The organism is Xanthomonas sp. NCPPB 2586 (genome assembly GCF_041475775.2).
Taxonomy (GTDB): Bacteria; Pseudomonadota; Gammaproteobacteria; order Xanthomonadales; family Xanthomonadaceae; genus Xanthomonas; species Xanthomonas campestris.
In genome coordinates, this window is record NZ_CM192981.1 from 2,304,718 (window position 1) to 2,533,975 (window position 229,258).

At 64.5% G+C, this 229,258-nt stretch carries 198 protein-coding genes, 10 tRNA genes, 1 other RNA gene and 7 pseudogenes (1 of these 216 cut by a window edge); 126 read left to right on the top strand and 90 right to left on the bottom strand.

Annotated elements, in window-relative coordinates; genetic code table 11:
* Nucleotides 1-252: 252 nt before the first annotated feature.
* The 3 genes from ACCQ09_RS09825 to cysS all read right to left on the bottom strand — a co-directional run bounded on the left by ACCQ09_RS09825 (nt 253) and on the right by cysS (nt 3,645).
* Nucleotides 253-1,503, bottom strand: a complete 1,251-nt coding sequence (locus tag ACCQ09_RS09825; RefSeq protein WP_040941216.1) for an MFS transporter — start codon at nt 1,501-1,503, stop codon at nt 253-255.
* The gene (locus tag ACCQ09_RS09830; RefSeq protein ID WP_016944485.1) at nt 1,500-1,937 is read right to left on the bottom strand and encodes a SufE family protein; all 438 of its coding nucleotides are present in this window, start codon (nt 1,935-1,937) and stop codon (nt 1,500-1,502) included. The genes ACCQ09_RS09825 and ACCQ09_RS09830 overlap by 4 nt, the downstream gene beginning before the upstream one ends.
* 274 nt (nt 1,938-2,211) lie before the next feature.
* On the bottom strand, nt 2,212-3,645 hold the full coding sequence (cysS, locus tag ACCQ09_RS09835; protein WP_040941217.1) for a cysteine--tRNA ligase: 1,434 nt from the start codon (nt 3,643-3,645) through the stop codon (nt 2,212-2,214).
* A 155-nt stretch (nt 3,646-3,800) separates the two neighbouring features.
* On the opposite strand from cysS, the gene ACCQ09_RS09840 reads away from it, so the two are divergent.
* The 14 genes from ACCQ09_RS09840 to ACCQ09_RS09905 all read left to right on the top strand — a co-directional run bounded on the left by ACCQ09_RS09840 (nt 3,801) and on the right by ACCQ09_RS09905 (nt 18,563).
* Nucleotides 3,801-4,316, top strand: coding sequence for a hypothetical protein (locus tag ACCQ09_RS09840; RefSeq protein ID WP_029216968.1), 516 nt, complete (start codon nt 3,801-3,803; stop codon nt 4,314-4,316).
* A gap of 309 nt (nt 4,317-4,625) precedes the next feature.
* The gene (locus tag ACCQ09_RS09845; protein ID WP_040941218.1) at nt 4,626-5,645 is read left to right on the top strand and encodes an N-acetylornithine carbamoyltransferase; all 1,020 of its coding nucleotides are present in this window, start codon (nt 4,626-4,628) and stop codon (nt 5,643-5,645) included.
* A complete protein-coding gene (locus ACCQ09_RS09850) occupies nt 5,642-6,112 on the top strand; it encodes an OsmC family protein (RefSeq protein ID WP_011037392.1) in 471 nt (156 codons plus the stop codon). Before ACCQ09_RS09845 ends, ACCQ09_RS09850 begins: the two co-directional genes overlap by 4 nt.
* 30 nt (nt 6,113-6,142) lie before the next feature.
* The gene (locus tag ACCQ09_RS09855) at nt 6,143-7,336 is read left to right on the top strand and encodes an argininosuccinate synthase (protein WP_011037391.1); all 1,194 of its coding nucleotides are present in this window, start codon (nt 6,143-6,145) and stop codon (nt 7,334-7,336) included.
* Nucleotides 7,337-7,578: 242 nt separating this feature from the next.
* Nucleotides 7,579-8,679: an acetylornithine deacetylase gene (locus ACCQ09_RS09860; RefSeq protein WP_040941219.1), complete on the top strand. Its 1,101-nt coding sequence runs from the start codon at nt 7,579-7,581 to the stop codon at nt 8,677-8,679.
* Between the two features lie 47 nt (nt 8,680-8,726).
* Complete coding sequence (locus tag ACCQ09_RS09865) at nt 8,727-10,070, top strand: acetylglutamate kinase (protein ID WP_019237601.1); 1,344 nt, start codon at nt 8,727-8,729, stop codon at nt 10,068-10,070.
* A gap of 5 nt (nt 10,071-10,075) precedes the next feature.
* Complete coding sequence (locus tag ACCQ09_RS09870) at nt 10,076-10,687, top strand: GNAT family N-acetyltransferase (protein WP_019237602.1); 612 nt, start codon at nt 10,076-10,078, stop codon at nt 10,685-10,687.
* Nucleotides 10,684-11,634 carry an N-acetyl-gamma-glutamyl-phosphate reductase gene (gene argC / locus ACCQ09_RS09875; RefSeq protein WP_040941220.1) on the top strand — a complete coding sequence of 317 codons (951 nt, stop codon included), beginning with the start codon at nt 10,684-10,686 and terminating at the stop codon, nt 11,632-11,634. Before ACCQ09_RS09870 ends, argC begins: the two co-directional genes overlap by 4 nt.
* A gap of 75 nt (nt 11,635-11,709) precedes the next feature.
* Nucleotides 11,710-13,005 carry an argininosuccinate lyase gene (locus ACCQ09_RS09880; RefSeq protein WP_040941221.1) on the top strand — a complete coding sequence of 432 codons (1,296 nt, stop codon included), beginning with the start codon at nt 11,710-11,712 and terminating at the stop codon, nt 13,003-13,005.
* On the top strand, nt 13,002-13,409 hold the full coding sequence (locus ACCQ09_RS09885; protein ID WP_012438174.1) for a cupin domain-containing protein: 408 nt from the start codon (nt 13,002-13,004) through the stop codon (nt 13,407-13,409). The genes ACCQ09_RS09880 and ACCQ09_RS09885 overlap by 4 nt, the downstream gene beginning before the upstream one ends.
* On the top strand, nt 13,409-13,669 hold the full coding sequence (locus ACCQ09_RS09890) for a YciI family protein (protein WP_012438175.1): 261 nt from the start codon (nt 13,409-13,411) through the stop codon (nt 13,667-13,669). The genes ACCQ09_RS09885 and ACCQ09_RS09890 overlap by 1 nt, the downstream gene beginning before the upstream one ends.
* 58 nt (nt 13,670-13,727) lie before the next feature.
* A complete protein-coding gene (gene proB / locus ACCQ09_RS09895) occupies nt 13,728-14,882 on the top strand; it encodes a glutamate 5-kinase (RefSeq protein WP_040941222.1) in 1,155 nt (384 codons plus the stop codon).
* A 138-nt stretch (nt 14,883-15,020) separates the two neighbouring features.
* Nucleotides 15,021-16,265, top strand: a complete 1,245-nt coding sequence (locus ACCQ09_RS09900; protein ID WP_040941223.1) for a glutamate-5-semialdehyde dehydrogenase — start codon at nt 15,021-15,023, stop codon at nt 16,263-16,265.
* Between the two features lie 384 nt (nt 16,266-16,649).
* Entirely contained in the window at nt 16,650-18,563 is a 1,914-nt protein-coding gene (locus ACCQ09_RS09905; RefSeq protein ID WP_040941224.1) for a CocE/NonD family hydrolase, read from the top strand.
* On the opposite strand, the gene ACCQ09_RS09910 is transcribed toward ACCQ09_RS09905, so the two are convergent.
* The 5 genes from ACCQ09_RS09910 to ACCQ09_RS09930 all read right to left on the bottom strand — a co-directional run bounded on the left by ACCQ09_RS09910 (nt 18,544) and on the right by ACCQ09_RS09930 (nt 22,975).
* Entirely contained in the window at nt 18,544-19,812 is a 1,269-nt protein-coding gene (locus tag ACCQ09_RS09910; protein WP_012438181.1) for a CynX/NimT family MFS transporter, read from the bottom strand. The genes ACCQ09_RS09905 and ACCQ09_RS09910 overlap by 20 nt on opposite strands.
* A gap of 85 nt (nt 19,813-19,897) precedes the next feature.
* Nucleotides 19,898-19,974, bottom strand: a tRNA-Pro gene (locus ACCQ09_RS09915).
* A gap of 59 nt (nt 19,975-20,033) precedes the next feature.
* Nucleotides 20,034-20,138, bottom strand: a complete 105-nt coding sequence (cydX, locus tag ACCQ09_RS09920) for a cytochrome bd-I oxidase subunit CydX (protein ID WP_040941225.1) — start codon at nt 20,136-20,138, stop codon at nt 20,034-20,036.
* Nucleotides 20,139-20,215: 77 nt separating this feature from the next.
* Nucleotides 20,216-21,367, bottom strand: a complete 1,152-nt coding sequence (gene cydB / locus ACCQ09_RS09925) for a cytochrome d ubiquinol oxidase subunit II (RefSeq protein ID WP_040941226.1) — start codon at nt 21,365-21,367, stop codon at nt 20,216-20,218.
* Nucleotides 21,368-21,382: 15 nt separating this feature from the next.
* Nucleotides 21,383-22,975, bottom strand: coding sequence for a cytochrome ubiquinol oxidase subunit I (locus tag ACCQ09_RS09930; protein WP_040941227.1), 1,593 nt, complete (start codon nt 22,973-22,975; stop codon nt 21,383-21,385).
* A 159-nt stretch (nt 22,976-23,134) separates the two neighbouring features.
* Here ACCQ09_RS09930 and cydD point away from each other — a divergent pair, with 159 nt between their 5' ends.
* Together cydD and cydC are read left to right on the top strand one after the other, a co-directional pair.
* On the top strand, nt 23,135-24,868 hold the full coding sequence (gene cydD / locus ACCQ09_RS09935) for a thiol reductant ABC exporter subunit CydD (protein WP_040941228.1): 1,734 nt from the start codon (nt 23,135-23,137) through the stop codon (nt 24,866-24,868).
* Nucleotides 24,865-26,541, top strand: coding sequence for a thiol reductant ABC exporter subunit CydC (cydC, locus tag ACCQ09_RS09940; RefSeq protein ID WP_040941229.1), 1,677 nt, complete (start codon nt 24,865-24,867; stop codon nt 26,539-26,541). Before cydD ends, cydC begins: the two co-directional genes overlap by 4 nt.
* A 46-nt stretch (nt 26,542-26,587) precedes the next feature.
* Here cydC and ACCQ09_RS09945 read toward each other — a convergent pair.
* The 12 genes and pseudogenes from ACCQ09_RS09945 to ccmA all read right to left on the bottom strand — a co-directional run bounded on the left by ACCQ09_RS09945 (nt 26,588) and on the right by ccmA (nt 35,581).
* Nucleotides 26,588-27,200: pseudogene (locus ACCQ09_RS09945) on the bottom strand (DUF1294 domain-containing protein).
* A gap of 20 nt (nt 27,201-27,220) precedes the next feature.
* Nucleotides 27,221-28,363, bottom strand: a complete 1,143-nt coding sequence (metX, locus tag ACCQ09_RS09950; RefSeq protein ID WP_040941230.1) for a homoserine O-acetyltransferase MetX — start codon at nt 28,361-28,363, stop codon at nt 27,221-27,223.
* Between the two features lie 128 nt (nt 28,364-28,491).
* Nucleotides 28,492-28,566: non-coding RNA, sX9 sRNA (locus ACCQ09_RS09955), on the bottom strand.
* Nucleotides 28,567-28,687: 121 nt separating this feature from the next.
* Nucleotides 28,688-29,701, bottom strand: coding sequence for a tetratricopeptide repeat protein (locus ACCQ09_RS09960; RefSeq protein WP_040941231.1), 1,014 nt, complete (start codon nt 29,699-29,701; stop codon nt 28,688-28,690).
* Nucleotides 29,701-30,135, bottom strand: coding sequence for a cytochrome c-type biogenesis protein (locus tag ACCQ09_RS09965; protein WP_040941232.1), 435 nt, complete (start codon nt 30,133-30,135; stop codon nt 29,701-29,703). The genes ACCQ09_RS09960 and ACCQ09_RS09965 overlap by 1 nt, the downstream gene beginning before the upstream one ends.
* Entirely contained in the window at nt 30,132-30,734 is a 603-nt protein-coding gene (locus ACCQ09_RS09970; protein WP_014507915.1) for a DsbE family thiol:disulfide interchange protein, read from the bottom strand. Before ACCQ09_RS09970 ends, ACCQ09_RS09965 begins: the two co-directional genes overlap by 4 nt.
* Entirely contained in the window at nt 30,727-32,664 is a 1,938-nt protein-coding gene (locus tag ACCQ09_RS09975; RefSeq protein WP_040941233.1) for a heme lyase CcmF/NrfE family subunit, read from the bottom strand. The genes ACCQ09_RS09970 and ACCQ09_RS09975 overlap by 8 nt, the downstream gene beginning before the upstream one ends.
* 132 nt (nt 32,665-32,796) lie before the next feature.
* Nucleotides 32,797-33,255, bottom strand: coding sequence for a cytochrome c maturation protein CcmE (ccmE, locus tag ACCQ09_RS09980; protein ID WP_011037368.1), 459 nt, complete (start codon nt 33,253-33,255; stop codon nt 32,797-32,799).
* Complete coding sequence (locus ACCQ09_RS09985; RefSeq protein WP_012438189.1) at nt 33,252-33,422, bottom strand: heme exporter protein CcmD; 171 nt, start codon at nt 33,420-33,422, stop codon at nt 33,252-33,254. Before ACCQ09_RS09985 ends, ccmE begins: the two co-directional genes overlap by 4 nt.
* Nucleotides 33,419-34,168, bottom strand: a complete 750-nt coding sequence (locus tag ACCQ09_RS09990) for a heme ABC transporter permease (protein WP_011037366.1) — start codon at nt 34,166-34,168, stop codon at nt 33,419-33,421. The genes ACCQ09_RS09985 and ACCQ09_RS09990 overlap by 4 nt, the downstream gene beginning before the upstream one ends.
* Nucleotides 34,169-34,244: 76 nt before the next feature.
* Nucleotides 34,245-34,940, bottom strand: coding sequence for a heme exporter protein CcmB (gene ccmB, locus ACCQ09_RS09995; RefSeq protein ID WP_040941234.1), 696 nt, complete (start codon nt 34,938-34,940; stop codon nt 34,245-34,247).
* Nucleotides 34,937-35,581, bottom strand: a complete 645-nt coding sequence (gene ccmA, locus ACCQ09_RS10000; protein ID WP_011037364.1) for a heme ABC exporter ATP-binding protein CcmA — start codon at nt 35,579-35,581, stop codon at nt 34,937-34,939. Before ccmA ends, ccmB begins: the two co-directional genes overlap by 4 nt.
* Nucleotides 35,582-35,778: 197 nt before the next feature.
* On the opposite strand from ccmA, the gene ACCQ09_RS10005 reads away from it, so the two are divergent.
* Both ACCQ09_RS10005 and ACCQ09_RS10010 read left to right on the top strand, forming a co-directional pair.
* Complete coding sequence (locus ACCQ09_RS10005) at nt 35,779-36,927, top strand: pyridoxal phosphate-dependent aminotransferase (RefSeq protein WP_011037363.1); 1,149 nt, start codon at nt 35,779-35,781, stop codon at nt 36,925-36,927.
* A gap of 147 nt (nt 36,928-37,074) precedes the next feature.
* Entirely contained in the window at nt 37,075-37,875 is an 801-nt protein-coding gene (locus ACCQ09_RS10010; RefSeq protein ID WP_040941235.1) for an amidohydrolase, read from the top strand.
* A gap of 258 nt (nt 37,876-38,133) precedes the next feature.
* On the opposite strand, the gene ACCQ09_RS10015 is transcribed toward ACCQ09_RS10010, so the two are convergent.
* Both ACCQ09_RS10015 and ACCQ09_RS10020 read right to left on the bottom strand, forming a co-directional pair.
* The gene (locus ACCQ09_RS10015; RefSeq protein ID WP_011037361.1) at nt 38,134-38,937 is read right to left on the bottom strand and encodes a glutaminyl-peptide cyclotransferase; all 804 of its coding nucleotides are present in this window, start codon (nt 38,935-38,937) and stop codon (nt 38,134-38,136) included.
* 7 nt (nt 38,938-38,944) lie between these two features.
* Nucleotides 38,945-39,103 carry a hypothetical protein gene (locus ACCQ09_RS10020; protein WP_157382683.1) on the bottom strand — a complete coding sequence of 53 codons (159 nt, stop codon included), beginning with the start codon at nt 39,101-39,103 and terminating at the stop codon, nt 38,945-38,947.
* Nucleotides 39,104-39,413: 310 nt separating this feature from the next.
* On the opposite strand from ACCQ09_RS10020, the gene ACCQ09_RS10025 reads away from it, so the two are divergent.
* The gene (locus ACCQ09_RS10025; RefSeq protein WP_011037360.1) at nt 39,414-39,851 is read left to right on the top strand and encodes a hypothetical protein; all 438 of its coding nucleotides are present in this window, start codon (nt 39,414-39,416) and stop codon (nt 39,849-39,851) included.
* Between the two features lie 848 nt (nt 39,852-40,699).
* Here the strand turns inward: ACCQ09_RS10025 and ACCQ09_RS10030 are convergent.
* From ACCQ09_RS10030 to ACCQ09_RS10040, 3 genes are read right to left on the bottom strand one after another with little or no spacing between them, the layout of a single operon-like run.
* Nucleotides 40,700-42,316 carry a pseudouridine synthase gene (locus ACCQ09_RS10030; protein ID WP_012438191.1) on the bottom strand — a complete coding sequence of 539 codons (1,617 nt, stop codon included), beginning with the start codon at nt 42,314-42,316 and terminating at the stop codon, nt 40,700-40,702.
* Nucleotides 42,309-43,439 (bottom strand): SMC-Scp complex subunit ScpB, encoded by a 1,131-nt coding sequence (scpB, locus tag ACCQ09_RS10035; RefSeq protein ID WP_197708538.1) that lies wholly within the window; start codon nt 43,437-43,439, stop codon nt 42,309-42,311. The genes ACCQ09_RS10030 and scpB overlap by 8 nt, the downstream gene beginning before the upstream one ends.
* A 13-nt stretch (nt 43,440-43,452) precedes the next feature.
* Nucleotides 43,453-44,358 carry a segregation and condensation protein A gene (locus ACCQ09_RS10040; protein WP_040941237.1) on the bottom strand — a complete coding sequence of 302 codons (906 nt, stop codon included), beginning with the start codon at nt 44,356-44,358 and terminating at the stop codon, nt 43,453-43,455.
* Nucleotides 44,359-44,724: 366 nt separating this feature from the next.
* Here ACCQ09_RS10040 and ACCQ09_RS10045 point away from each other — a divergent pair, with 366 nt between their 5' ends.
* The 10 genes from ACCQ09_RS10045 to ACCQ09_RS10090 all read left to right on the top strand — a co-directional run bounded on the left by ACCQ09_RS10045 (nt 44,725) and on the right by ACCQ09_RS10090 (nt 58,783).
* Nucleotides 44,725-45,024 (top strand): YciI family protein, encoded by a 300-nt coding sequence (locus ACCQ09_RS10045; protein ID WP_040941238.1) that lies wholly within the window; start codon nt 44,725-44,727, stop codon nt 45,022-45,024.
* Nucleotides 45,021-45,290, top strand: coding sequence for a BolA family protein (locus tag ACCQ09_RS10050; protein ID WP_011037355.1), 270 nt, complete (start codon nt 45,021-45,023; stop codon nt 45,288-45,290). Before ACCQ09_RS10045 ends, ACCQ09_RS10050 begins: the two co-directional genes overlap by 4 nt.
* 475 nt (nt 45,291-45,765) lie before the next feature.
* Nucleotides 45,766-46,788 (top strand): LacI family DNA-binding transcriptional regulator, encoded by a 1,023-nt coding sequence (locus tag ACCQ09_RS10055; protein WP_040941239.1) that lies wholly within the window; start codon nt 45,766-45,768, stop codon nt 46,786-46,788.
* A gap of 106 nt (nt 46,789-46,894) precedes the next feature.
* On the top strand, nt 46,895-49,873 hold the full coding sequence (locus tag ACCQ09_RS10060; RefSeq protein ID WP_040941240.1) for a TonB-dependent receptor: 2,979 nt from the start codon (nt 46,895-46,897) through the stop codon (nt 49,871-49,873).
* Nucleotides 49,874-49,976: 103 nt separating this feature from the next.
* Nucleotides 49,977-51,614 carry a glucoamylase family protein gene (locus ACCQ09_RS10065; RefSeq protein WP_011037352.1) on the top strand — a complete coding sequence of 546 codons (1,638 nt, stop codon included), beginning with the start codon at nt 49,977-49,979 and terminating at the stop codon, nt 51,612-51,614.
* Nucleotides 51,615-51,617: 3 nt separating this feature from the next.
* A complete protein-coding gene (locus ACCQ09_RS10070) occupies nt 51,618-52,964 on the top strand; it encodes a sugar ABC transporter substrate-binding protein (RefSeq protein WP_040941241.1) in 1,347 nt (448 codons plus the stop codon).
* On the top strand, nt 52,961-53,845 hold the full coding sequence (locus ACCQ09_RS10075) for a carbohydrate ABC transporter permease (RefSeq protein ID WP_011037350.1): 885 nt from the start codon (nt 52,961-52,963) through the stop codon (nt 53,843-53,845). Before ACCQ09_RS10070 ends, ACCQ09_RS10075 begins: the two co-directional genes overlap by 4 nt.
* Nucleotides 53,842-54,678 (top strand): carbohydrate ABC transporter permease, encoded by an 837-nt coding sequence (locus ACCQ09_RS10080; RefSeq protein WP_012438197.1) that lies wholly within the window; start codon nt 53,842-53,844, stop codon nt 54,676-54,678. Before ACCQ09_RS10075 ends, ACCQ09_RS10080 begins: the two co-directional genes overlap by 4 nt.
* A gap of 26 nt (nt 54,679-54,704) precedes the next feature.
* The gene (locus ACCQ09_RS10085; protein ID WP_040941243.1) at nt 54,705-57,839 is read left to right on the top strand and encodes a discoidin domain-containing protein; all 3,135 of its coding nucleotides are present in this window, start codon (nt 54,705-54,707) and stop codon (nt 57,837-57,839) included.
* A gap of 62 nt (nt 57,840-57,901) precedes the next feature.
* Nucleotides 57,902-58,783: an endonuclease/exonuclease/phosphatase family protein gene (locus ACCQ09_RS10090; RefSeq protein WP_228427825.1), complete on the top strand. Its 882-nt coding sequence runs from the start codon at nt 57,902-57,904 to the stop codon at nt 58,781-58,783.
* Nucleotides 58,784-58,934: 151 nt separating this feature from the next.
* On the opposite strand, the gene ACCQ09_RS10095 is transcribed toward ACCQ09_RS10090, so the two are convergent.
* The 6 genes from ACCQ09_RS10095 to ykgO form a co-directional block, all read right to left on the bottom strand.
* On the bottom strand, nt 58,935-60,155 hold the full coding sequence (locus ACCQ09_RS10095) for a TraB/GumN family protein (RefSeq protein WP_228427813.1): 1,221 nt from the start codon (nt 60,153-60,155) through the stop codon (nt 58,935-58,937).
* A gap of 4 nt (nt 60,156-60,159) precedes the next feature.
* Nucleotides 60,160-60,687, bottom strand: a complete 528-nt coding sequence (locus ACCQ09_RS10100; protein WP_040941245.1) for a GNAT family N-acetyltransferase — start codon at nt 60,685-60,687, stop codon at nt 60,160-60,162.
* 6 nt (nt 60,688-60,693) lie between these two features.
* The gene (locus tag ACCQ09_RS10105; RefSeq protein ID WP_011037344.1) at nt 60,694-61,578 is read right to left on the bottom strand and encodes a carbon-nitrogen hydrolase; all 885 of its coding nucleotides are present in this window, start codon (nt 61,576-61,578) and stop codon (nt 60,694-60,696) included.
* Nucleotides 61,579-61,656: 78 nt separating this feature from the next.
* On the bottom strand, nt 61,657-62,691 hold the full coding sequence (locus ACCQ09_RS10110) for an agmatine deiminase family protein (RefSeq protein WP_029216965.1): 1,035 nt from the start codon (nt 62,689-62,691) through the stop codon (nt 61,657-61,659).
* Nucleotides 62,692-62,891: 200 nt separating this feature from the next.
* A complete protein-coding gene (locus ACCQ09_RS10115; protein ID WP_040941246.1) occupies nt 62,892-63,221 on the bottom strand; it encodes a hypothetical protein in 330 nt (109 codons plus the stop codon).
* 202 nt (nt 63,222-63,423) lie between these two features.
* Nucleotides 63,424-63,549, bottom strand: a complete 126-nt coding sequence (ykgO, locus tag ACCQ09_RS10120) for a type B 50S ribosomal protein L36 (protein ID WP_005913193.1) — start codon at nt 63,547-63,549, stop codon at nt 63,424-63,426.
* A gap of 172 nt (nt 63,550-63,721) precedes the next feature.
* On the opposite strand from ykgO, the gene cmk reads away from it, so the two are divergent.
* From cmk to ACCQ09_RS10165, 9 genes are all read left to right on the top strand, one after another.
* The gene (gene cmk, locus ACCQ09_RS10125; RefSeq protein ID WP_040941247.1) at nt 63,722-64,402 is read left to right on the top strand and encodes a (d)CMP kinase; all 681 of its coding nucleotides are present in this window, start codon (nt 63,722-63,724) and stop codon (nt 64,400-64,402) included.
* A 183-nt stretch (nt 64,403-64,585) separates the two neighbouring features.
* Nucleotides 64,586-66,265, top strand: a complete 1,680-nt coding sequence (gene rpsA, locus ACCQ09_RS10130) for a 30S ribosomal protein S1 (RefSeq protein ID WP_228427812.1) — start codon at nt 64,586-64,588, stop codon at nt 66,263-66,265.
* Nucleotides 66,266-66,356: 91 nt separating this feature from the next.
* Nucleotides 66,357-66,668 (top strand): integration host factor subunit beta, encoded by a 312-nt coding sequence (locus ACCQ09_RS10135; protein ID WP_011037339.1) that lies wholly within the window; start codon nt 66,357-66,359, stop codon nt 66,666-66,668.
* Nucleotides 66,669-66,734: 66 nt separating this feature from the next.
* A complete protein-coding gene (locus ACCQ09_RS10140; protein ID WP_014507894.1) occupies nt 66,735-67,040 on the top strand; it encodes a lipopolysaccharide assembly protein LapA domain-containing protein in 306 nt (101 codons plus the stop codon).
* Between the two features lie 6 nt (nt 67,041-67,046).
* Complete coding sequence (gene lapB / locus ACCQ09_RS10145) at nt 67,047-68,225, top strand: lipopolysaccharide assembly protein LapB (protein WP_011037337.1); 1,179 nt, start codon at nt 67,047-67,049, stop codon at nt 68,223-68,225.
* Nucleotides 68,183-69,199 carry an MraY family glycosyltransferase gene (locus ACCQ09_RS10150; RefSeq protein WP_052844669.1) on the top strand — a complete coding sequence of 339 codons (1,017 nt, stop codon included), beginning with the start codon at nt 68,183-68,185 and terminating at the stop codon, nt 69,197-69,199. The genes lapB and ACCQ09_RS10150 overlap by 43 nt, the downstream gene beginning before the upstream one ends.
* A gap of 13 nt (nt 69,200-69,212) precedes the next feature.
* Nucleotides 69,213-71,120 (top strand): polysaccharide biosynthesis protein, encoded by a 1,908-nt coding sequence (locus ACCQ09_RS10155; RefSeq protein ID WP_012438206.1) that lies wholly within the window; start codon nt 69,213-69,215, stop codon nt 71,118-71,120.
* Complete coding sequence (gene galU, locus ACCQ09_RS10160) at nt 71,120-72,013, top strand: UTP--glucose-1-phosphate uridylyltransferase GalU (RefSeq protein ID WP_040941249.1); 894 nt, start codon at nt 71,120-71,122, stop codon at nt 72,011-72,013. Before ACCQ09_RS10155 ends, galU begins: the two co-directional genes overlap by 1 nt.
* A 174-nt stretch (nt 72,014-72,187) precedes the next feature.
* On the top strand, nt 72,188-74,038 hold the full coding sequence (locus ACCQ09_RS10165) for a monovalent cation:proton antiporter-2 (CPA2) family protein (RefSeq protein WP_040941250.1): 1,851 nt from the start codon (nt 72,188-72,190) through the stop codon (nt 74,036-74,038).
* A gap of 200 nt (nt 74,039-74,238) precedes the next feature.
* On the opposite strand, the gene ACCQ09_RS10170 is transcribed toward ACCQ09_RS10165, so the two are convergent.
* Nucleotides 74,239-74,535, bottom strand: coding sequence for a DUF1244 domain-containing protein (locus ACCQ09_RS10170; protein WP_040941251.1), 297 nt, complete (start codon nt 74,533-74,535; stop codon nt 74,239-74,241).
* Between the two features lie 49 nt (nt 74,536-74,584).
* Between ACCQ09_RS10170 and folD the strand changes: the two genes are divergently transcribed.
* From folD to ACCQ09_RS10200, 6 genes and pseudogenes are all read left to right on the top strand, one after another.
* Nucleotides 74,585-75,469 (top strand): bifunctional methylenetetrahydrofolate dehydrogenase/methenyltetrahydrofolate cyclohydrolase FolD, encoded by an 885-nt coding sequence (folD, locus tag ACCQ09_RS10175; protein ID WP_040941252.1) that lies wholly within the window; start codon nt 74,585-74,587, stop codon nt 75,467-75,469.
* Nucleotides 75,470-75,572: 103 nt separating this feature from the next.
* Nucleotides 75,573-77,030, top strand: coding sequence for an IMP dehydrogenase (gene guaB, locus ACCQ09_RS10180; protein ID WP_040941253.1), 1,458 nt, complete (start codon nt 75,573-75,575; stop codon nt 77,028-77,030).
* Nucleotides 77,031-77,156: 126 nt separating this feature from the next.
* Nucleotides 77,157-78,722 carry a glutamine-hydrolyzing GMP synthase gene (gene guaA, locus ACCQ09_RS10185; protein WP_047677076.1) on the top strand — a complete coding sequence of 522 codons (1,566 nt, stop codon included), beginning with the start codon at nt 77,157-77,159 and terminating at the stop codon, nt 78,720-78,722.
* Between the two features lie 367 nt (nt 78,723-79,089).
* Nucleotides 79,090-81,165, top strand: coding sequence for a DEAD/DEAH box helicase (locus ACCQ09_RS10190; RefSeq protein ID WP_040941255.1), 2,076 nt, complete (start codon nt 79,090-79,092; stop codon nt 81,163-81,165).
* Nucleotides 81,162-82,529 carry a DNA-processing protein DprA gene (locus ACCQ09_RS10195; protein WP_040941256.1) on the top strand — a complete coding sequence of 456 codons (1,368 nt, stop codon included), beginning with the start codon at nt 81,162-81,164 and terminating at the stop codon, nt 82,527-82,529. The genes ACCQ09_RS10190 and ACCQ09_RS10195 overlap by 4 nt, the downstream gene beginning before the upstream one ends.
* A gap of 251 nt (nt 82,530-82,780) precedes the next feature.
* Nucleotides 82,781-83,083: pseudogene (locus ACCQ09_RS10200) on the top strand (glutamine-hydrolyzing GMP synthase); the annotation flags it as partial.
* Between the two features lie 192 nt (nt 83,084-83,275).
* Here the strand turns inward: ACCQ09_RS10200 and ACCQ09_RS10205 are convergent.
* The 4 genes from ACCQ09_RS10205 to ACCQ09_RS10220 all read right to left on the bottom strand — a co-directional run bounded on the left by ACCQ09_RS10205 (nt 83,276) and on the right by ACCQ09_RS10220 (nt 89,172).
* Entirely contained in the window at nt 83,276-83,896 is a 621-nt protein-coding gene (locus ACCQ09_RS10205; protein ID WP_014507885.1) for a DUF8082 domain-containing protein, read from the bottom strand.
* A gap of 44 nt (nt 83,897-83,940) precedes the next feature.
* A complete protein-coding gene (locus tag ACCQ09_RS10210; protein ID WP_040941257.1) occupies nt 83,941-85,068 on the bottom strand; it encodes a Cache 3/Cache 2 fusion domain-containing protein in 1,128 nt (375 codons plus the stop codon).
* 371 nt (nt 85,069-85,439) lie between these two features.
* Complete coding sequence (locus ACCQ09_RS10215; protein WP_011037326.1) at nt 85,440-86,081, bottom strand: response regulator; 642 nt, start codon at nt 86,079-86,081, stop codon at nt 85,440-85,442.
* Entirely contained in the window at nt 86,074-89,172 is a 3,099-nt protein-coding gene (locus ACCQ09_RS10220) for a sensor histidine kinase (RefSeq protein WP_228427811.1), read from the bottom strand. Before ACCQ09_RS10220 ends, ACCQ09_RS10215 begins: the two co-directional genes overlap by 8 nt.
* A 406-nt stretch (nt 89,173-89,578) precedes the next feature.
* On the opposite strand from ACCQ09_RS10220, the gene ACCQ09_RS10225 reads away from it, so the two are divergent.
* The 6 genes from ACCQ09_RS10225 to ACCQ09_RS10250 all read left to right on the top strand — a co-directional run bounded on the left by ACCQ09_RS10225 (nt 89,579) and on the right by ACCQ09_RS10250 (nt 95,449).
* Entirely contained in the window at nt 89,579-90,046 is a 468-nt protein-coding gene (locus ACCQ09_RS10225) for a helix-turn-helix transcriptional regulator (RefSeq protein WP_040941259.1), read from the top strand.
* A complete protein-coding gene (locus tag ACCQ09_RS10230; RefSeq protein ID WP_011037323.1) occupies nt 90,043-90,699 on the top strand; it encodes a hydrolase in 657 nt (218 codons plus the stop codon). Before ACCQ09_RS10225 ends, ACCQ09_RS10230 begins: the two co-directional genes overlap by 4 nt.
* Nucleotides 90,696-91,133 carry a DoxX family protein gene (locus ACCQ09_RS10235; RefSeq protein ID WP_011037322.1) on the top strand — a complete coding sequence of 146 codons (438 nt, stop codon included), beginning with the start codon at nt 90,696-90,698 and terminating at the stop codon, nt 91,131-91,133. The genes ACCQ09_RS10230 and ACCQ09_RS10235 overlap by 4 nt, the downstream gene beginning before the upstream one ends.
* Nucleotides 91,134-91,246: 113 nt before the next feature.
* A complete protein-coding gene (locus ACCQ09_RS10240; protein ID WP_197708560.1) occupies nt 91,247-93,088 on the top strand; it encodes an amidohydrolase in 1,842 nt (613 codons plus the stop codon).
* Between the two features lie 136 nt (nt 93,089-93,224).
* Nucleotides 93,225-94,856 (top strand): MFS transporter, encoded by a 1,632-nt coding sequence (locus ACCQ09_RS10245; RefSeq protein WP_040941261.1) that lies wholly within the window; start codon nt 93,225-93,227, stop codon nt 94,854-94,856.
* Between the two features lie 389 nt (nt 94,857-95,245).
* Nucleotides 95,246-95,449: a hypothetical protein gene (locus tag ACCQ09_RS10250; RefSeq protein ID WP_012438213.1), complete on the top strand. Its 204-nt coding sequence runs from the start codon at nt 95,246-95,248 to the stop codon at nt 95,447-95,449.
* A gap of 76 nt (nt 95,450-95,525) precedes the next feature.
* Here the strand turns inward: ACCQ09_RS10250 and ACCQ09_RS10255 are convergent, their stop codons facing one another.
* Both ACCQ09_RS10255 and ACCQ09_RS10260 read right to left on the bottom strand, forming a co-directional pair.
* Entirely contained in the window at nt 95,526-96,350 is an 825-nt protein-coding gene (locus ACCQ09_RS10255; RefSeq protein WP_040942309.1) for an alpha/beta fold hydrolase, read from the bottom strand.
* A 479-nt stretch (nt 96,351-96,829) separates the two neighbouring features.
* A complete protein-coding gene (locus ACCQ09_RS10260; RefSeq protein WP_040941262.1) occupies nt 96,830-98,164 on the bottom strand; it encodes an Nramp family divalent metal transporter in 1,335 nt (444 codons plus the stop codon).
* A gap of 143 nt (nt 98,165-98,307) precedes the next feature.
* Between ACCQ09_RS10260 and mntR the strand changes: the two genes are divergently transcribed.
* The 3 genes from mntR to orn all read left to right on the top strand — a co-directional run bounded on the left by mntR (nt 98,308) and on the right by orn (nt 99,943).
* Complete coding sequence (gene mntR, locus ACCQ09_RS10265; protein WP_012438216.1) at nt 98,308-98,775, top strand: manganese-binding transcriptional regulator MntR; 468 nt, start codon at nt 98,308-98,310, stop codon at nt 98,773-98,775.
* 56 nt (nt 98,776-98,831) lie between these two features.
* Entirely contained in the window at nt 98,832-99,287 is a 456-nt protein-coding gene (gene tadA / locus ACCQ09_RS10270; RefSeq protein ID WP_161963314.1) for a tRNA adenosine(34) deaminase TadA, read from the top strand.
* Between the two features lie 71 nt (nt 99,288-99,358).
* Nucleotides 99,359-99,943, top strand: coding sequence for an oligoribonuclease (orn, locus tag ACCQ09_RS10275; protein ID WP_012438217.1), 585 nt, complete (start codon nt 99,359-99,361; stop codon nt 99,941-99,943).
* 161 nt (nt 99,944-100,104) lie between these two features.
* Here the strand turns inward: orn and ACCQ09_RS10280 are convergent, their stop codons facing one another.
* Together ACCQ09_RS10280 and ppsA are read right to left on the bottom strand one after the other, a co-directional pair.
* Entirely contained in the window at nt 100,105-101,064 is a 960-nt protein-coding gene (locus ACCQ09_RS10280; protein WP_011037313.1) for a mechanosensitive ion channel family protein, read from the bottom strand.
* Entirely contained in the window at nt 101,064-103,442 is a 2,379-nt protein-coding gene (gene ppsA, locus ACCQ09_RS10285) for a phosphoenolpyruvate synthase (protein WP_011037312.1), read from the bottom strand. The genes ACCQ09_RS10280 and ppsA overlap by 1 nt, the downstream gene beginning before the upstream one ends.
* A gap of 142 nt (nt 103,443-103,584) precedes the next feature.
* On the opposite strand from ppsA, the gene ppsR reads away from it, so the two are divergent.
* The 3 genes from ppsR (at nt 103,585) to ACCQ09_RS10300 (ending at nt 105,668) form a co-directional block, all read left to right on the top strand.
* Complete coding sequence (ppsR, locus tag ACCQ09_RS10290; protein ID WP_011269676.1) at nt 103,585-104,406, top strand: posphoenolpyruvate synthetase regulatory kinase/phosphorylase PpsR; 822 nt, start codon at nt 103,585-103,587, stop codon at nt 104,404-104,406.
* Between the two features lie 205 nt (nt 104,407-104,611).
* Nucleotides 104,612-105,121, top strand: a complete 510-nt coding sequence (locus ACCQ09_RS10295; protein WP_014507870.1) for a DUF1249 domain-containing protein — start codon at nt 104,612-104,614, stop codon at nt 105,119-105,121.
* 58 nt (nt 105,122-105,179) lie between these two features.
* Nucleotides 105,180-105,668: an NUDIX hydrolase gene (locus ACCQ09_RS10300; RefSeq protein ID WP_011037309.1), complete on the top strand. Its 489-nt coding sequence runs from the start codon at nt 105,180-105,182 to the stop codon at nt 105,666-105,668.
* A gap of 208 nt (nt 105,669-105,876) precedes the next feature.
* Here ACCQ09_RS10300 and ACCQ09_RS10305 read toward each other — a convergent pair whose 3' ends face one another.
* Nucleotides 105,877-106,635, bottom strand: coding sequence for a 3-hydroxybutyrate dehydrogenase (locus ACCQ09_RS10305; protein WP_011037308.1), 759 nt, complete (start codon nt 106,633-106,635; stop codon nt 105,877-105,879).
* 128 nt (nt 106,636-106,763) lie between these two features.
* Here ACCQ09_RS10305 and ACCQ09_RS10310 point away from each other — a divergent pair, with 128 nt between their 5' ends.
* From ACCQ09_RS10310 to ACCQ09_RS10330, 5 genes are all read left to right on the top strand, one after another.
* Nucleotides 106,764-107,378 (top strand): CDP-alcohol phosphatidyltransferase family protein, encoded by a 615-nt coding sequence (locus ACCQ09_RS10310; RefSeq protein WP_014507867.1) that lies wholly within the window; start codon nt 106,764-106,766, stop codon nt 107,376-107,378.
* 59 nt (nt 107,379-107,437) lie between these two features.
* The gene (gene phaE / locus ACCQ09_RS10315) at nt 107,438-108,601 is read left to right on the top strand and encodes a class III poly(R)-hydroxyalkanoic acid synthase subunit PhaE (RefSeq protein WP_011037306.1); all 1,164 of its coding nucleotides are present in this window, start codon (nt 107,438-107,440) and stop codon (nt 108,599-108,601) included.
* A complete protein-coding gene (locus ACCQ09_RS10320; protein ID WP_011037305.1) occupies nt 108,598-109,674 on the top strand; it encodes a class III poly(R)-hydroxyalkanoic acid synthase subunit PhaC in 1,077 nt (358 codons plus the stop codon). Before phaE ends, ACCQ09_RS10320 begins: the two co-directional genes overlap by 4 nt.
* Nucleotides 109,675-109,776: 102 nt before the next feature.
* Nucleotides 109,777-109,977 (top strand): PspC domain-containing protein, encoded by a 201-nt coding sequence (locus tag ACCQ09_RS10325; RefSeq protein WP_011037304.1) that lies wholly within the window; start codon nt 109,777-109,779, stop codon nt 109,975-109,977.
* Entirely contained in the window at nt 109,947-110,462 is a 516-nt protein-coding gene (locus ACCQ09_RS10330; protein ID WP_011037303.1) for a hypothetical protein, read from the top strand. Before ACCQ09_RS10325 ends, ACCQ09_RS10330 begins: the two co-directional genes overlap by 31 nt.
* On the opposite strand, the gene ACCQ09_RS10335 is transcribed toward ACCQ09_RS10330, so the two are convergent.
* Entirely contained in the window at nt 110,420-111,631 is a 1,212-nt protein-coding gene (locus ACCQ09_RS10335) for an NAD(P)/FAD-dependent oxidoreductase (protein ID WP_040941265.1), read from the bottom strand. The two genes, ACCQ09_RS10330 and ACCQ09_RS10335, sit on opposite strands and share 43 nt — an antisense overlap.
* A gap of 192 nt (nt 111,632-111,823) precedes the next feature.
* Between ACCQ09_RS10335 and ACCQ09_RS10340 the strand changes: the two genes are divergently transcribed.
* Nucleotides 111,824-112,051, top strand: coding sequence for a hypothetical protein (locus tag ACCQ09_RS10340; RefSeq protein WP_042599220.1), 228 nt, complete (start codon nt 111,824-111,826; stop codon nt 112,049-112,051).
* Nucleotides 112,052-112,155: 104 nt separating this feature from the next.
* Nucleotides 112,156-114,519: a Tex family protein gene (locus ACCQ09_RS10345; protein WP_228427810.1), complete on the top strand. Its 2,364-nt coding sequence runs from the start codon at nt 112,156-112,158 to the stop codon at nt 114,517-114,519.
* A 36-nt stretch (nt 114,520-114,555) separates the two neighbouring features.
* On the opposite strand, the gene ACCQ09_RS10350 is transcribed toward ACCQ09_RS10345, so the two are convergent.
* Together ACCQ09_RS10350 and ACCQ09_RS10355 are read right to left on the bottom strand one after the other, a co-directional pair.
* The gene (locus tag ACCQ09_RS10350) at nt 114,556-117,966 is read right to left on the bottom strand and encodes a PAS domain S-box protein (RefSeq protein WP_372386286.1); all 3,411 of its coding nucleotides are present in this window, start codon (nt 117,964-117,966) and stop codon (nt 114,556-114,558) included.
* 95 nt (nt 117,967-118,061) lie between these two features.
* Nucleotides 118,062-118,442 (bottom strand): response regulator, encoded by a 381-nt coding sequence (locus tag ACCQ09_RS10355; RefSeq protein ID WP_029216977.1) that lies wholly within the window; start codon nt 118,440-118,442, stop codon nt 118,062-118,064.
* 139 nt (nt 118,443-118,581) lie between these two features.
* Between ACCQ09_RS10355 and ACCQ09_RS10360 the strand changes: the two genes are divergently transcribed.
* Nucleotides 118,582-118,668: transfer RNA gene (locus ACCQ09_RS10360), tRNA-Leu, on the top strand.
* Between the two features lie 279 nt (nt 118,669-118,947).
* Nucleotides 118,948-119,124, top strand: a complete 177-nt coding sequence (locus tag ACCQ09_RS10365; protein ID WP_011037297.1) for a hypothetical protein — start codon at nt 118,948-118,950, stop codon at nt 119,122-119,124.
* Nucleotides 119,125-119,409: 285 nt separating this feature from the next.
* Here the strand turns inward: ACCQ09_RS10365 and ACCQ09_RS10370 are convergent.
* The 6 genes from ACCQ09_RS10370 to ACCQ09_RS10395 all read right to left on the bottom strand — a co-directional run bounded on the left by ACCQ09_RS10370 (nt 119,410) and on the right by ACCQ09_RS10395 (nt 121,505).
* A tRNA-Glu gene (locus ACCQ09_RS10370) sits at nt 119,410-119,485 on the bottom strand.
* A 53-nt stretch (nt 119,486-119,538) separates the two neighbouring features.
* Nucleotides 119,539-119,614, bottom strand: a tRNA-Ala gene (locus ACCQ09_RS10375).
* A 749-nt stretch (nt 119,615-120,363) separates the two neighbouring features.
* Nucleotides 120,364-120,439, bottom strand: a tRNA-Glu gene (locus ACCQ09_RS10380).
* 47 nt (nt 120,440-120,486) lie between these two features.
* A tRNA-Ala gene (locus tag ACCQ09_RS10385) sits at nt 120,487-120,562 on the bottom strand.
* An 86-nt stretch (nt 120,563-120,648) separates the two neighbouring features.
* Entirely contained in the window at nt 120,649-121,110 is a 462-nt protein-coding gene (locus ACCQ09_RS10390; protein WP_040941269.1) for a c-type cytochrome, read from the bottom strand.
* Between the two features lie 8 nt (nt 121,111-121,118).
* Entirely contained in the window at nt 121,119-121,505 is a 387-nt protein-coding gene (locus ACCQ09_RS10395; RefSeq protein WP_011037295.1) for a c-type cytochrome, read from the bottom strand.
* A 202-nt stretch (nt 121,506-121,707) separates the two neighbouring features.
* On the opposite strand from ACCQ09_RS10395, the gene ACCQ09_RS10400 reads away from it, so the two are divergent.
* From ACCQ09_RS10400 to ACCQ09_RS10410, 3 genes are read left to right on the top strand one after another with little or no spacing between them, the layout of a single operon-like run.
* Nucleotides 121,708-122,841: an efflux RND transporter periplasmic adaptor subunit gene (locus ACCQ09_RS10400; protein ID WP_040941270.1), complete on the top strand. Its 1,134-nt coding sequence runs from the start codon at nt 121,708-121,710 to the stop codon at nt 122,839-122,841.
* Complete coding sequence (locus ACCQ09_RS10405) at nt 122,838-126,338, top strand: efflux RND transporter permease subunit (RefSeq protein WP_228422118.1); 3,501 nt, start codon at nt 122,838-122,840, stop codon at nt 126,336-126,338. Before ACCQ09_RS10400 ends, ACCQ09_RS10405 begins: the two co-directional genes overlap by 4 nt.
* The gene (locus ACCQ09_RS10410; RefSeq protein ID WP_040941271.1) at nt 126,335-129,421 is read left to right on the top strand and encodes an efflux RND transporter permease subunit; all 3,087 of its coding nucleotides are present in this window, start codon (nt 126,335-126,337) and stop codon (nt 129,419-129,421) included. The genes ACCQ09_RS10405 and ACCQ09_RS10410 overlap by 4 nt, the downstream gene beginning before the upstream one ends.
* 1,309 nt (nt 129,422-130,730) lie before the next feature.
* Here ACCQ09_RS10410 and ACCQ09_RS10415 read toward each other — a convergent pair.
* From ACCQ09_RS10415 to zwf, 5 genes are all read right to left on the bottom strand, one after another.
* Nucleotides 130,731-131,390 carry a bifunctional 4-hydroxy-2-oxoglutarate aldolase/2-dehydro-3-deoxy-phosphogluconate aldolase gene (locus tag ACCQ09_RS10415; RefSeq protein ID WP_016902600.1) on the bottom strand — a complete coding sequence of 220 codons (660 nt, stop codon included), beginning with the start codon at nt 131,388-131,390 and terminating at the stop codon, nt 130,731-130,733.
* Between the two features lie 52 nt (nt 131,391-131,442).
* Nucleotides 131,443-133,359, bottom strand: coding sequence for a phosphogluconate dehydratase (gene edd / locus ACCQ09_RS10420; protein ID WP_040941273.1), 1,917 nt, complete (start codon nt 133,357-133,359; stop codon nt 131,443-131,445).
* A 145-nt stretch (nt 133,360-133,504) separates the two neighbouring features.
* Nucleotides 133,505-134,224 carry a 6-phosphogluconolactonase gene (gene pgl, locus ACCQ09_RS10425; RefSeq protein ID WP_014507851.1) on the bottom strand — a complete coding sequence of 240 codons (720 nt, stop codon included), beginning with the start codon at nt 134,222-134,224 and terminating at the stop codon, nt 133,505-133,507.
* Entirely contained in the window at nt 134,221-135,228 is a 1,008-nt protein-coding gene (gene glk, locus ACCQ09_RS10430) for a glucokinase (protein ID WP_040941274.1), read from the bottom strand. Before glk ends, pgl begins: the two co-directional genes overlap by 4 nt.
* Nucleotides 135,225-136,655, bottom strand: coding sequence for a glucose-6-phosphate dehydrogenase (gene zwf / locus ACCQ09_RS10435; RefSeq protein WP_040941275.1), 1,431 nt, complete (start codon nt 136,653-136,655; stop codon nt 135,225-135,227). The genes glk and zwf overlap by 4 nt, the downstream gene beginning before the upstream one ends.
* Before the next feature lie 421 nt (nt 136,656-137,076).
* Here zwf and ACCQ09_RS10440 point away from each other — a divergent pair, with 421 nt between their 5' ends.
* Nucleotides 137,077-138,171: an ABC transporter ATP-binding protein gene (locus ACCQ09_RS10440; protein WP_040941276.1), complete on the top strand. Its 1,095-nt coding sequence runs from the start codon at nt 137,077-137,079 to the stop codon at nt 138,169-138,171.
* 153 nt (nt 138,172-138,324) lie between these two features.
* Here ACCQ09_RS10440 and ygfZ read toward each other — a convergent pair whose 3' ends face one another.
* Nucleotides 138,325-139,197, bottom strand: coding sequence for a CAF17-like 4Fe-4S cluster assembly/insertion protein YgfZ (gene ygfZ, locus ACCQ09_RS10445; RefSeq protein WP_040941277.1), 873 nt, complete (start codon nt 139,195-139,197; stop codon nt 138,325-138,327).
* A 39-nt stretch (nt 139,198-139,236) separates the two neighbouring features.
* On the opposite strand from ygfZ, the gene ACCQ09_RS10450 reads away from it, so the two are divergent.
* The 10 genes from ACCQ09_RS10450 to lolD all read left to right on the top strand — a co-directional run bounded on the left by ACCQ09_RS10450 (nt 139,237) and on the right by lolD (nt 145,837).
* Nucleotides 139,237-139,407: a DUF1674 domain-containing protein gene (locus ACCQ09_RS10450; RefSeq protein WP_162866378.1), complete on the top strand. Its 171-nt coding sequence runs from the start codon at nt 139,237-139,239 to the stop codon at nt 139,405-139,407.
* A gap of 56 nt (nt 139,408-139,463) precedes the next feature.
* A complete protein-coding gene (sdhC, locus tag ACCQ09_RS10455; RefSeq protein ID WP_040941278.1) occupies nt 139,464-139,859 on the top strand; it encodes a succinate dehydrogenase, cytochrome b556 subunit in 396 nt (131 codons plus the stop codon).
* A complete protein-coding gene (gene sdhD, locus ACCQ09_RS10460; RefSeq protein WP_014507844.1) occupies nt 139,856-140,242 on the top strand; it encodes a succinate dehydrogenase, hydrophobic membrane anchor protein in 387 nt (128 codons plus the stop codon). The genes sdhC and sdhD overlap by 4 nt, the downstream gene beginning before the upstream one ends.
* A gap of 30 nt (nt 140,243-140,272) precedes the next feature.
* Nucleotides 140,273-142,063 carry a succinate dehydrogenase flavoprotein subunit gene (sdhA, locus tag ACCQ09_RS10465; RefSeq protein WP_011037281.1) on the top strand — a complete coding sequence of 597 codons (1,791 nt, stop codon included), beginning with the start codon at nt 140,273-140,275 and terminating at the stop codon, nt 142,061-142,063.
* A gap of 6 nt (nt 142,064-142,069) precedes the next feature.
* Nucleotides 142,070-142,279 (top strand): hypothetical protein, encoded by a 210-nt coding sequence (locus ACCQ09_RS10470; RefSeq protein WP_014507843.1) that lies wholly within the window; start codon nt 142,070-142,072, stop codon nt 142,277-142,279.
* Between the two features lie 16 nt (nt 142,280-142,295).
* Nucleotides 142,296-143,078, top strand: coding sequence for a succinate dehydrogenase iron-sulfur subunit (locus ACCQ09_RS10475; protein WP_011037280.1), 783 nt, complete (start codon nt 142,296-142,298; stop codon nt 143,076-143,078).
* A gap of 109 nt (nt 143,079-143,187) precedes the next feature.
* On the top strand, nt 143,188-143,436 hold the full coding sequence (locus ACCQ09_RS10480; protein ID WP_014507842.1) for an FAD assembly factor SdhE: 249 nt from the start codon (nt 143,188-143,190) through the stop codon (nt 143,434-143,436).
* A complete protein-coding gene (locus ACCQ09_RS10485; RefSeq protein WP_040941279.1) occupies nt 143,387-143,839 on the top strand; it encodes a hypothetical protein in 453 nt (150 codons plus the stop codon). Before ACCQ09_RS10480 ends, ACCQ09_RS10485 begins: the two co-directional genes overlap by 50 nt.
* 23 nt (nt 143,840-143,862) lie before the next feature.
* The gene (locus ACCQ09_RS10490; RefSeq protein ID WP_014507840.1) at nt 143,863-145,104 is read left to right on the top strand and encodes a lipoprotein-releasing ABC transporter permease subunit; all 1,242 of its coding nucleotides are present in this window, start codon (nt 143,863-143,865) and stop codon (nt 145,102-145,104) included.
* On the top strand, nt 145,097-145,837 hold the full coding sequence (lolD, locus tag ACCQ09_RS10495) for a lipoprotein-releasing ABC transporter ATP-binding protein LolD (protein WP_228427808.1): 741 nt from the start codon (nt 145,097-145,099) through the stop codon (nt 145,835-145,837). The genes ACCQ09_RS10490 and lolD overlap by 8 nt, the downstream gene beginning before the upstream one ends.
* 613 nt (nt 145,838-146,450) lie before the next feature.
* Here lolD and ACCQ09_RS10500 read toward each other — a convergent pair.
* Nucleotides 146,451-147,515, bottom strand: a complete 1,065-nt coding sequence (locus tag ACCQ09_RS10500) for an SDR family oxidoreductase (protein WP_012438234.1) — start codon at nt 147,513-147,515, stop codon at nt 146,451-146,453.
* Nucleotides 147,516-147,926: 411 nt separating this feature from the next.
* Here ACCQ09_RS10500 and ACCQ09_RS10505 point away from each other — a divergent pair, with 411 nt between their 5' ends.
* The 14 genes from ACCQ09_RS10505 to hemN all read left to right on the top strand — a co-directional run bounded on the left by ACCQ09_RS10505 (nt 147,927) and on the right by hemN (nt 161,681).
* Nucleotides 147,927-150,317: a DNA internalization-related competence protein ComEC/Rec2 gene (locus ACCQ09_RS10505; RefSeq protein WP_012438235.1), complete on the top strand. Its 2,391-nt coding sequence runs from the start codon at nt 147,927-147,929 to the stop codon at nt 150,315-150,317.
* Nucleotides 150,318-150,345: 28 nt separating this feature from the next.
* Entirely contained in the window at nt 150,346-151,014 is a 669-nt protein-coding gene (locus ACCQ09_RS10510; protein ID WP_011037273.1) for a MotA/TolQ/ExbB proton channel family protein, read from the top strand.
* 3 nt (nt 151,015-151,017) lie between these two features.
* Nucleotides 151,018-151,455 carry an ExbD/TolR family protein gene (locus ACCQ09_RS10515; RefSeq protein WP_011037272.1) on the top strand — a complete coding sequence of 146 codons (438 nt, stop codon included), beginning with the start codon at nt 151,018-151,020 and terminating at the stop codon, nt 151,453-151,455.
* A complete protein-coding gene (msbA, locus tag ACCQ09_RS10520) occupies nt 151,452-153,221 on the top strand; it encodes a lipid A export permease/ATP-binding protein MsbA (RefSeq protein ID WP_228427807.1) in 1,770 nt (589 codons plus the stop codon). Before ACCQ09_RS10515 ends, msbA begins: the two co-directional genes overlap by 4 nt.
* Nucleotides 153,218-154,279, top strand: a complete 1,062-nt coding sequence (gene lpxK, locus ACCQ09_RS10525) for a tetraacyldisaccharide 4'-kinase (RefSeq protein WP_040941281.1) — start codon at nt 153,218-153,220, stop codon at nt 154,277-154,279. Before msbA ends, lpxK begins: the two co-directional genes overlap by 4 nt.
* A gap of 80 nt (nt 154,280-154,359) precedes the next feature.
* The gene (gene kdsB / locus ACCQ09_RS10530) at nt 154,360-155,169 is read left to right on the top strand and encodes a 3-deoxy-manno-octulosonate cytidylyltransferase (RefSeq protein ID WP_014507831.1); all 810 of its coding nucleotides are present in this window, start codon (nt 154,360-154,362) and stop codon (nt 155,167-155,169) included.
* The gene (locus ACCQ09_RS10535) at nt 155,166-155,630 is read left to right on the top strand and encodes a low molecular weight protein-tyrosine-phosphatase (protein WP_040941282.1); all 465 of its coding nucleotides are present in this window, start codon (nt 155,166-155,168) and stop codon (nt 155,628-155,630) included. Before kdsB ends, ACCQ09_RS10535 begins: the two co-directional genes overlap by 4 nt.
* Nucleotides 155,631-155,653: 23 nt before the next feature.
* Nucleotides 155,654-157,072 (top strand): nhl repeat protein, encoded by a 1,419-nt coding sequence (locus tag ACCQ09_RS10540; RefSeq protein WP_040941283.1) that lies wholly within the window; start codon nt 155,654-155,656, stop codon nt 157,070-157,072.
* Nucleotides 157,069-158,925 (top strand): excinuclease ABC subunit UvrC, encoded by a 1,857-nt coding sequence (gene uvrC, locus ACCQ09_RS10545; RefSeq protein WP_019237626.1) that lies wholly within the window; start codon nt 157,069-157,071, stop codon nt 158,923-158,925. The genes ACCQ09_RS10540 and uvrC overlap by 4 nt, the downstream gene beginning before the upstream one ends.
* Entirely contained in the window at nt 158,925-159,557 is a 633-nt protein-coding gene (pgsA, locus tag ACCQ09_RS10550) for a CDP-diacylglycerol--glycerol-3-phosphate 3-phosphatidyltransferase (RefSeq protein ID WP_011037265.1), read from the top strand. Before uvrC ends, pgsA begins: the two co-directional genes overlap by 1 nt.
* A 36-nt stretch (nt 159,558-159,593) precedes the next feature.
* Nucleotides 159,594-159,669 (top strand) — tRNA-Gly (locus ACCQ09_RS10555).
* Between the two features lie 69 nt (nt 159,670-159,738).
* A tRNA-Cys gene (locus ACCQ09_RS10560) sits at nt 159,739-159,812 on the top strand.
* Between the two features lie 80 nt (nt 159,813-159,892).
* Nucleotides 159,893-159,968 (top strand) — tRNA-Gly (locus ACCQ09_RS10565).
* Between the two features lie 300 nt (nt 159,969-160,268).
* Nucleotides 160,269-161,681, top strand: a complete 1,413-nt coding sequence (gene hemN / locus ACCQ09_RS10570) for an oxygen-independent coproporphyrinogen III oxidase (protein ID WP_052844746.1) — start codon at nt 160,269-160,271, stop codon at nt 161,679-161,681.
* A gap of 15 nt (nt 161,682-161,696) precedes the next feature.
* Here the strand turns inward: hemN and ACCQ09_RS10575 are convergent.
* Nucleotides 161,697-161,780, bottom strand: a tRNA-Leu gene (locus tag ACCQ09_RS10575).
* A gap of 139 nt (nt 161,781-161,919) precedes the next feature.
* Between ACCQ09_RS10575 and ACCQ09_RS10580 the strand changes: the two genes are divergently transcribed.
* A complete protein-coding gene (locus ACCQ09_RS10580) occupies nt 161,920-163,212 on the top strand; it encodes a nucleotide sugar dehydrogenase (RefSeq protein ID WP_012438464.1) in 1,293 nt (430 codons plus the stop codon).
* Here the strand turns inward: ACCQ09_RS10580 and ACCQ09_RS10585 are convergent.
* Both ACCQ09_RS10585 and ACCQ09_RS10590 read right to left on the bottom strand, forming a co-directional pair.
* Nucleotides 163,196-164,449, bottom strand: a complete 1,254-nt coding sequence (locus ACCQ09_RS10585; protein ID WP_040941285.1) for a TIGR03862 family flavoprotein — start codon at nt 164,447-164,449, stop codon at nt 163,196-163,198. The genes ACCQ09_RS10580 and ACCQ09_RS10585 overlap by 17 nt on opposite strands.
* 11 nt (nt 164,450-164,460) lie before the next feature.
* Complete coding sequence (locus ACCQ09_RS10590; RefSeq protein WP_016944902.1) at nt 164,461-164,892, bottom strand: FKBP-type peptidyl-prolyl cis-trans isomerase; 432 nt, start codon at nt 164,890-164,892, stop codon at nt 164,461-164,463.
* A gap of 60 nt (nt 164,893-164,952) precedes the next feature.
* On the opposite strand from ACCQ09_RS10590, the gene ACCQ09_RS10595 reads away from it, so the two are divergent.
* From ACCQ09_RS10595 to ACCQ09_RS10610, 4 genes are all read left to right on the top strand, one after another.
* Nucleotides 164,953-165,318, top strand: a complete 366-nt coding sequence (locus tag ACCQ09_RS10595; RefSeq protein ID WP_012438461.1) for a DUF6164 family protein — start codon at nt 164,953-164,955, stop codon at nt 165,316-165,318.
* Nucleotides 165,319-165,351: 33 nt separating this feature from the next.
* Nucleotides 165,352-166,113 carry a sulfurtransferase gene (locus ACCQ09_RS10600; RefSeq protein WP_016944903.1) on the top strand — a complete coding sequence of 254 codons (762 nt, stop codon included), beginning with the start codon at nt 165,352-165,354 and terminating at the stop codon, nt 166,111-166,113.
* Between the two features lie 215 nt (nt 166,114-166,328).
* Nucleotides 166,329-166,976 (top strand): response regulator, encoded by a 648-nt coding sequence (locus ACCQ09_RS10605; protein WP_040941286.1) that lies wholly within the window; start codon nt 166,329-166,331, stop codon nt 166,974-166,976.
* Nucleotides 166,977-167,272: 296 nt separating this feature from the next.
* On the top strand, nt 167,273-167,458 hold the full coding sequence (locus tag ACCQ09_RS10610; protein ID WP_228427806.1) for a hypothetical protein: 186 nt from the start codon (nt 167,273-167,275) through the stop codon (nt 167,456-167,458).
* Between the two features lie 84 nt (nt 167,459-167,542).
* On the opposite strand, the gene rne is transcribed toward ACCQ09_RS10610, so the two are convergent.
* Nucleotides 167,543-171,142: a ribonuclease E gene (rne, locus tag ACCQ09_RS10615; RefSeq protein ID WP_040941287.1), complete on the bottom strand. Its 3,600-nt coding sequence runs from the start codon at nt 171,140-171,142 to the stop codon at nt 167,543-167,545.
* 402 nt (nt 171,143-171,544) lie between these two features.
* Here rne and ACCQ09_RS10620 point away from each other — a divergent pair, with 402 nt between their 5' ends.
* Complete coding sequence (locus ACCQ09_RS10620) at nt 171,545-172,528, top strand: RluA family pseudouridine synthase (protein WP_011037239.1); 984 nt, start codon at nt 171,545-171,547, stop codon at nt 172,526-172,528.
* 386 nt (nt 172,529-172,914) lie between these two features.
* On the opposite strand, the gene zupT is transcribed toward ACCQ09_RS10620, so the two are convergent.
* The 3 genes from zupT to ACCQ09_RS10635 all read right to left on the bottom strand — a co-directional run bounded on the left by zupT (nt 172,915) and on the right by ACCQ09_RS10635 (nt 174,636).
* Nucleotides 172,915-173,733: a zinc transporter ZupT gene (gene zupT, locus ACCQ09_RS10625; RefSeq protein ID WP_011037238.1), complete on the bottom strand. Its 819-nt coding sequence runs from the start codon at nt 173,731-173,733 to the stop codon at nt 172,915-172,917.
* A gap of 127 nt (nt 173,734-173,860) precedes the next feature.
* Entirely contained in the window at nt 173,861-174,283 is a 423-nt protein-coding gene (locus tag ACCQ09_RS10630; RefSeq protein ID WP_012438456.1) for an energy transducer TonB, read from the bottom strand.
* On the bottom strand, nt 174,280-174,636 hold the full coding sequence (locus ACCQ09_RS10635) for a 4a-hydroxytetrahydrobiopterin dehydratase (protein ID WP_012438455.1): 357 nt from the start codon (nt 174,634-174,636) through the stop codon (nt 174,280-174,282). The genes ACCQ09_RS10630 and ACCQ09_RS10635 overlap by 4 nt, the downstream gene beginning before the upstream one ends.
* A 92-nt stretch (nt 174,637-174,728) precedes the next feature.
* Here ACCQ09_RS10635 and ACCQ09_RS10640 point away from each other — a divergent pair, with 92 nt between their 5' ends.
* The 3 genes and pseudogenes from ACCQ09_RS10640 to ACCQ09_RS10650 all read left to right on the top strand — a co-directional run bounded on the left by ACCQ09_RS10640 (nt 174,729) and on the right by ACCQ09_RS10650 (nt 177,845).
* A complete protein-coding gene (locus ACCQ09_RS10640) occupies nt 174,729-175,328 on the top strand; it encodes an NfuA family Fe-S biogenesis protein (RefSeq protein WP_014507816.1) in 600 nt (199 codons plus the stop codon).
* Between the two features lie 13 nt (nt 175,329-175,341).
* On the top strand, nt 175,342-177,135 hold the full coding sequence (locus tag ACCQ09_RS10645; RefSeq protein ID WP_040941288.1) for a hypothetical protein: 1,794 nt from the start codon (nt 175,342-175,344) through the stop codon (nt 177,133-177,135).
* 127 nt (nt 177,136-177,262) lie between these two features.
* A pseudogene (locus ACCQ09_RS10650) lies at nt 177,263-177,845 on the top strand (TraX family protein).
* A gap of 188 nt (nt 177,846-178,033) precedes the next feature.
* Here ACCQ09_RS10650 and virB5 read toward each other — a convergent pair.
* From virB5 to ACCQ09_RS10685, 7 genes are all read right to left on the bottom strand, one after another.
* Nucleotides 178,034-178,711, bottom strand: coding sequence for a P-type DNA transfer protein VirB5 (gene virB5, locus ACCQ09_RS10655; RefSeq protein ID WP_017116416.1), 678 nt, complete (start codon nt 178,709-178,711; stop codon nt 178,034-178,036).
* A 23-nt stretch (nt 178,712-178,734) separates the two neighbouring features.
* The gene (locus ACCQ09_RS10660; RefSeq protein ID WP_017116415.1) at nt 178,735-178,896 is read right to left on the bottom strand and encodes a hypothetical protein; all 162 of its coding nucleotides are present in this window, start codon (nt 178,894-178,896) and stop codon (nt 178,735-178,737) included.
* The gene (locus tag ACCQ09_RS10665; RefSeq protein ID WP_040941289.1) at nt 178,893-181,505 is read right to left on the bottom strand and encodes a VirB4 family type IV secretion/conjugal transfer ATPase; all 2,613 of its coding nucleotides are present in this window, start codon (nt 181,503-181,505) and stop codon (nt 178,893-178,895) included. Before ACCQ09_RS10665 ends, ACCQ09_RS10660 begins: the two co-directional genes overlap by 4 nt.
* On the bottom strand, nt 181,495-181,827 hold the full coding sequence (locus tag ACCQ09_RS10670; RefSeq protein ID WP_017120417.1) for a VirB3 family type IV secretion system protein: 333 nt from the start codon (nt 181,825-181,827) through the stop codon (nt 181,495-181,497). The genes ACCQ09_RS10665 and ACCQ09_RS10670 overlap by 11 nt, the downstream gene beginning before the upstream one ends.
* 15 nt (nt 181,828-181,842) lie before the next feature.
* The gene (locus ACCQ09_RS10675) at nt 181,843-182,139 is read right to left on the bottom strand and encodes a TrbC/VirB2 family protein (protein ID WP_029996458.1); all 297 of its coding nucleotides are present in this window, start codon (nt 182,137-182,139) and stop codon (nt 181,843-181,845) included.
* A gap of 2 nt (nt 182,140-182,141) precedes the next feature.
* On the bottom strand, nt 182,142-182,396 hold the full coding sequence (locus ACCQ09_RS10680; protein WP_017117014.1) for a hypothetical protein: 255 nt from the start codon (nt 182,394-182,396) through the stop codon (nt 182,142-182,144).
* Nucleotides 182,397-182,483: 87 nt separating this feature from the next.
* Nucleotides 182,484-183,293, bottom strand: a complete 810-nt coding sequence (locus tag ACCQ09_RS10685; protein WP_040941290.1) for a lytic transglycosylase domain-containing protein — start codon at nt 183,291-183,293, stop codon at nt 182,484-182,486.
* A gap of 175 nt (nt 183,294-183,468) precedes the next feature.
* Between ACCQ09_RS10685 and ACCQ09_RS10690 the strand changes: the two genes are divergently transcribed.
* The gene (locus tag ACCQ09_RS10690; RefSeq protein ID WP_040234089.1) at nt 183,469-183,864 is read left to right on the top strand and encodes a hypothetical protein; all 396 of its coding nucleotides are present in this window, start codon (nt 183,469-183,471) and stop codon (nt 183,862-183,864) included.
* 152 nt (nt 183,865-184,016) lie between these two features.
* Here the strand turns inward: ACCQ09_RS10690 and ACCQ09_RS10695 are convergent, their stop codons facing one another.
* Together ACCQ09_RS10695 and ACCQ09_RS10700 are read right to left on the bottom strand one after the other, a co-directional pair.
* On the bottom strand, nt 184,017-184,997 hold the full coding sequence (locus ACCQ09_RS10695; protein WP_108133906.1) for an IS5-like element IS1646 family transposase: 981 nt from the start codon (nt 184,995-184,997) through the stop codon (nt 184,017-184,019).
* Nucleotides 184,988-185,335, bottom strand: a complete 348-nt coding sequence (locus ACCQ09_RS10700; RefSeq protein ID WP_372386276.1) for a response regulator — start codon at nt 185,333-185,335, stop codon at nt 184,988-184,990. The genes ACCQ09_RS10695 and ACCQ09_RS10700 overlap by 10 nt, the downstream gene beginning before the upstream one ends.
* On the opposite strand from ACCQ09_RS10700, the gene ACCQ09_RS10705 reads away from it, so the two are divergent.
* From ACCQ09_RS10705 to ACCQ09_RS10740, 8 genes are all read left to right on the top strand, one after another.
* Nucleotides 185,289-187,064, top strand: coding sequence for an ATP-binding response regulator (locus tag ACCQ09_RS10705; protein ID WP_228428478.1), 1,776 nt, complete (start codon nt 185,289-185,291; stop codon nt 187,062-187,064). The two genes, ACCQ09_RS10700 and ACCQ09_RS10705, sit on opposite strands and share 47 nt — an antisense overlap.
* The gene (locus ACCQ09_RS10710; RefSeq protein WP_029996462.1) at nt 187,061-187,978 is read left to right on the top strand and encodes an NAD-dependent epimerase/dehydratase family protein; all 918 of its coding nucleotides are present in this window, start codon (nt 187,061-187,063) and stop codon (nt 187,976-187,978) included. The genes ACCQ09_RS10705 and ACCQ09_RS10710 overlap by 4 nt, the downstream gene beginning before the upstream one ends.
* Before the next feature lie 99 nt (nt 187,979-188,077).
* Nucleotides 188,078-188,815: a response regulator gene (locus ACCQ09_RS10715; protein WP_372386277.1), complete on the top strand. Its 738-nt coding sequence runs from the start codon at nt 188,078-188,080 to the stop codon at nt 188,813-188,815.
* 151 nt (nt 188,816-188,966) lie between these two features.
* Nucleotides 188,967-189,323 carry an H-NS histone family protein gene (locus ACCQ09_RS10720; protein ID WP_039510233.1) on the top strand — a complete coding sequence of 119 codons (357 nt, stop codon included), beginning with the start codon at nt 188,967-188,969 and terminating at the stop codon, nt 189,321-189,323.
* A 1-nt stretch (nt 189,324) separates the two neighbouring features.
* Nucleotides 189,325-189,714, top strand: coding sequence for a hypothetical protein (locus tag ACCQ09_RS10725; protein ID WP_039510235.1), 390 nt, complete (start codon nt 189,325-189,327; stop codon nt 189,712-189,714).
* A gap of 229 nt (nt 189,715-189,943) precedes the next feature.
* Complete coding sequence (locus ACCQ09_RS10730; protein WP_003491194.1) at nt 189,944-190,099, top strand: hypothetical protein; 156 nt, start codon at nt 189,944-189,946, stop codon at nt 190,097-190,099.
* Between the two features lie 11 nt (nt 190,100-190,110).
* Entirely contained in the window at nt 190,111-190,617 is a 507-nt protein-coding gene (locus ACCQ09_RS10735) for a hypothetical protein (RefSeq protein WP_237384627.1), read from the top strand.
* A gap of 376 nt (nt 190,618-190,993) precedes the next feature.
* Nucleotides 190,994-191,656, top strand: a complete 663-nt coding sequence (locus ACCQ09_RS10740; RefSeq protein WP_228428484.1) for a recombinase family protein — start codon at nt 190,994-190,996, stop codon at nt 191,654-191,656.
* 217 nt (nt 191,657-191,873) lie between these two features.
* On the opposite strand, the gene ACCQ09_RS10745 is transcribed toward ACCQ09_RS10740, so the two are convergent.
* Nucleotides 191,874-193,376: a type III effector gene (locus ACCQ09_RS10745; RefSeq protein ID WP_228428483.1), complete on the bottom strand. Its 1,503-nt coding sequence runs from the start codon at nt 193,374-193,376 to the stop codon at nt 191,874-191,876.
* Between the two features lie 566 nt (nt 193,377-193,942).
* Nucleotides 193,943-194,842 carry an NYN domain-containing protein gene (locus tag ACCQ09_RS10750; RefSeq protein WP_372386278.1) on the bottom strand — a complete coding sequence of 300 codons (900 nt, stop codon included), beginning with the start codon at nt 194,840-194,842 and terminating at the stop codon, nt 193,943-193,945.
* 190 nt (nt 194,843-195,032) lie between these two features.
* Here ACCQ09_RS10750 and ACCQ09_RS10755 point away from each other — a divergent pair.
* Nucleotides 195,033-196,165 (top strand): IS3-like element IS476 family transposase gene (locus tag ACCQ09_RS10755; RefSeq protein WP_087942069.1). Its coding sequence is split into 2 segments (ribosomal slippage): nt 195,033-195,288 and nt 195,288-196,165, totalling 1,134 coding nucleotides; the frame shifts between segments, so codons are not numbered across the junction.
* 274 nt (nt 196,166-196,439) lie between these two features.
* Nucleotides 196,440-196,724, top strand: a complete 285-nt coding sequence (locus ACCQ09_RS10760; RefSeq protein WP_016850980.1) for a hypothetical protein — start codon at nt 196,440-196,442, stop codon at nt 196,722-196,724.
* Between the two features lie 157 nt (nt 196,725-196,881).
* On the opposite strand, the gene ACCQ09_RS10765 is transcribed toward ACCQ09_RS10760, so the two are convergent.
* The 4 genes from ACCQ09_RS10765 to ACCQ09_RS10780 form a co-directional block, all read right to left on the bottom strand.
* Nucleotides 196,882-197,421 carry a plasmid pRiA4b ORF-3 family protein gene (locus ACCQ09_RS10765; protein ID WP_040942431.1) on the bottom strand — a complete coding sequence of 180 codons (540 nt, stop codon included), beginning with the start codon at nt 197,419-197,421 and terminating at the stop codon, nt 196,882-196,884.
* A gap of 47 nt (nt 197,422-197,468) precedes the next feature.
* On the bottom strand, nt 197,469-197,618 hold the full coding sequence (locus tag ACCQ09_RS10770; RefSeq protein WP_016850978.1) for a hypothetical protein: 150 nt from the start codon (nt 197,616-197,618) through the stop codon (nt 197,469-197,471).
* Nucleotides 197,619-197,693: 75 nt separating this feature from the next.
* Nucleotides 197,694-198,751 (bottom strand): IS3 family transposase gene (locus tag ACCQ09_RS10775; RefSeq protein WP_108133912.1). Its coding sequence is split into 2 segments (ribosomal slippage): nt 197,694-198,493 and nt 198,493-198,751, totalling 1,059 coding nucleotides; the frame shifts between segments, so codons are not numbered across the junction.
* A 44-nt stretch (nt 198,752-198,795) separates the two neighbouring features.
* Complete coding sequence (locus ACCQ09_RS10780) at nt 198,796-198,915, bottom strand: DUF4236 domain-containing protein (RefSeq protein WP_228428472.1); 120 nt, start codon at nt 198,913-198,915, stop codon at nt 198,796-198,798.
* 630 nt (nt 198,916-199,545) lie between these two features.
* Here ACCQ09_RS10780 and xopG point away from each other — a divergent pair.
* Nucleotides 199,546-200,187 carry a XopG/HopH/AvrPtoH family type III secretion system effector gene (gene xopG / locus ACCQ09_RS10785; protein WP_078567137.1) on the top strand — a complete coding sequence of 214 codons (642 nt, stop codon included), beginning with the start codon at nt 199,546-199,548 and terminating at the stop codon, nt 200,185-200,187.
* A 33-nt stretch (nt 200,188-200,220) separates the two neighbouring features.
* Here xopG and ACCQ09_RS10790 read toward each other — a convergent pair whose 3' ends face one another.
* Nucleotides 200,221-201,333, bottom strand: a complete 1,113-nt coding sequence (locus tag ACCQ09_RS10790; protein ID WP_372386279.1) for an NYN domain-containing protein — start codon at nt 201,331-201,333, stop codon at nt 200,221-200,223.
* A 153-nt stretch (nt 201,334-201,486) separates the two neighbouring features.
* Between ACCQ09_RS10790 and avrBs3 the strand changes: the two genes are divergently transcribed.
* Nucleotides 201,487-204,879 carry a type III secretion system effector avirulence protein AvrBs3 gene (gene avrBs3 / locus ACCQ09_RS10795; protein WP_506183168.1) on the top strand — a complete coding sequence of 1,131 codons (3,393 nt, stop codon included), beginning with the start codon at nt 201,487-201,489 and terminating at the stop codon, nt 204,877-204,879.
* A gap of 134 nt (nt 204,880-205,013) precedes the next feature.
* Nucleotides 205,014-206,146 (top strand): IS3-like element ISXca1 family transposase gene (locus ACCQ09_RS10800; RefSeq protein ID WP_087942920.1). Its coding sequence is split into 2 segments (ribosomal slippage): nt 205,014-205,269 and nt 205,269-206,146, totalling 1,134 coding nucleotides; the frame shifts between segments, so codons are not numbered across the junction.
* 623 nt (nt 206,147-206,769) lie between these two features.
* On the opposite strand, the pseudogene ACCQ09_RS10805 reads toward ACCQ09_RS10800, so the two are convergent.
* The 3 genes and pseudogenes from ACCQ09_RS10805 to ACCQ09_RS10815 all read right to left on the bottom strand — a co-directional run.
* Nucleotides 206,770-207,108 (bottom strand): annotated as a pseudogene (locus tag ACCQ09_RS10805) (hypothetical protein); the annotation flags it as partial.
* Nucleotides 207,109-207,202: 94 nt separating this feature from the next.
* The gene (locus tag ACCQ09_RS10810; RefSeq protein ID WP_040942478.1) at nt 207,203-210,163 is read right to left on the bottom strand and encodes a Tn3 family transposase; all 2,961 of its coding nucleotides are present in this window, start codon (nt 210,161-210,163) and stop codon (nt 207,203-207,205) included.
* 20 nt (nt 210,164-210,183) lie between these two features.
* Nucleotides 210,184-211,140 (bottom strand): annotated as a pseudogene (locus tag ACCQ09_RS10815) (tyrosine-type recombinase/integrase); the annotation flags it as partial.
* 191 nt (nt 211,141-211,331) lie between these two features.
* Between ACCQ09_RS10815 and ACCQ09_RS10820 the strand changes: the two are divergent.
* Together ACCQ09_RS10820 and xopAF are read left to right on the top strand one after the other, a co-directional pair.
* Nucleotides 211,332-212,387 carry a DNA-binding protein gene (locus ACCQ09_RS10820; protein ID WP_372386282.1) on the top strand — a complete coding sequence of 352 codons (1,056 nt, stop codon included), beginning with the start codon at nt 211,332-211,334 and terminating at the stop codon, nt 212,385-212,387.
* Nucleotides 212,388-212,771: 384 nt separating this feature from the next.
* Complete coding sequence (gene xopAF, locus ACCQ09_RS10825) at nt 212,772-213,362, top strand: XopAF/AvrXv3 family type III secretion system effector (protein WP_372386287.1); 591 nt, start codon at nt 212,772-212,774, stop codon at nt 213,360-213,362.
* A gap of 120 nt (nt 213,363-213,482) precedes the next feature.
* Here xopAF and ACCQ09_RS10830 read toward each other — a convergent pair whose 3' ends face one another.
* The 5 genes and pseudogenes from ACCQ09_RS10830 to ACCQ09_RS10850 form a co-directional block, all read right to left on the bottom strand.
* A complete protein-coding gene (locus ACCQ09_RS10830) occupies nt 213,483-213,683 on the bottom strand; it encodes a transposase (protein WP_005934416.1) in 201 nt (66 codons plus the stop codon).
* Nucleotides 213,684-213,871: 188 nt separating this feature from the next.
* A complete protein-coding gene (gene tnpB / locus ACCQ09_RS10835; RefSeq protein WP_372386018.1) occupies nt 213,872-214,159 on the bottom strand; it encodes an IS66 family insertion sequence element accessory protein TnpB in 288 nt (95 codons plus the stop codon).
* On the bottom strand, nt 214,140-214,442 hold the full coding sequence (tnpA, locus tag ACCQ09_RS10840; protein ID WP_005923977.1) for an IS66 family insertion sequence element accessory protein TnpA: 303 nt from the start codon (nt 214,440-214,442) through the stop codon (nt 214,140-214,142). The genes tnpB and tnpA overlap by 20 nt, the downstream gene beginning before the upstream one ends.
* 160 nt (nt 214,443-214,602) lie before the next feature.
* Nucleotides 214,603-216,180: pseudogene (locus ACCQ09_RS10845) on the bottom strand (CHASE3 domain-containing protein); the annotation flags it as partial.
* A 654-nt stretch (nt 216,181-216,834) separates the two neighbouring features.
* Nucleotides 216,835-217,275 (bottom strand): annotated as a pseudogene (locus tag ACCQ09_RS10850) (penicillin acylase family protein); the annotation flags it as partial.
* Nucleotides 217,276-217,810: 535 nt separating this feature from the next.
* Between ACCQ09_RS10850 and ACCQ09_RS10855 the strand changes: the two are divergent.
* From ACCQ09_RS10855 to ACCQ09_RS10870, 4 genes are all read left to right on the top strand, one after another.
* Nucleotides 217,811-218,119 carry a XapX domain-containing protein gene (locus ACCQ09_RS10855; RefSeq protein ID WP_011037215.1) on the top strand — a complete coding sequence of 103 codons (309 nt, stop codon included), beginning with the start codon at nt 217,811-217,813 and terminating at the stop codon, nt 218,117-218,119.
* 298 nt (nt 218,120-218,417) lie between these two features.
* The gene (locus ACCQ09_RS10860; RefSeq protein ID WP_228427911.1) at nt 218,418-219,308 is read left to right on the top strand and encodes a VOC family protein; all 891 of its coding nucleotides are present in this window, start codon (nt 218,418-218,420) and stop codon (nt 219,306-219,308) included.
* Between the two features lie 6 nt (nt 219,309-219,314).
* On the top strand, nt 219,315-220,706 hold the full coding sequence (locus ACCQ09_RS10865) for an alginate export family protein (protein WP_012438430.1): 1,392 nt from the start codon (nt 219,315-219,317) through the stop codon (nt 220,704-220,706).
* Between the two features lie 230 nt (nt 220,707-220,936).
* Nucleotides 220,937-221,735, top strand: a protein-coding gene (locus tag ACCQ09_RS10870) for an IS5 family transposase (RefSeq protein ID WP_228427912.1) whose coding sequence is annotated in 2 segments (ribosomal slippage) — nt 220,937-221,208 and nt 221,207-221,735 — 801 coding nt in all. Because the reading frame shifts where the segments join, the coding sequence is not laid out codon by codon here.
* Between the two features lie 68 nt (nt 221,736-221,803).
* On the opposite strand, the gene ACCQ09_RS10875 is transcribed toward ACCQ09_RS10870, so the two are convergent.
* Nucleotides 221,804-222,112: a hypothetical protein gene (locus tag ACCQ09_RS10875; RefSeq protein ID WP_012438427.1), complete on the bottom strand. Its 309-nt coding sequence runs from the start codon at nt 222,110-222,112 to the stop codon at nt 221,804-221,806.
* 353 nt (nt 222,113-222,465) lie between these two features.
* Here ACCQ09_RS10875 and ACCQ09_RS10880 point away from each other — a divergent pair, with 353 nt between their 5' ends.
* The gene (locus tag ACCQ09_RS10880; RefSeq protein ID WP_228422938.1) at nt 222,466-224,574 is read left to right on the top strand and encodes a methyl-accepting chemotaxis protein; all 2,109 of its coding nucleotides are present in this window, start codon (nt 222,466-222,468) and stop codon (nt 224,572-224,574) included.
* Between the two features lie 252 nt (nt 224,575-224,826).
* Here ACCQ09_RS10880 and ACCQ09_RS10885 read toward each other — a convergent pair whose 3' ends face one another.
* The gene (locus tag ACCQ09_RS10885; RefSeq protein WP_228427913.1) at nt 224,827-226,875 is read right to left on the bottom strand and encodes a TonB-dependent receptor; all 2,049 of its coding nucleotides are present in this window, start codon (nt 226,873-226,875) and stop codon (nt 224,827-224,829) included.
* A 292-nt stretch (nt 226,876-227,167) separates the two neighbouring features.
* Between ACCQ09_RS10885 and ACCQ09_RS10890 the strand changes: the two genes are divergently transcribed.
* The 3 genes from ACCQ09_RS10890 to ACCQ09_RS10900 all read left to right on the top strand — a co-directional run.
* On the top strand, nt 227,168-227,593 hold the full coding sequence (locus ACCQ09_RS10890) for a YqaA family protein (RefSeq protein ID WP_011037208.1): 426 nt from the start codon (nt 227,168-227,170) through the stop codon (nt 227,591-227,593).
* A gap of 131 nt (nt 227,594-227,724) precedes the next feature.
* A complete protein-coding gene (locus tag ACCQ09_RS10895; protein WP_070692952.1) occupies nt 227,725-228,000 on the top strand; it encodes a hypothetical protein in 276 nt (91 codons plus the stop codon).
* 197 nt (nt 228,001-228,197) lie between these two features.
* On the top strand, nt 228,198-229,258 hold the 5' portion of the coding sequence (locus ACCQ09_RS10900) for an SPFH domain-containing protein (protein WP_076038963.1). The gene runs 82 nt beyond the window's last position; only the first 1,061 of its 1,143 coding nucleotides appear in the window; it begins with the start codon at nt 228,198-228,200; the stop codon falls past the right edge of the window.

Genomic DNA, 229,258 nt, shown 5'->3' on the forward strand with positions numbered 1-229,258 from the left:
GGGAATGCCCCTCGCGCGCAAGCGCGCTCCTACGTGGAGCATGCGTCGATGGAGATGCCAGCCCATCTACCGGTGGCCAAGAAGCCGCTGCGGTAGTCCGCGCCACGCTATGGTCGCGATGGCTCTCCATACTGCGCCAGCGGCGTCACGCATCGTCACGCATTGCTAGTAGTGGCTGTTCGCACGGCCGTATCTGCGCCGCCCATTTTCGCGAGCAGGCGCACGCAAACTCGACCACGCTACATGTAGCGGCTACTGCAGATCGCGCAAATCCAGCTTGCGCAGTTTCGGGGCCTTCCACGCAGTGGTCGCCACCACGCCCAGGGTCACGCAGCCACCGATCACCACCGCCGGCACCAGGCCGACCAGTCGCGCCATCACCCCGTCGTAGAACGCGCCCAGTTCGTTGGACGAGCCCATAAAGATGCCGTTGATCGAGGACACCCGGCCGCGCATCGCGTCCGGCGTGGCGAGCTGCAGGATGGTTTGCCGCACCACCACCGACACGCCGTCGCACATGCCGTAGGCCAGCAGGATCGCCGCCGACAGCCAGAAGTGGCGCGACAGGCCGAAGGCGATCGTGCACAGCCCGAACCCGGCCACCGACAGCAGCAAAATGCGCCCGGCGTTGCGCTGCAGCGGGTGCCGCGCCAGCCACACGCCGACCAGGATCGAGCCCAGCGCAGGTGCGCCGCGCAGGATGCCCAGCCCTTCCGGCCCGTAGTGCAGGATGTCGTGGATGAAGGCCGGCAGCATCGACACCGCACCGCCGAGCAGCACCGAGAACATGTCCAGCGCCATCGCGCCGAGCATGATCTGGTTGGACAACACGAACTGCGCGCCTTCGGCAATGCTGCGGAAGATCGGTGCACGCGGGCCTGCGTTGACCGGCTCGGTCACGCGCAGCAGGAACAGCGCCAGGATGGCCACCAGCGCCACGCTTGCCGCTACGCCATAGGCCAGGCCCTTGCCACCCCAGGCGACCAGCACGCCGCCCAGCGCCGGGCCGATCACCATGCCGGCCTGGAAGGTCACGCTGCCGATGCTGGCGCCACGCGCGAAGGCCTCGCGCGGCAGGGCGCGTGCGAACAAGGCGTTGTACACCGGCGACAGGAACGAGCGCGCGGCGCCGGTCAGCGCGATGGCCGCATAGATCGGCCACACGCCGTTGACTGGCAACCAGCCATGCGTGATGGCCGTCAGGATCAGGGCGGTGGCCACCAGGCCCAGCGCGGCCGTCATGCCGAGCCGGCGCCGCGGCAGATGGTCGACCAGATACCCGGCGAACGGGGCGATGCAGAAGAACGGCAGGATTTCCGCCAGCCCGATCAATCCCAGCGACAGCGGACTGCGGGTGATCTCGTAGATGTGCCAGCCCACCGTCACCGCAACGATCTGGTAGGACAGCATCGCGCTGACGCGGTACAGCAGGATCAACCCGAAGCCGGGGTAGGTCAGCAGCGTGCGCAGCGAGGCTGCCCGTGACGGCGTGGGCGTGCTCACTGCTGCGCGCGGGCGGTGTCGCGGATGAAGGCCAGCATCGCGGCCACGCCATTGCTGCGGGTCGGTGAGAGGTGCTTGGCCAGGCCGATTCCGGCGATGTAGTCCGGCTCGGTCGCCAGGATTTCCTGCGCGCTACGGCCCGAGTACACGCGCAGCGCCAGGTAGATCAGGCCGGAGACGATGGCCGAATCGCTGACCGCGTGGAAGTCCAGGCGCTCGGCGTTGCCCTCCGGCACGATCCACACCATCGACTGGCAGCCGTGCAGGCGGTGTTCTTCGCTCTTCCACTGTTCCGGGAAGGTGGGCAGCTTGCGGCCCAGGTCGATCAGGTACTGGTAGCGCTCGGACCAGTCGCCGAAGAAGGAAAATTCCTCGGCGATGGTGGCTTGCGCTTCGACGGCGGTGGGTTCTAGCGGGAAGGGGGTGGTGGTCATCAAAATTCCAGAATCATTCGCAAAATCCAGGGTCGTTCGGTCAAAGCCCCTCTCCCTCCGGGGCGAGAAGGCACGGTTTGCGCGCCACTGGCGCGCGGGCCTTGGAGCGCCCGCGCCGCCAGCGCGGGCCGGGGTGAGGGTACGGGCGAAGCTTCGCTGGAGTTCGATTCGGGTGGCTTCGCGCTTACCTCAAAAAAATCGATGCACGTGGCTTCGCTCGCACCCTCATCCGCCCCTGCGGGGCACCTTCTCCCGGAGGGAGAAGGGAATAAAGTCATGCATGCTTCCAGCGCACGCCCTGCGCAGTGTCTTCCAGCACGATGCCTTCGTCGGCCAGCTGCTGGCGGATGGCATCGGCGCGGGCGAAATCCTTGGCTTTTTTCGCTGCGCTGCGTTCGTCGACCAGGGCGGCGATACGCGCATCATCGCCGGCATCGGTGCTGGTGCCGGCCTTGTTGCCACGCGATAACCAAGCGGCCGGATCTTGTTGCAACAGTCCCAGGGCCAAACCAGCGCCGAGGAGTTCGGCTTTGGCTTTCTTCACGGCGTCGATGCTGCCGGTCTGCTCGCTGTCTGGCCCGCCTGGCGGTGCAAACTCCTTCAGTGCGCGACGCGCCCGGTCAGCGAATTTTGCCAGCACTCTGAGAGCCAACGGCGTATTGAGGTCTTCGTTCAATGCATCTTCAATCTCGTCAGGGATCGAAGCTTGAACTTCATCAAAAGCCTTCAAACGATTCAGCAGTTTGTACAAGCCGTCGAGCCTGTTGGTCTCGGTCTCAATCAAGCCATCCGACCAATCCAGGGGCTGGCGGTAATGCGCGCTCAATAACGCAAGACGCAGCGCTTCGGGCGGGTGCTTGGCGATCAGGTCGTGCACGGTTTCGATGTTGCCCAGCGACTTGCTCATCTTGGCGCCGCTGAAGTTGAGCATGCCGTTGTGCAACCAGAACCGTGCGAAGACGGCGCCGCCGTGGGCGCACTCGCTCTGCGCAATTTCGTTTTCGTGATGCGGGAACTGCAGGTCCACGCCGCCGGCGTGGATGTCGATGGTCGGCCCGAGATGCGTGGCGGCCATTGCCGAGCATTCGATATGCCAGCCGGGGCGGCCGCGGCCCCACGGCGAGTCCCAGCCGGGCAGGTCGTCGCTGGAGGGCTTCCACAGCACGAAGTCGCCAGGGTCGCGTTTGTAGGGCGCCACATCGACGCGTGCGCCGGCCAGCATTTCATCGGGATCGCGGCGTGACAGCTTGCCGTAGTCGGCAAAGCTGGCCACCGAGAACAGCACATGGCCTTCGGCGGCATAGGCATGCTCGCTGGCGATCAGCTGTTCGATCATCGCCACGATCTGCGGGATGTGCGCGGTGGCCTCCGGCTCGATATCCGGCGGCACCACACCGAGCGCGGCCATGTCCTGGCGGTAGATCGCCGCGAAGCGGTCAGTGATGGTCGAGATCGGCACCCCCTGGGCCTGGGCGGCGGCGTTGATCTTGTCGTCCACGTCGGTGATGTTGCGTGCGTAGCGCAGTGCGCCATAGCGCCGGCGCAGCAGCGCCGCCAGCACATCGAACACCACCGGGCCACGCGCATTGCCGATATGCGCATAGTTGTAGACCGTGGGCCCGCACACATACAGGGTGGGGCTGGACGGATCGAGCGGTGCGAACGGCTCGACCCGCCGCGTCAGGTTGTTGTGCAGGCGCAGGCTCATCGGCATCTTGGCGAGGGTAACTGCGCGATTCTAGCCGGTCGCGGCGATGCGGCGAACCGGCAGACAAGCGATGGCAACGGATGGGCTGCGTTCAGCCCAAGGTCTCGCAAGCTCCATACACTTACGTATTGCTCTGCTCCGCCTCCTTGGTCCTGATGCGACTTCTCCCGTTCTCCATGCTGTGTGTGCTGGCCTGGCAGGCATTGCCGGTGCAGGCGGCAGAGCCCGACGTGAAAAACCGGGTGGTCGTGATCGAAAACGTCAAGCTGGACTATGCCCAGGTGCTTAACGTGGAGCCGGTCTACCAGACCTTGCGCGCCACCCGCATCGAAGAGCAGTGCGAGGCCGAGCAGGCCGCTGCGGTGGCCACCGCGCCCGTCGAGTCCGGCGAAGGCCGCATCAACCGAATGATGGATTCGGTCAAGGAAATGTTCTCGCGCCAGCCCGAGCCGGCCACCCCGGCGGCGGTGCCGCCGACCAGCACGCGGCGCAACTGCAAGGTGGTGGAAGTGCCGCGCGAGTTCCGCCGGCCGATCGCCTTCGACGTGGACTACGTCTACAAGGGCACCAAATACCGTTCCCGGCTGCCGGAAGACCCGGGCAACCGGCTGCGGATCCGGGTCTCGGTGACCCCGTACATTCCCGACGCCATCGTCGCGCCGCCGCGATGAGGCCCGCGGCGGTTGCGCCGTGCCCGCATGCGTGCGAGGATTCGCGCCCTATGCACGCAAACGCCTTTCAGCACGACACCAGCGCCGCCCGGATGGCCTCCGGCATGACGTCGCGTGCCCGCCGACCGGAATCCCACATTTTCGCTGGGTAACCGGAGCGTTTTGCTGCCTGTTTCGAAAACCCAGCCCGCGGCTGGGTTTTTTCGTTTCGGGCCCGGGAAAAGTTTCACTCGCAAGAACCGCGCATTCCGCGCAACCCGTCGCTCGCGGCGGACCACGCAGCAGAAGTACGCAGCAAAGGATCGATCGATGTCACTGAAGCACTTCTTGAACACCCAGGACTGGAGCCGCGCCGAACTGGATGCGCTGTTGACCCAGGCCGCGTTGTTCAAACGCAACAAGCTGGGAAGCGAGCTGAAGGGCAAGTCGATCGCGCTGGTGTTCTTCAACCCGTCCATGCGGACCCGCACCAGCTTCGAGCTGGGCGCGTTCCAGCTGGGTGGGCATGCGGTGGTGCTGCAGCCGGGCAAGGATGCGTGGCCGATCGAATTCAACCTGGGCACGGTGATGGACGGCGATACCGAGGAGCACATCGCCGAGGTGGCGCGCGTGCTGGGGCGCTACGTCGACCTGATCGGAGTGCGTGCGTTCCCGAAGTTCGTCGACTGGTCCAAGGACCGCGAAGACCAGGTGCTCAAGAGCTTTGCCAAGTATTCGCCGGTGCCGGTGATCAACATGGAGACCATTACCCACCCGTGCCAGGAGCTGGCGCACGCGCTGGCGCTGCAGGAGCATTTCGGCACCCCGGACCTGCGCGGCAAGAAGTACGTGTTGACCTGGACCTACCACCCCAAGCCGTTGAACACCGCGGTAGCCAATTCGGCACTGACCATCGCCACGCGCATGGGCATGGACGTGACCCTGCTGTGCCCGACCCCGGACTACATCCTGGACGAGCGCTACATGGACTGGGCGGCGCAGAACGTGGCCGAAAGCGGTGGCTCGCTGCAGGTCAGCCACGACATCGACAGTGCCTATGCCGGCGCCGATGTGGTGTACGCCAAGAGCTGGGGCGCGTTGCCGTTCTTCGGCAACTGGGAGCCGGAAAAGCCGATCCGCGACCAGTACCAGCATTTCATCGTCGACGAACGCAAGATGGCGCTGACCAACAACGGCGTGTTTTCGCACTGCCTGCCGCTGCGTCGCAACGTCAAGGCTACTGATGCGGTGATGGATTCGCCCAATTGCATCGCCATCGACGAGGCCGAAAACCGCCTGCATGTGCAGAAGACGATCATGGCAGCGCTGGTGGGTCAGAGCCGCCCGTGAGCCAGCACACGCATCGTTATGCCGCCCGTGTCACCTGGACCGGTGACCGCGGGCAGGGCACGCACAGCTATCGCAGTTACGGCCGCGAGCACGAGATTGCCATCGCCGGCAAGCCGCCGATCGTCGGGTCCTCGGATCCGCTGTTTCGCGGCGACGCGGGGCTGCACAATCCCGAGGATCTGCTGGTGTCGTCGCTGTCGGCCTGCCACATGCTGTGGTACCTGCACCTGGCTGCCGAGTCCGGCATCGTGGTGCGCGGCTATGTGGACGATGCGATCGGCAGCATGTTCACCGACGCCGACAGCGGCCGTTTCAGCGAGGTGGTGCTCAAGCCCACGGTGACCATTTCCGCAGGCGACCCCGCGACTGCCGACGCCCTGCATCATCTCGCGCATCAAGCCTGTTTCATCGCCAATTCGGTCAACTTCCCGGTGCGCTGCGAACCGCGCATCGTGGTGACGGACTAACTTTTCTCCCTTGCCCCCAGGAACTTCGTCATGAGCAGCAAAGATATCGTCCTCGCTTTCTCCGGTGGCCTCGACACCAGCTTCTGCATTCCGTACCTGCAGGAGCGCGGCTATGCCGTGCACACCGTGTTCGCCGATACCGGCGGTGTGGATGCCGAAGAACGCGATTTCATCGAGAAGCGCGCCGCCGAGCTGGGCGCAGCCAGCCATGTCACCGTCGATGGCGGCCCGGCGATCTGGGAAGGCTTCGTCAAGCCGTTCGTGTGGGCCGGCGAGGGCTACCAGGGCCAGTACCCGTTGCTGGTGTCCGACCGTTACCTGATCGTCGATGCTGCGCTCAAGCGCGCCGAAGAACTGGGCACGCGGATCATCGCGCACGGCTGCACCGGCATGGGCAACGATCAGGTGCGTTTCGACCTGGCGGTAAAGGCGCTGGGCGACTACCAGATTGTGGCGCCGATTCGCGAGATCCAGAAAGAACACACCCAGACCCGCGCCTACGAGCAAAAGTACCTGGAAGAGCGCGGCTTCGGCGTGCGTGCCAAGCAGAAGGCCTACACCATCAACGAGAACCTGTTGGGCGTGACCATGTCCGGCGGCGAGATCGATCGCTGGGAAGCACCGGGCGAAGGCGCACGCGGCTGGTGTGCACCGCGTAGCGCGTGGCCGACCGAAGCGTTGACGGTGACGCTGAAGTTTGTCGAAGGCGAGGCCGTGGCGCTGGACGGCAAGGCCCTGCCAGGTGCGCAGATCCTGGCCAAGCTCAACACCTTGTTCGCGCAGTACGGCGTGGGCCGTGGCGTGTACACCGGCGACACCGTGATCGGCCTGAAGGGCCGCATCGTGTTCGAAGCGCCGGGCCTGATCTCGCTGCTCACCGCGCACCGTGCGCTGGAAGACGCGGTGCTGACCAAGCAGCAGAACCGCTTCAAGCCGGACGTGGCGCGCAAGTGGGTGGAGCTGGTGTACGAGGGCTTCTACCACGACCCGCTCAAGACCGATATCGAGGCGTTCCTGAAGTCGTCGCAGTCCAAGGTCAATGGCGAAGTCACGCTGGAAACTCGCGGTGGCCGCGTCGATGCGGTGGCGGTGCGTTCGCCGCACCTGCTCAACGCCAAGGGCGCGACCTACGCCCAGTCGGCCGACTGGGGCGTGGAAGAGGCCGAGGGGTTCATCAAGCTGTTCGGCATGAGCTCCACGCTGTATGCGCAGGTCAACCGCTGAGGTTTCCAGGCACGTAGGCAAAGCCCCTCTCCCCTCGGGAGAGGGGTTGGGGTGAGGGTACGGGCAAAGCTCCCGCAATGTGCAGTGCACCAGGCTTCGCCCGTACCCTCATCCGCCCCTTTGGGGCACCTTTTCCCGGAGGAAGAAGGAATCGCTTCGATGAGATTTACCAGTCGTTTGCGCGCCTCCGTGCTTTGCACACTTTCATCCAGCCGCCACTTCGGACCATTGATCAAACCGACATGACCGATCTACTCGCCTCCACCCTCGAACACCTGGAAACGCTGGTGTCCTTCGACACCCGCAATCCGCCGCGTGCGATCGCTGCCGAAGGTGGCATCTTCGATTATCTGCGTGCGCAGTTGCCCGGTTTCCAGGTCGAAGTGATCGATCATGGCGATGGGGCAGTGAGCCTGTACGCGGTGCGTGGCACGCCGAAGTACCTGTTCAATGTGCATCTGGACACGGTGCCGGATTCGCCCCAGTGGAGCGCCGATCCGCACGTGATGCGGCGCACCGAGGACCGGGTGATCGGCCTGGGCGTCTGCGACATCAAGGGCGCGGCCGCGGCGTTGGTAGCGGCCGCCAATGCCGGCGATGGCGATGTGGCGTTTCTGTTTTCGTCCGACGAAGAAGCCAATGACCCGCGGTGCATCGCGGCGTTTCTGGCGCGTGGCTTGCCGTATGACGCCGTGCTGGTGGCCGAGCCGACCATGGGCGAGGCGGTGCTGGCGCATCGCGGCATCAGCTCGGTGCTGATGCGCTTTGCTGGCCGTGCCGGGCATGCGTCCGGCAAGCAGGATCCGGCTGCCAGCGCGCTGCATCAGGCGATGCGCTGGGGCGGCAAGGCGCTGGATCATGTCGAGTCGCTGGCGCACGCCCGTTTCGGCGGACTGACCGGATTACGCTTCAACATCGGCCGCGTCGATGGCGGCATCAAGGCCAACATGATCGCGCCGGCGGCCGAACTGCGCTTTGGCTTCCGGCCGCTGCCGTCCATGGATGTGGATGGCCTGTTGGCGACCTTTGCCGGGTTTGCCGATCCGGCTGCGGCGCATTTCGAAGAAACCTTTCGCGGCCCCAGCCTGCCATCGGGCGACATCGCACGTGCCGAAGAGCGTCGCCTGGCGGCGCGCGATGTGGCCGACGCGCTGGACCTGCCGATCGGCAATGCGGTGGACTTCTGGACCGAGGCCTCGCTGTTTTCGGCCGGCGGCTACACCGCACTGGTTTATGGCCCGGGCGATATCGCCCAGGCGCACACCGCCGACGAGTTCGTGACGCTGGTGCAGTTGCAGCGCTACGTCGAGTCGGTCAACCGCATCATCAACGGCTCGCACTGAGCCTGCGTTCCGCGCCTGGCGCGGCCATTCCTCCCACGATCACCGCAATGTCCCTTCCTGCACAGCCCCACAAACAGACCCGCCAGACCATCGTGCGCCTGCTTTCGAGCATGGCCAGCGCGAAGGAGATCAGCCAGTACCTGAAGCGTTTCTCGCAGCTGGACGCCAAGCGCTTTGCGGTGGTCAAGGTGGGCGGCGCGGTGTTGCGCGACGACCTGGAGGCGCTGACCTCGTCGTTGTCGTTCCTGCAGGAAGTAGGGCTCACCCCGATCGTGCTGCACGGCGCGGGCCCGCAGCTGGATGCCGAGCTATCGGCCGCCGGCATCGAAAAGCAGACCGTCAACGGCCTGCGCGTGACCTCGCCGCATGCCCTGGCGATCGTGCGCAAGGTGTTTCAGGCCTCCAACCTCAAGCTGGTGGAAGCGCTGCAGCAGAACGGCGCGCGTGCGACGTCGATCACTGGCGGCGTCTTTGAAGCCGAATATCTGGATCGCGATACCTACGGCCTGGTCGGCGAGGTCAAGGCAGTGAATCTTGCGCCAATCGAGGCCAGCCTGCAGGCCGGTTCGATCCCTGTGATCACCAGCCTGGGCGAAACCCCGAGCGGGCAGATCCTCAACGTCAACGCCGATTTTGCCGCCAACGAACTGGTACAGGAACTGCAGCCGTACAAGATCATCTTCCTCACCGGCACCGGCGGCTTGCTGGATGCCGACGGCAAGCTGATCGACTCGATCAACCTGTCCACCGAATACGACCATCTGATGCAGCAGCCGTGGATCAACGGCGGCATGCGGGTGAAGATCGAGCAGATCAAGGATCTGCTCGATCGGCTGCCGCTGGAGTCGTCGGTATCGATCACCCGGCCGGCGGATCTGGCCAAAGAACTGTTCACCCACAAGGGTTCCGGCACGCTGGTGCGGCGTGGCGAGCGCGTACTGCGCGCGACCTCGTGGGACGCGCTGGACCTGCCGCGGCTGACGTCCCTGATCGAATCCAGCTTCGGCCGCACGTTGGTGCCGGACTATTTCAGCAACACCAAGCTGCTGCGTGCCTACGTCAGCGAGAACTACCGCGCGGCGGTGATCCTTACCGATGAAGGCATGCTGGGCGAGGGCACGTTGACCTATCTGGACAAGTTCGCCGTGCTCGACGACGCGCAGGGCGAAGGCCTGGGCCGTGCGGTCTGGAACGTGATGCGCGAAGAAACCCCGCAGCTGTTCTGGCGCTCGCGTCACAATAACCAGGTCAACATTTTCTACTACGCCGAATCCGACGGCTGCATCAAGCAGGAAAAGTGGAAGGTGTTCTGGTACGGCCTGGAGAACTTCGAGCAGATCCAGCACTGCGTGGCGCATTGCGCGACGCGTCAACCCACTTTGCTGGGGTGAGTGCAATGACGGCCGCCGCATCGCAAACGCTCTGGCGCGAGGTGCCCACCTTGCGCGGCCAGCACGTCACGCTGGAGCCACTGCGCGCTGCCCATGCCGATGGCTTGCGTGCGGCAGTGGCCGATGGCGCGTTGTCGCGCCTGTGGTACACCAGCGTGCCCGGTGCTGCGCAGGTCGATGACTACATCGCCGCCGCGTTGGCCGCGCAGGCGGACGGCACTGCGCTGCCGTTCGTGGTGCGCGATGCGGCGGGCGAGATCGCCGGCAGCACGCGCTACTACGCACTGGATGCATCGGTGCCGAAGCTGTCGATCGGCTACACCTGGTACGCGCCGCGGGTGCAGCGCACCGGCCTCAATACCGAGGCAAAACGCCTGCTGCTTGGGCATGCCTTCGAAACGCTCGGCTGCCTGAGCGTGGTGTTCGAGACCAGCTGGTTCAATCACACCTCGCGCGCGGCCATCGCGCGGCTGGGTGCAAAGCAGGACGGGGTGCTGCGCAATCACACGCGCCACGCCGACGGCACGCCACGCGACACCGTGGTGTTTTCCATCATCAATGCGGAATGGGCCGGGGTGAAACGCCACCTGCAGTTCCGCCTGGACGCACACGCATGACTGTTCAACCAACCACCATCGGCATTGTGGGCGCACGCGGCCATACCGGCGCGGAGCTGATCAAGCTGATTGCCGCGCACCCGCAGTTGCAGCTGGTGTTCGTGTCCTCGCGCGAGCTCGCCGGCCAGCGCGTGGCCGAGCACAGCGACGGCTATCAGGGCGAGCTGCGCTATGAAAGCCTGGACGCCGACGCGGTGGCTGCCAAGGCCGCGGACGTGGTGATCCTGGCATTGCCCAACGGCAAGGCCGAGCCCTTCGTGGCGGCCATCGATGCCAGCCGGCCGCAGACGCTGCTGATCGACCTGTCGGCCGACTACCGCTTCGATCCGGCTTGGTATTACGGCTTGCCGGAGCTCACCCGCCACACCTACGCCGGGCAGCGCCGCATCAGCAATCCCGGCTGCTATGCCACGGCCATGCAGCTGGCGATCACGCCGCTGCGCGAGCAACTGGCAGGGCCGCCGCAGTGCTTTGGCGTCTCCGGCTATTCCGGTGCGGGCACCACGCCTTCAGACAAGAACAATCCCGCGTTGCTGGCCGACAACCTGATGCCGTACGCGCTGACCAACCACATGCACGAGCGCGAAGTCTCCGCGCAGCTCGGCGTGCCGGTGGAATTCATGCCGCATGTGGCGCCGCATTTCCGCGGCATCACCATGACCGTGAACCTGTGGCTGCAGCAGCCGTTGACGCGCGAGCAGATCCACGCACGCTACCTGGAGCGGTATGCGCATGAGCCCTTGATCGAGATCGTGGACGAGGCGCCGTGGGTGAGCCGTATCGCCGGCACCCAGGGCGTGCAGATCGGTGGGTTCACCATGGCGCCGGGCAACAAGCGCGTGGTGGTGGTGGCAACGCTGGACAACCTGCTCAAGGGTGCGGCCACGCAGGCCATGCAGAACCTCAACCTGGCGCTGGGCTGGGACGAATTGACCGCAATTGGCTGATGCGCGTCCCTCGCAAGCGCCCGCACATCCATCTGCGGGGATTCAATTGGACGACTTATTTCGAGACGCTTTCCGATGACCAATCTGTTGTGGCAAAAACCCGGCGTGGCGGTGGACGCCAAGATCCAGACCTTCCTGGCCGGCGATGACGTCATCCTGGACCGCGAGTTCTTCCTGTATGACATCGCGGCCAGCAAGGCGCATGCGCAGGGGCTGCAGCACATCGGCATCCTGTCGCTGGAGGAACTGGGCGGGCTGAGCGAGCAACTGGATCTGCTGGCCGGCGACTTCCGTAGCGGCGCGTTCGTGCTCGATGCGCAGTACGAGGATTGCCATTCGGCCATCGAAGCGCGGCTGACCGAACGCCTGGGCGATGCCGGCCGCAAGATCCACACCGGGCGCAGCCGCAACGACCAGATCCTGGTGGCCACGCGGCTATGGTTGAAGGACAAGCTGCAGCGCGTGGCCGCGCTCAGCACCGAGGTGGCCAAGGTGGCGCTGGACCGCGCACAGGCCGAAGCCGAGCTGCCGGTGCCCGGCTACACGCACATCCAGCGTGCGGTGGTGTCCTCGGCCGGCATGTGGTGGGCCGGGTGGGCCGAGGCCTTCATCGACAACGCCGTGCGCGCCAACGACACCTTCAAGCTGGTCGACACCAACCCGCTGGGCACCGCGGCCGGTTACGGCGTCAATCTGCCGCTGGACCGTGCGCATACCACCGCCGAGCTAGGCTTCGCGCGCCTGCAGGTCTCGCCCATCTACGCACAGCTCTCGCGCGGCAAGTTCGAACTGGCTGCACTGGAAGCGCTGGGTGGCGCCACGCTGGACCTGCGCCGGATTGCCTGGGATCTGTCGTTGTTCACCAGCGGCGAGTTCGCCTTTGTCGCGCTGCCGGCGCAGTACACCACCGGCAGTTCGATCATGCCGAACAAGCGCAACCCCGATGTCATCGAACTGATGCGCGCCACCCACGCCAGCGTGGCAGCGGCGCGCACCGAGATCGAACAGCTGCTGTCGCTGCCGTCCGGCTACCACCGCGATCTGCAGAGCAGCAAGGGCGCGATCGTGCACGGCTTTGCGCGCGGCCTGGCCGCGCTGGAGCTGTTGCCGGCCTTGCTGGCCAACCTGGAATGGCGGCCGGACAAGCTGCGTTCGGCGATCGATTCGGGCATGTACGCCACCGATGTGGCGGTGGAAGCCGCCGTGGCCGGGGTGCCGTTCCGCGACGCCTACAAGGCGGCCGCCGCCGCGTCTGACAGCGCAGGGCAGGGACGCACACCGGAAGGCAGCCTGGCCGCACGCGTGTCGCCCGGTGCGGCGGCCGATCTGCAGCTGGATGTGCTGCGCGCCCGCTGGGAGGCGCTGCAGTGATCCCGACCCTCAGTGCCGACACCGCCGAGCACTATCCCTGGGGCGAGGCCTGCGATGGCTGGCACCTGCTGCGCGACCCGGGGCTGAGCGTGCTCGAAGAGCACATGCCGCCCGGCGCGATGGAGCAACGCCACCGGCATAGCCGTGCACGGCATTTTTTCTATGTACTCGCCGGCGAGGTGATGTTGCAGGTGGATGGCGAGCAGCACGTGCTCAAGGTGGGCCAGGGCCTGCATGTGACGCCCGGTTCGACCCATCAGATGCACAACCTGTCCGACGAGCAGGCGCGGTTCCTGGTGATTTCCACGCCGCATGGCAAGGCCGAGCTTACGACCACTGCCGGCGCCCCTGTGGCCACCGCCGCCGTGGTGGCACCGGGCGCCGCGCCAATGGAGGCCGACTGATGGCCACGCGCTATCTGGTCCTGGCGATGCGCCAGCCCGACTTCCCGGCCGATGTGGTGCAGCCCCATCGCGATTTTCTGGATGCGCTGCGAGCCGCCGGGCAACTGGAGTTGACCGGGGGCTTCAGCGACGGCAGCGGTGGCGCGTACGTATTGATCAATGTCGAGGGTCTGGCGCAGGCGCAGCAGATCGTGGCGCAGGATCCCCTGGCCGTGCGCGGTGCCTCCACGCTGACGGTGTACGAATGGAACGCGCAGTGAGGCTGCACATCCGCGTGGCACACGTGGTGATCGCTGCCGCAATCACTAGGGCACGGCCATGACCCAGCCGGTCGTCGCGACCTCGCTGTTTACCGAGCAGGTGCTGCCGCCGTGGCGGCGCGCAGTGCTCAAGGTCGGCAGCAGCCTGCTGGCGGCCGATGGCGGCGGCCTGTCGCCGCGGTTTGCGCTGGGCCTGGCGCAGTTTGTATCGGCCAATCTGGCGGCGGGGCGCGAAGTGGTGATCGTCTCGTCCGGCGCGGTGGCGGCCGGGCGCGCCATCCTGCCCAAGGCAGCCGAAGCTGGCGCCGCCATCGCTGCGCGCCAGGCACTGGCCGCGCTGGGCCAGGCGCAGTTGATCGCGTTGTGGCAGCGCTTTTTCGAGCGCCCGGTGGCGCAGGTGCTGCTCACCCACGACGACCTGCGCAACCGCCGCCGCTACCTCAATGCGCGCGCCACGCTGGGCGAACTGTTGCGGCTGGGCGCATTGCCGGTGATCAACGAGAACGACACCGTGTCGGTGGACGAACTCAAGCTCGGCGACAACGACAACCTGGCCGCGATCGTGGCCGCGCTGGTCGATGCTGATGCCTTGTTCATCGCCACAGATATCGATGGCCTGTATAGCGCCGACCCGCGCAGCAACCCGCTGGCACGCCCGCTCGACGAGGTGGCCGAACTCAGTGCCGAGGTGCTGGCAATGGCTGGCGGCAGCGGCAGCAGCGTGGGCACCGGCGGCATGCGCACCAAGCTGGAAGCCGCCGCCAAGGCCGGTGCGGCCGGGATCGAAACCTATCTGTTCAACGGCCGCAGTGCCGAGGTGGTGCGCGGGCTGGCGCAGGACCGGCTGTGCGGCACGCGCATCCACGCCGCACGCACGCGCATTGCCGCGCGCAAGTACTGGTTGCGGCATGCGCCGGTGGAGCCGGGCACGATCCTGATCGATGCCGGCGCCGCACTGGCGCTCACCGACAAGGGCGCCTCGCTGCTACCCGGTGGCGTGGCCGGTGCCGAAGGCGATTTCCGCCGTGGCGACATGGTGGAAATCCACCTGCGCGACAGCGCGGGCAGCCGCTGCCTGGCACGCGGCGTGAGCCAGTATTCGGCAGTGGATGTGCGCCGCATCGCCCGCCGCCATTCGCGCGAGATCGAACCGATCCTCGGCTACAGCTACGGCGAGAATGTGGTGCATCGTGATGATCTGGTAATTTTGTAGCCGCGAATCGGGAATCGGGAATTGGGAATCGCGACAGCGCTTACACCCGTAGTGTTTCCGATGCTCAGACGTGGACGACGCAGTGATGCAGGCCGTTGCCATTCCCGATTCCCCACTCCCCATTCCCGGTTGCCCCCAATGACCATCAAATCGCTCGCCCTGCAATGCCGCGACGCCGCGCAGGTGCTGTCGCAATTGTCCGCAGACGCCAAGCAGGCCTTATTGCTGGCCATGGCCGATGCGCTCGACACCGATGCGCAGCAGATTCTGCAGGCCAACCAGCGTGACGTGGATGCGGCGCGTGAGAAGGGCACCGGTGCGGCGATGCTCGATCGCCTGGCGCTGACGCCGGCGCGCTTGTCGGCAGTGGGCGCGGCGTTGCGCGAGGTGGCAGCACTGCCGGATCCAGTGGGCCAGGTCACGCGCGACGATGTGCGCCCCAACGGTATCCGCGTGCAGAAGGTGCGCGTGCCGCTGGGGGTGATTGCGATGATCTACGAAGCCCGCCCCAATGTGACCGCCGATGCGGCAGCGCTGTGCATCAAGGCTGGCAACGGCGTGATCCTGCGTGGCGGCTCCGAAGCGATTCATTCCAACACCGCGATTGCGCGCGCCCTGCAGCGTGCCCTGCGCGAGGCCGGCGTGCCCGAAGCGGCGCTGACGCTGGTGGAAGACTTGCGGCGCGAGACCATGCTGGAGCTGCTGCAGCTCAGCGACATCGTCGACCTGGCGATTCCGCGCGGTGGCGAAGGCCTGATCCGCTTCGTTGCCGAACACGCGCGCGTGCCGGTGATCAAGCATTACAAGGGTGTCTGCCATCTGTTCGTGGATGCATCGGCCGATGTGGACCTGGCGGTGCGCCTGCTGGTGGATGGCAAGGCCTCGCGGCCGTCGGCATGCAATTCGCTGGAGACACTGTTGGTGCATGCAGAGATCGCCGAACGCTTTCTGCCCGCCGCCGCCGCTGCGTTGCGCGCGCGCAACGTCGAGCTGCGTGGCGATGCGGCAACGCGCGCGTTGCTGCCCGAGATCGCCGCGGCCAGCGACGACGACTACGCCGCCGAATTCCTGGACCTGATCCTGGCCATCCGCGTGGTGCCAGATCTGGACACCGCGCTGGCGCATATCCGCCAGTACGGCTCCGACCATACCGAGGTGATCGCCACGCAGACGCCCGCCAACGCCGAAACGTTCGTGCAGTCGCTGCGCTCGGCGGTGGTGATGGTCAATGCGTCTTCGCGATTTTCCGACGGTGGCGAACTCGGCCTGGGCGCGGAGATCGGCATCTCCACCACGCGCCTGCATTCGTACGGCCCGATGGGCCTGGAGGCGCTGACCGTGGAGCGCTTCGTGGTGCGTGGTGAGGGGCAGGTGCGGCACTGACGCCTTGGCCTCGTGCTGGTGCATAGGCCGCCAGTGCAGGCATGGTTGCAGCAGCGGGCTACGCGATGCACCGGGCCGTTGCTCCGGCGCCGGCGATCGTGACCCCCGTCCTTCCTCGTTGTCGCTGAAACGCCCGCAGTCACCCGCAACCGAGTGTCGAACCGGAAATCACCTGCGCAGGCAGTGCATCTAGGGTCTGCGCTGCGTACGCCTTCCGTGCGGACATCACGCGGACGCAGACGCGCAGCTAGCGCAGGCCGCCAACTGCGCAGCCTGCTCGTCCGCCAGGCAGCCGGATCACCGCAACCACGACCTTTGACACTCCCCCCGGCGGCGGCGCGCTGCCTACAGTCGACGACTTCCCCCCAGTTTCCGGAGTCGTCGATGCGTCGTCTTGCCGCCTGCCTGCTCGCTACCGCCGTTGCCGCCGCCACCAGCGCGGCGCTGGCGCAGACCTCGCCGATGACCCCCGACATCACCGGCAAGCCGTTCGTGGCAAGCGACGCTGCCAACGACTACATCAAGCGCGAGGTGATGATCCCGATGCGCGATGGGGTCAAGTTGCATACGGTGATCGTGCTGCCCAAGGGCGCACGCAATGCACCGATGGTGCTCACGCGCACGCCGTACAACGCCAGCGGACGCACCGAGCGCATGGCGTCGCCGCACATGAATGACCTGCTCGCGCAGGGCGACGATGTGTTCGTGGAAGGTGGCTACATCCGCGTGATCCAGGACGTGCGCGGCAAGTACGGCTCGGAAGGCGATTACGTGATGACCCGGCCGTTACGCGGGCCGCTCAACCCCAGCGAGGTCGACCATGCCACCGATGCGTGGGACACCATCGATTGGCTGGTCAAGAACGTCAAGGAATCCAACGGCAAGGTCGGCATGATCGGCTCCTCGTACGAAGGCTTCACCGTGGTGATGGCACTCACCAACCCGCATCCGGCGCTCAAGGTCGCGGTGCCGGAAAGCCCCATGGTGGACGGCTGGATGGGCGACGACTGGTTCAACTACGGCGCGTTCCGCCAGGTGAACTTCGACTACTTCACCGGCCAGCTGACCCAGCGCGGCAAGGGCACCGGCATCGCGCGCCAGGGCCATGACGACTACAGCAATTTCCTGCGCGCAGGCTCGGCCGGTGACTTCGCCAAGGCGGCGGGTCTGGAACAACTGCCGTGGTGGCACAAGCTCACCGAACACGCCGCCTACGACAGCTTCTGGCAGGAGCAGGCACTGGACAAGGTGATGGCGCGTACGCCGCTGAAGGTGCCCACGATGTGGCTGCAGGGCCTGTGGGATCAGGAAGACATGTGGGGCGCCATCCACAGCTATGCGGCGATGGAGCCGCGCGACAAGAGCAACACGCTCAACTACCTGGTGATGGGGCCGTGGCGGCACAGCCAGGTCAATTACGACGGCAGCGCGCTGGGTGCGCTGAACTTCGATGGCGATACCGCGCGGCAGTTCCGCCACGATGTGCTGCGCCCGTTCTTCGACCAGTACCTGGTCGATGGCGCGCCGAAAGCCGCCACGCCGCCCGTGTTCATCTACAACACCGGCGAGAACCATTGGGACCGCCTGCAGGCCTGGCCACGCAGCTGCGACAAGGGCTGCGCCGCCAAGAGCAAGCCGCTGTATCTGCAGGCGGGCGGCAAGCTGTCGTTCCAGGCGCCAACGGCTGCGCAACCGGCGTTCGAGGAATACGTGTCCGACCCGGCCAAGCCGGTGCCGTTCGTGCCACGCCCGGTCGACTTCGGCGACCGCAGCATGTGGACCACCTGGCTGGTGCACGACCAGCGCTTCGTCGATGGCCGCCCGGACGTCCTCACCTTCGTCACCGAGCCGCTGACCGCACCGCTGCAGATCGCCGGCGCGCCGGATGTGCATCTGCAGGCGTCCACCAGCGGCAGCGACAGCGATTGGGTGGTCAAGCTGATCGATGTCTACCCGGACGAGATGGCGGCCGACCCGAAGATGGGCGGCTATGAGCTGCCGGTGTCGATGGCGATCTTCCGCGGCCGCTACCGCGAAAGTTTCAGCACGCCCGCGCCACTGGCAGCCAATCAGCCGCTGGCATTCCAGTTCGGCCTGCCCACTGCCAATCACACCTTCCAGCCGGGCCACCGGGTGATGGTGCAGGTGCAGTCCAGCCTGTTCCCGCTGTACGACCGCAACCCGCAGACCTATGTGCCCAATGTCTTCTTCGCCAAGCCCGGCGATTATCAGAAGGCGACCCAGCGCGTGTACGTGGCGCCGGGGCAGGGCAGCTACATCAGTCTGCCGGTGCGTTGACGCCACGGGCGCTGCGTGCCGGCGGCGCCCATACGTCTTCCAGCCACTGCGGGCGGCAGGCCACCCAGGCGGCCACCAGCTGGATCACGATGCAGGCGGCCAGGAACAGGAAGGGCGAGGTCCAGCCGCCGCGGTGGGCGTGCAGCCAGCCGAACAGGAACGGCCCCAGGCAGCTCACCAGGTAGCCCATGCCCTGCGAAAACCCCGACAGTGCCGCCGAGCCGGCGGCAGTGCGGCTGCGCTGGTTGACCAGCACCAGTGCCAGCGGGAACGTGCTGGGCCCCAGGCCGAGCAGGGTGACCCACAGGATCGGCGCCGCCAGCGGTGCCCACCACAGCCCGGCGAACGCCACCAGGTGGCAGGCCGCGCACAGCAGCACGATGGGGAACGGGTTGCGCAGGCGCACCGCCAGGGCGGGCATGGTCAGCGCACCAACCATGCCCAGCGCCGAGAACAACGCCACCATGGTGCCGCCGAAGGCGGGCGAGGCACCGGCCTCGCGGAACAGCGTCGGCAGCCAGGTGAACATCGAATAGGTCACCAGCGAGGTCATGCCGAAGGTCAGCGCCATGCTCCAGCCCAGCGCAGTGCGCGCCACGCGGCCTTCGGCCTCCGGGGTGGGCGTCACCGGCGCCGGCCCGGTCGCGGCCAGGCGGCGATGGCGCGCATGCACCAGCGCCCAGGCGATCAACGCCAGCAGCGCCGGCAGCATCCACACCATCATCGAACTGCGCCAGCCCCAGGCATCGGCCACCGGCACCGCCATCAGCGCCGGCAACAGCGTGCCCACCTGCAGCACGGTGATGTACAGCGTGCTGACGCCACCCACGCGGTCACCGAAATAGCGCTTCACCAGCGGCGGCAGCACCACGTTGCCTACGCCCATGCCGGCCAGCGCCACCAGCGAGCCCAGCAGCAATCCGCCGGTGCCCGGCAACAGCGGGCGCACCAGCAAACCGATCGTGGCCAGGCCCATGGCAATCAGTGCGGTCTGCAGCAGCCCGAACCGGCGCAGCAACGCGGGCGTGGCCACGCCGGTGAGCGCGAACGCGGCAGTGGGCAACATGCCCAGCGCGCCCATCGTGGGGGCACCAAAATCGTACTCATGCGCGATGCGTTCCAGCAGCGGCGTCAGCGAGGTCACCGCCGTGCGCAGATTGAACGCAGACAACAGAACCGCAGCCAGCACCACCCCGCGACCACGTCGCTGTGTGGAAGGTGAGGCAGCGGCAGAAAGTGCACCAGACATGACAGACCGTCCGCACCGACCACAGCATTATGGCGGCGCCTGAAAACACAAAACCGGCACGAGGCCGGTTGTGTGTTTTGAAACTTGGTCGGGGAGACAGGATTCGAACCTGCGACCTCTACGTCCCGAACGTAGCGCTCTACCAGACTGAGCTACACCCCGAAGGAGCCGCGTATGTTACATAGGGAATGCCAAATCGGCAAGCACTGCAGACAACTTTTTTATCGGCGCAGTGTGTCTTGCTCGCGCGCTTCGAACCACATGCCGTTGAGCACGGCAGCCAGTGCGGCCAGACCGGTGCCAAGAATCCATGCGAAATACCACATCGGTGTACTCCTTGTTGCGTTGAAGTGTGGGCATGCGAGCGCTGGTGCGTTGTGCAGCAGTGCCCGCAGGGGTGCGCTCAATACGCGTTGGGATTGCCGGCCATCTCTTCGGCGGTGACCTTGCCCTTGAGCACGCGGTAGACCCAGGTGGTGTAGGCGATGATGATCGGCAGGAACACCGCAGTGGCCAGCAACATGATCCACAGCGTCAGCCGGCTGCTGGAGGCATCCCACAGCGTCAGGCTCGAGCCCGGTGCGCTGGAAGAGGGCAGCAGGAACGGAAACAGCGCAAAGCCCACGGTCAGGATGATGCCGGCGATGGCGCTGCCCGAGGCAATGAACGCCAGGCCGCCACGGCGTGCGCGCAGCAGCGCCGCGTTGAGGGCCAATCCCAGCAGGCCGACCAGCGGCGCCAGCGCGGTGGCCGGCATGCTGTGGTAGTTGTGCAGCCAGCCACCGGCGGCGGTGAGGGCGGCGGTCTTGCCGAGCGGGTCGGTGGCCGCGTCGGTCACCGTTGCCGAGGTCACCACATAGCCGGGCAACCCGAACGCCACCCAGGCACCGGCACCGGCAAACAACGCCACGCCGAGCACGCCCGCAATACTGCCGTAGCGCGCCGCGCGGTCCGCCACCGGGCCGTCGGTCTTGAGCACCAGCATCGCCGCGCCATGCGCCACCAGCATCGCCACGCTGAGCAGGCCAGCCAGCAACGCGAAAGGCGTCAACAACCCGAAGAAACTGCCGGTATAGAACACGCGCAGGCTGTCGTCGAAATGGAACGGCACACCCAGCACCACGTTGCCCACCGCCACGCCCATGATCAGCGCCGGAATGAAGCCGCCGACAAACAGCGCCCAGTCCCAGTTGCTGCGCCAGCGCTGCCCCGGCAGCTTGCCGCGGTACTTGAAACCCACCGGGCGCAGGATCAGCGCAAACAGGATCACGAACATCGCCAGGTAAAAGCCCGAAAAGCTCACCGCATACAGCGGTGGCCAGGCTGCGAAGATTGCCCCGCCACCGAGCACCAGCCACACCTGGTTGCCTTCCCACACCGGGCCGATGGTGTTGACCACCAGCCGGCGCTCGGCATCGGTGCGCGCCACAAACGGCAGCAGCGCGCCCACGCCCAGGTCGAACCCGTCCATGACCGCAAACCCGATCAGCAGGATGCCGAGCAGTAGCCACCAGATCACGCGCAGCGTTGTGTAGTCCAATCCAATGAAATCCATGGGTGTCTCCGACCGTTACGGTTGAGCGCCAGCCAGCGCATCGCCGGCATGCGTGGGGGCAGGGGAGGTGGTGTCACGCAAGGCGGGAAAGAACGCGTCCGGGCCTTTGCGGATGGCGTTGAGCATCAGCTTGATCTCGATGATCAGCAGCACCGTGTACAGCGCCACGAAGCCGCCCAGCGAGAGCAGGATCTGATGCAAGGCAAGACCGGAGGCGGCATAGAACGTGGGCAGCACGCCTTCCACCGCCCACGGCTGGCGGCCGTACTCGGCCACGAACCAGCCGCATTCGATGGCGATCCACGGTGCCGGCAATGACCACAGCGCCACCGTCAGGAACCAGCGCTTGTCTTCGAAAGTGTGCTTGCACGAGAACCAGAACGCGGCGGCGAAGAAGGCGATCAGATAGAAGCCCAGTGCCGCCATCACCCGGAACGTCCAGAACAGCGGCAAGACGCGCGGCACGGTGTCCATTGCGGCTTGTGCAATCTGCTCTGGCGTGGCGTTGCCGATGTCATCGCGATAGCGCTTGAGCAGCAGCCCGTGACCCAGATCCTGCCAATGCGCATCGAACACCTTGCGTGCTTCAACGTCGTGCTTGTCGGCACGCAGGCGTTGCAATGCACCGTAGGCGATCTGCCCGCCGCGGATGCGGTGTTCGGCACGCTTGACCAGATCCAGGATGCCGGGGATCTGCTGGTCCAGCGAGCGCGTGGCCACCAGCCCCATCAGGTAGGGCAGCTGGATCGCGTAATCGTTGCGGTGTGTGGTCTGGTTGGGAATACCGAACGCGGTGAAGTTGGCCGGTGCGGCTTCGGTCTCCCACATCGCCTCGATGGCGGCCAGCTTCATCTTCTGATGCTCGTTGGCGGCATAGCCGCTCTCATCGCCGAGCACCACCACCGACAGCGCCGAGAACAGGCCGAACGCCGCAGCCACCGCGAACGAGCGCCGGGCCAGCTCGCGGTGCGTGCCGCGCAGCAGGAACAACGCACTGATCGACATCACGAACATTGCGCCGGTGACATAGCCCGCGCTCACCGTGTGCACGAACTTGGCCTGCGCCACCGGGTTGAACAGCACCGCCATGAAGTCCACCACTTCCATGCGCATGGTGTCCGGGTTGAACACCGCACCGGTGGGGTTCTGCATCCAGCCGTTGGCGATCAGGATCCACAGCGCCGACAGGTTGGTGCCCAGCGCCATCAGCCAGGTCACCGTGAGGTGCTGCACGCGCGAGAGCCGGCTCCAGCCGAAAAAGAACAGGCCGATGAAGGTCGCTTCCAGGAAGAACGCCATCAGGCCTTCGATCGCCAGCGGCGCGCCGAAGATGTCGCCGACATAGTGGCTGTAGTACGACCAGTTCATGCCGAACTGGAACTCCATCACGATGCCGGTGCCGACACCCATGGCGAAATTGATGCCGAACAGCACGCCCCAGAACAGCGTCATGCGGCGCCAGACGTCCTTGCCGGTCATGACATAGACGCTCTCCATGATCGCAATCATGAAAGAGAGCCCCAGGGTCAGCGGGACGAAGAGAAAGTGGTACATCGCGGTCAGTGCGAACTGCAGCCGCGACAGTTCAACGACTGTCGAGTCGATCATGGCAGGGTGGACCTGGTTGAGTGTCAGTAGGAACACAGCGGATGATCTGCCCCTGCCGCGCCCGGCGCGTTGATCCAAATCAAGGCGGCCACCGATGGGTGCGTCAGACTGTCCAACCCGCAGCCGTGGGATGGCGACTTACAATTGCGATCCGCCGCGATGTCTTCCGAGAGCGATGTGAGCCAGCCCAGCGTGCCAGCCAGCGAAACGCCCGCGCAGCGCCGCCAGCGCGGCCAATGGCTGGACGCGCTGGCCGCACCGGCCACGCGCGCGCGGCGTCTGGCGGGCGTGGCGGTGACGATTTCGGGCGTGTTGTTGCTGCTGCAGTCCGCCGCCATCGCCTGGCTGATCCAGGCCGTGCTGGTGCAGCATCGGCCACTGGCGGAGCTGGGCCATTTCGGCCTGGGCCTGCTGGGTGCGGCGATCGGTCGCGCGCTGTGTGGCGCATGGGCGCAATCGCTGGCCGGCGAGGTGGCCGATGTCGCCAAACACGCCTTGCGCCTGCGTATTGCACGGCGCCTGCTCGAACACGGCCCGGTGTGGTTGCGCCGCCAGCGCAGCGGTGAACTCGGTGAACTGAGCCTGGCGCATAGCGACGCGCTGGAAGGCTATTTCGTCGGTTACCAGCTGGCGCGCACCGAAATGCTGGTGGTGCCGGGGCTGATCCTGCTGGCGGTGTTCTCGGTGGATTGGGTGGTGGGCCTGGTGCTGTTGCTCACCGCGCCGCTGATTCCGTTTTTCATGATGCTGGTGGGGTGGGGCGCCGAAGCCGCCGGCCGCGAGCAACTGGGCGAGTTGGCGCGGATGGGTGGGCACTTTGCCGACCGCCTCAAGGGCCTGGGCCTGCTGCGGGTGTACGGCCGTGGCGAGGCCGAATTGGGCGGCATTGCTGCAGCCGCCGACGGCGTGCGCGAACGCTCGCTGAAAGTGCTGCGCATCGCGTTCCTGTCCTCCACCGTGCTGGAATTCTTCGCCTCGGTGAGCGTGGCGATCGTGGCGCTGTATTTCGGGTTGAGCTACCTGGGCATGCTGGATCTGCACGGGCTGCCGAGCCTGGGCACGGGCATGTTCTGCCTGCTGCTGGCGCCGGAATTCTTTGCGCCCCTGCGGCGGCTGGCCGCGCATTACCACGATCGCGCCAACGCGTTGGCCGCGGTGTCCGAAGCCGAGCGCCTGCTGCACGGCTTTGCACCGCCTGCAGTGGCGGTGCGGGTGCCGGCAGTGCCGGCGAGGCCGCTGGAACCGGCACAGTCGCACGCACCGTTGCTGCAGGCACGTGGGCTGGCAGTGCGTCCGCCCGGTTCGCCGGTGCAGGTCGTGCGCGATTTTTCGCTGGCGCTGGAGGCCGGCCAGCGTGTCGCACTGGTTGGCCCCAGCGGCAGCGGCAAGAGCACGCTGTTGGAAGGCCTGGCCGGCTGGCTGGAGTTGGAGGGCGGCAGCCTGGCCGTGCGGCCTGGCGTGCGCATCGGCTATGCACCGCAGCGGCCCTACCTGTTCCACGGCAGCATCGCCGACAACCTGCGCCTGGCCGATCCACAGGCCAACGACGCCCGCCTGCGCGCGGTGGCCGACGCGGCGCAGGTGCTGCGGTTTGCCACGCACCTGCCGGACGGGCTGGACACGGTGATCGGCGAGCGCGGCTTCGGGTTATCCGGTGGCGAAGCCCGGCGCGTGGCCTTGGCACGGCTGCTGTTGCGGGAGCCCGATGTGCTGTTGCTGGACGAACCCACGGCCTTTCTCGATCCCGACACCGAGGCCGACCTGCTGCGCAGCCTTGCGCTGTTCGCGCGTGGACGCGCCGTGGTGCTGGCCACGCACAGCGCCGCGGTGATGCAGTGGGCCGACACGGTGATCGATCTGCGCGGCGCGCGCGTGGCGATGGAGCAGCCATGAGGCACCCGGCACCCGATCGCCTGCGCGATGTGTTTGCCCGCCACCTGTGGCGGTTGCTGGTGTCGGCCGTGCTGGTACTGGTTACCGCGTTGGCGGGCGTTGGCTTGCTCAGCCTGTCTGGCGGGTTTCTCACCGCCGCGGCCCTGGCCGGTGTTGCTGGGCTGGGCTCGGGCTTCAATTTCTTTTCGCCCTCGGCCGGGATCCGGGCGCTGACGTTCGCGCGGATCGTGTCGCGCTACGGCGAGAAACTCATCGGCCACGACGCCACCTTGCGCATTGCGCGCGATGCGCGGGTGTGGTTCTTCCGTCGCGCCTTGCCGCTCGCACCCGGACGCCTGTCGGCCACACGCACCGGTGACCTGCTGGCGCGGCTGATGTCCGATATCGGCGAGGTCGATGGCGTCAGCGTGCGCGCGCTGGCACCGCTGTCTGCATTACTGGGTGTGTGGTGCGCCGGCGTGGCCGCCGCCTCGGTGATCTACCCGCCGGCTGCAGGGCTGCTGGTGGTGCTGGGGCTGCTGATCGGCGTGCTGGTACCGTGGCAGGTGGCACGTGGCGGCGCCGCGCGCGAGCTGCGCCGCACACAGCAGCGCGCCGCCTTGCGCACGCAGGCGTTCGAGGGCCTGGAGGGCGCGGCGGATCTGGCCGCGGTGGAGGCACAAGGCACCTGGATCACCCGCATCGACACCGCCGCCACGGCCTTGGCTCAGGGCGACCGCAGCCAGCGGCGGCACCTGATCGGCGGCAATCTGCTGCATGCGCTCTGCGGTGGCATCGGCCTGGCGGGCATGCTGTGGCTGGCGCTGGATGCGGCCGAGCGCGACCTGATCGACGCCGCGATGGCAGCCGGCCTGGTGTTCCTGACCATGGCCTTGCTGGAGGTGTGGGCCGGTGCCGGCCTGGCGTTGCAGGCGCTGCAGAGTGCGCGCGTGGCCGGGCAGCGCCTGCAGGCGATCGTGGACCAGGCGCCTTCGGTGCAGGACCCGCTGCAGCCAGTCGCGGTGCCGCCCAGTGGGGTGCTGGAACTGCGCCAGGTGCGTTTCGCCTGGCCGGGGGCCGCACGGCCGGTGCTGCAGGCGGTGGACCTGCGGCTGGGCCCGGGCGAGCGCATCGCCATCAGCGGCGATAGCGGCAGCGGCAAGAGCACGCTGTCGGCCCTGCTGCTGCGGCTATGGGACCCGCAGGACGGGCAGGTGGACTACGCCGGCATCGCGCTGCGTGCGTTCGCGCAGGCGCAGTGGCACCAACGCATCGCCTGGCTGCCGCAGAACGCGCCGGTGTTTGCCGGCACGGTGCGCGAGAACCTGGCCATCGGCGATGCCGCTGCCAGCGATGCCGCGCTATGGGCCGTGCTCGATCAGGTGCGCCTGCGCGACTGGGCCACCGCCCAGAACGGCCTGGAGACCTGGGTGGGCGAAAACGGCGCCACGCTTTCGGCTGGCCAGGCCCGCCGGCTCGCTTTGGCACGCGCGCTGTTGCGCGATGCGCAGATCCTGCTGCTGGACGAACCCACCGACGGCCTGGACGTGGATACCGCACATGCGCTGTTGATTGACCTGGCCGCCGCCCTCGGCCAGCGCAGCCTGGTGATGATCACCCACGACAGCGTGCCCGACGGCGTGGTGCAGCGGCGCTACCGGATGCGGGACGGGGTGTTGGAAGCGCTGCCCTGAGCGAGACGCACCTGTCCCGGTGCGTCTCGCATTCACGGTGCCGCGCTCAGTCCAGCACCGCCCGGAGCGTAGCCATCAGCCCCGGCTGCAGCCAGGCCCACAGCAACAGGCCGACATTCAACCCGGCGGTGATCCAGAACGTCAGCTGGAACGCGGCCTTGCTGCATTTATGGCGAAACCATTCCTGCGCCAGCAGCGCGCCAGGCCAACCGCCCAGCACGCCGATCAGGTGCAAGGTGGCCTCCGGCGTCCGCCATTGGTTGCGTTGCGCCGCAGACTTGTCGATGGCGTAGGCCAGCACGGCCACCCCACTGGCGGTCGCATACCAGAGCAGCACCAGCAACGGCAGCCGCTGCAGCACGACGGCGGCGGCGATCGCGCCCAGGAACATCACCGCAATGAACTTGCGCGGCAAGCCGCTGCCGCGTTGCCGGGTCCTGGCCTGGGTGCTGCGGTCTGCCCAGCACCTGGGTGGCCTTCAGCCGCGCGTGTGCATCGCGCTGCACAGCGTAGGTGAGCACATCGCCATTGCAGGGCCGCCGCCGCTGCGGCCCAAATGCGCCGATATGCACGAATGCACGTTCGCCACCGCCATGCGGCACGACGAACCCGAAGCCCTTGTGGTCATCCCAATCGCTCAGACGCCCCTGATAACGCATCGATCCCCCCCATGAGCGGCTCAGCTGTCTGCAAGAAAGGCCCGCACCGCTGGGCCGAAGCGGGCGAAATCCACCAGGAAGGCGTCGTGGCCCTGCGGAGAATCCAGGCCCAGGAACTGTGCATCGGCACCGCCAGCACGCAGGCCTTCGGCAATCTGTTCCTGCTGCTGCACCGGGAACAGGATGTCGGTGTTGGCGCCGATCGCCAGTGCGCGCGCGATGCGGATCTGCGCCAGCCCGGCCAGTACGCCGGATTCTGGCGCTGCGGCGTCGGCGCGTGTGTCCGGTGCGTATTCGGCCAGATCGAACCAGTCCATCGAGCGGCTTAGATACAGATAACAGTTGGGGTCGAAGAAGCGCACGAAGCGGCGTGCATGGCCTTCGAGATAGCTTTCGACCTGGAATTCGAGCCCGAATGGATCATCGGCAGTCTGTTCGGAATCCAGCCGCACGCGGCCGAAACGGCCATCCCATTCCAGCGCCGAGCGATAGGTGATCACGCCCAGCTTGCGCGCCATGCGCATGCCCGATTCCGGGTACTGCACATCGTCGTAGTGGCCGCCGTTCCAGTGCGGATCCAGGCGGATCGCTTCGCGCTGCAGCGAGCGGATGGCGATCGAAAACGGCAACGCCTGCGCGCTGCCGGAGATATTGATGTGGCTGCGCGCGATGCCCGGGTGGCGCAGCAGCAACGCCAACGCGGTCATGCCGCCCATCGAGTTGCCAATCAGGCAGGCCAGCTGCGCGATGCCCAGCGCACGTACCACATCGGCTGCGGCATCGGCGACATCTTCGATGGACAATTCTGGGAACGACAGCCGGTAGGGGACGCCGGTGGCCGGGTCGATCGAAGCCGGGCCGGTGGAGCCCTTGCAACTGCCCAACGAGTTGACGCACACCACGAACCAGCGATCGGTGTCGATCGGCTTGCCCGGGCCCACCATCGCTTCCCACCAACCGGGCTCGGGGTTGTCGGCATTGGCTGCGGCGTGGGCATTGGGCGACAGGCCGGTGACGATCAACACGGCATTGCCGTGGTCCGCGTCCAGCGTGCCCCAGGTTTCATAGGCCACCCTGGCCTGATGCAGCACACCGCCGCGTTTCATCGGCAACGGCGAGGGCAGGGCGTGGAAGCGGGTACCGGTGGGAATGAATTCGGTCATCGCGTGATTCTATCCGGCATGGCGGGGGCCGGCGTGCGCACGGTTGGCACGCGCTGTCGCGGTGTGAGGGCGTGGGCAGTGCGCCGCGTTGGAGGTGCCTGTTTCCGGCGATGTGATCGCTTTAGAGCGGCTAACAAAACGTAGCGAGCAGTGGTCAGGTGGTTGCTGATGGCGCGGAGGAACCGGAGTGTACGTGGGTACATGAGGATTCCGAGCACCGGCCGCGCCCGCCTGGCGGCTGCGCAGTCGTTTTGATAGCTGCTCTGAATTCCGAAGTGTTTCCGCGCGCGCCCGGAGTGCTATGCGCTTACAAGCGCGCAGCACTCAGCGGCCGATGACCAGCTCCACCTGCGCATCGGTGGGCAACTGCACCGTCACCGGCGTGCTTTCCACGTCATCGCTCTGGCGCATCGCATTGCCGCTGCGCGAGAGCCGGGCCACCAGTTGCACCTTGTCCAGCGACGACAGCGTGCGCGTGGGCATCGGGCTGTCGCCATCATCCAGGGTGACGGTCAACGGCAGCGCGCTGAGCGGGTGTTTTTCCACCGCTACCGGCATCGGGGTGTCGGCGGAGCGTGCAATCACGAACACACTGGTGTCGGCGGGCAAGCCGGCACGCTTGGCGAACTCGGCGTCCAGCACCACTCGCACGCGAATGGCCTTGCCTGTGCCGGCCGTGGCAGTTGCCGGTGCGGTGGCCTGGATCGGCTCCAGCTTGGCCTCGCGGCGCGCGGCATTGATCTGTTCCAGCAGCCCGGGGCGGGTCTTGGGGTCTACCACCTCCAGCAGCGGTAGCCAGGTAGCGCTGGCCGCGGCGGGCTGCCCGGCCTGGCGTTGCACCACGCCCAGGAACCAACGCGCACGCTCGTGTTCGGGCTGCACCGCAAGCGCATGTTCGAGCAGGCGTTGCGCCTCGTGATCCGGCTGCGGCGTGTCGTCGGCGAGCATGCGCGTCTGCGCGGCGGCCACCAATACATCCGGCTCGTCCGGGCGCAGCGCCACGGCACGGGCAAATGCATCGCGCGCTTCGGCGAACTTCTCCTGGCTGGACAGTGACCGCCCCAGCAGCACCCAGCCTTCGGCCTGGTCTGGGTTGCGCGCCAGGGCAGTGCGCAGTTGCACGATGGCCTCGTCCAATGTGCGTGGCGTGGCCGGGCGGTCGGCGGTCTGCTCGATCGCCTCCGGCGTGCCAACCAGCCAGTAAAGCGCGGCGCTGGCCGCCAGCAGCAACACCACCAGCGCGCCGGCCAAGCCGCGCGCCTCACGCCACAGCGGGCGTAGCACCAGGCCGAAAGCCAGTACCGCCAGCACCACGATGCACGCGACAAAGATCGCCATCACCACTCCTGCTCGTCGACGCTGGTGGTGGGCGCTGCCGCACTGCGCCGCCGCACCACCAGCGCCACCGCCGTGCCGCCGAGCAGTAGCACCAGCAACGGGCCGAACCACAGCAGCCAGGTGCGCGATTCGACCTGCGGCCGGTACAGCACGAACTCACCGTAACGGGCTACCAGAAACTGACGGATCTGCGCGTCGCTGCGGCCTTCGTGCATCAGCGCCAGCACTTCGCGGCGGAGGTCCTGCGCAATTTGCGCGTTGGAATCGGCCAGCGACTGGTTCTGGCATTGCACGCAACGCAGCTCGGCGGTGAGCGCATGAAAGCGCGCTTCCTCGGCGGCTGAGCGGTACTGCAGCGGCGAGGGGTCGCCCATTGGCTGGGCCAATGCCAGCCAGGGCCACAGCAACAACGCGAGTAGCCAGGCGCGTGTCATCGGGCGGTGTGCAGGTCCGGCGCGGCGCTGGGCGAGCGCTCGATCTTGCTCAGCGCCGGAATCAGCTGCGTGTCGATGATGGACTGGGTCAGCATGCCGCTGTACTTCCAGCGCACCACGCCGCGGCCGTCGACCAGGAAGGTTTCCGGTGCGGCGGCAATGCCGAAGTCGATCGCGGTGCGGCCATCGGTGTCGGCGACCACCAGCAGATACGGGTTGCCCAGTTGTTCGAGCCAGCGCAAGGCATCGGCGCGCTCGTCCTTCCAGTTGTAGCCGATCACGCGCACGCGCTTGGTCAGTGCGAAACGGCTCAGCACCGGATGTTCTTCGCGGCAGGCGGGGCACCAGCTGCCCCACACGTTGATGATGTAAGGCGCACCGCGCAGTTCGCGCGCATGCACGATGATGCTGGGGTCGTGCAGCAAGGGCAGCGCGAACTCCGGCGCCGGCTTGCCGATCAGTGCCGACGGCAGGGCGTCGCGGTCGTCATTGCCCGAACGCACCACGGCGTAGACCAGCAACGCCGCCAGCGCGAGCAGCAGGATGCCCGCTCCCACAAGCACGGCGGTGGGCAGGCGGGAGGTGCGGGGGTCAGACATTTAGGGACTCCGGAGAACGACGGAAACGCCGGTCGGCCGCGGTGACCAAGCCACCGAGCGCCATCAGCAGCGCTCCCAGCCAGATCCAGCGGACAAACGGTTTGAGATGCACACGCACCGCCCAGGCCTGATTGCCCAGCGGTTCGCCCAGGGCGACGTAAAGATCGCCAAACGGGCCCGGGCGGATCGCCGCCTCGGTCAGGGTCTGTCCGCCACTGGCGTAGCGGCGTTTTTCGGCATGCAGCGTGCCCACTGCGGCGTCGTCCTTGAACACCTGCAAGGTGGCGCGGTCGGAGACGTAGTTCGGCCCGCGCACTTCTTCCAGCCCGTCGAAATGCAGTGCGTAGCTGCCGATCTCCATCTGCTGGCCGGGTGCCAGCGCGACTTCGCGCTGCAGGCTGAGCGATTCCACCAGCAAGGCACCGGCCAGGAACACAGCAACGCCCGTATGCGCCAGCGCCATGCCGAGCATCTCGGCGGTGAACTTGCGCCCCTTGGCAGCGCGGCGCGTCCACAAAAAACGCAGCGTGCCCAGCACCACCCAGGCCGCTCCCGCCACGCCGAGTGCCGCTTTCAGCTGGCCCTGCGGTGCGGCGAACCAGGCCAGCACCCCGAGCACGACGGCCAGCGCGGCCCAGGGCGCGAGCATCGCCAGCGGACGCGAGGGTTGGTCGCGCTGCCAGCGGGTTAGCGGCCCGAACGGCAGCAGCGCCACCAGCGGCGCCATCAGCACCAGAAACAACGTGCCGAAGTAGGGCGGGCCAACCGACAGTTTGCCCAGGCCCAGCGCATCGGCCAGCAGCGGGTACAGCGTGCCCAGCAGCACCATGGCGCAGGCGCAGGCCAGCAGCAGGTTGTTCAATAGCAGCAGCGTTTCGCGTGAGCTGCCGGCAAAGGCCCGGCGCGGGTCATCGCCCTGCGACAACTGCGGCGCGCGCAGCACATACAGCAGCAACGAGCCGCCGACCACGCTCAGCAGGAACACCAGGATGAACACGCCGCGCGAGGGATCGGCCGCAAACGAATGCACGCTGGTCAGCACACCCGAACGCACCAGGAAGGTGCCCAGCAGCGACAGCGCGAAGGCGGCGATCGCCAGCAGCAGCGTCCAGCTGGCGAAGCTGCCGCGTTTTTCGGTGACCGCCTGCGAGTGCAGCAGCGCAGTGCCGACCAGCCACGGCATGAAGCTGGCATTTTCCACCGGGTCCCAGAACCACCAGCCACCCCAGCCCAGTTCGTAATACGCCCACCAGCTGCCCAGCGCGATGCCCACGGTAAGCATCGACCAGGCGATGTTGGTCCATGGCCGAGTCCAGCGCAGCCAGCGTGCGTCCATGCGGCCTTCCAGCAGCGCGGCAATGGCGAACGCGAACGGCACCGCAAAGCCCACATACCCGCAATAAAGCATCGGCGGATGGATGATCAGGCCCGGGTCCTGCAGCAGCGGATTGAGGTCGGCGCCTTCCAGCGGCACCGGCATCAACCGCGCGAACGGATTGGAGGTGAACAACAGGAACGCCAGGAAGCCGATGCTCACCAGCGCCATCACGCCCAGCACGCGTGCGATCACCTGGGCGGGCAACTGCCGCGACCAGATCGCCACCGCGCCCGTCCACAGCGCCAGCACCAGCGTCCACAGCAGCAACGAGCCTTCGTGCGCGCCCCAGACCGCCGAATAGCGATAGATCAACGGCAGCAGCGAGTTGGAGTTCTCGGCCACGTAGCGCACCGAGAAATCCTGCACCAGGAAGGCGTGCGTTAACACCGCGAATGCCGCAGCGATCAGTGCCAGTTGCACCAATGCGGCGGGGCGGGCAACCGCCATCCAGGCACTGCGCCCGCGCTGCGCGCCGGCCAGCGGCACGACGGCCTGCACCAGCGCCACCAGCAGCGCCAGCACCAGCAGGAAGGTACCGAGTTCAGGCAGCATCGGCCTGCCTGTTTCCGGGGCCATGTGTGATGGCGGGCGACACCGCGCCGCTATCGCGCCTGTGCGGTGGCGTCTGGCTGTATGCCACGGTCGTGTTGATAACAGCGTCGCGTTCGGCCGGGGAGGTCACCGTCACTGGGTCACCTTGGCCGGCGCGACCTGGTGCTTGCGATGCGCACTGCCCATCTTGTCGGCGACTTCCTTGGGCATGTAGGTCTCATCATGCTTGGCCAGCACGTCCTCGGCCACGAACACACCTTGCTGCATGCGGCCGGTGGCCACCACCGCCTGGCCCTCGCGGAACAGGTCGGGAAGGATGCGGTCATAGCGCACCGGCAATTGCGCGTCGCCGTCGGTGACGCGGAAGTGCGCTTCCAGCGAGCCAGCTTCGCGCCGGAACGAGCCTTTTTCCACCATGCCGCCCAACCGGAAACGCGCATGCTCCCCGGCTTCGCCGCGCAACACCTCGGCCGGCGTGTACAGATAGGCGACGTTGCGCTGCAGGGCCATGGCCACCAGCGTGGTCGCCAGGCCACCGGCCAGCACCAGCGCCAGCACCAGCCACAGACGGCGGCGACGTTGCGGGTTCATCGGGTCAGCTCCACATCGGTGGGCAGGGTGCGCTTGCGCTCGCGCAGGCGCCGTGCGCGGGCCACCTTCAATGCTTTGCGCACCTGCCAGCGGCCGGCGATCAAATCCCAAAGCAGCACCAGCGCGAACACCGCGTAGGCCGCAATCACATAGGGCAGATAATTCATGCCGTGCCCTCCGCATCGCGCACGATCCACGCCTTGCCGGCTTCGCGGCGCAGGTTGTCGGCACGCGCCCGCGTGAGCAGCGAGCCGGCAAACCAGAACTTGGTGCCGATCACCATCAGCCACAGCGGCAACAACATGCTGGCATCGATACTGGACGGGCCCAGCAGACGGATGCTCTGGCCCTGGTGCAGCGAATTCCACCACACCACCGAATAGCGGATCACCGGCAGCAACGCAACGCCGACGATTGCCAGCAGGCTCGCGGCCCGCGCGGCCTGACGGCGGTCGTCGATGGCGTGATACAGCCCGATCACGCCCAGGTACAGAAACAGCAGGATCAATTCGGTGGTCAGGCGCGGGTCCCAGTCCCACCAGGCGCCCCACATCGGCTTGCCCCAGATGCTGCCGGTGAGCAGGGTGATCACGGTAAAGGCGGCGCCGATCGGCGCGCAGGCCATGGCCAGGATCTCGCACACCTTGATGCGCCAGATCAGCGCGATGGCCGCGTACAGCGCCATCAGCCCGAACACGAACAGGCTCATCCATGCGCTGGGCACGTGGATATACAGGATGCGGAAGCTGTCGCCCTGCTGGTAGTCGGCCGGCACCGCGAATAATGCCTGCCAGATGCCGATGCCCAGCAATACCGCCGCCAGCGCATAGCACCACGGCGCCCAGCGCGCGGTAAAACGGTCGAAGATCGGCGGGGAAGCAACGTGGTGGAACCAGCGGGCGACGACGTTCATGCGATGGCGATGGCTCTCGGTATGACAATTGCTCGCGGAGCGGAGTGTCGCATCAACGCCGCATCGACTGCATTGGTCAGCTCAGTGAAATACGGATCGCGGCTGCCGCAGCCAGCGGTGCCAAAACCACGCCGATCACCAGGCCGGCCCCCAACAACAACAACGCACCCACCGCATCCTGGCCTTGTCCGCTGGCCGCCACACTGCCGGCGCCGAACACCAGCACCGGCACATACAGCGGCAACGCCAGCAGCGCCACGAGAATACCAGAGCGTTTCATGGTGACTGTCAGCGCTGCAACCACGGCGCCGAGCAGGCTCAGAAGCGGTGTTCCCAGGGCCAACGATGCCAGCAGCACGGGCAGTTGGTCATGTGGCAGGTGCAGCAATTCGCCCAGCAACGGGGTCACCGCGATCAGCGACAGTGCGCTGGTGGCCCAGTGCAACAGCACGCGCACCGCGATCAACCAGGCCAGCGGCACCGGCGCGAGCAGCCATTGCTCCATCGAGCCGTCTTCGACATCGCTGCGGAACAGCGCATCCAGCGACAACAGCCCGGCCAGCAGCACCGACAGCCACAGCACCGCCGGCGCGGCCTGCGCCAACAGGTCCGGGCGCCCGCCCAGGCCCAGCGCGAACAGCACCACGATCAGCAGCGCAAACAGCGCCGGTTGCAGCGCATCGCTGCGGCGGCGCCACAGCAGTTGCAGGTCGCGGCGCACCAGCGCCCGCCCGGCCTGCCACAGCGAGGGTTGCGGCGAATGCGCGCTCATGCGGCGGCCTCCAGGGTCAGCATGCGCGTGCGCACCGGCGGCGCGGCATAGGCGCCGTGCGTGGTGACCAGGGCCGCGCCACCGCCACGCAGATGCGCGGAAATCATCCGGTTGACCAGGGTGATGCCCTCCAGATCCAGGTTGGCATAGGGTTCGTCCAGCAACCACAGCGGGGCCGGCGAGAGCCACAGCCGGGCCAGCGCCAGCCGCTTGCGCTGGCCGGCCGAGAGCTGCCGCACCAACGCATCCTCGTAGCCGGCCAGGCCCACGATGGCCAGTGCACTGCCAGGCATCTGCTTGGCCCGCCGGCCGTGCAGGCCGCACAGGAAATGCAGGTTTTCCAGCGTGCTGAGGTCGGCCTTGAGGCCGGGCAGATGCCCGAGGTAGGCCATGAAGCGGCTGCGGTCGCCACGGCGAGCGGTCTTGCCGTCGATCAGGATCTCGCCGCGCTCCACGTGCAGCAGCCCGGCCAGCACGCGCAGCAGCGTGGTCTTGCCGGCGCCGTTGTCGCCTTGCACCAGCAAGGCCTCGCCGGCATCGACATGGAAGTCCAGCGGGCCGAACACCGGCTCCTCGTTGCGGCTGAAGGCCAGCGCGCGCGCAGCCAGCAGCGGCGGCGCAGTGTGGAGCGGATCGATCATCGGCGCAGCGGGCTCCCGTCGCAGGACGGCATGGGAAGGGCGGGACAGGGCGCGCATTGTAGCGGCGATGCGTACGGCCCGGGGCCGCGCATGCGGTGTGATGTGTCCGGGAACGCTGTTTTGCGCATCGCCCGGCGCACTGGCTGGGCGGGTTTGCGTACACTCGCGGTCCCCTGTTTGTCGACCGGAACCGCGCGATGCCCGTCACGACCAAGCTGCCCAAGGTGGGCACCACCATCTTCACCGTCATGTCGCAGCTGGCGGCCGAGCACGGCGCGGTCAACCTGGGCCAGGGCTTCCCGGATTTCGCGGTGCCGCAGCGGCTGGTCGACGCACTCGGCCAGGCCATGGCCGCCGGACACAACCAGTACCCGCCGATGACCGGTGTGGCCGCGTTGCGCCAGGCCATCGCCGGCAAGGCGCAGCGCTGCTATGGCGCGCAGGTGGATGCCGACACCGAAATCACCGTCACCAGCGGCGCCACCGAGGCCATCTTCAACGCCATCCACGCGGTGGTGCGCGCGGGCGAAGAAGTGATCGTGCTGGACCCGGCCTACGACTGTTACGAGCCGGCGATCGATCTGGCCGGCGCACGCGCCGTGCACGTGGCACTGGACCCGCAGACCTTTGCCGTGGATTGGGACGCGCTGCGCGCGGCGATCACGCCGAAGACGCGCTTGCTGATGATCAACTCGCCGCACAATCCCTCCGGCGCGATGCTTTCGGCCGCCGACATGCAGACTCTCACCGAGCTGCTGCATGGCACCGACATCTTCCTGCTGTCTGACGAGGTCTACGAGCACATCGTGTTCGACGGCCGCCGGCACGAATCGGTGCTGCGCTGGCCGGAATTGCGCGCGCGCGCGTTCGTGATTTCCAGCTTCGGCAAGACCTACCATTGCACCGGCTGGAAGATCGGGTATGCCATCGCGCCGCCCGCGCTGAGTGCCGAATTCCGCAAGGTGCACCAGTACAACACCTTCACCAGCTTCGGCCCGGCGCAGCACGCGTTTGCCGCGATGCTGCGCGACGAACCCGAGCACGACGAACAACTGGGCGCGTTCTATCAGGCCAAGCGCGACCGCTTCCGCGAGCAGCTGCTGACCACACGGCTGGTCCCGCTGCCGGTGCCGGGTGGTTATTTCCAGCTGGTTGACTATTCGGCCATCAGCGACCTGCCCGACACCGAGTTCGTGAAGTGGCTGACGGTGGAGAAAGGGGTGGCGGCGATTCCGCTGTCGCCGTTCTACGAAACCGCACCGGCCGGGCAACGCCTGGCGCGGCTGTGTTTCGCCAAGAACGATGCCACGTTGGATGCGGCGATTGCGCGGTTACAGCAGCTTTGAGGAGCTGGGATTCGGGAATCGGGATTGGGGATTCGCAAAAAGCATAGCCATCGCCTGGCGTGATCCTGATCTCTGCCCGTTGACCTCGCGCCTGCTGGTGCCGCTTTTCCCGTTCCCCACTCTCGATTCCCCATTCCCGAGCCAACCATGCACGACCTGCGCATTTCCCTCGTTCAAGGAAGCACCCGCTGGCACGATCCAGCCGGCAATCGCGACTATTACGGCGCGTTGCTGGAGCCGTTGGCCGGGCAGAGCGATCTGGTGATCCTGCCGGAAACCTTCACCAGCGGGTTTTCCAACGAGGCCATCGACAAGGCCGAAGACATGGACGGGCCCACCGTGGCGTGGATCCGCACGCAGGCCGCGCGGTTGGGTGCGGCGATTACCGGCAGCGTGCAGTTGCGTACCGAGCACGGTGTGTTCAACCGGCTGCTGTGGGCCACGCCGGATGGGGCGCTGCAGTACTACGACAAACGCCACCTGTTCCGCTTCGGCAACGAGCATCTGCGCTATGCAGCCGGGCGCGAGCGCCTCTGCGTCGAGTGGAAGGGGTGGCGGATCAATCCACAGGTCTGCTACGACCTGCGCTTTCCGGTGTTTTGCCGTAACCGCTTCGATGTAGAGCGCCCGGGCCAACTGGATTTCGATCTGCAGCTCTTCGTCGCCAATTGGCCTTCGGCACGTGCCTACGCCTGGAAGACACTGCTGCGCGCGCGTGCGATCGAGAACCTGTGCTTCGTGGCGGCGGTCAATCGCGTCGGGGTGGACGGCAACCAGTTGCACTACGCCGGCGACAGCGCGGTGATCGATTTCCTCGGCCAGCCGCAAGTGGAAATCCGCGAACAGGAACAGGTGGTGACCACCACGATCAGCGCAGTCGCGCTCGCTGAGCACCGCGCGCGCTTCCCGGCGATGCTGGATGCGGACAGCTTTGTGCTGGGCGAGTAGGTCTGGGCGGGGATTGGGGGGTCGGGATTGGGAAGTTGCGAGGGCGAGAGTTCTGACGCCTGATTTATCTGCGGGCTGCTTCGGCCTGGTAGCAGCTGAAAGCGGCTCGTCGTGGAACACCTGCGTTTCCATTCAGGCGTAGACCGCTTCGGCGCGCGACGGCTAGCGCCTGACATTGCATTGCGCTTGCCTGGGCTGCCAGCCGCTAATCACTCGGAAGTGGTGGGCGACTCTCCCTGTTCGCTCCGCGCTTCGCAGCTACTGCGCGTGCTTGCCGGCCGCGGCGTGTGGCAGTGGTGTGAGCCGGATTTCATAGAGCATCGGCCAACGTTTGCCGGTGACGAACAAGCGGTCGTGCTCGGCGTCGAATGCGATGCCGTTGAGCACATCGTTGGTGGAGTCGGTCAGTGCGTCGGCGTCCGGCACCAGCGCTTGCAGGTCGATCCAGGCCACTACCTTGCCGCTGGCCGGATCGATGCGCGCAATGCGCGAGGTCAGCCAGACATTGGCTAGCAGCTCGCCGTTGACCCATTCCAGCTCGTTGAGATTGTCCAGCGGCCGGCCGCCGGCGGTGACCTTGATGCTGCCGACCTGCTGCAATGTGTCCGGATCCAGTTTGCGGATCACTGCGGTGCCGTCGCTCATGTACAGGTGGCTGTCATCGCTGGTCAGCGCCCAGCCTTCGCCCGGATAGCGGAAACGCGCGCGTGGCGTCAGCGTCGCCAGGTCGTAGACGAAGCCTTCGTGGTTACGCCAGGTCAGCTGGATCAGGCGGTCGCGCCAAGCCACGATGCCTTCGCCGAAATACGGTGGCGGCACCTCGGCGCGTTGCAGGATGCGCCCTGTTTCCAGGTCCACCTTGCGCACGCTCGAACGCCCGGTCTCGCCAGTGCTTTCGTACAGATGGCCGCGCAGATAAAACAGGCCTTCGGTAAAGGCAGTGGTGTCGTGCGGATAGCGCTTGACCACGCGATAGCCCTGCGTCGGGACCGGGTCGCGGGCAACTGCCATGGCCGGCAGGAGTGCGAGGATGAGTAGCAGGGCAGGGACGAGACGTGGCATGAGGTGATCATCCCATGCCGGCCAAGACCGAAGCCAACCGCACCGCGATCTGCTCGATCAACGCTGGATGCAAAGCCACCTGCGCGTTGGGATGCGGCATGCAGAGCCAGTGATCCCATTGGTTCCGGTGCGCGGCGACTAACCGTCCCTCGATCCGGCTGCTCAAGGCTGCATCAAGCGCACCTATGCATCGAAGATGCCGGACGCGAGGTCAGTGACGCCTTCGATTCCGATAGGGCAGTCGACAAAGCAACGGCCCCCAGCGGCGGCTCGGCCTTGCGCCTTCGCGCCGCCAGCGCTTCGCTCCGACGGCGGCGCCCACCGGCACGGGATGCCACGCGGTGAACTGCGCCGTCTGCGCCTTGCACGCGCCCCAACGATTCGCTGAACCGGTGCTTGCACGGCGCGGGGACCTTGTCGCGGCCGCCACACCGGCGCTGCTAGGCTCGCGCCACGTCCATCACCGGAAGCTGCACATGATCAAGTCGTTCTCTCTGTTCGCGCTGCTGGGCGTCGCCACGCTCGCGCCGCAGGCCCAGGCAGCAGGCAACATCGACTGCAAACTGTCGTTCAATCTCGAAGGCTGGTCGGTGTTCTACAAGACCGCCAGCGGCACCGGCACCATCACCTGCGACAACGGTGCGGTGATTCCGGTGAAGATCTCCAGCAAGGGCGGTGGCCTGACAGTCGGCAAGTCCAAGATCACCGGCGGCCGCGGCACCTTCTCCGGTGCATACAGCCTCAATGATCTGCTGGGCACCTATGCGGCCGCCGAGGCGCATGCCGGCGTGGTCAAGTCCAGTACCGCACAGGTCGTCACCAAAGGCGACATCTCGCTAGCCCTGGCCGGGACGGGTGAAGGTGTGGACCTGGGCGTCAATGTAGGCAACTTCGTGATCGAGCGTCGCAAGTAAGACGCGGCAGATCGCGCTGAAGACGGCACTGCACACAACAAGCGCATCTGTACGCGAGAGGCTTTGTTACCTAGAGATAGGTAACAAAGCCTCTAGAGGTCTGTAGCGATGGCGGCAGTGCGTTGGCCGCACTGACTTTGATTGACGAGTGAAATGATGTCGGGATGGCAGCGACATTGCGCGGATCGAGTGAACTTGATCAGACCGGCAACTAGTCGGACGGCCGCACGGCATGCACTGCTCGCACATGCACACCGACACTCTGGACTGGTCCTTGCCCGCCCACCGGCGCGCGGGACCTTATGCGGCATGGATGCCGTAGAAGAGCTTACATGGACGTACTTGCAGCGTGTCCTGCGACGGTGGGCGGGCCAGGGCCCTGCAGCCAAGCCGCAGATCAGCCGCTGTGCAAGTGATCTATCCGCACTGTCCAACCACTCCAAGACAGGAGAAGACAATCGAAATGTCGAGTCTTAGCCGCATTTGGATGTAGTCAAAAAAAGCTTGGTTAGTCGAGGGCGCGTTGCCCTCACCGCTTGCGGGACACGCCGCAAGTACGTCCATGTAGTCTCGGTGGCGGCATCCATGCCGCCACACGGTCCCGCAAGCGGTGAGGACATCGCACCTGGCAACGTGGTTGTGTGCTGATGGAACCACAAAGCCGGCCGCGCCCGCACAGCGGTGTTCCGTTGGCCGCTCTAAAGCTGCCTCGCGTGCCGGTTCGCTGCGAGCCACAGTTAATGTCTCGCGCTTACTTCAATGTATCGCGTGATTCACGCAGACATGATCCAAGCGATAACGAAAAACGGCCCTTCGCAGGGCCGTTTTTTTATTGCACGTCTTGTAGCTTAGCGACCGCGATTGCCGCCACCTGGTGGCCGACGGTTGCCGCCACCCGGGGGACGACCACCCGGACCACCTGGGCCACGCGGTGCGCCGCCCGGACCACCGGGACCACGATTACCGCCTGGTCCACGGTTGCCGCCGGGGCCGCCTGCACGCGCACCGGTCGGGCGCCCAGCTGCCGGACGTGCGGCACCATACGGGCTGAAACCCGGGTTGGCGTGATCGGACGGGAAGCTCGGCGCGTTGCCCGGGTGGCCGTAGGGGTGCTTGCGCTGGCCCTGACCTTGACCCTGCGACTGACCTTGCCCACCTGCCGCGCCGCGGCCCTGGCCGCCTGCGCCCGGGCGTGCGCCGCCCGGACCCTTCTTGGCGTAAGGACGCGGCTGGCCGGTGCCGGCGCCGCCGGGACCTGCGTTGCGGTGGCCGCTCGGGCCGGTGCTCACGCCATCGGGCACATACCAGCTGCGGAACGCGGCCGGGTTGCCGTCCGGCAGCGAGCGGTCGCCCTTGGCCGGGCCACGCTGCTTGAACGGGCGCTGCTGCGATTGCTTGGCAGCGGCTTCGCCGCTGACCGTCAGGCCGCCCTTGAAACCACCGGGCTTGCCGCGGCCACCACGGCCGCCGCGATCCTCGCGCAGGTTGTCGAAGCGGCGCAGCTCACGGCCTTCATCGGCGCCGGAGGTCTGGCCGTTGACGTAGGCATTGCTGCGGCCGTCGCGCGACACGTGCACGGTCGACTTGGCGGCGCGGCGCTGGCCGATTACCGGCTGCAGCGTCAATGCCGACGGCGCGCCTTCTTCCAGCTTGAGTTCGGCGCGCAGGGCGTCGACCTTTTCCTGCGCCAGTTCCACCGATTGCCCGCGCAACAGCTCGCGCGGCAGCGACACCTTGCCGTAGCGGGTGCGCTTGAGGCGGCTGACCTGGCAGCCTTGCGACTCCCACAGGCGGCGCACTTCGCGGTTACGGCCTTCCTTGACCACCACGCGGAACCAGTCGTGCGAATCGGTGCCGCCGATGCGTTCTATCTCGTCGAACTTGGCGCCGCCGTCTTCCAGCAACACGCCGCGCGATAGACGCTCGATCATGCTGTCGGGCACCTTTTCTTCGCCTTCCGGGGCGCGCACGCGCACCACGTACTCGCGTTCAACCTCGTAGGAGGGGTGCATCATCGCGTTGGCCAACTCGCCATCGGTGGTGAGCAGCAGCAGACCGGTGGTGTTGATGTCCAGGCGGCCGATGGCGATCCAGCGCGAGCCCTTCAGCGCCGGCAGCGACTCGAATACGGTCGGGCGGCCTTCGGGATCTTCGCGGGTGGTCACTTCGCCTTCGGGCTTGTTGTAGACCAGCACGCGCGAGGATTCGGTCAGCGCGCTGGCGACGAAGCTGCGGCCGTCCAGTTCGATCTTGTCGCCGCTGCGCACCGACATGCCGGTCTGCGCGACGGCGCCATTGACCTTGATCAGGCCATCGGCAATGCGCTGCTCCAGCGCGCGGCGCGAGCCCAGGCCGGCCTGGGCCAGCACCTTGTGCAGGCGCTCTTCCAGTTTCGGCGCTTCGGGCGCGCTGTCGCGCTTGAGGGAAAGCTTGTTCAACGACAGCTTGCGGGGGGTGTCACTCATGTGTCTGGCTCCGGCCGACGCGTTCTGTGTCGGCCTCTGGGTCGGAATCGGCTTCGTCAACAGCCACGGTCGTCGTCGCGACGGCGTTGTCTTCGTCTTCGTTCACTGCATCCGCGCGCGTGCCCGGCGCGGTGTCGGGTTCGCCCTCGCGGGCGGTCTGTGGGTGGTGCGTGTTCGGGTCCTGCGCCGCGGTGGCTGCGGGGTGCTGCGGTGTTGCATCGTTCGGGTCGTGCGCATCGGCAGCGCTGTCTGCGCTGTCGCTGCCCTGGGCCTCAGGGGCATCGGTGCCGGCGCCGGTCGTTTCGACCTGGGCGGCGTCTTCGTCGGCTTGCGGCTCCACGTCTGCATCTGGCGCTGCATCGGTGAGTGCTGCTGCGCCGTTGTCGTCGCTATCGGCATCGGCATTCGTTGCATTGCCGTCGTTGTCTGCTCCGGCGACATCATCAGCGCCGTCGTCGTCGGTGTCATCGCTCTGTTCGCCATCAGCCTGCTCTGTATCAGCCGGCGCGGTCTCGTCTTGCGACATCGCGGCCGCGGCGGGCACCGGGCCGTCCAGCTGGCCGTCGCGGTCCAGCGGCAGCTGCGGTTCCAGCTCGGCGATGTCCTTCAACTCAGACAATGGCGGCAGCTCGTCCAGCCGCTTGAGCCCGAAGTAGTCCAGAAAGCCCTTGGTGGTGCCGAACAGGGCGGGCTTGCCGGGCACGTCGCGGTGGCCCACCACGCGGATCCACTCGCGTTCTTCCAGGGCCTGGATGATGTTGCTGCTCACCGCCACGCCGCGCACCTGCTCGATTTCGCCGCGGGTGATCGGCTGGCGGTAAGCGATCAGCGCCAGGGTCTCCAGCGTGGCACGGGTGTACTTGGTGCGACGCTCGGTCCACAGCCGCGCCACCCAGCCGTGCACGTCGGCCTTGACCTGAAAGCGGAAGCCGGACGCTACTTCCACCAATTCCACACCGCGCTCGGTGCACCCCTCGCGCAGCAGTTCCAACGCGCGCTCCACGCTGCCGGGCGGTGCCGGCTCTTCCTCGGGAAACAGCCCTTGCAGCTGCGCCAGCGTCAACGGCTGGCTGCTGGCCAACAGGGCAGCTTCGATAATGCGGGTGATCAGCGCTTGATCCATTCGGTGATCGGCTTCAGGTGGGTTCGTTGGCAGCGTCGCTGTCGTCGAATTCGCTGGAGAATTGCAACGGCGCATTGGTATTGCCCAACGCCAGCGACTTCACGTAGATCGGCGCCAGCGGCGCTTCCTGCACGATGTCCAGCAACTGCTCCTTGGCCAATTCCAGCAACGCCAAAAAGGTGACCAGCACGCCGAGCTTGCCTTCCTCGGCAGTGAACAGCGATTCGAATCGGTAGAACTTGCCGTCGTCCAGACGGCTGAGCACATCGCCCATGCGCTGGCGCACGCTCAGCGCCTCGCGCTTGATCGCATGCCCGGTAAACAGCTCGGCGCGTTTGAGCACGTCGTACAGCGCCATCAGCATTTCTTTCAGATCCACCGGCGGCGGCAGCTTGACCGCGGCACGTTCGGGCAGATGCGCCTGCACCGGCGCCGAGTCGCGCCCCATGCGGGGCAGGGTGTCCAGATCCTCGGAGGCCTGCTTGAACCGTTCGTATTCCTGCAGCCGGCGCACCAGTTCTGCGCGCGGGTCGTCTTCTTCGCCTTCCTGGCTGGGCGGGCGCGGCAGCAGCATGCGCGACTTGATCTCGGCCAGGATCGCGGCCATCACCAGGTATTCGGCCGCCAGTTCGAAACGCAGCTCCTGCATCACGTTGATGTAGTCCACGTACTGCCGGGTGATCTCGGCGACGGGAATATCCAGGATGTCCAGGTTCTGGCGGCGGATCAGGTACAGCAGCAGGTCCAGCGGACCTTCGAAGGCGTCCAGGATGACTTCCAGCGCGTCCGGCGGGATATACAGATCCTGCGGGATCTGCAGCACCGGTTGCCCATGCACGACCGCCAGCGGCATTTCCTGCTGCTGCGGTGGCGCGCTCGTGGCTGGCGGATTCGCGTCGTGCGCGAGTTCGGAATTCATCAGGTCGACATCGGGTCTTGCGGTCGCCGGCCACGGTACGGAGCCGTGCCTGCAGGGCTTTGCCTTGAGTTATTGCGATCAATGTCGTGCCTGCTTCGGCACGATCCCACAAATCCACATACGCCGGTCCGCGTGCAATCAGGCGCCGCGTGGCAGGCGGCGACGGAACAGCGAGGAGGTCGTCTACGCGGGCCGGCGGTGGGCAGCGAATCGGCCGTCGAGAGAAGCGTTGAGCCTGGGCCGACGGGCCGCTGCGTCCGGTTGCGTGTGCAGTGGTGTCAAGGGTAATGCGTGGGTGGGGGCGGTGTCCAGCGCTGGCGCGGCTAGAATTGGCGGTGTGATCTTCCGATGTGGGCGAGGTGGCGTGTGTGGTACGTAATCGAAGGCTATGACCGGGCCGATGCCCTGGCGGCACGGCAGCAGGCGCGACCGGCGCATCTGCAGCGCCTGCAGGCACTGACGGCAGAAGGGCGGCTGTTGGTCGCCGGCCCATGCCCGGCAATCGACGCCGAGGACCCGGGCCCGGCCGGCTTCAGCGGCAGCGTGGTGATTGCCGAGTTCGCTTCACTGGAGGCGGCGCGCGCGTGGGCCGATGCCGACTCGTATCTGGCGGCGGGGGTGTATACGCGGGTCGACGTCCGCCCGTTCCGGCGGGTGCTGCCATGAGCCGGGTCGACCGCATCCGCGCCGCGCTGCAGGCCGCGCTGGCACCCGTCGAACTGGAGGTGGTCGACGACAGTCATCGCCATGCCGGGCATGCGGGCGCGCGCGATGGGCGTGGGCATTTCAATGTGCGCGTGGTCAGCAGTGTGTTTGCCGGCAAGGCGCCACTGGCGCGGCACCGTGCGGTGTACGCCGCGGTGGGCGAGATGATGCAGACCGATATCCATGCGCTCTCGATCGAGGCGCTGGCGCCTGGTGAAGCCGGGTAGGGTGACCATCCGGTCAACCCGGTTCTGACTGGTTGGCCGGAAGCGATTGCGAGGCAGGACCATGCTGGTTGCAGCTTTCTTGTGATCTCCAAGATCGGGGCCGCAGCTGCCTGAATCATCAAGCGGGCGGTCAGGCTGACGCTCGCCAAGCGCGCACGACTCGCGCCTTTGCCCAAGCGAATCAAGGCGCTGCTGGCCCTGCGCGACGCCTGCAAACACTGACCTGTCCGCTGCTGTCCATGCGTCAGTCGCGGCGTCATCCCGTGGCGCCAACGAGACCGGCGTCGCGCTTCGTCTGTGGAGCAATCGCTGCGGGGTTGTTGCGACGCAGCATACTTATTCACGCATCCATCACTTCTAGATGCTTGATCTGTAAGCGTTTTCACAAACCCATTCACAGGGGTTTACGCCTCCGTATGAAAACGCTTACAGTCCGCGCCAGATTTTGGGAAGTCGGTCGCGGAGGGCGACCCGAATGGCCAAAGGTGCGGTCACCATCAAAGATGTCGCTCGAGAAGCACGCGTCTCCGTTGCCACGGTATCGCGGGCGCTCAATGGGCACGACAACGTCGCCGGGCCGGTGCGCCAGGTGGTCCTGGACGTGGCCGAACGCCTGCGCTACAGCCCGCATGCGGCGGCACGTAGCCTCAGCAGCCGGCGCACCCAGACCCTGGGTGTGGTGCTGCCTGATCTGTACGGCGAGTTCTTTTCCGAACTGATTCGCGGCATCGATGGGGCGGCGCGTGCGGCCGGGCAGCATTTGCTGGTCTCCAGCTACCACGGCGATCCCGAAGCCCAGGGCAGGGCGCTGCGTTCCATGCGCGGCCGCGTGGATGGCTTGCTGGTGTTGTCCCCGTACGCCGAGCAGCCGGGTTTTCTCACCGACAACCTGCCGCAGGCACTGCCCACCGTCCTGATCAACGCGCATCTGCCGGGCGCCGACTACCCGGTGCTGAGCATCGACGACCACGCCGGCGCAATGGCGATGACCGAGCACCTGCTTGCTGCCGGGCACCGCCGCATCGCCTTCATCGGCGGGCCGGCGCTGAACTTCGATGCGCGCGAGCGCTTGCGCGGCTTCCGTGACGCGATCGCCGGCCATGCGGGCGGAGCGGAGGGGCTCGAATTCGCCGGCGACTTCGACGAAGCCTCCGGCCATCGCGCCGGCCTTGCCATGCTGGCCGCCGGGGATCTGCCCGATGCGGTCTTCGCTGCCAATGACGTGACCGCGCTCGGCTGCCTGTACGCCTTCGCCCAGGCGGATGTGTCGGTGCCCGACGACGTGGCGCTGGCCGGGTTCGACGACATCCCGCTGGCGCGCTTCGTGCACCCCGCGCTGACCACGATGCGGGTCAGCATTGCGCGCCTTGGCGAGCAGGCGATGACCCGTCTGATGCGGCTGGTGGACCAGCCCGGCCACGACGACGGCATCCGCCAGTTGCTCACCCCGGAGCTGGTGGTGCGTGCGTCCTGCGGAGCCGGCGAGCCCGGCGCCTGACCCTTTTCGCGGACGTCCTGTCCGCTCCCGCTGCCTCCCCCGCAGCGGTTGTTCCTGCAAGACCTTAGTGCCCACAACAACAAGATATCGATCCCTGGAGGGACCAATGAGCCACCACCACCCCCATTCCGCCAGCCCGGCGCGCAAGCTGCTCAGCTGCGCCCTGGCCAGCTGCCTGTTGCTGGGCGCCGCGCCCGCGTTCGCGCAGAGCACCGCTGCGACCATCCGCGGCCAGGTCACGGTCGACTCCGCACCTGCTGCCCAGGCCCAGGTCACCGCCACCAATCTGGCCACCGGCCTGACCCGCACCGTGCAGGTCACCAATGGCGGCTATTCGGTTGGCGGCCTGCCGCCGGGTTCGTACCGCCTGGATGTCACTGCCAATGGGCAGACCACCTCGCAGAACGTCACCGTGCAGGTCGGCCAGACCGCCACCTTGAACCTGGGCGTCGGCGGCGAGCCGGCCACGGCCGCAGGTGGTAACGCCACCACGCTGGACGCGGTGCAGGTCAAGGCGCCGCCGGTGCTGGTGGAGACGCGCACCTCCGAGAACGCGACGTATATTTCCAACGTGCAGATCCAGAACCTGCCGCGTGCCACGCGCAACTTCCTGGAGCTGGCCGACACCGTGCCGAACGTGCAGTTCACCCGTGATGCCAACGGCACCACCAAGGTGCGCTCGGGCGCCACTTCGGCTGAAGGCACCAACGTCTACATCGATGGCGTCAGCCAGAAGAACTACGTGCTGACCGGCGGCGTCAGCGGCCAGGATTCCAGCCGCGGCAACCCGTTCCCGCAGTCGGCGATCGGTGAATACAAGGTCATCACCTCCAACTACAAGGCCGAGTTCGACCAGGTCAGCGGCGCCGCCATCGTGGCCTCGTCCAAGTCCGGCACCAACGATTTCCACGGCAGCTTCTTCTGGGATACCAGCAACGATGGCTGGCGCGAAGAGAGCCCGCTGGAGAAGAAGGCCGGCGTGCGCGACGACTTCGAGGAAACCCAGTATGGTGCGACCTTCAGCGGCCCGATCCTCAAGGACAAGGCACATTTCTTCATTGCCTATGAAGCCAAGGAATACACCACCCCCAACGTGGTGATTCCCGGCTCGATCTACTCGGACCGCATCGACCAGCTGCCGGCGCAGCTGCAGCCGCTGGTGGCTACCTACAGCACCCCGTTCAAGGAAGACCTGTACTTCGGCAAGATCGACTGGACCATTGGCGACAACAACCTGTTCGAGCTGACCGGCAAGTACCGCAAGGAAGACGAGCTCAACGACGTCGGCCAGACCTCGACCTTCGAGCACGGTAGCGTCAACGGCCAGGAAGAAAAGCGCGCCAACCTGCGCTGGCAGTACAGCGGTGCCAACTTCCTCAACGAAGCCAACCTCAGCTACGAGAGCGCGTTCTGGAACCAGGCGCCGCTCAACGACGGCACGGGCTACGTGCTCAGCTACACGCCCAACCGTGGCAACGAGACCGACGTGCTCGCTGCCGGCGCCGGCAGCAGCTTCCAGCGCAAGGGCCAGAAGGGCTGGACCTTCCAGGACGACCTGACCTTGAACAGCCTGGAATGGCATGGCGCGCACACCGTCAAGATGGGCGTGAAGTTCAAGAGCATCGATCTGGATTCCACCCAGTTCAACCCGGCCAACCCGCAGTACTACTACAACATCCTCTCCGATGTCGAAACGCCGTACCGGGTGCGCTTTGGTGCGCCGTTGACCGAAGGCGGCGGCTCGGTGGTGTCCAAGAACAAGCAGTACGGCATCTACCTGCAGGACGACTGGGAGGTCAACGAACACTGGACCTTGAACCTGGGCGTGCGCTACGACTATGAAGAAAGCCCGGCGTTCCTGGACTTCGTGACCCCGTCGGATGTGGCCGGTGCGCTGCAGAACTGGCCCAACCTGCAGAACGCCAACTACAACATCAACAACTTCATCAGCACCGGCAACAACCGCAAGGCGTTCAAGAACGCCTGGCAGCCACGCCTGGGTGCGTCGTACGACCTGTTCGGCGACCAGGCCCACGTGATCTACGGCGGTGCCGGGCGTGCCTATGACCGCAACATCTTCGACTACCTGGCGCTCGAGCAGCTCAACAACTCGTTCAATTCGTATAGCTACTACTTCACCAGTGCCAACAACCCGGCCTGCCTGGGCGACCCATGCACCGCCTGGAACCCGGCCTACAGCACGCAGGAAGGCCTGAACACCCTCACCGCCAACAGCGCCGGCGGCGGTGGTCGCGAGGTCTACCTGATCGACAACAACATCAAGACCCCGTACTCCGACCAATTCAGCATCGGCATGCGCAACATGGTGCCGCTATGGGGCCAGGACTGGTTCACCGACGTGACCCTGAGCCGGATCGAAAGTCATGACGGCTTCGCCTTCGTGCGCGGCAACCGGCTGCCCGATGGCTCGTTCTTCCTGCCGGGCACCACCTCCGGCTCGCCGACCGACGGCCCGGACGGCTACAGCGCCATCGTGCTCGGCACCAATGGTGTGGAAACCCGCAACAACCAGCTCGCGTTGCAGATCGAGAAGCCCTACGACGAAGAATCCGGATGGGGTCTGACCGTGGCCTACGCCTTCTCCGATGCCAAGGAGAACCGCCAGTTCGGCGAGCACTACGCACTGGACCGCGAGCGCGTCGAAGACTACGGCTGGCGCGAGGCCGGCGGTATTGCCAAGAACCGTCTGGTTGTGACCGGCATCTACGAGCTGCCGTATGAGATCAAGCTGTCCGGCAAGCTTTCGCTGGCCAGCCAGACCGCGCGCTACGGGCAGAACTGTCTGGCCGGCAACGACCAGTGCTACATCGTGCAGTTCAAGCCGGACGGCACGCTGGGCTACAAGGAGTTCAGCATTGCAGCCAATAAAGAATGGGATACCGGTGGCGGTGTCAAATTCAACGTCCGTGCGGATATCCTCAACGTGTTCAATTGGGTGAACTACGCCAACTTTAACGGTGAGACCGGGACACTCGGTGACTTGAACACGGCATACGGCACGCCAACCGGCGTGCTGGCATCGCCGATGCGCACCTTCCGTCTGGCCTTCGGTCTGAACTGGTAAGGAGCACGCGACCGTCCTGGCAGGTGCCAGGACGGTCGAAGTCGGCGCCCGGATAGGGTAGGTTTGCGTGCGAGATGTAATCGATTACACGAGTGGGGGGCGGATGAACAGGGGTAAGACATCGCGTTGGCTGGCAGTTCCACTAATGGTGGGGGCGCTGTTGCTGGCGTCCTGCAAACAGGCTGAGGAGCCCAAGGTGGCCGAAAAGAAGGCACCCGTGAAAGTGATCCTGGTGGAAGCACAGATTCCGCCCAAGCCGGTCAAGCCGCCGCTGCCGCCGCTATTTTCCGATATCGAACGCCGCACCTTCCAGTTTTTCTGGGACACCACCAACGAACTCAATGGGCTGTCGCCGGACCGGTTTCCCTCGCGTCCGTTCGCCAGCATCGCCTCGGTGGGCTTTGCGCTCACCGCGTATCCGATCGGTATCGAGAACGGCTGGGTCAGCCGCAATCAGGCGATCGACCGCACCTTGACCACCCTCAAATTCTTCCGCGATGCGCCGATGGGGCCGCAGCGGACCGGTAAGGCCGGCTACAAGGGCTTTTACTATCACTTTCTGGATATGCAGCAGGGCAACCGCTATGACAGCTGGGTCGAGCTGTCGAGCGTGGACACCGCGCTGCTGATGATGGGCGTGCTGTTCACCCAGTCGTACTACGACGGTGACGACCCGCGCGAAAAGGAAATCCGCCAGATCGCCGACACGCTGTACAAGCGTGTGGACTGGCGCTGGCTGCAGCAGCGGGCGCCGCTGATCTCGATGGGCTGGTTCCCCGAGAGCGGCTTCATCGACCACGACTGGATGGGCTACAACGAAGCCATGATGCTGTACATCCTGGCGCTCGGCTCGCCCACGCACGGTGTGGAGCCGGATGCGTGGACGGTCTGGACCCGCACTTACAACAATGACTGGGGCGTCTACCAGGGCCAGGAGTACCTGTCCTTCGGCCCGATGTTCGGCCATCAGTACAGCCATGTCTGGATCGACTTCCGCGATATCCAGGACCAGTACATGCGCGAGCGCGGCATCGACTACTTCCTCAACAGCCGCCGCGCCACGCTGGCCCAGCGCGACTACGCCATCGATAACCCGATGAAGTGGAAGGACTATGGCGAAAACGTCTGGGGCCTCACCGCCGGCGACGGCCCGCAGAACACCAGCCAGGAATACCGCGGCGAGCAGCGCCAGTTCCGCCATTACTCTTCACGCGGCGCCGGCCTGCGCGAGAACTTCGACGACGGCACCATCGCGCCGACCGCGGCGATCTCCTCGATCGTGTTCGCACCCGAGGTGGTGATTCCGGCCACCGAAGAAATGCACAAGCGCTATGGCGACTTCCTGTATTCGAGCTATGGGTTCCTGGATTCGTTCAACCCCAGCTTCAACTACGACATCCCGCTCAAGACCGGGCGCATGGTGCCGGACCGTGGCTGGGTGGCCAGCGACTACATCGCCATCGACCAGGGCCCGATCCTGGCGATGATCGCCAACTACCAGAACGAATTTGTCTGGAACGTGATGAAGAAGAACGCCTACATCCGTACCGGCCTGGAACGCGCCGGCTTCACCGGTGGCTGGCTCACGCCCGACGGCGAGCCGCAGCCGCTGCCCAAGAAGGACGAGCAGGCCGCCGCAGCGCGCGCGCTGGGCATGGCCGAATCGCGTGCGGCCGCTGCCCAGGCGCAGCAGGACCCGTCGCAGCGGCAACACTCCTCGCAACGCCCCAAACCCGAGTAATCCGTGCGCCTTTTGAAACTGATGATGATGGCCGCCGCACTGTGTCTGGGTGCGGCGGGATGTGAACGTTCCGAGCAGGGCCAGACCACCGTGCGCTTCTGGGCGATGGGCAAGGAAGCGGAGGTGGTGGCCGAGCTGGTGGCTGAGTTCGAGCGGCAGAATCCCGGCATCAAGGTGGATGTGCAGAACATCCCGATGACGGCCGCGCACGAAAAACTGCTCACCGCCTTCGCCGCCGATGGGCTGCCGGATGTGTGCCAGCTCGGCAACACCTGGCTGCCGGAATTCGCGCTGCTGGACACGCTGGAGCCGATGCAGCCGTATGTGGCGCGCTCGAGCATCGTCGATCCCAAGGACTACTTCCCCGGCGTGTGGGACACCAATCTGGTCGATGGCACCTTGTACGGGGTGCCGTGGTACGTGGACACGCGCCTGTTGTTCTATCGCAAGGATTTGCTGCGCGAAGCCGGCTATAACGAGATGCCCAAGACCTGGGCGGAGATGGAGCAGGTGATGGCGGCGATCAAGCGCCATGTCGGCCCGGACCGCTACGCCATCCTGATGCCGCTCAACGAGTTCGAGCAGCAGCTGTCGTTTGCGTTGCAGCAGGACGACCGCCTGCTACGCGACCACGATAACTACGGCAACTTCCGTGGCGAAGGCTTCCGCAAGGCGCTGGGCTTCTACGACACCATGTACCAGAAGGGCTGGGCACCCAAGGTCTCCGAGACCCAGGTCTCCAACGTTTGGTACGAATTCTTCAACGGCTACTACGCGTTCTACCTGTCCGGGCCCTGGAACGTGCGCGAGTTCAAGCTGCGCCAGCCGCCGGGCATGGAAGGCAAGTGGGGCACCGCGCCGTTGCCGGGCCCCAACCGCCTGGGCGCCGGCATTGCGGGCGGCTCCAGCCTGGTGATCTTCAAGTCGTCACAGCACAAGGACGCCGCCTGGAAGCTGATCGAATATCTATCCCAGCCGACCGTGCAGGCGCGTTTCCACGCCATCATCGGCGACCTGCCGCCGCGCCGCAGCACCTGGAAGTTGCCATCGCTGGCCAATGACGAGCTGGCGCATGCCTTCGGCGACCAGCTCGAGCGGGTCAAGGCCACGCCGAAGGTGCTGGAGTGGGAGCGCATCGTGCAGGAGATGCGCCTGGTGACCGAGCGCGTGGTGCGTGGCGGGCAATCGCACGAGGACGCCGTGCAGGAACTGGACAAACGCGTGGACGAGATTCTGGCCAAGCGCCGCTGGATCTACGAACAGGAAGGCGGGCATGTCGGCCCGGCGGCCGCACCGGCCACGCCGACGCCCGCGCCGGCGAACGCAGCGGCTGAAGGAGCTGCCCGATGATGAAGCGCAACTCCGTGGCCGGCTGGGTCTTCGCCGCGCCGTCGATCCTGGTGCTGGGCATGTTCTTCGGCGTGCCGGTGTTCGCCGCGCTGGTGCTCAGCGTCACCGACTTCGACCTGTACGCGCTGGCCGACAGCAGCCATCTGCGCTTCGTTGGCCTGGGCAACTACATCGAGCTGCTGCAGACGCCGCTGTTCTGGAAGTCGCTGTGGAATACCACCTACTTCGTGCTGCTGGGCGTACCGATGTCCATCGCGGTGTCGCTGGGCGCGGCGCTGCTGCTCAATGCCAAGGCTTCGCGGTTCAAGGCCTTGTTCCGCACCGCGTTGTTCGCGCCGGTGGTCACCACGCTGGTGGCAGTCGCGGTGATCTGGCGCTACCTGTTCCACATCAAGTACGGCCTGGTGAATTTCGGCCTGAGCCACCTGGGCATCGCCCCGATCGACTGGCTGGGTGATCCGCGCTGGGCAATGCCGACCATCATGCTGTTCGCGGTGTGGAAGAACTTCGGCTACAACATGGTGATCTTCCTGGCCGGCCTGCAGGCGATCCCGCAAGACCTCTACGAGGCGGCGCGCATCGACGGTGCCTCGCGCTGGAAGCAGTTCCTGCACATCACCTTGCCGATGCTCGGCCCGGTGCTGATGGTGGTCGGTGTGATCACCATCTCCGGTTATTTCCAGCTGTTCGCCGAACCCTATGTGATGACCCGCGGCGACCCACTGCAAAGCACCGTGAGCGTGCTGTATTTCATGTTCGAGGAAGGCTTCAAGTGGTGGAACCTCGGCCGCGCGTCGGCGGTGGCGTTCCTGCTGTTTCTGATCATCCTGACCGTGACCACCGTGATGCTGCGCTTCGGGCGCAAGAAGGACCTGATATGAGTCGTGATGTCGGCGAATCGCGCTGGAATGGCCTGCTGATCAATGGCGGGTTGTTGCTGCTGGCGCTGGTCAGCCTGGCGCCGCTGTTGTGGATGCTGTCGGTGTCGTTCATGCCCACCGGCGAGGCCAGCCGGTTTCCGCCGCCGATGCTGCCGTCGGCGTTCACCCTGGCCAACTACCACGAGCTGTTCGCCCGCACCGGCATGGCGCGCAACTTCGCCAACAGCCTGATGGTATCGGGGCTGATCACGCTGGGCTCGTTGCTGATCAACACCATGGCCGGCTATGCGTTTGCCAAGCTGCAGTTCGTGGGCCGCGAGCGCATCTTCAAGATCCTGATGGCCGCGCTGGTGATCCCGGCGCAGGTGGCGATGCTGCCGCTGTTCCTGCTGATGAAACAGTTGCATCTGGTCAACAACATCGGCGGGGTGGTGGTGCCGGCACTGGCCACCGTGTTCGGTATTTTTCTGGTGCGCCAGTACGCGCGCAGCATTCCCGATGAGCTGATCGAAGCGGCGCGCATCGATGGCGCCAGCGAGATGCGGATCTTCTTCCAGATCGTGCTGCCGATGCTCAAGCCGGTGCTGGTCACCTTGACCATCTTCACCTTCATGGGCTCCTGGAACGACTTCATGTGGCCGCTGATCGTGCTGACCGACCAGGAGCAATACACCTTGCCGGTGGCGCTGGCCGCATTGTCGCGCGAGCACATCATGGACGTGGAATTGATGATGGCCGGCGCGGTGGTGACGGTGATTCCGGTGCTGCTATTGTTCCTGGCGCTGCAGCGTTACTACATCCAAGGTCTTCTGCTGGGGAGTGTGAAGGGGTGAAGCCAATTTTCCTGCGACTGTTTGCCATGGCCGCTGTTGCCACCGCGGGTGCGGCACAGGCGCAGGAGCGCGTGCTCGACGGATTCAACGACATCGCCGCGTGGCGGTTGGTGGTCTCCAACCAGGTCAGCGGCTCGCTGCGCCCGGTAGCAACCACCTCCGGCGGCCACGCCTTGTGCCTGGACTACAACTTCAACGGCGTGTCTGGCTATGTCGGCATCCGCCGCAGCCTGCCGATCGACTACCCGGACAACTACCGCATTGGCTTTGCGCTGCGCGGCGAGTCGCCGTCCAACGATCTGCAGGTCAAGTTGATCGATGCCAGCGGCGACAACGTGTGGTGGATCAACCGGCCGGGCTTCACTTTCCCCAAGACCTGGACCACCTTCAACTACCGCAAGCGCAACATCGAAAAGGCCTGGGGCCCGGGTGCGGACAAGCAGTTGCGCAGCAGTGCCGATGTCGAGTTCACCATCTACAACAAGGTCGGTGGCAAGGGCTCGGTGTGCTTCGACCGCCTGACCCTGACCCCGTTGCCGCCAGAGGACACCTCGCCGTTGAAGGCCGAGGCCATTACCGACACCGCACCGGCGCTGGAGCAGCGTCTGGCCGATGGCAAGCCGGACACCTTCTGGCTCAGCGGCGCAGTCAAACAGCAGACGGTGACCCTGGACCTGGGCAAGGTGCGCGAGTTCGGCGGTGCCATCGTGCAGTGGGTGCCGGGCCTGCAGGCATCGCAGTACGTGGTGCGGTCGTCCAGCGATGGGCGTAGCTGGCGCGACCTGCGCACAGTCACCGCCGGCGCTGGCGGTACCGATTGGCTGGCCTTGCCCGATACCGAGACGCGCTACCTGCGTTTCGATCTCAAGGATGGCCCCAACTGGCGCTATGGCATCAAGGAAGTGCAGCTGCAGCCGCTGGCCTTCGCAGCGACGCCGAATGACTTCATCAAATCGCTTGCGACGCAATCGCCGCGTGGCAATTTCCCGCGCGGGTTTTCCGGCGAGCAACCGTACTGGACCATCCTCGGCCTGGACGGCGGCACCGAGCAAGGCCTGATCGGCGAAGACGGCGCGGTGGAAGTGGGCAAGGGCGGTTTCAGCGTGGAGCCGTTCGTCAGTGTCGGCGGCAAGCTGTTGCGCTGGGCCGATGTCAGCAGCGAACAAAGCCTGCAGGACGATTACCTGCCAATCCCCAGCGTCGACTGGCACCACGACCTCATGAATCTGCGCATCACCGGCTTCGTGCAGGGCACTCCTGATCAGGCACAGCTGGTCGCGCGCTATCAGCTGCGCAATACCGGCAAGGACGCGCGCGAGTTCACCCTCGCATTGGCGGTACGGCCGTTCCAGGTCAACCCGCCGGCGCAGTTCCTCAACACCCTGGGCGGCATCAGCCGCATCGAGCAGTTGTCGGTGGACGGGGCGCAGGTCAACGTCAACGGCAAGCCGCGCGTGTTCGCCGCGCAGCGGCCGGATGCCGCCTTCGCCAGCGCCTTCGACAGCGGCATGGATGTCACCCATCTCACCGCCGCGACGCTGCCCACAACCACGCAGGTCAAGGACGAAACCGGGCTGGCCTCGGGCGTGCTGGTGTATCACTGGAAGCTGGAGCCGGGCCAGAGCCGCGAGGTTGCGCTGGTCATTCCGCAGACCGGCAGCGCGCAGCTGCCGGCCGGCTTCGATGCCGACAAGGCGCAGCAGCAAGTGGCCCAGCAGTGGCGCGGCAAGCTCGATCGCGTGCGCATCAGCGTGCCGGCCGAAGGCAAGCCGGTTGTCGATACGCTGCGTACCGCGTTAGCGCACATGCTGATCTCGCGCATCGGCCCGCGTCTGCAGCCGGGCACGCGCTCGTATTCGCGCAGCTGGATCCGCGACGGCGCCATGATTTCCGAAGGCCTGCTGCGGCTCGGGCGCGAAGACGTGGTGCGTGACTACGTCGACTGGTTTGCGCCGTATCAATTTGCCGACGGCATGGTGCCGTGCTGCGTGGACGACCGTGGCAGCGACCCGGTGCCGGAAAACGACAGCCATGGCGAGCTGATCTTCAACGTCGCCGAGTACTACCGCTACACCGGCGACAAGCCGTTCCTGGAAAAGATGTGGCCGCACGTGCTCGGCGCCTACGAGTACATGGAAAAGCTGCGCGCCAGCGAGCGCACCGAAGACAACTTCATGCGTAACCCGGCTTTCTACGGAATGATGCCGGTGTCGATCAGCCACGAAGGCTATTCGGCCAAGCCGGTGCATTCGTATTGGGACAACTTCTGGGCGCTGCGCGGCTACAAGGACGCGGTGATGCTGGCCGGTGCGCTGGACAAGCCCGACGAGGTTGCGCGCTTCAGCACCGCCCGCGACGAATTCAGCGGCGATCTCACGGCCTCGCTGGCGGCGGCGGTACGCCAGCATCAGTTGGATTTCCTGCCCGGTTCGGCGGAACTGGGCGACTTCGATGCAACCTCCACCACCATTGCGCTGGCGCCCGGTGGCGAGCAGCAGCGTCTGCCGCCGGAGCTGTTGAACAACACCTTCGAGCGGTACTGGAAGGAGTTCACCGACCGCCGCGACAGCAAGCGCGAATGGAAGGACTACACGCCGTACGAATGGCGCAACGTTGCCGCATTCGTGCGCCTGGGCTGGCGCGACCGCGCCTGGGATGCCACCGCGTTCTTCTTCAAGGACCGCGCGCCGCAGCCCTGGAATCAGTGGGCCGAAGTGGTCTCGCGTACGCCGCGCACGCCGTTCTTCGTCGGCGACCTGCCGCATGCGTGGGTGGCCTCGGACTTCGTGCGCTCGGTGCTGGACATGTTTGCCTACGGGCGCGAGGCCGACGCCAGCCTGGTGATTGCCGCGGGCACGCCAACGCGTTGGTTCGACGGCAAGGGCATTGGCATTGCCGAGCTGCGCACGCCCTATGGGCGCCTCAACTACACCTTGCAGCGCACCGACAAGCAGCTGGTGCTGCAGCTGCAGCCCGGCCTGATCCTGCCGCCCGGCGGCGTGGTGTTTGCCTGGCCGTATCAGGGCGAACCGGGCAAGGCCAGCATCAATGGCGAGGCGGCGCAGTGGGAAAATGGCGAGCTGCGCATCCAGCAGTTGCCGGCCTCCGTGCAGATCGAGGTGCCAAGCGCGGTGCGGCGGGCCGAACGGGCTGCGCAATGAGTGCGTGGCGCCGGTCGTTGCAGGCAACAACGTCGCGGCGCTATCGCGGCCGGCTCGGTGTGTTGATGGTGCTGGCCCTGTCCTGCACGGGTGCGCACGCTGCGCAAGCGGAGCAAGCCAATGTCCAGAACGCGGGGCAAACAGCGCAGTCGCAGCAAACCGCCACCGCGGCCCCGCGCGAGATGACCCTGGTCACCCTCAACCTGCATCACGACCGCGAAGACTGGCCTGCGCGCCGTGCCTATATCGCCAAGGAACTCAAACGGCTGGCGCCGGATGTGATCGCCTTGCAGGAAGTGATCGAACGCCGCGGCAGTGTGGAGAATCAGGCCGCCTGGCTGGCCCGTCGGCTTGGCTACGCGTACACGTTCGCATCGGTCGACCCGCCCGGCGCGCCCAAGCGCTATGGCAACGCGCTGCTGAGCAAGCGCCGCGTGCTGGCCCAGCATCAGCGCCTGCTGCAACCGCTGGACGATTACCGCGTGGCCGCGCATCTGCAGGTTGATATGGATGGCCAGCCGGTCAACGTCTACGTGACGCATCTCAACGAGCGGTCCGATGCGCGCGGTGCGGCGATCCGCACCCGCCAGGTGGCCGACTTGCTGGATTTCATCGCGTCCAACAGCAACCAGGCGCCGGTGGTGATCGCCGGCGATTTCAACACCGCGGCCGATACCCTGGATCTGGAAGCGCTACGCAAGGGCTATGGCGATAGCTATGGCAGCGTGCACCGCAACAGCGATGCAACTGTCAGCACCTTGAACCTGCATGTGTTCGACAAACCCTCGCGCATCGATCACGTGTTCTTCCAGCAGAACCGCTTGCTCGCACGCGAGGCGCGCATCCTGTTCGACACCCCGTATGCCGAAGGCCGCTGGGCCTCGGACCATTACGGCGTGTGGGTAAGCCTGCAGTTCGCGCCGGAGACGGCTGCCGCCCCTTAGCAGCGGTCCTCGTCATAGGGGCGCACCTGGTCGCGATCGGGCCGCCCATTCCAGCCGTCTATCGCGCAAGTCACCATTGCGCCGAGGTGCGCTCCTACAATACAGAGAGCATCAGCTGCTGGCGCTGATGCGGCGACCGCGCTCCCCCAACTCACCCATGCAGCCGCTGAAAAATCTGCACACCGGCCAGCCACACGCCCGCGCCGCTGCCCAGGTTGGTCAGCAGGAACGTCAGCACCACCCGTGACACACGGTTGCGGTACCAGCCCCGCAAGGTCTGTGCATCGTCGCGCAGGGTGAGGAAGTCGCCATAGGCCGGCTTGCGCATATGCACTTCGACCAATGCGGCGAACGCGCCGGTCGGCACGCTCAGCCGGAACGGCTTGAACGGTGCCACCACCGCGGCGGTGAGAATGCTCAGCGGATGACTGCCGGCCAACAGGCAGCCCAGCGCTGCCAGGCCGCCGGTGTACATCGCCCATTGCAGCAGCAGGTCCGCACCCATCGACATGCCGCCGCGCCAGAACCCGATCCCGATCCCGGCAATGATCACCGTCAACATGCCCAGCGTGATCCAGGGAATACGCTTGCGCTGCTGCACGTATTCCAGCGACTCGCGCAGCGGGCCGGGCGCATCGGTGTCCTGCGCAAGGTGGCGGGCGAGCCCGGCAAGATGGCCGGCGCCGACCACGGCCAGTACCTCAAGCTGGGTGGGGCTGGCTTCTTCGCGCAGCCGCGTGGCCATGTAGCGATCGCGCTCGGCAATCACCGTCTCGTACAGCTCCGGGCTTTCGCTGGCGAAATCGCCGAAACTGGCCTCCAGCATGTCGCCTTGCTTGAGTTTTTCGATCTCTTCTTCGCCCACTTCGTCAGCGGCGAACAGCCCCGCCAGCAGGCCGCCGGCCAGCTTCATCTTGCCGAAGAAGCCCAGCCGCCCGGAGGCGCGTTTGAAGGTCAGCCCCACTTCGCGGTCGATCAGATGCACCGGCAGGCCCTGTGCACGTGCCAGGTTCACCGCTTCCTTCAGCTCCGCACCCGGCTCGATGCCCAACTGCTTGGCCAGGCGCCGTTGGTAGGCGGCCAATGCCAGGTTGGCGGCGAACAGCGCCACGCGACCCTTGCGGATCACCTGCACCAGATCCAGGCGGGCGAGGGCATCGGGGTCGCTGAGCGCCTGCAGGCGCTGCGCGTCCAGCTCCACGGCCACCGCGTCATACCGGCCGCTGCCGATCGCCCGCTGCACCGCCGCCACGCTTGCCAGCGAGACGTGCGCGGTGCCGAGCAGGGTGTAGCGCACACCGTCGCGTTCGACGATGCGGTGCGGCTGGCCGGACAGCGCATCGTCCTGCAACACGGGGGTGATGTCGGTCATGGGGTCATTCATCGGAAGGAGGGGCGGTGTGACCGGAGCCGAGCGGGCGCTGCATCTGCACCGCGTCCAACCAGCGGCCATGCTTGCGGCCCAGTCCGGTGAAGACTCCGACCGTACGAAACTCAAAACGTTCATGCAGGCGCAGTGACGCCTGGTTGGTGGCATCGCCGATCACGGCAATCATCTGCCGGTAGCCGCGCTGCTCGCAGGCGGCAATCAAGGCGCCAAGCAGCTGCGAACCGATGCCGCATCCTTGCGCGGCAGCGGCCAAATAGATCGAATTTTCCACCGTCCAGCGGTAGCCGGCGCGTGCGCGGTAGCTGCTTGCATAGGCGTACCCGACCACCGCGTCATCGCGTTCGGCCACCAGATACGGATAACCGGCGTCCACGATGGCACGCACGCGGCCGCACATCTGCTCGGCCGACGGCGCGACGTATTCGTAAGTGTTGCACCCGGCGATCTGCTCCGCGTAGATCGCGGTGATCGCCGGGATGTCCGCGTCGCGGACCTCACGCAGCTCGACGGGCATGCGCGGTCAGTCGATGTAACGCTTGAGCAGATCGCCATACGCGTCGATGCGGCGATCGCGCAGGAACGGCCAGATGCGCCGCACATGCTCGCTGCGCTGCAGGTCCACATCGCACACCAGGATGGTCGGATCCTGCCCGGCTTCGGCAATGAACTCGCCCTGCGGCCCCAGCACGTGGCTATTGCCCCAGAATTGGATGCCCGAAGCACCGATCGGCGACGGCTCGTGACCGACACGGTTGCACGACAGCACCGGCACGCCGTTGGCCACCGCATGGCCGCGATGGCTCAGCACCCACGCATCGCGCTGGCGTTCCTGCTCGGCCTGCGCATCGTCCGGATCCCAACCGATCGCGGTGGGGTAGAGCAGCAATTCGGCACCAGCCAGCGCCATCAGGCGCGCCGCTTCCGGATACCACTGATCCCAGCACACCAACACGCCGAGCCGACCGACCGAGGTATCCACCGGCGTAAAGCCCAGATCGCCGGGGGTGAAGTAGAACTTCTCGTAGAAGCCCGGGTCGTCGGGGATGTGCATCTTGCGGTACTTGCCAAGCAGGCGGCCGTCGGCTTCCAGCACTACGGCAGTGTTGTGGTACAGGCCGGCGGCGCGGCGCTCGAACAACGAGGCCACGATCACCACGCCATGCTGCTTGGCCAGCGCGCCCAGGCGCTCGGTGCTGGGGCCGGGAATCGGCTCGGCCAGATCGAACACGTCTACCGATTCGTGCTGGCAGAAATACGCGCCGTTGTGCAGTTCCTGCAGCAGCACCAGCTTGGCGCCCTGTGCGGCGGCTTCGGCCACGCGCGACTCGATGACGGCCAGATTGGCCTCGGCGTCGCCGTGGTTGCGCTCCTGGATCAGCGCGACGGGAAGGAGATGTCGGGTCATGGCTACTCGTCCTGCTAGGTGGCGCACAGGGTAGCGCGCCATGGTGGAACGCCGGCCTGCCGGCCGGAACAATATGGGTCAGGCGGCCAGCAGGCCGGCAGGCAACTGCATGGTCAGACAATGCAGGCTGCCGTTCTGCCAGATCAGCGGGCGGCATGGCACCGGCACGATCTGGTGCTGCGGAAACGCGTCGGCCAGCACCGCCTGCGCCGCAGCATCGGCGGCGTCGCCATAGGCCGGCATCAGCACCGCACCGTTGACGATCAAAAAATTGGCGTACGACGCGGCAAGGCGCCGGCCCTGGTCCAGGATCGGCTCTGCCCACGGCAGCACGAACAGGCGATACGGCTGCCCATCAGCCTTGCGCAGCGCAGCCAGTTCTTCGCCCATTGCCTGCAGCTCGGCGTAATGGGAATCGCTCGGTACGTCGCAGCCCTGGTAGATGATCGCATCCGGGCCGGCAAAGCGCGCCAGCGTATCGATATGCGCGTCGGTGTCATCGCCTTCCAGATAGCCGTGGTCCAGCCACAGCACACGGTCCTGCGCCAGCCACGTCGCCAGGTCGCTGCTGAGGGAGTCGCGCGAGCGCTGCGGGTGCCGTTCGTGCAGGCACTTCCAGGTGGTCAGCAAGGTGCCGGCGCCATCGGTTTCGATCGCGCCACCTTCCAGCGCAAAGTCGACCGTCTGCACCTCGGCGGGCACGAAGACGCGGGCTGCATCAAGGCTGCTAACCAGTTGATCGTCCAGGCTTGCCTCGAACTTGCCACCCCAGCCAGTGAAGCGGAAATCCATCAGCCGGAAGCCGTCGCCATGGCGCAAGGTGATCGGGCCCGAATCGCGCAGCCAGGTGTCGTTGTAGGCGGCAACCACGAAGCGTACCTGCGCCATCTCCACCCGCGCCGAACGCAGCCGGGCTTCGGCATAGATCTGCAGGTCATCGTCGGCCACGCAGATGATCGCCGGCTGGAAGCGGGTGATCGCGGTGACCAGGGCAATATAGGTGTCTTCCACCTCGGCCAGGCGCTCGGCCCAGTCGGTGCCGGCATGCGGCCAGGCAATCAGGATGGCGGATTGGGATTCCCACTCCGCAGGAAAACGAACGCTGTCGGTCATGCCGGTCACTTACTCATCTGATGCCTGGGGCAACGCCCCGGCGGTGGGCCATCTCCGCACCCAGGTGCGAAGGCTTGCAGTCCGTTCATGCCGCTTAGGCGGCAGTGCTCGGTGGTTGCACCGGAGCGTTGTACGCCCCGGTTGTGTCAAGCAGCGGGCGGCACGCATGCGCACCGCACCTGATGTTGCGGACGTGATACTCAGCGGATCGGCGGCTTCGGGCCGATCTCGTCGGCGTCGGCCTGGTTGGCCACCACGTCGATCACCTTGCTCTTTTCGAAGTACACCGTGAAGGCGGGATACACCCAGCGATGGATGGTCGGCCATTGACGCTTCTGGCCGCCGCGCGGGTCCAGCTTTTCCTGCGGCGCACCGTAGCGGCCTTCCACCTGGCTCATGCTATCGCCACGCAAGGGCAGGGCGGCGGCAGGTTTCTGCTGCGCCCGGTCAACCAGCAGCGTTTCGGCATAAGCACTGGCACTGATCCCCATCAATGCCATCAGTGACCCTACAAACAGACGGTTGCGCATGTCATCTACTCCCCAGTGGACAAGATTCGAACGGTGATTACAGCAAAAAAGCATCGCAAAAACTGGTGCACGCCCCGGTGAGCGTTGCCGGCCGGGCCTGTCATGCAGGCCGATGCGCATGGGCGCAGCATCGTGCGGACATCAGCCAAAAAAAAACCGCCCGGAGGCGGCTTTCTCGGGTCTTGCTGCGCAAGGCGTCGGCTTAGCGCTGACGGGCCTTGAAGCGCGGGTTCGACTTGCAGATCACGAAGACCTTGCCGCGGCGGCGGACCACCTTGCAGTCGCGGTGACGGGTCTTCGCAGACTTCAGGGAGGACAGGACTTTCATGGCACACCTCGGCGTAAACGGTTGGATTCGATGGAAGAGTGCCCGCGATCGAGGGTGCACCCGGAATTAAGCCGGCAATTCTAACCGGCTTTTCGTCGTGCTTTCAAGTGGTTGCATCCGAATGGCTGCGAGCGGCGCTACACTACCGCCTGATGACCTTCCGGAAACCTGAATGACCGACCTGTCACCCGTGCTCACCATCGATGGACCCTCCGGCGCCGGCAAGGGAACCGTCAGCCGGATCGTCGCTGCCCGGCTGGGCTGGCATTATCTCGATTCGGGCGCACTTTACCGTGCGGTGGGCGTGGCGGCGAGCTGGGCCGACCTGGATGTGTCCGACCCGGCCGCGCTGGTGCGTTGCACCTTCGACACCAAGGTCGAGTTCGATGAAGCGGGCGAGGCCGGCCTGCGGGTGCTGGTCAACGGCGTGGACGCCACCGGCGAGTTGCGCCTGGAAACCACCGGCGCGCTCGCTTCGGCGATTGCCGCCATCCCGGAGGTGCGCTCGGCCTTGAAGGAGCGCCAGCGCGCGTTCCGCCAGCCGCCGGGCCTGGTCGCCGACGGCCGCGACATGGGCACGGTCATCTTCCCGGATGCCGCATTCAAGGTCTTCCTGACCGCCAGTGCCGAAGAACGTGCGGGCCGTCGCCATAAACAGTTGATGGAAAAGGGTGTTTCGGTTATCTTTGACGACCTGCTGCGCGAGATCATGGCCCGTGATGCCCGTGATGCACAGCGGGTGGTGGCGCCATTGCGGCCGGCCGAAGACGCCGTGCTGATCGATACCAGCGGGATCGGGATCGAAGATGTCGTCCAGCGTGTGGTGGGGCTGTTGGACTCCCGCATGCCGTAAGTGTTGCAGCCAGCGGGCACGTCCCGCCGACCGTAAGGCGTTCCAAGGCTCCGTCGCGCATCCCGCGTGGCGGTTCTATTACTTCACAACCGACCCGCGGTGCCGGGGTCAAACAGGCTGGGCGGTACGTATCGGTCGCTAGGCGACGATCAACGCCCGTGTGTTCAACTGAGTAAACTCCAAATGACAGAATCTTTTGCCGAACTGTTCGAAGCCAGCCAAGCCAATCTGGCGAAGCTGAAGCCGGGCTCCATTGTCACCGGTACCGTCGTGGAAGTCCGCGGCGACGTGGTGGTGATCAACGCTGGCCTGAAGTCCGAAGGCATCGTGCCGATCGAGCAGTTCCGTAACGACGCTGGCGAAATCGATGTCGGCGTTGGCGACCAGGTCAAGGTTGCCCTCGATTCCATCGAAAACGGCTTCGGCGAAACCGTGTTGTCGCGCGAGAAGGCCAAGCGCGCGATGGTGTGGGACGAGCTGGAAGAAGCGTTGGAAAAGAACGAAACCATCACCGGCCGCATCAGCGGCAAGGTCAAGGGTGGTTTCACCGTGGACATCAAGGATGTCCGCGCGTTCCTGCCTGGTTCGCTGGTGGATGTGCGCCCGGTGCGCGACCCGGCCTACCTGGAAGGCAAGGAACTCGAGTTCAAGCTGATCAAGCTGGACCGCAAGCGCAACAACGTGGTCGTGTCCCGCCGTGCAGTGGTCGAGAGCGAGCATTCGGAAGAGCGCGAGCAGCTGATGGACAAGCTGCAGGAAGGCGCGATCCTGAAGGGTGTCGTCAAGAACCTGACCGACTACGGCGCATTCGTGGACCTGGGCGGTATCGACGGCCTGTTGCACATCACCGACATGGCCTGGAAGCGCGTGCGCCATCCGTCCGAAGTCGTGAACGTCGGCGACGAGCTGGACGTGCGCGTGCTGAAGTTCGATCGCGAGCGTAACCGCGTCAGCCTCGGCCTGAAGCAGCTGGGCGAAGATCCGTGGGACAACATCGCACGTCGTTACCCGGCCAATAGCCGCGTGTTCGGCAAGGTCTCCAACGTCACCGATTACGGCGCATTCGTCGAGATCGAGCCGGGCGTCGAAGGTCTGGTGCACGTGTCCGAGATGGATTGGACCAACAAGAACGTCAACCCGTCCAAGGTTGTGCAGGTCGGTGACGAAGTCGAAGTGATGGTGCTGGACGTCGATGAAGAGCGTCGCCGCATCTCGCTGGGCATGAAGCAGGTTGCCGCCAATCCGTGGGAAACCTTCGCTGCGACCCACAAGAAGAACGACAAGGTGTCCGGTCAGATCAAGTCGATCACCGACTTCGGCATCTTTATCGGTCTGGACGGCGGCATCGACGGTCTGGTTCACCTGTCCGACATCAGCTGGAATACCACCGGCGAAGATGTCGTGCGCAACTACAAGAAGGGCGACACGCTGGAAGCCGTTGTGCTGGCAGTCGATCCGGAACGTGAGCGCATCAGCCTGGGCGTCAAGCAGCTGGAGCAGGATCCGTTCGGTCAGTACATGGCATCCAACCCGAAGGGTTCGAAGGTCGAAGGCGTGGTGCGTGAAGTGGACGCCAAGGGCGCCACGATCGACCTGGCCGATGGCATCGAAGGCTACGTCGCTGCACGCGACATCGCCAACGAGCGTGTGGACGATGCGACCCAGCACCTGAAGGTTGGCGACAAGATCGAAGCCAAGTTCGTGAGCATGGACCGCAAGGGCCGTACGCTGCAGCTTTCGATCAAGGCCAAGGACGATGCCGAAATGCGCGAAGTGCTGGAGGAATACCAGTCCGCGTCGGGCGGCACGACTCAGCTGGGTGCGCTGCTGCGCGCGCAGTTGAACAGCAACAAGTCCGAGTAAGCGCGTAGCGCTCTTTCTGAGAGCGTGATGGATCGGCCCGGGCTTGCCCGGGCCGATTCCGATGTGTCAGTCGAAAAAAGCAAGTCTTCCCATGACCAAGTCCGAATTGATCGAAATCCTGGCGCGACGCCAAGCGCATCTGAAGTCGGACGATGTGGATCTGGCGGTCAAGTCGCTGCTGGAAATGATGGGGCAGGCCTTGTCCGATGGTGATCGGATCGAAATCCGCGGGTTTGGCAGCTTCTCGCTGCATTACCGCCCGCCACGCCTGGGCCGCAACCCGAAGACCGGCGAATCGGTCGCGCTGCCTGGCAAGCATGTTCCGCATTTCAAACCCGGCAAGGAGCTGCGCGAGCGCGTGAGCTCGGTGGTGCCGGTCGACATGGTGGATGCAGCGGACTGAGTCTGTGCTGCTGCTGCGTTGATGTCCGCTCGGTTAAGCTAGGCGCCTTCCCGACGGAGTTCCGCCATGAAGGTGTTTCGCTTGCTGGTGATGTTGGCCTTCCTGCTGGTTGGTCTGATCATTGGCGCGGTCAATTCCCAGGACGTCACGCTCGACTTCCTGTTCTCCAGTGTGCACACGACCTCCGGGATCGCGATCATCGTCGCGCTGCTGGTCGGTGTGTTGATCGGCGCCGGCATGGTGCTGGTCAGTGTGGTCATTCCCCTCTATTCCAAGCTGCGCCAGGCCAACAAGGCTGCCGCGGTCAGTCGCGCCGACGTCAGGCCAGTTGCACCTGTCGCCGTCGAGCCGCGCCCGCTTGATGGACTGTAAGTACGTATGGACTTCCTGACCGAATGGTTCTGGTTCTTCCTGTTTCTGCCGATCGCCGCGCTTGGCGGCTGGATCGTTGGCCGGCGCGGTGGCCAGCGCCACGGCGACACCCAGGTCAGCCGTCTGTCCAGCACCTACTTCCGTGGTTTGAACTATCTGCTCAACGAGCAGCCGGACAAGGCCATCGAGCTGTTTCTGCATATCGCCGAACTGGACAAGGAAACCTTTGAGACTCAGGTCGCGTTGGGGCATCTGTTCCGCCGCCGCGGTGAAGTGGACCGCGCGATCCGCCTGCATCAAGGGTTGGTGCAGCGCGCCGATCTGACCGATCAGCAGCGTGTCCAGGCCTTGCTGGCACTGGGCGAGGACTACATGAAGTCCGGCCTGCTGGATCGCGCCGAAACCGTGTTCACCGAGCTGGCGCAGCTGGACCAGCGCGCGCCGCAGGCGTTGCGGCACCTGATCGGCATCTACCAGGCCGAGCGTGACTGGGAAAAGGCGATCGACAACGCCACCCGCTATGAAGAAGTCACCGGCGAGCCGATGGGCAAGCTGATCTCGCAGTTCGAATGTGAGCTGGCCGATCGCTACCGCGGCCTGAGCAAACCGGACGACGCGCTGCAGGCCATCGCACGCGCCTATCAGGCCGACGGCACCTCGGTGCGCGCCGGCATTCTGGAAGGCCGGATCGAGGCCGAGCGCGGTCACGACGAGGCGGCGGTCCGCGCGTTCGAGCGTGCCGCGCGGCACGATCCGGAATACCTGCCGGAAATCATTCCCGCACTGATGGCGGCCTACCGCCGGGTGGGCGACATCGCCGGTGCGCGCAATTTCCTGTCGGAGATGACCGAGCACTATCGCGGCATCGCGCCGGTGCTGGCCCTGACCCAGTTGATGGAAGCGCAGGACGGCGTGGCGCCGGCCCTGGCGTATCTGGGCCGTCAGCTCAAGGATCGCCCCTCGGTGCGCGGCGAGTCTGCCTTGATCGATCTGACGCTCGCCGAAGGCAGCGACCCGGTCGGCACCTTGCAGGATCTCAAGCACATCACCGACCAATTGCTGGTGCGCAATCCCAGCTATCGCTGCACCCGCTGCGGGTTCGGCGCCAAGACCCATCACTGGCAATGCCCCAGCTGCAAGGAATGGGGAACCGTCAAGCCGCTGCTGAACTACGCGGTGGTCTAGTGCCGCCGCTCTGGCTGTGGTGCGCGCTGCATCTGCTGATCGCAGCGCTGGGAACCTGGGGGCTGCGGCGCTATGCGTTGCACCGGCGCTTGCTCGACCATCCCGGCGAGCGGCGCAGCCATACCGTGGCTACCCCGCGCGGTGGCGGCATGGCCATTGTCGCCGCGCTCCTGATGGGATGCCTGGTCGCCTCATTTATCTGGCCCATCGCGCGCCTGTCGATTGCCTGGTTCGCTGCAGGCTTACTCCTGGTTGCGGGCGTGGGCTGGTGGGACGACCATCGGCCGCTTTCGGCCAAACTGCGCTTTGCGATCCATGCCCTCGCATCGGTGTCGCTTGGCCTGCTGGTGGTACGCCATACAGGGCAACCGCTGGATGGGATCCTCACGGCGTTGGCGTCGGTGGTGCTGATCAATGTCTGGAATTTCATGGATGGTATCAACGGGCTGGCTTCCAGTCAGGCCGCACTTGCGGCTGCCGCGTTCGCGCTTGTCGTCCCAGGCAACCTTTCATGGGCTGGATGGGCACTGACAGCGGCATGTCTTGGATTTCTCCCATTCAACTTTCCACGCGCGCGCATCTTCCTGGGCGATGGCGGCAGCGGGGCACTCGGTTATGTGCTGGCCGGGCTCCTAGCTTTGTCAGTGGGAGCGGGGCAGGTGAGTTGGTGGATCGTGTGGTTCCCGTTGACTGCATTTCTTGTCGACGCGGGCTTCACGCTGCTGTCTCGCATGCTTTCCGGACAGCGCTGGTGGGAGCCTCACGCCTCGCACGTCTATCAACGCCTGGCACGACTGCTGACCAATCATGTGCCGGTGACCACGGTTTACTTCGCTTTCAGTCTCATCGCTGTTTGCTTGTTTGTCATAATTCGTATCGATTCGCGCGGTTGGCTCATGGCTGATGCGGTGGCATGGGGCATCGGCGCAACGGCGATCTGGCAACTTCTGCGCCATGGATTGCGCAATTCTTGAGTAATGGACTTTTATGATTTCCTGGCGTGATCGTTTGACCAAGTCGCTTCCACAGATTGCTGTGGTCGTCCATGACCTGCTGATGGTCTGGGTCTGCTGGCAGCTGCTGCATGCGGGCCGCTATTCCATGCTGCGCGACGCGCCAGACCTGCCACTGTGGGATTGGCGTACGGCGGTGGTCTTGGTTGCGCAGGGGCTGGTGTTCTGGCGGATGGGGTTGTATCGCGGCCTCTGGCGCTTTGCCTCGGTGCCGGATCTGTGGAACATCTTCAAGTCCAGTTTTCTCGGCCTGGTCGCGATCGTGCTGGCGCTGTCGTACGACCGTCTCGATGGCGTGCCGCTCTCGGTGTTGGTGGTCTATCCGTTTGCGTTGTCGGCGTTGCTCGGCACGCCGCGGTTGCTCTACCGCGCCTGGAAGGATTACCAAATTGCCCACTCTGGCGATGCCGCGCAGCGGGTGCTGATTCTTGGCGCAGGGCGTGCGGCCGAGGGCCTGGTGCGTGACCTGCGCCGTAGCGGCACGTTCGTCCCGGTCGGCTTTCTGGATGACGCCACCCATCTGCACGGCGCCAAGATCCAGGGCCTGAATGTGCTGGGCAACCTGGATCAGGCCGCGGCGATCGCCAAGGAAACTGCGGCCAAGCTCCTCGTCATCGCGATTCCATCGCTGGATGCATCCGGCATGCAGCGGGTGGTGGCCATCTGCGAAAGCACCGGCCTGCCGTTCCGGATGGTGCCCAAGCTGATCAACGTGCTGGAGGGCCGGTCGCTGCCAGGCGAGTTGAAGGAAGTGGCGATCGAGGACCTGCTCAACCGCAAGCCGGTCACGCCGGACTGGCGCCTGATCCGCGACTGGCTCACCAACAAGACCGTGATGGTGACCGGTGCCGGTGGTTCGATCGGCTCGGAAGTCTGCCGGCAGTGCGCGCGTCATGGCGCGCGCCGCATCGTGCTGCTGGAAATCGATGAGCTGGCGCTGCTGACCATCGATTCGGACCTGCGCCGGTTGTTCCCCGATATCGAAGTGGTGCGTGTGCTTGGCGACTGCGGCGACCCGGCAGTGGTGGCGCATGCCTTACGCACGGCCACGCCCGATGCCGTGTTCCATGCGGCGGCCTACAAGCAGGTACCGCTGCTGGAAGAGCAGCTGCGCGAAGCGGTGCGCAACAACGTGCTCGCAACCGAGAACGTGGCGCGTGCCTGCCAGCGGGCGCGGATCGAAACGTTTGTGTTCATCTCTACCGACAAGGCGGTCGAGCCGGTCAACGTGCTCGGCGCGAGCAAGCGCTATGCGGAGATGATCTGCCAGAGTCTTGACGCCCGCGATGCGCCGACGCGCTTCATCACCGTGCGCTTCGGCAACGTGCTGGATTCGGCCGGCAGCGTGGTGCCGTTGTTCCGCGAACAGATCCGGCAGGGCGGCCCGGTCACGGTGACGCATCCGGATGTGACGCGTTACTTCATGACCATTCCCGAAGCTTGCCAGCTGGTGGTGCAGGCCGCAGCATCTGCGTCGCACGGTGCGATCTACACGCTGGACATGGGCGAGCCGGTGCCGATCCGGCTCCTGGCCGAGCAGATGATCCGCCTGGCAGGCAAGCAGCCGGGCAAGGACATCGCCATTCTCTACACCGGTCTGCGCCCGGGCGAAAAATTGCACGAGACCTTGTTCTATTCCGACGAGGACTACCGCCCCACCGCGCATCCCAAGATCCTGGAAGCCGGTGTGCGCGAGTTCTCGCACGAGCAGGTGTTGCAACTGGTGACGCGCCTGCGCGAGGCGGTTAACCGCTATGACATCAACGCAATGGAGACTGTGCTGGGCAGTCTGATGCCGGATTTTGCGGCTGCTCGACGGAAAGTCGACACGCGATCTGATACGGTCGTTCCATTCCCCGCACGTGAGGTCAGAAGACTTTAATGAGCAAGCGTATTCGCAAGGCCGTATTCCCCGTCGCAGGTCTTGGGACCCGCTTTCTTCCGGCAACCAAGACGGTGCCGAAGGAAATGCTGCCGATCATCGATAAACCGCTTATCCAGTACGCCGTGGACGAAGCCATCCAGGCCGGTTGCGATACGCTGATCTTCGTCACCAATCGCTACAAGCACTCGATCGCCGACTACTTCGACAAGGCCTATGAGCTGGAACAGAAGCTCGAGCGCGCAGGCAAGCTCGAGCAATTGGAGCTGGTGCGCCATGCACTGCCCGAAGGCGTACGCGCCATTTTTGTGACGCAGGCCGAAGCACTCGGCCTGGGCCACGCGGTGCTGTGTGCCAAGGCCGTGGTCGGTGACGAACCGTTCGCGGTGCTGCTGCCGGACGACCTGATGTGGAACCGCGGCGATGCTGCGCTGACCCAGATGGCCGATGTGGCAGAAGCCTCCGGCGGCAGCGTGATCGCCGTGGAAGATGTGCCGCACGACAAGACGGCCAGTTATGGCATCGTGTCCACCGATGCGTTCGACGGCCGCAAGGGCCGCATCAATGCCATCGTCGAAAAGCCCAAGCCGGAAGTGGCGCCGAGCAATCTGGCAGTCGTCGGTCGTTACGTGCTCAGCCCGAAGATCTTCGAGTACCTGGAGTCCACGGGCGCCGGTGCAGGTGGCGAGATCCAGCTCACCGATGCGATCGCCGAGCTGCTCAAGCAGGAACAGGTCGACGCGTTCCGTTTCGAGGGCCGTCGCTTCGACTGCGGCGCGCACATCGGTTTGATCGAGGCCACGGTGCACTTTGCGCTCGAGCACGACAAGCATGGCGCACCGGTCAAGGAAATCATTCGCAGCGCCTTGGCTGCGGCTGACGCACGCGGCTGAGTGTTCGGCTAGCGGTGTTGCAACGAACGGCGCCATTGGGCGCCGTTCGTCGTTTCGGGTCCGCGCGTTAGCGAATAATGGCGCCGTGCTAGAGATCGCTTCTATCCACGCTGTGCATCACATGCGCAAGCACGTGCAGGCCAGCGGCCGCCACGTGCCGCTAGAATCCTGGGCATGAGCCAGCCTGCCGAATCCAGTGAACTGATCAACGTGGTGACCCTGCTGGGCGCTGCGGTGGTCGCCATCCCGCTGTTCCGACGGCTGGGCCTTGGCTCGGTGCTCGGCTATCTGGCCGCCGGCTTGGCGATCGGGCCGTTCGGGCTTGGCTTGTTCGATGACCCGCAGGCGATCCTGCATGTGGCCGAACTGGGCGTGGTGATGTTCCTGTTCGTGATCGGGCTGGAGATGCGGCCCTCGCATCTGTGGAGCTTGCGTTCTGAAATCTTTGGCTTGGGTACGGTGCAGATCTGCGTGTGCGCGCTGGTCTTGACCGGCATCGGCATCCTGCTCGGCTTTGCGCCGCCGGTGGCCTTCGTGGCCGCGTCCGGTTTCGTGCTGACCTCCACTGCAGTGGTGATGCAGTTGCTTGCCGAGCGCGGCGACGTGGCGCTGCCATCGGGGCAGAAGATCGTGGCGATCCTGCTGTTCGAGGACCTGCTGATCGTGCCGCTGCTGGCGATCGTGGCCTGGATGGGCGCCAGTGGCGACCCGCAAGCCGCTTCGCAGCGTTGGCAGGGCATTGGCATTGGCCTGGCCTGCATCGTTGGACTGCTGGTAGCCGGCCGGTGGTTGCTCAATCCTTTGTTCCGCATCCTGGCCGCCAGCAAGGCGCGCGAGGTGATGACCGCTGCCGCGCTGCTGGTGGTGCTCGGCGCCGCGTTGTTGATGCAGGTCGGCGGGCTGTCGATGGCGATGGGCGCGTTCCTGGCCGGCGTGCTGTTGTCCGAATCCACCTTCCGCCATCAGATCGAAGCCGACATCGAACCGTTCCGCGGCATCCTGCTGGGTCTGTTCTTCCTGGGTGTCGGCATGAGTCTGGATCTGCGCGTGGTCGCGGCGGACTGGCGCTTGATCCTGGTCGGCGTGCTGGCGTTGATGGTGGGCAAGGCGGTGTGCATCTATGCGGTGGCGCGCCTGATGCGCAGCGATCATCGGCAAGCGCTGGATCGCGGCGTGCTGATGGCGCAGGGCGGCGAGTTTGCGTTCGTGTTGTTCGCGGCAGCGTCCGCATCCGGTGTCATCGACGCGCAGGTCAATGCCAGCCTTACCGCGATCGTGGTGTTGTCGATGGCACTGACACCGTTGTTCGTGCTGTTGCAGCGGCGCCTGACGCCGGCAGCGGCGGTGTCGCTGGATGGCGTGGAGGAAGCCAGCGGCCAGACCGGCAGCGTGTTGATCATCGGGTTTGGGCGCTTTGGTCAGGTGGCCAGCCAGTCGCTGCTGGCGCGCGATGTGGATGTGACCATCATCGACAACGACATCGAGATGATTCAGAGCGCGGAGGAATTCGGGTTCAAGATCTACTACGGCGATGGCACCCGGTTGGATGTGTTGCATGCCTCTGGCGCACACACCGCGCGTGCGATTGCGGTGTGCGTTGACAACCGCGAGGCGGCCAATCGCATCGTCGAATTGGCAACGCGCGAGTTCCCGCACGCGAAATTGCTGGTGCGTTCCTTTGATCGCGAACACGCTTTGGAGTTGATTGCTGCTGGCGTGGACTACCAGATCCGCGAAACCTTCGAGTCGGCGGTCGCGTTCGGCGAAGTGGCCCTGGTCGAATTGGGCGTGGACGAGGATGAGGCCCGCACGATTGCGCGCGAGATCCGGCGCCGCGATGCCGAGCGCCTGGAGCTGGAAATTGCCGCGGGCAATGTGCGCGCCGGGGCAGGGCTGATGTACGGCAACATCATGCCGACCGTGCCCAAGCCCACGCCCTTTACCCCGCCCAAGCGCGAGAGCCGCACGCTCAATCGCGATGCGCTGCCGCAGGAGTTGCGCGAAGAAACGGCTGAGCGGGACTAAGCGCAGCGGTCAAATCACCGCGTAACTGGCAGGCGGGCGCTGCCGGTGCTCGGGGTCTGCAGTTGCCCCGGGATCTGCGTTTGCCCGAGGCACTTAGGTTTCTTCGCACCCGCCTGACGATTGCTCGCGACGTTTCGTCGGCCGCTTTAAGGTGATTCAGAACAGCCAGCACCCAACGTGCCGGCCGTCATTGCAGGCGCTCAGCCGTGCTTGCGCTGCGCCGCCGCGAAGGCTTCCAGCTGTTCCGGTGTCGCTTCCTGTTGGTGCTGCTGTTTCCACTGCGTAAATGGCATGCCGTACACCGCTTCGCGCGCCTGCTCCTTGCTCATGGGTTGGCCTTGCGCCTCGGCGGCTTCGCGATACCAGTCGCCCAGGCAGTTACGGCAGAAGCCGGCAAGAATCATCAGGTCGATGTTCTGCACGTCGGTGCGGTCCTGGTTGAGATGCTGCAGCAGGCGGCGGAACGCGGCGGCTTCGATCGAAGTGGTGTCGGTCATGGCGGAATCGGGGACAATAGACGGCCTTCGACTCTACACCTGACGCCCCATGACCGCTTCCGCGCCAGCTGCCCTCGCTCCGGCCCGCCTCCTTGATGGTCGCCGCATTGCCGAGGAATTGCTCGACGGTCTGAAGCTGCGCGTGGATGCGCGCCTGGCGGCGGGCAAGACCCGGCCCGGGCTGGCGGTGGTGCTGGTAGGCGGCGATCCGGCTTCGTCGGTGTATGTGCGCAACAAGCGCCGTGCGGCCGAAAAAGTGGGCATCGAGGCCTTCGACTACGACCTGCCACAAGGCACCACCGAAGCCGAGCTGGCCGCGTTGATCGACCAGCTCAACACCGATCCCAAGATCCACGGCATCCTGATCCAGTTGCCGCTGCCGGGCATTCCCGATGCCAACCGGTTGATCCAGCGCATCGACCCGCGCAAGGACGTGGACGGGTTCCATCCGCAGAACGTCGGGCATCTGGCGCTGCGCGAATTCGGTTTGCGGCCGTGTACCCCGCGCGGCATCGTGACCTTGCTGGCGCATACCGACCAGCCGGTGCGCGGGCGCAACGCCACCATCGTCGGGGTGAGTAACCATGTGGGCCGCCCGATGGGGCTGGAGCTGCTGATTGCCGGGTGCACGGTGACCAGCTGCCACAAGTTCACCCCGCCGGATGTGCTGGAAGCCAGCGTGCGCAACGCCGACATCCTGGTGGTGGCGGTGGGCCGGCCGGGGCTGATCCCGGGCGAATGGGTCAAGCCTGGGGCGGTGGTCATCGACGTGGGCATCAACCGCCTGGACGATGGGCGCCTGGTCGGCGATGTGGGGTTCGAGGCCGCAGCGCAGCGCGCCGGCTGGATCACCCCGGTGCCGGGCGGGGTGGGGCCGATGACGGTGGCCACGCTGATGCAGAACACGCTCGAGGCGGCCGATGCGGCTGGTTGAGCCGTTGGTGTAGCGCAGCATTGCGGCGGCACTCAGCTGCCGCAGTGTCTTCGCGGCCGCTTTCAGGGTAAAATGTCGCGCTTCCCCAAACTCGGGTCCGCCGATGCTCCGCATCCAGGCTGAAGCTCTTACCTACGACGACGTCTCGCTCGTCCCAGCGCATTCCATTGTCCTGCCAAAGGACGTCAGCCTTGAGACTCGGCTGACACGCGACCTGCGCCTCAAACTGCCGATCTTGTCCGCGGCCATGGATACGGTGACCGAACACCGCTTGGCGGTGGCGATGGCCCAGCTTGGCGGCATCGGCATCATCCACAAGAACCTGACCCCGGCGCAGCAGGCGGGCGAGGTGGCCAAGGTCAAGAAGTTCGAATCCGGCGTGATCACCGAGCCGTTTACGGTGAGTCCGGACACCACCATCGGTGAAGTGATCGCGCTGACGCGCGCGCGCAACATCTCCGGCGTGCCGGTAGTGGATGGCAGCGAACTGGTCGGCATCGTCACCAGCCGCGACATGCGCTTCGAAAAGAAGCTCGACGATCCGGTCCGCCACATCATGACCAAGAAGGATCGCCTGATCACTGTGCGCGAAGGCGCCAGCGATGAGGAAGTGCTCGAGCTGCTGCATCGCAACCGCATCGAAAAGATCCTGGTGGTCAACGACAGCTTCGAGCTGCGCGGGCTGATCACGGTCAAGGACATCCAGAAGAAGACCGACAACCCCAACGCCGCCAAGGACGACGCCAAGCGCTTGCTGGTGGGCGCGGCGGTGGGCGTGGGCGGCGACACCGAACAACGCATCGAACTGCTCGCTGCTGCCGGCGTTGACGTGGTGATCGTGGATACCGCGCACGGCCATTCGCAGGGCGTGATCGACCGCGTGGCCTGGGTCAAGAAAACCTATCCGCATCTGCAGGTGATCGGCGGCAATATCGTCACTGGCGATGCTGCGCTGGCGCTGATGGATGCCGGCGCCGACGCGGTCAAGGTCGGCGTGGGCCCGGGTTCGATCTGCACCACCCGTGTGGTGGCCGGTGTGGGCGTGCCGCAGATCACCGCGGTGGATATGGTGGCCGAAGCACTGCAGGACCGCATCCCGCTGATTGCCGATGGCGGCATCCGTTACTCCGGCGATATCGGCAAGGCGCTGGTGGCCGGCGCGTCCACGGTGATGGTCGGCGGCTTGCTGGCTGGTACCGAGGAAGCGCCTGGCGAAGTCGAGTTGTTCCAGGGCCGCAGCTACAAGAGCTACCGCGGCATGGGCAGCCTGGGCGCGATGGAGAAGGGGTCCAAGGACCGCTATTTCCAGGACGCTTCCGACGCCGACAAGCTGGTGCCCGAAGGCATCGAAGGCCGCGTGCCGTATCGCGGCCCGGTGGGCGGCATCATCCATCAGCTGATCGGTGGCCTGCGCGCGACCATGGGTTATGTCGGTTGCGCCACTGTCGAAGAGATGCGCACCAAGCCGAAGTTCGTCAAGATCACCGGCGCCGGCCAGCGTGAGAGCCACGTCCACGACGTGCAGATCACCAAAGAGCCGCCGAACTATCGCGCTGGCTAAACCAGCGCTCGGGATTGGGGATTCGGCATTCGGGATTCGTAAGAGCCTACCGCGTCCTCATCCGGCAGCGGATGGTGCTTGTGTATTTGCGAATCTCCACTCCCGACTCCCCAATCCCGGCTCTCAATGACCAACATCCATAACGACAAGATCCTCATCCTCGATTTCGGCGCGCAGTACACCCAGCTGATCGCGCGGCGTATTCGCGAAATCGGCGTGTATTGCGAGATCTGGGCCTGGGATCACGATCCGAGCGAGATCGCCGGGTTCGGTGCCAAGGGCATCATCCTGTCGGGCGGGCCGGAGTCCACTACCTTGCCGGGTGCGCCGGTTGCGCCGCAGGAAGTGTTCGAGAGCGGCTTGCCGGTGTTCGGCATCTGCTACGGCATGCAGACACTGGCGGCGCAGTTGGGCGGCGCCACCGAGGCGGCCGATCAGCGTGAGTTCGGTCATGCCGAAGTCGATGTAGTGGCGGCCGATGCACTGTTCTCCGGCTTGACCGACCACGCCGGCGCGTCGCGCCTGAATGTGTGGATGAGCCACGGCGACCACGTGTCGCAGGTGCCGCCGGGCTTCACGATCACTGCCGTGACCGACCGTATTCCGGTGGCGGCGATGTCCAACGAAGACAAGCGCTGGTACGGCGTGCAGTTCCACCCGGAAGTGACACATACGCTGCAGGGCCAGACCTTGCTGCGGCGCTTTGTGGTGGACGTGTGTGGCTGCCAGACGCTGTGGACTGCGGCCAACATCATCGATGACCAGATTGCGCGCGTGCGCGAGCAGGTGGGCGACGATGAAGTGATTCTGGGCTTGTCCGGTGGTGTGGATTCGTCGGTGGTCGCGGCGCTGCTGCACAAGGCGATCGGTGACAAGCTGACCTGCGTGTTCGTCGACACCGGCCTGCTGCGTTGGCAGGAAGGCGACCAGGTGATGGCGATGTTTGCCGAGCACATGGGCGTCAAGGTGATCCGCGTCAATGCGGCCGACCGCTACTTCGCCAAGCTCGAAGGCGTGAGCGACCCGGAAGCCAAGCGCAAGATCATCGGCAACCTGTTCGTGGATATCTTCGATAAAGAATCCAACAAGCTGGCCAATGCCAAGTGGCTGGCGCAGGGCACGATTTATCCGGACGTGATCGAGTCGGCCGGCAGCAAGACCGGCAAGGCACACGTGATCAAGAGCCACCACAACGTGGGTGGCCTGCCGGAGCACATGAAGCTGGGCCTGGTGGAGCCGCTGCGCGAATTGTTCAAGGACGAGGTGCGTCGCCTGGGCGTGGAACTCGGCCTGCCACGCACCATGGTGTATCGCCATCCGTTCCCGGGCCCGGGCCTGGGTGTGCGCATCCTGGGCGAGGTGAAGCGCGAATACGCCGAACTGCTGGCCAAGGCCGATGCGATCTTCATCGACGAGCTGCGCAAGGCTGACCTTTACGACAAGACCAGCCAGGCATTCGCCGTGTTCCTGCCGGTGAAGTCGGTGGGGGTGGTGGGCGATGCGCGCGCCTATGAATGGGTGATCGCACTGCGTGCGGTCGAGACCATCGACTTCATGACCGCGCACTGGGCGCACCTGCCGTACGACTTCCTCGGCACCGTGAGCAACCGCATCATCAACGAACTACGCGGCGTCTCGCGCGTGGTCTACGACATCTCCGGCAAACCGCCGGCGACGATTGAGTGGGAGTGAACAGAGACCTTCGGGCACTGACCCGAGTAAACGGCCGGGCATTGACCGGTCTCTTGGCGACCGATGGAAAAAGCCGTCACGAGCAGTACAAAAAAGAACGTCGATGCTTACCGAAGCGGTATTCCGCAATTTGAAGCCTAAGAAAATTGCCTTATAGGGCTTTTTGATAGGAGTTTAATGTGTTGACGGTAGCGACCGGTGGCACCGTCACCTTGCCGGCGCGCTCATGCTCTTCGGCAGGCGCTGCACAATGGGACGAGCGCTGCCAAGGCACCGATACAATCACTTATTCTAGGTTGTCGGGCGCCGCCGCCGCCGCGCGGTGGCCTGCCGAATCAGTAGCATCATAAATGTTCGAGGGAGTTCCATGAAATACGACCAGGCTCGCGCCCTACAGCTCCTCCGAGAAGGCAGTGGTAATCCTGACGCCACCTTCCGTGACTCCCAGGAAGATGCGATTCGTCACCTCGTTACAGGCGCAGAGGGGCGTCTCCTTGTCATTCAAAAGACGGGTTGGGGCAAAAGCTTCGTTTACTTCATCGCGGCAAAACTGATTCGCGAACAAGGGAGAGGGCCAACCCTCCTGGTATCACCGTTGCTCGCTCTTATGCGGGATCAGGAGATGGCGGCCCAGCGCATGCAGGTGAAGGCCAGGACGGTCAACTCGACCAACCGGATGGAGTGGCCGGAGATTGCCAAACAGATCGAGGCAGGGAAGATCGATGTCCTCATGTTACACCCGAAGCAGCTGGCGAGCGCAGATTTGCAGGACAGCCTTCTGGCCAAGATTACCAACGTGTCGATGCTCGTCGTCGACGAGGCCCATTGCATCTCGGACTGGGGGCATGATTTCGTGCCCGAGTACAAGCTTGTCACGCGGCTCATTGCAGTGCTGCCGCCCAACTTGCCGGTGCTTGCGACCACCGCCACGGCAAACGAACGTGTGTCGAACGATCTCGAGCAAATCCTTGGTCCAAACCTGCAAGTGAAACGCGGGTCGCTGAATCGTCCGTCCATCACACTACAGACGATCACGTTTACGAGTGACGCAGAAAGGCTCGCCTGGCTCGCACAAGCAGTCGCTTCGCTTCCCGGCAGCGGCATCATTTACGCCCTGACGAAAGCTCACGTGCGGCACATCGTCAGTTGGCTCACGCACTGCGGCCATTTGGTCAAGGGCTACACGAGCGATTCAGAGGATCGCGCTGTTCTCGAGCAGGAGCTCAAGGAGAACAAGGTCAAGGCGCTTGTTGCGACCTCGGCGCTTGGCATGGGCTATGACAAGCCTGACCTGACCTTCGTCATCAATTACCAGCCGCCTTCCTCGGTCGTCCACTACTACCAACAGGCGGGGCGTGCGGGGCGTGCGATCGCAGATGCACGCGGGGTCGTGCTGGAGGTCAAGAACCAACTGGACATCAATACCTTCTTCATCGAGAGCGCTTTTCCGACGCCGGATGAGGTGACTGCGGTCATGGAGGCGCTCGATGCGGCAGGGGACAAAGGCCTTTCCGTACCGGGCCTCTTGAAAACCATCAACTTCAGCAAGGGTCGAATCGACAAGACGTTGACCGCCCTTGCCATAGAGAGCCCCTCTCCGATCGTTAAGGATGACGCAGCTTGGAAAACCACTGGCAGTGTTGTAGCGAAGAGCTTCTGGGAGACAGCTAAAAGGGTGACCGATCTGCGGCGGGCCGAACATGCTCAGATGAAAGAGTACATGGCCCTCACCGAAGGGCACATGAAGTTCTTGGTCGCGGCTCTCGATGGTGACCCGACGACCATTGAGGCGCCGCGCAGTCCGCCGTTGCCCACCGCGGTCAAACAGGCGTTCGTTGCTGAGGCGAATCGGTACATGAAGGACACCAGCTTGCCGATCAAAGCACGCAAGAAGTGGCCTGACGGAGGATTGGACGGATACGGGCTGCGGGGAAATATCTCTGAGAAGCTGCGTGCGGGAGATGGTTTTGCGCTCTCGATGTACGGTACGGCGGGGTGGGGCGACATCGTCCGTGATGCTCGCTACGTACACAGGCACTTCGGCGACGACATCGTTAAGGCCTGCGCCGGGCTGGTACGCCGGTCTGCTTTTAAACCAGCTCCGGAATGGGTCACCTGCATCCCGTCACTCAACAATCCGAATCTCGTGCCGAGCTTTGCGAAGCGGCTTGCCGCTGAGCTTGAACTTCCGTTCCACGCGGCGCTGACCAAGGTTAAGCACACCTCAGCTCAGAAGTCTATGCATAATAGCTCTCAACAGGCGAAGAACCTCGATCAGTCGCTTGAATTCAGCGACTTTGACGGCAAGGTCGGTCCGGTATTGTTGGTCGACGATATCGTGAACTCGGGCTGGACGTTCACGATTGGCGCTTGGCTGCTGCGCCTCAACGGTTGCGGCGAAGTGTGGCCCCTCGCGCTTGCAAAAACTGGGAATGAAGAATGAGTTTGCAGATCTCCGAAAACTGCCAAGCGATCTTGCTCTTGACGGCGCCGTTGATGGTCGGCAAGGTTGGCGCCCGTGCGGAACTGCTGAAGCAAAGTGAGTACAGCGACCTTACAAGGTTCCTCGTGCAAGAAGGCTTTCAGCCGTCCGACCTTCTCCGCCCAGAGTCTCCTGCGCTGCGCCAAGCCGGAAACCTGTTTGGGCTAGGACGGCTGACCCGCTTGGTGGGCAGAGGGTTTCAGCTTGCTCAAGCGCTTGATTATTGGAGTGCGCGTTCGATCTGGGTAGTGAGTCGCGCCGATGCCCGGTACCCCAAGCGGGTCAAATCACGCCTTAAGCACGAAGCGCCGCCCGTCATGTACGGTTGTGGTGATGTGGATCTTGTCGACAACGGCGGCCTGGCTGTCGTAGGCTCCCGTGACGCGGACGACGAGATGCTGAGCTATGCCCAGCGTGCAGGAGAGAGGGCGGCAAGTGCTGGAAGAGGCTTGATCTCCGGAGGCGCTAAGGGTGTTGATAGTGCTGCGATGGATGGGGCTGAGGCTCTTGGCGGCATAGTCTGCAACGTCATGGCAGAAGGGCTGGCGCAGGCGGCAATCAGTCGGAGATTCAGAGATGGCCTTCAAGAGAGGCGCACATTGCTGATCTCGCCCTACGACCCGAGCTCTGGCTTCAATGTCGGGCACGCCATAGCGCGCAACAAGTTTATCTTCGCGTTGGCTGACGTCGGCTTGGTAGTGAATTCAGACCTGGAGCGGGGTGGGACGTGGGCAGGCGCGATAGAGCAGCTTCGTAAGCTTCACTTCGTTACGCTCTACATCCGATCGAGTGGTAAGCGTTCCGCTGGCCTAGACGCTTTGCTACGAGAAGGGGCCTTGCCCTGGCCAGAGCCCGAGGATGGGCAAGCGTTAGAAGCTCTGTTTGCGGCTCAACCAAACGATAGCAAAGCAGCCGCTGATGCTTATCAGGGACATCTTGACTTCAAGATCGCTGCCGGTACGTCGAGCGGGGTTTCGGATGCAGTTCTAGATGCGGTGCGCCAAGTGTCGATGGTTAAAGAGCCGCCTAGTGACTCCGGCGCCCTCGAGGAAGGTGCGCAAAATTCATCGACTACAACCTCAAAGTCGACACTCGTTGAGGCTACCTCGGGTCCGCGAATTGAATTGAAACAGGCGATGTTCGCGACCTTTGAACGGTTGATTCGCCAAGTGCTTCACACACCCAAGAAAGCCGCTCAGATCGCCGACGAGTTGGATCTCAATCAGATCCAGACGCGGGACTGGCTGGACCGTTTGGTTGCCAAAGGTGTAATCGAAAAGAAGAAGAGCGACGCGACCTACCGGCTTGCCTTGAGGTCCCTCTGACAAGAGTGGGTCGCTTAGGTCGCGTCCAAGTCCGAAATGCGAGCATCGGGGTTATTCAGCTGTCTCAACTTGCCAGCGCAACACGTGATCTAAATGTTTGTAATTCTGCGTCCTTGGCCTCTGCAGGGATCCTCCAGCCCAGCCCAGCCCAGCCTCTGGCGAGGGTGCGTGTTCATCACTAGTCCACGCACCATACGTGCAGCACGCGACGTCACAGGACGCATTCGCGCAGATACTCTGTTGATCACGAAGATTCGTCCGTCGTGGCCGCGCTGCTGCACAAGGCAATCGGTGACAAGCTGACCTGCGTGTTCGTCGACACCGGCCTGCTGCGTTGGCAGGAAGGCGACCAGGTGATGGCGATGTTTGCCGAGCACATGGGCGTCAAGGTGATCCGCGTCAATGCGGCCGACCGCTACTTCGCCAAGCTTGAAGGCGTGAGCGACCCGGAAGCCAAGCGCAAGATCATCGGCAACCTGTTCGTGGATATCTTCGATGAAGAATCCAACAAGCTGGCCAATGCCAAGTGGCTGGCGCAGGGCACGATTTATCCGCTCCGGTAAACCGCCTGCGACGATTGAGTGGGAGTGAGTTGGTTCTGCTCGCGAGATCGAACGAAAAGGGCGCCGCAAGGCGCCTTTTTTATGTCTTGCAGTTTCATCGCTGGCAATCAGGCCGTAAGATGCCGCCGCAAAAAAAAGCCGCGCACTGCGCGGCTTGTTGCAGCGTTACGTTGAACGCTGGCCTCAACGCACCTTGGCCAGTGCCACGCGGGCGTCGGTCATGAACTTTTGCGCTTCCTGCGGCGTGGCCAGGTTGGCAGCGAGCTGGCTGAGCACCTGCTCGATGTCGCTGGAGGCATCCCAGGCTTCGTCGCACAACATGCCGGCGATCGGGCCGAGGTAATTCAGCGCGACGCGTTCCAGTGCCTGGCGGACTGCGTCGTCCGGGGCCGCGCCGTTACCGACAGATACCGGTGCGGACGTTGCCAGGGGTGTCGCAGGTGCCGGCACCGGAGCGGCGGCAACCGGCGCACGCACCGGGGCGGGCGCACCGCCCAGGTCCTGTTCGAAGCCACCCATCAGCCACTGCCGCGAGTCCTCGCTGAGCAGCGAGGGCTTGCCCATGCCGGCGCCGGGGTCGACCTGGAAGCGGGCCTTGGCGGCGCCGACCATGGTGAGGCGTTGCACGGCCTCATCATTACGCAGCATGCGGAACACCACTTCTTCGATCTGACCCGCATTGATGCGGATGATGCAGGAGTGGTTCTCCTCGGTGACGACGAACAGAAAGCCGGACGCCTTCTTCAGCGCCAGCGCCTTGAGCTCGCGCAGGACCTCGATCAGCGGACGGAATTCAGTGGACATGGCGTCTTCCTTGCATCATCTGGTGCGGAGTTATACAGCACGGCTCAGCGCTTGCTGAGGCGTTCCATGGCCAACCGAACGCTGTTGGACAGGCGGGAAATGGCGCGCGCCAGGGTACCGATTTCATCCTTGAGGTCGACCTCGGCAATGGTGTGGTTCCACTTGCCCAGGCTCAGTTCTTCGGCAACGGTGGTCAAGTGCTGGATGGGCCGCAACACGCGGTTCCAGATCAGCGCCCACTGCAGGCCGAGCAACAGTGCGCAGACCAGCAGGCCGATGCCGGCGATCCACAGTGACTGGCGCACGATGACGCCGTTGACGTCGCTCTTGGGGTAGGCCGAGACGAGCGTGAAGCCCCAGTCCGGCACTTCCTGCTTGGTGACGACCCAGTCGTCGGGGCTTTCCTTGACGATCCGCTCGATGGTGGCGGTGTCGGTGGTGGCGCCGGTGGTGGACTGGAAGCGCAGCGTGTTCTTGCTGTCGAAGATGGCGATGAAGCCCGAGTCGAGCACGCGACGGCTGCTGACCACGTTTTCCAGCGCCTGGGTGTCGGCCTTGTAACCGACGTACCAGGCACCGATGACGCGCTTGTCGTTGCCGGCAAAGATCGGCTCGTAACCGGTGACATACGGATTGCCGAGGATGTCGACCACGCCGTAGAAGCTTTCGCCATTACGCAGTTTGGCGGCGGCCTGGCCGGTGGGATCGAGTACGGTGCCGATGGCGCGGCTGCCGTCGTCCTTCTTGACGTTGGTGGAGATGCGCACGAAGTCGTCACCGGTGCGCGAGAACAGCGTTGCGGTGCCTTCGTGGATCGCGGTGACGTCGTCGAGCATGTCGAACACGTTGGCCTGGGACTTCTGGCCCAGCAACAGGTCGTTGGCGTTGCGGTCGGCCACGCGGACGTCATTGCCCACGCTGGGCGCGCCCTGGGCGTTGGCTTCCTTGCGCAGCTGGCGCATGGAGGAATTGACGCGATCGAGCATCATCGCGCGGGTGACCGAGAACAGGGTCTGCAGGGAGACCGACTGGCGCTCGATGGCGTCTGCGGTTTCCGATTTGACCCGGTTGGCCTCGGTAATGGCCAGAATGACCGTCAGTGCCACCACCACGACCAGCACCAAGGCCAGCACCGGCAACAGCAGGCGCACCCGCAAAGAGTGACGAAGCATCGCAATTCCCCTGAACGCGTTTAAATGATTGAATCGAGCCCGCCGCAGCGCGGTGCGGCGGGCGGACGTAGCCGTTATCGGCTGCCGGACAAGATGCTGAAGCGGCTCCCCGAGCCGCTGGCGGTGCATACGATAGCCGAAGCCGATCGGTTTGGCAGCGCCGCATCGCGGCGGCTTCGCCTCGCGTTCAAGAATGGTCGAGCGCGTCGCACTCAGCGGGCGTGCGGTCGGCAAGGTGTGGTCTGTTGGCAGAGGCGCCGGGCGCGGATGAGGGTAGCTGGGCGCCGCTGCACTGTTTGCTGCCGCGTGCGCCGGCGCGGTGAGCGGGGCAGGCGGGCGGCGCCCGTCCGCCGCCAGTGGTGGTGGCGCCTTCAGGTCTCCAGCGACAGGATCCCGCGACGCAGCGCAACGGTGACCGCGTGGGTGCGGTCGCGCACGCCGAGCTTGCACAGGATGTTCTTCATGTGCGCCTTGACGGTTTCTTCTGAGATGCCCAGTGCGTTGCCGATCTGCTTGTTGGAGCAGCCGGTGGCGACCAGGTTCAGCACCTCGGTCTCGCGTGCGGACAAGGCGTCGTCGAGCACGTGCGCGGCGATGTTCTCGGCCACCGAGGCGGGCACGTGGCGGCGTTGACCGCGGCGCACGTCGCGGATGGTGTCGACCAGTTCGCGCCGCAACGCGCTCTTGAGCAGATACCCGCAAGCGCCGGCCTGCAAGGCGCGTACTGCACGCACATCGCCGGTGTAGGTGGTCAGGACGATGACCTTGGCCATAGGGTCGAGCTGGCGGATGCGCTGGATCGCCTGCACGCCGTCCACGCGTGGCATCTGCAGATCCATCAGCACCACGTCCGGGCGCAGGCGGGTGTAGTAGTCCACGGCCTGTTCGCCATCTTCGGCTTCGCCCACCACCTGCATGTCGCGCTCGGCGCCCAGCATGGCGCTCAATCCGTCACGCAACAGCGGGTGATCGTCCACCACCAGCACCGCGGTCGGTCGTGTCGTATCAGCCATGGGGAGTCTCCGTGGGTCGTGCGTTTTGAAAGGGCCAGCACCAGCGTTTGGGTGGTCGAACGTACGCAGCGCGCGCGGGGACGACGATCTGCACTTCGGTTCCGCTGCCGGGCCGCGACCACAGTTGCATCTGTGCCCCGATGCGCCGTGCGCGTTCCTGCATGCCGGTCAATCCCCAGTGCCCGGTGCGGGCGTGGCCGTGCAGCACGTCCGGCGCCAGGCCGCAGCCATCGTCGCGGATGCGCAGCACGAAGTCACGTGAACCGTAACGCAGTTCCAGGACGATCTTGTTTGCGCGCGCGTGCCGGTCGGCATTGCTCAGCGCTTCGCGCCCGAGCTGGAACAGTTCGTCGGCCACCATCGCGCGCAAGACGAGTGGGCGGCCATTGACCAGCACGTCCAGGGTTGCGGTGGGGATCGGCATGGTGGTTTCGCGCGCCTGCTGCAACGCGCCGGCCAGATCGGTGCGCAGCGAGTGGGTGTCGCGCAAGCCGTTGACGCGGTCGCGCCCTTCGATGAGGGCGCGCTCGGCCAGTTCGACGGTCCTTTCCAGTTCCTGCCGGCGGGGGTCATCCCAGGCCAGCGAACGGCTGGCGGTGTGCAGGCGCAGGATCAGCCCCTGTGTGCCCTGCAGCAGGGTGTCGTGCAACTCACGGGCGATGCGCTCGCGCTCGCGGTAGCGCTCTTCCAGCCGCGCACGCAGGCGTCCGGCCACATGCCGGGTGCGCAAGCGCCACGCCACCGCCAGGGCCGCGACCGCCGCCAGCACGCAGCACAGCTTGAATTGCCAGGTCTGCACGAACGCCGGTTCGATGACCACGTCGAGTGTGTCGCCACGTGCGTTCCACACGCCATCGTTGTTGGCGGCGGCCACCTCGAAGCGATAACGGCCAGGCGCCAGGTTGGTATAGAACGCCTCGGTGCGATTGCCGGCGTCCTGCCAGGCAGCGTCCACGCCATCCAGCCGGTAGCGGAAGCGCACGCGCTCGGGGCGGGTGAGGCTGACCGCTTCGTAGCCGATGCGCAGGCGGTCGCTCCACTTGGGCAGGCGCAGCGCGGCCTGCAGCGGATACGGACGATCGTTGGCGACCACCTCGGTGATGGCGACCGTGGGCGCGGTGGGATTGCGATAGGTCTGGCTGGGGTCGAGCCAGGCCAGGCCCTGGTTGGTGGCAAACCACAGCAGGCCATCGGCTGCGGCCAGCGCGCTGGGAACCGGCGTGGCCTGTTGGGCGATGCCGGGCAGGCCATCCATGGTGTCGTACAGGCGCAGCGATGGCGCCGGCAGGCCGGTCTGCACGCTCTGCGTCAACGCTTGCAGGCTCAGGTGCACCACGCCGCGATTGCCGTTCAACCAGACCCCGCCGGCGGCGTCCTGCACGATACCGGTGACCCCCTGCAGCAGCGGCCTGGCCTGGTCGGGCAAGGTGCGGAATCGGCCATCGGGGCCGAGCACGGCCACCGCCGCTTCGCCAGCCACCAGGGTCAGCGCGGGGCTGCTCCACAGGGCGGTGATCGGGCCGACCGACAAACCGTCCGTTGCGCTATAGCGGCGCACGCGATTGCCACGCAGCAGGCGCAGCTCCCCTTTGACGTCTCCGATCCACAGCGCTCCATCGTGCGCACGCGCCAGCACCGAGCATGGGGTTTCCTGCACGCCGGCCAGCGGTTGCCAGCCGGTGCCGTCGTAGCGATACGGCCCACGTGCATCCGGGCACACCAGCGGCTGGTCCGTCGCATCGACCAGCAACGCACGTATTTCGCCGGGCGCAACGCCCAGCGGTAATGGGACTGGTTGCACAAGGCCGCCCTGCAGACGCAGCAGCGCGTGTTCGGCCAACACCCAACTGCGTAACGTGTTCGGCACAGCGAGCGTGCCGGCTGCACCGCCGTGCTGCATCCGATCGATGCGCAGGCGCGTCAGTGCGAGCAGGCGGTTGTCGCGCAATGCGGCAACCAGCGGCCCCGGCGCTGCGCCGCTGCGGCTGGTGAACATCTCCACCGCGGTGGCCGGGCCGGGCAGCAATGCGGCCAATGGCAACAGCGCGCGGTGGCGGAAGCGATTCAAGCCCAGGTTGGTGCCGACCCAGAGGTTGCCTTCGCGGTCTTCCAGCAACGGGCCGGCGGTTGCCGAGGTCAGGCCTTGCAGCGTGCCGACATGTTCCAGCACCGGCGCCGGCGCCAGCGGCGTGGCGATCCGGAACACACCACCGGCCGCGTAGTCCGTGCCCCACAGCGCGCCGTCGCGCATGAAGCGGATACGGCGCGCAAACAGCCCGGCAAAGCGCGGCTGCGCGCGTGTGGCGGCGGGAAGCAGCTGCCCGCGCGCGTCGGTCAATGCAAAGATTCCGCGATACGGGTCGGCGACCCAGACGCTGCCATCCGGGCTCTCGGCCATGGTGGTGAACGGGCCAACCGGCTGCCCGCTGGGTTCGAAGCGCTTGCCGCCTGCGCGCAGGCGCAGCAGCTGGGTGCCGTCGCTGACCCACAGCACGCCACGGCGGTCGCGCAGCAACCACTGTGCGCGTGCGGCCGGGTAGCCCCAGTCGGCACCGGCACGGTGCCAGCGCGTGCCATCGAACCAGCACAAGCCGCCATCGATTGCGGCCCAGAGGCGCCCGCTGCCATCGCGCTCCAGCTTGAACACCATGCCGCTGGGCAGGTCCTTGCCTGGTGCGAAGTGGGTGAGGTGACCGTCGGCGAGACGGTCGATCCCGGCACCGAAATACCCGATCCACGCGGTGTCGTCTGGTGCGAGCGTCAGCGCGGTCATGTTGTGCGATGCGTACGCCTCGCCATTGGGCGGCGGCACACGTGCGAAGCGGTCACCATCGAACTGGAACAGGCCAAAACCGGTCGCCAGCCACAACGGGCCGTTATCGGCCTGCGCGATATCCCAGATGTCGGCCGGTGCGCCGCGCTCGGTGCTCCAGGCGGTGTGGTGAAACTGCAGCACGCCGTCGCGTGTTGCGGCGATCCCGCTTGCCCATGCCGGTACGCACAGCAGCAGCCAACAGCACGCCAGCGTGACCCAGTGCGTAACGCGCAGGCGTAACGACGAAGCGGGGTAGCTGACGGGCTCATGCGGCATCGCAGCATTGTCGGACGAGATCGGGGGAAGCACCACCACCTCTTTCGGGGGAGGACGCGCACTGCGCAGTGGAGTAGGGCGGTGACGGCTTGCAACTCCCGCGGCCATGAGCGCACGCGGCACGGTTGGAGTATCGCGCAGTGCATGGGTGCATTCGGCCGCGTCCGCTTGTTTGGCGTGGTGCGTGACCGATGAGTCTGGGCGGTGTGCCGCGCCGTGCGGCGTGGCCTGCACGCGGCTGCATCGGCGCTCCCTGCTGCGCGCGAACCGCGCCAACGCGTGTCGATCCTGCACACAGGTCACTGCGGCGGCCCCCCCGAAAGAGGGGGCGATTGACCTCACCATCTGGGGTGGGAGCGCGCACCTGCCCACCGCACCATGGCCGCACCCCCAACGGAGACGCCGCATGGCACGTGGCATTGCCGTCGACTGCCGCACCGCACCCCACGCATGCAACGCACTTGAAGCACCGCGCATCCGTGCGGTGGCAAGAGCCATGCAGTACATCGACACGCATCTGTGCGAACCGATCACGGTGACCCATCTGGCCACGGCCGCGTGCATGAGCCGCTTCCATTTTGCGCGTGTGTTTCGCGACGTGGTTGGCGCCAGCCCGATGGAATATCTGCGCCGCCGCCGCATTGAGCGTGCACAGGCCTTGCTGCGCGAAGGCCGCCACAAGATCAGCCAGATCGCCAGCGAGCTGTGCTTTTTCGACCAAAGCCATTTTGTCCGCAGTTTCCGCCATGCCACCGGCTGCACGCCGGCGCGCTTTGCCGCGCAGACCGTCTGCACTACCGCACACAGCACGCCGGCCAGTGCGCCGCGGGCTGCCACGTCTTCCTTCTCACCACTCCTGGAGCAGCACCGATGACCACCGCCACCGCCGTCCCCGGCAAGTCCCTGCTGTCGCCGAACGACCACGCCCTGATCCTGATCGACCACCAGTCGCAGATGGCGTTTGCCACCCACACCATCGACATCTCGGCCCTGCGCAACCACGTGGCGCTGATCGGCAAGGCCGCCAAGGGCTTCCAGGTGCCGGTGGTGCTCACCACGGTGGCGGAGAAGTCGTTCTCCGGCCCGCTGTTTCCAGAGCTGCCGGAGATCTTCGCCGGCGAGCCGGTGTTCGACCGCACCAGCATGAATGCCTGGGAAGACCAGGGCGTGATCGACCGCATCAACGCGATCGGCAAGCGCCGCCTGGTGATCGCCGGTTTGTGGACCAGCGTGTGCATCGTCGGGCCGACGCTGTCGGCGATCGAACAGGGCTTTGATGTGTACGTGATCACCGATGCCTGCGGCGATGTCAGCGATGAGGCCCACGAGCGCGCCATTGCCCGCATGGTGCAGGCCGGCGCAGCACCGATCACCAGCGTGCAGTACCTGCTGGAACTGCAGCGCGATTGGGCGCGCAGCGACACCTACGACCTCACCACCGGCATCGCACGTGCGCATGCAGGCGGCTACGGCATCGGTATTCAATACGCCAAGACCATGTTCGGCGCGCAGGAAGGCGGACATTGAACAGCCACGCACCGGCACGCTCGCCGGGCCTGGACGCGGCGCTGTTGATGCTGCGGCTGGCTGGCGGTGGCTTTCTGCTGCCGCATGGCCTGGGCAAGTTGCTGGGCTGGTTCAACGGCCCCGGCCTTGCCGGTTTTGCTGCGGAATTGCAGCAGTTCGGGCTGCCAGCGACGGCGCCGCTGCCGCTGCTGTTGGCGCTGGTGCAGAGCCTGTCTGGAGTGGCGGTGCTCATCGGGCTGTGGACGCGCGCCAGCGCGGCACTGGCCGCGGCGTTCATTGCCACCACCGTGGTGATTGCCATTCCCAAGGGCTGGTTCTGGATGCATGGCGGCATGGAATACCCGCTGATGTGGGCGCTGGTCTTGCTGGCGCTGGTATGCGCCGGCGGTGGCGCGTGGTCGCTGGACGGCCTGCGTCGGCGGCACGTGTCATGAGCACGCCCACTGATTCCCACGATGCCGGCCGGCGCCAGCTGTTGCAGGGTGCCGCCGCCGGCCTTGCACTGGGCATTGCGCCTGCTGCGTTGACTGCCAACAGGACGCCTCCGATGGTCGATCTCATTCTCCGTAATGCACGTATCACCACGCTTGACCCGCGCCAACCCAGCGCCACTACGCTGGCGGTGGCCGATGGCCGCATCGTGGCAGTGGGTGACGATGCGCAGATCATGGCCATGGCCAAGCAGGCGCGTGTCATCGATGCACAGCAGCGACGCGTGGTGCCCGGGCTCAACGACAGCCACACGCATCTCATTCGCGGCGGGTTGAACTACAACCTGGAGTTGCGCTGGGACGGCGTGCGCTCGCTGGCCGATGCCATGGCATTGCTCAAGGCGCAGGTCGACCGTACGCCGGCGCCGCAGTGGGTGCGCGTGGTCGGCGGCTTCACCGCGCATCAGTTCGTTGAAAAGCGCCTGCCGACCCTGGATGAAATCAACGCGATCGCGCCGGATACACCGGTGTTCCTGCTGCATCTGTACGACCGCGCCTTGCTCAATCGCGCGGCCTTGCGTGCGTGTGGTTACGACAAGACCACGCCGGATCCGCCCGGTGGCCGCATCGAGCGCGACAAGCTCGGCAATCCCACCGGCCTGCTGCTGGCCAAGCCGAATGCGCTGATCCTGTATGCCAGCCTGGCGAAAGGGCCGCGGCTGCCGATCGAGTATCAGGCCAACTCCACGCGCCACTTCATGCGCGAGCTCAACCGCCTGGGCATCACCTCGGTCATCGACGCCGGTGGCGGGTTCCAGAACTATCCGGAGGACTATCAGGTCATCGAGCAGTTGCATGCGGCCGGGCAGTTGAGCGTGCGCATCGCCTACAACCTGTTTACCCAGAACAAGGGCAAGGAAGTTGCCGATTTCCGGGGTTGGACCGAGGTGTTGCCGGTCCGCAAGGGCGACGATCTGCTGCGCCACAACGGTGCCGGCGAAATGCTGGTGTTCTCGGCGGCCGACTTCGAGCAGTTCAGTGAGCCGCGCCCCGAGCTTGCACCGGAGATGGAACCGGAACTGGAGCAGGTGGTGCGCCTGCTGGTGGAAAAACGCTGGCCGTTCCGTATCCACGCCACCTATGACGAAAGCATCGCGCGCATTCTCGATGTCTACGAGCGTGTCAACGCGGACATGCCGTTCGATGGCCTTCACTGGTTCATCGATCACGCCGAAACCATCACGCCACGCAACATCGATCGGACCCGCGCGTTGAACGGCGGCATCGCGGTGCAGCACCGCATGGCCTATCAGGGCGAAGCCTTCGTACAGCGCTACGGCGTGCAGGCTGCGCGCCATACGCCGCCAGTGCGGCGCATGTTGGCGGCCGGTGTGCCGGTGGGCGCGGGCACCGATGCCACGCGCGTGGCCAGCTACAACCCGTGGGTGGCGCTGTCGTGGCTGGTCACCGGCCGCACCGTCGGCGGGCTGGCACTGTATGGCGACGAGAACCTGCTCGAACGCGAACAGGCCTTGCGCTTGTGGACGCAGGGCAGTGCCTGGTTCTCCGGTGATGAAGACAAGAAGGGCACCTTGGCGCCTGGTCAGTTGGCCGATTTCATCGTGTTGTCGGATGACTATTTCCGCGTCGACGATGCCGCCATCGCCGATATCACCAGCGTGCTGACCGTGTTGGGCGGTGCCGTGGTGCACGGTGACGGCGACTTCGCTGCACTGGCGCCCAGCCTGCCGCCGGCAATGCCGGAATGGTCGCCGGTCAACCGTTTTGGCGGCTATCACGTGGGCGGTGCGGTGAGCGGGCTGGCCAGCGTGGCGCATGCGCATGGCCCTGGCTGCCGCACCCACGGCGCACATGGGCATGCCGCCCACCATGCCGCACCCAGCGACGATCTGCGCGGCTTCTGGGGGGCATTGGGATGCGCATGTTTCGCGTTTTAAGGCCGCAGCAGCGCCTGGCTGCGGCGAGAGGTCAGCGCAGCGTTGCAGCGCAGGTCTGCAACCTTGAGAAGGCGTGTGCAGTGTCCGTCGCGCGCACCTGGCAGGATCGCGCGTTTTTCTGTTCTGGAGTGTGGCAATGACAACCGCTTCGATCCCACCGGCTGACGCCGGTGCCTGGGCACCGCTGCGCCAACCGATCTTCCGTGCCCTGTGGCTCGCCATTCTAGGCAGCAACATCGGCACCTGGATCAACGATGTGGCCGCCTCCTGGGTGACGGCCGAACAGACCGGTTCGCCGCTGATGGTGGCGGCGGTGCAGTCGGCCACCACCTTGCCGGTGGTGTTGTTCGCACTCGCCGCCGGCACCTTGGCCGACATCGTCGACCGCCGCCGCTATCTCATGCTCACCCAGGGCTGGATGCTGCTGGTGGCCGCGTCGCTGGCGCTGCTGTCGCACCTGCAGTTGCTCACCCCTTGGGTGCTGGTCGCGCTGACCTTCGCCATGGGCATGGGCGCGGCGATGGCAATGCCGGCGCAAGCGGCGATCGTCTCGGAGCTGGTGCCGCGCCCGTTGCTGGCCTCGGCAGTGGCGCTCAACTCGATCGGCATGAATATCGCGCGGTCGATCGGGCCGGCAATCGGCGGCTTGATCGTGGCGCAGTTCGGCCCGCCATGGGCCTTCCTGCTCAATGGGCTCACCTTCGGCTTGATGATGTGGGTGCTGTGGCGCTGGCGTCGCGAGACGCAGGCATCCGCATTGCCGCCGGAGAGCTTCGGTGCGGGCCTGCGTGCCGGTCTGCGCTATGCGGCGCGCGCCGGGCGTCTGCAGGCGGTGTTGATCAAGGCGGCCGGCTTCTTCCTGTTCGCCAGCGCATTGACCGCCTTGTTGCCGCTGGTGGTCCGCCGCGACATGCAGCTGGGTGCGGGCAGTTACGGTCTGTTGCTGGGCTGCATCGGCATTGGCGCGATCAGTGGTGCGCTGGTGTTGCCGCGCTTGCGTGCACGCTATGACCGCGACCTGCTGGTGTTCGTCGCCACGTTGATCTGCGCAGCCTCGCTGCTGGGGTTGGCGCTCTCGCGCCAGATTGGCGTGTTGTGTGTGGTGATGGTCGTCAACGGCCTGGCTTGGATCACGGTGTTGTCGTCGCTGCAGATCGCTGCGCAAACCTCGGTGCCGGCCTGGGTGCGCGCCCGTGCGCTGTCGCTGTATATCGTGGTGTTCTCGCTCGGCATGGCCAGCGGTTCGTTGTTGTGGGGTGCGCTGGCGCAACGCACGTCGATCGCGATCGCACTGCAGATTGCCGCGGCCGGTGCAGTGATTGCCGCACTGCTGGTCAAGCGCGCACGCATTGCCGGTACCGAGCAGCTCGATCTCGCACCGGCGGGCCACTGGCCCGTACCGGCGCAGGCCGATGGTGTCGAACACGACCGTGGCCCGGTGCTGGTGACCGTGGAATACCGCATCGCCGATGACGCACGTGCAGAGTTTGTGCGCCTGGTGACACAGCTGGGCAGTGCACGCCGCCGCGACGGCGCGGTGGTGTGGGGCGTGGCCGAGGACGCCGCCACGCCCGGCGTGCAGCTGGAATACTTCATCGTGGCCTCGTGGCTGGAACACCTGCGTCAGCACGAGCGCGTAACCGGCGACGACCGCCAGCTGCAGGAGCAGATTCGTGCCCTGCATCAGGGCGAGCGCGCGCCGCTCGTGCGTCACTTTGTGGGCGGCGGTGGTGCGGCGGTGCCGCCGCATACGCATTCGGATATTTGATCCGCAGGCGGCTGGAGTCTATTTGTCGGGCTTGTGAGCCGCGCGGCGAATGCAGATCGCAAAACGTGCAACGGGCGCCTGGTAGGGGCGCCCGTTGTGTTTTGTCGGATGTGTGCTGATACCGAGCATGGTCATGCTCAGGCGATTTTGGATCAATGACGTGCACGCGAGAACAGCTTGCCTTGCAGCGCGATATGGCGCCGTCAGGACATTGCATTCTGGTACGTGTTACCTGCGCCCTGTCGGCGAATCGCAGGTGGGCACACTGTCCGTCCAGCGCGGACGGGGTCACCCCGCGGGTGGGCTATCGGCATCTGGATGGGGGGGCTGATTGGGGTCATCTCGGATTGCTGAGTTGCAAGTGAGCGCGCGATCCAGTGTGTGCGCTGATGCTCGATCATGCCGCTGATACAGGTATTCGTGAGCACCATGCCGCTTGCGGCGAGGGCAGGGCACAGGCTGAAGCAACCGCGATTTCCGAGCGCCTGCATTTCTTCGCCAACAGGACCCAGCTTGCCCTGCAACCAAGCGGCGCTGATTGGCGCGCGCACATCTACTCCAAGGCGCCTGCTCTGATGTCGCGACGGCAGTGATCCAGACCAAGTGCCCCAAGAGAGTCCATAAAAAAAGCCGGCCCTCGCGAGCCGGCTTTTTACGCAACCAACTGGATCACCCCTTGGCGAAGGCCAGCAGATCCTTGTTGAACTGGTCGGCGTGGGTCACCGGCAGTCCGTGCGGCGCACCGGCGTAGATCTTCAGCTCTGCGTTCTTGATGATCTTGGCCGACAGCTTGCCCGATGCATCGATCGGCACGATCTGATCGTCGTCGCCATGCACGACCAGCGCCGGCACATCGATCTTCTTCAGGTCAGCGGTGTAATCCACTTCCGAGAATTCCTTGATGCAGTCGTACTGGCCCTTGTGCCCGCCCAGCATGCCCTGCCGCCAGAACGAATCGCGCATGCCCTGGGTGACTTTATTGCCGTCGCGGTTGGCACCGAGAAACGGGGTGGTCAGGTCCTGGTAGAACTGCGAACGGTCCTTGGCAACACCTTCGCGGATGCCGTCGAATACGCTGATCGGCAGGCCGCCCGGGTTGGTCGGGCTCTTGACCATCTGCGGCGGCACCGCGCCCACCAGCACCACCTTGGCCACGCGCTTGCTGCCATGGCGGCCGACGTAATGCGCCACTTCGCCACCGCCGGTGGAATGGCCCACCAGGATGGCGTCCTTCAGATCCAGCGCCTCGATCACGGCGGCCAGATCATCGGCGTAGGTGTCCATGTCGTTACCGTCCCAGGTCTGGCTGGAACGGCCGTGGCTGCGGCGGTCATGTGCAATGACGCGGAAGCCGTTCTGACCCATGAACAGCATCTGCGCATCCCAGGCATCGGCGCTGAGGGGCCAGCCATGCGAGAACACGACGGGCTGGCCCTTGCCCCAGTCCTTGTAGAAGATCTTGGCGCCATCGGGGCGGGTGACAAAGTTCGACATCGGTGTAGCTCCGTGAGAGGTGGGATGGGTCGGGGAAGTGGATGACGCACGCGCGGGAGGTGCCGCACTGGCGAAGGCGGGCAGCGACAACGCTGCCACCGCGGCCGTGCCGGCAACGAGAAAATTACGTCGCCCGGAATCGGCCGGAGACGGCTCGGACGGATGCATGGAAACTCCTTGGTGGGGAAGCGCACCGGTTGCGCCAACGGCCGAGGTCGCCACTGCCGCCAGGAAGACGATTGCGGGTGTGCGGCAGGCCGCCGGCGCCGATGCTGCCGCCAGTAAAGCGTGCGCGCGGCGCGCGAGATTGCATCGGCGTGCGCACTGGCGTGGCTGCATCTCGCTACAGGCCGCACCTCATCGCGTGCACCGCATCGCCAGGGCAGGGCGGTGCAACGTAGTGCGGTGCACTTTCAGCAGCATCTGCAAGACCGGCACGTGCAAGCACAAGCGCGCGCAGTGCCGCCGCCGCTTGCCTCTTACCCCAACGCGAATTCCCAAAGCAGCTTGAGGTTCAAGCCAACGATCACCAGGGCAATCACCCAGGCAATGCGCACCAGCCATGCCGGTGCCACCAATGCGCCCATCAAGCCGCGGTCAGCGACAAAGCGCACCAACGGGATCACCGCAAACGGCAACTGCATCGACAGGACCACCTGGCTCAAGACCAGCAAGCGGGCGGTACCGGCTTCGCCATACAGCCAGGTCACCACCACTACCGGCACGATGGCGATGCCGCGTGTAAGCAGGCGACGCATCCACGGCGGCAAGCGCAGGCGCAGGAAGCCTTCCATCACGATCTGCCCGGCCAAGGTTGCAGTCACTGTCGAATTGACGCCCGAGGCGAGCAACGCCACTGCGAACAGGGTCGAGGCCAGGCCGACGCCGAGCATCGGTGCCAGCAGCGCGTGCGCCTGTTCGATCTCCTGCACGTCGGTGCGGCCCTGCGCATGGAACACCGCCGCGGCCAGGATCAGGATGGCTGCGTTGATGAACAACGCGAACATCAAGGCCACGGTGCTGTCGGTGACTGCCCAGCGCAGTGCCGAACGGCGGCCTGCATCGGTGCGCGGATACGCGCGCGTTTGCACGATCGACGAGTGCAGATACAGGTTATGCGGCATCACGGTGGCACCGATGATGCCGATCGCCAGATACAGCGCATGCGGGTTGGTCACCACTTCGGCACGCGGAATGAAGCCGGCCAGCACTGCGGCGATCGGCGGCGCCGCCAGCGCGATCTGGATGCCGAAGCACACGAAGATCACCAGCAGCAATGCCATGACGAACGCTTCCAGCGCACGGAAGCCGCGGTTCATCAGCAACAACACCAGCACCACGTCCAGCGCAGTGATGATGGCGCCCAGTGTCAGCGGAATGCCGAACAGCAACTTGAGTGCGATCGCCGTACCGATCACTTCGGCCAGATCGCAGGCAATGATTGCCAGCTCGCACAGCCCCCACAGCGCCAGGTTGATGCCGCGCGGGTAACGTGCGCGGCAGGCCTGCGCCAGGTCCAGGCCGGTGGCGATGCCCAGCCGTGCCGACAACCCCTGCAGCACGATCGCCATCAGGTTGGAGAGCAGGATCACCGACAGCAGCAGGTAACCGAACTGCGAGCCGCCCGCGAGGTCAGTGGCCCAGTTGCCCGGGTCCATATAGCCGACCGAGACCATGTAGCCAGGGCCCAGAAACGCCAGCAACCGGAACCACCAGTGGCCACCCTTGGGCACGGCGACGCTGGCGTGCGCGGCACCCAGCCCACCATCGGCTGGGCGAATGGGTTCTGCGTTCGGGACGATCTCGCTGGACATGGGCGGGCGGAAAGACGGGACGCGGCCGATGATATAGCAAGTGCTATGCTGTTGAGCATTGGCAATCTCAATCGTATTGATCGGCGCCGTGCTTCACACTACGCATCCCGGCAGTTGCGCCGGAGGCGATGACGAGGACAAGGGTGGGCAAGAGCGAAAAGCTGGACGCGTCCGCACCGGTATTGATCGATGCGCAGGTGCACATGGAGAGCTTCCGCCAGGTGCGCGAGGCGCGCCGTGCCGAATTGGTCGAAGACTATGTCGAGCTGATCTCCGATCTGCTGGTCGACGGTGGCGAGGCGCGCCAGGTCGATATCGCTGCGCGTTTGGGCGTGGCGCAGCCCACCGTGGCCAAGATGCTCAAGCGCCTGGTGCGCGATGGCTGGGTGGTGCAGCGGCCGTATCGCGGCGTGTTTTTGACCCCGGCCGGCGAAGCGCTGGCGGCCTCCAGCCGGCAGCGGCATCAGATCGTCGAGCGCTTCCTGCTTGCGCTGGGCATCGACGAGGCCACCGCGCGGCGTGACGCCGAAGGCATCGAACACCACGTCAGCGAAGCCACCGTCGCCGCTTTTGCCGCGTTTCTGGAGCGGCAGGGCAACAGCACCACGTGAGCGTGTCGCCCGATCACCACGCGCAAGACGCACACCTGCAAATCGACCAGCAATGGATGACCCACGCCTTGCGGCTGGCCGAACGTGCCGAGCGCGACTATGACGAGATTCCGGTCGGCGCGGTGCTGGTGGATCCAACCGGCGCGCTGCTCGGCGAGGGCTGGAACTTCAACATCGCCAGCCACGACCCCAGTGCGCATGCCGAGATCATGGCCATGCGCGAAGGCGGCCGGCGGCTGGCCAACCACCGCCTGATCGGCTGCACGCTGTACGTGACGCTGGAGCCGTGTGCAATGTGCGCCATGGCGATGATCCATGCGCGCATTGCGCGGGTGGTGTTCGCCGCCAGCGACCCCAAGACCGGCGCCTGCGGCAGCGTGTTCGACCTGCTCGCAGACCCACGCCACAACCATCGCGTGCAGGTCAGCGGCGGGGTGCTGGCCGCCGAGGCCGGGCTGCGCCTGACCAATTACTTTCGCGCCAAGCGTGGCAAGCCGCCGCTCGTGCCCTGATCGGCATGGCCGCGGTATGATGCGCGCCCTTTCAGCACCCGGCCGGCAACGGCCCTCCACAGGACGGTGATATGGCAGACAACGTTGCGGGCAACGACCGACTGATCTGGATCGATCTGGAAATGACCGGCCTGGATACCGATCGCGATTCGATCATCGAGATCGCCACCATCGTGACCGATGCGCAGTTGAACGTGCTCGCCGAGGGGCCGGAACTGGCCATTGCCCATTCGCTGGAAACCCTGGAAGCGATGGACGAATGGAACCGCAACCAGCACCGCCGCTCCGGCCTGTGGCAACGCGTGCTCGACAGCCAGGTCACCCACGCGCAAGCCGAGGCGCAGACAGTGGCCTTCCTGGGCGAATGGATCCGCGCTGGCGCTTCACCGATGTGCGGCAATTCGATCTGTCAGGACCGCCGTTTCCTGCACCGCCAGATGTCGCGCCTGGAGCGCTATTTCCATTACCGCAACCTGGACGTGTCCACCATCAAGGAACTGGCGCGGCGCTGGGCACCGGCAGTTGCCTCCGGCTTTGCCAAGAGTTCGGCGCATACGGCGCTGAGCGACGTGCGCGACTCCATCGACGAGCTGCGGCACTACCGGCAATTCATGGGCACGCTGGGTGGCGATAACGGCGGCGGTGTGCAGAACTGAGGTTCCCAACCGGGAACACGGCTGCGAGGCTCCCGCATTTGTGCGGCCAGCGAATCGCTATACCGCGCATCTGGCAATCGCAAAACTGTAGTAACGCAAAGGGCCGCATCATCGATGCGGCCCTTTGCGTTTGACTCACTGCACCGCGTGCCCATGCAGGCTCAACGGGCCAGCGGCGGCCCCTTGGTCAGATCGCCATCGTCGGTGACGCCCTTGCGCAGCAGCTCGGCAATCGGCTTGCCATCGGCATCGTGGTGATACACGTGCAGGTCGCGCTGCGGGTAGGGGATGCTCAAGCCGTTTTCCAGCAGCTGGTCGCGGATCTGCTCCAGCGTGGTGCTCTTGGCCGCGCCGAAATTGCCGTTGCTGGCGTAGGCAAACAGCATCAGATCCACCGTGCTTTCGCCCAGGTTGGTGACCTGGACGAACGGCGCCGGTGTGTCCAGGACGTTCGGGTTGTCCTTGGCAATCTGCAGCAGCAGTTGCTGCGCCTTCTTGAGATCGTCGCCGTAGCCGACGCCCACGGTGACTTCCAGGCGGCGGGTGGGCAGCGTGCTGTAATTGATGATGGGCGCGGTCGTGATCGTGCTGTTGGGCAGCGTGATCATGCGTTCGTCGAACGCCTTGATCCGGGTCTGGAAGATCCGGATCTCATCGACGATGCCTTCCTGGCCGGCAATCACCACGTGGTCGCCATCGCGCATCGGCCGCAGCACGATCAGCATGACGCCCGCGGCGATGTTGGACAGCGAGTCCTTCAATGCCAAACCCACTGCCAGACCGGCCGCGCCAAGCACCGCAATTAGCGACGTCGGCGGCACGCCGATTTTGCTCAGTGCGCTCACGAACACCAGCACCAGCAACAACGCATACGACACGTTGCGCAGGAAGTTGGCCAACGTGATTTCGACCCGTGCCCGCGTCAGTGCGCGGTGCAGCCACTGGCTGAGTTGCTTGGCCAGCCACATGCCCACCACGAGGATGAGCAGTGCCAACCCGCAATTGAGCGCGTACTCCGCCCAATTGAGGTTGCTCCAGTCAAAGGCCGGCGACTTCGCTGCCGCCGGTTTTGCGGCGGCCGCTCCCGCAGCCGCCGCCAACACTCCACCCACCATTCCCATCAGCCCTCGCTCTTGAGCTTGGCCAGGCGCAGCCAGGTATCGACCACGGTGTCAGGATTCAGCGACACCGACTCGATGCCTTCCTGCATCAACCACTCGGCCAGTTCCGGGTGATCCGACGGCCCCTGGCCGCAGATGCCCACGTACTTGCCCTTGGCCCGCGCCGACTTGATCGCCATCGACAGCAGCTTTTTCACCGCCGGGTTCCGCTCGTCGAACAGGTGCGCCACGATCGAGGAATCGCGGTCCAGGCCCAGGGTGAGCTGGGTCAGGTCGTTGGAGCCGATCGAGAAGCCGTCGAAGATCTCCAGGAACTCATCGGCCAGCAGCGCATTGGACGGCAGCTCGCACATCATGATGATCTTCAGCCCGTTCTCGCCTTGTTTGAGCCCGTTCTGCTCCAACACCTCGATCACCTTGCGGCCTTCCTCCAGCGTGCGCACGAACGGAATCATGACCCAGAGGTTGTCCAGGCCCATCTCGTTGCGCACCTTCAACACCGCCTTGCACTCCAGCGAGAACGCCTTGGTGAAGGACGGATCGACATAACGGCTGGCGCCGCGGAAGCCGATCATCGGGTTCTCTTCGTGCGGCTCGTAACGCGAGCCACCGATCAGGTTGGCGTATTCGTTGGACTTGAAGTCCGACAACCGCACGATCACCGTGTTCGGCGCCACCGACGCGGTCAGGGTCGCGATGCCTTCGGCCAGGCGGTTGATGTAGAAGCTCACCGGGTCGCCGTAGCCGGCAATCTTGGCGTCGATCTTCTTGCGGACGTCGGCGTCCTGCTTGTCGTATTCCAGCAGTGCGTTGGGATGGATGCCGATGTGCGCGGCGATGATCATCTCCAGACGCGCCAAGCCGATACCGGCGTTGGGCAGCTGGCCGAAGTCGAATGCGCGCTCCGGGTTGGCCACGTTCATCATGATCTTGAGCGGGGCAGGCGGCATGTTGCCCAGGTCGGTGGTGGTGCGCTCGAACGGCAGCAAGCCTTCATAGATGAAGCCGGTGTCGCCCTCGGCGCAGCTCACGGTGACTTCCTGGCCGTCGCTGATGACGTCGGTCGCATTGCCCGAACCCACCACCGCCGGCACGCCCAGTTCGCGCGCGATGATCGCCGCGTGGCAGGTGCGGCCACCGCGGTTGGTGACGATGGCCGAGGCACGCTTCATCACCGGCTCCCAATCGGGGTCGGTCATGTCGGCAATCAGCACGTCGCCGGCCTGCACGCGATTCATGTCTTCCAGCGAGCGCACCACGCGTGCCACGCCGCTGCCGATCTTGGCGCCAACCGCACGGCCTTCGACCAGGATCTTGGCGTCCTTGGCTTCCAGCGAGAAACGCTCGATCTGGGTGGCATGGCTGCGCGACTTCACCGTCTCCGGGCGCGCCTGCACGATGAACAGCTTGCCGCTCACGCCGTCCTTGGCCCACTCGATATCCATCGGGCGGCCGTAATGCTTTTCGATCACCAGCGCCTGCTTGGAGAGCTCCTGCACATCTTCGTCGCTGATCGAGAAAGTGTTGCGCAACTCCACCGGCGTGTCTTCGATGCGCACGCGTTCACCGGGCACATCCGAATACACCATGCGGATTGCCTTGCTGCCGAGCGAGCGGCGCAGGATTGCCGGCTTGCCCGCAGTGAGCGTGGGCTTGTAGACGTAGAACTCGTCCGGATTGACCGCGCCTTGCACGACCATTTCGCCCAGGCCGAAGCTGGAGGTGACGAACACCACGTCGCGGAAGCCGGACTCGGTGTCCAGGGTGAACAACACGCCGGACGAACCCACGCCGGAGCGCACCATCAACTGCACGCCGGCCGACAGGAACACATCTTCGTGCTTGAAGCCGTGGTGCACGCGGTAGGCAATCGCGCGGTCGTTGTAGAGGCTGGCGAATACTTCCTTGACCTTGTGCACCACGTCGTCGGCGCCGGTCACATTGAGGAAGGTTTCCTGCTGGCCGGCGAACGAGGCATCGGGCAGGTCTTCGGCGGTTGCCGACGAACGCACAGCCACGGCCACTTCGCCGCCGCCGTTCTCGGCGCAGAGTTTTTCGTAGGCGCTGCGGATGTCGCGGTCCAGCTCCGGCTGCAGCGGGGCGTCGATCACCCAGCCGCGGATCTCCTTGCCGGCGACCGTGAGCGCGGTGACGTCTTCAACGTCCAGCGTCTCCAGCTTGTCGAAAATGCGCTTTGACAGATCGTTGTGCGCGATGAAGTCCTTGAATGCTTCGGCAGTGGTCGCATATCCACCGGGAACCGAAACGCCCAACCCGGCCAGGTTGCCGATCATCTCGCCGAGCGAGGAATTTTTACCGCCTACGCGGGCCAGATCGACCAGGCGTAGCTCATGCAACCACAGGATATTCTCGTTCAAGCGCGATGCTCCGTATGGCCATCGCCCGAGCGGGCTGAATGGCCGCGACCGTAGGAAGAAGCCGCTATGATGCAGTGCACAGCGGAGCCTGCACAAGCATGAACCCGTAAGTTTTGGACACTAGTTCAAAGAGGTGGAGTCGATGTCAACAATCCGGCCGGTGTTTTACGTGTCCGATGGAACCGGTATCACCGCTGAAACGATTGGGCATAGCCTGCTCACGCAGTTCAGCGGGTTCAACTTTGTCACCGACCGTATGTCGTTCATCGATGATGCAGACAAAGCGCGCGATGCAGCACTGCGTGTGCGCGCGGCAGGCGAGCGTTACCAGGTGCGGCCGGTGGTGGTGAATTCGTGCGTGGATCCACAGTTGAGCATGATCCTGGCCGAGAGCGGCGCATTGATGCTGGATGTGTTTGCTCCCTTTATCGAACCGCTGGAGCGTGAGCTCAACGCGCCGCGTCATTCGCGCGTGGGTCGCGCGCACGGCATGGTCGACTTCGAGACCTATCACCGCCGCATCAATGCGATGAACTTCGCACTCAGCCATGACGATGGCATCGCGCTCAATTACGACGAAGCCGATGTGATCCTGGTGGCGGTGTCGCGCGCAGGCAAGACGCCCACCTGCATCTACCTGGCCTTGCATTACGGCATTCGCGCCGCCAACTATCCGTTGACCGAAGAAGACCTCGAAAGCGAACGCTTGCCGCCCCGGCTACGCAACTACCGCAGCAAGTTGTTTGGGCTGACCATTGACCCGGAGCGTTTGCAACAGATTCGCCAGGAGCGGCGTGCCAATTCGCGCTACAGCGCAGCGGAGACGTGCCGCCGCGAGGTGGCCACGGCCGAGCGCATGTTCCAGATGGAACGGATTCCAACCCTCAGCACCACCAACACCTCGATCGAGGAAATCTCCAGCAAGGTGCTGTCCACGCTCGGCTTGCAGCGCGAGATGTTCTAGGAGCGGGGATTGGTGCGGCGGGAGTCGGGATTGCTGAAGCGGGCAGGCCGCCACTGTCTGCTTACTGCAGCAATGCGGCGCGGTATGGCCGGTCGGCACCCGGTGACGTATTGAAGCGGGCGGGGCAGTGCTCCGCCAAGAGTGGCCCGGCCTTCGGCCGCCGTCAATGCTGCCCGTGCGGCAGCCCAGCGTGTAGGATCGATGCATGGCGCAAGCACTGAGTAAGCTCGAACGCATCCCCAAGTTGAGCCGGTTCGGCTGGCTGATGGGGCTGTATGCGGAAAACTTCCAGCACCTCACCCGGCTGTTCGCGCCGGCCGACCTCGCTCCGGGTTCGTATGTGTCCTCGATCGGCGACGGCCTGGACCTGCGGCTGGACGTGATCGAATGCCACCGCTACACGGTGGAACTGCGGCTGACCTACGACCTGTGTGACCCGGTCACCGGCGAGCCGGACCCGTCCGCCTACGTACGTCTGTATCGGGATGCGCGCCAGGCCGAAACCACGCATTGCTACGTCGGCCGCCGCTGGCAGGACACCATGGGCATGTTCCCGCCGCCTGCCGAGCTCATCAGCCACCGCATGCGCATGAATACGTTCCTGGGCAAATGGCTGGACTATCTGGCCGAGCGCGGCCATGGCGTGGCCACGCTGCGTTTGGACACCGACTACGTCGCGCCGCCGCGCGCCAACGCGCAGCCGGCCATCAGCTGATCGCTGCGCGGCGCGCAGCTTCGGTCATACTGATGTGCTTCATGTCTGATCGTTCGCCATGCCGCATACCCCGATTGTCGCCACGCTCGGCTACCTGCTGTCGCCGGATGGCACCCAGGTACTGATGATCCATCGCAATGCCCGCCCCGGGGATCATCACCTGGGCAAATACAACGGGCTCGGCGGCAAACTGGAAGCCGATGAAGACGTGTTGGCCTGCATGCGCCGCGAAATCCGCGAGGAAGCCGGCGTGGAATGCGGCCAGATGCAGCTGCGCGGCACCATCAGCTGGCCGGGCTTCGGCAAGCAGGGCGAGGACTGGCTGGGATTCGTGTTCCTGATCCACAGCTTCGACGGTACGCCGCAGACCTCCAACCCCGAAGGCACCCTGGAATGGGTCCCCATTGCGCAGATGGACCAGGTGCCGATGTGGGAGGGCGACCGCAACTTTCTGCCGCTGGTGTTCGATGGCGACCCGCGCCCGTTCCATGGCGTGATGCCGTATCGGGACGGACGCATGCAGTCGTGGTCGTATTCGCGCGTGTGAGGGCGGCGCCCGGTCTACGGCGCAAGCATGCAATCTCGGTGACTGGGCTTAGCCATCACTGACGGCCGAACTGTGAAGCCCACCGCACCGGCTTTGCCAACTTCTCCACACCCCCTGTGGATGGAAACTGCGCAAGTCTGTGGACAACCGTGTTCAGGCCTTGCCCCATCTGGCTGTCAAGAGCCCTGGTGAAAATTTCGCCACTGCCTCATTGCGCGGTCCAGCCACCGTCGATGGCAATGGCCTGGCCGGTGAGATTGCGCGCCGCGTGCGACATCAGGAAGGCCACGGTGCCGGCCAGTTCGTCGTACTCGATGAAGGCGCCTTTGGGCATCGGCTTGAGCATCACCTCGCGGATCACCGCGTCTTCGGCAATGCCGCGCGTGCGTGCCTGGTCGGCGATCTGCCGCTCCACCAGCGGCGTGCGCACATAGCTGGGGCACAGCGTGTTGGCGGTGATGTCGCAGTCGGCGGTTTCCAGCGCGAGCACCTTGGACAGCCCGATCAGCCCATGCTTGGCAGCCACGTAGGCGCTCTTGTAAGGGCTGGCCACCAGCGAATGGATGCTGCCGATGTTGACGATGCGCCCGTAGCCGCCCGCACGCATGCCCGGCAGCACCGCGCGGCTGAGACGTGCGGCACCGGTCAGCATCACGTCCACCAGCAGCGCCCAGCGCTGCATCGGGAACTCCTCCAGCGGCGCAACGTGCTGCAGGCCGGCGTTGTTGACCAACACCTCGGGCGCGCGCGCGGCGGCCGCCAGTGCCTGGGCAATGCTGTGCTCGTCGGTGACGTCCAGTACCAGGGCCTCGGCCGATCCGCCGGCCGCACGCACCTGCTGGGTGGTCTGCTCGGCCGCGGCCAGGTCGGCGTCGCTCACCAGCAGGTGGTGGCCGTCGGCGGCAAGAACGGTGGCCAGGCCGGCGCCGATGCCGCTGCCGGCACCGGTGATCAGGATGCTGCGCATCGGGTGTCCTCGTGGAATGCGGCACTGAAACGGTGCCAGTGGCCGCCAGGGTAGCCGAGCACGTTGAAACGGTCGCCTGCGCGTCGCGCGCGCGTTACCCTTTGCGCCTCGATGCCCTCAGGTTCCGCATGAAACGCCATTTTTCGATGCTGCGCGACTTTCAACTCGCAGACTGGTTCACGCTGGCAAACGCCTTTTGCGGCACCGGGGCGGTGTTTGCGGCCATGCGGTTTCTGCAGGAAGGCCACCGCGGCGACCTGTTGCTGGGCATGGCGCTGATTCCGCTGGCCTTCGTCTTCGATGCGCTGGACGGTCACGTGGCGCGCTGGCGCAAGGCGTCCTCGACGCTGGGCCGCGAGCTGGATTCGTTGGCCGACGTGATTTCGTTCGGCGTGGCGCCAGCCGCGCTTGGCTATGCCTGCGGCATGCGCGGCGGCTGGGACTGGCTGGTGCTCAGTTATTTCGTCTGCTGCGGCGTGAGCCGGCTGGCGCGCTACAACGTGACCGCCGAAGAGATCGCCGGCGAGGCCGACAAGGTGCCGTATTTCGAAGGCACACCGATCCCCACCAGCCTGGTGCTGGTGATCCTGCTGGCGGTGGCGGCCAGCACCGGGCATATCGGCCAGACGTTGTGGTGGGGGCAGTGGCAGCTCGGGCCCTGGCAATTCCACCCGCTGGTGCTGCTGTTCGCGGTGTCCGGCTCGCTGATGATCAGCAAGACGCTGCGCATCCCCAAGCCCTGACCGGTGCGGCGGAACACACGCGGTAGGATGGCTGGGTAGACCAGCCACGGGAGTGGACGATGACAACCAGCGGTTCGGACAACGGCAACTTCGAAGACAAGGCGCGCCAATACTGGAGCGCCTGGGGAGATGCCATGCGCCACGGCCAGTCCGCTTCCGCCGCGCAACCGCCGCCGGGCCCGGCTGGCGAGACGCCGCAGGACTGGCGCAAGGCGGTCGACTGGTGGTCGCAGGTGTTGCCCACGCAGGCCGCCCCGCAGGCGCAGGAGGCGATCAACCGCTTCCGTACCCAGGCCGGGGACTGGTACGGCACCATGCAGCAGGTGGCCGCGCAGTTCGCCGGTCGCGATACCTCTGCCAGCGCGGTCTCCGACGCCTGGCGGCACGCCGTGCAAGGGCAGGGCGAGCAATTGATGCAATGGACGCTGGGCTCGCTGCATGGCGGCAGCAAGGGCGGCTTCGATCCGTGGTTGCAAGAAGCCGCGCAGGCGTTGCAGCGCTGGCGCGAAGACAATGCCGCCTGGCTGGAGATGCCGGCCTTCGGCCTCAATCGCAATCATCAATCACGCTGGCAGACCTTGGCCCGCGCGCAGCAGGATTACCAGGCGCAGTCGCAGGCCTATGCCGAGCAGCTCAAGGCAGCGATCGACCAGGCGTTTGCGCGCTTCGAACGCAAGTTGAGCGAACACGAAACCAGTGGCAGCCAGCTGACCAGCGCGCGCGCCTTGTTCGATCTGTGGATCGAAGCGGCTGAAGAATCGTATGCGGACGTGGCGTTGTCGGATCAGTTCCGCGAGGTCTACGGCGGCTTTGCCAACGCGCACATGCGGCTGCGCGCGGCCCTGCAACAGGAAGTGGAACAGGTGAGCGAGCGCTTCGGCATGCCGACCCGTTCCGAGATGGATGCCGCGCATCGGCGTATTGCCGAGCTGGAGCGGGCGGTGCGTCGCATGCTGCGTGGCGCGCAAGCCAAGCCGGCTGCGGCGTCCGCGCCCAAGCCTGATGCGGGCCCGGCGCCAGTCGCCGCTGCCAGCGCACCGCCACGTGCGGCTGCCCAGCCAACAACCCCGCCTGAGGCCGCGCCAGCCAAGCGCGCCACGCGCCAGACAGCAGCTGCGCCAGAGACATCCAGACCGAAAGCATCCAACACGCGACCGGCTGCAAAGAAGGCGACCAAGACTTCCAAGTCGCCGGCGCGCGCACCGAGCGGAGGCAAGCCATGAAGGGCCCGTTGGGATTCAGTGCCGAGGACCTGATGCAGGAGACCTTGTCGATGCAGCGCAAGCTGCGCGAAGGGCTCAAGCTGCTGCCCGGCGTGGAGGACGTGGATTACGGCGTCACCGAACGGCAGGAAGTCTGGCGCGACGGCAAGGTGGTGCTGTACCGGTTCGTCGGCGATGCCGCGCCGGTGGCGCGTACGCCGTTGCTGATCGTCTATGCGCTGGTCAACCGGCCGTACATGGTGGACCTGCAGGCCGATCGTTCGCTGGTCAAGGGCCTGCTCGGTCACGGCCAGGACGTCTACGTACTGGATTGGGGGTATCCGGACCGCTCCGAACGCTATCTCACGCTGGAAGACTATCTACTGCGCTACATCGATGGCGCGGTGGACCATCTGCGTGCGGCGTCGGGTCTGGAGGCGGTGGACGTGCTCGGCATCTGCCAGGGCGGCACGTTTGCGCTCTGCTATGCCGCGCTGGAGCGCGCCAAGATCCGCAATCTCATCACCATGGTCACGCCGGTGGATTTCCACACCCCCGACAACATGCTCTCCAACTGGGCGCGCATGGTCGATGTGGATCTGTTCGTCGACACCATGGGCAATGTGCCTGCGGATCTGATGAATGCCAGTTACCTGATGCTCAAGCCGTTCCGGCTCAACCTGCAAAAATACGTGGGGCTGCTCGACATCCTCGATGACAAGCAGGCGCTGGAGGACTTCCTGCGCATGGAAAAATGGATCTTCGATTCGCCCGACCTGGCCGGCGAAGCGTTCCGCGAATTCGTCACCCAGTTCTACCAGCGCAACGGCCTGGTCACCGGCGATGTGCGTATCGGCGGGCAGGCGGTGGATCTGCACGCTGTCGACATGCCGGTGCTCAACATCTATGCCGAGCACGATCACCTGGTGCCGCCCGATGCCTCGCGCGCCCTGCGTGGGTTGGTGGGCAGCGAGGACTACACCGAGCTGAGCTTTCGCGGTGGGCACATCGGCATCTACGTCTCGGGCCGTGCACAGCGCGAGGTGCCCGTGGCGATCCATCGCTGGCTGCAGGCGCGTGGCGGCAACGGTTGACGCAGTGATGCAACGGGGTGGGCGTGCGTCACGCACGCGTGCCGTCACGATCCGCTGTAGCTGGCCTGCCTACACTGTGAGATACATTCCAGGAGGCTGCTCATGTCCACCACCACTGCACTGTCCCGTTCCCTCAACGACCGCATGATTGCCGGCGTCGTCGGCGGCATCGCGCGCCGCTTCGGCTGGAGCTCGACCCTGCTGCGCATCCTGTTCGTGATCGTGTCGATCGCTTCGGCTGCATTTCCCGGCATCCTGGTCTACCTGATCCTGTGGCTGCTGATCCCGAATCAGGCCGACTGAGCCGCGTCCCGCGCTGGCTGGGCGCGCTGCAGGTACTGGGTGCGCTGTGGACGTTGCCGAACACGCTGATCGGGCTGGCGATCGGTACGTTGGGCGCCTGTTTTGGCGCGCGGCCGCGCTGGTCAGCCACTGAGCGCGCAGTGGTCTTCCATGCCTGGCCATGGGGGCCGGGCGGGGCGATGACGTTGGGCAATGTCATCTTGTTGAAGGGCGCATCGTTGGAGTTGCAATGCGCCACTTATGCGCATGCCGCCGGTCGCTGCGTGCACCCGGCGGTGCGGCTCGGCGATCACGAGCGCGCGCACGTGTATCAATACATGCTGCTCGGCCCGCTATTTCTTCCGGTGTACCTGCTGTGCGGCGGCATCCACGTGCGCAACCCGCTTGAGCGCGCCGCAGATGCCTACGCAATACACGGCCACGGGTGGTGGCCGTGGTGGTCTCAGCCCAGTCGCGAGAAGCCGAACAAGTCCGACAACGGGTAAGCGCGGCCTTCCAGTTGCGCACGTAGCAGGCCGGCGCCGATCGCGCTGTAGGTGATGCCATTGCCGCCATATGCCATGGCAAAGGCCACACGCGGGCCGTGCTCGGAATGCGTGCCGAAGAACGGCAGCCCATCGGCGGTTTCGGCAAACGTGCCGCCCCAGGCGAACACCGGCCGCAGCCGCACGTCCGGCATCACCTTGGCGATCTTCTTCAGCAGCGTGTCCGTCTTGCTGAGCACGCGTGCGTCGCGGCGCGCGGGAATATCAATGCTGTCGTCTTCGCCGCCGGCCACCACGCGGCCATCGGCGGTAGTGCGCACGTACAGGTAGGGGCGCGCGGTCTCCCACATCATGGTGTGCTTGAGCGCGCCCACATCGGTGTCGTGCAGCGGGTCGGTGACGAAGGCATAGCTGCTCCGGTTGCGTGCCACCCGCTGCGACAGCCACTGCTGGTTGCCATAGCCTGCGGCCATGATCACGTGCCGCGCGCGCACATTGACCCCGTCCTGGGTGCGCAGATCGACATGCTGGTCATGCGCCTGGAGGGTGGCGATGGGGCTGCGGTCGTAGATGCGGCCGCCGTACTGCTCGCATTCTGCGAACAACCGGTAACACAGGCGGTAGGGGTCCACGCTGGCGGCGAGCCGGCTGAGAATAGCGCCTTCCGAACGCACGCCGTAGTCGTGCCACAGCGCGTCACCGGCGATCCACTCCACCGGCAGCGCATGTGTCTTGCGTGCGTCCAGTTCGCGCTGCAGATCCTTCAGATCCCGCGCACGGCTGGCGTAGTACAGGCTGTCCTGGCGCGTGAAGTCGCAGCCGCCCAGGCCATCGCAAAGCTCCTGCAGATCCAGGATCGCTTTCGCGCACGCACCATAGGCCAGCGCGGCGGCAGGCATACCGTACTGCGCCGCCAGATCCACCATCGGCGTGTCGATCTCGTATTGCAGCAACGCAGTGCTGGCCGAGGTGCTGCCCCAGCCGATTTCACGTTGTTCGATCACCACGACCTCATGGCCGTGGCGCAGCAGCTCGTGTGCGATCAATGCCGCGGTCACACCGCCGCCAATGATTGCCACCTCGCAGTGGGTGTCCTGCTCCAGGCGCGGATAAGGACGCATCAATCCGTTGCGCATCGACCAGAACGGATAACCACTTTTAAGGTTCATGCGGTGTCGGTGAGCGGGCGGAACTGGATTGGACGATCAAGCGGGGTGAAGCGGCCGTGACGCGTGCAGCCGCCATCGGGCGGTCACCAAATCGCAAACAGCCGGCGTTAACGTGCGTGGAAAAGCTCCTCACGGCGTGCTCGCTATGCTCGCGCCGTCAACGCAGCAACAGCAGCAGAAGAGGGTGAGGGTATGTCGATTGTCCTGTACGTCGGTGGCAGCAAGGATGGCGATAAGGGTGTGGTGCCGTACGGCTTCAGCAAGTCGCGCACCATGACCGAGGCCGGTCCGGAGGTGTACGTGGAGCGCATGGTGCCGCTCAAGGACGTGGGCAAGATCCGCGTCATGGCGCTGGAATCGCTGCACGAAAGCATTCTGGTCGAGCGCGCCGCCACCCATTACGCACGCCGCGTCAGCTGAGCGCGTCGGCATAGGTTTACGGCGGTCCTGTCAACGGGTTTCCGCAGCGCCCTTGCACTGCGAAAATGCATTTTTGACAGTGAAGCGGTTCCAACCGCGCCGCCATGCACGACACCCAGCTTGCCCAGCAGATCGCCCGCACCATCGCCGATGAGATCGGTGCCCAACCCGCCCAGGCGCGCGCCGCCATTGCCCTTCTCGATGAAGGCGCCAGCGTCCCGTTCATCGCGCGCTACCGCAAGGAAGTCACCGGCGGTCTGGACGACACCCAGCTGCGCAACCTCGAAACGCGCCTGACCTACCTGCGCGAACTGGAAGACCGCCGCGCCGCGATCCTGTCCAGCATCGGCGAGCAGGGCAAACTCAGTGACGAACTGCGCAGCGAAATCGTCGCTGCCGACACCAAGTCGCGCCTGGAAGACCTGTATCTGCCGTACAAGCCCAAGCGCCGCACGCGTGCGCAGATTGCGCGCGAGGCCGGGCTGGAACCGCTGGCCGACACCTTGCTGGGCGACCCCACCCAGGCGCCGGACACCACCGCAGCGGCCTACGTGGATGCCGACAAGGGCGTGGCCGACGTCAAGGCCGCACTGGAAGGCGCCCGCGCGATCCTGATGGAGCGCTGGGGCGAAGACGCCGCACTGGTCGGCGAACTGCGTAGCTGGTTGAACGACAATGGCGTGATCCGTGCGCGTGTGGCCGAGGGCAAGGAAGAGGCCGGTGCCAAGTACCGCGACTACTTCGACCATGCCGAATCGCTGGCCAGGATTCCCTCGCATCGCCTGCTGGCCTTGTTCCGGGCGCGCCGCGAAGAATTTCTCTACCTGGATCTGGACCCGGGCACCGATGCCGACGCCGGTCACCAGTACGCCGAAGGGCGTGTGGCGCGCAGTGCCGGCATTGCCGATCAAGGCCGCCCGGCCGATCGTTGGTTGCTCGATGCCTGCCGGCTCACCTGGCGCGCCAAGCTGCACATGCACCTGCTGCTGGACCTGTTCAACCAGGCGCGCGAAAAGGCCGAGGCCGAGGCGATTGCCGTGTTCGGCGACAACCTCAAGGACCTGATGCTGGCGGCCCCGGCCGGCCCGCGCGTGGTGCTGGGCCTGGACCCTGGCATCCGCACGGGCTGCAAGATCGCCGTGGTTGATGCCACCGGCAAGCTGGTGGCCACAGAGACGATCTACCCGCACGAACCCAAGCGGCAGTGGGACCAGTCGCTGCAGACGCTCAAGAAGCTGTGCCTGCAGCACAACGTGGAGCTGATCGCGATCGGTAACGGTACTGCCAGCCGCGAGACCGACAAGCTTGCCGGCGAGGCAATTGCCTTGTGCGACGGCGCCAAGCTGCAGAAGATCGTGGTCAGCGAAGCCGGCGCATCGGTGTACTCCGCATCTGAATTCGCCGCCAAGGAATTCCCGAACCTGGATGTCTCGCTGCGCGGTGCGGTGTCGATCGCGCGGCGCCTGCAGGACCCGCTGGCCGAGTTGGTCAAGATCGAGCCCAAGGCAATCGGTGTGGGCCAGTACCAGCACGACGTGGACCAATATCGCCTGGCCAAGGCGCTGGACGCGCGCGTGGAAGACTGCGTCAACGCCGTGGGCGTGTACGTCAATACCGCCTCGGCGGCCTTGCTGTCACGCGTATCGGGCCTGTCCAGTACGGTGGCGGAAAACATCGTGCGGCATCGCGACGACAACGGCCCGTTCAAGCGCCGCAAGGACCTGCTCAAGGTCCCGCGCCTGGGCGACAAGACCTTCGAACAATGCGCCGGCTTCCTGCGCATTGCCGACGGCGATGAGCCGCTGGATGTGTCGGCGGTGCACCCGGAGGCCTACCCGGTGGTGGAGCGCATCGTCAGCAGCACCGGCAAGCCAATCAAGGCCTTGCTGGGCGATGGCAGCTTCCTGCGCGCGCTCAAGCCGGAGCAGTTCACCGACGAGCAATTCGGTGTGCCCACCGTGCGCGACATCCTCAAGGAAATGGAAAAGCCCGGCCGGGACCCGCGCCCGGAATTCAAGGCGGCGCAGTTCGCCGAGGGCATCGAGGACATCAAGCACCTCAAGCCCGGCATGATCCTGGAAGGTGTGGTCAGCAACGTCGCGGCCTTTGGCGCGTTCGTCGACATCGGCGTGCACCAGGATGGCCTGGTCCACATCTCGGCGCTGTCGGACACCTTCGTCAAGGACCCGCGCGACGTGGTCAAGGCCGGCGACATCGTCAAGGTCAAGGTGCTGGAAGTGGACGTGGCGCGCAAACGCATCGCGCTGACCCGGCGGTTGTCGGATACGCCGCCACCGGCCGACGCGGCCGCGCAGTCACGCGACACACGTGGCGCGGGGCAGGGCAGGCGCGATGGAGGCGGTGGTGGCGGGCGTGGCCCGGCAGCCGGCACTGCCAAGCCACGGACCAGTGCGCCGCCCGCCAACAACGCATTGGCCGACGCCTTCGCGCGCGCCAAACGCAGCTGATCACAACGCACCCTGGCCCGCGCCAGGGTGCGTTGTTCAGGCGGATGGGTCGGTGCGTACCGCACCGGCGGGCAGCACCAGGCGTTCGATCAGGTCGATCAGCCCCGGTGGCTCCACCGGCTTGCCCATGTGCGCGTCGAAGCCAGCCACGATGGCGCGGTCGCGGTCCTCTTCGCGCACGTAGGCGGTGAGGGCAATCGCGCGGATGTGCCGCGGCAGTTCCGGCCGGCCCGAGCGCACGCTGCGGATCAGGTCGTAGCCATCGCGCAGCGGCATGGCGATATCGCTCACCAGCACGTCGTAATGCGCCGCGGCCAGGTGCGCTTCCGCTGCATCCACCGAGCCGGCCGCCTGCACCTGCGCGCCGGCCAGCATCAGGAAATGCATCACCGCCTCGCGTGAGTCCTGGTCGTCGTCCACCAGCAGCAGGCGCACGCCATCGAGCCGGCCATGTGCGGCGGTGGGCAGCGGGCCGGTGTGGGCGGGCTCTGGTGCGGGACGCTGGTCGCTGACGCCATGCTGGAACGGCAGCACCACGGTAAACGTCGCGCCATGACCTTCGCCGGCGCTGGAGGCGCCCAAGCTGCCGCCGTGCAGATCGATCAATTGGCGCGAAATCGACAGCCCCAGCCCCAATCCGCCCACGCGGCGGGTGGTGCCGGCATCGGCCTGACGGAAGCGGTCGAACACATGCGGCAGGAAATCGGCGGCGATGCCGATCCCGGTGTCGCGCACGCACAGGCGCAGGCGCTGCTCTTCCACCTCCAGGCTCACGCGCACATCGCCATCGGGTGCGGTGAACTTGAGCGCGTTGCTGATCAGGTTGGTCAGCACCTGCTGGAGGCGTCCGGCATCGCCGAAGAACCACAGGCTGCCTTGCAGCGGCGCATCCAGCTCCAGCCGGATCTGGCGCGCCTGTGCGGTAGGCTGCATCAATTCCACGGTACTGCGCGCCAGCCCGGCGATGTCGAAGTGTTCGGGCTGCAGGCGGATCTTGCCGGACAGGATCGCACTCATATCCAGCAGGTCGTCGATGATCTGCGTTTGCGCGCGCGCACTGCGCTCGATCACTACCAGTCCCTTGCCCAGCTTGGCCGGCTCGAAGGCATCGGCCTGCATCAGGCGCGACCATCCCAGGATCGCGTTGAGCGGCGTACGCAGTTCGTGGCTGAGCGTGGCCAGAAATTCATCCTTGACCCGGCTGGCGTGTTCGGCCTGATTGCGTGCAGCGGTTTCAGCCTGCAGCGAGGCCTTGAGTTTGGCATCCACGCGCGTGCGCTCGATCACGATGCCGGCCAGATGCGATGCCGAGCGTGCCATGGCCTGTTCGCGCAGCGAAGCCAGATGCGGTTGCGCGTAATAGATGTTGAGCGTGCCCAGCACGGCGCCATTGCTGCCCAGAATCGGCGTGACGCAGCAGGCGGCAATCCCCATCGCCGCCGAGAGTGCGCGGTGGTCTTCAAAGCGCGGATCGTTGGCGATGTCCTCGCAGATCACCTGCAGGCCGCTATAGGCCGAGCGCGCGCACGGCGGGCCAGACGGCCCGATCGGCGCATTCTCGAAATCGCCGCTGTAATCGCGCGGCAGATGCGGGGCCGCCGCAAACTGCAAGGTCTGGTGCTCCTCATCCAGCACCATCACTGCGCAATACAGCGGTGTTTCGCCGCGCGCTTCCACGCTCAGCGCGATGGCATCGAGCACCACCGTCAATGGCGCACCGGTCGTGATCAGGCGCAGGATCGCGCGGTCGGATGCGGTGGCATCTTCGATCCGCTTGCGGTCGGAAATATCGGTCAGCGAACCAATGTGGCCCAGAAAGCGCCCGTCGCTGCCGAAGTGCGGCGACGCGGTGTCGATACACCAGCGGTACTGCCCATCGTGGCGGCGGATGCGGTATTCGGCGATGAACGCGCCGCGTGCATCGAGCGCCTGCTCGAAGGCATGCCGCACACGCGCCGCATCATCGGGATGCATCGCATTCCACCAGCCCTGGTCCAGGGCCTGTTCCTCGCCCTGGCCGGTGAACTCATACCATTGCGGGTTCCAGTAGACGCAGTTGCCGTCCACGTCCGCCATCCAGATCATCGCCGGCACCGTCTCGCACAATGCGCGGAAGCGCGCCTCGCTTTCGCGCAGTTTGTGCTCGAACCCGCGGCGGTCGTGGATATCGGTGTAGGTGCCGATCCACTCGCTGATGCGTCCATGTTCGTCGCGGACGGGCAGGGCACGCGCCAGGTGCCAGCGGGTCTGCCCATCGTGGCGGCGCAGCTCACATTCGATCTCGTAGGCGCGCTCGCCATTGAGCGCCAGTGCCCACGCGTGGCCGGACATGCGCAAGCCTGCGGCCGAATGTGCCTGCTGCCACGCGGCGCTGGCCTCCGTGTCCGGATTCAGGCCGGTGTATTCGTACCAGCGTTGATTGAAATAGTCCGGCTGGCCTGCCGGATCGGCGATGAAGATGATCTGCGGCACCGTGTCGGCCAGCCGCCGCAGCCGCGCCTCGCTGGCCGCCAACTGGCGCTGCGCCTTGGCCCGCTGCATCGACTCCCAGCACCGTGCCACCACCAGCCGCACCAGTTCGATGTCGGTCGAGGCCCATTGCCGCGGTGCACGTTGATGCACGCCGATTGCCGCCACCAGTTGGCCATGCTTGTGCAACGGAATCGCCAGCGACGCGCGCAGGCCGGAATGCCGGTATTGCTCGACTACGTAGTCCGGCGCGCCGGGGGCCATCGCGTCGGTGGTGAACCAGGTGCGGTTTTCCAGCAGCGCATCGCGCAGCCCCTGCGCGGCTTCCAACGGAAAATCTCCCTTGAGGCTAGGCATGTCCTGCACGTAGTCGCTGATCACGTGCATCACACTGTGGTCCTCCGCCGCCAGGCCGAATGCGCAGCGGTTGACCCGCAGATGCTCGCCGAGCAGGCGCACGCTGGTGTCCACGATCGCGCGCGGTTCGGAGACATGCTGCAGGGCATCTTCCAGATGCAATAGAAAGCTGTCGTGGCTGCGTTCGTCTGTGGGCGACGGCAGAGCCAGGGTTGTTGCCGCAAGCGTATTGCCGTGCCACTGCGACGGCTGTCCGCGCGGATGGGCGGCGATATACAGCTGGCCCAACGGCCTGCCGCTTTCGAGCACCGGGCTGCACGACCATGCCGATGGCTCGGGGTGCTGCTGTCTGTCTGTCGCTCCCGCCAGCACCAGGCGTTGGGCGGTAACTGTAGCGAGCGGCTGGCCGAACACGTGCGGATGCAGCGCACCGAGGAGCGGGATGCAGGCATCGTTGTACAGGCAGTGCGAGGCCTCGCCACACACCAGCACCATCGGCACCTGTGCATGCAGGCAAAGCGAAAGCGCTGTCGACAGCGCAGGACTTTCGCTCAGCAGGGCGAGGGCGCTTTCGTCCGCATGCGGCAATAGCGCTGTGGTTTCGCGATGCTCTGGCAGCAACTCAACAATGGCCGGCGCGGCGATGGCCATGATGCATCCCACCTGTCAGCCCTGGATGCAGTGATTCTAGTGACAACGTCGCCGCTGACAATGCGTCAGCTGCTGGCACCGCTGCGCTGGCGCGCCTTGGCCAGGGCATCGACGAGCTCGTCGGACATGTACGGCTTGGTCAGGATGACCCCGCGTTCAAACCCGTGCGGGATGCTGGCACTGGCCACGCCGGTGGCCAGCACGAAGGGAATGCCGCGTTCGGTGAGCCGCCGCGCAACCGGTTCGCTGGTCTGGCCGTTGCCCAGGCGATAGTCCAGCACGGCAGTATCCGGCGCATCGGCCTCGATCAGCTGCAGCGCGTCGTCGACCTCACCCACCGGCCCGACCACGGCCGCACCCGCCTGGATCAGCTGCATTTCGAGCAGCATGGCATTCATGTCATCGTTTTCGACCACGAGTACCCGAACTCCACGCAACGCCGACATTGCTTACTCCTTCACGGTAGCCGGTGAGTATATCGGCCCAGGCTGAGCGCCGCGTTGCTGACGCTGCTTGCACATGAATTCGTCAGGCAATTCCTGACACTGTTCGTTTCGTTGACAACTCGCTATACTGCGCGGCCACGCCGAAGTGGCGGAATCGGTAGACGCAGCGGACTCAAAATCCGCCGCCCTTAAAAGCGTGTGGGTTCGAGTCCCACCTTCGGCACCAAGTTCTTGCGGTACATCTAAAAGCCCGCCTGGAGTCATCCAGGCGGGCTTTTACGTTTCCGCTGTGCGCCGGTGCACCGGTGCGCTTTGCGGCTGGGTGCAGGCGGGCTGCTGCGATATGTGGGGATGCATTGCCATGGATGCTCAGTGCCCGCACATCGGAGTTGCCGTCGTACGTTGGCTGTCTGAGTTGTTTGGCGAGCAAGAGTGTTCGCATAGGCACGCAGCCATCACGCCTGGTCCGTACCTTTGAGGCCTCTCTCAAGATCAGGTGCCCATCATGGCGATCGACTCAGAACAGAAGCTGCGCATTCTTCGCGACATCCACGCCACCACGCCGGTGAGCGAAGAAGAGGCCGACTGGGCGGTGCGCGCCGGCTATGCGACGCACGCGGAAGACGCGGATATCGATCTGACGCACGAGGGGCGCAAGGCGCTTGATGACGGGCAGGTGTGACGCGATGTAGGCCGGCACAATGTAGTGGCGCGGCGACACGAACGAGAGTCCTGGCGCCTGGTTGCGATAGTCGATTCGTTTGCCGCAGAAGCGGAGCTACTGGTTTTAAACAGCCCAGGGCGCAGGCGCGCAGCCAACGTTTAAATCGGGGTGCGTGCAGTCGCGAGCTCGTAAACTGGAGCACAGTCCGGGTGCGCGCCACGCGCCGCCAGGCGCGGTTAGTGCATCCGCAATGCTCCAACGTCACCCAACAAAAAAGCCCCGCAGTGCGGAGCTTCTTGTCGTTGGCGTCCCCACGGGGATTCGAACCCCGGTGTCCACCGTGAAAGGGTGGTGTCCTAGGCCTCTAGACGATGGGGACGCATAAACGAACAACCCCGTTGTTAGCTTGCGGACGGCCTATTGTCCGAAAGTTGGTGGAGCCAGGCGGGATCGAACCGCCGACCTCCTGCATGCCATGCAGGCGCTCTCCCAGCTGAGCTATGGCCCCGCGATGCTGCGAGCCGACAATGATAGCGATCTGCAACCGGGTTGGGAAGAGGTGCGGATACATTTTTTTCATGCGGTAACGCGCCAGCGTTCTGATCGGCCTACGCGCTGTGTCGTGTCGCGCACTGGGTGCGGCGCTTCCCTTTGTCGCTGATCTCGTCGGCAGGCAACACGCGTCAGGTGTGTCCTGCTTTGTGCATCGCGTTAGCCAAGCGTGTTGCGATGCGCAGCTGATCTCGAAACTTTTCCTGTCTGGTTTTTTGTTTCGCGGAACCTGTAGTCGTTTGTGGCGCGCTAGTGAGTGCGTGGCGGGTTGCAGCCACAAGGGTGCACATCATGCCCGAACGCTAGTGCAAAGCGGAAAAAGGCAATTTCGTGCGCTGCGTCCAAGTGCTGTTCTCGTCGCTGCGTCGCTGCAGCGGTGACAAGCGAGGTGACGTGTGCAGCAGCGTGCATATCGTCTGCTCTGCTTGAAAGGCGAGGGCGCACGCAAATGCGCACGTGGTGAAGTCTTACTCCGGCGCGGCGCGGCTCGGCTCGGCGCGTCGTGGTCGCAGCGCCAGGTCATGCACACGCAATCGGAATCACGCACTTCGACCGCTCTTGCGACTCCGGCCAGCTTCGAAAACGCTTCAACACGCAATCCCACAACGCGCGTCGCCAGTGAGGCATCACCACACTGCTCTGGCACATCTGGCAAAAATTGCACGCAAGAAAAAAGCCCCGGCAATGCCGAGGCTTTTTGATGATTGGCGTCCCCACGGGGATTCGAACCCCGGTGTCCACCGTGAAAGGGTGGTGTCCTAGGCCTCTAGACGATGGGGACGCGTATCAAACCTGGTTGTCTATTCCAGACGGCCTATGTCCGGAACTTGGTGGAGCCAGGCGGGATCGAACCGCCGACCTCCTGCATGCCATGCAGGCGCTCTCCCAGCTGAGCTATGGCCCCACGAAACTGAGAACGAAATGATAGCGATGCGTTAACGTTCGCGCAAGCGCTTTTTCATGCCGAATGAGACGCGGCGTGCGCCGTGCTCAGTTGACGCCGTGCAGATCGCGCAGCTGCGTCGGGCGCGCGCCAAAGTACGCGGCGAGATCGGCGATGTCCTGGTCGCTCAGCGCGGTGGTCTGCGCGGTCATCAACGGATGCTGGCGATCGCCGCTGCGATAGGCCTGCAATGCATGTGCAAGGTAGTCGCCGTACTGGCCGCCGAGCTTGGGATAGGTCGGGTCCAGCGGCACATTGCCATCGGCGCCGTGGCAATCGACACAGCTCTGGCCGGTGGCCTTGCCTTTGGTATGCGCGAGTTTGTCGCCGGCTGCGGCGCGGCCGGTCGGCAGGCCGGCCGACGACCCCGAGCCATGCTCGCCGCTGGCATGACCGGCATCGCCGGCAGAGTGATCGGTGGATTCCACCTGGGACTGGGAACAGGCCGCCAACGACAGGGCAGCGACCAAGGCGATGGCTAGACGCGGAGCGTACAGGGCGTTCGGCATGTGGGCGCTTATTTGAGGGTGGACAGGTAGGTGGCGATGTCGGCGATGTCCTGCTCGGAAAAGCTTTGCGCCTGTGCCTGCATGGTCGGGTGTTTGCGCTTGCCCTGGCGGTATTCGGTCAGTGCCTGGGTCAGGTACTGCGCGGACTGGCCGCCGATCTTGGGCACGCGGTAGCTCGGGTAGGCGTTCTTGTAGCCGGTCACGCCGTGGCAGCCCTGGCAGGTGTACGCCAGCTGGCGGCCATTCCCGGCATTGCCCGAGGACGCGGGTGTGGCAGGCGTCGGCGCCGCGGCTGCAGGCGCAGGCGGTGTCGGAACCGATGGTGTTGCTGATGCGCCCCCAAACGGCAGGAAGACGACCAGAGCGAGACAAGCGGCGAGCGGCTGCGGGCGCATGGTTTCGTATCCGGAAGACTGGTATGAGTCCGCACGTGGGGGCGTTGCGGGCCGAACCGAGTATGCCTGCGATTTGGCCGCACGCAAACCGGGTGAATAGGCAATCTTGAACAGACCATGACCTTTGGCGCATTGGCGGCATGATGGCTTGGGTGGTTTACTTGCCTACAACACCTGTTCACGCATCCACTAGGACACGACGATGTCGCCACTCTCCTTCTTGCACGGCCGCAGCGGACCTTGCGCTGCGGCGCTGTTGATCACCACGAGCCTGTTGCTGGGCGGTTGCAAGGCTGGCGACAGTGCTGCCAAGCCGGCAGACAGCCAGAAGGCCGCAGATGCCGTGCCGGTGGAAACCGCCAAGGCAGCCCGTCGCGCGGTGGCTGCCAGCTACACCGGCACTGCGGCATTGGAGCCACGTGCCGAAGCGCAGGTGGTGGCCAAGACCTCCGGCGTGGCGCTGGCGGTGATGGTCGAGGAAGGGCAGAAGGTGTCGGCAGGCCAGGCGCTGGTACGGCTGGATCCGGACCGCGCGCATCTGGCGGTGGCGCAAAGCGAGGCGCAGCTGCGCAAGCTGGAAAACAGCTATCGCCGCGCCACGCAACTGGTCGGCCAGCAACTGGTCAGCGCCGCGGATGTGGACCAGCTCAAGTTCGATGTGGAAAACAGCCGCGCGCAGCATCGTCTGGCGTCGCTGGAACTGTCGTACACCACCGTGCAGGCACCGATTTCCGGTGTGATTGCTTCGCGCTCGATCAAGACCGGCAACTTCGTGCAGATCAATACGCCGATCTTCCGCATCGTCGACGACTCGCAACTGGAAGCCACGCTCAACGTGCCCGAGCGCGAGCTGGCCACGCTCAAGTCCGGCCAGCCGGTGACGTTGCTGGCCGACGCATTGCCGGGACAGCAATTCGTGGGCAAGGTGGACCGCATCGCGCCGGTGGTGGATTCGGGCAGCGGCACTTTTCGCGTGGTGTGCGCGTTCGGGGCTGGCGCGGAGGCGTTGCAGCCCGGCATGTTCGGGCGCATCCGCATCGACTACGACCAGCGCAAGGATGCCCTGGTGATTCCGCGGCTGGCGCTGCTGGATGACGGTGAGCCGGCAGTGTTCGTGGTGCGCAATGGCAAGGCCAGCCGGGTGCCGGTGAAGCTGGGCTATGCCGAAGGCCCATGGCTGGAAGTGCGCCAGGGCCTGAAGGAAGGCGACCAGGTCGTGACGGCCGGCAAGGTGGCGTTGCGCGATGGCACCGCGGTGCAGATCATCGGCCAGCCCGATCGCAAGCCGGTTGCAGCTGCCGCACCGGCAACGGCCGGCGACGAGAAGCGCTCATGACCGACCATCCCACCGGCCCGGTCCACGACCCGCACCTATCCGTAGCGCCGGGCGGCGGCCTGGTGGCGTTTGCCACACGCCGCCGCGTCACCATCGCGATGATCACGGTGACCATGTTGCTGTTCGGCCTGATCGCGCTGCGTAGCCTCAAGGTCAATTTGCTGCCGGACCTGAGCTATCCCACGCTCACCGTGCGCACCGAATACACCGGTGCGGCACCGGCGGAGATCGAGACGCTGGTGACCGAGCCGGTGGAAGAAGCGGTCGGCGTGGTCAAGAACCTGCGTAAGCTCAAGTCGATCTCGCGTACCGGGCAAAGCGATGTGGTGCTGGAGTTTGCCTGGGGCACCAACATGGACCAGGCCGGCCTGGAAGTGCGCGACAAGATGGAAGCCTTGTCGCTGCCGCTGGAAGCCAAGCCGCCGGTGCTGCTGCGCTTCAATCCATCGACCGAGCCGATCATGCGCCTGGTGCTGTCGCCCAAGCAGGCGCCGGCCTCAGACACCGACGCCATCCGTCAGCTCACCGGCCTGCGGCGCTATGCCGACGAGGATCTGAAAAAGAAGCTCGAACCGGTGGCCGGCGTGGCGGCGGTGAAGGTGGGCGGTGGTCTGGAAGACGAGATTCAGGTGGATATCGACCAGCAGAAACTGGCCCAGCTCAGTCTGCCGATCGACAACGTCATCACCCGGTTGAAGGAAGAGAACGTCAACATCTCCGGCGGCCGGCTGGAAGAAGGTTCACAGCGCTACCTGGTGCGCACGGTCAACCAGTTCGTGGATCTGGATGAGATCCGCAACATGCTGGTGACCACGCAGAGCAGCAGCAGCAGCGCAGCCGATGCAGCGATGCAGCAGATGTATGCCATTGCGGCGTCCACCGGTTCGCAGGCGGCATTGGCGGCCGCGGCCGAAGTGCAGAGCACCTCGGCCTCGTCCACCAGCAGCATCGCCGGCGGCATGCCGGTGCGCTTGAAGGACGTGGCGCAGGTGCGCCAGGGCTACAAGGAACGCGAGGCGATCATTCGCCTGGGCGGCAAGGAAGCGGTGGAATTGGCGATCTACAAGGAGGGCGATGCCAATACGGTGTCGACCGCCGCGTCGCTGCGCAAGCGCCTGGAGCAGATCAAGGCGACCGTGCCCGGCGATGTGGAAATCACCACCATCGAGGACCAGTCGCACTTCATCGAGCACGCGATCAGCGACGTCAAGAAAGATGCGGTGATCGGCGGCGTGCTGGCGATCCTGATCATCTTTTTGTTCCTGCGCGATGGCTGGAGCACCTTCGTGATCAGCCTGTCGCTGCCGGTGTCGATCATCACCACGTTCTTCTTCATGGGCCAGCTGGGCCTGAGCCTGAACGTGATGTCGCTGGGTGGGCTGGCCTTGGCCACTGGCCTGGTGGTGGACGATTCCATCGTGGTGCTGGAGAGCATCGCCAAGGCGCGCGAGCGTGGCCTGAGCGTGCTGGATGCGGCCATGGTGGGCACCCGCGAGGTGAGCATGGCGGTGATGGCCTCGACCCTGACCACCATCGCGGTGTTCCTGCCGCTGGTGTTTGTCGAAGGCATTGCCGGGCAGTTGTTCCGTGACCAGGCGTTGACCGTGGCGATCGCCATTGCGATCTCGCTGGTGGTGTCGATGACGCTGATCCCGATGCTGAGCTCGCTGAAGGGCGCGCCGCCCATGGCCTTCCCGGACGAACCCAGCCACCCGCAGTGGCAGCCGCAGCAGCGCTGGCTCAAGCCAGTAGCGGCTGGCCGCCGCGGCGCGGGTGCCAGCGTGCGCTATGCGTTTTTCGGCGCCGCCTGGGCGGTGGTGAAGGTCTGGCGCGGCGCCACGCGGGTGGTGGCACCGGTGATGCGCAAGGCCAGCGATATCGCGATGGCGCCGTATGGCCGTGCCGAACGCGGGTACCTGACCATGCTGCCGGCGGCATTGCGGCGGCCCTGGTTGGTGCTCGGGCTGGCAGGCGCCGCATTCGTCGGCACGGTGCTGCTGGTGCCGATGCTCGGCGCGGACCTGATCCCGCAGCTGGCGCAGGACCGCTTCGAAATGACGGTGAAGCTGCCCTCTGGTACGCCGCTGGCGCAGACCGACGCTCTGGTGCGCGAGCTGCAACTGGCGCACGACAAGGACCCGGGCATCGCCTCGCTGTATGGCGTGAGCGGTGCCGGCACACGGCTGGATGCCAACCCCACCGAAAGTGGCGAGAACATCGGCAAGCTCACGGTGGTGATGGCCGGTGGCGGCAGCCCCGCGGTGGAGGCAGCGGCCACCGAGCGCCTGCGCAGCAGCATGACGGCGCATCCGGGCGCGCAGGTGGATTTCGCGCGGCCGGCCCTGTTTAGTTTTTCCACGCCGCTGGAAGTGGAGTTGCGCGGGCAGGATCTGGGCGAGCTGGAGCAGGCTGGCCAGAAACTGGCGCAGATGCTGCGTGCCAACGGCCACTACGCGGACGTGAAGTCGACCGTGGAAGAGGGCTTCCCGGAAATCCAGATCCGCTTCGACCAGGAGCGCGCCGGTGCGCTGGGCTTGACCACGCGGCAGATCGCCGATGTGATCGTCAAGAAGGTGCGCGGCGATGTGGCCACCCGCTACAGCTTCCGTGATCGCAAGATCGATGTGCTGGTGCGTGCGCAGCACAGCGACCGTGCCAGCGTGGACGCGATCCGCCAGTTGATCGTCAACCCAGGTAGCAGCCGTCCGGTACGCCTTGCTGCGGTCGCCGAGGTGGTGGCGACCACCGGGCCGAGCGAGATCCATCGCGCCGACCAGACCCGCGTGGCGATCGTGTCGGCGAGCCTGCGCGACATCGACCTGGGCGGTGCGGTGCGCGAAGTGGAAACGTTGGTGCGTAACGACCCGCTGGCGGCTGGCGTGGGCATGCACATCGGCGGGCAGGGCGAGGAACTGGCGCAGTCGGTGAAGTCGCTGCTGTTCGCGTTCGGTCTGGCGATCTTCCTGGTCTACCTGGTGATGGCCTCGCAGTTCGAATCGCTGCTGCACCCGTTCGTCATCTTGTTCACCATTCCGCTGGCGATGGTCGGCGCGGTACTTGCGCTGCTGATGACCGGCAAGCCGGTATCGGTGGTGGTGTTCATTGGCCTGATTTTGCTGGTGGGCCTGGTGACCAAGAACGCGATCATCCTGATCGACAAGGTCAACCAGCTGCGCGAGGAAGGCGTGGCCAAGCGTGAAGCGCTGATCGAAGGGGCGCGTTCGCGCCTGCGGCCGATCATCATGACCACGCTGTGCACCTTGTTCGGCTTTTTGCCGCTGGCGGTGGCGATGGGCGAGGGGGCGGAGGTGCGGGCACCGATGGCCATCACCGTGATCGGCGGGTTGCTGGTGTCCACGCTGCTCACCTTGCTGGTGATTCCGGTGGTCTACGACCTGCTGGATCGCCGTGCCGATGCGTACTACCTGGAGCGCGGCCGGCGCATGGCGCGTCAGCGCGCACCGGCCGGCCACAGCGACGGGCTGGAGGCAGTATGAGCGTTGCCGCCTTCAGCATCCGTCGCCCGGTCACCACCATCATGTGCTTCGTGTCGCTGGTGGTGGTGGGGCTGATCGCCGCATTTCGCCTGCCGCTGGAGGCGCTGCCGGATATTTCCGCGCCGTTCCTGTTCGTGCAGTTGCCGTACACCGGCTCCACGCCGGACGAGGTGGAGCGCAACCTGGTGCGGCCGGCCGAAGAAGCGTTGGCGACAATGACCGGCATCAAGCGCATGCGCTCGACCGCCACCGCCGACGGCGCCAACATCTTCATCGAGTTCTCCGATTGGGACCGCGATATCGCCATTGCCGCCTCCGACGCACGCGAGCGGCTGGATGCGATTCGCGACGATTTCCCCGAGGATCTGCAGCGCTTCCATATCTTTAAATGGTCCAGCAGCGATGAGCCGGTACTCAAGGTGCGGCTGGCCAGCCAGGCCGATCTGACCGGCGCGTACGACATGCTCGACCGCGAGTTCAAGCGGCGCATCGAGCGGATTCCGGGCGTGGCCAAGGTGGAAATCTCCGGCGCGCCGCCGAATGAAGTGGAGATCGCGATCGCGCCGGACCGGCTGACTGCGCATGACCTGAGCCTCAACGATCTGAGTGAGCGGCTGGGCAAGCTCAATTTCTCGGTTTCGGCCGGGCAGATCGACGACAACGGCCAGCGCATCCGCGTGCAACCGGTGGGCGAATTGCGCGACCTGCAGGAGCTGCGCGATCTGGTGCTCAGCGCTAAGGGGCTGCGCCTGGGCGACATTGCGCAGGTGCGGCTCAAGCCCACGCGCATGAACTACGGCCGGCGCCTGGATGGGCGCCCGGCGATTGGCCTGGACATCTACAAGGAGCGCAGCGCCAACCTGGTGGAAGTCTCCAAGGCGGCATTGAAGGAAGTCGAAGACATCCGCGCCGAACCGGCCATGCGCGACGTGCAGGTCAAGGTGATCGACAACCAGGGCAAGGCGGTGACTTCGTCATTGGCGGAATTGGCCGAGGCCGGTGCGGTTGGTCTGCTGTTGTCGATCACGGTGCTGTTCTTCTTCCTGCGCCACTGGCCGTCCACGCTGATGGTCACGCTGGCGATCCCGATCTGCTTTGCGATCACGCTGGGCTTCATGTACTTCGTCGGCGTCACGCTCAACATCCTGACCATGATGGGCCTGCTGTTGGCCGTGGGCATGTTGGTGGACAACGCGGTGGTGGTGGTGGAAAGCATCTACCAGGAGCGCGAGCGCATGCCGGGCCAGCCGCAATTGGCAGCGTTGTTGGGCACGCGTAGCGTGGCGATTGCACTCAGCGCCGGCACGCTGTGCCACTGCATCGTGTTCGTGCCGAACCTGTTTGGCGAAACCAACAACATCAGCATTTTCATGGCGCAGATTGCGATCACCATTTCGGTGTCGTTGCTGGCCTCGTGGTTGGTGGCGATCAGCCTGATCCCGATGCTGTCGGCGCGCATGAAAACGCCGCCGCTGGTGACCTCCGAGCGCGGCGTGATCGCACGGCTGCAGCGGCGCTACGCCAAGGTTTTGGCCTGGACGCTGGCGCACCGCGGCTGGAGCGTGGCCGGCATCCTGCTGGTCAGTGCAATCAGCCTGGTGCCGATGAAGCTCACCAAGGTCGATATGTTCGGTGGCGACGGCGGCAACGAGGGCTACATCCAGTATCAGTGGAAGGGCTCCTATACGCGCGAGCAGCTGGGCGATGAGATCGCGCGGGTGGAAAACCACCTGGAAGCCAACCGCGCCAAATATCACATCACCCAGATCTATTCGTGGTTTAGCGAGGTGGAAGGCAGCAACACCGTGGTGACCTTCGACGCGACCAAGGTCAAGGACCTGCCACCGCTGCTGGAGCAGATTCGCAAGGAGTTGCCGCGTTCTGCGCGTGCCGATTACAGCATCGGCAACCAGGGCGATGGCGGGAGCGGCAATCAGGGCGTGCAGGTGCAATTGGTGGGCGATTCCACCCAGGCACTGCAGGAGTTGGCCGACGAGGTGGTGCCGCTGCTGGCGCAGCGCAAGGAATTGCGCGACGTACGCGTGGATACCGGCGATCGCACCAGCGAGCTGGCGATCCGCGTGGATCGCGAGCGCGCGGCCGCGTTCGGCTTCAGTGCGGAGCAGGTGGCGAGCTTCGTCGGGCTGGCCTTGCGTGGCACGCCGCTGCGCGAGTTTCGCCGTGGCGACAACGAAGTACCGGTGTGGGTGCGTTTTGCCGGCGCCGAGCAGAGCAAACCCGAAGATCTGGCAGGCTTCACCGTGCGCACCAAGGATGGCCGCAGCGTGCCGTTGCTGTCGCTGGTGGATGTAAAAATCCGCCCGGCCGCCACCCAGATCGGCCGCACCAATCGGCAGACAACCCTGACCATCAAAGCCAATCTCGGCACGAAAGTCACCGTGCCGGAAGCGCGCGCTGCGATGGAGCAACCGCTCAAGGCGATGCAGTTTCCGGCCGGTTACAGCTACACCTTCGACGGGGGCGATTATCAGGACGACGGCGAGGCGATGGGCCAGATGGTGTTCAATCTGGTGATTGCGTTGGTGATGATCTACGTGGTGATGGCAGCGGTGTTCGAGTCGCTGCTGTTCCCGGCGGCGATCATGAGCGGCGTGTTGTTCTCGATCTTCGGGGTGTTCTGGCTGTTCTGGATCACCGGGACCTCGTTCGGCATCATGTCCTTCATCGGCATCCTGGTGCTGATGGGCGTGGTGGTGAACAACGGCATCGTGATGATCGAGCACATCAACAATCTGCGCCGCCGTGGCATGGGGCGCACGCAGGCGTTGATCGAAGGCTCACGTGAGCGTTTGCGGCCGATCATGATGACCATGGGTACCGCGATCCTGGCGATGGTACCGATCTCGCTGACCAGCACCACCATGTTCAGCGACGGCCCGCCGTATTTCCCGATGGCGCGCGCCATCGCTGGCGGCCTGGCATTTTCGACGGTGGTGAGCTTGCTGTTCCTGCCGACCATCTACGCCATCCTGGATGACATGAGCAGCGGCGCGGCGGCATTGGTGCAGCGCGCGCGTGGTGTACGGAAGGCGATGCCGCCGGAGGCTGCGTTGGAGTCTTGATTCATTAAAAAGATACGACCGACGGCTGGCAACCGCTGCACGCCGAATGGCAGCAAAGGTGCTTCAAGCCCCTCTCCCGTCGGGAGAGGGGTTGGGGTGAGGGTACGGATTTCCCGAATACGACTAGGCAGCGTGCCTGCCTGCGGTTTGCTGGCTTCGGTGAGGGCGGCAGCGCGGCCGGGGCTCGGCTCCTCGGCTCGGCAGACATCCTGTCTGACTCGCCGCCGCGGCACATCCCTGTGCCGCTCTCCGCCAATCCCCGGCCACGCTGCCGCTTCGGCGGCGTCGTTGCCGTGAGTTAGCTGATCTTGAGGACAGTCAGGACGGGCGGCTTGAAGCCCCTCTCCCGTCGGGAGAGGGGTTGGGGTGAGGGTACGGATTTCCCGAATACGACCAGGCAGCGTGCCTGCCTGCGGTTTGCTGGCTTCGGTGAGGGCGGCAGCGTGGCCGGAAATCGGCTCTTCGGCTCGGCAGACATCCTGTCTGACTCGCCGCCGCGGCACATCCCTGTGCCGCTCTCCGCCAATCCCCGGCCACGCTGCCGCTTCGGCGGCGTCGTCGCCGTGAGTTAGCTGATCTTGAGGACAGTCAGGACGGGTGGCTTGAAGCCCCTCTCCCGTCGGGAGAGGGGTTGGGGTGAGGGTACGGTTCCCCGAATACGGTCGGGCACCTGCCTGTGGTTTGCTGGCTTCGGTGAGAGCGGCAGCGCGGCCGGAAATCGGCTCCTCGGCTCGGCAGACATCCTGTCTGACTCGCCGCCGCGGCACATCCCTGTGCCGCTCTCCGCCAATCCCCGGCCACGCTGCCGCTTCGGCGCGTCGTTGCCCTGAGCTAGCTGATCTTGAGGGAAGACGGCAGGGCCGAAAATGCTCGGTTTTTGGCCGGCAGGCAAATAGATATCTGCCTCCGCCTCAGGCAGCAAGGCAACGAGGCAACCATCAAAGGCTAGCCCGAGCAGGCCTCGCGGAAATCGCTGCTCTCCGTTCCGCCAATACAGGAACATTCGAAGAGTGGTCCGCGGGCGCCGGGGCAGGACCTTACACGACAAGGATGTCGTGTAAGAGCCCCCATGGATGGGTTCACGGCGTGTCCTGCCCCGGCGCCCGCGGGCCGCTCCACCCAAAAAATCGAGGCGCCAGCTAACCAGCTTTCCTCAACCAAAGAAATCAAGGCGCCAGCAAACCGGGCTTTCCTCAATCAAAACTAAAGCGCCAGCTGATCAGCTTTGCTCAGCCAATCAACTTTCGTCAGCCAACCAGCCTTCTCAAGCCACTCGGCTTTCCCAACACGCGGGATGCAGTCCCGAACATCAGCCCGCACGCACCTGCCGCACGATCGCCGCAGCCTTGGCCGAGCTTTCCTTGACCTTGTCCCACTGACCTTGCGCCAGCCAGTCCTTGGGCACCATCCACGAGCCGCCGATGCACAGCACGTTCGGCTGCGACAGGAATTCGGCGGCATTGGCTTCGCTGATGCCGCCAGTGGGGCAGAGCTTGAGCTCGGACAGCGGGCCGGCCAGGCCCTTGAGCATCTGCAGGCCGCCCACAGCGGTGGCCGGGAACAGCTTGCACACGCGGAAGCCCAAGCCCATCAGGGTCAGCAGTTCGGTTGGGGTGGCAGCGCCGGGCACGGCCGGGATCGGCGCGTCGGCCAGCAGGCGTGCCAGCGGCGCCGGCGTGCCGGGCGTGACCAGGAAGTCTGCACCGGCATCCACCGACTGGCGCAGCTGCAGTTCGCTCAGCACCGTGCCGGCACCGATCACGATGTTGGGCAGTTCGCGCTTGAGCATCGCCAGCGCTTCGATCGCGACCGGGGTGCGCAGGGTCAGTTCGATGGCAGGCAGGCCGCCTTCGAGCAGTGCGTCGGCCACGCGGCGCGCCTGGTCCAGCGTGTCGACGGTCACCACCGGCAGGATGCCGGCGTCGCGCAGCAGCTGTTCAGCGGTGTTTTGGGTCTGGGCAATCGTCATTGCAACTCCTGGAGACGGCGACCGCCTGGGCGGTCGCAGAGAGGGAAGGGGATCAGGCGTCCTTGGACTCGTGAGGCGCCGCGGCAGCGGCCGCATCGGCGCCCAGTTCGTACTCGGCGTCGTAGCTCCACAGCGCACCGTCCGGATGGGTTGGGCCGCAGGAAATCGAGATCGCGCCCTGGTCGGCCGGGCCGACGACCTGGCGGTTGATCGCAAACAGGTTCCGGCCCAGGTCGTTGCCGGCCACGGCGGTGTTGGGTGCAACCTCGCGCGATGCCCATTCTTCGGCCGAGACCAGCACTTCCAGCGTGCCGGCTTCGCCGTCCAGGCGCACCATGTCGCCTTCGCGGACACGCCCGATCGGGCCGCCACGCGCGGCTTCCGGCGTCATGTGGATCGCGGCCGGGAACTTGCCCGAGGCACCGGACAAACGGCCGTCGGTGACCAGTGCCACGCGGCGGCCCTGGTTCTGCAACAGGCCGAGCAACGGGGCCATCGAATGCAGCTCCGGCATACCGTTCGCACGCGGGCCCTGGTAACGCAGCACCACCACGAAGTCGTGCGGCAACACACCGGCCGCATGCAGCTTGTTGAGCACCTGCGGGGTGTCGATCACCACGGCAGGCGCTTCGATCTTGCGGTGCTGGGGCTTGACCGCCGACAGCTTGATCAGCGAGCGGCCCAGGTTGCCGCGCAGCAGGCGCAGGCCACCTTGCGATTCGAATGCATCGCTGACCGGGCGTGCCACGCTGTCATCGGCGGTGGTCGCCGTGCCGGGCACATAGATGACCTTGCCGTCCTGCAAACGCGGCTCGTTGGCATAGGCACGCATGCCGCCTTCGACCACGGTGGGCAGGTCGTCGTGCATGTAGCCGGCGTCCATCAGTTCGCGGAACACGAATGCCGTGCCGCCAGCAGCCTGAAAGCGGTTCACGTCGGCTTCGCCGTTCGGGTAGACGCGGGTCAGCAGCGGCACGGTCTGCGAGATCAGATCCATGTCGTCCCAGGTCAGCACGATGCCCGCCGCACGCGCCACGGCGATCCAGTGGATGGTGTGGTTGGTGGAGCCGCCGGTGGCCATCAGGGCGACCACGGCGTTGACGATCGCGCGTTCGTCGATCAAACGGCCGAACGGGCGGAAGTCCTGGCCTAGCGCGGAGATCGCCAGCGCCCGCTCGGTGCCCTCACGGGTCAGCGCATCACGCAACGGCTGTTCGGGATTGACGAACGAGGCGCCGGGCAGTTGCACGCCCATCGCTTCCAGCAGCACCTGATTGGAGTTGGCGGTGCCGTAGAAGGTGCAGGTGCCGGGCGAGTGGTAGGAGGCGGATTCGGCTTCCAGCAACTCGGCACGGGTGGCTTCGCCCGCGGCGTAGCGCTCGCGGACCTCGGCCTTCTGCTTGTTGGGAATGCCCGGGCTCATCGGGCCGGCCGGCATGAACAGCGCCGGCAGGTGGCCGAAGGCCAAGGCGCCGATCAACAGGCCCGGCACGATCTTGTCGCACACGCCCAGATAGACCACCGTATCGAACATGTCGTGGCTGAGGCCGATGGCTGCGGCCTGGGCGATGTTGTCGCGCGAAAACAGCGACAGCTCCATGCCGGCGCGGCCCTGGGTCACGCCGTCGCACATCGCCGGCACGCCGCCGGCGACCTGCGCGGTGGCGCCGAGCGCACGCGCGGTGTCGCGGATCATCTGCGGGTAATGCTCGAACGGCTGATGCGCCGAGAGCATGTCGTTGTAGGCGGTGATGATGCCCAGGTTCGGCGTGGCCGCGCCGCGCAGGCGCGACTTGTCGGTCGCCTCGGAGGCCGCAAAACCGTGCGCGAGATTGCCGCAACTCAGGCGGCTACGGAACGGGCCTTCACGCAGGGCGGCATCAAGGCCGGCCAGGTACGCCGTGCGCGAGGGCGCGCTGCGCTTGCGGATACGGTCGGTGACAGCTTGGATGTTCGGATGCAGGCTCATTGGCTACCGGCTATGAGAAACAGGGGGAAGGTGTTCAATGGCAGCCCGGCATCAGGCGATGCGGGCCGCCGCGGTGTCGCAACGTGGGCGAGTGCTTGCACGCCATCAGCATGACCAAGCCACCCAGCCGAGGTCCCGACATCCATTAACTGCACCAATGCACCCGCAGGCGCGGGCCAGGCTGCTGCAGCGCGACCCGGATCGGGTATTCGCTGATGTCCTGGCCTGCCAACGCCGCCTGCAGCACATCGAGCTTCTGCTTGCCGCGCAGCAACAGCAGGCGCGTGGGAATCGGCGCCAACCCGGCCGGGGTCAAGGTGATACGCAGCGGCCACTGGTTGGCACCGGGGCAGCCGGTGGCGTCCAGCGACGCGTACGGCTGCGGGCTGGCCAGGGCCTTGGGTAGATCGGTCGAGCCGGGGAACAGCGAGGCGGTATGCCCGTCGCCGCCCATGCCCATCACCGCCAGGCAGGCCGGTTCGGCATGCGTGGCCTGCAGGTTGGCGGTATGCACGCACTCGGGCAGCTGCTTGCCCGGGCGCACCAACGGGATGAAGGTGGCCGCCGGTGCATGGTCCAGGAAGCTCTGCTTGACCAGCCAGGCATTGCTGTCCTGGTCCTGTGGCGAGAGCCAGCGCTCATCGACCAGGCCCACTTCGACCCGCGACCAATCCAGCGGGCGGTGCGCCAGCGATTCGTACACCGGCGCCGGGGTGGTGCCGCCGGACAGCAGCATGCGCGCCTGGCCGCGGCGCGAGATTTCCTGTTCCAGCAGGTCGGCCATTTCGCTGGCCACCGCTTCGGTCCATTCGTCAAGGTCGTCGTAGCGCACCAGGCTGATGCGGTCGTTGTCCTGCAAACTCATCGCTGCTCTCCCGGCAATGCGCGTTCGGCGTCCACCGCGTAGGCCGCTGCACCCAGCAGGCCGGCATGCGGATGCATCACCGCCAGCGAAGGCACCCGCGACATGATCGCGGAGAAACGGCCCTTGTGTTCGAAGCGCTGGCGGAAGCCGGAATGCTGCAGCGAATCCAGCACCTTGGGCACCAGCCCGCCAGTGAGGAAGACGCCATCCCAGGCACCCTGCATCAGCACCATGTCACCGGCGATCGCGCCGAAGATGGCGCAGAACAGATCGATGGTGCGCGAGGCACGCGGGTCGCCGGCGGCGGCACGTGCAGTGATGTCCTTGGGCTCCAGCGGGCCGGGGTCGATGCCGCCAATCTCGCTCAGCGCGCGGTGGATGTTGACCAGGCCCGGGCCGCAGATCAGGCGCTCGTTGGAGACCCGGCCGAACTGCTCGGACAGGATCTCCAGCACGCGAATCTCTTCCGGCGTGCCGGGCGGAAAGCTGACATGGCCGCCTTCGGTTTCCAGCGGAAAACAGCGCCCGTTGCGGATGATCAGGCCTCCCACGCCCAGCCCGGTGCCCGGGCCGATCACGCCGTAGTTGCGCGGCTGCTCGATCGGTGCCGGGCGCCAGCTGGCGCCGCCCACCTGCACCACGTCCTGCGGGCGCAGCAGGCTGATCGCCATGGCTTGCGCGGCGAAGTCGTTGATCAGGTGTAGCGTGCTGAAGCCCAGCATGGTGGCGGTGCGCGAGCGCGAGATCACCCACGGATGGTTGGTGATGCGGGCTTCGTCGCCATCCACGCGGCCGGCCACCGCGAACACGCCCTTGGTGGCCTGCACGCCGATCTGGTCCAGGTAATAGCGCGCGGCCTCGCCCAGTGAGCCAAACTCGACCACCGCGAACTCACGGCAGGTGTCGTCCAGCAGCGGTACCGAGGCATCGATGTCGGCCAGCGCAAAGCGCGCGTTGGTGCCACCGATGTCGGCAACCAGCACCGGCTTGGAAGGAGCGGTCATGCGTTGTTTCCCTGTGCGTCGGTGGCTGGGGGCAGGAACGGTGCGGCGGTCTCGGGGCCCCAGCTACCGGCCGGATACGGCTGCAGCGGGAGCTGTGCGTCCGACCAGGCATCGCTGACGCTGTCGATCCAGGCCCAGGCGGCCTTGACCTCGTCATCGCGCACGAACAGCGCCGGGTTGCCGTTGAAGGCATCCACGAACAAGCGTTCATACGCGATACGGCGGTGCAGGCCGGTGGGCACGGACAGCTCCAGTTCCAGCGGCTGCAGTTCGATCGCACCCCATTCCGGGCCGGCCAGGCTGCTCATCAGGCCCAGCTCGATGTTTTCCTGCGGCTGCAGCTGGAAGGTCAGGCGGTTGGGCACCGCGTTCTGGCGGTCCGGGCGCTCGAACAACCAATGTGTCACCGGCTTGAGCGTGACCACGATGCGCGTGGAGCGTTCGGCCAGGCGCTTGCCGGTGCACAGGTGGAACGGCACGCCGGCCCAGCGCCAGTTGTCGATGTGCGCGGTGACCGCGACGAAGGTTTCCACATCGCTGCCTTCCGGCGGGTGGTAGGCCTGCGCCGGCTCGCCGTTGATGCTGCCAGCGGTGTAGCGGCCACGCACGCTGTCGTGCGCGGCGTGCTCGGCGGTCATCGGGCGCAAGGCGCGTAGCACCTTGACCTTCTCGTCGCGGATGCGGTCAGCTTCCAGCGAGGCTGGCGGCTCCATGGCCACCAGGCACAGCAACTGCAGGATATGGCTCTGCACCATGTCGCGCAGCGCGCCGGAGCGGGCGTAGTAGGCATCGCGCCCGTCCACGCCTTCGCTCTCGGCCACCAGGATCTGCACCGATTCGATGTAGGTCCGGTTCCACACCGCTTCCAGCAAGGTGTTGCCGAAGCGCAGCGCCACCAGGTTCTGCACCGCGGCCTTGCCCAGGTAGTGGTCAAGACGGAACACGCGGTCTTCGTCGATCAGTGCGCCGATCGACTGCAGGATCTCGCGGGCGCTGTCCGAATCGTGGCCGATCGGTTTTTCCAGCATCAACCGGTGCGGTGCGGCCAGCGCGCCGCCCAGGGCCAAACCCTGGCAGGTGCTGATGTACAGGCCCGGCGGAATCGCCAGATAGCTCACGCACTGGCGGCTGGCCAGTTCGCGCACTGCCTCAGCCACCGATTCGGCGTTGCGCAGGTCCACCGAGCGGTAGTCGACGCGCTGCAGCAGCGCCTCGATCTGCGCGGCGGTGGCAATCGGCAGCGCCTGGGCCAGGCGCGGGCGCAGGACCTCGCGGAAGGCGTCGGTGTCGTGCGGCGACAGGGCCAGCGCACGGATGCGGAAGTCCTCCGGCAACAGGCCGTCGACAAACAGGCGCAGCAGGGATGGGAAGAGATAGCGCTGGGCGAGATCGCCGGTGGCGCCGAACAGGATCAGGGTGTTGTGCATGGACCGAGTTTCAGATTCTGGAGACATCGTTATCAGCGGCTTGGCGGGAAGGCGCCGGAGATGCCGGCGGTCGGTACGTCTGTTCCTGGCGACACTTGCGTGCGCGCAGCGGGGGATGGACGCTGACGCCCAATCCCCGATTGTTGCAGCAAGTGACGGTCAGCGGTTAGCGCTGGAGCGGTATACCTGTACCTGCGCGGCGGCATGATCGGCCTGGCGCAGTTAGAAACGCTGTCCAGATGGACGGCGTGAGTTGGTGGCTGCATGGTCCCTCCCGAGATCGATGTTGCCATGTGAAAACGATTACATGTCAGAATAAACCAATGCATTCGTTTGCAGGAGATTTCCTTGCAAGCGCTATGGCGTCACTACCATCGGGAGGGCCGAGGGTGGGGCGCACCACTCCTGTTGAGGCCGAAAGATGGCGAAAGTGCAGTTGGAAGGTGTCCGCAAGGTCTACGAGAACGGGCAGGTTGCCGTGCAAGGGGCCAGCTTCGAAGTCGCCGATGGCGAGCTGATGGTGCTGGTCGGGCCGTCCGGCTGCGGCAAGTCCACCTTGCTGCGCATGATCGCCGGGCTGGAGGACATCAGTGCGGGCACGCTGCGCATCGGCGACCGCGTGGTCAACGACGTGGCGCCGAAGGATCGCGACATCGCCATGGTGTTCCAGAGCTACGCGTTGTACCCGCACATGACCGTGGCCGAAAACCTGGCGTTCGGGCTCAAGCTGCGCGGCCATCCCAAGCAGGTGATTGCCGAGCGGGTGAACAATGCGGCCGAGTTGCTGGGCTTGACGCCCATGCTCGACAAGCTGCCCAAGGCGATGTCCGGCGGCCAGCGCCAGCGGGTGGCGCTGGGGCGCGCGATGGTGCGCGAGTCGGCGGTGTTCCTGCTCGATGAGCCGTTGTCGAACCTGGATGCAAAGCTGCGCCACAGCGTGCGCACCGAGATCGCGCAGCTGCATCGCAAGCTCGGCACCACCATGATCTACGTCACCCACGACCAGGTCGAAGCGATGACCCTGGGCCAGCGCATCGTGGTGCTCAAGGATGGTGTGATCCAGCAGATCGACAGCCCGATGGCACTGTACGACCGCCCGGCCAACCTGTTCGTGGCCGGCTTCCTCGGCAGCCCGGCAATGAACGTGCTGCAGGGGCGGCTGGATGCCCAGGACGGCCTGCATCTGGTGATGGCAGATGGCTGGCGCGTGCCGCTGGGCGCGGCGCAGATCGATCAGCGCTGGCTGGGCCAGGAGGTCGTGGTGGGCGTGCGCCCCGAGCACCTGCAGCCGTCAGCCGACGCGCAGTTGGGATTCGATGCACGTATCGATGTCATCGAACCGGTAGGCAACGAGATTTTCCTCAATCTCGACCGCGGCGGGCAGCCGCTGGTGATCCGTGTCACCCCGCAGGCGTTGCCGGCGGTGGGCGAGTCGCTGCGACTGGCCTTGCGCAGCGAAGCACTGCATTTCTTCGACCCGGCCAGCGGCGAACGCCTGACGACTTTGGCCTCCTGACACTGCGCGAGGGCGCTGCCGGCCTCGTGCAGAGGTCGGCAGGTGCTGCGCATGCATTGACTCGCTTGATGCCCGGCGAACGCGAGTCCGCCGCGTGCACGGGGATGGCTGCGGCGAAATGTCGCACCAGCCTGTGGAGCAGAATCGCTGCCCTTAGCGGGCCAGCCCGGGCAGGATCTGCAGCGGTCGGGCAGGGGAGGTGCCGGCGCTCAGCGTCATGCCTGCCTCAATTGCCAGCTCCAGCGGCAGCACCGCCAGCGCCAGGTTTTCGGCGCAACTGACCACACTGCCCACCTCAGCGCCGTCCAGGCGCACCGCATCGCCCGGCGCAACCGCAGCGTCGGTTTCCAGCAAATGCACCGCGCGTTTGGCCTTGCCCAGAAAATGCGTGCGCGCCACGATTTCCTGGCCTGGGTAACAGCCCTTTTTGACGCTGAACGCATGCAGCTGGTCCAACGCCAGCTGTTGCGGCGTCCACTGTTCGCGCTGCGCATCTGGCAACCGCACCAGCCCTAGCTGCAGGTCTGCGCGACGCCATGCGGCATCCATGTTCGGCAGATCGATAGGCGCTGCCAATGTGTCCGGCGCGCGCAACACCAGCGTGCGCGGCAAGGCAGGGCTGCCCATGTCCAGTTCGATCGCATCCGCACCCACGTCGGCATGTGCCGCCTGCGCGCGTGCGGGTGCGGCGAACGCGCCTTGTGCGGTCAGCGCAATGGCGGTGATGCGCAGCTTGCGCCGGAACACGAAACGGCCGAGCTGCGCGGCGATCTCGGCCGCGTTGCCATCGGGCAACAGCATCAGCAATTGCGCATCCTCATTACGCAAGAGTGCGAAGATGGCAATCACGCGCCCCTTCGCTGTCAGCCACGCATTCCATTGCCACTGCCCAATCGCCAGCGCTTGCACGTCATTGGCAAATTGGGCATGCGCGAACGCCACTGCATCCGAACCGCTCAAGCGGACGTATTGCATGTCGTGCAGGGAGCCAAAACCCTGTGGAATAAGATTCAGGTTGTCAGCCATGGAAGGGGAGGACTAAAATCGCAATGTTGTGAGACCACTATGATAGGCCATCCAACCCCCACCCCAGCGCAGGATTCCGAGACGCAGCCTTCTCCTCAGGAGCACATTCCCGAGAAGAAACCCCTGCCCAAGGAGATTGGTGGGCGCGACGGCCCTGAGCCAACGCGCTACGGCGACTGGGAAAAAAATGGACGCTGCATCGATTTTTGAGCAGCTTTTAGCCACAGCGGCCTAGTGCCGCCCAGCCGAGAAAACGAGCCCAGCGAATGGCGACCCGCGAACGTCCACTTTCCCCGCATCTTCAGGTGTATCGCTGGCAGATACAGATGGTGACCTCGATCCTGAATCGAGCCACCGGCATTGTTCTGTCCATCGGCGCCCTTGTGATTGCCGCCGCCTTGCTGACCCTCATGCTTGGCCCCGACCACTGGAATTGCTTCCGCGACATGGCGGCAGCCTGGTATGGACAGGTGTTCCTGTTCGGCTGGACCTGGTGCTTTGCCTTCCACCTGTTTGGTGGCCTGCGCCACATCCTGCAGGACTTTGGCCAGGGCTATGCCGTGCGCTCGTTCGTCAGCATCGGCTGGTTCTCGGTGATTTTGAGCTTCGTGCTGACCGCCGCCATCTGGGCGTACGTGCTGCTGTCCGGAGGTGCCGTATGAGCCGCTATAGAACCCCGTTGAAGAACGTGCGCGGCCTGGGCGCCGCCAAGACCGGCACCGAGCATTTCGTGGTGCAGCGTCTGACCGCCACCGCGCTGGTGCCGTTGTCGATCTGGTTCCTGATCTTCGTGTTGAGCCTGATCGGTGCCGACCACGCAGCGGCGAGCGCCGCGGTTGCCAAGCCGTGGAACGCGATCCTGCTGGTGGGCTTCCTCATTGCCTCGTTCTGGCATGCGCAGCTCGGCATGCAGGTGGTGCTGGAGGATTACGTGCACAACTCGCTGCTCGCCCTCGCGGCGCAGACCCTCGTGCGCTTTGTCGCCGTTCTAGGTGCCATCGTCAGCGTGTTTGCCGTGGCGCGTATCGCGCTAGGCATCGCCTGAGCCAGCGACCCAACAGGAATCCATAATTCGATGTCCGCTTACAAGATTACAGAACACAAGTACGACATGGTCGTGGTGGGCGCCGGCGGCGCCGGCTTGCGCGCGACCTTCGGCCTGGCCCAGAAGGGCCTGCAGACGGTCTGCCTGACCAAGGTCTTCCCGACCCGTTCGCACACCGTGGCCGCGCAGGGTGGTATTTCCGCCGCGCTGGGCAATATGGGTGAGGACGACTGGCGGTATCACTTCTACGACACCATCAAGGGCTCCGATTGGCTGGGCGACCAGGACGCGATCGAGTACATGTGCCGTGAGGCGATCCCGGCCATCATCGAGCTCGAGCACTACGGCGTGCCGTTCTCGCGCACCGAAGAGGGCAAGATCTACCAGCGCCCGTTCGGCGGCATGACCACCAAGTACGGCGAAGGTCCGTCTGCGCAGCGCACCTGCGCCGCCGCCGACCGCACCGGTCACGCAATGCTGCATACGTTGTACCAGCAGTCGCTGGCGCACAACGCACGCTTCATGATCGAGTACTTCGCGCTCGACCTGATTTTCGACGAAGAAGGTGTGTGCCGCGGCGTGCTCGCGCTGGACATGGCCGAAGGTTCGCTGCACCTGTTCCGCGCCCACGGCGTGGTGCTGGCCACCGGCGGCTACGGCCGTGCCTACTTCAGCGCCACCTCTGCCCACACCTGTACCGGTGACGGCGGCGGCCTGGTGATGCGTGCTGGCCTGCCGATGCAGGACATGGAGTTCGTGCAATTCCATCCCACCGGTATCTACGGGGCGGGCTGCCTGATCACCGAAGGCGTGCGTGGCGAAGGCGGCATCCTGCGCAACAGCAACGGCGAGCGCTTCATGGAGCGCTATGCACCGCACTACAAGGATCTGGCCTCGCGCGACGTGGTGTCGCGTTCGATGACCATCGAGATCCGCGAAGGCCGTGGCGTTGGCGAGCACAAGGACCACATTCTGCTCGACCTGACCCACCTCGGCCCGGAAGTGATCAACGACAAGCTCCCAGGCATCGCCGAGAGCGCGCACATCTTCGCTGGCGTGGACGTGGCCAAGCAGCCGATCCCGGTGCTGCCGACGGTGCACTACAACATGGGCGGCATCCCGACCAACTACCACGGTGAGGTCGTGCGCAAGCAGGGCGACAACCCGGATGCGGTGGTGCCCGGTCTGTATGCGATCGGCGAAGCGGCTTGCGTGTCGGTACATGGCGCCAACCGTCTGGGGTCCAACTCGCTGCTGGATCTGGTGGTGTTCGGGCGTGCGGTGGCCAACCGCTGCGCGGAAACCGTCAAGACCAATCAGCCGCACAAGCCGCTGCCGTCCGATGCCTGCGACAAGGCGCTGGGCTTGCTGGACAAGTTGCGTCATGCCAATGGCTCCACGCCGACCTCGGTGATCCGCGACAACATGCAGCGCACCATGCAGTCGGACGCAGCGGTGTTCCGGACCAGCAAGACGCTGAAGGAAGGCGTCGACAAGATGGCCGAGATCTTCGCCACCTTCGAGGACGTCAAGGTATCGGACCGCTCGCTGGTCTGGAATTCGGACCTGATCGAGACCTACGAGTTGAACAACCTGCTGCTCAATGCAGTGGCGACGATCAACTCGGCCGAACAGCGCAAGGAAAGCCGTGGCGCGCACGCGCACGAGGATTTCCCGGACCGCGACGACGTCAACTGGCAGAAGCACACACTGGTCACCGTGGACGACAAGGGCCAGTGCGACTTCGAATACCGCCAGGTCCACATGTACACGCTGAGCAAGGAAGTGGACGTGGTTCCGCCGAAGCCGCGCGTCTACTGAGTGCCGATGCAGATGCCGCATTTCGCTCCTGCATCGCACCTGCCGTCCGGCCCTGAAGGGCAGGTCGGCAGCGTGGCGCCACAGTGCGAACGCGGCATGACGCACGCGCAGCGCCGGCAGTTCGCCGGCCGCTGCACTTCCGCATCGGTGGTGGCATCCATCGTCTTCAATTTCATGCGCACGCTGCGGTCTCCCATCGCACCGCGCATCGCCTGAGCCAACGAGAGCAGCTATGGCAGAGTTCACCCTCCCCAAGAATTCAAAGATCGGCAAGGGCAAGCATTACCCTGCACAAGGCGCCAAGAACAAGCGCACCTTCAAGGTCTACCGTTGGGATCCGGATGGCGACGCCAATCCGCGTACCGACAGCTATGAAATCGATCTGGACAAGTGCGGACCGATGGTCCTGGACGCGCTGATCAAGATCAAGAACGAGATCGACCCGACCCTGACCTTCCGCCGCTCCTGCCGCGAAGGCATCTGCGGTTCGTGCGCGATGAACATCGACGGCACCAATACGCTGGCCTGCACCAAGGCGATTGCCGCGTGTGGCAAGGCCGAGGTGCCGATCTATCCGCTGCCGCACATGAGCGTGATCAAGGATCTGGTGCCGGACCTGACGCATTTCTATGCGCAGTACGCCTCGATCAAACCGTGGATCCGTACCCAGACCCCGCCGCCGCCGGACCGCGAGCGCCTGCAGTCGCCGGAAGACCGCAAGAAGCTTGACGGCCTGTACGAGTGCATCCTGTGCGCGTGCTGCTCCACCAGCTGCCCGAGCTACTGGTGGAATGGCGAGCGCTACCTGGGCCCGGCGATCCTGCTGCAGGCCTACCGCTGGATCATCGACTCGCGCGATGAAGACACCGGTGCGCGCCTGGACGATCTGGAGGATCCGTTCAAGCTGTATCGCTGCCACACCATCATGAACTGCGCCCGCACCTGCCCTAAGGGGCTGAACCCGGCGCTGGCGATCGCCGAGATCAAGAAGCTGATGATGGCGCGCCGCGCCTGATCCTGGCGCTGATGTCCTGCTCAGGCAGGACGTCACCACAGCGGCACCGGCCCTCAGGTCTGGTGCCGCTGTCGTTTTCGGCCCGCTACAACGCGGGATGGAGAAAGAGATGGATGAAGACACACTGCTGAAAAAACTGCGCTGGCGTTGCCGGCGTGGCATGCGCGAGCTGGACCAATTGTTTGGCCGGTATCTGGACCGCCGATGGGCGCAGGCCCCTGCGGCTGAGCGCGCGGTTTTCCTACAGCTGCTGGATTGCGAAGACGATAAGTTGTGGCGCTGGTTCATGGGATACGAGGCTTGCCCCGATGCCGACAACGCCGCCCTTATCGCCGATATCCGCGCCATGCCGGCTTGACTGGCGCCCCTCGCGCGGGCTCGCCTGCGCGTTGAGCCTGATCACCGTTGCTGCACTGTGGGCCATTTGGCGGTCCGGCGTGCCGGTCTGGCTGGCCACGGGCTTGTCTGCGTATGGCGGTGTGATCGGCGCACGTACGATCTGGTTGCTGTTGCGCTCGCCAGTGCGGCAACTCGTTGTGCCGTGGACAGATGCGGCCGCCAGCGTGGATGGAGAACGCGTGGATGCGCTGCAGGTAACGTGGCGCGGGCCGATGGCGGTGGTGTCGTGGGCGCATCCGGGAGGCCGCCGCGTGCGGCTGCATTTCTGGCCGGACACGCTGCCAGCCGCGCAGCGACGTGAACTGCGTCTGGCCGCTCAGGCCCGTGCCATTTCGTCCCGGCGGTCGCTAGTGGCACCATAGCGTCCCTTTCCTGGTTGAACCGCATGTTCAAACCTATCCCGGTTGCCATCGGCTTGCGCTATCTCCGCGCCAAGCGACGCAATGGCTTCATCTCGTTTATTTCGATGGCGTCGATCCTCGGCATCGCCCTGGGCGTGACGGTGCTGATCACCACGCTGGCGGTGATGAGCGGTTTCCAGAAGGAAATCCGCGACCGCCTGCTGCAGATGGCCGCCCATGCCACGGTCAGCGCGGAAGGCGCGCCGATGCAGGATTGGCGTCACGCGGTCGAAGTGGCCAGCGCGGACCCGCGCATTGCCGGTGCCGCGCCCTATATCGAAACCGAATCGCTGCTGCAGGGCCCGCGCAAGCAACCGGCAATCGTGCGCGGTGTGATTCCGTCCGAAGAAGCCAAGGTCTCGGTGCTGGCCAAGAAGATGCAGCAAGGCTCGGTCGACAGCCTGACGCCGGGCTCCTACAACATCGTCATCGGCAAGGAGCTGGCGCTGTGGCTGGGTGTGGATGTCGGCGACAGCATCGTGGTGCTGCTCAGCGATACCCAAGCCACCCCATTGGGCGCGATGCCGCGGCTCAAGCGCTTCACCGTCAGCGGCATCTTCGAGGCCGGCTACAACGAGATCGATCGTGGCCTGGCCGTGGTGAACATGGAGGATCTGGCACGCGTGCTGCGCATGGATGGCGTCACCGGCGTGCGTCTGCGCCTGCACGACATGGATCAGGCGTTTACGGTGGCGCGCGATCTGGCCTTGAAATTACGTGGGCCGTATCGCGTGAGCGACTGGACCCAGGAAAACGCCAACCTCTATCACTCGTTGAAGATGGAAAAGACGGTGATGGGCATCCTGCTGTCGCTGATTGTGGCGATGGGCGCCTTCAACCTGGTGTCTTCGCAGGTGATGCTGGTAACCGACAAGCAAGCCGATATTGCGATCCTGCGCACGCTCGGGCTCTCGCCTGGCGGGGTGATGCAGGTGTTCATGGTGCAGGGCTCGTTGATCGGCTTCATGGGCACGATCATGGGGGTGATCGGCGGCATCGTGCTGACGCTCAACCTGGAGCGCATCCTGGGTGCCATCGAAGCAGTGTTCAGCGTCAAGCTGCTGCCCGAAGACGTGTATTACATCACCGGCTTGCCGACCGACATGCAGACGCAGGATGTTGTGGTGATCACCGTGGTCGCTCTGGTCATGAGCTTTTTGGCCACCTTGTATCCGGCATGGCGCGCCTCGCGCACCCAGCCCGCGGAGGCGCTGCGTTATGAGTAATGTTCCAGAGTCAGTGCTTGGAAAGACGCAGGCAGACCAGGGCGCGGCGGTGATTCGCGCCGAACGGCTGGGTAAGACCTACGCCGAAGGCAAGATGCGTACGCCGGTGTTCGATGGTCTGGATCTGTCGGTGGCGACCGGCGAAACCGTGGCGATCGTCGGCGCATCCGGTGCAGGCAAGAGCACCTTGCTGCACTTGCTCGGTGGGCTGGATATCCCGACCTCCGGCGAGGTGTATGTCGCGGGTCGGCGCATGTCTGCATTGTCCGATGGCGAGCGCGGCAAGCTGCGTAACCGCTCGCTCGGTTTCGTGTATCAGTTCCATCATCTGTTGCCGGAATTCACTGCGCTGGAAAACGTCATGATGCCGGTGCTGTTGTCCGGGCAGGACGTGGCGATCGCGCGCGGGCAGGCACTGCAGCTGCTGGAATCGGTTGGCCTGGGGCATCGGGTGAAGCACAAGCCCAGCGAATTGTCGGGTGGCGAGCGTCAGCGCTGCGCAGTGGCGCGGGCGTTGGTGAACAAACCGGGGTGTGTTCTGGGCGATGAGCCCACCGGCAACCTCGACGACAAGACGGCTGGCACCGTGTTCGAGCTGATGCTGGAACTCAATCGCGCCCAGCGCACGAGTCTGGTGCTGGTAACGCACGATCGCAGCCTGGCGCGACGTCTGGATCGCGTTCTTGAATTGCACCAAGGCAAGTTGCGCGAACTGGCGCCTTCGGCGGTGTAAGGCCTCTTGCCGTGTTCGGTGCGCAAAGGTGGTGCCGAACAATGCGGTGTAAGCAGGCTGGCAAGGCGGGGCGCAGGCATTCTTGCAGTCATTGCGAGAAACGATGCGATTCATTGGCACCGTAGGAGCGCGCTTGCGCGCGATGTGGATTTCCCGGTAACGACCCATCGCGCGCAAGTGCGCTCCTACGAAATCCGAGCGATCACTGCATGTGCGCACCGTGCGCGCCGCTCCGCTTGCCGTTTGGGGGGCGAACTTTGAGCGCATCGAACGATGCGCCTACGTTGCTGGACTACTCCCTCTACAACACGATTGAGGTAGACATCATTGCCGCCAGGATGGGAATGGGCTGCGCGGTTGGTGATGTGTGTTGTGCTGCATCGTGAGCTGCCTGATCGCACTGTGATTCGGCAGGCGTTGTGCGGACTACGCTGCTGTAAGAGTTAGCACCCAAAACCCACAACCCAGCGCCAAGCACGAAGCACTCAGCACCAACCAACAATCGCCAAGCACGTGCGACGCTGTCGTCGCCACGCACGTCCGGCCATAAGCGTGTAGCCGGACGTCTAGCCTTCCAAGGCGTCCCGGCCTCTAAGCAGCCAGGACCTGTTCGTCAGGGAATGATTCGCTGCGCACGCAGCCGGGTGAACAGTTCCAGGAATGCGGCACGGCTGTCGTAGAAGTCCAGAAAGCCCAATTCGCGGCTCTTGGTCATGTCGTTGACGCATTCGATCTCGCGGCCGAGGTCGGCATCGGTATGCCACCACGAGGCGAGACGGTTGACGTCCGGCTCCACCAGTCCGTGCTTCGCAGCCAGCTCCGCCCATTGCGCCGGTGCGGTGTCGCTTAGGCGTACTTCCAGCGGTTCGGGCGTCTGCGGGCAGGGCGCCGCTTCCAGGCCGAAGAATTTCGCAATCTCGCCCCACATCCAGCGCCAGCGAAAGACATCGCCATTGACGGTATTGAACGCCTGATTGCGCGCTGCCGGGCTCAGGCCGGCCCACGCCAGTTGCCGACCGAGCAGGCCGGCATCGGTCACATCGCTGAGGCTGTTCCATTGTGCCTGCGAGCCGGGGAACACGAACGGTTGCCCGGTGTGTTTGCACAGCGAGGCATACACCGCCAGGGTCACGCCCATGTTCATCGCGTTGCTGCCGTTGGCAATGCCAACCATGGTGTGCGAGCGGTGCACGCTCCAGCCGAAGCCGTGCTGTTCGGCATGCTGGAACAGTAGATCTTCGAGGGTGTAGTAGAAGTTCTCGCCAGGCTGGCGCGGTTCGCTTTCGCGGAACGGGGTTTCCGCCTTGCCACTGCCGTAGTTCTCGAAAGCACCCAGGTAGTGCTTGGTGCCGGTGACCAGCGCCATGTGCTGAAGCGGCGCCTCGCTCAAGCCATCGCACAGGTGTCGCATCATCGCGCCGTTGGCTTCGACGTTCTCGCGCTCGGTATCGCGGCGCGTCCAGGTGCAGAAGAACACGTGCGTGATCGGTAGCCCCTGCAGCGCAGTTTTGGTTGCCTCCGCATCGAGCAGATCGGCCGCTACCGGGATCACGCCTTCGTGCGACAGCGGGCGGCGCGCCAGGCCATAGACGGTCCAGCCGTCGGCGAGCAACACATTGGCGAGGTTGTAGCCGGAAATGCCGGTCACGCCGACGATCAGTGCAGCACCTTTACGCATGGGGGAACTCCTCGAAAACAGCGTCCACCATAGCGATGCGGCCATGAAATCAGGGCGAACGCAGGCCTGATTTCACTGCGAAATGAAGCACGTTTGTGGAACGGATCATTGCTGTGCCGCGTTTGTGCGCGGCATGCCGCGTGGCGGGTTTCGGCGCGTGTGGACGGTCGAGGCGCCAGCGGCGGCAGCGTGACGCGGATCGATCGCTGGCAGCATCCGCATCCTGCTCACCTGCGCTTGGCCGCGTGCATCGGCTCAAATGCGGAAGCGAAGGCTGTGATGCAACGCTTCGAGCGGTTGCTTTGCCTGCAAGCTCTCGCGCCATCTTCCTACCCGGCAACACGCCGAACGCTGCTGCCCGTCGTGGCAGACGATCGTTACGTTGAGCGATAGATCGGCAGCGCGCGGGCAATGGACATGGACGATGCAACGCATGCGGTGAGGCCGCTCGCTGGCGCCACCGTGGCGGTCGCAGCCGCGTTATTGCTGGGCGTGGTGGCATGTGCCTGGTCACCGGCGATGCTGCCGCGCACTGTCTACGGCAGTTGCCTGCTCACCGGCGCGGTCGGCCTTGCGGCGCTGCGCCGGTGGCCGCGGCGCTGGTTGTTGCTGAGCGCGGTGTGCGTGGCTGGATTTGGGCTGATGGGCTGGCAAGCGGCTGGAGTGCTGCGGGCGCAAGTACTGCCGGCCGATGAAGCGCGCGAATGGTTGGTGCAGGGAAGAGTGGTGGGCCTGCCCATCGCCGAGCCACGCCGCACGCGTTTCCAGCTGCGCCTGGCTGATGACCTGGCGCAGCCGCAAGCGCTGCGTGGCGCACTCCTGCAGGTAAGCTGGTACGACGACTTTGGTGCAGACACCATCGGCCCACGCGCCGCGTTGACGGCCGGCGCCACCTGGCAGCTGCGCCTGAAGCTGCGTGCCCCGCGCGGTCTGCGCAATCCGGGTGGCTTCGATGCCGAGCGGCAGGCGCTGGCGCAACGCATTGCTGCAACCGGCTATGTGCGCATGCCAGCTGCGGCCAGGCTGGTGACGCCGGCCAGTGGCGTGGATGCATGGCGCGAGCGCATGTCGGCGCGCATCGCGCACATCATCTCCGGGCCGGCGTCGCCTTACCTGCGTGCCTTGGCCTTGGGCGACACCCGCGGGCTCGACGATGCCGCGTGGGCGACCTTGCGTGCGACCGGGCTGAGTCACCTGATTGCGATTTCCGGCTTCCACGTCGGCCTGGTCGCCGCGTTCTGCGCGCTGCTGATCACTGCCGTGTGGCGCCTCTTGCCTGGCCTGGGAACGCGCGTGCCACGGCTGCATGCCGCTGCGGTGGCGGCGTTGCTTGGCGCCTCCTGCTATGCAGTGCTCGCCGGCCTTGCGCTACCAACGGTGCGCACCGTGTTGATGATCGCGGTGGTGGCGCTGGCCCGTGTGCTGCGTCGCCGCGCCAGCACTGCGCATATCCTGGCGCTGGCAATGTTGGCGGTGCTGCTGTGGGATCCGTTGAGCGTGTTGGTGGCCGGCTTCTGGCTCAGCTTCGCCGGGGTTGCGTGGCTGGTGTGGTGCCTGCCGGCTGACGATCGTTCAATGCTGCGCGGATTTCTGTCGGCGCAGGCGGTGGCGACCATTGGCCTGTTACCGTTGACGGTCAGCCTGTTCGGGCAGGCGTCGCTGGTGGGGCCGCTGGCCAATCTGGTTGCGATCCCGTGGTGGACCTTCGTGGTGGTGCCGCTGGCCTTGCTTGGCACCGCGCTGGAAGCGGCCTGGCCGGGTGCGGGCGTCTGGGCCTGGCAACTGGCCGGCTGGTGTTTCGAGCTGACCTGGCCCGCATTCGTCTGGCTTGGGCGCACCCAGGTGGCGTTGTGGTGGGTGCCCGAATCCGACGCCATTGCGCTCGTCGCTGCGCTGGTCGGCGCATTCTGGCTGCTGATGCCTCGGGGAACGCCGGCCAAATCAGTGGCGTTGCTGTTGTGGCTGCCGCTGCTGTGGCCGGACCGTGCCCTGCCCGAAGCCGGCGAGGCCGATCTGCAGGTGCTCGATGTCGGGCAGGGTCTGGCAGTGCTGGTGCGGACCCAGCGGCACGCCTTGCTGTTCGATACCGGCCCGGCGGTCCGCGATGGATTCGACGCCGGCGAACGGGTGGTGCTGCCGGCGTTGCGGGCGTTGGGGCTCCGGCGGCTGGACGCCATCGTGCTCAGCCACGCCGATGCCGATCACGCCGGCGGCTACGCTGCGGTGCGCGCCGGAATGCCGGTGGCCGATACCCTCGCGCCATCTGGCGCGCCGCTGGATGTGCGCCGCCGCTGCCAGGCCGGGCAGCGCTGGGAGTGGGAGGGCGTCCGGTTTCGTTTCCTGCATCCCACCGCGGGCTTTCCCTACCTGCGCAACCAGTCCAGCTGCGTGCTGCTGGTGGAGACGCGCTACGGGCGTGCGCTGCTGCCAGGCGACATCGACAGCATCGTCGAACACCGCCTGCTGCATGCAGGGCAGGCGCAGCTGCGCGCCGATGTGGTGGTGGTGCCGCATCACGGCAGCGCCGATGGCTCGCATGCCGGCTTCGTGGCGGCCACCGCGGCGCGGCTGGCGCTGGTGTCCTCCGGGCATGGCAATCGCTTTGGCCACCCACGCGCAGATACCGTGCAGCGCTGGCAGGGCGCCGGTGCCGAGGTGCTGGATACCGCCGAGACCGGTGCGGTGCGGGTCTGGCTGGGCCGCGGGGGGCTGCAGGTTCGCGAGCGTCGCCGCTGGCAGCCACGGCTCTGGGATGCTGCGGAACGGCGGCGGTCGGCTGCTATCCTATCGGCCAGCGAATAGGCGGCCGCGTTGCCGGAGGAATCGAATCGTGTTGGAGCTGGTCAAGGCAGGCGGTTGGCCGATGGTGCCGTTGCTGTTGTTGGGTGTGATCGCGCTGGCGATCGTGCTGGAACGTCTGTGGACCCTGCGCCGCAACGAGGTGAGTCCGCCGGGTCTGGGCGAGGAAGTCCGCAACTGGGCCGCGCGCGGCAAGCTGGACCCCACCCATATCGAGTCGCTGCGCCGCAATTCGCCGCTGGGCGCCTTGCTGGCAGCCGCGCTGGATGTGCGTGGGCGTAGCCGTGACCTGATTCGTGAGCGCATCGAAGACACTGGCCGCCATGTGGTGCATCGCATGGAGCGCTATCTGAATGCATTGGGCACGATCGCCTCGGCGGGGCCGCTGCTCGGCCTGCTGGGCACCGTGGTCGGCATGATCCAGATGTTCCTGGGCATCCTCGATCACGGCGTGGGTGACGTGAACCAGCTGGCCGGCGGTATCGGCAAGGCGCTGGTGTGCACGGCGACCGGCATGATCATCGCGGTGCCATCGTTGATGGCGCACCGGTTTTTCAAGGGGCGTATTGCTGGCTACATCATCGAGATGGAGCAGGAAGCGACCTTGCTGCTGGACACGATGGAAGGCCGCCCCGTGCCAGGCGGCACCGCAGCTGCGGCGTCCGTGCCGGCCGGCAACCCCGCCATGGCAAAGGGCTGACGGATGCGCATCGGCAGTGACCGAAGCCAGGACGAGCCACAGATCGACCTGGTGCCATTGATTGACGTCATCCTCGTCCTCATCATTTTCTTCGTGGTAACAACAACCTTCGACGCCCGCTCCACGCTGCAACTGCAGTTGCCCACTGCCAGTGACCGGAACACCAGCGCGCCGCCGCGTTCGTTGAGCGTGCTGGTCAATGCCGATGGCCGTTATTTCATCAATGACCAGGAAGTGCTGCGGTCGGATGTGGATTCGCTCAAGCAGACTATCGCCCAGGTTGCCGGCGATGACCGCGAGCAGACCGTGCTGATGCGTGCCGATGCGCGCACGCCGTATCAAGCGGTGGTGACAGCGCAGGACGCGCTGGGCCAACTCGGTTTCCGCCGCATCGCCATTGCGACAGCGCCGGAAGCGGGCAAGAACGGAACGCGGCAGTGAAGACCATCAACGAGAACGCGCCGCAGGTGTCGTCCTGGCAGACCTATCGGCGTCTGCTGGCATTCGCTAAACCTTACCGGCTGCTGTTGGTGGCCGCGTTGATCGCCGCATTGATCGAGGCCGCCGGGACCACCGGCTTCCTGGCCTTGATGAAGCCGATCACCGACGAGACCTTCATTTACAAGAACGCCGAGGTCAGCCGCTGGCTGCCGGTGCAGATCATCCTGTTGTTCGTGATCCGCGGTGCGGCCGGTTACATCACCGACATGGCAATGGGCAAGTCTGCGCGCAGCATCGCGCGCGATCTGCGCGTCAAGGTCATGTCCAAGTATCTGCGCCTGCCGGGCTCGCGCTTCGACTCCGAACCGGTGCCGTCGATGCTGATCCGCCTCGGCTCGGACTCGGATCAGGTCGCGCAGGCCGCCGTGGATGCCGTGAAGGTGATGATCCAGCAGTCGCTGCAGGTGATCGGCGCGTTGGCGTTGATGCTGTGGCATAGCTGGCAGGTCACGCTCACCATTCTGGTGCTGGCGCCGGTGCTGGCTTGGGTGATGGACAAGGTGGCGCGCCGTTATCGGCGGATCAGTCACAGCATCCAGGAGAGTGGCGCGCATCTGTTGCAGGCCGCCGACCAGACCTTGTCCAGCCATCAGGAGGTCAAGATCTACGGCGCGCAGCAGAGCGAGATGGAGCGCTACTCGGGCCTGGCCGACCGCAATCTCAGGCTGGCCATGAAAGTCGAATCCACGCGCGGCATTTCCACCGCCACCGTGCAGATGATCGGCGCGATCGGTCTGTCCGCGCTGCTGTTCGTGGCGGGCGCGCAGGCAGCGGCCGGGCGCCTGACGGCCGGCGATTTTGTGGTGTTGATGACCTCGATGCTGACGATCATTCCGGGCCTCAAGCAGCTCACCAATGTGCAGAACATGGTGCAGCGCGGCCTGGCGTCTGCCGAACGCCTGTTCTCGGTGCTGGACAGCCCTGACGAGCCCGATCAGGGTCAGGTGCCGTTGACACGTGCCAAGGGCTTGATCGAATTCCGCGATGTCACCGCGCGCTATCCGGGGCAGGCCAATCCTGCGTTGGCCGATGTCAGCTTCGTGGCACAGCCGGGCACCGTTACGGCGATCGTCGGCCGCTCCGGCAGCGGCAAATCCAGCCTGATCAAGCTGATTCCGCGCTTTTACGAGGCCGAGTCCGGGCAGATCCTGCTCGATGGTCACCCGGTGCAGGCCTATGCATTGGCCGATCTGCGCCGCCAGATTGCCCTGGTTGGCCAACAGGTGATGCTGTTCGACGGCAGCATTGCCGAGAACGTGGCATACGGCGAAATGCGCCAGTGCGATGCCGGGCAACTGGAGCGCGCCATCCAGGGTGCGAATGCGATGGAGTTTGTCGCGCAGCTGCCGGAGGGCCTGCAGTCGCACGTGGGTACCAAGGGCGGGCGCCTGTCTGGCGGCCAGCGCCAGCGTCTGGCGATCGCACGCGCGATGCTCAAGGACGCGCCGATCCTGATCCTGGACGAGGCGACCGCCGCACTCGACAACGAATCCGAGCGTCTGGTGCAGGATGCCTTGCACAAGTTGATGCCGGACCGCACCACCTTGGTGATCGCGCATCGGTTGTCGACGATCGAGCATGCCGACCAGGTGCTGGTGATGGACCAGGGCCGCATCGTCGAGCGCGGTACGCATCAGGAACTACTCGCGCTGGGCGGGCTGTACTCGCACCTGCACGGCATGCAGTTTCGCGAACGTCAGGCATGAGCAAGCGCGGCGCCCGCACGCCGGGCTACTGGTACGACAACACGCCCATCCCGCTGCCGGCCCGCATGCTTGCGCCGGTGTATGGCGCGGTCACCGCAGTGCGCCGCAGCCTGTATCGGCGCGGCTGGTTGAAGCGCCATGGGGTGCCGGTCCCGGTGGTGGTGATCGGCAATGTCACCGCCGGCGGCACCGGCAAGACGCCACTCACCATTACCCTGGTCAGCCGGCTGCAGCAGGCCGGCTGGACCCCGGGTGTCGCCAGCCGTGGTTATGGCCGCGATGACGCCGGGACTGCGCGCTGGGTCGATGCGGACACGCCAGTAGCACTCGGCGGCGACGAACCGGTGCTGATCGCCTGGAAAACCGGCGCGCGCGTGCGCGTGGATACCGATCGGCTTGCCGCGGCGCGTGCCCTGGTCGAGGCCGGCTGCGACATCATCGTGTGCGACGACGGGCTGCAGCATTACCGGCTGGCCCGCGATGTCGAAATCGAAGTTGTCGACGGCCAGCGCCGTTATGGCAACGGACGCATGCTGCCCGCCGGGCCATTGCGCGAACCCGCAGCGCGTGCGCGCGAGTGCGATTTCCGCGTGGTGAATCTGGGCCAGGGCAGCGATGCAGTGGTACCGGCGGTCGCCACGCCAGTGGCCGATACCGATACCGATGCCGGGTTCGGCGAATGGCAGATGCGTCTGAGCATCGACAGCGTGCAGCCAATGGATGGCAAGCGTGCACGGCCACTTGCCTCGCTGGCTGGGCAACGCGTGCATGCCGTGGCCGGGATTGCGCACCCGGAGCGGTTTTTCGCGATGCTGCGCGCACGCGGCATCGGCGTGGTGCCGCATGCGTTTCCCGATCATCATGTCTACCGCGCGCAGGACTTCAGCTTCGGCAGCCGACTGCCGGTGCTGATGACCGAAAAGGACGCGGTGAAGTGTCGGCCCTTCGCCGACGAGTGGCTGTACAGCGTGCCGTTGAAGGCCGAGCTGCCGGCGGCCTTCTGGGTGAGTCTGCTCGATCGCCTCGACAAACTGGCCAGCCGCCATTCCGATGCCTGAGGGTGTCGGCCGCGTATCGGCAGCAGCGAGATAACGGCCGGCCGATGCAGCCTCCATCCTTTCCAACCAGCGAGGACACCGTGCAACCAGTTTCTGCAGCGTCTCCCATCGCGTCGGACGACGCGTCCAGCGCCTTCGTGGTGGCAGTCCCGGCGCGCTATGCCTCCACCCGGTTGCCCGGCAAGCCGCTGCAGCTGATCGGCGATCGCCCCATGATCCAGCACGTGGCCGAGCGTGCGCTGGCAGCCGGTGCTCGCGAGGTGTGGGTAGCCACCGACGACGCGCGCATTGCCGAGGCCATCCAGGGCCTGGCCGGCGTGCGTGTGGCGATGACCAGCAGCGTGCATCTGTCCGGCACCGACCGGCTGGCCGAGTGCGCGCGGATTGCCGGCTGGGATGCGGCTACCTGCGTGGTGAACCTGCAGGGCGACGAACCGTTCGCACCGGCTGCCGGCATTCGTGCAGTGGCCCAGGTGCTGCAGCGGTCCGGCGCGGAGATGGCCACGCTCGCCGCGCCGGTCGACAGCGCACACGACCTGTTCGATCCCAATGTGGTGAAGCTGGTGCGCAACGCCCATGGCGATGCGTTGTACTTCAGCCGTGCGCCGATTCCGTGGCATCGCGACAGTTTTGCTAGCCAGCGCGATGCGGTACCGGCCGGCAATCACTGGCTGCGGCATATCGGCATCTACGCCTACCGCGCCGGGTTTCTGCAGCAGTTCGCGGCCATGCCGCCGGGCACGCTGGAGCGCATCGAATCGCTGGAGCAGTTGCGTGTGCTGGAAGCCGGCTACCGCATCGCGGTGGCGCTGACGCCTGAGCAGTTCCCACCCGGCATCGACACGCCGGAAGACCTGCAGCGCGCGCAAGCGCAACTGGCGTCTGCATGAGGCTGTTGGTCGTCTGCCTGGGCAATATCTGTCGCTCGCCAATGGGCGAGGGCGCCTTGCGCGCGCGTCTGGACGCCTCACCGCTGGCACGCCGTGTGGAAGTGGATTCGGCCGGCACCGGCGATTGGCACGCCGGTGAACCCCCGGATGCGCGCGCCATCCGCTGCGCAAGCGGTCACGACGTGGACATCTCAGGATTGCGCGCGCGTCAGGTGCAGCTGGCCGATTTCGAACGCTTCGATTGGCTGCTGTGTGCGGACGCCAGCAATCTGCGCAATCTGCAGCGGCTTGCACCCGCATCGCTGCGGGACAAGGTTGCGCTGTGGTTGCCGTGGGCCGGCGTGGACGAGCGCAGCGATATCCCCGACCCGTACACCGGCGGCAAGCAGGAGTTCGAACTGGCCTGGCGGCTGGTCGATACCGCCGCGCGCCAGACCGTGGCCAGACTCACCCGCGGCTGACCGGGCTTGGGCATAATCACTGCATGACTGCCCAGCTCACCCAGGAACTGCCGGAATTTCCCACCTGGCTCAACGCCAGGCCCTCCACCTTGCAGGAGCATCGCGGCCGCGCGCTCGTGCTGGCGTTCGTCAATGCCAGCTCGGTGTGGTGCGCGGAGCGGCTGGCCGAGCTTGCGCACTGTCAGGCGCGCAGCCCCGGCCGGCTGCAGGTGATCGTGGTGCAGGTGCCGCGCTTCGATAGCGAACGCATGCCGCAGCGCTCGCTCAAGCAGTTGCGCGGGCATGGCGTCAGTGCGCCGATCCTGCTCGACAAGGACTGGGAAACCTGGCGCCGTTTCGGAATCGAATCCTGGCCCACCCTGGTGTTGCTCGATGCCTATGGCCGCGAGCGGCAGCGGCTGGTCGGTGTCACCGGCGATCTCGACAAGGCACTGGCCGCGTTGTGCGAAGGCCAGCAGCCGCCGTCCGATGCCGATCTGCATGGCGTGGCTGAGCGCGATCCTGAGCCGCGCCTGGCGTTGCGCTTCCCCACCGGCCTGGCAGCGACCGAAGACCGGCTGTATATCGCCGACACCGGGCACCACCGCATCCTCGAATGCACCCACAGCGGCCGCGTGCTGCGTCAGTTCGGCCACGGCAATGCCGACCTCATCGATGGCGGCGTGGGCGAAGCCGCATTTCGGCGCCCGCAGGGCCTGGCGCTCGAGCGCGAAGAACTCTATGTGGCGGATACGGGCAACCATGCCTTGCGGCGGATCAACCTGCGCAGCGGCCAGGTCGACACCTTGTGCGGCACCGGGCGCAGCGGCGAGCCGATCGAAGGCCCGCTCGCCAGTACGGGCGCGTCGCCGCTGAACTACCCGCAAGGGCTTGCGGTTGCCGATAACCAGCTGTTGATTGCGATGGCCGGCGACAACCGCATCTGGAGCTATCACCTGGGCCGCGCCGCGCTGAGCGCGCGCGCCGGCACCGGCTCCCTTGAAATCCGCGACGGCAGCGGCCATCTCGCTGCTTTCGCACAGCCGGCAGGCCTGGCCGCGGTCCAGCAGGTGGCTTACGTCTGCGATGGGCTGGGGTCGTCGATCCGCACCATGCAATTGCGTGGCGACCTGGTGCAGACCCTGGTTGGTGGGCAGGGCACCTGGCAGTTCGGTGAAGACGATGGCCCACGCAGTACCGCGCGCCTGCAGTTTCCGCAGGCAATCGCACTGGCCGCCGATTCGCCGATGCTGTGGGTGGCCGATACCGGCAATGGCCGCTTACGCTGCCTGCGCCTGGGCGGCGGCGAGCTGACCACGGTCGCCCTGCCGCGGCGCCTGCATGGCCCGGCCGGGCTGGCCGTTGCCGGCGGCGCGGTGTGGATCGCCGAAACCGACGCGCATGCAGTGCTGCGTTACGACCTGGCAACAGGCGCATTGAGTGATGTTTCGATAGACGAATGAGCGCAAGGCCACAAGCTGATTTCGATGGGAAGGCCTTCGCCGCCCGCCTGAGCACCGCACCCGGTGTCTACCGCATGTACGCGGCCGACGACAGCCTGCTGTATGTCGGCAAGGCCGGCGCGTTGCGCAAGCGCGTGGGCAGCTATTTCAACGGCACGCCCAAGAACGCACGCCTGACTTCGATGCTGTCGCAGGTCGCGCGCATGGACGTGACCGTCACCCGTAGCGAGGCCGAAGCGCTGCTGCTGGAAAACCAGCTGATCAAGTCGTTATCGCCGCGCTACAACGTGTCGCTGCGCGACGACAAAAGCTATCCCTACGTGTTGCTGACCCGCGAAGACTGGCCGCGCATTGCGCTGCACCGTGGCCCCCGCGCGGTGAACGGGCGCTACTTCGGCCCGTATGCCGGCGTCACCGCCGTGCGCGAAACGCTCAACCTGATGCACAAGTTGTTCAAGCTGCGCAGCTGCGAGGACAGCGTGTTCCGCAATCGCTCGCGGCCGTGCCTGCAGTATCAGATCGGACGCTGCAGTGCGCCGTGCGTGGATCTGGTGGCGGCGCAGGATTACGAAGAAGCGGTGCGTCGCGCCACCATGTTCCTGGAAGGCAAGAGCGACCAGCTCGGCGAAGAAATCATGCACTCGATGCAGCAGGCCAGCGAGGCGCTCGAATTCGAGCGTGCCGCCCGTCTGCGCGATCTGCTCTCCTCGCTGCGCAGCATGCAGAACCGCCAGTACGTGGACGGGCGCGCCGCCGATCTGGACGTGCTGGCGTGCGCCACGCAATCCAGCCAGGCCTGCGTGCTGCTGCTCAGTTTCCGCGACGGGCGCAACCTGGGCACGCGTTCGTTCTTTCCCAAGACCAACGGCGAAGACAGCGCCGAGGAAATCCTAGCCGCGTTCGTGTCGCAGTACTACGCCGAACATGCACCGCCGCGCGAGATTCTGCTGGACCGCGAGATCCCCGACGCCGAGCTGATCGAGGCGGCATTGAGTGCCGCGGCCGAACACAAGGTCGCGCTGAAGTGGAACGTGCGTGGCGAACGCGCCGGCTACCTGTTGCTGGCCAGCCGCAACGCACAACTCACCCTGGTCACCGAACTCACCAGCCAGAGCGCGCAGCACGCGCGCAGCGAAGCCTTGCGCGAGATGCTTGGCCTGGCCGAGCAGGTCAAGCGTGTGGAATGCTTCGACATCAGCCACACCATGGGCGAAGCCACGGTGGCCTCGTGCGTGGTGTTCGACGCCAGCGGCCCCGTGCGCGGGCAGTACCGGCGCTTCAACATTTCCGGCATCACCCCCGGCGACGACTACGCCGCCATGCGCCAGGCGATCGAGCGCCGGTTCCGTCGCGCGGTGGAAGAAAACGGCGTACTGCCCGACGTGTTGCTGATCGATGGCGGCGCCGGCCAGTTGGCCCAGGCCCAGGCCGCATTGGCGGATTTGGGAATCGAGAATGTGTTGCTGGTGGGCGTGGCCAAGGGCGAGGAGCGCAGGGCAGGGCACGAAGCGCTGATCCTGGCCGATGGCCGCGAGCTGCGCCCCGGTGCCGCATCGCCCGCACTGCAATTCATTCAGCAGGTTCGCGACGAAGCGCACCGTTTTGCCATCACCGGCCACCGTGGACGCCGCCAGAAAGCACGCATGACCAGCAAGCTGGAGGATATTCCCGGCATTGGGCCACGCCGGCGCGCCAGCCTGCTCAAGCATTTCGGCGGCCTGGTCGGTCTCAAGGCGGCCGGCGAAGCGGAGATTGCGCGGGTGGAGGGGGTCAATGCCGCACTCGCCGCGCGAATCTACGCTAACCTGCACGGGCTGGCGCTCCCCGATGCGGCAGGCGAGTCGAGTCCGTAATGAAGTTGACCATCCCCACGTGGCTGACACTGCTGAGGATCGTGATGATCCCGGTGTTGGTCGTGGTGTTCTACCTGCCGTACAAGTGGACCAATTTCGCCTCGGCCGGTGTGTTTGCCCTGGCCGCGATCACCGACTGGCTGGATGGCTGGGTCGCGCGGCGTTATCACCAGTATTCGGCGTTTGGCGCATTTCTGGACCCGGTGGCCGACAAGCTGATGGTCGCCGTGGCGTTGTTCCTCATCGTGCAAGGGCATCCCACGCCGTGGATGGCGTTCTGGGCGGCGGTCATCGTGGGTCGCGAAATCGCGGTGTCTGCATTGCGCGAGTGGATGGCCGAGATCGGCCAGCGTGCCAAGGTGCGCGTGGCAATGATCGGCAAGGTCAAGACCACCGCACAGATGGTTGCGTTGCTCTGTTTGCTGTATTCGGTCACGCCGGGGCAGATGCCCACGCATGAAATCTGGCTGGGCAACCTGATCTTCCAGGCGGGGTACTGGACCCTGGCAATCGCCGCATTGCTGACGTTGTGGTCGGGTTTCCAGTATCTGCAGGCCGCATGGCCAAGTTTGCGTGCCGATGAAAAGGCCGCGATTACCAACAAACCGAAAAAAGTCGAAAGCAACAGTTGACAGCTATCCCGTTCACTGTAAAATTTCGCCTCCCAAGCGGGAATAGCTCAGTTGGTAGAGCGCAACCTTGCCAAGGTTGAGGTCGCGAGTTCGAGTCTCGTTTCCCGCTCCAAGATGTAAACGCGGCCCCGTGCGCGGGGTCGTGTTGTTTCAGGGCAGGATGCCTTGGGTTTGATGTTTCGGCCTGGTGGTAGAGTGGTTATGCAGCGGACTGCAAATCCGCGTACGCCGGTTCAATTCCGGCCCAGGCCTCCACATCGTGTGTGCTTTCCCTGCCTCCAACGCGGTGACAGGGCTAGCGCAAAACGGTGACAAGCTGTAGAATATCGCTCCACGCGGGAATAGCTCAGTTGGTAGAGCGCAACCTTGCCAAGGTTGAGGTCGCGAGTTCGAGTCTCGTTTCCCGCTCCAAATTCAAGCCATGGACTTTACGGTCCATGGCTTTTTTATTTGGGTTGCACGTGGCGTGGATGAGCTGCATGTCGCGCAGCGATGGTCGGGCAACTGTACGCTGCGGAATCTAAAATTCGCTGCGCTGCGCATTGGCACGGTATGAACCATGCGCCAGTTGCTGTGCAAGCTGGCTGCACCACACGCTGACAGCGCTGCAGGGCGAATGTGATTTCTGCGGGCGTGCCACTCCCTGCGCCACGTGATGGCAGATTGATTCTGATCAAGGTGCCTCTGTCGCAGGTACGGCACGCTGCGCGCATGGAACCCGATATCGCTGCCGCGCATGCCCGTTGGAACTTCGATCACGCGTTGTTGCAACGCTACGACCGCCCAGGCCCGCGCTACACCTCCTATCCCACTGCGCCGCACTTCCAGCCCGGGTTTGGTGCCACGGAGTTGCAGGCGGCGTTCTTGCGCGCGCAGGAGCAGCGCCCTGGGCGCGCCGTATCGCTGTACGTGCATGTGCCGTTTTGCAGCAGTCCCTGTTTCTACTGCGGCTGCAATCGGATCATTACGCGCGACGCGAGCAAGGGGCAGGCCTATGTCGCGCGGCTGCTCCGCGAGGCGACCAGCGCCGCCGAGCATCTGGAGCGCAGTCGAACGGTCGTGCAACTGCATCTCGGTGGCGGGACGCCCAATTTTCTCTCGCCTGCGCTGCTGGGCGACTTGCTCGATGGCCTGCGCCGCATCTTCCGTTTCAGCACCGATGCCGGTCGCGACATCTCGATCGAACTGGATCCTCGCGCTGTTCAACCTGACGACATTGCCACGTTGGCGCAAATCGGATTTACCCGGGTCAGCTTAGGCATCCAGGACTTCGATCCGGACGTGCAGGCAGCGATCAATCGCCGTCAGGGCGAGCAGGAGACATTGGAACTCATCGCTGCTTGTCGGCAAGCAGGTATCGCCTCGGTGAACGTGGATCTGGTCTACGGTCTGCCGCGGCAGACGCAGGCGGGCTTCGCGCGCACGCTGGACCGCGTATTGGCGGCGCGGCCAGACCGGCTGGCGATCTATGGGTATGCACACCTGCCGCACGTGTTCAAGGCGCAGAAGCAGATCGATGTGCAGGAGTTGCCTTCCGCGCAGGACAGGCTGGCGCTGCTCGGGCTCGCCGTACGTACGTTGTCGGCGGCGGGCTACCAGTACATCGGCATGGATCACTTCGCGCTTCCCAGCGAAGACCTGGCGATCGCGCAACGGCGCGGCGATCTGCAGCGCAATTTCATGGGCTACACCACGCATGCCAATACCGATCTGATCGGCTTGGGCGTCAGTGCCATCAGCCATGTTGGCGACAGCTACAGCCAGAATCCACGCGAACTGGCTGTGTGGGAAGCGGCGGTCGATCGCGGTGCGTTGCCCGTGTGCCGCGGGATGCAACTGAGTGCAGACGACCTGCTGCGCGCGGAGGTCATCCAGGCCTTACTGTGCTGCGGACATGTGGATCTGGCTGCCGTGGCGCAACGCCACCAGTGCGATGCGCGGCATTGCTACGATGACGCGTTGGCTGCGCTGGAGGTGCTTACCGCCGATGGCCTGGTGGAGGTGCGCGGCCTGTGCGTTGATGTCACCGCAACAGGGTGGCCGCTGGTCCGCCTGGCTGCCATGTGCTTTGACCGCTATCTGCAACCTTCGCAGCAGGCCGTGCGCTACTCCAAAGCAATCTGATGGCGTGGGGGAGTGTGCCCGGGGCGGGGGTCGAACCCGCATAGCCTTGCGGCTGAGGGATTTTAAGTCCCTTGCGTCTACCAATTTCGCCACCCGGGCAGACCGATAGCGTGCCTGATTGCGGTGCGATTGTGAATCTCCATCGTGCGCAGACCAGCTGACCGGGCAGTTGCCGGCTGCGCTATGCTGCCGCCGCACTGGCGCGCGGTGCCGTGCCGCGCATGATCGAAGGAACCGCATGTCCCGCACCCCGCCGTTCGACCCGCTTCAGGCGCACATTGCCGTCATCGGGCTTGGCTACGTCGGCCTGCCGCTGGCCGTCGCGTTCGGTGAGCGGCGCGACACGCTGGGCTTCGATATCGATGCCCAGCGCGTGGCGCAGTTGCAGCAGGGCCACGATGCCACGCTGGAACTGGACGATGCCGAACTCGCCGCTGCAGGGCAGTTGCGCTACACCGCCGACGCTGCAGAACTTGCGGGCTGCACGATCTTCATCGTCACCGTGCCCACGCCCATCGACAGTTTCGAACAGCCGGACCTCGAACCATTGCGCAGTGCCACCGTGTTGATTGCCGCCGCACTCAAGCCAGGCGATCTGGTGATCTACGAATCGACGGTGTACCCCGGCACCACCGAAGAAGTCTGCGTGCCGCTGCTCGAAGAAGCCTCCGGGCTGCGGTTCAATGCTGATTTCTTCTGTGGCTACAGCCCCGAGCGCGTCAACCCGGGTGACCGGCAGCGGCGGCTGCGCGACATTCGCAAGATCACCTCCGGCTCCACACCTCACGCCGCCGACGCGGTGGATGCGCTCTACGCCAGCATCATCACGGCCGGCACCTGGCGCGCCGAATCGATCCGCGTGGCCGAAGCGGCCAAGGTGGTGGAGAACATCCAGCGCGACGTCAACATTGCGCTGGTCAACGAGCTGGCGCTGATCTTCGACAAGCTCGGCATCGACACGCTCGATGTGCTCGAAGCCGCCGGCACCAAGTGGAATTTCCTGCCGTTCCGGCCCGGTCTGGTCGGCGGGCATTGCATCGGTGTGGACCCGTATTACCTGCTGCACAAATCCGAGAGCGTGGGTTACCACCCGGATCTGATCCACACCGCGCGGCAGGTGAACAATCGGGTTGGCCGTCACGTGGCCGAGCGCGTCTGCAGCTTGCTCGCTGCGCAAGGGATTGCGCCATCGCAGGCGCGGGTGCTGGTGCTCGGCGCCACCTTCAAGGAGAACTGCCCGGATCTGCGCAACAGCCGTGCCCTGGAGCTGGTGCAGCTGCTGCAGGTCGCCGGTGCGCAGGTCGATACCTGCGACCCGTGGGCCGATCCCGAAGACGCGCTGCGCCACGGCGGCGTGCAGCTGTGCGAGACGCCGGAAGAGGGCGCCTACGATGCCGTGGTCCTGGCGGTGGCGCATGCGCAGTACCGCGACTACGATGCGCAGCGCATCGCCGCACTCGGCAAGCCGGGCGCGGTGTTCTATGACGTCAAATCGGTGTGGCCGCGCGCGTCGGTCAACGCTCGGCTGTAGCGCCGCGTTGCAGCCACTGCACCGCGCCCTGCGCCGCGCGCAGACCGCTGGCAAAGCACGCCGTCAGCAGATAACCGCCGGTCGGGGCTTCCCAGTCGAGCATTTCGCCGGCGCAGAACACACCCGGTTGCGCACGCGCCATCAGCTGCGCATCCAGTGCCTCCAGACGTACGCCGCCGGCCGTGCTGATCGCTTCCGCCAACGGCCGTGGCCGCAGCAAACGCAGCGGTAGCTGTTTGAGCGTCTGGGCGACGCGAATGAGGTCATCACCGGCCTGCTTGCCCAAGTGTTCGAACAGCAGCGCGGTCTTGACGCCGTCGATGCCGGTCTGGCGGCGCAAGTGCTCGCTGAAACTGCGCCCGTTGCGCGGTTTTTGCAGATCCGCCTGCAGCCGCTCCAGCGTGCGGCCGGGTACCAGGTCGAGCCAGAGCGTCGCCGTGCCGTGTGTCTGGATCTGCGTGCGCAGGTCCGCCGACAGCGCATAGATCAGGCTGCCTTCGATCCCCGTTGCGGTGATTACGCATTCGCCCTGCAGCGCCTGTGTCGCACCATCGCGCCCTTGCCACTGGGCAACTACCGCCTTCAATGGCGCACCGGCGTGGCGCTGCACGAAATGCGGCGTCCATGCGATATCGAAGCCGCAATTGGCCGGCTGCAGTGGCGCCACCGCGATGTCGCGCTGCTCAAGGAGGGGTGCCCATTGCCCATCCGATCCCAGCTGTGGCCAGCTGCCGCCACCCAGTGCCAGGATCACCGCATCGGCCGCGAATGCCTGCTCGCCGGTTGGTGTGGCGAAGCGCAGCGCACCAACGTCATCCCAGCCGAGCCAACGATGCTGCACATGGAAACTCACACCCTGTTCTTTGAGTCGTCGCACCCAGCCGCGCAGCAGTGGAGCGGCCTTGCGGTCCATCGGAAATACGCGGCCAGAACTTCCAACGTAGGTCTCCACGTCCAGGTCGCGCGCCCACGCGCGTAGTGCCTCGGCGTCGAACGCCTGCAGCCAGTGCCCAACCTCGGTGTTGCGTTCGCGATAGCGCTGTGCGAAGACAGGCGGCGGATCGGAGTGGGTCAGGTTCAAGCCGCCCTTGCCGGCGATCAGGAACTTGCGCCCGACCGACCCCTTCGCTTCATAAAGATCCACAGCAAGCCCGGCGGCGCGTGCGACCTCGGCCGCCATCAGGCCGGCCGGGCCGCCACCAATCACCGCGAGCCGCGGTGTGTTTGCATCGGTCATGAGGTGCGTGCTCAGCGCGGCTGCACGCCAAGCAGTTCGACGTCGAACACCAGCGAGGCGCCCGGCGGAATGACCCCACCGGCACCTTTGTCGCCGTAACCGAACTCCGGCGGGATCATCAAGGTCCGCTTGCCGCCGACGCGCATGCCGGCCACACCCTCATCCCAGCCGCGGATGACCTGGCGGCCACCCAGCACGAACTGGAACGGCTCGGCGCGATCCAGTGAGCTGTCGAACTTCTTGCCGTGTTTGTCGGCCGCCTTCTCGTCGTATAGCCAGCCGGTGTAGTGCACGGTGACCAACGCATTGGGCGTGGCTTCGGTGCCAGTGCCGACGGTGCGATCGATCCGCTCGAACGCGGCGATGGTGCCACCGGACGGGGGCAGGGCAGGGGCGCAGCTCGCCAGCAACAGGGCGGCGCAAAGCGTCAAAAAGAGGCGCATGGCGTGATCCACAGGAGTGAGGCGCGCATTATCGCACCTGGCTCCCGCTATCATCGCGTCATGGCAAAACTGCTGCTCAACCTACGCAATGTCCCCGACGACGAAGCTGACGACGTGCGGGCACTGATGCGCGACAACCTGGTGCAGACCTACGAAACGCGCCCCAGCAATTGGGGCATTTCCGCCGGCGGCATCTGGCTTAGCGAGGATGCGGACTATCCGCGAGCCAAGGCACTGATGGATGCGTACCAGGCCCGGCGCGGTGCTGATGCGCGTGCACAGCGGCAGCAGGCGCTGGCGTCGGGGACCGCGGAAACCTTCGGCGCGTTGTTGCGTCGGCGGCCATTGTTCGTGCTGGCCACCCTGGTCGGCATGTTGGTGATCGCCTCGCTGGTATTGCTGCCGTTCCTGTTGTTGCGCGGATAACCTGCCGCAGCGGATCGGGCTTAAAATAGCGCCATGATCACCAATACCGCTGCCTATCAGTTCGCCCCGATCCACGACCCGCAACAGCTGGCGGACAGCGTGCTGGAGCGCGCCCAGCAGCGTGCGCTGAAGGGTTCGGTGCTGGTGGCCGAAGAAGGCATCAACCTGTTTCTGGCCGGCGATGCCGAGCAGATCGCAGGCTTCTATGCCTGGCTGCATGCAGACGCGCGCTTTGCACAGATGCGCGTGAAATACAGCCATAGCGCCGAGCAACCGTTCGCGCGGCTCAAGGTCAAGGTCAAGCCGGAAATCATCAGCTTCCGCCGCGATGATGCCTCGCCGCTGCAAGGCCGCGCGCCGTCGGTCGCGCCTGCAATGCTACGGAAATGGATGCAGCAGGGGCACGACGATCACGGCCGTCCGCTGGTGCTGCTGGATACCCGCAATGCCCAGGAAGTGGCGTATGGCACGTTCCAGGGCGCACTCACGTTGCCGATCGACAAGTTCACCGAACTGCCCGAGGCATTGCAGCCGCACCGTGCAGCGCTCGCCGATGCCACGGTGGTGAGCTTCTGCACCGGCGGCATCCGCTGCGAAAAGGCTGCGCTGTGGATGCATGCCGAGGGCATGGACAACGTGCTGCAGTTGGAAGGCGGCATCCTGGGATACTTCGAGGACGTCGGTGGCGAGGGCTATGACGGCCGATGCTTCGTGTTCGATGAGCGCGTCGCCCTTGATGCGGAACTCCGTCCGTTGGTCGATGGCGCAGCGTGCGCAGACGCAGGGAAAATCTGACCGGGCACGACTGTATTGCCCGATGTCTGCAACGCGTGCGTCACGGCACGATGCTGGTCACGCGGAGCGCGGCGCAGCACGCGTTGAGCGCGGATTTGCCGGGATCTGGCGCAATACACGCGTCTAACTTCCACGTAATACGTCGCATCGAGCTTGCCCTGAATTATTCACGGAGCTAGGCTGCACCAGCCAGCCGCACAGCGAGGACTACACGGATGACAATCAGAGTTTTTCTGATCGACGATCATGCACTCGTGCGTACCGGCATGAAGATGATCCTGTCCAAGGAAGTGGACATTGAAGTGGTGGGCGAAGCAGAGAGTGGGGAAGCGGCGCTGCCGCAGATTCGCCAGCTCAAGCCGGGCATCGTGTTATGCGATCTGCACCTGCCGGGAGTCAGCGGGCTGGAGATCACCGAGCGCATCGTCAAAGGCGACTACGGCACGCGGGTCATCATTGTGTCGGTGCTGGAAGATGGCCCGCTGCCCAAGCGGCTGCTCGAAGCCGGTGCGTTCGGCTATGTCGGCAAGGGCGGCGACGCGCACGAGTTGCTGCGCGCCTTGCGTGAAGTGGCGCTGGGCCGTCGTTATCTCGGCAACACCATCGCGCAGAACCTTGCGCTGTCCAACCTGGAAGGCGGCGGTTCGCCCTTCGATGCGCTGTCGCCACGTGAGCTTGAGGTCGCGCTGCTGCTGACGCAGGGCCTACGACAGGAAGACATCGCCAAGCGCCTGAATCTCAGCGCCAAGACCATCAATACCCACAAGGCGCGCCTGTTCGAAAAGGTCGGCATTCAGGACAACATCGCCCTGGCGCGCCTGGCCAATCAATACGGCCTGACCGATCCCGCACGCACGCTGTGAACGCATGCCGCCGCTGAGGCGATGTGGTGTTGTCGGCGGTGTCTGGCTGATCAATCGAGAGGCAATTCGTGGCGCGCCACTTAGCTGGTCGCGTTGCGTTGTAACCGCGTGTCCATAGTCGGTCATTGAATAGATGGGCTGGCGCGTTTCTTGTGCTGGTGCGAGTGATAGAGCGGTGGTCGTGCTCTGCACTTAGCGTCCTGTAGCGCTGTCGTCCTTTGGGGTATCAGCGTCTGAGATCGGGAGACGCGCAGGGCTGTAAATCCGCGGAGCGACTGCTCACCGATGTGGTGACGATGCAGGTACTCGCCGATCTGATCACAGCGCTGAATTTCTGTTTGTTCGATGTGGCAACGGCGACGTGGTTTCTCGACACGCTCAAGGTGCGGTCTGATCGAAGCGGTAATGGGCAATACCTGTCGAAGTTTGAATTCGCGTACCAGGCAGCTGCAAACTCCATGCAGTTTGCGACTGTCAGTTGATGACACAAAAAAAGCGGCCCGAAGGCCGCTTTTTTTGTCGCCACCATCCGGGTTGCCCAGGACAGCGTCAGTCAAGCGTAACGATCATTGATCGCTACGCGGCTTGTTGGCATCGTCTTTCGACGCTGCGGCCTCGGTGTTGTCCTTGTCGTCCGCTGCATCAGCAGCGTCAACAGGCGATGCTGCCGGCGTGGACGCCTCCGACACGACCACCGTCGGCTGCCGTGCCTCTGCAGGTTGCTGCGCAGCCACAGGCGCCGCAGCAGCGGCCGGCGTGGAGTGCTCAGCTACCTTGGCTGCCGGAGCAGTCTCGACCTGAGCCTGCGGAGCTGCCGCTTGCGGCGATTGCGGAGCCAACGCATCGAGCAGGGTGGTCTGCACCGGCGCGTAGGGCTTGCGCGCCGGCGCCGCTGGCGCGGTGTCGGTGGCCGGCTGCGCAACCGCGGCGGTCGAGGTCACTGCGACATCCACGTCCTTGCCGGCCGTGCTGGACGGTTCGGCATGCGGTGCGGTGACCGTGACCACGGCAGCTTCGGCCGGCGCAATGGGCGCCGGCGTGACCTGCGCTGCAGGCGACGGCTCAACCGACGCTGTCGCGGCAGGCTGCGTCGGTGCTGCAGGCTGCACCGGGGAGACGGCTTCAGTCACTTCAGGACGAACGCTTTGCACCGCTGCCGGAGCCGGAGCCGCTGCCTCCGGTGCAACACGCGGGGCGTCCTGCACGGGAGCGCGCTGCTGCTCCTGTGCTGGCGCAGCCTCGATCGATGCCGAAGCGGCGTGCGGTGCTGCAGCGGGTTTCTGCGACGCTGCCTGCGAGGATTCCGCCTGCGACGAAACGGCGGCTTCGGGCGAAGCAACCGGTGCCGACTGCGCGGTGATCACCGGCTGCTGCGGGGTAGTCGATGCGCTGTCGACCGACGGTGCAGCTGACGCTGCCGTATCAGCCGGCGGCTGCGTTTCGGCTCGCTCCTTCGGCACCGGACGTGGCGTCACCGGCGTCTGCTGCTCCGGGCTGCGCTCAACCTTTGCCTGGGCCCGAGCGGGCGGGGTGCCGGCATCGTCATCGAAGTCGAACTCGGGCTGCCCGGCGCGTGGTGCGGACGACGTCGGTGCTGGCGTACCGGCATCGTCGTTGTCGCTATCCAGATCACCGTCGGCATCGCCGTCCAGATCATCGGACTCAAGGCCATCCGCTCCGGTCCCACCTTCACCCGTGGCGCCTGCACCACGACGACGGCGGCGACCACCACGACGGCCGCGACGGCGACGGCTTCCGCCCTCGCCATTGGCGCCGTCATCGCCTGCCGGTGCGTCCTGGGCATGGCCCTCGGCGGCGGCATCGGCAGTTGCCTCGGAGGCGGCGGGCGTCACCGTCACGTCGACCGGATGTGCGGCGTCGGTCTCGTGCGTTGGCACCGTCCTGGACACCGGCGCGGCGGTATCGGCAATGGCCGCTGCCACGCTTGCGGTGGTGGCGGTCGCCGCAGTCGCGGTCACGGCCTGTGCCACTGCTGCATCGTCCTGGCGTGCGGGACGCTGCTGCTTTTCAGCCGGCGCACCATCCTGATGGCGCGGAGGACGCGGCTGCTGGTTTTGCTGCTGCTTTGGCTGCTTCGGTTGCTGACCCTGCTGCGGCTGCTTGGGCGCCTGCGGCTCGTTGCGCGCTGGCTTGGCCACCTGCACTTGCTGCGGCTGCGGCTGCGGCTGGCTGCCAGTTTGCGGCGCGGTCGGCTGGCGACGCTCGTCGCGGCGCTCCTTGTTGGCGCCGTTGCCATTGCCATTGCCGCCATTGCCGCGGTGCTGACCGCCATTGCCATTGCGTGCATCGCGACCATCGCGACCATCGCGGCGTTGCCCGCCACGCTCGCCGCGATCATTGCGGTTGCCACGCGCGGCGTCGTTCTGACGCGGGCGCTGCTGCTGCGACGCTTCCGGCGCTGCCGCCGGAGCATCGACACCGCCGAAGATGCGCTTCAACCAGCCCACCACGCCGGTGACCGGTGCGGGGAGCGGCAGTGCCACCACCGGCGCCGTGGCGGGCGCCGCGGCGACCGGGGCAGGGGCCTCTTCACGCACCGGAGCCGGTTGGCTCGGCTTGATCGAAGTCACCGCCGGCGCGACCGGGATATTCAACTGGGCCTTGGTCAGCGCATGCACCGGCAACTTGCGCGGCGTGCCGCGCTGATAGCTCGGCTTGCCGCTGTCTTCGCCCAGCTCGTTCTCACGCAGGCGCGTGACTTCGTAATGCGGGGTATGCAGCTGCTCGTCGGCCACGATGATGATCGGCGACTCATGGCGCTGCTCGATCTCGCGCAATGCGCTGCGCTTTTCGTTGAGCAGGTAATTGGCGATCTCCACCGGAGCCTGTACCAGCACCTGCCCGGTGTTCTCCTTCATGGCGTGCTCCTCAGCCACGCGGATGATCGACAGCGACAGCGATTCCACGCTGCGCATACGGCCATGGCCGTCGCAACGCGGGCACACGATCTGGCTGGACTCACCCAGGCTCGGACGCAGACGCTGGCGGCTCATCTCCATCAGGCCGAAGCGCGAGATCCGGCCCAGCTGCACGCGCGCACGGTCGCACTTGAGCGCGTTCTGCAGCTTGTTTTCCACTTCGCGCTGGTGCTTGGTGGACGCCATGTCGATGAAGTCGATGACAACCAGACCGCCGAGGTCACGCAGGCGCAACTGGCGCGCCACTTCTTCGGCCGCTTCCAGATTGGTCTGGAACGCGGTTTCCTCGATGTCGCTGCCCTTGGTGGCGCGCGAGGAGTTGACGTCGACGGCGGTCAGCGCTTCGGTCTGGTCGACCACGATCGAGCCGCCCGACGGCAGGCGCACATTGCGCTCGTAGGCGCCTTCGATCTGCGACTCGATCTGGAAGCGGTTGAACAGCGGGATATCGTCGGTGTAGTGCTTGAGCTTGCGCAGGCTCTGCGGCATGACCTGCTGCATGAACTCCTGGGCGTCGGCATACAGCTCCGGCGTATCGACCAGGATTTCGCCGATGTCGGCGCGCAGGTAGTCGCGCAGGGCGCGGATGATCAGGCGCGACTCCTGGTAGATCAGGAACGCAGCCGGCTTGCTCAGCGCGGCTTCGGCAATCGCCTTCCAGGTCTGCAGCAGGTAATCCAGATCCCACTGCAGCTCTTCGGCATCGCGGCCGACGCCGGCGGTGCGGATGATCACGCCCATGTCGTCGGGGATGTCGAGCTTGTCCAGCGCGTCCTTCAGTGCGGCACGGTCCTCGCCTTCGATCCGACGCGAGACGCCACCGGCGCTCGGGGAATTGGGCATCAGCACCATGTAGCGTCCGGCGAGCGAGATGAACGTGGTCAGGGCGGCGCCCTTGTTGCCGCGCTCTTCCTTGTCGACCTGGACCACCACTTCCTGGCCCTCACGCAGCAGCTCACGGATGGTCGACTTGTTGTGGTCGACACCGGCCTGGAAGTAATCGCGGGAGATTTCCTTCAGCGGCAGGAATCCATGGCGCTCGGCGCCATAGTCCACGAACGCCGCTTCCAGCGAGGGCTCGAGCCGCGTGATGCGACCCTTGTAGATATTGGACTTCTTCTGTTCCTTGGACGGCTGTTCGATGTCGATGTCGTACAGGGTCTGGCCGTCCACAATCGCCACGCGCAGCTCTTCGGCCTGCGTTGCGTTGATCAGCATTCGCTTCATTGTTGCGTTCCTCGCGCGCTCTACCGCGCGGAACGCCGTGACGTTTCGCCTCTGGAACGGGTCGCCCGCCTTTCGCGCAACGCGCGGACAGGCCTGGCTAGGGTTTCCAGCGCTGCAACACCACGGCAGGCCGCGGGAGCGCTTCTCTTAAGTTTTTTATAGGTGTTTCAGGGCCGGCAGCTGCGTCCGGACAACCGGGACAGCGCACGGGACATGTTCAGCGCAACGGCCAAAAACCGCTGGCGATGGCCGGGTAGGCCGGTGAGCCGCTAACATGGCCGCCCCGGGGGCGGTGGTTGCGCACTGTGCCGGAATCATCGGAAGTCAGGCTTCTGGCCAATCAACTTCCAACGAAATCAAACCCTTATCTCGCTCGCCGAGTGTAACAGAATAAAGAGCCGGATGACCGACCCCCAGCCCCCCAAGCCTCCCGCCGACCGTGTGGGCGTGCGCATTCTCAAAGTTCCGGAAGACCGCACTGGGCAGCGGCTGGACAATTTCCTGCTGGGACAATTGAAGGGCGCGCCACGCAGCCTGATCTACAAGCTGGTGCGCAGCGGGCAGGTGCGCGTGAACGGCGGGCGGGCCAAGGCCGAGCGCAAGCTGGAGGGTGGGGAAGAAGTGCGCATCCCGCCGGTGCGTCTCACCGAAGAGGGCGACAAGGCCGCGCCGCCATCGGCGTTCCAGGCGCGGCTGGAAGCGGCCATCGTGTTCGAAGATGCGCGCCTGCTGGCGCTCAACAAGCCTACCGGCGTGGCCAGTCATGGCGGCAGCGGGATCAGCTTCGGGGCGATCGAGACCTTGCGCGCCTTGCGTCCGAACCAGACGCTGGAGCTGGTGCATCGCCTGGATCGCGATACATCGGGCCTATTGATCGTGGCCAAAAAGCGTTCAGCGCTGACCGAGCTGCAGGCCTTGATGCGCGAAGACGACAGGGTGGACGGGCGCAGCATCACCAAGCGCTACCTCACGCTGCTGGTAGGGCGGATGCCCGACGGGGTGATGAGTGTGGATGCGCCGCTGCACATCGGCCTGCGCCAGGGCGGCGAGCGGCATGTGCAGGTCAATGCAATCGGCAAGCCGTCGCTGAGCCACTTCCGGTTGCTGGAGCGTCGCGGCGGGCATTCCTACTGCGAGGTACGCATCGAGACCGGGCGCACCCACCAGATCCGTGTGCATGCACAGCACCTAGGTCATGCGGTTGCCGGCGACGACAAATACGGCGACCCCGAGGTGAACAAGCGCCTGCGCGACCAGGTCGGCCTGCGCCGCCTGTTCCTGCATGCCGCCTCGCTGGAGTTCGCGCTGGACAACGGCAAGACGCCGTATGTGCTCAACGCACCGTTGGCGCCGGAGTTGGCTGAGGCGCTGGATCGGCTGGGTTGAGTCGCGGCTTCGCATGAGGCGATGGTTTCCTCGCTGGCACGGGAAAGTACGCACGCGTCGTGCTTGATGCGCGGCGCGTGCGCACCCTTCGGGTTCAACGTCAGATCTTTCGCTGCCCCGGGATGGCAAACGCGGCGGCATGAAATGCTGAGGTCCATTCCCCCGCTGTCACTGAGGAACGGCTAGCAGGTCTAGCCCGGTAGCTGCCTCAGCTACCTCTGTCGTGGGTCCCTGCTAGAGCGCGCCTCGCGTGAGTTTCCGTGCGCATGTCAGGCGCGCGCCGATTTGGCTCGATATGTATCGGGCATCGCTGCATCCCTGTAACAGCAGACCAGGCAGCTGTGGGGCAGGGCAGCACTCATCAGCAGTGGCAATTGGCTGCAGGCTCAAGGTGCCGCATAACGGAACAACACCAGGCTGATCGCCAGCGTGCCCATGCCCGACACCAGGCCGTAGACCGTCTCGTGTCCTTGTGCGTAGCGCTTGGCGGCAGGCAGCAACTCGTCCAGGGCGAGGAACACCATGACCCCGGCGATCACCCCGAACACCGCTCCGAACACGGCCTCGGACAGCACGCTGGACAGGAGCAGGTAGCCGATGCCCGCGCCGATCGGCTCGGCCAGGCCGCTCAACAGGCTCGCCCCGAACGCATAGAACTTGTTGCGCGTGGCGAAATACACCGGCACGGCGATGGCAATGCCTTCGGGGATGTTGTGGATGGCGATGGCGAACGCCAGCGGCATGCCCACCGCCGGGCTTTCCAGCGTTGCGAAGAACGTGGCCAGGCCTTCGGGAAAGTTGTGCGCGGTGATGGCGACTGCCGTCAGCAGGCCCACGCGCCGGATGTAGGCGCGGTTGTCGTCGCGAAATTGCGGGTCGTCGGTGGACAGGCTTTGGTGCGGATTAGGCACCAGGCGGTCGATCACCATGATCAGCAGCATTCCGCCCAGGAAGGTCAGCGTGCCGTAGGTGAAGCCGAGCTTGTCGTTGTAGGCGTTGGAGAACGAGGCGATCGACTTGTTGAGGATCTCCGACAGCGACACGAACACCATGGCGCCGCCGGCAAATGCCAGCCCGAAGGCCAGCAGGCGCGGGTTGGGCTTCTTGGCGAAGACGACCATGAGACTGCCCAGGCCGGTCGCCAGGCCGGCGGCAAGAGTAACCGCAAGCGCGGTCCAGACATTGTGCGATGACACTTCAAGCATTGACGCAACGACCTCGTCGAAAAGAATGGCGATCCGGCGGAGTGCGTGGCGAGTTCAGCTGCGCGTGTCTGCGCTCGGCCATCCGCTGGCGCAGGATGGCCATGGCGCGATGATGGATGCGTGGTGGTCAGCCGCCGCGGCGGGCGCGCTCTTCGATGGCGAAGCATTCGTCAGGCTTGGGGACCGGCGGCTTGAAGTCCACCGGCACCTGGATGGTCTGCGGCACCGGCTGTCCATTGCGGGTGGCGGCCTTGAACTGCCACTCGCGCACGCGCGTCTGCGCCGCCTCATCCAACACCGGCTGGCCGCTGCTCTGGGCGACGGTGACATCGGTAGGGGAGCCTTGCGGGCCAACCACCACACGCAGCACCGTCTTGCCACCGATTCCTGCACAGGCCAGCTGCGGTGAGTATTCAGGCGGGGGCGTCTTCAGGGCGGCCAACTCGGTGGGAGCCACGCCGGGCGTGGCGGCCTCCTGCGATGGCTTGCCGCAGCCGACGAGGGCGCCGGCGACGCACAGGCCGGCAAGCAGGGCGCGATACTGGTTCATGCGGTGATTCCTTGATCGAAGAGCTGCGCTGCCTTGGCCGCGCAAATGAAGTCGTTCTCGCTCAGCCCGCCCACGTCATGAGTGGAATAGCGCACCACCACGCGGTCGTAATGCACGCCCAGGTCCGGATGGTGGTCTTCGCGGTGGGCGATCCAGGCCAGCGCATTGACGAAGGCGAGGGTGCGGTAATAGTCGGCGAAGCGGAATGTGCGCGTGATGGCCATGCCGGATTCGGCCAGCTCCCAGCCGGGGACCTGGGGCAACAGCTCGGCCAGGCGGGCTTCGCCCAGCTTATGGTCGCTGCCCTTGCGGGGCAGGCAATGGGCCTGTTCCAGGGGGATGAGATCGGTCATGACAGGCGGCCTCGCGAATTGGCGAACAGAAGCACCCACCAGGATCACGGTGTTCCATGAGCGGGGGCGCATTGAGCGGTAGAATAACCCGCATGATCCAGATATCCGACAAAGCCCAGACCTATTTCCGCAAGCTCATCGAGCGCGAGGGTGTGCCCGGCATGGGCGTGCGCCTGAGCGCGGTGGACGCGGGCACCCCGCGTGCAGACGCCAAACTCGAGTTCGCCGAGCCGGCCGACTTGTCCGGCGACGAATGGGCCATCGATTGCGATGGATTCACCTTGTATGTGGTGGCCGCCAGTGTGCCGTGGATGGATGGCGCCGAGATCGACTACGTCACCCAGTCCACCGGAAACCAGCAACTCACCATCAAGGCGCCCAAGATCAAGGGCGAGGCACCGGCCGAGTCGGCGTCGATGGTGGAGCGCGTGCGCTGGGTGGTAGAGAACGAGATCAACCCGCAGCTGGCCTCGCATGGCGGGCGCGTCGCGGTGCAGGAAGTCTCGGCCGAGGGCGTGGTGTTGCTGCGCTTCGGCGGCGGCTGCCACGGCTGCGGCATGGCCGATGTCACCTTGAAGCAGGGCATCGAGAAGACCTTGATGGGACGCGTGCCCGGCGTGATTGCCGTGCGTGACGCGACCGATCACGCGACCGGCGACGCGCCGTACATTCCGCGCGACAGCGCGGCCTGATTCCGCACCACCGGTGACAACCGCTGCCGGTCTCCTGCAGGCGCTGTTGGCGCGCATGCCGGGCAAGCTCATTCTGGATCGGCGGACCGGGTTGCCCTATGGCTGGGGCATCTGGATGCGGGGGCGGCTGGGTACGCCAGCACGGTTTGATGACGACCAACTGACGGACGCGCTGTTGGCGCGTCCTGCGCCGCGACCTCGAGACGGCATGGCGGGAAGACTGAGTCCGTTCCAGGCATTCCGCAGCCTGTGGTGGCAACACTGGGACCCGCGCCCGCGCGACGAGCGCCCGCTGCACTGGGGGGCTGTACTCGGCAGTGCGCTGATCCACCTGGGATTTATCGCCTTGTTGCTGTGGGTGGTCAGCGTGCGCTGGGCCCCGGACGACACCAAACAGGGCGACGAGGCGCGGGTGCGTCTGACCTATATAGGCGAGGGCGCCGCAGAGCAGGGCGGTGGCGAAGGCGAGCCGGCCGCGGACGCTGCGCCAGCCACAGCTGCATCTGGCGCTCAGCAAGCGGCGGCATCTGCGGTAGCCGCGTCGTCAGCAGCAGCGTCGCCGGCAAGCACCGCATCCACAGTGGCCGAGCCGGCGGAGCCGGCAGCCGACGTGCCGGACGTCGCGCCCGAACCTGCTGTGGCCGCTGCGGCGGAACCCAGTACGCCCGATATCCCGCAGGTCCGTGTGCAGGTGCCGCAGGTCACGCTGGAATCGCCGCTGCAGGTGACTGAAACACCGGTGCCGACCACGGATTTCGTCGTCCCGCCGCCGCCCACCATCACTGTGGCGCCACGCGCGATCGAGCCGGCTGCACCACAGGTACGCCAGCGCGAGATCCAGACGGTGACCGAGCGGCCACAGGTGCGCGAACTGCAGCAACCGACTGCCGCCGTTGCCGTGCGCGCTGCCGCGGCGCCCACCGTGCGCGAGCGCGAGATCGTCGTGCCCGAACAGGCTAGGGTCACCGCGCCCACCGTGCGTGCACGTGAGGTAGTTCCCACGGTTCGCATGCCCGAGCTGGCGGTGCGTGCCGCGGAGCTGCCAAACGTGCCGGACCCGGCGCCACAGCCAACGCCGGCGCAGACACCCCCGGCGCAACCGGCAGTCGTGCAGACGCCTTCGGCTGCGGCGGTATCCATATCGCCTGCGGCGCCGGCACCTTCCAGCGCGCCGTCACCCGCCAACCAGACCAACCAGCAGACGGCTGCGCAATCTGCGAAACCGGCGTCAGCGGCCGCTGCATCCAGCAAGCCGGCGGCCAGCAGCGGTGCCGGCCCGAAACCGGTTGATCGTAGTGGCGGATGGGATGTGGCGGCCAACGCGGACGACTGGAGCAAATCGACCCGCGACCGTCCCGGGCAGGCAACCGGTGCCGATGGCAAACGCGACGGCATGTTCAACAACGACGGCAGCGTGCGGGTTGCTGCCGGTGGCGAGGCCGGCAATGGCGCTGGCGATCGCGGCCCGCCGGGCAGCGATACCGACACCTGGACGCGTGACCAGATTGCGCAAGGCGGCACCTGGCTCAAGCGGCCGCCGTACGGTTACACGCCGACGTCGCTGGACAAGTATTGGATGCCGAACCAGACGCTGCTGCAGGAATGGGTGCGGCGCGGATTGAAGAAGATCGAAATTCCCATTCCCGGCACCACGACCAAGATCAGCTGCGTGGTGTCGTTGCTGCAATTCGGCGGCGGCTGCGGCCTGAGCGACCCGAATCTCAACGATCAACCAGCCACCGCAAGGCCGCCACCGGACGTGCCGTTCAAGCGGGAGTTGCAGGAAGGCAATGGGGCTGTGAGATAGCAGGGCTGCAAAGAATGGCTGGGATTGGCGGCCGGTGCTGCAGAACTGCTGGCAGCTCCAGAGTTAGATAAGTTGATCAGTAATCCGCATTAGCTCATCGAGCCGTCGTCGAACAAGGAGGGATCGCATGACAAGCGGAGGCCGTGAATTGGTGAAGTGGCTCGCGCTGCTGTTTATGACAGGCGACCACACCTTGAAGATTTTGCACCTGGGCTATGTGCCGGTCATTGCAGAACTGGGCCGCATGGCATTTCCATTGTTCGCACTGGTGTTTGCCTACAATTTGGCGCAGCCGGGTGCTGATGTCGCCAAGTTGATCAAACGCTTGTTCCTGTGGGGACTCGTTGCGACACCGATTGCGGCGATCGCATTCAATCGGGCACTGCCGCTCAATATTCTCTTGTCCTTCGCATTGGCAGCTGTCTGTATTCGTGCGATCGAAGAACGAAAATGGGTTGTGTTGGCGTTCTGCCTGTTGCCGGCCCCTTACCTGCTGGCGATGGCCCAGGGCAGTGTCGTTTGTTGTGCTCTTGGTGATCCCGCTAGTGCTCTTGTGCTTGGTGAACCGGACGTTGTGGCCGCTGCTTGCGCTGCCGGTCGCAAGTTTGGCTTACCTGTCATGGGCCATCCCGCGGACGGGTAGAGCGTTCTACGTCTACTACTGCGGCCATCTGGTGGCTTTGACTGGGCTGTCGTACGCAATGGTTTGAACTGATGCTCCTGCAGGCGTTGTTATGACATAATTAATGTTATGCGAACTCAGGTTTGGCAGTTGGTGGGGGATCCGGCTCGGGGGGAAATCCGCTGCGTTTCCTGGCTCCGGCGAAGGTATCCGGTCGCGCTCCCAGCGCTGCGATCAAGAGCGGCGCATCCGTGCGCCATACCCTTGAACAACTGGTCAGAAGGTCCGCGGCTTCATCCGTGGCACGTCGTTGCTGCCGCTCATCTGCTTGTCGTACACAGCATCGGCCTTGGCGGCGATGGCCTTTTCCTCTGCCTGTTGGAGCATCGACACCAGCTGTAGCTTGACCATCTCGTTCGACACCTGGGCCTGTTCGCCAGCGATGCGCGCCTGCAGCTCGGCAATGGCCTTCGGATCCGATGTGCCATTGATTTGACCGATCAAGCTCTGGATCTGATCGGCTCGCTTCATGGCGGCGTCGAAACCGGCTAGGCCTGTTGCCTTGTTCACCGCACCGAGACGTTCCTGGCGAGCGCTCACGTCGGCGTACATATCGGCGATCGAACCGCTCTTGTTCTTGTCGATGATGTCTTGGACCTTGCCGCTTATGCCCGTCACGTCCCCGCGCTGCACGGCGTCATAGAGACCTGTCCAGTCCTGCGGAAGGTACTGGCGCAGCGCCGGGTTGTTGAACAGGTCACCCAGGCCGCGCGAGCCGGTCAGAGCTTCATACTGCTGTTTGGCCTGTTCTAGCTGGTTTTTCAGCTGCGCGACCTGCTCAACGTACTTAGCGAAGTTGGCCGTCTGATTCATCTGCGTCTGTGTATTCATCGCCACATCGGTGACCGGGATTTGCGCGCCGGCACCGAACGACAGCGACAGGCCCACGACCAACGCGGCTCCTAGTGCGTGCAGTCTCATTGCGGTTTCTCCTTGATGACGAATTTGCGTGAGTCCTGGGGAAGCGACTTCACCAGGTGGAATTCGGCGTCGGTCAGCTTGAAGCCTTCCACGTAGTCGGCACGGGAGGCCATGGGGTTCGGCAGGAAGATTTGCGTAGCGCACTGCTGGATGATCATTGCGGTTTCTCCTTGGTTTTGACGCGGCTCACGAACGCCGGCACCCAGCGATCGGGGTCATCACCCACGTCAGCGATGACCCCTTCGATAATCTCGGCCCGGTCCGGGGAACACGACAGCACCAGCAATTCGTCGCCGAACCCAACCAGGTTGATCGTGCCCACGGCGCAGCAACCGCCCTGCTTGATGACGAACTTGCGCGAGTCCTGGGGAAGCGATTTCACCAGGTCGAACTCGGCGTCGGTCAGCTTGAAGCCTTCCACGTAGTCGGCACGGGAGGCCATGGGGTTCGGCAGGAAGATTTGCGTGGCGCACTGCTGGATGATCGTGCGCGCAATCGGGCTTTCGAGGGCGTCGCCCGGTTCCTGGGTAGCGAACACTAGGAGACCGTTTTCCTTGCGGATGGTCTTCAAGCCGTCCTTCGACCACTTGACAAAGATCGCGTCTTCCAGGGGTTTCCAGAACTCGTCCATGACTTTGATAAACGGCTGGCCGTTCAACATCGCGTCCGTGCGGTGCATGAGGTACATCATTATGGGCGTGCGGATGATCGGCACATCCAGGAAGTCGGTGTAATCGAAGCCGTAGAGGCGATACCTGGTCAGGTCGATATCGTCGGTTTCGTTGTCGAACAGCCAGCCGTACTCCCCGCCCTCGGCCCACTTGAGCAGTCGCGCATGCACGGTCGGCCGCGGGTTCGGATCGTTCGGGTCCGGCATTGGGTTCGGCAGATTTTGCAGCAGCAGAGAGAGACGGCGCAGCGGCTTGTCCAGGCGGAACATCACCGTATCTATCGCGCGGGAAATCTCCACTTCATCGTTGTGGTTGACCGGATCCCCCGATGACTCGGCCAACTGCTTGATGAGCGCCTTGAGGAAGATGATGTTCTCCGGCCTGGGATCCAGCTGCAGGGGATTCATCCCGGTGGCTTGTCCCATGGCGAGCGGGAAATACTTGCCGCCCATCGCCATGACGGTGCCTTGCATGCCGCGGTCCTTGTCGAACACCACGACGGACGGCCGGAACTTGCCGGCCTGGGCAAGCAGGATCCCCAGCAGGACGGTTTTGCCCTGCCCCGTCATGCCGGTGACGATGGTATGGCCAGCCGGCCGGTCGCCTTCGTTGTCCTCGTCGGGATCGGTCGCGTGGAAGTTGAAGTAGAGCGGCGTGCCGGCGTCCGTTTTGAACATCGTGACGGCCGGACCCCAGGGGTTGCCGGCCGGCTTGCCAGCCATGTAGTTGTGAAGCGACGAGAAGCTAAGGAAATTCTGCGACGAAATCGGCGCCGGACGCGGGCGGTACTTCCAGTTGCAAGGCAGCTGCGCCCAATACGCGGCTTCCAACGCCAGGCCGACCACCTGGGGAACGATGGCCACATCGAAGAAGGCCGAGCGCGCCTTCTCCATCAGATCACGGGTTTCAGCCGGCGTGTCGCCGAAGACGGTCAGCGTGGCGTGATGCTCCCCAAACGCGAACTCGCCGGCCATGAGTTGATCGAGAGCCACGGTCAGTTGGTTGACCTGATCGCTGGACGGATCATTTGAGTCAACCAGGTGCTGACGGTGGCGTTCAAGCTGGCCCCTGGCAGCGTGTCGCGATAGCAGCGAGAAGCTTTGCGTCAGCACGCACTCGTAAGGCGCTTTCAGGAACGTGTTGAGGTGGCCCGGCTCTGTGCGCTTCTCGTAGTCGAAGACCTCAACCATGCCGAAAAAGCGCGTGCGCGTGGGTGTGCGAATCTCGCCCAACTCACCCCAGGACGAGAAATTTATGCGGTTCTGCGGCATCGTTTCGCGGAAGTGCGCAAAGGTAACCGGCATCGGCAGTTGTTCGCCGTTGACCAGGCGCGCCAGGAACTCGGCTGGCCGCGAGTACAGATACACGGGCAGATTGTCGGCCGCCGCGGCGGCCTCTGCGAACTCAAGTTCGCTACGGCCGTCGTCGGGCTTGCGGGGGAACCTGGGCCGTTCGCGCTCCCACCAATCGGCCAACTCGATGCGCTGTTCCTCCTGGTGTACGGTGCCATCATCTGCCGTCACGTCCGTCAGCGCGTGGACGCACTTGTAGGTGCTCAGGACTTCGGGGCCGTAGCGCTTGAGCGACGAGAAGAACAGGCGTTGAAGTTCCTCTAGATCCTTCACCGCGGACTGCTGGCGTTCGACCTTTTCCCGCGTGCTTTGCTTCTCGAACTTGGCCAGGAGCGCCAGCGTCTTGTCCGGCATCGCGCGATGGATCACGGTCAGGTAAAGCTCGTTCACCATGAGCGACTTTTCGGTAAACATTGCGCGGCATTTCATGTCGAACTGCGCGCAAAAGGTGTTGTCGTAGTGCGCTTGGGGATACTCCGTCACTCGGCGGCGCACCATGTGCGTCCATAGCGCCAGGTGGTCGGAAGCCGCGCCCTTGAACACAGTGTTCAGGTCGCGCACCCAGTTCATGAGCGTTTCGTAGTCTGCGCTGAGGTGCGAACGCCCGGACAGCTTGAACACGGTCAGCAAGTCGCCGGCCGCTGTTCCGAGGATCGTATCGGTAACATGCCTGGTGTACGGGATGAAGCTGGATATGGCCTTTTCGGCGTCCAGTTCCTTTCTCGTAGCAATTTCAGCGGACATACTTCTTCCTTTTGCGCTTGTAAGTAGCGGGCGCATACGACGAGGCGTTCCAGAACCTCTTGTTCGTGTTGCGCAGCTTGGTATCGATCCACAGACCCCAAGTGCCGAACGCCTTGTCGTCGTGCTTGACGATTTGCCGCATGACGAAAATGATCGGGATGAGTAGCGCCCAGCAGAAAATGCTGACCGTCATCGCCACGATGAAGACGAAGAAAACGGCGAGGATCAAAGGAAGCAATGGCACTCCCATGAACATGGGAGTGCGCGTTGCGCCTTTGAACAGCGGGAATGACGTGGCTGGCTTCTTGTCGTTCTCGTCCATGTTCGTCACCTGAACTTAGGTGACGAACAGTGCAACGATTTCTGCGACAGAGCCGGCGATGATGAGGCCCACGATCCACTTGATGAAACCCTCTTTCTGGATCACGTTGAACCAGTAGAGGATGACTAGGACCAGGCCGGCGCAGATGGCGATGATGGGAACGAAGGACAGCAGATTGTCCTTGAGCGAGTTCAGGAAACCTTTGGCCTTGGCCAGTCCCTGGGCGTCGGCATCGGCGGCAACGATTGCCAGGAGCAGGGAGGAAGCGACAGCGGTCTTGTAATCGGCGAAACGCGCGGGGGTGCCTTTCATATCTACCTCAGTTGGAAATGTCCTTTCTGGACGTTGTAGTGGTCGCGTAGAAGCCGGAACATCGCGCGTGGATCGCTCCATTCCCGCTTCCTGCCCCTTTGACTCACAAGCCGGTATTCCGACACCGACCCATCCTTGTGATTGCGCACGTGGAGCACGAACGTCCAGGCGCGGTCCTTTGTCTCGATAACCGAGCATTCCTCGATGGTGCTGTGGGTAAGCAGCAGATCGAGTTCAGGCGATTGAATAAGCTTCATTGCAAGCACTCCCGTTGGCCTAAGTTAACGGGCCAGCGTAAGCGCTGCCTTGCGGTTTGTCCTTTTCACTATTTACATAGTGAAGCGTCAATCTGCAAAATTCGATCCTTGGAGAGTGATGGGTCGATCCGCTCCTGTTGATGTAGTGCTAGCCGCAGTGATGGCGGCCGGTTCGCTTTGCAGTTCTCGTTCCATCCGCGACCTAGCGGAAGCCCGGCCGAAGGCGTCGCTGCGCCCCCGGCCAAAGGCGTCAGGGCCAACGTCAGCGATGGGCCGCGAGGCCGGCGGGGTGGTTTCTGTGACCGTGGCCACCGCCGGTTCGTGGGATTGGCCATCGGGAAGAAGCGCCGGGACCACGGCCGCAGGAATCGTGCCGGCAGAGCGTTCGACGCGGCCGATATAGCCATTGGCATGCCCGCGCGTGAAGTTGCCGGTGTTGTAGCAGGACAGCGCATTGCGCAGCGCCGCTTGATCGTTCGGTTCGCCGTCGGAGGCGCGCACGAAGCATTCGGTCAGGACCCGGGCCGCAGCCGTTAGGTTGGCGCACGGCTCAAACACTTCCGTCCAGGCCATGCCGAACTTGCGGACGTTTGTGCTGTTGATTTGCCCCAGGCCTGAATCGAAGTTGTAGCCGTTGGCCAACAGGTATTCGGCCGTTGCGATGGCTTCTGCCTGGTTTGCCGGCTGGCGCGGCAACTGCCGGCTGCCGTTGATGTTAATGGCGTAGGGCCGGAAGCTGGATTCGGTCTTCACGACCGCGGCTAGAGTGGCGGGATGGACGGACGGGGCGCACTGGCGGGCCAGGGCTTCAAATTCCTGAACGGACTGTGCCGGCGCGTTTGGTGCCATCATCGCGCAGAACAAGCCCACCAGAAGTCCCAGAATTCGGAATGCCATTGGCTAAATTCGCTCATGCAATATTGAACATTTGATGCATCATTTATCACTAAACGATTGTTGTCAACAGGCTTGCAGCTGCGCTGCCCGGATGCCAGGCAAGCGACAACGGCCCAAGCACATCCTGGGTGCATAGGTAGGAAATGAAAATTGGGAAATTTACGAGGCTAACTACATGATGGTGGTCAAGATCGACCCCGGCTCAAACTTGGCGACGCTAGCGCGAATCAATCCCGCCGCAGCGGCCAACTATGCCGACGCTATCCTTCAAGAATTGGACGAAATCGTAAAGCACTGCACCGTCGCCGACCCGACAACAAGGAGCGAAGAACTGTTTGCGCAGGTGCATGCTCTCAAGAACGCAGTCGCACCAATCGGCGATCACGCGCTCATCGTCGCATGCACCGGCCTATTAGGTCCGCTAATGCAAGGGGAATGCAGGGCGGAGATGGCAACACAATTCCGATTGGTGGCTGCGGCTGCGGCAACAGCCGTCGCGGATTATCGTTGCGACTTTAGATCTACGGCATCGATCGCCGCCACCAGTTCGTTTAAGCCGAGCGGCTTATGAAGTACAGCGGCAGCCCCCATCGAGAGCGCAGTCCTAGGGAAGGTCTGAACAATGAGGACTGAGAGTGCGGGATGTCGCATCGCTCTGGAGAGTCGCGTTTGGATCTTCGGATTTTTCGCAATTTCTGGAGCTTTCCTTGGGAATTCCCCGGGTTACAGGCGCACGCTCCCCATGGCAGGCAGTAACTGCTTTCGCTTCATCCAAAGGTTTGACAGCGCAAACAAGGTCAGCACCTGCGCGGTGTTCTTGGCCAGGCCGCGATAGCGGACCTTGGTGTAACCGAATTGGCGCTTGATCACCCGGAATGGATGCTCCACCTTCGCGCGCACGCTGGCCTTAAAGTGTTCCCAACGCTGTTCCCGAGCACGCTCGCGTTTGTTGCCGATGGCTTGCAGCGTCGAACGCCTGGCGGCAATGAAAAATGCAGCCTTGCAGGTCTGCAGTTCTTCGCGGTTGTCCGCACCGGTGTAGCCGCTGTCGCCGAACACGCTGTCTTCTTTGCCATGCAGTAATGCGTGCGTCACCGTGACGTCGGCGACATTGGCGGCTGTGCAATGGACGTGGTGCACCAGCCCGGAAAATTCATCCACGCCGATGTGCGCCTTCATCCCGAAATACCACTGATTACCTTTCTTGGTCTGATGCATCTCAGGGTCGCGCGCATGGTCGGCATTCTTGGTCGAACTGGGTGCAGCGATCAGCGTCGCATCGACGATCGTGCCCGACCGCAGGCTCTGCCCCTTGCGTGCCAGATGCGCGTTGACCGCTTCCAGCATCCGCGCGGCAAGGCCATGGGTCTCCAGCAGGCGCCGAAAGTTGAGAATCGTGGTCTCGTCCGGAACGTTGTCCAAGCCACCGAGCTGGGCAAAGCGCCGCAAGGTCGGAATCTCGTGCAGCGCTTCTTCCATCGCCGGATCGCTCAGCGCATACCACTGCTGCAGCAGATGAATCCGCAACATCGTCGCCAGTGCGTATGGCTGCCGACCTGGCCGGCCCGACACGGGATAGTGCGGCGCGATCAGCCCGAGCAGTTGCTGCCACGGAACCACCTGCTCCATCTCGGCCAGAAAGATCTCGCGCCGGGTCTGCTTGCGCTTGCCCAGGCCCTCAGCGTCACCGAACGTCAGTTGCATGGATCACTCCTCAACATGAGGCGGGTAGTGTCGCGTATCTGTGGTGCGTTGTTCAGAGTTTCCCTAGCTACTTTCGGCGAAGCGTCCGCAGTCATCACGACGACGGGCGTTGCAGCAGTTGCCGATTTCGTTTGCTTCCGAAGTGTCGCGATGAAGGCGGCGGCATTCATGCCAGGCATGTGATAGTCCACCAGCGCCGCATCTACCTCCATCGCTTGCAGCGTCTCCAACGCCGAACTTCCATTAGTGCACGTAAGCACGCTATGCCCTAGCGAGCGTAGCGCTTCACTGATGAAGATGATGCTGGAAGGCGAGTCATCGACGACTAGAACCCACATGGATAATTCCCAAACTCCCAAGCATGCCGAAGCGGCCGCCACCCGCAAGGCAGGGCCGATCAAGAAGATCCTGCGTCATCTTGAACGACGGTATTGCATTAACCCCATCCGGCAAGAGGTCAACCAAGCCTACTTCCGGTTTGGCATCTTCATCATATGCGGTATCTACTGCTATTCGATACAGAACACTCCATACCTGCGCGAAATTTCGCTTTTTGCGCTGCTAGCGACTTTTTTTTGGGTGTTCATGGCGTGGCGGCGCGTCGGGCCAGACAGGCTTCGGCAGATCGGAGCGCTTGCCTACGACTGTCTCATCATCGGCCTGGTGATGGTCGGAATGGGCAGTTCCTTCATGGGCCTTTTCGCGGTCCTGTTGTGGATCGGGATCGGCTACGGCATCCGTTACCAGGAGCCGCTTTACCTCAAGCTCGGCATGGTATTTACCACGGTGACGTTTGTTGTCTCTGGCCTAGTCACGAGCTGGACAGATTGGGGGGTCTTTCTCTCCCTGTTAGTAACGCTCGCAGTCGTTCCATTGATGCAGCTCGCGCCGATGACACGGATCATCAAGCTGTTAGAACAGCTTGATGCGGCCAACAGGGAACTGGATGAAGCGAACAAGACCAAAACCCGCTTCATTAGCAACGTTTCGCACGACCTGTTGACGCCTGTCAGCTCGATCATCGGCTATTGCGGCCTACAGCCACCGCCGATTGACGGGATACGCATCAACGCCTACCAACTCACACGGCAAATCCGTGCAATTCTTGGAAAGACCGCCTCCGAAGACCTCACCTACGAAGAGCATCACGAAAAGTTCGATCCTGTCGATTTGCTGCGCCAGGTGGCGACAATCGTAAAGCCGCTTGCAGCAGTCAATGGCGCACAGATCACGATCAACAATGCGGGGTCATTCGGCATGTTTTCCGGTGCAGTGCATGCACTGTCAATCTGCCTCATCAATCTAGTGAACAACGCCGCAAAACATTCCGGCGGCGACAGGATCGAACTTAGGGCTGACTACGAAGGAACGATGCTAAGTTTTGTCGTCGCCGACAATGGGTTCGGAATTCCAGAATCTCAGCAGCAGCTTGTCTTCCAGAGGTTTCATCGGGCGGGGTCGTCAACTGGCGCTGATGGCCTTGGGCTGGGCCTTTCGATTGTTCGCGACACGATTGAGGTTGTTGGCGGGCAAGTCACCTTGAACAGCACCGACGAAGGTTCCACCTTTCGATTGACAGCACCCGCAGCCATGCTCCAGGACACTGACAGTCGCCCGCGAGCGGCTGTGCCCCTGCGGGCAGCATTTGCACGTGCGGCTGCAGTCTTGTTTGTGGACGACGAATTCCAAAGCCGCAGCGCCTGGTCCGCCGTACTGCGGGAGGCCGGCTATCACGTACACGCGGCGGGAGGGGGTGTAGAAGCCTTGGCCGCCATCGACGCCGGCAATCACTACGACGTGCATGTTCTGGATTACCGGATGCCGGAGATGAACGGCATTGAGCTAGCCGTGGCGATCCGGGCACGTAATCCAGGGGCCAAGATCATAGCTCTCAGCGCGGATGCTGCGGATGACCGGGCACTTGTCTTTGAGCAGCCCTTGTCTGATGGCCTGTTGGACGCTGCGCTTGGTAAACCCATCCACCCGGAGAAACTGTTAGCGAGCGTGGAGCAGGCATGTTCCAGTACGCTAATTGCTCCACTCCCAACCGATGCCTACGCCGAATGAAAATTTTCCTCACCGGATCGTCCGGTTGCCTAGCAAGCGTCCTGCTGCCTGCTCTTGTTGCAGACACCTCTGTGACGAGCGTCACGGGTATAGATATCGTGGAGCCTGGCTTCGCTGATCCGAAGTTCACCCACGTCACGATGGATATGCGCAACCCCGAAGTCCATGACCTCATGCGCGGGCATGATGCGGTGATTCACCTAGCTTTTGCCGTCAAGCGCGGTCGGATGAGTTTGCCGAAAATGACCGAAATCAATGTCGGTGGCAGCCAGAACGTCATCGACGCTGCCATTGCCAATGGGATCGGAACGTTCCTGAACCTGAGTAGCGTTTCAGTCTATGGCACGGGCGAAAACATGACCGAGGAAGCGAAGCCAAACCCGCCGTCCTGGTTCGCGTATGCAGATCATAAGGTCGAGGTCGAACGCTATCTCGCGGCGAAGATTCCCAGTGCCGTGCAGATCCGTGCGCACCTCATAGTAGGGGCCCACGCGCAGAAGTTCCTACGCGAGATTTTCCTGCTGCCGGTATGGCTGGACTTCGGCCAAAGCCAGCCCAAGCAGCAGGTCGTGCATGAAGCCGACGTGGTAGACGCCATCTTGGCGGCATTGAAGAAGGGTGCGCAGGGTATCTATAACGTCGCAGCCGACGATGTTATCGCGCTTGGCGGCGATTACATCCGAAAGGGCCAGGAGGAAGGGCGAAAGATCCGGCGGATGCCGTTTTCAATCGTTCGGTTATCTGCCGTGCTGGCGCAGACCGTGATGAAGAACGACCTACCGACGCTCATTTCCATGTTGAACACTACCGCAACTGTCTCGTGTGAAAAGGCCAGGAGAGAGCTTGGTTGGCAGCCTCGCCGTTCGGCTTGGCAAGCGCGAACAGACGCGTTACGGTCACTCGACGCCATCTAGTTTTTAGGTAGAGGGGCCTCGTAGTTTTCCCAATTTCATGGCGGATACGGGTGGGATATAACCCATACCAATCACCAGCCTGCCATAATGAATAAGCCCATGACTGCCCCGACGCCCGCCGCCAGCCACTTAGCAGTGGTCGGCGGAACGGCGGCCACAGCCGCCATGCAAATAGGCACCCAACACCCAGGCGTTGCCGGCTTTTCCTACATCATCGCCGATGATCACCATTCGGTGACACTCGCCGTCAGTCTTATGCTCGCCGACCAGCTGGGCGTGGCAGCCTCGCGCTTCAGCACAGCCAATACCAGCGCCGCGCTTCTGGCGGCTTGTTCCGAACAGGCATCTACGCCACGAATCGTCGTGCTAGACCTGGTAATGCCGGGCAGCCTCAAGCGAGTCTCATTGGTGCGCGCCATCCTGGCAACCAATCCCGCGCTCAAGGTCCTGGTCTACACGGCCGAGGAAAGCGCGTTTCTCGCGCGTGCGGTGATGCAAGCTGGGGCGGCCGGTTATGTCGCCAAGACCAGCTCGACCGCCGAACTCATCGACGCGCTGGATGGCGTGGCCAAGGGCCAGACCTACACCGACAGCCATATCGACCTGGACAGCGTGAGCAAGCACGCTTGGTCCACATTGACCGACAGCGAACGCGCGGTTCTCGTCGCCTTCTGCCGTGGGTCCAAGGCGCACGACATCGTGGAATCCACGGGCCGCAGCTACAGCACAGTGACCACGCACAAATACAACGGCCTCAACAAGCTGGGTTTGCGCGATGGCAATGACCTGTTGCCGTACATCTACGAGAACGGCCTACTCCACGAGCTGGACGATTGATCGAGGCCCGAATCGGGGCGTAAAACGGCCGCAGTTCCACAGCCTTGTCCCTGACCTTGAGGCCGGTTGACAATCTTCAATGAATGACGAATCATTTTTAAATAGCTGATTTAGGTCTGACGGTTCAGGCCTGCCCGCCAAGGAGCCTTCAATGGCAAAAGACCAGCCCGACGTACTGCCCGCGAATCTCGACCTCACGGCCTTGTCCGTGTCGCAACTCACGCTGTTACAGCAGGAAATTGACAAGCAAAAGGCCAATGCTAAGGAGCGGGAGCGGCAAGTGGTCAAGGGCCAGGTGATTGCAGTCCTGGAAGCAGCCGGCTTCTCGGTCGCCGACTTGACCGTCCTGTTTCAGCTGCCGGCACGTGGGCCGGCGCGGTCGCGGGCGATGTACCGGCACCCCAGCAAGTCGAAATTCACCTGGACCGGCAAGGGCCGGAAACCCAACTGGGTTTCCGAATACCTGGCTGGCGAAGGCCACAGCCTGGACGATTTGAAGATCAAGTGAAATGGGCAAGGTCATTCCCTTCCAGCGCCCCCGTCCCCGCCGCCCTGGTCCCGCCAAGCCGCGCCAGGGCGCGGGCGAGAAGGGCTGCTGGGCCTGGTGGCTGGTCGGCGCCGCCGCAGCAGCCGTGGCGGCGATCCTCTCGCCGCTGCTCTGGCCAGCGCGGATCCTGCTAATCCTGCTGGGCGGCGTCGGCATCGTCGGCGCGGTGGCCTGTTACTGGCTTTCGTCCCCGACTAACTGGCCGATGATCCGCCTCACCGTGGTCGCGTTTCTCGGCTCCGTCACCTTGTGGCATTGCGGCGAGGCTGCGTTGAAAGGCGCAAGAACGTTGAACGCCTACAGCTTTGAGAAGGTCCGCCAGCTGCGGGCGGCACAACGCAAAGCTGCATAAAAAGACCCCGGCGCATGAACGCCGGGGAATTGAGTGTTGGCCCATTACCACCAGGCTTCCGCCACCCTGCCCCGGCGGCGGAGGCCCTTCAAGGAGCGAAATCATGCTGATTCTGACGCGCTGCGATGGGGAAGCCTCTACATCGGCGACCGGGATCACGGCCCGCATAGCGAGCCCGTGCACCGCGAGGAAATCTAAGAGCGGATCCAGGAGCAGCCGAAGCAGGATCATGCGCCTGGCGCTGCTGGCCAGTGAGGGCGGCCAGAAACAACAGGCAGAGCGTGCCGCCTACCAGCTGGCCAGCGACGTGGCCGTGCGCGTCTTGACGGACGCCGGCATGCCGGCAGAGAAGATCGAGCGCGCCCGGTTCGCGCTGATCCCTTGAAGGCCGCCTGCGTGCTGATTCCCGCAGGCGGGATCCTACTGGCCATCGCCGGTCTGGTCGCCCACAACAACGCCGGCAGCGCCGGCAGCGCCGGCCAGACGGCAGACGTGGCGACCGTCGAGACGGTCGCCTACCTGGCAACCTTCATCGAGCATCCCGCGCTATCCGAATGCGCCACTGGGCGCTACGGCGTGCAGCTGCACGCCGCTGGCCTGGCCCGCTTCGCGTTGGAGGCGCAAGCGCCGGATTGTCCGTTCGCCGCGTGCATCGGCTCTAGGATCCGCGGCCTGGCCGATTACCGCGACAAGCACGGCGCGCTGCTGCGCACCGCACTTTTCATGGATCCACCGAAGATCCCGATTGCCTCACCGCTACTAGGCGAGTCGATTCCTTTTTCGCTGGTCATCGACGGCGATCGCGTCCGCGTTTTCGCGCCCCCTGCCCTGCCCCTGGCAGCACCGCTTTCCCAGGTGTGCCAAGCGCTGGCCGCACCGCTCAAGCCTTTGACTGAAGCATAAATTGCGCCGGCACTGCCCACGTGCAGGCCGTCGCCGCCGGCGCTGCCGACGACCAGGTGCCCGATCCGGGGTGTAGGGGGGAACCCCCCTACGGAGAACGCCTCACCCGCAGACGCGGGGCTTCAGGGCCGAGGACAACGCTCCCGCCGACGACAGGGAGCCGCCCTCCCCTCCTCTGCAAACCCGCCCGCTTTTGATCGCGCCGTGAATGGTCCATTTAGGCTGGCCCATTTTATGTGGTCCGTTTAAGTCCACAAAGAAATATTGGGCCACCCGTAAAATTGATGGTACGTTTAGGTATACCCAAAAAGGCCATGCAGGAGGCCACCATGTTCAACGGGATTCCCACCCCAGCCGATTTGGCGAGTCACATTTGATGGCGCGCGCTCCTGCAGAACCCTTCAAGGTTGCTCGGATTTACCAGCGCGTCAGCACTGATGGCCAGGATCTCACGCGACAAGCCGCAATCGTCCAAGAGGCCAAGGCCGCCGGCTTCTACGTCGCCGGCGTCTATCGTGAGAAGGCTTCTGGCGCGCGCGCCGATCGCCCTGAGTTGCTGCGCATGATCGAGGATCTGCAATCGGGCGAAGTGGTCATTGCAGAGAAGATCGATCGGATCAGCCGCTTGCCACTGGTCGAAGCCGAGCGCTTGGTAGCATCTATCCGCGTGAAGGGGGCGCGCCTCGCCGTTCCTGGCGTCGTCGATTTCTCCGAAGTGGCGGCCGAGGCGAAAGGCGTGGCAAAGGTCGTGCTTGAATCTATGCAGGACATGTTTCTGCGCATCGCCCTGCAGATCGCTCGCGACGACTATGAAGACCGCCGCGAGCGTCAGCGTCAGGGTATTGAGCTGGCGAAGGCCAGACACAAGTACCGTGGCCGCCCGGCCGATCCTACCGTACATGCTCGTATCGTCGCTTTGCGCAGTCGTGGGGAAACCATCGCCAGCACTGCGCGCCTGGCAGGCGCGAGCGTCACTACCGTCAAGCGTGTGTGGGCCGCTCACTGCGCGCAAGGTCACGGAAATGATTACCGGGAGTAGAGCGCCGTGAAGTAAGGCAGGTCTTCAGTTGGAGATGGCTCCGGGGCCGCTGGGAACTCACCAGTAGCGGATTTGACCCTTGAGTGATAGCAGGGCGAGTTAGCAACCGTGCGGGCGGCCTTTCGAGTGCTGTAATGTGGAATCAAACTCAGGTCTTCGCTATGCATTCAACCCAGCGCCAATCATTGTGGCGGGCCGTGGGGTTATGGACACATGCTCAGGGTGTAATCCCCTTTTTGGCGTCCATTCCCAAGGGATCCCAAATTGCAAGGCGATGGGTTGACCCGATACCAAAAAAACTTGCAGCAGAGACTTTCTTGGAAGGCAAGTTGTTTTTATCTGCATATCTATCAACAGCGCGTTGAAGGAGGGATGATGCACCGGTATTGCAATTCCCGACCTTGTCGGTTTTGTGCGGCGGCAGTCTCTGAAATCGCGGCGTGGCAGCCAGCACGCGATTACGGCGCGCAACATCCACTTTGACTTCCGGGTTTCGCAACGGAACTCCTGTTCCATTGCGCCCTAACAGCTCATCCTGATACAGCTGATGAAGCGTGAACTGCTGTCTGGCTTCTAATAAATCGACACTGTCGACATCTGATATTTTTTTTAGCCGTACTTTTCTGCGGAAATCTTTCGGCAGGTGTTCGAAGGCACGCAGATCGCGTTCCGGCGCTGGAGGCCTTTCCACTCTGTAATCACCGGCTTTCTTTGGCCACATTTCCATTGTTGACAAAGGCAAAAGGCGGTAGATGGCAGTGATCTCGTCATGCAACGCTAATGGACCAGCCTCACCACCCCTAGCCAGACTGTAAGCTTCGTAAAATTCTTCACGAGTAGCAAATGAAGTTCCGGCAAGAGCTAAAAGAGCCGCCCGGACCTCTGCAGATAATTTGTGCGGATTTTTCGAGTAATCTTTACCTATCAAGTGTCCAAGGAGCTTTTCGTCTAAAACAACAGCCCCCCGTTTGGGATCACCTCCCACTCCGTAGAGTATCGCGCCGCTTTTGCGCCCTCGGTTGGGATTGCCGGCAACTACGTATCCATGTGTAGGGATGAGATATCCACGCGTATTTCTGTTCACGTAGTAAACGGGAACTGGGGATAGCCTGTCAGGCGCTCTAAGCTGCATCTCATGAAGCACGGTGTTGTATGCCTCCCGCTCCTTTCCCTCAGGGAGGGAAGGGATTTTTCCGGGATACCTTGCATCTACAACCTGCCCATCGCTGTCGCACTGGATGTCGATCAAAGCCGTTTTTCCATTGACAACGCGCGTAACCCTCGTCCAACCATCGCCAAGATCGAGCGCTGTAGCGTCTGACTTGCCTTTACCCTCAGCCATGAACTCAACGAAAGCCTGCGCGCGAGACTGGGCATCTCGCATCCCCAGCATGGCTTGAATCTTATGACTCACCCGACTGGCGACACCGGTCGCATTGATCCACTTAACTCTTTTTTTCTCCGCGTAAAGGTCCGCTTGTTTTTGCAAAGTCCCATCCGCTCCAGCCGCCGAGGCGTGACCTGCAGTGCGGGACCGGGAGCTACTGGAAGCAACGCGCACGGGAGCCTTTTGCAGTCCATCAAGCACACCCGATCGAGTGAGCGCGTCCCGTTCGGAACGTTTTTCGCTCGATGCGCCAGGTTTCGCCTCATGCTCCTCCTCAAGTCCCCTCGACGCGGTGGATGCTGATTCAGTTAGAGCATTCTTTTCAATTTTCATTGCGCTATGAAATGATTGGCGGGGTGTGGTGCATGAAGGGCGCTGGGTTTCGGCAAGAAAGCAGCAAGCCCCTGCTGGCCTTTTGATCGCAACCTATTCATTACCGGGCTTGGGCGCGATCAGTTCCTTCTGTTCAGGTAGCGGACCTGGACGGAAGCGCCCACCCGCTCGCACTTGCGACACGGCAAACTGCACATCATTTTCGGTATCGGAATTACTCCTAACTGAGCTTTGCCTTTTCAATCCTTGCAATACACCCTGTGTCTCACGATGAGCCGCCTGCTCTTGCGTCGCTTGCTCATTCGTGGTTCGACCGGCGTGTTGCTCGACAACATATTCGCTCGCCTTCCCACTGGCACCTGTGACGTTGAAGCATCCCATATAATAACTCCCGTTGAGAGTGAGGGCTGGCAATTTCTCACGAAAAGCGTAAACCTGCTTTCGCCAAACGAAAAACTTTGTGCACTGGCGAAATTCTGCCCAGTGATCGGACGCAGCTGAAAACTGAACGATGATTGGTCAATGCGCGGGGCAAGCATGATAGAGGTCAGCCTCGCGCGACACCCTCACCAATGCTCTGGCTTATCGATTGGTTTGCCAGGTTTACGAACGCGCTCGGGAAGCTGTGCTGCAGCCAGCTCACTATCCAAGATGTATTGCCGGGTCCAGTCAGCACGGCTCGACAGCGAGACGCTGACTCTTCTGTCCGATTCACCATCGACCGGCGGCCTGCGTGGCGTGACGACGCCTAGCACGATGGTTGGGAAATCCTCGCGGATCGCTGCAAGGACCGGCTCGATATCGCTATCGTTAGAACACACAACCAGCTGCTGATAGCGTGCTGAGGCAGCATCGCGATACATGGTCAGCGCCAGGTTCACGTCGGTCTGTTTCTCTTCGAGCTTCCAGACCCGAACCCGGCGCGTCCGATCATACGGCTGGCCGCTGACAAACTCCGGCAGCAGGGTTCCCGCTTTGTCCCAGCTGTGCTTGCCTAATGTCGTGGTGAATCGTTGCGGGTGGGTGTGTGCCAATGCGCGCAGATACGCCGCTTGCGTTTCCGAGGCCTGCTTATGGGTCGCAAAGCGACCCAGCGCCGGCGCGGTGAAATACCGGACGTGCAGCAGCTCGGTGGTCGGGTCCTGATCATGCAGGAGGCGATCGAACAGTGCGACCGCATCAAGCCACTTGAATGCGGTCCCACGGATGCGACCGTAGTACAAGTTGTAGCCATCGATGTAGACGGCAGTCGCTTTGGCGATGGTCACACGGAGCTTCCTGCGGGCATGAAAAAACCGCCTTTCGGCGGTTTTTTCGTCCCAAGCCGTTGCCCAACTGAATGGGGCGACAAGGGAGGAGTGGTGACAAGACTGTAACGGCATCGCCCGGGCGATGCAATAGCAATTGCCCCCCTGACAAGCTATGCCCCAGCCCTTCCCAGGCGTCTGGGGGACGGATAGACCCATTCCCCACAAGGCCGGGCAGCGTGTTGCGCTGGCCGTGGAAACGGCCGCGTGACTCTGTGGCCATCAGCAGGTGGCCACCAACAACAGAGCAGAAGCATCAGCATGGGCACACACTGAGACTGCTATTGACCTGCCCCCACTGAGCCGTACCAGCTGAAGCTATAAAGTCCGTGAACCCAAGAGGACGGACATGAAGAAGAGCAGATTCAGCACCGAGCAGATCATCGGGTTTATCAAACAGGCCGACGCGGGCATGGCCGTGGCAGAGTTGTGCCGTCGGCATGGTTTCAGCCCGGCCAGCTTTTATCAGTGGCGGGCCAAGTACGGGGGAATGGAGGCCGACGAGGCCAAGCGGCTGAAAGAACTGGAGGTCCAGAACACTCGATTGAAGAAGTTGCTGGCCGAGGCGCACCTGGACATCGAAGCGCTGAAGGTTGGCTTCGGGGTAAAACGCTAGCCCCGCAACGCAAGCGCGAGGCAATCCGACGAATGCTCGAACACACCCCGTTGAGCGAGCGCCGGGCTTGCCGCCTTGCGGGGCTGTCCCGCGATGCTTTCCGCCACGCACCCGTGCCGACGCCAGCCACGCAGGCGCTGTCGGCGCGGCTGGTCGAGCTGGCCCAGACCCACCGCCGCTTCGGCTATCGCCGACTGCATGATTTGTTGCGCCCGGAGTTTCCATCCGTGAATCACAAAAAGATTTATCGCCTGTACGAGGAAGCCGAGCTGAAGGTGCGCAAACGGCGCAAGGCCAAGCGTCCGGTGGGTGAGCGGCAGAAACTGCTGGCGTCCTCCATGCCGAACGACACCTGGAGCATGGACTTCGTGTTCGATGCGCTGGCCAACGCACGCCGCATCAAGTGCCTGACCGTGGTCGACGACTTCACTCGCGAGAGCGTGGACATTGCCGTGGATCACGGCATCAGCGGGGCTTACGTAGTGCGCCTGCTCGATCAGGCGGCGTGTTTCCGTGGCTATCCACGCGCGGTCCGCACCGACAATGGCCCCGAGTTCACCAGTCGCGCCTTCATTGCCTGGACGCAGCAACATGGCATTGAGCACATCCTGATCGAGCCGGGTGCCCCCACGCAGAACGCCTACATCGAAAGCTTCAACGGCAAGTTCCGCGACGAGTGCCTCAACGAGCACTGGTTCACCTCGTTGGCACAAGCCCGGGACGTGATCGCAGACTGGCGACGCCACTACAACCAGATCAGGCCGCACAGCAGTTGTGGTCGCATCCCGCCGGCACAGTTCGCCGCCAACTACCGTACACAACAAGCCAACAACGCAGTACCCTTCAACCCCGGGCTTTATCAGTAATCACTGGTACGGACGATGGGGGCAGGTCAATGGCTGTCTCCATCCCTTACTCCTTGACGACAGTCCTGAAACGAACCTGTCCAGACCTCGGTCGCCAGCTGTTAGCTCTCGCAGCCCATCCGGCGCACTGAGCGTAGTGCGCGAAACCCTTATCGCAGCAGAGAAGCACAGATGAGACGGTGCGTAGCTATAGCGCCCAATCAGAAACTCCCGCATCCCGCCTACCGGCGCATACCGACAATCAGAGCGTCATCCCGCATCGCCCAGAGACGCTATGAACGACTACGGTTCTTATCGCTACCTGCCTGCCGATGGTTGGTACGCCACTTATCCACAAGCTGCCGGGGCCGATGAGCCACGCGTCTTCCAGCGCGTGGCGCTATGGCGGGTGGCCCCGCATGGAACGATCGTTGGCCTGATCTCTTCGCCCGACAATAGCCAGGACGAGAACGAATCACAGCTTCTGAGCGCACCGCGCGGTCTAGGCGTCCACTACATCCACATTGATGATCTGACCGCAGAGGAGCGCCAGGAGATCCGCAACAGACGTTTCAGTTGATCGCCTTGCAAGGTCTGCGACCTGGTCTCGCCACCAACGGCTCAGCCGATGCGCTGGGCTTTCTTTCTGGGCACGTCCACGCGATCAGGCTGAACCGCCCCAGGAATGAGGTCTGTGTGACCCGTCCACCGCGCCGCCAGCGCAGCGCAGTTGGCGTTCAACGTTGAGCTTTCCGCATGGACAGCTTGGCGTACTCAGCAAGACGTTCTCTGGCTTCACTAATGTCGAACGCGCTGGGGTCGAATCGGCCCCCTAACCACTCCGTGAGTTCGCGTCGGCGGGCACTGCTGCGGCCAGCAAGTACCCTGAGCATCTCCGCATAGCCCCATGGTCCGCCACAATCCTCCGGCGGACAGGCGTTTTTGCCGGTAATCAAGTGCGGATAACTTCCTGATGGTGTTTCCATTAGCTTTTCGACGGTCACTCGGTGTTGCCAGTCATCGCCAAAGTCGTAGGTGTAGATCAGTGTCTCTCCAATGCCAGACACATCGCACAAGCGACGTTTACTGGAAATCTCGCTGCCATTGCCATGCCCGTACGAGTACAGGTGCATCAGTTCCCAGCCCATCGCCCCTTGGATGAAGTAGTGCAGCTGCGCCAATGCGACATCAGCGTAGGTATCGAGCCGACGCCACACTGTGGGGGAGATGCCAAGCAACTGGATTTTGAGCCTCCAGACAGGTAGTGAGCTGCTCACCGAACTGCTCGCAATCGAACGGGGCATACTGGTCAAGCGTGATGCGTTCATGGGGCGTCCTCAGGATCGTGGTCGGCGGCGTCGGGCTGCCCGGCTGCACCTTGCAGGGCGTCGAACTCGCTATCGGTCTGCGCGCGTAGCAGCGAGTGGGCCAACTTATCCAGCAGTGGCGTGCGGCCGCTGAAAATGCGTTCCACTGACGCGTTGACATCCTCCCCGGCCTGAAGGCCGGGGAGGATCGACGTCCCCCCCGCCCTGAGTAGCGGCCGGGTTTAGAGTCCGGTGCTGATGATATCGGTGTTTGCCAGATGTTGGGCATAAGCGGGCGGCGTCATGCCGCCAATTGCTTTCTTGGGTCGGTCCTCGTTGTATTCGCGTCGCCAGCGTTCGATCTCGGTGCGTGCATGCAGCAGCATTGGGAACCAGTGTTCGTTGAGGCATTCGTCGCGCAGCCGGCCGTTGAACGATTCGACGTAGGCGTTCTGGTTTGGTTTTCCCGGCTGGATGAGCCGTAGTTGCACACCACGGGCATGTGCCCAGACGACCATTGCCTTACCGCAAAACTCCTTGCCGTTGTCGGTGCGGATCACCTGCGGCAGGCCGCGACTGTGTGCCAACCGATCCAGCACGCGCGCAACCCCGTGCCCGGAGATTGCGCGCTCCACGTCGATGGCGACCGCTTCGTGGGTTGCGTCGTCCACAATCACCAGACACTTGATCACCCGACCTTGGGCGGTGCGGTCGAACACGAAGTCCATCGACCACACCTGGTTGGCCTGCGCTGGCCGCAGCAGCGGCTGACGCTCGCCAACCGGTACCTTCTTGCGCTTGCGCCGCCGCACTTGTAGCTGCTGCTCGCGATACAACCGCTCCACGCGCTTGTAGTTCACCAGGCGTCCTTCCTGTCGCAGCTTGAGATAGATCATCCCCACGCCGTAGCGGCGATGGCGATGCGCCAACGCAAGAATGCGCTCGCGCAGTTCGCCATTGCGGTCTTGGCACGGGCAATAGCGCAGCGCACTGGCGCTCATACCGATCACTGCCAACGCACGACGCGCCGGTGCGCTCACCACTTTTTTCGCAACGCATCCTTGATCAGGTCGTTCTCGAACAACTGCTCGGCCAGCAACTTCTTTAGCCGCGCGTTCTCGGCCTCAAGGTCCTTGAGCCGCTTGGCGTCGGGCACGCTCATGCCGCCAAACTTGCTGCGCCACAGATAGTACGAGGCCTCACTGAAGCCATGCCGCCGACATAGGTCCTTGATCGCTATGCCCGCTTCGGCTTCGCGCAAAAAGCCGATGATCTGCTCTTCGGAAAAACGCTTCTTCACGTCCAATCTCCTTGGGGTAGGGAATTGGACTCCAAACTGAGGGGCTACTCAAAATTGGGGGGACGTCGGACCCCTTGAGCCCCGACATTGACTGTCGCGCCGTCTACTCCGAAGCTGGCGGTGATGCAGCTACCGGACAGGTTCAGCCTAACACCTGGAAACACCTCAAACGATGCCTGAACTCAAGCCCCATGTCATCCATCCCTATGCCGAGTTGCCGGTGACGTTGGCCAGCAGCGCGCCGATCAGCGTTTATACGATGGCGGTGTCCCCGTCAGGACATAGAGGATATCTACGCCAATGTGGTGCGCAGCGATGAGATACCCGCCACCCGGTAGATTGGTGTCCTTTTCGAAATTCAGCTGCGCCCACCGAGTGACAGAACAGCGCTCGGCCATTTCGGTTTGCGTAAGGCCAAGGCGCTTTCGCTCCGTCAGAAGACGTGCGCCCACGGTCTCGGGGAGCGCGGTTGTCGTTGTACGAGGGGTTGAACGCATGAACGGTGATCGGCAAGGCAGGGGCAAGCATGATAGCGGTCAAGCCTCGCGCTTCACCCTCACCAATGTCCCGCCCGCGCCCGAGGCTGGTAGTAAAACGCCGACCGGCTCTGCTTGACGACCGCGCAGGCTCGACGAACCCCAACGCGATAGGGATGAGGCCACTTTCAACGGAGTCCGAGTTGGATCATCCATTCGCCATTGATGACAGAATTTCACATAACGGCAATGTGCTTGCCTGCTCGCAATTACCATTCGGGTGTCAGTCCATAAACACTTCAACGACACATACTCGACATGCCAATCGGTCAAACAAACTTTCCAGGAATCTATATTTCCACTCAGACAAGCGCCCGGGAAGAGCCATACAAGACTCAGGTTGAGTCAGCGCTTGAGAAGATTGCGGCAGGCAGCTCGGGCAGCGCCCTTCTTCAAGGCCTGAGCACTATTAGCGCTCGCAAGAATAGAAAAGTGACCATAGCAGAGATAGGCGCTGAAGCGCAGCCCAACACCAGAGCTGTCCTCAGCGCAAGCGAGGTCGAAAAATATGATCCAGAGACTTTCGCCGATAACCTAGCGCTCGCCAAGGAACGAGCAAGAAAAGGAAAGGGATGCAACGCCATCATAGAATGGAGCCCGCATAGTAATATCGAACTGAACTCAAACGGCTCCCCTCTTCGTCTTGGCTCCAATCCTGAGGAGTCGTTTGTAGTTCTTGCACACGAGCTTATCCATGCTCAGCATCTATTGGCAGGCACGTCGAAAGCCTACAAGGGTGGAGATCGCTACGACGAAACATCCGAAGCCGGTAAAGAGGAACTCAGGGCCGTCGGCGTCGGGAAATACGAATATCGAAAGACCAGGCAACCGAGCGAAAACTCGATCAGGCAGGAGCATGGGCTACCGATCCGCAAAAAATATAAGCCTCACGGCAGGTGAGGCTGCATATCGGTCAAGCTTACCGCGACACCTTCACCAATGCCCCGGCTTGTCGATGGGCTTGCCAGGCTTACGAACGCGCTCGGGAAGCTGAGCTGCAGCCAGCTCACCATCCAAAATGTATTGCCGGGTCCAGTCAGCACGGCTCGACAGCGAGACACTGACTCTTCTGTCCGATTCACCCTCGACCGGCGGCTTGCGTGGCGTGACCACGCCTAGCGCGATGGTCGGGAAGTCCTCGCGGATCGCCGCAAGGACCGGCTCGATATCGCTATCGTTGGAGCACACAACCAACTGCTGATAGCGCGCAGATGCCGCATCGCGATACATGGCCAACGCCAGGTTCACATCGGTCTGTTTCTCTTCGAGCTTCCAGACCCGCACCCGGCGCGCCCGATCATACGGTTGGCCGCTGACAAACTCAGGCAGCAGGGTTCCCGCCTTGTCCCAGCTGTGTTTGCCCAATGTCGTGGTGAATCGTTGCGGATGGGTGTGTGCTAACGCGCGCAGATACGTCGCTTGCGTTTCCGAAGCCTGCTTGTGGGTCGCAAACCGACCCAGCGCCGGTGCTGTGAAATAGCGGACGTGCAGCAGATCGGTGGTCGGGTCTTGGTCATGCAGAAGGCGATCGAACAGGGCAACAACATCAAGCCACTTGAATGCGGTCCCACGGATGCGCCCGTAGTACAGGTTGTAGCCATCGATATAGACGGCGGTGACTTTGGCGATGGTCACACGGAGCTTCCTGCAGACATGAAAAAACCGCCTTGCGGCGGTTTTTTCGTCCCAAGCCGTTACCCAATTGAATGGGGCGACAAGGGAGGAGTGGTGAGGCAAGCCTAACGGATGCGCCCGGGCGATGCAAGAATGCATAAACCCCGTCATGCGACCGCCCGACCGCCCTGCTGGGCCATGGAGGCACCGCGCCAGTGCGTGGAATCTCGCGTTATGTGCGCTGGCGGCCTCGCCGCGATAGGGCTTGCAGCGCAGCTCCCAATGATCGACTATCAAACATCCATGTTTGATGCCTCGATCATGACATCGCCCATTTCGAGGGTCGGCAGGGATTGGTGTAAAAAACAGCCAAAAGTGAGCTAACTCGCTGTCAGCACAGAAATTTTTCACAACCTTCTGCCGATCCTCCATGCGGGTCCGTGATCGCCTTCATGTCTGCGCCTCACCCTGGTCGTCGAGGGTTGCCAGGATCACCCGAAGTTGTGTACTGCCATGCGGCCTCGGAAGCTATGTAGGAACCACAGACCGCTAGTCTGGAGGCGACCATGTAAAGAGGTATGCCTGATGGATCCCATTCGTTCGCGCACACCAAGTCCTGCCCGCGAGCTTCTGTCCGGACCCCAACCCGATGGGGTTCAGCCGACTGCAGATCGTGGGGTGTCTCCGCCTGCCGGCGGCCCCCTGGATGGCTTGCCCGCTCGGCGGACGATGTCCCGGACCCGGCTGCCATCTCCCCCTGCCCCCTCACCTGCGTTCTCGGCGGACAGCTTCAGTGACCTGTTACGTCAGTTCGATCCGTCACTTTTTAATACATCGCTTTTTGATTCATTGCCTCCCTTCGGCGCTCACCATACAGAGGCTGCCACAGGCGAGTGGGATGAGGTGCAATCGGGTCTGCGGGCAGCCGACGCCCCCCCACCCACCATGCGCGTGGCTGTCACTGCCGCGCGGCCGCCGCGCGCCAAGCCGGCGCCGCGACGACGTGCTGCGCAACCCTCCGACGCTTCGCCGGCCGCGCAGGTGGATCTACGCACGCTCGGCTACAGCCAGCAGCAACAGGAGAAGATCAAACCGAAGGTTCGTTCGACAGTGGCGCAGCACCACGAGGCACTGGTCGGCCATGGGTTTACACACGCGCACATCGTTGCGCTCAGCCAACACCCGGCAGCGTTAGGGACCGTCGCTGTCAAGTATCAGGACATGATCGCAGCGTTGCCAGAGGCGACACACGAAGCGATCGTTGGCGTCGGCAAACAGTGGTCCGGCGCACGCGCTCTGGAGGCCTTGCTCACGGTGGCGGGAGAGTTGAGAGGTCCACCGTTACAGTTGGACACAGGCCAACTTCTCAAGATTGCAAAACGTGGCGGCGTGACCGCAGTGGAGGCAGTGCATGCATGGCGCAATGCACTGACGGGTGCCCCCCTGAACCTGACCCCGGAGCAGGTGGTGGCCATCGCCAGCAATATTGGTGGCAAGCAGGCGCTGGAGACGGTGCAGGCGCTGTTGCCGGTGCTGTGCCAGGCCCATGGCCTGACCCCGCAGCAGGTGGTGGCCATCGCCAGCAATGGCGGTGGCAAGCAGGCGCTGGAGACGGTGCAGCGGCTGTTGCCGGTGCTGTGCCAGGCCCATGGCCTGACCCCGGAGCAGGTGGTGGCCATCGCCAGCAATATTGGTGGCAAGCAGGCGCTGGAGACGGTGCAGGCGCTGTTGCCGGTGCTGTGCCAGGCCCATGGCCTGACCCCGCAGCAGGTGGTGGCCATCGCCAGCAATGGCGGTGGCAAGCAGGCGCTGGAGACGGTGCAGCGGCTGTTGCCGGTGCTGTGCCAGGCCCATGGCCTGACCCCGGAGCAGGTGGTGGCCATCGCCAGCAATATTGGTGGCAAGCAGGCGCTGGAGACGGTGCAGGCGCTGTTGCCGGTGCTGTGCCAGGCCCATGGCCTGACCCCGCAGCAGGTGGTGGCCATCGCCAGCAATGGCGGTGGCAAGCAGGCGCTGGAGACGGTGCAGGCGCTGTTGCCGGTGCTGTGCCAGGCCCATGGCCTGACCCCGGAGCAGGTGGTGGCCATCGCCAGCAATATTGGTGGCAAGCAGGCGCTGGAGACGGTGCAGCGGCTGTTGCCGGTGCTGTGCCAGGCCCATGGCCTGACCCCGGAGCAGGTGGTGGCCATCGCCAGCAATATTGGTGGCAAGCAGGCGCTGGAGACGGTGCAGGCGCTGTTGCCGGTGCTGTGCCAGGCCCATGGCCTGACCCCGGAGCAGGTGGTGGCCATCGCCAGCAATATTGGTGGCAAGCAGGCGCTGGAGACGGTGCAGCGGCTGTTGCCGGTGCTGTGCCAGGCCCATGGCCTGACCCCGGAGCAGGTGGTGGCCATCGCCAGCCACGATGGCGGCAAGCAGGCGCTGGAGACGGTGCAGCGGCTGTTGCCGGTGCTGTGCCAGGCCCATGGCCTGACCCCGCAGCAGGTGGTGGCCATCGCCAGCCACGATGGCGGCAAGCAGGCGCTGGAGACGGTGCAGGCGCTGTTGCCGGTGCTGTGCCAGGCCCATGGCCTGACCCCGGAGCAGGTGGTGGCCATCGCCAGCCACGATGGCGGCAAGCAGGCGCTGGAGACGGTGCAGCGGCTGTTGCCGGTGCTGTGCCAGGCCCATGGCCTGACCCCGCAGCAGGTGGTGGCCATCGCCAGCCACGATGGCGGCAAGCAGGCGCTGGAGACGGTGCAGCGGCTGTTGCCGGTGCTGTGCCAGGCCCATGGCCTGACCCCGGAGCAGGTGGTGGCCATCGCCAGCAATATTGGTGGCAAGCAGGCGCTGGAGACGGTGCAGGCGCTGTTGCCGGTGCTGTGCCAGGCCCATGGCCTGACCCCGGAGCAGGTGGTGGCCATCGCCAGCAATATTGGTGGCAAGCAGGCGCTGGAGACGGTGCAGGCGCTGTTGCCGGTGCTGTGCCAGGCCCATGGCCTGACCCCGGAGCAGGTGGTGGCCATCGCCAGCAATATTGGTGGCAAGCAGGCGCTGGAGACGGTGCAGCGGCTGTTGCCGGTGCTGTGCCAGGCCCATGGCCTGACCCCGCAGCAGGTGGTGGCCATCGCCAGCAATGGCGGCGGCAGGCCGGCGCTGGAGAGCATTGTTGCCCAGTTATCTCGCCCTGATCCGGCGTTGGCCGCGTTGACCAACGACCACCTCGTCGCCTTGGCCTGCCTCGGCGGACGTCCTGCGCTGGATGCAGTGAAAAAGGGATTGCCGCACGCGCCGGCCTTGATCAAAAGAACCAATCGCCGTATTCCCGAACGCACATCCCATCGCGTTGCCGACCACGCGCAAGTGGTTCGCGTGCTGGGTTTTTTCCAGTGCCACTCCCACCCAGCGCAAGCATTTGATGACGCCATGACGCAGTTCGGGATGAGCAGGCACGGGTTGTTACAGCTCTTTCGCAGAGTGGGCGTCACCGAACTCGAAGCCCGCAGTGGAACGCTCCCCCCAGCCTCGCAGCGTTGGGACCGTATCCTCCAGGCATCAGGGATGAAAAGGGCCAAACCGTCCCCTACTTCAACTCAAACGCCGGATCAGGCGTCTTTGCATGCATTCGCCGATTCGCTGGAGCGTGACCTTGATGCGCCTAGCCCAATGCACGAGGGAGATCAGACGCGGGCAAGCAGCCGTAAACGGTCCCGATCGGATCGTGCTGTCACCGGTCCCTCCGCACAGCAATCGTTCGAGGTGCGCGTTCCCGAACAGCGCGATGCGCTGCATTTGCCCCTCAGTTGGAGGGTAAAACGCCCGCGTACCAGTATCGGGGGCGGCCTCCCGGATCCTGGTACGCCCACGGCTGCCGACCTGGCAGCGTCCAGCACCGTGATGCGGGAACAAGATGAGGACCCCTTCGCAGGGGCAGCGGATGATTTCCCGGCATTCAACGAAGAGGAGCTCGCATGGTTGATGGAGCTATTGCCTCAGTGAGGCTCAGTCGGTGACTACCTGAGCGTCGGCAGGGATTGGTGTAAGTAACCTTTACTGACAGCGAGTTAGCCTGACCTGCCCCCGCTGAGCCGTACCACGTGAAGCTGTAAAGTCCGTCAACCACGAGGACGGACATGAAGAAGAGTCGTTTCACCACCGAGCAGATCATCGGATTCATCAAGCAGGCGGATGCCGGGATGGCGGTGGCTGAGCTGTGCCGCCAGCACGGTTTCAGCCCGGCCAGCTTCTACCAGTGGCGGGCCAAGTACGGCGGCATGGAGGCCGAAGACGCGAAGCGCCTGAAGGAGCTGGAGCAGGAGAACAACCGCCTGAAGCGGTTGCTGGCCGAGGCGCACCTGGACATCGAGGCGCTGAAGGTCGGGTTCGGGGTAAAACGCTAGCCCCGCAACGCAAGCGCGAGGCAATCCGGCGCATGTGCGAGCTGACGTCGATCAGCGAGCGCCGGGCTTGTCGCCTTGCGGGGATCTCCCGCGATGCTTTCCGCCACGCGCCGACACCCACGCCGGCGACGCAAACCCTGTCGGCCAGACTGGTGGAACTGGCGCAGGCGCGTCGCCGCTTCGGCTATCGCCGCCTGCACGACCTGCTGCGCCCGGAGTTTCCGCAGGTGAACCATAAGAAGATCTACCGTCTGTACCGCGAGGCGAAGCTGAGCGTGCGCCGGCGCAAGAAGGCCAAGTTCCCGGCGGCACAGCGGCAGCCGTTACGGCCAGCGCGGCATCCCAACGAGGTAATCAGCATGGACTTCGTCTTTGATCAGTTGGCCAGTGGCCGCCGCATCAAATGCCTGACCGTCGCCGACGACTTCACCCATGAATGCGTGGACATCGCGGTGGACCATGGCATCAGCGGGGCTTACGTGGTGCGTGTGCTGGAGCAGATCGCCTGCTTCCGCGGCTATCCCCGCGCGGTGCGCACGGACAACGGCCCGGAGTTCACCAGCCGCGCCTTCATCACTTGGGCACAGCAGCGTGGCATCGAACACATCCTGATCGAACCCGGCAAACCCATGCAGAACGGCTACATCGAGAGCTTCAACGGCAAGTTCCGCGACGAATGTCTCAACGAACACTGGTTCACGTCGCTGATCCAGGCTCGCGAGGTCATCGCCGATTGGCGGCGTGACTTCAACGAGGTACGTCCGCACAGCAGCTGTGGTCGCATCCCGCCAGCGCAGTTTGCCTCCAACCACCGAGCACAAACCGGCAACAACGCAGTACCCTTCAACCCCGGGCTTTATCAGTAATCACTGGTATGGCCGGTGGGGGCAGGTCACACCGACTAACGACTGCTCCTCCCAATCTAGAGAAGTAGAAGGTCCAGGAAGCCGATTAGGCGTTTCACTTGAACTTCTAAATTCGCGTGAACCAGAAGTGCGGCCAAATAAGCTACCTAGCCGGGATCTTGATGTTCTAGATGAGTTTGCCGCGCTGGGAGGACTGGGCTGCCGAGATAATGCGGCGAGTTCTGGAGACAATGAGCCGGCTTGCCCATATGAAGTCGCGTGATCCTCCGTAAATTCAGTTACTTCTGAATACCTTGGCGAATTACTAGTATCCTCTTGCTGTGCAGCTCGCGCCTGATTATATGCATCTATATTGTACATCCAATTCTGATTGTTCCACATATAAATATCCAAAATGCGAGATTAGGGAGTTGGCCGTATTATCTAGTGCGGGTTGTATAACGCGCAGGTGGCCCTGCCACGCTCGGCTTTCAATTGCATAGACCCATGTCGATCTCCTGCAGTGACTGTAGGAGCAAGTTTGGGGGGGGGAGCTTTCCGATTCGCTTCGCCTTACCGAAATCCTGGCTGGGACGACGAAGGCACTGACGCGGAGGATTCCCGAGCCTTCGCCAAGCGGCTGATCATTTGCCTGCGGGCATTGCACCGGCTGCGATGGCGTTTTCGAGTTCGCCAACGGAGTGCGCTGGCCGCAGCTGCGCCAGGAGTTGTTCCAACGTGCTCAGACGTACCGTGGCCCGCAAGGTGTCCGCCTCGGCATGTTCCCGGCGCTGGCGCTCTTCGATCAGATCGGTCCGCGCCGCAGCCAATTCGGCGCGCACGCCTTCCAGCGCTTGGACATCTTTGGTCCAGCGCGCCTGCAGGCCTTGGTGCTCGGCGGCCGCCAGGCGCAGCGCGTCGCGCTCGCGCTGCTGGGCGTCGGCCCGCTGGCGTGTCTGCGTCAGTTCCCGCTCCAGCCGGGTATGGGGTTGAGCCGACATACGTGTAAAAATAGCTCACAAGATTGGATTTCATCCATTGCATCAGTGAGTTAGCGGATATTTTGACGCAACAAAACTACACGACCAATGCCAGTTCAGTCTCATACGGCTCGGGGACTGCCTCCACATCAATCAGGTAATCCCCGAAGCGCTTCACATGGCTGGTCACGTACGGGCTGAGGAAAGCCACGTCCTCCCGTGTGATCTTCCACCCCTGCCGCATCAGAGACTTCATGATCCGGGTCTGTTCGACCACGTTGTAGAAGATGACGGCATTGGAAACCAGGTCGTTGTACTTGACGGCTTTCTCCTGCTCGACGGGGTCGTTGTCGGCAATCACCCCTTCCCCGCCGAAGAAGAAATACTTTGCGAAGCCGTTGTAGGCCTCCACCTTGTTGGTCGAGGCGGTGATCTGTTCGCGCAACTCGCGGTTGGAGATGTACTGCAGCAGGAACAAGGTGCGCAGGGCTGAACCGAGCGCCTTGAAGGCCTGGTACAGCCGGTTCTTGCGGCTGTAGTTGCCCAGCTTGCGCATCAGCGTCGAGGCCGCGATCTTGCCGGTCTTGATCGAGAGCACGACCTGCATCAGGTCTTTCCAGTGGGTCTCGATCAGATCCCAGTCAACAGTGTCCCGGAACAGCGCATCGATGTGTTCGTAACGAATGTCCTCATCGGGGCGGAAGAACTTGTATTCGCGCCAGTTGCGGATGCGCGGCATCAGCTGGATGCCCAGCAGATGCGAAAGGCCGAACACCGGCAGCGACTGCCCCTGCGTGTCGGCGTGGACGGTGTCAGGCTGGATGTCGGAGGTGTTCTTCAGCAGGCCATCGATGATGTAGACCGCCTCCCAGACACCGCACGGAATGAAGTGGCTGAACAGCGCGACGTACGTATCGGACACGTGGTGGTAGGCGATGCCGCCGTAGCCGCCATAGCGGATGTGGTACGAGGCGAGCAGATTCTGGTCGTAGAGGTCGTACTTGGTGCCGTCGGCGGCTGCGCTCTTGCCATCGCCCCAGCATTTGGGGAGCTGCAGGCCGGCGTAGCTGTTGATGATGTCCCGACAGGCCGCCGCCAGTTTGTTGGCATCCACATGCCGGCGGTTGACGAACGACAGCATGTGTGCCGAGACGGCGCCACGCAGGTGTCGGGCAGCCTGGGCCGGTCCGAGGTTGCAACCATAGGTGAAGGCGGTGAGGACGTAGCGCTCGGTCGGTTGCTCGATCTTGGCGTCCGAGCCGGACAGAGGACCGAAGTGCCGGGGCCAGCGCGTCCAGTGGGCCACATCGCACAGGATCTCGATGACGCTGCGTTCGGGCATGCGGTCGAGGACGGCGGTTTCCAGGGCACGGGCCCCGCAGCTCATCTCCTTGGCCTTGCTGCGCTTGAGTACCGGAATGCCATCCTCGCCGATGACCACTTGGCCGTTCTCCAGATAGCCCTGATCGGTCAGCTCGGCGACTTGCGTCAGGCGCGATTGCAAGGCATTGACGAAGCCCACGGCCGTGGCCGGCAGCACCACGTGCTTGCAGTAATCCTCCAACAGAGGCTCGCACTGCTCCCACGGCAGCAACTGTTCGCGGTAGTCGGCGTAGGTTTCCGATCCGCGCACAGCCACGTCGCCCGATTTCAGTTCGTTGGCCAGCGATGAGAACACACAAACCTCGAACAGACGCCGGTGGATGCGCTCCTCGCCTCGTTCGGTGCGATGGACGATGGTCTTGCGCCAAAGCTGGGTGGTGAACGCCAGATCGACCGCTTCGTCCAACCAATCGCTGCGGGTTCGTTCCTGCGTCAGGATCAGCTCGATCGCGTCGATCAGCGAGCGGTCCTCCGTGGTCGAGGCCAAGTCCAGCCTACGCACCATCCGCAGGATGGTGGAGCGGTGACTTTTGTAGAACGGCCACAGCAGCGGCAAGTGATTGTCGCCACTATGCGCCGCAATGGCGTTGCAGTCGGCCTGCAACGTCTGCACGCCACCATGGGCGTTGACCAGGCGGCGGATTTCACGCCCCGCCTCGGTGTCGCCGCGATGATGGTCGAGGACGCGGACCACATCCGACATCGTCGCCACGATCGTTTCGGTCTTCTCGCGATAGCGCGCCCTCAGCCGCTCCAGTTCCTCTCGGCCCCGGTTGTGGATGTTCCCCATGCGCTTGATGAACATTTCCGCGAGATCGTCGCGCGTCTGGACCCGGGCCCGGTGGATCAAGCACACCAGTACGGCGTAGCGCCTGGCGGGCCGAAACTTGCGCAGCTCGGAAGCATCCAATGCCCGCGCCTCGGCAGCGAAGTGCTTGAGCTTGACCTCCGGGATGCCCGCCAGGTGCAACTCGCTGCCGACCAATTCGTCCAGTTCGGCGATATGGTCGATCAACTCCTGGAAATGCTGTAGCGAAGAGCGCTTGGGTAGGCGCTTGATCGCGTGCAGCGGGCTCTTCTGACGCCCCTGTTCGACCTGCAGGAGGCCTTCCAGGCGCTGTTTTTCATCGATGGTCAGTCGAGCCTCGATCTGAGCGAAATAGCGCCCGTTGACCAGCGTGCGGATGCGCCGGGTCAGGCGATCCAGTGTGGAGAACGCCGGCAGCTCGACGCGATCACGCACGAGCTGTTCGATGGCCACGTTGATCAGGTCCGCCGGGTTATCCATCACCGCAGCGGCTTCGTATACCGCGCGTGCCGCAATCTTCAGCCCGCCGTCGCTGTAGGCCCGGACCTGCAGGAATTGACGGATCCGGCGGTAGTAGCGATAGCGCGAGGCGTTGGCAAGATTCGCTGGCTTGACCTGCACGCGCAGTTTCAGCGCGCTGCGGATATGGCGCATCACCGCCGGCGGGACTTCGTCCAGCATGGGGAAGTACCCCAGCCGTTGGAAGGTCTTGAGCAGGATCGTCAGCGTCAGGCGGTGCGCAGGCTGCCGGGTGTACTCGGCAACGAAGGCCACCTCAGCGTCGGTTGGCGTGTAGGCCGCAACCAGTTCGCGGACGACCGGGTTGCGCTTGAATTGCGGGTATGCGGTCCGTTCGATCGACGCCATCCAGCCCCTCAGGTCGTTGCAGGCCTTGGCAGCGCAGGCGCTTCCGGCAGACTGGCTTCGATGCGCTGGCGGGCGAACGGATCGGCCCCGTCGATGTAGCGCATCGCCGACTGCACGTCTCGCCAGCCGACGTACTCCATCAGCGCCTTGACGTCCCAGCCGTTGGCGTTGGCCCAGCCGGCGAAGCCGCGGCGCAGCGAGTGGCCGCTGTAGTCGTTGGGAGAGCTCAGCCCGGCCTCGCGGAAGATCCGCCGTAGCAGGCGCACCAGGCTGTTAGGGTGGAGCGGCGCGGCGGCAATCCCACCCCACTGGTTGACCGCGCGAAACAGTGGCCCCTCGTGGAGGGCGGCTGCCGCGACCCAGGCCATGGTGGCGGCAACCGGGCACCAGCGCGACAGCGCCGGGACCTTGTAGGTGGTGCCGGCGTGCTGGCGATCGCTCTTGCTGTGCGGCAGGAAGCAGGTCATGCCTTCGCCGGCCACCAACTCCAAATCCTGAACCTGGAGGCGAACCAGTTCGTCGCCGCGGAAGCCGCGCCAAAAGCCCAGCAGTACAAAGGCGCGATCGCGCATGTGCCGGAGCCGACCGGCCGCATCGTCACGCGTTCCGGCCGCAGTTGCGGCGCCATCGAGCCAATCCACGACCTGACCTAACTGCGTGAGCTGCAGTGGCGTGGCTCGCTTTTCCTGACTCGGATGCACCGTTTGGATGCCCTTGAGCACCTTGCGTACGACGGGCGCCCGCGTGGGGTCGGCGAAACCGTGCGCCTGGTGCCACTGGGCCAGTGCTGCGAGCCGGTGCCTGAGTGTGTTGAGCGCGAGTTGCCCGGCGTAGGCGGCCAAGTAGCGCGCCACCTGCTCTGCGGTCGTCGGCAGATGACCACCCCACTCGATCTCGAAATGGCGGGTCGCCGCGGCGTAAGCGCGTTCGGTGTTGGGTCGGGTGGCGGCTTCCAGGTATTGCGCAACGCTGATCATCGGCTCCTCCAGTCGCCCGATGGGCCGGGGTGTAACGGCCCGCGTGCGAGCTTAGCCGAAAAACCGGTATCAGGCGGGATAATTCTAGATTATCCCGCGTGAGCTCAACGCCTATCGACGGTCCGTTTAATACGTTGAGGAGTATGTTATTACATGGTATGTAATACGTTACGAAATACGTGGAGTGCTGGATGGCAAGGTCCGGGTTGTACAAAAGCGATGTGCAGCGTGCCCGCGATAGCCTGCGCGCAACGGGCAAGAATCCGTCTGTCGATGCGGTCCGGGTGGCGCTCGGCAATACCGGTTCCAAGACCACCATTCACCGTTATCTGAGGGAGTTGGAAGAGGAGGAAGGGCAAGGCGTTGGCGCGAAGATGGCCGTGAGCGACGCACTCCAAGACCTCATCGCCCGCCTCGCCGAGCGGTTGCACGCCGAGGCTGACACGGTCGTGGCGCAGGCCCAGGCGCGCTTCCAGGCGCAGCTCCAGGAACGCACCCAAGCGCTGGAGCAGGCCCGGCAAGAGACTGGCTTGCTCAGTACGCAGCTGCAACGCGCCGAGGTAGCATTGCAGACCGAACGCGAGGCGGGCGACGCTGCCAGGAGCGAGGTGGCCCGCCGCACCACCGAACTGGCTCAGCTGGAGGAACGGATCGCGGGCCTGACTGTTCGCGTGGCCGAGCACGACGCCCATGCGAAATCGTTGGAACAAAAGCACGACCATGCCAGGGAAGCCCTTGAGCACTACCGCACCTCGGTCAAGGACCAGCGTGAGCAGGAGCAGCGTCGGCACGCGCACCAAGTGCAGGAGTTGCAGGTCGCCCTGCGGCAGGCCAACGAGGCCTTGACCGCCAAGAACCACGACCTGATGCAGCTCAACCGCGACAATGGCCAGTGGCTGGAACGCCATACCCGCCTGGAGCAGGAACTGGCGCAGGCACGCCAACGGGCCGACGCCCAGCAACGCGAGCGCGACGCGCTGCGCCTGACGGCCGCCGAGCACCAAGCCCTGCAGGTGCGCTGGACCCAAGATGTCCAGGCGCTGGAAGGTGTGCGCGCCGAACTGGCTGCGGCGCGGACCGAGCTGGTCGAAGAGCGCCAGCGCCGGGAACACGCCGAGGCGGACACCTTGCGGGCCACGGTACGACTGAGCACGCTGGAACAACTCCTGGCGCAGCTGCGGCCAGCGCACTCCGTCGGCGAATCCGAAAAGGCCATCTCAGCCGGTGCAATGCCGGCAGGCAGATGATCAGCCGTTTCGGGGGAAGGCACCGGTCATCCCGTATGCCTTCGTCGTCCCAGCCAGGACTTCGGTGAGGTGAAGCGAAGCGCTCCCCCGCCAAACTTGCTTCTACAGTCACTGCAGGAGATCGACATGGGTCTATGCAATTCAAAGCCGAGCGTGGCAGGGTCACCTGCGCGTTATACAACCCACGCCACAGAGGCGGATCTAGGATCACCCTCATCTTCCTCTCATCAACCAGCAGCTTCAAATGCAGGAGCATTCGATGGTCTAAGCGGGCGCCCGCCAAGATTATCTCATCATCGACTGGCGAGGCGAGGCGGAGAATATACGCTAAGACAAGTTCCTATAGCTGACTATCAAGCAGAAAGAGGACACCCCGGTAATTCAATAAAAGATCGTAGCGGATCTTTGTTCCCGCGGGTTCGCGTGGACGGTGTTGATGCGGGATCCCCGTATAGCTTTGAGATAGATAGTTCAACTACAGTCAAAGTAGCAGGATTCAACGGCCTGACACCTAACCATGAAGGAACACGGCACCTTTACAGCACTGGAACCAGTCAAGTGAACATGCCTGTAGTCACCGACAATATGACCGCCTGTATTGCGGTCGCATGCGCTGCGGAGAAAATAGATTATTACACAGGCGAACGTATGCCGGGCGCGCAAGTTCGAGTATTCCATCTCCTACCTTTTAATCACGAAGACTTGCTGCCGGAAAACGTTATAGCGTCCATCCGCGATTATATATATGACGTCAGGGCCAATGGCCTGACAATGCGCGTCGCAATGTATGGAGGAAATCGAGACGGTGATTTCTCAGTGAGCACGGCAGAGGCGCTGGAGCGTCTATTCGAGAGTGAAGGAATCCCCGTGGAATTCAATGAAACATGCGCGAATCGCAATTCAGATGCTTTGCTTGGTGCCGTCATTCTAAATGACAATTCAACCCAGTTCATAAAGCATTTGGTTGCTGCCTGACATAAATTCACTGACTAGATATCTTTTTGCGAAAATAATTTGATGGATTTTTCAGAGACGACTACTTGGCGATGGCCACTTGGGCCAGCACGCTGGCATCGGCCTGGCCGCGCTCGATGATCATGGCCGCCAGCTGCGCTCCACTGCGGCGATGTCGGCGGCCAGGGTCTGCTCGAACAGCTGGCGCGGGTCCGGATCCATGCGTTTGGTGCGCGCTGCGAACTGCAGGCGCTTGAGACGGGCGATCTCGGCGGTCAGCGCCGCGTTCTGGGTCTCGCGCACCTGGATGGCGCGGGTCCAGGGCCTAGATGCGGGCGTCACGGGGCGTCTAGCTGAGCAGATTGGTGGGCGATGGTCTGCAGCGCCTGGTCGCGCTCGTCGAACGAGGCGTCGCGTTCATCGCACCATGCGCAGCCAGTGCAGCATCGCGCTGGGACTGCATCGCCAGCAGCGGCGCACGCAGCGCCGACGGGTCGTCGATGGCAGCGGCAGCGCGTCGATCCATGCCGTCAGCATGCCACTGTTACAGCGCCTTGGCACCTGCCATCGGCGGGATAGACAGCCGCTGCCAGTCCACGCCCGCGCACAGTCAGGCAAACTGCCCCCGGGCGGTCGCAGCACAGCAGCTTGATCCGCGTGGCAGCGCGATTGGCGAACACGTAGGCCTCGCCCTCTGCCGGGGTCCGATGCATCGCCGTTTGCGCCGCCAGCAGCAGCCGGTCGATGCCGCAGCGCAGGTCCGTGGGCGCGGTGACCACAGCCACCAGCGCTGCAGGCTCAGCATGCGCCCAGCGCACGCAGTAGCCCGACCAGCCACGCCGGATCGACCTGCACCAGCGACAGCCGCATCCCGCCGGCCAGGTGCAACTGCACGGTGGCAGCCGAATCCGGCGCGGCAACCGGCTGCACGCGCAGCGGCAACTCCCCGGCGGGCGCCACGGGGCCTTTGGCCAGCCTGCGCCGCCAATACCCGAAACTGGCCAGCGACAGCCCCTGCTCACGACACCACGCCACCTGGCTCAGCCCATTGACGCGCCACGCTTGCACATGCTCCGCCCACTGTTCGCGCTTGCTGTGCATCCAAAATCTCTGTTTGGAAAGAGCGGCTATGCAAGCGGTAGCCATGAGACTGAACTGGCGTGGCGGTGTAGTTCTGTTGCCCCAAAATATCCGCTAACTCACTGATGCAATGGATGAAATCCAATCTTGTGAGCTATTTTTACACGTATGTCGGCTGAACCCCTTGTTCGCCGGCACGCGCCGCTTCCACCGCGGCGTTCAGCGCCAGGATGTTGGTTTGGAAGGCAATGCCGTCGATGACGGAGATGATGTCGGCGATCTTCTTCGACGAGGCTTCGATACCGGACATGGTCTCGACGACCTTGCCGACCACTTCGCCGCCCTGCACAGCCACGCTGGCCGCACCGATGGCCAGCTGATTGGCCTGGCGCGCACCTTCGGCATTCTGCTTGACGGTGGAGGTGAGCTCTTCCATCGAGGCCGCGGTTTCTTCCAGATTGGCGGCCTGCTGTTCGGTGCGCTGCGACAGGTCCTGGTTGCCAGCCGCGATTTCGCTGGCCGCGCCCTTGATCGACACCGCCGAGGTCTTGATGCTGCCGACAATCTCGGCCAGCTGCGTGGCAGTAGCATTGGCGTCATCGCGCATCTGTGCGAACACGCCGCGGAACTCGCCACTCATGCGTGCGGTGAGGTCGCCGGCGGCGATCGACTGCAACAGGCTGGAGAGCGACTGCAGGTTGCCATCGGCGGTGGACATCAAGGTGTTGAGGCTGTCCACCATCACGCGGAAGTCGTACTGGAAGCGCTCGGCATCGCCGCGTGCGCTGAAGTCGCCGTTGGCGGCGGACTGCGCTAGATGCTTGATCTCGTGGTTCATTGCGCCGAGGTTGGTTTTTACCTGCGCCATGGTGTTGGTAAGCACAGCCTTTTCGCCGGGCAGCTTGTCCATGTCTTCGCTGAGATCGCCGACTGCGTAGCGGCCCATGATCTGTGCCAGGCGCATCATTACGGCGACATGCGAGGCGGCAAGATCATTGTTGTCACGGACGATTGTTGCGTAATCGCCAGGAAACGCGGCCTCATCCACACGGTAATTCAGCTCGCCTTGGTCATGCCTGCATTTCATCTCCGGCTGTCCCTGCGAGACCTTCTGCAGCTGCATCTGCATTTTGCTCATGCTTGCAAGAAGACGCCCGGTCTCATCGGTGCCGCTGCTGTCTACGGCAATCGACAAGTTGCCGGCGGCGATGGCGTCGGCAACGTTGGAAGCTACGCCAAGCCGGTTGATCAGGCGGTGCCGGATCAGCCAGCCGCTGACCAACGCAACCAGTACAGCAATGCCACTACCGACGATCATGGACCAGCGGTTGCGAACCTTGGCGGCATCCAGCGCTGCGCTACGCTTGACCAATAACCCGCTCTCTTGCCCTTCGAAATCGACCAGCAGCTGACGAATCTTGCCCATCGCCGCACGTTCATGGCCGGCCTTGAACAGGGTCAACACCTCGGACATTTCCCCATTGCTTTTGCGCAGTGCAATCAAGGTGTCTTCGTGGCCTTTGAATTCGTCATAGGCCGCGTGCAGGTTCTTGAGACGTTCCTGCTGGATCGGGTTGTCGGAGGTCAGGGATTTGGCCCGGGCGAACTCCTTGTCGAAGGCCAACATGCCGTTTCGATAAGGATTCAGGTTTGCATCATTGCCAGACAGCAGAAAACCGCGCGCACCCGTCTCCATGTTGACCGAGGCATTGGACATGCTGCGGCCGGTCGCAATCACTTGGTAGGTGTGGTCGTTCATGGCCACTGCGGCCGACAAGTCGGATTGTCCACGTAGCCCAACCGCCGCGACGATCAATAGCACCAGCACCACCGTGCCGAACCCCAATGCAAGTTGGGTAGAGAGACTTAGCTGTTTCATCGAGTGAGCCTTGAGCCTGTAGCGCGTGAGGAGTGGAGCTGCAAGAACGTGCTCCGACGAATAGCGTGGATTGGTGGATGCCGTAGCAATGCTGCCCTCGCCTCCTGCCAGCGGGCTACCGAGATGGGTAGCGGCGTGGCATTGGCGGACTGAAGTGGGAACGCGCAAAAAATGCCAGCGGTTTTAGCTGGCATTCTGTATTGGAGCGGCGTGGTGTGACGGGATGACCTGATTCGATGCGTTTGGCGATGGCTGCCTAACGTCAGGCAATCGGGCGCTGGCACACTTCACCCCTTCTCTGACGGTCTAGCCTTCGAAGCACGACGTAAGTGCCAAACCGCTGCACGCGCCTGCGCCAACCGCGTTCTGGCGAAGCTGTATGACGCGCCCCTGGGCCAGGGCTGCTCCCACATGCCCTGGGGCAGCTAGATCCCCGAGGGTGAACGCCCGGCGGCTAGCGTGCTCAACAGAAAGCGCCGATAGCATCAAGACTCAGCGGCACTCGCGTTCTGGCGACATCCAACCGGTACTTGCTTATCGCCGAGCAGGTATCAGGTCGACTACCTGCTCGGTCGCCGCATCAATGTCGGCGCGGGTGTAGAGCAGCGGGAAGTACTGCCCCTTTAGCCACATCGGGGCGAGGTCGCGATAATGCGGGCTGTTTGGATCGCCCGACTGGCCCGGATAATTCACCGCACGCGAGTGATCCCAGTTGCCCAGGTCGATAATCAGCCGCGCCGAAGGGCCGATGGTCTGTCGAAAATCCTTGGCGTCGTAACCGGACCGGTTGGAGGTGTGCGGGCTGCCGCCTTCAAAAGGCCCGATATCCAGCAAGGCGCGGTTCGCGCCGGCGGCGGCGCTTAGTGGATGGGCAATGGCATTGCGGTGCAGCGTGCCCCATTGCCATTGGCTGCTGTCCTCGCCTTGCAGCTGGGTGAGTGCTCGGTACGCAACCTGCCGGCTATGCAGCAGAAGCTAGTCGTGCAGTGCTGTGGTTCTGACCAAAGGCCGAGCTGGGTGTTGACCGAGCTGTTGATCGAACGGTTCGGCTAGCTGGCACTGCCGTAGGAACAGGCTAGCCCGACCCCGTCGACGCCTGCCTAGGACAAGTTGATCAGTAGCACTGCGCGGTGCACTGGAGAACCACCTGCATCCCCCGATAGGGGCATTGGGCACTGCCCCGACGCGGTGTTCTGGATTCGTCGTGCAGCGCCCAGCATGGACGACACCACAGGTGTCGTGAGATGTCATGCCCTGGTGGTCCCCCATCCAGAGAGATCACGTCGATGACGTCGTCCGATTTTTCGCGCCAGAGCCACGCGCTCTTTGGCCGCACCCCGCCCCCGCCCTTCGGCAAGGTAGGCGCGTTGTTCTTCGGTAGTACAAGCCCTGCGGCACAGAGGTATGCAGCGCGTGTCGCGCGCGGATGCGGTAGCGATTGCCAGCAACGGTTGGTTGGTGCAGATGTCACGGCCAGTGTGCAGCAGGCGCTCAAGCAGGGAGATGCGTGATGAAGCCTTATCTGCTTTCACTTGGCGCCGGCCTGCTGGTCGGTGTGATCTATAGCCTGCTCAACGTGCGCTCGCCAGCGCCGCCGGTCATTGCGTTGATCGGGTTGCTCGGCATCCTGGTCGGCGAGCAGTTGCCCCCACTTGTGCGTCAGCTGACGACGCGCAGCCACAGCGAGACCTCGTGGATCGGCCATCAGGTCAAGCCGCATATGTTCGGCCACCTGCCCAAGGGCGAACGTGCACCGGCGGATATGCCTTCTGCGCCGCCATTGGCGCCACCCACGCGTGACAACGGGCACGACACATAAATTGGCCGCCGCAGTTCGATCTGATCCACACCGTGCCGCCTGCGTTTGGCCACGGCCGCCGCGTTCTTCGAACGCGCAAGCGCATCGGTTAACCCGCCGAGTCGTTGCAGATCCACGCAGCACGCCAGAAGGCTACTGCCCCCCGTTCAAGCCCATCCGGCACACGCGCTCCTGCGATGAACAGCGTGCCGACCCGCAGACAGCGCAAGAACGCGTTTTCAATACGTCACCACTCGCCGCAACCGCTTCGATTGCACACCCCGGCAAGCCGCAGCGTCCTCACCCCAAAGGAATTCCCATGCGTCCGATTCTCACCCTGAGCCTGTCCGCCGCGCTGCTATTGAGCGCGCTCTCTCCGATGCTTGCTGGTGCCGCCGCGCCGGTGTCGGTCGGCCCGCAGTACGACACCACGCACGTCTACGTTGCACCTAACGATGTGGACGCATTCGTGCGCAGCTTCACCGCCACCTTCGGCGGGCAAAGCACGCGTCAGGTGATCGCGACTGTGACGCCAACCCCCAGCAGCACCAGCTCGCAATTGGTACAGACGCCGGCAGGCACGGTGTCGTTGTTCGGGTTCCGTACGCCGGTGCCGCACCCGTTCGGCAACGAACGCACCGGCTACCTGGTCACCGACATACAGCAAGCAGTGAGCGCTGCGCGGGCGGCCGGTGCGGAAGTGCTGGTGGCGCCGTTCAAGGATCCCATTGGCATGGATGCAGTGATCGCCTGGCCGGGTGGCGTCGCCATGCAACTGTACTGGCACGACACCGCGCCGCACTACGCGCCGCTGGCCACCATCCCGGAGAACCGCGTGTATGTCTCACCGGATCGCGCCGATGCGTTCGTGAAGGCGTGGCTGCAGTTCTCGCATGGCAAGGTGCTGCGCGATGACCGCCACGCGGATGCAGCACTGATTGGCCGGCCAGGCGACACCTACCGCAGCATCGCAATCAGCTCCGGCTTCGGCGCACTGCAGGTACTGGTGACCGACGGCCACCTGCCCTATCCGTACGGGCACGAGCTCACCGGCTACGCAGTGGACGATCTGGAAGCAACGCTCGCGCGCGCCACCGCCTCTGGTGCCAAGGTGCTGGTGCCTGTCGTGGCGGGGTCGGGCCGACATTCGGCGATGGTGGAATTTCCCGGAGGCTATGTCGCCGAGCTGCATGCCGATGCGCACTCCTGATCGCATATGTCGTTCCGCCTGACGTTGCTGTTACTGCTGTGTCCCTGCACCGATGCGTGGGCACAGTCATCCATTGATGCGACTGCCGCAATGCCGTCGCGCCCGGCCATCAAGTCGAACCGCTGGCAGGAGGACTGGTCGCCACTTGCCGATCCCGCGCTGCGTATCCATCCGTTCGATCGGCTGAAATATGTGCCGCTTGGTGACGTGGCATATGCATCGTTCGGCATCAACCTGCGCGAGCGCTTCGAAAGCAACCACACGCCTGCGCTGGGCATCGGCCGCGAGAGTGACAGCTATCTGTTGCATCGCCTGCAAGTGCATGCAGACCTGTGCATTGGTGCGCATTGGCAGGTGTTTACCCAGCTGGAAGATGTGCGCGCCTTGGACAAACGCCGCATCGGCCCGGCCGACGCCAACCGCGCCGATCTGCGCATGGCCTTCGTCGCTTACACCGCGCCACTGGGCGCGGGTGACATGAAGGTACGCGTGGGCCGGCAGGAGTTTGCATTCGACCTGCAGCGGTTTGTGTCACTGCGTGATGGCCCCAATGTGCGTCAGTCCTTCGATGCGGTATGGATGAACTACGAGACCGGCCCGTGGCGCTGGATTGCGCTTGTCAGCCAGCCGGTGCAATACGCCGATGCGCGCAGTTTCGACGATGTCTCCAACCGGCATCTGCGTCTGGACACCGTGCGTGTGGAGCGCCACGTTCTGGGCACCGACGAACTGTCGCTGTATTACGCGCGCTACCAGCAGGATGACGCCAGTTTTCTGGATGCCGCTGGCGATGAGCGACGCGACATCCTCGATGTACGCTTTGCAGGCGTGCAGCACGCACTGGACTGGGACCTGGAGGCAATGGGCCAACGCGGCAAGGTGGGCCGCAGCCGTGCGCGTGCCTGGGCGCTGGGCATCAAGGCCGGGTACACGCTACAAGACATCACACTGACGCCACGTTTTGGGCTGCAACTCGATACCGCCTCCGGCGACCGGCATCCCGACGACGGCCAGCTTGAAACCTTCAACCCGCTGTTCCCGAATGGCTCGTACATCACCCTGGCCGGCTACACCGGCTACACCAACCTGTTGGTGATCAAACCGATGCTCACCATCAAGCCCACCGCCCAGTTCAGCCTCACCGCGGCACTGGGTTTGCAATGGCGCCAGAGCATCGCCGATGCGGTATACGTGCAGCCGGACACTCCACTGGCCGGCACAGCAGGTACCGGCACGCACTGGACGGGCCGTTACCTGCAGTTGCGTGGTGATTGGAAGCTGAGCACGCACCTGCAGACCGCCATCGAAGCGGTCCACTACCAGGCCGGCGAGACCGTGCATGCCGCCGGTGGCCGCGACAGCAACTACATTGGCTGCGAAATGAAGTTCATGTGGTAGCGCTGTTTGCATCGCCGGGGTCTCGGCTAGGCCTGCGCATGCCCGTTCCGGTGTCTCGGTGTTGTTAAGTGTGCAAATACTGTCTGCACTAAGCCGACTAATAGTGCTAAGAAGCGCTGCTTTTTGCTCGATTGGGTGGCCTGGCTGCGGTTCCGCTGCGCCCACCCAGTGACACCGAGAAACACTAAGAACCTGTTCACGATCTTTCCTGATCAGTGCAGACTATGCGGATGCGCCAAAAGATCTATCCGAGTGACATGAGCCGGGAGCAGTTCGAACACGTGCTGCCGATCCTGGAACAAGCGCGTAAGCGCACCAAGCCACGCCGTGTGGATGTGTATGAGGTGTGGTGCGCAGTGTTGTACTTGCTGCGAACCGGTTGCCAATGGCGAGCGCTACCCAGCGACTTTCCAAAGTGGCGGACCGTGCACTCGTACTTTGCCAAGTGGAGCGAGTGCAACGATGAGGGAGTGAGCCTGCTGGAGCAGGCACTTAAAAAATCAGGTTGGCGTGGTCCGCGCCAGACAGGAGCGCAACGCCTGCACCAGGTTCTTGATCGTGGACGCGCAGAGCGTAAAGAACACGGACACAGCAGGGCAAAAGGGATATGACGCGGGCAAGAAGGTGTCGGGCATCAAGCGGCATATCGCTGTTGATACTCAGGGATTGCCCCACGCAATCGCGGTGACGACGGCGGAGGTGACCGACCGCAAAGGTGCGCTGCAGGCGTTGGAGCGCTGCCAGTCAAACTTGACGCATGTACAAAGCTTACTGTGCGACAGCGGTTACACCGGCGTACGGTTTGCCGACGGCGCGCGAGAGATTTTAGGCGAGCAGCTCACGGTGCAGATTGCCAAGCGCAGCGAACTGCACACCTTCAAGGTCATGCCCAAGCGATGGATCGTCGAGCGTAGTTTTGCTTGGCTGGAGAAGAACCGAAGGCTATGGAAGAACTGCGAGCGCAAACTCAACACCAGCCTGCAGTTCATCCATTTGGCCTTCTTGGCACTATTACTCAGAAGATCGTGAACAGGTTCTTAGGCTGGTATTAGGCGAACGAGGCGCTGCGTGGCGCTCCAGTCACATACGGTTTGCGATCAACGCGCCGCGTCTTTAAGTCCTTGCGCGTGCGCAAGCGCACCGGTGGACGTCAGCAACCGCGGCAATTCCTCGCGAAACGCTTCCGCGCTCCCCGGCAGCGCCCAGCTGCTGAAAGAAGCGCCTTCAAACATCACGTGATCGCGCAGCAGCGGTACATCGCGCCCCCGCAAGAGAAAATTGAAGCAGGCTTGCCAACGTGGGCCCGGCGCTGCCGAGAGGTGGACGGTGACTTTCTGGCCTGCGTCGGCAGAGCCCATCGGGCCGATGCTGACGGTGCGTGCTGTGATCTGGTTCCCACTGTTCATCCCGCCATCATCGCAATTGCTGCGTCGCGGCGCCGTGAGCCACGCTCCGGGCCACTGAGGCCCGCCCGGTGGCCTGGCGCTGAGCTACGACGCGCGCTTCAGCGCAGTGACGCTGCTGGCTGGTGCGTATCGCACCGCCGCCGACAGCCGGGAGTCTGTCGCAGCAGGCGCGCCCGGCCGCTGCCAAAGCAAACGAGAACTAAACGCGATTGGGCGACGGGTTCAGCCAAGGCCCCCATCGCCGCTAACGGACTGGTCGAGTTCGCTAACCCGGTGCGCCGCGTCGGGCGGACAGCGATCGTGTTCCGCCTCCCGTGCATGGCATGGGCCCTCCCCCGCATTCGATCGAACCTATGTCCTTCTTCTCAAACCTGCGGATCGGCCAGCGCCTCGCGCTCGGCTTTCTGGCGTTGATCGTCCTGATGGTGATGCTCACGGTGGTGGGCATCCAGCGCGTACGCGCGATTGACCAACGGCTGACGCAAATCAATGACGTCAACAGCGTCAAGCAACGCTACGCGATCAACTTCCGCGGCAGTGTGCACGACCGTGCCATCGCCCTGCGCGACGTGGTGCTGATGAACACCACCGCAGACCGCCAGGCTGCCGAGCATGCCATCGACAAGCTCGCCGCCGACTACGCCCGCTCGGCGCAGCCGCTGGATGCATTGCTGGCCACCTCGTCGGACCAGAAAGAGAAGGACATCCTGCAGTCGATCAAGGCGATTGAGCAGCGCTCCATGCCGCTGATCGCCCAGGTACGCTCGCTGCGCGATGCGGGCGACCGCCTGCATGCGGAAGAAGACCTGTTGAAGCAGGCGCGCCCGGCCTTCATCGACTGGCTTGCCAGCATCAATGCCTTCATCGACCTGCAGGAAGCCAAGAACCGAGAGGCGGCCGAAGAAGCCGTTGCCACTGCGCGCGGCTTTGCCATGCTCATGGTGGTGTCCACCATCGTTGCCCTGCTGCTGGGCGCGGCCATTGCCTTGCTGCTGACGCGCAGCGTGGTGTTGCCACTGCGTCAGGCGCTTGGGCTGGCCGAGCGCATCAGCGCGGGCGATCTGAGCAGCCGCGATGTGGCGGCAGGCGCGGACGAATCCGGCCAGTTGCTGCGTGCGATGCAACAGATGCAGGCGCGCCTGCAGGCCGTGATTTCCGCACAGCGCGAAATGGCCGCGCGCCACGACGCGGGCGCGATCAGCTATCGCACCGATGCGGAGCGGTTTCCCGGCGACTACGGGCACATGGTGCAGGACACCAATGCGCTGGTCGATGCGCATGTGCGCACGCAGCTGCGCATGACCGAGGTCATGGGGCGCTACGCGGTTGGTGATCTTGCGCAAGACATCGAGCAGTATCCCGGCGAGAAGGCTGCCATCACCGCCACGATGTCGCAGGCCAAGCAGAACCTGCACGCGATCAATGTGCAGATCCAGGAACTCACCGAGGCCGCTTGTGCGGGCAACTTCAGCCGCCGCGGCCAGGCTGACCGATTCGAGCATGCATTTGCGCGCATGGTGGACAACCTCAACACCATGATGTCGACCTCCGACACCACCCTGTCCAGGTTCTCGGCACTGCTGCGCGCCATTGCCCAGGGTGACCTGACGGTTCGCATGCACGGCAACTTCCAGGGCGTGTTCGCCCTGATGCGCGACGATGCCAACAGCACCGTGGCGCGGCTCACCGAAATCGTTGCCGGCATCCAGGAGAGTTCCAACAACATCGGTTTCGCCGCCGAGGACATCACCGCCGGCAATCAGGCGCTGGCCAGCCGCAGCGCGCAGCAGGCCGCCAACCTCGAAGAGACCGCAGCATCGATGGAAGAGCTGACCTCCACCGTCAAGCAGAACGCCGACAATGCCCGCCGTGCCAATGCGCTTGCGCTGGGCGCGGCCACCGTGGCGTCGGAAGGCCGCGATGTGGTCAGCCAGGTGGTGGAGACGATGTCGGGTATTGAAGTCTCATCCAGGCGGATCGCAGACATCGTGTCTGTCATCGATGGGATTGCGTTCCAGACCAACATCCTGGCCTTGAATGCCGCCGTGGAAGCCGCACGCGCCGGCGAGCAAGGCCGTGGTTTCGCGGTGGTGGCATCGGAGGTGCGCACGCTCTCGCACCGGTCGTCGGATGCAGCGAAGGAAATCAAGATCCTGATCGCGCATTCGGTCCAGCAAGTGGCGGACGGTGCGGTGCTGGTGCACAAGGCAGGCGCCACGATGGGCGGCATCGTGGATAGCGTGCAGCATGTCACCGACATCATGGGCCAGATCGCCGCAGCGTCGCAGGAACAGGCCAGCGGCATCGAGCAAGTGAACCAGACCATCACCCAGATGGACGAGACCACGCAACAGAACGTCGCCCTGGTGGAAGCCGCCAACGCCGCCGCGCGTTCGCTGGAGCAGCAGTCCGCGCAGCTGGTGCAGGCGGTTGACGTGTTCAAGGTTGCCGCGCTGCACTGAGGCCACGTGCGCTGGTTGCCACCGTCTGTCTCAGCGGTGGGCGGCGCCAGCACGGCGTATTAGACAGTCAGATCGCAGCGCGTCCGGTGACATTGTGCGCGTGGCAAAGGCGCCTGATGATTACCGCATCAGCCGAAGAAGTGGAGAGAGTGACCCCCGCGCCGAACCGCACAGCTGCACGAGCAGTCTGTGCGCCGCAGCTACACCGATCGCCTTGGCGTGACGGTGCTCGGGCACCGTCAAACGCGCCGATCACAGCTTGACGTTGAACGACAGGAACGCGGTGCGTCCCGGTGCCGGCGAGAACATCGGTTGATCGTTGCCGCCCCAGAAAAAGTTGTCGTACCAGGTGTAGGCATATTCCCGGCCGAACAGGTTCCTCACCTGCAGATCGAGGCTGATCCGTTCGGACAGCTGGTAGCGTGCGCTCATGTCCACCAACGCAAAGCCGCCGAACTTGCCTTGTGTGTTGCGCTCTTCGATGTAGTAATCGCCCTGCATCCGGCCTTGCACGCCGAAGGTCCACTGCGCGTTCGGGCGGTAGTCCGCGCCGATGTTGCTGATGTAACGCGGCGTGGCGATGACTTCATTGCCGGCCAGCGCATCGCCGGCAGTGGTGAAGGCGCTGATGACCTTGGCCTCTTGATACGCATGCGATGCCCACAGCACCCAGTGCTCGCCCAGGTGCGAGGACACCTGCAGGTCGACGCCCCGCCGGCGGGTTTCGCCCAAGCCCACCGTGGTGCCTGTGGCCGGCATGTTGGCCACTTCGTCGGTCGCATCCTGTTGCCAGACGGCCAGCCGCGCCTCGGTGCCGGCGGCGGGGGTGAACTTGATGCCCACTTCCTGCCCGGTGTTGATCGATGGGCGAAACGTCTCCTGGCCGGCGGTGAGATACGCAGGCGCGGTCGAGCCGGTGAGCACCTGGAAGGTCTTGCCCCAGTTGGCATAGACATGCAGGCCCGGGTTAAACGAATACACCACGCTGAGCTTGGGTTGCTCGATCCATCCGGTGTGCTGCAACGGTGCGGTCACGCCACCGGGAAGGCGCGTGTCGCCGCTGAAGCGGTCCACCCGAAATGCCGGCACGATCTTCAGCGCCGCGGTGGGCGTCAGCACGGCCTGCACGTAGGCGCCGACGTTCTCCAGCGTGTAGCGGTCGTCGTTCTGCACGCGTGCCGGTGGGGCGTTGAAGTCGGTCGGCACGCTATAGGCGAAGCGCAGGCGGCGGTAGCCATTGTCCTGATGCTCGACATTCGCCCCACCCTCCAGGGTCAGCAGCTCGCTCTGCCGCCAGGTGATGGTGCTCAGCATGCCGGTCTGCTTTTCGTCCCATTCGCGTTGTTGCCGCGGGGCATTGCCGGTGGGGAAACTGGTGAACGTCACGCGCCGGGTTTCTTCGTAGCTGTTGTAGTACAGCTTGTTGTTGAAGTGCAGGGTGTCGCTGAGCCGCAGGTCCAGATGCACGCCGAGATGGCGCATGTCGCGGTCCGCACCATCGTTGGCGTTCTTGGCTGCCGAGGCGGTGCGATCGGTGGCCAGTTCTTCGGCGGTCATGAACCCGGGTTCGTCGGCTTCATGGTGATAGACGCGCGCGACCAGGCCGAGCTTTGCGGTATCCGCGTCGCTGCCGACAAACCATTTGCCGCCCAGCGAATACTTCTGCGAGGTGTCGTGGTCGCGGTAGCCATTGGAGTCCTGCACGCCGACGAAGTAATTCTGTGCAAACCCGTCTGCCTCACGGCCGACGGCCAGCTGCGCCTCGCGGGTGTCGAAGCTGCCATAGGTCAGCCGGCCGTCGGTGTAGTTGCCACCCTGGCGGGTGCCGAAATTGATGTTGCCGCCAATGTTGTGCAGCCCGTAACGCGGATCGTTGGTGCCGCGCACCACTTCGATGTAGTCGATCTCCAGCGGGAACACCATGTCGATGAAGCGTTGATTGCCGCTGTTGACGTTGCTGGGCACGCCGTCGATCAGGATCCTGATGCCGTTGATGTAGCCCTCGCCGTTGAAGGCGCGGAACGTGGCCTTGCCGGATTCGGTGCCCTGGCGCGTTTCGGTCAGCTGGATGCCCGGCATTTGCCCGAGCAGCTCCCAGCTGTTCATGACGTTCTTGTTTTCGACCTGGTCGCCGCCCAGCACATCCACCGAGGTCAGGACCCGATTGGCGGCGAGCTGGCCGCGCCCGCCCTGCCGCACATCCACACTGCCCATCGTGACCGCCGAGTCGCCTGACTCGGCGCGCGCATCGTTTGCAAACGCCGCCGCCAGCATGGCGGGCACCAACACCTTGATTCTCATCTACGTTCGACCTTCGATCTGCGGACTGTTGCTGTATCGATATATTATAACGTAATTGGATTAGCGCCTAGGCGCGCTGGACACCTGCAGCGCCGCGCATGACCGAAGTGCGCCGCGTACTCGCACTCGGGCGCGTTGCCACTCGCGTATCGCCCTGCATCAGCAGAATCCGGATCAGCCGCCTACGCGTGCGTAGGTGCTACGCCTTGCCGTGTGCACCGGCCTCCCCTGCACGGCTTGCTAGCATCCACACCCCAGCACCACCTCCGTCACCCGCCCTTCCCCACGCGTCATGACCTATCTCTCGCTCTTTGCACTGGCGCTGATTGCAGCCACCTTGCTGCCGGCGCAGTCCGAGGCGGCGTTGGTGGCGTTGCTGCTGGATGGCGGTTCGGTGTGGGGCCTGGTCGCCGCTGCAAGCGCGGGCAACGTGCTCGGCTCGCTGATCAACTGGTGGATCGGGCGCGAGGTCACGCGCTTTCAGGGCCGGCGCTGGTTTCCCATCAAGCCGTCTGCCTTGCTGCGTGCGCAAGCCTGGTACGGCAGGTACGGCAAGTGGTCGCTGCTATTGAGCTGGATGCCGATCATCGGCGACCCGCTGACGCTTGCCGCCGGTGTCATGCGCGAACGCCTGGGTGTGTTCCTGATGCTGGTCACTGTGGCCAAGACCACGCGCTATGCAGTGTTGGCCTGGGCCACGGTGGGGCTCTCACGCTGACGCGTATTGCCTGTGCGCGCGTAACCGCCAAGCCGGCCCATCCGCACAACGCCTTCACCCTGCCGCCTTATGCTGGCGCGGCGTTGGACAAGCAGTGCAACGCATTCACGGACACTGCATCAGGAGACGTCATGCACAAGCTGCACATGCTGGTATTGGCTGGGGCAATGCTGGGCCTGAGCGCGCACGCATCGGCCGAGGTTGTGAACCTGACCAACAGCGCTGACGGCGCCAATCGCGACGCCGGTATTAGCGCGGTAAAGCAAAAACTGCAGGACGCATGCAAGGGACGCAAAGGCACGCCAGACATGGCGTCGTTCGAGGTGGTCTTCGAAAAGACCAGCACCAACCCTGACGTTCCAAAGCCGTATTACGTGGATGGAAAACTCAAATGCGACGTGCCCTGAGCATGTTGCGCTGACCTGCCGGCGCAAGCCAGGCACTGCCAATGAAAGCCCCGCTACGGCGGGGTTTTTTCGTTTGGCGCTCGCGCAATGGCGCGCTCGCTGCGTCGCCGCCTATCGGCCGGGCGCCCTGCCCGCTGCTGATATAGTGCCGCGATCACGCGGGGCGCCGTGCTTGCCGCGCATTACAGGGAGTTGTCATGGGTCTTGTGCAGGCGGTTGCAGGTGCAGTGGGTGGCGTTCTTGCCGACCAATGGAAAGATTTCTACACCGTGCCGGTGGGCCTGCCTGCAACGGCTGCCGTGTTTGCCGCGGTGCCGCGCGGCAGTAATGCCGGACGTGGCGCCAACACCGGTGCATCTTCCAACGTCATCAGCAATGGCTCCAGGATCGTGGTCCCGGAGGGCTATGGGTTGCTGCTGATGCAAGACGGCGCCATCACCGCGTTTGTCGCCGACGCCGGCGGTTACGAGTGGCGCTCGGACGATGTCAACGCGCAATCGCTGTTTGCCGGCGACGGCCTGGTGTCGCCGTTGATCCGGCAGAGCTGGGAGCGCTTCAAGTTCGGTGGCCAGCCTGGGACGCAGCAGGCCGCCTTCTTTGTGGCGCTGAAGGAGCTGCCCGACAACCGCTTCGGCACGCAATCGGAAATCTACTGGGACGACGGCTTCCTGGGCACGCAGGTCGGCGCGGTGACGCGCGGCTCATACACGCTGAAGATCGTCGACCCGATTTTGTTCGTGAAGAACTTCGTGCCGGCCAGCTATTTGCAGCCCGGACAGGTGTTCGACTTCACCGACCTGGACAATGCGGCCGCCGGCCAGTTGTTCAACGAAGTGGTGAGCGCGCTTGCGCCGGCCTTCAGCCTGTACACCAACGACACCGCCAAGGGCAATCGCATCACCCGGCTGCAGCAGGATGCACTCGGCTTTGCCAAGAGCCTCTCCGCTGCGGTGGAAGAGGCGTATCAATGGCAGTCCGATCGCGGCCTGGCCATCGTCAAGACGGCGATTGTGTCGATCGAATACGACGCCAACACGCGCGAACTGCTCAAGACCGTGCAGCGTGCCGATGCGTTGAGCGGCGCGCGCGGCAATGCCAATCTGCAGGCGAGTGCCGCGCAGGGCCTGCAATCGGCCGGCGAACACGGCGGCGCGGCCGGACTGGTTGGCGTTGGCATGGCGACCGGCATGCTGGGCGGTTTGGGCAATCTGCAGCAGCCCGCCGCACCCGCAGCGCAAGACCCGGTGGCGACGTTGAA

Coding starts and splice junctions, on each gene's coding strand:
- ACCQ09_RS09830 (WP_016944485.1), bottom strand. CDS start 1,937: ATGACCACCACCCCCTTCCCGCTAGAACCCACCGCCGTCGAAGCGCAA.
- cysS (WP_040941217.1), bottom strand. CDS start 3,645: ATGAGCCTGCGCCTGCACAACAACCTGACGCGGCGGGTCGAGCCGTTC.
- ACCQ09_RS09840 (WP_029216968.1), top strand. CDS start 3,801: ATGCGACTTCTCCCGTTCTCCATGCTGTGTGTGCTGGCCTGGCAGGCA.
- ACCQ09_RS09845 (WP_040941218.1), top strand. CDS start 4,626: ATGTCACTGAAGCACTTCTTGAACACCCAGGACTGGAGCCGCGCCGAA.
- ACCQ09_RS09855 (WP_011037391.1), top strand. CDS start 6,143: ATGAGCAGCAAAGATATCGTCCTCGCTTTCTCCGGTGGCCTCGACACC.
- ACCQ09_RS09860 (WP_040941219.1), top strand. CDS start 7,579: ATGACCGATCTACTCGCCTCCACCCTCGAACACCTGGAAACGCTGGTG.
- ACCQ09_RS09865 (WP_019237601.1), top strand. CDS start 8,727: ATGTCCCTTCCTGCACAGCCCCACAAACAGACCCGCCAGACCATCGTG.
- ACCQ09_RS09870 (WP_019237602.1), top strand. CDS start 10,076: ATGACGGCCGCCGCATCGCAAACGCTCTGGCGCGAGGTGCCCACCTTG.
- argC (WP_040941220.1), top strand. CDS start 10,684: ATGACTGTTCAACCAACCACCATCGGCATTGTGGGCGCACGCGGCCAT.
- ACCQ09_RS09880 (WP_040941221.1), top strand. CDS start 11,710: ATGACCAATCTGTTGTGGCAAAAACCCGGCGTGGCGGTGGACGCCAAG.
- ACCQ09_RS09890 (WP_012438175.1), top strand. CDS start 13,409: ATGGCCACGCGCTATCTGGTCCTGGCGATGCGCCAGCCCGACTTCCCG.
- proB (WP_040941222.1), top strand. CDS start 13,728: ATGACCCAGCCGGTCGTCGCGACCTCGCTGTTTACCGAGCAGGTGCTG.
- ACCQ09_RS09900 (WP_040941223.1), top strand. CDS start 15,021: ATGACCATCAAATCGCTCGCCCTGCAATGCCGCGACGCCGCGCAGGTG.
- ACCQ09_RS09905 (WP_040941224.1), top strand. CDS start 16,650: ATGCGTCGTCTTGCCGCCTGCCTGCTCGCTACCGCCGTTGCCGCCGCC.
- ACCQ09_RS09910 (WP_012438181.1), bottom strand. CDS start 19,812: ATGTCTGGTGCACTTTCTGCCGCTGCCTCACCTTCCACACAGCGACGT.
- cydX (WP_040941225.1), bottom strand. CDS start 20,138: ATGTGGTATTTCGCATGGATTCTTGGCACCGGTCTGGCCGCACTGGCT.
- cydB (WP_040941226.1), bottom strand. CDS start 21,367: ATGGATTTCATTGGATTGGACTACACAACGCTGCGCGTGATCTGGTGG.
- ACCQ09_RS09930 (WP_040941227.1), bottom strand. CDS start 22,975: ATGATCGACTCGACAGTCGTTGAACTGTCGCGGCTGCAGTTCGCACTG.
- cydD (WP_040941228.1), top strand. CDS start 23,135: ATGTCTTCCGAGAGCGATGTGAGCCAGCCCAGCGTGCCAGCCAGCGAA.
- cydC (WP_040941229.1), top strand. CDS start 24,865: ATGAGGCACCCGGCACCCGATCGCCTGCGCGATGTGTTTGCCCGCCAC.
- metX (WP_040941230.1), bottom strand. CDS start 28,363: ATGACCGAATTCATTCCCACCGGTACCCGCTTCCACGCCCTGCCCTCG.
- ACCQ09_RS09960 (WP_040941231.1), bottom strand. CDS start 29,701: ATGGCGATCTTTGTCGCGTGCATCGTGGTGCTGGCGGTACTGGCTTTC.
- ACCQ09_RS09965 (WP_040941232.1), bottom strand. CDS start 30,135: ATGACACGCGCCTGGCTACTCGCGTTGTTGCTGTGGCCCTGGCTGGCA.
- ACCQ09_RS09970 (WP_014507915.1), bottom strand. CDS start 30,734: ATGTCTGACCCCCGCACCTCCCGCCTGCCCACCGCCGTGCTTGTGGGA.
- ACCQ09_RS09975 (WP_040941233.1), bottom strand. CDS start 32,664: ATGCTGCCTGAACTCGGTACCTTCCTGCTGGTGCTGGCGCTGCTGGTG.
- ccmE (WP_011037368.1), bottom strand. CDS start 33,255: ATGAACCCGCAACGTCGCCGCCGTCTGTGGCTGGTGCTGGCGCTGGTG.
- ACCQ09_RS09985 (WP_012438189.1), bottom strand. CDS start 33,422: ATGAATTATCTGCCCTATGTGATTGCGGCCTACGCGGTGTTCGCGCTG.
- ACCQ09_RS09990 (WP_011037366.1), bottom strand. CDS start 34,168: ATGAACGTCGTCGCCCGCTGGTTCCACCACGTTGCTTCCCCGCCGATC.
- ccmB (WP_040941234.1), bottom strand. CDS start 34,940: ATGAGCGCGCATTCGCCGCAACCCTCGCTGTGGCAGGCCGGGCGGGCG.
- ccmA (WP_011037364.1), bottom strand. CDS start 35,581: ATGATCGATCCGCTCCACACTGCGCCGCCGCTGCTGGCTGCGCGCGCG.
- ACCQ09_RS10005 (WP_011037363.1), top strand. CDS start 35,779: ATGCCCGTCACGACCAAGCTGCCCAAGGTGGGCACCACCATCTTCACC.
- ACCQ09_RS10010 (WP_040941235.1), top strand. CDS start 37,075: ATGCACGACCTGCGCATTTCCCTCGTTCAAGGAAGCACCCGCTGGCAC.
- ACCQ09_RS10015 (WP_011037361.1), bottom strand. CDS start 38,937: ATGCCACGTCTCGTCCCTGCCCTGCTACTCATCCTCGCACTCCTGCCG.
- ACCQ09_RS10025 (WP_011037360.1), top strand. CDS start 39,414: ATGATCAAGTCGTTCTCTCTGTTCGCGCTGCTGGGCGTCGCCACGCTC.
- ACCQ09_RS10030 (WP_012438191.1), bottom strand. CDS start 42,316: ATGAGTGACACCCCCCGCAAGCTGTCGTTGAACAAGCTTTCCCTCAAG.
- scpB (WP_197708538.1), bottom strand. CDS start 43,439: ATGGATCAAGCGCTGATCACCCGCATTATCGAAGCTGCCCTGTTGGCC.
- ACCQ09_RS10040 (WP_040941237.1), bottom strand. CDS start 44,358: ATGAATTCCGAACTCGCGCACGACGCGAATCCGCCAGCCACGAGCGCG.
- ACCQ09_RS10050 (WP_011037355.1), top strand. CDS start 45,021: ATGAGCCGGGTCGACCGCATCCGCGCCGCGCTGCAGGCCGCGCTGGCA.
- ACCQ09_RS10055 (WP_040941239.1), top strand. CDS start 45,766: ATGGCCAAAGGTGCGGTCACCATCAAAGATGTCGCTCGAGAAGCACGC.
- ACCQ09_RS10060 (WP_040941240.1), top strand. CDS start 46,895: ATGAGCCACCACCACCCCCATTCCGCCAGCCCGGCGCGCAAGCTGCTC.
- ACCQ09_RS10065 (WP_011037352.1), top strand. CDS start 49,977: ATGAACAGGGGTAAGACATCGCGTTGGCTGGCAGTTCCACTAATGGTG.
- ACCQ09_RS10075 (WP_011037350.1), top strand. CDS start 52,961: ATGATGAAGCGCAACTCCGTGGCCGGCTGGGTCTTCGCCGCGCCGTCG.
- ACCQ09_RS10080 (WP_012438197.1), top strand. CDS start 53,842: ATGAGTCGTGATGTCGGCGAATCGCGCTGGAATGGCCTGCTGATCAAT.
- ACCQ09_RS10085 (WP_040941243.1), top strand. CDS start 54,705: ATGGCCGCTGTTGCCACCGCGGGTGCGGCACAGGCGCAGGAGCGCGTG.
- ACCQ09_RS10095 (WP_228427813.1), bottom strand. CDS start 60,155: ATGACCGACATCACCCCCGTGTTGCAGGACGATGCGCTGTCCGGCCAG.
- ACCQ09_RS10100 (WP_040941245.1), bottom strand. CDS start 60,687: ATGCCCGTCGAGCTGCGTGAGGTCCGCGACGCGGACATCCCGGCGATC.
- ACCQ09_RS10105 (WP_011037344.1), bottom strand. CDS start 61,578: ATGACCCGACATCTCCTTCCCGTCGCGCTGATCCAGGAGCGCAACCAC.
- ACCQ09_RS10110 (WP_029216965.1), bottom strand. CDS start 62,691: ATGACCGACAGCGTTCGTTTTCCTGCGGAGTGGGAATCCCAATCCGCC.
- ACCQ09_RS10115 (WP_040941246.1), bottom strand. CDS start 63,221: ATGCGCAACCGTCTGTTTGTAGGGTCACTGATGGCATTGATGGGGATC.
- ykgO (WP_005913193.1), bottom strand. CDS start 63,549: ATGAAAGTCCTGTCCTCCCTGAAGTCTGCGAAGACCCGTCACCGCGAC.
- cmk (WP_040941247.1), top strand. CDS start 63,722: ATGACCGACCTGTCACCCGTGCTCACCATCGATGGACCCTCCGGCGCC.
- rpsA (WP_228427812.1), top strand. CDS start 64,586: ATGACAGAATCTTTTGCCGAACTGTTCGAAGCCAGCCAAGCCAATCTG.
- ACCQ09_RS10135 (WP_011037339.1), top strand. CDS start 66,357: ATGACCAAGTCCGAATTGATCGAAATCCTGGCGCGACGCCAAGCGCAT.
- ACCQ09_RS10140 (WP_014507894.1), top strand. CDS start 66,735: ATGAAGGTGTTTCGCTTGCTGGTGATGTTGGCCTTCCTGCTGGTTGGT.
- lapB (WP_011037337.1), top strand. CDS start 67,047: ATGGACTTCCTGACCGAATGGTTCTGGTTCTTCCTGTTTCTGCCGATC.
- ACCQ09_RS10150 (WP_052844669.1), top strand. CDS start 68,183: ATGGGGAACCGTCAAGCCGCTGCTGAACTACGCGGTGGTCTAGTGCCG.
- ACCQ09_RS10155 (WP_012438206.1), top strand. CDS start 69,213: ATGATTTCCTGGCGTGATCGTTTGACCAAGTCGCTTCCACAGATTGCT.
- galU (WP_040941249.1), top strand. CDS start 71,120: ATGAGCAAGCGTATTCGCAAGGCCGTATTCCCCGTCGCAGGTCTTGGG.
- ACCQ09_RS10165 (WP_040941250.1), top strand. CDS start 72,188: ATGAGCCAGCCTGCCGAATCCAGTGAACTGATCAACGTGGTGACCCTG.
- ACCQ09_RS10170 (WP_040941251.1), bottom strand. CDS start 74,535: ATGACCGACACCACTTCGATCGAAGCCGCCGCGTTCCGCCGCCTGCTG.
- folD (WP_040941252.1), top strand. CDS start 74,585: ATGACCGCTTCCGCGCCAGCTGCCCTCGCTCCGGCCCGCCTCCTTGAT.
- guaB (WP_040941253.1), top strand. CDS start 75,573: ATGCTCCGCATCCAGGCTGAAGCTCTTACCTACGACGACGTCTCGCTC.
- guaA (WP_047677076.1), top strand. CDS start 77,157: ATGACCAACATCCATAACGACAAGATCCTCATCCTCGATTTCGGCGCG.
- ACCQ09_RS10190 (WP_040941255.1), top strand. CDS start 79,090: ATGAAATACGACCAGGCTCGCGCCCTACAGCTCCTCCGAGAAGGCAGT.
- ACCQ09_RS10195 (WP_040941256.1), top strand. CDS start 81,162: ATGAGTTTGCAGATCTCCGAAAACTGCCAAGCGATCTTGCTCTTGACG.
- ACCQ09_RS10205 (WP_014507885.1), bottom strand. CDS start 83,896: ATGTCCACTGAATTCCGTCCGCTGATCGAGGTCCTGCGCGAGCTCAAG.
- ACCQ09_RS10210 (WP_040941257.1), bottom strand. CDS start 85,068: ATGCTTCGTCACTCTTTGCGGGTGCGCCTGCTGTTGCCGGTGCTGGCC.
- ACCQ09_RS10215 (WP_011037326.1), bottom strand. CDS start 86,081: ATGGCTGATACGACACGACCGACCGCGGTGCTGGTGGTGGACGATCAC.
- ACCQ09_RS10220 (WP_228427811.1), bottom strand. CDS start 89,172: ATGCCGCATGAGCCCGTCAGCTACCCCGCTTCGTCGTTACGCCTGCGC.
- ACCQ09_RS10225 (WP_040941259.1), top strand. CDS start 89,579: ATGGCACGTGGCATTGCCGTCGACTGCCGCACCGCACCCCACGCATGC.
- ACCQ09_RS10230 (WP_011037323.1), top strand. CDS start 90,043: ATGACCACCGCCACCGCCGTCCCCGGCAAGTCCCTGCTGTCGCCGAAC.
- ACCQ09_RS10240 (WP_197708560.1), top strand. CDS start 91,247: ATGGTCGATCTCATTCTCCGTAATGCACGTATCACCACGCTTGACCCG.
- ACCQ09_RS10245 (WP_040941261.1), top strand. CDS start 93,225: ATGACAACCGCTTCGATCCCACCGGCTGACGCCGGTGCCTGGGCACCG.
- ACCQ09_RS10250 (WP_012438213.1), top strand. CDS start 95,246: ATGCTCGATCATGCCGCTGATACAGGTATTCGTGAGCACCATGCCGCT.
- ACCQ09_RS10255 (WP_040942309.1), bottom strand. CDS start 96,350: ATGTCGAACTTTGTCACCCGCCCCGATGGCGCCAAGATCTTCTACAAG.
- ACCQ09_RS10260 (WP_040941262.1), bottom strand. CDS start 98,164: ATGTCCAGCGAGATCGTCCCGAACGCAGAACCCATTCGCCCAGCCGAT.
- tadA (WP_161963314.1), top strand. CDS start 98,832: ATGACCCACGCCTTGCGGCTGGCCGAACGTGCCGAGCGCGACTATGAC.
- orn (WP_012438217.1), top strand. CDS start 99,359: ATGGCAGACAACGTTGCGGGCAACGACCGACTGATCTGGATCGATCTG.
- ACCQ09_RS10280 (WP_011037313.1), bottom strand. CDS start 101,064: ATGGGAATGGTGGGTGGAGTGTTGGCGGCGGCTGCGGGAGCGGCCGCC.
- ppsR (WP_011269676.1), top strand. CDS start 103,585: ATGTCAACAATCCGGCCGGTGTTTTACGTGTCCGATGGAACCGGTATC.
- ACCQ09_RS10295 (WP_014507870.1), top strand. CDS start 104,612: ATGGCGCAAGCACTGAGTAAGCTCGAACGCATCCCCAAGTTGAGCCGG.
- ACCQ09_RS10300 (WP_011037309.1), top strand. CDS start 105,180: ATGCCGCATACCCCGATTGTCGCCACGCTCGGCTACCTGCTGTCGCCG.
- ACCQ09_RS10305 (WP_011037308.1), bottom strand. CDS start 106,635: ATGCGCAGCATCCTGATCACCGGTGCCGGCAGCGGCATCGGCGCCGGC.
- ACCQ09_RS10310 (WP_014507867.1), top strand. CDS start 106,764: ATGAAACGCCATTTTTCGATGCTGCGCGACTTTCAACTCGCAGACTGG.
- phaE (WP_011037306.1), top strand. CDS start 107,438: ATGACAACCAGCGGTTCGGACAACGGCAACTTCGAAGACAAGGCGCGC.
- ACCQ09_RS10320 (WP_011037305.1), top strand. CDS start 108,598: ATGAAGGGCCCGTTGGGATTCAGTGCCGAGGACCTGATGCAGGAGACC.
- ACCQ09_RS10325 (WP_011037304.1), top strand. CDS start 109,777: ATGTCCACCACCACTGCACTGTCCCGTTCCCTCAACGACCGCATGATT.
- ACCQ09_RS10335 (WP_040941265.1), bottom strand. CDS start 111,631: ATGAACCTTAAAAGTGGTTATCCGTTCTGGTCGATGCGCAACGGATTG.
- ACCQ09_RS10340 (WP_042599220.1), top strand. CDS start 111,824: ATGTCGATTGTCCTGTACGTCGGTGGCAGCAAGGATGGCGATAAGGGT.
- ACCQ09_RS10345 (WP_228427810.1), top strand. CDS start 112,156: ATGCACGACACCCAGCTTGCCCAGCAGATCGCCCGCACCATCGCCGAT.
- ACCQ09_RS10355 (WP_029216977.1), bottom strand. CDS start 118,442: ATGTCGGCGTTGCGTGGAGTTCGGGTACTCGTGGTCGAAAACGATGAC.
- ACCQ09_RS10365 (WP_011037297.1), top strand. CDS start 118,948: ATGGCGATCGACTCAGAACAGAAGCTGCGCATTCTTCGCGACATCCAC.
- ACCQ09_RS10390 (WP_040941269.1), bottom strand. CDS start 121,110: ATGCCGAACGCCCTGTACGCTCCGCGTCTAGCCATCGCCTTGGTCGCT.
- ACCQ09_RS10395 (WP_011037295.1), bottom strand. CDS start 121,505: ATGCGCCCGCAGCCGCTCGCCGCTTGTCTCGCTCTGGTCGTCTTCCTG.
- ACCQ09_RS10400 (WP_040941270.1), top strand. CDS start 121,708: ATGTCGCCACTCTCCTTCTTGCACGGCCGCAGCGGACCTTGCGCTGCG.
- ACCQ09_RS10405 (WP_228422118.1), top strand. CDS start 122,838: ATGACCGACCATCCCACCGGCCCGGTCCACGACCCGCACCTATCCGTA.
- ACCQ09_RS10410 (WP_040941271.1), top strand. CDS start 126,335: ATGAGCGTTGCCGCCTTCAGCATCCGTCGCCCGGTCACCACCATCATG.
- ACCQ09_RS10415 (WP_016902600.1), bottom strand. CDS start 131,390: ATGACGATTGCCCAGACCCAAAACACCGCTGAACAGCTGCTGCGCGAC.
- edd (WP_040941273.1), bottom strand. CDS start 133,359: ATGAGCCTGCATCCGAACATCCAAGCTGTCACCGACCGTATCCGCAAG.
- pgl (WP_014507851.1), bottom strand. CDS start 134,224: ATGAGTTTGCAGGACAACGACCGCATCAGCCTGGTGCGCTACGACGAC.
- glk (WP_040941274.1), bottom strand. CDS start 135,228: ATGACCGCTCCTTCCAAGCCGGTGCTGGTTGCCGACATCGGTGGCACC.
- zwf (WP_040941275.1), bottom strand. CDS start 136,655: ATGCACAACACCCTGATCCTGTTCGGCGCCACCGGCGATCTCGCCCAG.
- ACCQ09_RS10440 (WP_040941276.1), top strand. CDS start 137,077: ATGGCGAAAGTGCAGTTGGAAGGTGTCCGCAAGGTCTACGAGAACGGG.
- ygfZ (WP_040941277.1), bottom strand. CDS start 139,197: ATGGCTGACAACCTGAATCTTATTCCACAGGGTTTTGGCTCCCTGCAC.
- ACCQ09_RS10450 (WP_162866378.1), top strand. CDS start 139,237: ATGATAGGCCATCCAACCCCCACCCCAGCGCAGGATTCCGAGACGCAG.
- sdhC (WP_040941278.1), top strand. CDS start 139,464: ATGGCGACCCGCGAACGTCCACTTTCCCCGCATCTTCAGGTGTATCGC.
- sdhD (WP_014507844.1), top strand. CDS start 139,856: ATGAGCCGCTATAGAACCCCGTTGAAGAACGTGCGCGGCCTGGGCGCC.
- sdhA (WP_011037281.1), top strand. CDS start 140,273: ATGTCCGCTTACAAGATTACAGAACACAAGTACGACATGGTCGTGGTG.
- ACCQ09_RS10470 (WP_014507843.1), top strand. CDS start 142,070: ATGCAGATGCCGCATTTCGCTCCTGCATCGCACCTGCCGTCCGGCCCT.
- ACCQ09_RS10475 (WP_011037280.1), top strand. CDS start 142,296: ATGGCAGAGTTCACCCTCCCCAAGAATTCAAAGATCGGCAAGGGCAAG.
- ACCQ09_RS10480 (WP_014507842.1), top strand. CDS start 143,188: ATGGATGAAGACACACTGCTGAAAAAACTGCGCTGGCGTTGCCGGCGT.
- ACCQ09_RS10485 (WP_040941279.1), top strand. CDS start 143,387: ATGCCGACAACGCCGCCCTTATCGCCGATATCCGCGCCATGCCGGCTT.
- ACCQ09_RS10490 (WP_014507840.1), top strand. CDS start 143,863: ATGTTCAAACCTATCCCGGTTGCCATCGGCTTGCGCTATCTCCGCGCC.
- lolD (WP_228427808.1), top strand. CDS start 145,097: ATGAGTAATGTTCCAGAGTCAGTGCTTGGAAAGACGCAGGCAGACCAG.
- ACCQ09_RS10500 (WP_012438234.1), bottom strand. CDS start 147,515: ATGCGTAAAGGTGCTGCACTGATCGTCGGCGTGACCGGCATTTCCGGC.
- ACCQ09_RS10505 (WP_012438235.1), top strand. CDS start 147,927: ATGGACATGGACGATGCAACGCATGCGGTGAGGCCGCTCGCTGGCGCC.
- ACCQ09_RS10515 (WP_011037272.1), top strand. CDS start 151,018: ATGCGCATCGGCAGTGACCGAAGCCAGGACGAGCCACAGATCGACCTG.
- lpxK (WP_040941281.1), top strand. CDS start 153,218: ATGAGCAAGCGCGGCGCCCGCACGCCGGGCTACTGGTACGACAACACG.
- ACCQ09_RS10535 (WP_040941282.1), top strand. CDS start 155,166: ATGAGGCTGTTGGTCGTCTGCCTGGGCAATATCTGTCGCTCGCCAATG.
- ACCQ09_RS10540 (WP_040941283.1), top strand. CDS start 155,654: ATGACTGCCCAGCTCACCCAGGAACTGCCGGAATTTCCCACCTGGCTC.
- uvrC (WP_019237626.1), top strand. CDS start 157,069: ATGAGCGCAAGGCCACAAGCTGATTTCGATGGGAAGGCCTTCGCCGCC.
- pgsA (WP_011037265.1), top strand. CDS start 158,925: ATGAAGTTGACCATCCCCACGTGGCTGACACTGCTGAGGATCGTGATG.
- hemN (WP_052844746.1), top strand. CDS start 160,269: ATGGAACCCGATATCGCTGCCGCGCATGCCCGTTGGAACTTCGATCAC.
- ACCQ09_RS10580 (WP_012438464.1), top strand. CDS start 161,920: ATGTCCCGCACCCCGCCGTTCGACCCGCTTCAGGCGCACATTGCCGTC.
- ACCQ09_RS10585 (WP_040941285.1), bottom strand. CDS start 164,449: ATGACCGATGCAAACACACCGCGGCTCGCGGTGATTGGTGGCGGCCCG.
- ACCQ09_RS10590 (WP_016944902.1), bottom strand. CDS start 164,892: ATGCGCCTCTTTTTGACGCTTTGCGCCGCCCTGTTGCTGGCGAGCTGC.
- ACCQ09_RS10595 (WP_012438461.1), top strand. CDS start 164,953: ATGGCAAAACTGCTGCTCAACCTACGCAATGTCCCCGACGACGAAGCT.
- ACCQ09_RS10600 (WP_016944903.1), top strand. CDS start 165,352: ATGATCACCAATACCGCTGCCTATCAGTTCGCCCCGATCCACGACCCG.
- ACCQ09_RS10605 (WP_040941286.1), top strand. CDS start 166,329: ATGACAATCAGAGTTTTTCTGATCGACGATCATGCACTCGTGCGTACC.
- ACCQ09_RS10610 (WP_228427806.1), top strand. CDS start 167,273: ATGCAGGTACTCGCCGATCTGATCACAGCGCTGAATTTCTGTTTGTTC.
- rne (WP_040941287.1), bottom strand. CDS start 171,142: ATGAAGCGAATGCTGATCAACGCAACGCAGGCCGAAGAGCTGCGCGTG.
- ACCQ09_RS10620 (WP_011037239.1), top strand. CDS start 171,545: ATGACCGACCCCCAGCCCCCCAAGCCTCCCGCCGACCGTGTGGGCGTG.
- zupT (WP_011037238.1), bottom strand. CDS start 173,733: ATGCTTGAAGTGTCATCGCACAATGTCTGGACCGCGCTTGCGGTTACT.
- ACCQ09_RS10630 (WP_012438456.1), bottom strand. CDS start 174,283: ATGAACCAGTATCGCGCCCTGCTTGCCGGCCTGTGCGTCGCCGGCGCC.
- ACCQ09_RS10635 (WP_012438455.1), bottom strand. CDS start 174,636: ATGACCGATCTCATCCCCCTGGAACAGGCCCATTGCCTGCCCCGCAAG.
- ACCQ09_RS10640 (WP_014507816.1), top strand. CDS start 174,729: ATGATCCAGATATCCGACAAAGCCCAGACCTATTTCCGCAAGCTCATC.
- ACCQ09_RS10660 (WP_017116415.1), bottom strand. CDS start 178,896: ATGATCATCCAGCAGTGCGCTACGCAAATCTTCCTGCCGAACCCCATG.
- ACCQ09_RS10665 (WP_040941289.1), bottom strand. CDS start 181,505: ATGTCCGCTGAAATTGCTACGAGAAAGGAACTGGACGCCGAAAAGGCC.
- ACCQ09_RS10670 (WP_017120417.1), bottom strand. CDS start 181,827: ATGGACGAGAACGACAAGAAGCCAGCCACGTCATTCCCGCTGTTCAAA.
- ACCQ09_RS10675 (WP_029996458.1), bottom strand. CDS start 182,139: ATGAAAGGCACCCCCGCGCGTTTCGCCGATTACAAGACCGCTGTCGCT.
- ACCQ09_RS10680 (WP_017117014.1), bottom strand. CDS start 182,396: ATGAAGCTTATTCAATCGCCTGAACTCGATCTGCTGCTTACCCACAGC.
- ACCQ09_RS10685 (WP_040941290.1), bottom strand. CDS start 183,293: ATGGCATTCCGAATTCTGGGACTTCTGGTGGGCTTGTTCTGCGCGATG.
- ACCQ09_RS10690 (WP_040234089.1), top strand. CDS start 183,469: ATGATGGTGGTCAAGATCGACCCCGGCTCAAACTTGGCGACGCTAGCG.
- ACCQ09_RS10695 (WP_108133906.1), bottom strand. CDS start 184,997: ATGCAACTGACGTTCGGTGACGCTGAGGGCCTGGGCAAGCGCAAGCAG.
- ACCQ09_RS10705 (WP_228428478.1), top strand. CDS start 185,289: ATGAAGATGATGCTGGAAGGCGAGTCATCGACGACTAGAACCCACATG.
- ACCQ09_RS10700 (WP_372386276.1), bottom strand. CDS start 185,335: ATGTGGGTTCTAGTCGTCGATGACTCGCCTTCCAGCATCATCTTCATC.
- ACCQ09_RS10710 (WP_029996462.1), top strand. CDS start 187,061: ATGAAAATTTTCCTCACCGGATCGTCCGGTTGCCTAGCAAGCGTCCTG.
- ACCQ09_RS10715 (WP_372386277.1), top strand. CDS start 188,078: ATGACTGCCCCGACGCCCGCCGCCAGCCACTTAGCAGTGGTCGGCGGA.
- ACCQ09_RS10720 (WP_039510233.1), top strand. CDS start 188,967: ATGGCAAAAGACCAGCCCGACGTACTGCCCGCGAATCTCGACCTCACG.
- ACCQ09_RS10725 (WP_039510235.1), top strand. CDS start 189,325: ATGGGCAAGGTCATTCCCTTCCAGCGCCCCCGTCCCCGCCGCCCTGGT.
- ACCQ09_RS10730 (WP_003491194.1), top strand. CDS start 189,944: ATGCGCCTGGCGCTGCTGGCCAGTGAGGGCGGCCAGAAACAACAGGCA.
- ACCQ09_RS10740 (WP_228428484.1), top strand. CDS start 190,994: ATGGCGCGCGCTCCTGCAGAACCCTTCAAGGTTGCTCGGATTTACCAG.
- ACCQ09_RS10745 (WP_228428483.1), bottom strand. CDS start 193,376: ATGAAAATTGAAAAGAATGCTCTAACTGAATCAGCATCCACCGCGTCG.
- ACCQ09_RS10750 (WP_372386278.1), bottom strand. CDS start 194,842: ATGGGTCTATCCGTCCCCCAGACGCCTGGGAAGGGCTGGGGCATAGCT.
- ACCQ09_RS10760 (WP_016850980.1), top strand. CDS start 196,440: ATGAACGACTACGGTTCTTATCGCTACCTGCCTGCCGATGGTTGGTAC.
- xopG (WP_078567137.1), top strand. CDS start 199,546: ATGCCAATCGGTCAAACAAACTTTCCAGGAATCTATATTTCCACTCAG.
- ACCQ09_RS10790 (WP_372386279.1), bottom strand. CDS start 201,333: ATGGAGGATCGGCAGAAGGTTGTGAAAAATTTCTGTGCTGACAGCGAG.
- avrBs3 (WP_506183168.1), top strand. CDS start 201,487: ATGGATCCCATTCGTTCGCGCACACCAAGTCCTGCCCGCGAGCTTCTG.
- ACCQ09_RS10810 (WP_040942478.1), bottom strand. CDS start 210,163: ATGGCGTCGATCGAACGGACCGCATACCCGCAATTCAAGCGCAACCCG.
- ACCQ09_RS10820 (WP_372386282.1), top strand. CDS start 211,332: ATGGCAAGGTCCGGGTTGTACAAAAGCGATGTGCAGCGTGCCCGCGAT.
- tnpA (WP_005923977.1), bottom strand. CDS start 214,442: ATGCACAGCAAGCGCGAACAGTGGGCGGAGCATGTGCAAGCGTGGCGC.
- ACCQ09_RS10855 (WP_011037215.1), top strand. CDS start 217,811: ATGAAGCCTTATCTGCTTTCACTTGGCGCCGGCCTGCTGGTCGGTGTG.
- ACCQ09_RS10860 (WP_228427911.1), top strand. CDS start 218,418: ATGCGTCCGATTCTCACCCTGAGCCTGTCCGCCGCGCTGCTATTGAGC.
- ACCQ09_RS10865 (WP_012438430.1), top strand. CDS start 219,315: ATGTCGTTCCGCCTGACGTTGCTGTTACTGCTGTGTCCCTGCACCGAT.
- ACCQ09_RS10875 (WP_012438427.1), bottom strand. CDS start 222,112: ATGAACAGTGGGAACCAGATCACAGCACGCACCGTCAGCATCGGCCCG.
- ACCQ09_RS10880 (WP_228422938.1), top strand. CDS start 222,466: ATGTCCTTCTTCTCAAACCTGCGGATCGGCCAGCGCCTCGCGCTCGGC.
- ACCQ09_RS10885 (WP_228427913.1), bottom strand. CDS start 226,875: ATGAGAATCAAGGTGTTGGTGCCCGCCATGCTGGCGGCGGCGTTTGCA.
- ACCQ09_RS10890 (WP_011037208.1), top strand. CDS start 227,168: ATGACCTATCTCTCGCTCTTTGCACTGGCGCTGATTGCAGCCACCTTG.
- ACCQ09_RS10895 (WP_070692952.1), top strand. CDS start 227,725: ATGCACAAGCTGCACATGCTGGTATTGGCTGGGGCAATGCTGGGCCTG.